246 protein-coding genes, 9 tRNA genes and 1 other RNA gene (2 of these 256 only partly in view) are annotated in these 230,686 nt (G+C 43.5%); 89 read left to right on the top strand and 167 right to left on the bottom strand.

All coding sequences use genetic code 11. The features are described from left to right. The 5 genes from uvrC to RMO68_RS04150 all read left to right on the top strand — a co-directional run. A protein-coding gene (gene uvrC, locus RMO68_RS04170; RefSeq protein WP_310439454.1) for an excinuclease ABC subunit UvrC crosses the window boundary here: on the top strand, positions 1-649 show its 3' portion. It extends 1,160 nt beyond the left edge of the window; 649 of the gene's 1,809 nt are visible here — the last part of the coding sequence; its start codon lies off the left edge, out of view; the stop codon is at positions 647-649. A gap of 68 nt (positions 650-717) precedes the next feature. Next, positions 718-1,158 carry a PAS domain-containing protein gene (locus RMO68_RS04165; RefSeq protein ID WP_310439453.1) on the top strand — a complete coding sequence of 147 codons (441 nt, stop codon included), beginning with the start codon at positions 718-720 and terminating at the stop codon, positions 1,156-1,158. Beyond that, positions 1,145-2,611 carry a hypothetical protein gene (locus RMO68_RS04160; protein WP_310439452.1) on the top strand — a complete coding sequence of 489 codons (1,467 nt, stop codon included), beginning with the start codon at positions 1,145-1,147 and terminating at the stop codon, positions 2,609-2,611. Before RMO68_RS04165 ends, RMO68_RS04160 begins: the two co-directional genes overlap by 14 nt. A gap of 8 nt (positions 2,612-2,619) precedes the next feature. Continuing rightward, complete coding sequence (locus RMO68_RS04155) at positions 2,620-5,745, top strand: ATP-binding protein (RefSeq protein ID WP_310439451.1); 3,126 nt, start codon at positions 2,620-2,622, stop codon at positions 5,743-5,745. Further along, positions 5,738-6,115: a response regulator gene (locus tag RMO68_RS04150; protein WP_310439450.1), complete on the top strand. Its 378-nt coding sequence runs from the start codon at positions 5,738-5,740 to the stop codon at positions 6,113-6,115. Before RMO68_RS04155 ends, RMO68_RS04150 begins: the two co-directional genes overlap by 8 nt. A 14-nt stretch (positions 6,116-6,129) precedes the next feature. Here the strand turns inward: RMO68_RS04150 and RMO68_RS04145 are convergent, their stop codons facing one another. From RMO68_RS04145 to RMO68_RS04130, 4 genes are read right to left on the bottom strand one after another with little or no spacing between them, the layout of a single operon-like run. After that, positions 6,130-6,579: a type II secretion system protein gene (locus RMO68_RS04145; protein ID WP_310439449.1), complete on the bottom strand. Its 450-nt coding sequence runs from the start codon at positions 6,577-6,579 to the stop codon at positions 6,130-6,132. Further along, positions 6,566-7,486 carry a type II secretion system protein gene (locus RMO68_RS04140; protein WP_310439448.1) on the bottom strand — a complete coding sequence of 307 codons (921 nt, stop codon included), beginning with the start codon at positions 7,484-7,486 and terminating at the stop codon, positions 6,566-6,568. Before RMO68_RS04140 ends, RMO68_RS04145 begins: the two co-directional genes overlap by 14 nt. A gap of 8 nt (positions 7,487-7,494) precedes the next feature. After that, complete coding sequence (locus RMO68_RS04135) at positions 7,495-8,148, bottom strand: hypothetical protein (RefSeq protein WP_310439447.1); 654 nt, start codon at positions 8,146-8,148, stop codon at positions 7,495-7,497. A 14-nt stretch (positions 8,149-8,162) separates the two neighbouring features. Next, positions 8,163-12,824 carry an Ig-like domain-containing protein gene (locus RMO68_RS04130; protein WP_310439446.1) on the bottom strand — a complete coding sequence of 1,554 codons (4,662 nt, stop codon included), beginning with the start codon at positions 12,822-12,824 and terminating at the stop codon, positions 8,163-8,165. Positions 12,825-13,109: 285 nt separating this feature from the next. Here RMO68_RS04130 and hpf point away from each other — a divergent pair, with 285 nt between their 5' ends. Then, on the top strand, positions 13,110-13,643 hold the full coding sequence (gene hpf, locus RMO68_RS04125; protein WP_310439445.1) for a ribosome hibernation-promoting factor, HPF/YfiA family: 534 nt from the start codon (positions 13,110-13,112) through the stop codon (positions 13,641-13,643). Here hpf and recG read toward each other — a convergent pair. The 9 genes from recG to RMO68_RS04080 are packed head-to-tail and all read right to left on the bottom strand — an operon-like array spanning position 13,640 to position 22,437. Next, a complete protein-coding gene (recG, locus tag RMO68_RS04120) occupies positions 13,640-15,433 on the bottom strand; it encodes an ATP-dependent DNA helicase RecG (protein WP_310439444.1) in 1,794 nt (597 codons plus the stop codon). The two genes, hpf and recG, sit on opposite strands and share 4 nt — an antisense overlap. Next, positions 15,414-16,655, bottom strand: coding sequence for a pitrilysin family protein (locus RMO68_RS04115; protein ID WP_310439443.1), 1,242 nt, complete (start codon positions 16,653-16,655; stop codon positions 15,414-15,416). Before RMO68_RS04115 ends, recG begins: the two co-directional genes overlap by 20 nt. 41 nt (positions 16,656-16,696) lie before the next feature. Continuing rightward, positions 16,697-17,743, bottom strand: a complete 1,047-nt coding sequence (locus RMO68_RS04110; RefSeq protein WP_310439442.1) for a dehypoxanthine futalosine cyclase — start codon at positions 17,741-17,743, stop codon at positions 16,697-16,699. Between the two features lie 6 nt (positions 17,744-17,749). Then, positions 17,750-18,148, bottom strand: a complete 399-nt coding sequence (gene nusB, locus RMO68_RS04105; RefSeq protein WP_310439441.1) for a transcription antitermination factor NusB — start codon at positions 18,146-18,148, stop codon at positions 17,750-17,752. Continuing rightward, entirely contained in the window at positions 18,148-18,618 is a 471-nt protein-coding gene (gene ribH / locus RMO68_RS04100; RefSeq protein WP_310439440.1) for a 6,7-dimethyl-8-ribityllumazine synthase, read from the bottom strand. Before ribH ends, nusB begins: the two co-directional genes overlap by 1 nt. A 2-nt stretch (positions 18,619-18,620) precedes the next feature. Beyond that, positions 18,621-19,421, bottom strand: a complete 801-nt coding sequence (gene kdsA / locus RMO68_RS04095) for a 3-deoxy-8-phosphooctulonate synthase (protein ID WP_310439439.1) — start codon at positions 19,419-19,421, stop codon at positions 18,621-18,623. A 45-nt stretch (positions 19,422-19,466) separates the two neighbouring features. Continuing rightward, entirely contained in the window at positions 19,467-20,699 is a 1,233-nt protein-coding gene (locus tag RMO68_RS04090) for an NAD(P)/FAD-dependent oxidoreductase (protein WP_310439438.1), read from the bottom strand. Positions 20,700-20,721: 22 nt separating this feature from the next. After that, entirely contained in the window at positions 20,722-21,867 is a 1,146-nt protein-coding gene (locus RMO68_RS04085; RefSeq protein WP_310439437.1) for an aminoacetone oxidase family FAD-binding enzyme, read from the bottom strand. Beyond that, entirely contained in the window at positions 21,868-22,437 is a 570-nt protein-coding gene (locus tag RMO68_RS04080; protein ID WP_310439436.1) for a hypothetical protein, read from the bottom strand. Between the two features lie 63 nt (positions 22,438-22,500). Between RMO68_RS04080 and rimO the strand changes: the two genes are divergently transcribed. Next, complete coding sequence (gene rimO, locus RMO68_RS04075) at positions 22,501-23,817, top strand: 30S ribosomal protein S12 methylthiotransferase RimO (RefSeq protein ID WP_310439435.1); 1,317 nt, start codon at positions 22,501-22,503, stop codon at positions 23,815-23,817. Next, on the top strand, positions 23,810-24,826 hold the full coding sequence (gene tilS / locus RMO68_RS04070) for a tRNA lysidine(34) synthetase TilS (RefSeq protein ID WP_310439434.1): 1,017 nt from the start codon (positions 23,810-23,812) through the stop codon (positions 24,824-24,826). Before rimO ends, tilS begins: the two co-directional genes overlap by 8 nt. Here tilS and lon read toward each other — a convergent pair. Together lon and RMO68_RS04060 are read right to left on the bottom strand one after the other, a co-directional pair. Then, positions 24,780-27,203 carry an endopeptidase La gene (gene lon / locus RMO68_RS04065; RefSeq protein WP_310439433.1) on the bottom strand — a complete coding sequence of 808 codons (2,424 nt, stop codon included), beginning with the start codon at positions 27,201-27,203 and terminating at the stop codon, positions 24,780-24,782. The genes tilS and lon overlap by 47 nt on opposite strands. Before the next feature lie 17 nt (positions 27,204-27,220). Then, complete coding sequence (locus RMO68_RS04060; protein WP_310439432.1) at positions 27,221-27,937, bottom strand: outer membrane protein assembly factor BamD; 717 nt, start codon at positions 27,935-27,937, stop codon at positions 27,221-27,223. 130 nt (positions 27,938-28,067) lie between these two features. Here RMO68_RS04060 and fliW point away from each other — a divergent pair, with 130 nt between their 5' ends. Both fliW and RMO68_RS04050 read left to right on the top strand, forming a co-directional pair. Continuing rightward, positions 28,068-28,457, top strand: coding sequence for a flagellar assembly protein FliW (gene fliW, locus RMO68_RS04055; protein ID WP_310439431.1), 390 nt, complete (start codon positions 28,068-28,070; stop codon positions 28,455-28,457). After that, positions 28,450-29,211 carry a pyrroline-5-carboxylate reductase gene (locus RMO68_RS04050; protein WP_310439430.1) on the top strand — a complete coding sequence of 254 codons (762 nt, stop codon included), beginning with the start codon at positions 28,450-28,452 and terminating at the stop codon, positions 29,209-29,211. The genes fliW and RMO68_RS04050 overlap by 8 nt, the downstream gene beginning before the upstream one ends. Before the next feature lie 3 nt (positions 29,212-29,214). Here RMO68_RS04050 and RMO68_RS04045 read toward each other — a convergent pair whose 3' ends face one another. The 7 genes from RMO68_RS04045 to RMO68_RS04015 are packed head-to-tail and all read right to left on the bottom strand — an operon-like array spanning position 29,215 to position 34,428. Further along, a complete protein-coding gene (locus RMO68_RS04045; RefSeq protein WP_310439429.1) occupies positions 29,215-29,865 on the bottom strand; it encodes a hypothetical protein in 651 nt (216 codons plus the stop codon). Continuing rightward, entirely contained in the window at positions 29,862-30,386 is a 525-nt protein-coding gene (locus RMO68_RS04040) for a hypothetical protein (protein WP_310439428.1), read from the bottom strand. Before RMO68_RS04040 ends, RMO68_RS04045 begins: the two co-directional genes overlap by 4 nt. After that, positions 30,383-31,420, bottom strand: coding sequence for a hypothetical protein (locus RMO68_RS04035; RefSeq protein ID WP_310439427.1), 1,038 nt, complete (start codon positions 31,418-31,420; stop codon positions 30,383-30,385). Before RMO68_RS04035 ends, RMO68_RS04040 begins: the two co-directional genes overlap by 4 nt. After that, the gene (locus RMO68_RS04030; RefSeq protein ID WP_310439426.1) at positions 31,414-32,259 is read right to left on the bottom strand and encodes a tyrosine-type recombinase/integrase; all 846 of its coding nucleotides are present in this window, start codon (positions 32,257-32,259) and stop codon (positions 31,414-31,416) included. The genes RMO68_RS04035 and RMO68_RS04030 overlap by 7 nt, the downstream gene beginning before the upstream one ends. A gap of 12 nt (positions 32,260-32,271) precedes the next feature. Next, positions 32,272-32,895 (bottom strand): lysophospholipid acyltransferase family protein, encoded by a 624-nt coding sequence (locus RMO68_RS04025; protein ID WP_310439425.1) that lies wholly within the window; start codon positions 32,893-32,895, stop codon positions 32,272-32,274. Further along, positions 32,888-34,186, bottom strand: coding sequence for a tRNA (N6-isopentenyl adenosine(37)-C2)-methylthiotransferase MiaB (miaB, locus tag RMO68_RS04020; protein WP_310439424.1), 1,299 nt, complete (start codon positions 34,184-34,186; stop codon positions 32,888-32,890). Before miaB ends, RMO68_RS04025 begins: the two co-directional genes overlap by 8 nt. Continuing rightward, complete coding sequence (locus RMO68_RS04015) at positions 34,186-34,428, bottom strand: HP0268 family nuclease (RefSeq protein ID WP_310439423.1); 243 nt, start codon at positions 34,426-34,428, stop codon at positions 34,186-34,188. The genes miaB and RMO68_RS04015 overlap by 1 nt, the downstream gene beginning before the upstream one ends. A gap of 166 nt (positions 34,429-34,594) precedes the next feature. On the opposite strand from RMO68_RS04015, the gene nusA reads away from it, so the two are divergent. Beyond that, complete coding sequence (nusA, locus tag RMO68_RS04010; RefSeq protein ID WP_310439422.1) at positions 34,595-35,725, top strand: transcription termination factor NusA; 1,131 nt, start codon at positions 34,595-34,597, stop codon at positions 35,723-35,725. A 101-nt stretch (positions 35,726-35,826) separates the two neighbouring features. Here nusA and RMO68_RS04005 read toward each other — a convergent pair whose 3' ends face one another. Beyond that, on the bottom strand, positions 35,827-36,780 hold the full coding sequence (locus RMO68_RS04005) for an ABC transporter permease (protein ID WP_310439421.1): 954 nt from the start codon (positions 36,778-36,780) through the stop codon (positions 35,827-35,829). A gap of 77 nt (positions 36,781-36,857) precedes the next feature. Then, positions 36,858-38,201, bottom strand: a complete 1,344-nt coding sequence (locus tag RMO68_RS04000; RefSeq protein WP_310439420.1) for a porin — start codon at positions 38,199-38,201, stop codon at positions 36,858-36,860. A 251-nt stretch (positions 38,202-38,452) separates the two neighbouring features. Between RMO68_RS04000 and RMO68_RS03995 the strand changes: the two genes are divergently transcribed. Next, entirely contained in the window at positions 38,453-38,875 is a 423-nt protein-coding gene (locus RMO68_RS03995; RefSeq protein ID WP_310439419.1) for a hypothetical protein, read from the top strand. Positions 38,876-38,916: 41 nt separating this feature from the next. Here the strand turns inward: RMO68_RS03995 and fabI are convergent, their stop codons facing one another. The 4 genes from fabI to gap form a co-directional block, all read right to left on the bottom strand. Beyond that, complete coding sequence (gene fabI / locus RMO68_RS03990) at positions 38,917-39,741, bottom strand: enoyl-ACP reductase FabI (RefSeq protein WP_310439418.1); 825 nt, start codon at positions 39,739-39,741, stop codon at positions 38,917-38,919. A gap of 3 nt (positions 39,742-39,744) precedes the next feature. Then, positions 39,745-40,464, bottom strand: a complete 720-nt coding sequence (locus tag RMO68_RS03985; RefSeq protein WP_310439417.1) for a triose-phosphate isomerase — start codon at positions 40,462-40,464, stop codon at positions 39,745-39,747. A 17-nt stretch (positions 40,465-40,481) separates the two neighbouring features. Next, complete coding sequence (locus RMO68_RS03980; RefSeq protein WP_310439416.1) at positions 40,482-41,672, bottom strand: phosphoglycerate kinase; 1,191 nt, start codon at positions 41,670-41,672, stop codon at positions 40,482-40,484. Positions 41,673-41,740: 68 nt separating this feature from the next. Next, the gene (gene gap, locus RMO68_RS03975; protein ID WP_310439415.1) at positions 41,741-42,778 is read right to left on the bottom strand and encodes a type I glyceraldehyde-3-phosphate dehydrogenase; all 1,038 of its coding nucleotides are present in this window, start codon (positions 42,776-42,778) and stop codon (positions 41,741-41,743) included. A gap of 78 nt (positions 42,779-42,856) precedes the next feature. Between gap and nadD the strand changes: the two genes are divergently transcribed. From nadD to elyC, 3 genes are read left to right on the top strand one after another with little or no spacing between them, the layout of a single operon-like run. Then, entirely contained in the window at positions 42,857-43,390 is a 534-nt protein-coding gene (gene nadD / locus RMO68_RS03970; RefSeq protein ID WP_310439414.1) for a nicotinate (nicotinamide) nucleotide adenylyltransferase, read from the top strand. Further along, complete coding sequence (gene rsfS, locus RMO68_RS03965) at positions 43,387-43,719, top strand: ribosome silencing factor (protein WP_310439413.1); 333 nt, start codon at positions 43,387-43,389, stop codon at positions 43,717-43,719. Before nadD ends, rsfS begins: the two co-directional genes overlap by 4 nt. A 24-nt stretch (positions 43,720-43,743) precedes the next feature. Then, the gene (gene elyC, locus RMO68_RS03960; protein ID WP_310439412.1) at positions 43,744-44,490 is read left to right on the top strand and encodes an envelope biogenesis factor ElyC; all 747 of its coding nucleotides are present in this window, start codon (positions 43,744-43,746) and stop codon (positions 44,488-44,490) included. An 11-nt stretch (positions 44,491-44,501) separates the two neighbouring features. Here the strand turns inward: elyC and RMO68_RS03955 are convergent. From RMO68_RS03955 to mqnP, 4 genes are all read right to left on the bottom strand, one after another. Next, positions 44,502-44,578 (bottom strand) — tRNA-Arg (locus tag RMO68_RS03955). Between the two features lie 43 nt (positions 44,579-44,621). Further along, positions 44,622-45,137: a hypothetical protein gene (locus RMO68_RS03950; protein WP_310439411.1), complete on the bottom strand. Its 516-nt coding sequence runs from the start codon at positions 45,135-45,137 to the stop codon at positions 44,622-44,624. After that, positions 45,134-45,649: a hypothetical protein gene (locus tag RMO68_RS03945; protein ID WP_310439410.1), complete on the bottom strand. Its 516-nt coding sequence runs from the start codon at positions 45,647-45,649 to the stop codon at positions 45,134-45,136. The genes RMO68_RS03950 and RMO68_RS03945 overlap by 4 nt, the downstream gene beginning before the upstream one ends. Next, positions 45,646-46,506, bottom strand: coding sequence for a menaquinone biosynthesis prenyltransferase MqnP (gene mqnP, locus RMO68_RS03940; RefSeq protein WP_310439409.1), 861 nt, complete (start codon positions 46,504-46,506; stop codon positions 45,646-45,648). The genes RMO68_RS03945 and mqnP overlap by 4 nt, the downstream gene beginning before the upstream one ends. Before the next feature lie 101 nt (positions 46,507-46,607). Between mqnP and miaA the strand changes: the two genes are divergently transcribed. Further along, positions 46,608-47,501 carry a tRNA (adenosine(37)-N6)-dimethylallyltransferase MiaA gene (gene miaA, locus RMO68_RS03935; RefSeq protein ID WP_310439408.1) on the top strand — a complete coding sequence of 298 codons (894 nt, stop codon included), beginning with the start codon at positions 46,608-46,610 and terminating at the stop codon, positions 47,499-47,501. On the opposite strand, the gene RMO68_RS03930 is transcribed toward miaA, so the two are convergent. The 23 genes from RMO68_RS03930 to RMO68_RS03820 all read right to left on the bottom strand — a co-directional run bounded on the left by RMO68_RS03930 (position 47,493) and on the right by RMO68_RS03820 (position 75,582). Beyond that, positions 47,493-49,850, bottom strand: coding sequence for a hypothetical protein (locus RMO68_RS03930; RefSeq protein WP_310439406.1), 2,358 nt, complete (start codon positions 49,848-49,850; stop codon positions 47,493-47,495). The two genes, miaA and RMO68_RS03930, sit on opposite strands and share 9 nt — an antisense overlap. A gap of 23 nt (positions 49,851-49,873) precedes the next feature. Beyond that, positions 49,874-51,379 (bottom strand): NADH-quinone oxidoreductase subunit NuoN, encoded by a 1,506-nt coding sequence (gene nuoN, locus RMO68_RS03925; protein ID WP_310439405.1) that lies wholly within the window; start codon positions 51,377-51,379, stop codon positions 49,874-49,876. Continuing rightward, complete coding sequence (locus RMO68_RS03920; protein WP_310439404.1) at positions 51,379-52,926, bottom strand: NADH-quinone oxidoreductase subunit M; 1,548 nt, start codon at positions 52,924-52,926, stop codon at positions 51,379-51,381. The genes nuoN and RMO68_RS03920 overlap by 1 nt, the downstream gene beginning before the upstream one ends. Before the next feature lie 9 nt (positions 52,927-52,935). After that, entirely contained in the window at positions 52,936-54,822 is a 1,887-nt protein-coding gene (gene nuoL, locus RMO68_RS03915) for an NADH-quinone oxidoreductase subunit L (protein WP_310439403.1), read from the bottom strand. A 3-nt stretch (positions 54,823-54,825) separates the two neighbouring features. Next, on the bottom strand, positions 54,826-55,131 hold the full coding sequence (nuoK, locus tag RMO68_RS03910) for an NADH-quinone oxidoreductase subunit NuoK (protein ID WP_310439402.1): 306 nt from the start codon (positions 55,129-55,131) through the stop codon (positions 54,826-54,828). Continuing rightward, the gene (locus RMO68_RS03905; protein ID WP_310439401.1) at positions 55,131-55,709 is read right to left on the bottom strand and encodes an NADH-quinone oxidoreductase subunit J; all 579 of its coding nucleotides are present in this window, start codon (positions 55,707-55,709) and stop codon (positions 55,131-55,133) included. Before RMO68_RS03905 ends, nuoK begins: the two co-directional genes overlap by 1 nt. A 9-nt stretch (positions 55,710-55,718) precedes the next feature. Continuing rightward, positions 55,719-56,342: an NADH-quinone oxidoreductase subunit NuoI gene (gene nuoI / locus RMO68_RS03900; protein ID WP_310439400.1), complete on the bottom strand. Its 624-nt coding sequence runs from the start codon at positions 56,340-56,342 to the stop codon at positions 55,719-55,721. 12 nt (positions 56,343-56,354) lie between these two features. Then, positions 56,355-57,344 (bottom strand): NADH-quinone oxidoreductase subunit NuoH, encoded by a 990-nt coding sequence (gene nuoH / locus RMO68_RS03895; protein WP_310439399.1) that lies wholly within the window; start codon positions 57,342-57,344, stop codon positions 56,355-56,357. 3 nt (positions 57,345-57,347) lie between these two features. Further along, a complete protein-coding gene (locus RMO68_RS03890) occupies positions 57,348-59,834 on the bottom strand; it encodes an NADH-quinone oxidoreductase subunit G (protein ID WP_310439398.1) in 2,487 nt (828 codons plus the stop codon). Then, the gene (locus tag RMO68_RS03885; RefSeq protein WP_310439397.1) at positions 59,831-62,083 is read right to left on the bottom strand and encodes a 2Fe-2S iron-sulfur cluster-binding protein; all 2,253 of its coding nucleotides are present in this window, start codon (positions 62,081-62,083) and stop codon (positions 59,831-59,833) included. The genes RMO68_RS03890 and RMO68_RS03885 overlap by 4 nt, the downstream gene beginning before the upstream one ends. Positions 62,084-62,093: 10 nt before the next feature. Beyond that, on the bottom strand, positions 62,094-64,130 hold the full coding sequence (locus RMO68_RS03880; protein ID WP_310439396.1) for an FAD-dependent oxidoreductase: 2,037 nt from the start codon (positions 64,128-64,130) through the stop codon (positions 62,094-62,096). A 9-nt stretch (positions 64,131-64,139) separates the two neighbouring features. Then, positions 64,140-64,364, bottom strand: a complete 225-nt coding sequence (locus tag RMO68_RS03875) for an NADH-ubiquinone oxidoreductase subunit E family protein (RefSeq protein WP_310439395.1) — start codon at positions 64,362-64,364, stop codon at positions 64,140-64,142. A gap of 12 nt (positions 64,365-64,376) precedes the next feature. Next, complete coding sequence (gene nuoD / locus RMO68_RS03870; protein WP_310439394.1) at positions 64,377-65,603, bottom strand: NADH dehydrogenase (quinone) subunit D; 1,227 nt, start codon at positions 65,601-65,603, stop codon at positions 64,377-64,379. An 11-nt stretch (positions 65,604-65,614) separates the two neighbouring features. Further along, positions 65,615-66,421: an NADH-quinone oxidoreductase subunit C gene (locus RMO68_RS03865; protein WP_310439392.1), complete on the bottom strand. Its 807-nt coding sequence runs from the start codon at positions 66,419-66,421 to the stop codon at positions 65,615-65,617. Further along, the gene (locus tag RMO68_RS03860) at positions 66,421-66,930 is read right to left on the bottom strand and encodes a NuoB/complex I 20 kDa subunit family protein (protein ID WP_013459129.1); all 510 of its coding nucleotides are present in this window, start codon (positions 66,928-66,930) and stop codon (positions 66,421-66,423) included. Before RMO68_RS03860 ends, RMO68_RS03865 begins: the two co-directional genes overlap by 1 nt. Further along, positions 66,912-67,301 (bottom strand): NAD(P)H-quinone oxidoreductase subunit 3, encoded by a 390-nt coding sequence (locus RMO68_RS03855; protein WP_015652668.1) that lies wholly within the window; start codon positions 67,299-67,301, stop codon positions 66,912-66,914. Before RMO68_RS03855 ends, RMO68_RS03860 begins: the two co-directional genes overlap by 19 nt. A gap of 329 nt (positions 67,302-67,630) precedes the next feature. Next, complete coding sequence (locus RMO68_RS03850; protein ID WP_310439390.1) at positions 67,631-69,367, bottom strand: ATP-binding protein; 1,737 nt, start codon at positions 69,365-69,367, stop codon at positions 67,631-67,633. After that, the gene (locus tag RMO68_RS03845; RefSeq protein WP_310439666.1) at positions 69,364-70,905 is read right to left on the bottom strand and encodes a long-chain-fatty-acid--CoA ligase; all 1,542 of its coding nucleotides are present in this window, start codon (positions 70,903-70,905) and stop codon (positions 69,364-69,366) included. The genes RMO68_RS03850 and RMO68_RS03845 overlap by 4 nt, the downstream gene beginning before the upstream one ends. Next, complete coding sequence (locus tag RMO68_RS03840) at positions 70,905-72,083, bottom strand: OmpP1/FadL family transporter (protein WP_310439389.1); 1,179 nt, start codon at positions 72,081-72,083, stop codon at positions 70,905-70,907. Before RMO68_RS03840 ends, RMO68_RS03845 begins: the two co-directional genes overlap by 1 nt. Continuing rightward, positions 72,083-72,928: a deoxyribonuclease IV gene (gene nfo, locus RMO68_RS03835; RefSeq protein WP_310439388.1), complete on the bottom strand. Its 846-nt coding sequence runs from the start codon at positions 72,926-72,928 to the stop codon at positions 72,083-72,085. The genes RMO68_RS03840 and nfo overlap by 1 nt, the downstream gene beginning before the upstream one ends. A gap of 30 nt (positions 72,929-72,958) precedes the next feature. Beyond that, the gene (locus tag RMO68_RS03830) at positions 72,959-74,107 is read right to left on the bottom strand and encodes a pyridoxal phosphate-dependent aminotransferase (protein WP_310439387.1); all 1,149 of its coding nucleotides are present in this window, start codon (positions 74,105-74,107) and stop codon (positions 72,959-72,961) included. Then, on the bottom strand, positions 74,094-74,594 hold the full coding sequence (locus tag RMO68_RS03825) for a hypothetical protein (RefSeq protein ID WP_310439386.1): 501 nt from the start codon (positions 74,592-74,594) through the stop codon (positions 74,094-74,096). The genes RMO68_RS03830 and RMO68_RS03825 overlap by 14 nt, the downstream gene beginning before the upstream one ends. After that, complete coding sequence (locus RMO68_RS03820; protein WP_310439385.1) at positions 74,566-75,582, bottom strand: aldo/keto reductase; 1,017 nt, start codon at positions 75,580-75,582, stop codon at positions 74,566-74,568. Before RMO68_RS03820 ends, RMO68_RS03825 begins: the two co-directional genes overlap by 29 nt. Positions 75,583-75,663: 81 nt before the next feature. Here RMO68_RS03820 and RMO68_RS03815 point away from each other — a divergent pair, with 81 nt between their 5' ends. Continuing rightward, complete coding sequence (locus tag RMO68_RS03815) at positions 75,664-76,569, top strand: DUF234 domain-containing protein (RefSeq protein WP_310439384.1); 906 nt, start codon at positions 75,664-75,666, stop codon at positions 76,567-76,569. Here RMO68_RS03815 and RMO68_RS03810 read toward each other — a convergent pair. Further along, on the bottom strand, positions 76,552-77,340 hold the full coding sequence (locus tag RMO68_RS03810; protein WP_310439383.1) for a J domain-containing protein: 789 nt from the start codon (positions 77,338-77,340) through the stop codon (positions 76,552-76,554). The two genes, RMO68_RS03815 and RMO68_RS03810, sit on opposite strands and share 18 nt — an antisense overlap. 122 nt (positions 77,341-77,462) lie before the next feature. On the opposite strand from RMO68_RS03810, the gene ccoG reads away from it, so the two are divergent. Beyond that, positions 77,463-78,734: a cytochrome c oxidase accessory protein CcoG gene (gene ccoG, locus RMO68_RS03805; RefSeq protein WP_310439382.1), complete on the top strand. Its 1,272-nt coding sequence runs from the start codon at positions 77,463-77,465 to the stop codon at positions 78,732-78,734. Here the strand turns inward: ccoG and RMO68_RS03800 are convergent. The 3 genes from RMO68_RS03800 to aguB are packed head-to-tail and all read right to left on the bottom strand — an operon-like array spanning position 78,728 to position 81,570. Beyond that, positions 78,728-80,047: a HAMP domain-containing sensor histidine kinase gene (locus tag RMO68_RS03800; protein ID WP_310439381.1), complete on the bottom strand. Its 1,320-nt coding sequence runs from the start codon at positions 80,045-80,047 to the stop codon at positions 78,728-78,730. The two genes, ccoG and RMO68_RS03800, sit on opposite strands and share 7 nt — an antisense overlap. Then, positions 80,037-80,765: a response regulator transcription factor gene (locus tag RMO68_RS03795; RefSeq protein WP_310439380.1), complete on the bottom strand. Its 729-nt coding sequence runs from the start codon at positions 80,763-80,765 to the stop codon at positions 80,037-80,039. The genes RMO68_RS03800 and RMO68_RS03795 overlap by 11 nt, the downstream gene beginning before the upstream one ends. Next, positions 80,722-81,570: an N-carbamoylputrescine amidase gene (aguB, locus tag RMO68_RS03790; RefSeq protein WP_310439379.1), complete on the bottom strand. Its 849-nt coding sequence runs from the start codon at positions 81,568-81,570 to the stop codon at positions 80,722-80,724. The genes RMO68_RS03795 and aguB overlap by 44 nt, the downstream gene beginning before the upstream one ends. A gap of 141 nt (positions 81,571-81,711) precedes the next feature. On the opposite strand from aguB, the gene RMO68_RS03785 reads away from it, so the two are divergent. After that, positions 81,712-82,458, top strand: a complete 747-nt coding sequence (locus RMO68_RS03785; RefSeq protein ID WP_310439378.1) for a flagellin — start codon at positions 81,712-81,714, stop codon at positions 82,456-82,458. A 35-nt stretch (positions 82,459-82,493) separates the two neighbouring features. Here the strand turns inward: RMO68_RS03785 and argS are convergent, their stop codons facing one another. The 4 genes from argS to RMO68_RS03765 form a co-directional block, all read right to left on the bottom strand. Then, positions 82,494-84,074: an arginine--tRNA ligase gene (argS, locus tag RMO68_RS03780; RefSeq protein WP_310439377.1), complete on the bottom strand. Its 1,581-nt coding sequence runs from the start codon at positions 84,072-84,074 to the stop codon at positions 82,494-82,496. 3 nt (positions 84,075-84,077) lie between these two features. After that, complete coding sequence (locus RMO68_RS03775; protein WP_310439376.1) at positions 84,078-84,317, bottom strand: twin-arginine translocase TatA/TatE family subunit; 240 nt, start codon at positions 84,315-84,317, stop codon at positions 84,078-84,080. A 69-nt stretch (positions 84,318-84,386) separates the two neighbouring features. Then, on the bottom strand, positions 84,387-85,007 hold the full coding sequence (gene gmk / locus RMO68_RS03770; protein WP_310439375.1) for a guanylate kinase: 621 nt from the start codon (positions 85,005-85,007) through the stop codon (positions 84,387-84,389). Then, positions 85,004-86,392, bottom strand: coding sequence for a hypothetical protein (locus RMO68_RS03765; protein WP_310439374.1), 1,389 nt, complete (start codon positions 86,390-86,392; stop codon positions 85,004-85,006). The genes gmk and RMO68_RS03765 overlap by 4 nt, the downstream gene beginning before the upstream one ends. A gap of 78 nt (positions 86,393-86,470) precedes the next feature. On the opposite strand from RMO68_RS03765, the gene RMO68_RS03760 reads away from it, so the two are divergent. Beyond that, positions 86,471-86,947, top strand: a complete 477-nt coding sequence (locus RMO68_RS03760) for a hypothetical protein (protein WP_310439373.1) — start codon at positions 86,471-86,473, stop codon at positions 86,945-86,947. Here the strand turns inward: RMO68_RS03760 and fliR are convergent. The 6 genes from fliR to RMO68_RS03730 all read right to left on the bottom strand — a co-directional run bounded on the left by fliR (position 86,939) and on the right by RMO68_RS03730 (position 92,427). Then, positions 86,939-87,703: a flagellar biosynthetic protein FliR gene (gene fliR, locus RMO68_RS03755; RefSeq protein WP_310439372.1), complete on the bottom strand. Its 765-nt coding sequence runs from the start codon at positions 87,701-87,703 to the stop codon at positions 86,939-86,941. The genes RMO68_RS03760 and fliR overlap by 9 nt on opposite strands. A 3-nt stretch (positions 87,704-87,706) precedes the next feature. Beyond that, positions 87,707-88,348 (bottom strand): ABC transporter ATP-binding protein, encoded by a 642-nt coding sequence (locus RMO68_RS03750; RefSeq protein WP_310439371.1) that lies wholly within the window; start codon positions 88,346-88,348, stop codon positions 87,707-87,709. Between the two features lie 86 nt (positions 88,349-88,434). Further along, complete coding sequence (tsf, locus tag RMO68_RS03745) at positions 88,435-89,502, bottom strand: translation elongation factor Ts (protein WP_310439370.1); 1,068 nt, start codon at positions 89,500-89,502, stop codon at positions 88,435-88,437. Between the two features lie 2 nt (positions 89,503-89,504). Then, positions 89,505-90,284: a 30S ribosomal protein S2 gene (gene rpsB, locus RMO68_RS03740; protein ID WP_310439369.1), complete on the bottom strand. Its 780-nt coding sequence runs from the start codon at positions 90,282-90,284 to the stop codon at positions 89,505-89,507. Positions 90,285-90,530: 246 nt separating this feature from the next. Further along, on the bottom strand, positions 90,531-90,998 hold the full coding sequence (bcp, locus tag RMO68_RS03735) for a thioredoxin-dependent thiol peroxidase (RefSeq protein WP_310439368.1): 468 nt from the start codon (positions 90,996-90,998) through the stop codon (positions 90,531-90,533). A 13-nt stretch (positions 90,999-91,011) separates the two neighbouring features. Then, positions 91,012-92,427 carry an aldehyde dehydrogenase family protein gene (locus RMO68_RS03730; protein WP_310439367.1) on the bottom strand — a complete coding sequence of 472 codons (1,416 nt, stop codon included), beginning with the start codon at positions 92,425-92,427 and terminating at the stop codon, positions 91,012-91,014. Positions 92,428-92,562: 135 nt separating this feature from the next. Between RMO68_RS03730 and RMO68_RS03725 the strand changes: the two genes are divergently transcribed. The 6 genes from RMO68_RS03725 (at position 92,563) to RMO68_RS03700 (ending at position 96,861) form a co-directional block, all read left to right on the top strand. Then, positions 92,563-93,009 (top strand): globin, encoded by a 447-nt coding sequence (locus tag RMO68_RS03725; RefSeq protein WP_310439366.1) that lies wholly within the window; start codon positions 92,563-92,565, stop codon positions 93,007-93,009. A gap of 95 nt (positions 93,010-93,104) precedes the next feature. Then, positions 93,105-94,025, top strand: a complete 921-nt coding sequence (locus tag RMO68_RS03720; protein ID WP_310439365.1) for a branched-chain amino acid transaminase — start codon at positions 93,105-93,107, stop codon at positions 94,023-94,025. 11 nt (positions 94,026-94,036) lie between these two features. Next, positions 94,037-95,074, top strand: a complete 1,038-nt coding sequence (locus tag RMO68_RS03715) for a prohibitin family protein (protein ID WP_310439364.1) — start codon at positions 94,037-94,039, stop codon at positions 95,072-95,074. A gap of 70 nt (positions 95,075-95,144) precedes the next feature. After that, positions 95,145-95,816 (top strand): bifunctional phosphoribosyl-AMP cyclohydrolase/phosphoribosyl-ATP diphosphatase HisIE, encoded by a 672-nt coding sequence (gene hisIE / locus RMO68_RS03710; RefSeq protein WP_310439363.1) that lies wholly within the window; start codon positions 95,145-95,147, stop codon positions 95,814-95,816. Further along, entirely contained in the window at positions 95,816-96,331 is a 516-nt protein-coding gene (locus RMO68_RS03705; RefSeq protein ID WP_310439362.1) for a DUF2393 family protein, read from the top strand. Before hisIE ends, RMO68_RS03705 begins: the two co-directional genes overlap by 1 nt. Then, positions 96,328-96,861, top strand: coding sequence for a DUF2393 family protein (locus tag RMO68_RS03700; protein WP_310439361.1), 534 nt, complete (start codon positions 96,328-96,330; stop codon positions 96,859-96,861). Before RMO68_RS03705 ends, RMO68_RS03700 begins: the two co-directional genes overlap by 4 nt. An 11-nt stretch (positions 96,862-96,872) precedes the next feature. On the opposite strand, the gene RMO68_RS03695 is transcribed toward RMO68_RS03700, so the two are convergent. The 8 genes from RMO68_RS03695 to RMO68_RS03660 form a co-directional block, all read right to left on the bottom strand. After that, positions 96,873-97,835, bottom strand: coding sequence for a TIGR01212 family radical SAM protein (locus RMO68_RS03695; RefSeq protein ID WP_310439360.1), 963 nt, complete (start codon positions 97,833-97,835; stop codon positions 96,873-96,875). Positions 97,836-97,844: 9 nt separating this feature from the next. Beyond that, entirely contained in the window at positions 97,845-99,194 is a 1,350-nt protein-coding gene (gene purF, locus RMO68_RS03690) for an amidophosphoribosyltransferase (RefSeq protein ID WP_310439359.1), read from the bottom strand. A gap of 9 nt (positions 99,195-99,203) precedes the next feature. Beyond that, positions 99,204-99,974: a 4-hydroxy-tetrahydrodipicolinate reductase gene (dapB, locus tag RMO68_RS03685; RefSeq protein WP_310439358.1), complete on the bottom strand. Its 771-nt coding sequence runs from the start codon at positions 99,972-99,974 to the stop codon at positions 99,204-99,206. A gap of 59 nt (positions 99,975-100,033) precedes the next feature. Beyond that, positions 100,034-100,975, bottom strand: coding sequence for an NAD(P)/FAD-dependent oxidoreductase (locus RMO68_RS03680; RefSeq protein ID WP_310439357.1), 942 nt, complete (start codon positions 100,973-100,975; stop codon positions 100,034-100,036). Between the two features lie 209 nt (positions 100,976-101,184). After that, positions 101,185-101,502: a thioredoxin gene (gene trxA, locus RMO68_RS03675; protein WP_310439356.1), complete on the bottom strand. Its 318-nt coding sequence runs from the start codon at positions 101,500-101,502 to the stop codon at positions 101,185-101,187. A gap of 103 nt (positions 101,503-101,605) precedes the next feature. Next, on the bottom strand, positions 101,606-101,941 hold the full coding sequence (locus tag RMO68_RS03670) for a YraN family protein (protein ID WP_310439355.1): 336 nt from the start codon (positions 101,939-101,941) through the stop codon (positions 101,606-101,608). A 5-nt stretch (positions 101,942-101,946) separates the two neighbouring features. Then, a complete protein-coding gene (locus RMO68_RS03665) occupies positions 101,947-104,022 on the bottom strand; it encodes a molybdopterin oxidoreductase family protein (protein ID WP_310439354.1) in 2,076 nt (691 codons plus the stop codon). 24 nt (positions 104,023-104,046) lie between these two features. Continuing rightward, entirely contained in the window at positions 104,047-104,799 is a 753-nt protein-coding gene (locus RMO68_RS03660; protein ID WP_310439353.1) for an SDR family NAD(P)-dependent oxidoreductase, read from the bottom strand. Positions 104,800-104,838: 39 nt separating this feature from the next. Here RMO68_RS03660 and RMO68_RS03655 point away from each other — a divergent pair, with 39 nt between their 5' ends. Genes RMO68_RS03655 through RMO68_RS03645 form a run of 3 tightly spaced genes read left to right on the top strand, consistent with a single transcriptional unit; the run spans position 104,839 to position 106,228 of the window. After that, positions 104,839-105,678, top strand: a complete 840-nt coding sequence (locus tag RMO68_RS03655) for a S1 RNA-binding domain-containing protein (RefSeq protein WP_310439352.1) — start codon at positions 104,839-104,841, stop codon at positions 105,676-105,678. After that, positions 105,668-105,886 (top strand): hypothetical protein, encoded by a 219-nt coding sequence (locus tag RMO68_RS03650; protein WP_310439351.1) that lies wholly within the window; start codon positions 105,668-105,670, stop codon positions 105,884-105,886. The genes RMO68_RS03655 and RMO68_RS03650 overlap by 11 nt, the downstream gene beginning before the upstream one ends. A 27-nt stretch (positions 105,887-105,913) precedes the next feature. Beyond that, positions 105,914-106,228, top strand: a complete 315-nt coding sequence (locus RMO68_RS03645; protein ID WP_310439350.1) for a pyrimidine/purine nucleoside phosphorylase — start codon at positions 105,914-105,916, stop codon at positions 106,226-106,228. Between the two features lie 15 nt (positions 106,229-106,243). Here RMO68_RS03645 and RMO68_RS03640 read toward each other — a convergent pair whose 3' ends face one another. The 24 genes from RMO68_RS03640 to rpsJ are packed head-to-tail and all read right to left on the bottom strand — an operon-like array spanning position 106,244 to position 117,528. Further along, a complete protein-coding gene (locus RMO68_RS03640; RefSeq protein ID WP_310439349.1) occupies positions 106,244-106,867 on the bottom strand; it encodes a tetratricopeptide repeat protein in 624 nt (207 codons plus the stop codon). 56 nt (positions 106,868-106,923) lie between these two features. After that, entirely contained in the window at positions 106,924-107,142 is a 219-nt protein-coding gene (gene infA / locus RMO68_RS03635) for a translation initiation factor IF-1 (protein ID WP_013459075.1), read from the bottom strand. Positions 107,143-107,151: 9 nt separating this feature from the next. Further along, positions 107,152-107,910 (bottom strand): type I methionyl aminopeptidase, encoded by a 759-nt coding sequence (gene map / locus RMO68_RS03630; protein WP_310439347.1) that lies wholly within the window; start codon positions 107,908-107,910, stop codon positions 107,152-107,154. Between the two features lie 2 nt (positions 107,911-107,912). Next, a complete protein-coding gene (secY, locus tag RMO68_RS03625) occupies positions 107,913-109,175 on the bottom strand; it encodes a preprotein translocase subunit SecY (protein WP_310439346.1) in 1,263 nt (420 codons plus the stop codon). After that, entirely contained in the window at positions 109,175-109,573 is a 399-nt protein-coding gene (rplO, locus tag RMO68_RS03620) for a 50S ribosomal protein L15 (RefSeq protein ID WP_310439345.1), read from the bottom strand. The genes secY and rplO overlap by 1 nt, the downstream gene beginning before the upstream one ends. Before the next feature lie 3 nt (positions 109,574-109,576). Next, complete coding sequence (gene rpsE, locus RMO68_RS03615) at positions 109,577-110,020, bottom strand: 30S ribosomal protein S5 (RefSeq protein WP_295051673.1); 444 nt, start codon at positions 110,018-110,020, stop codon at positions 109,577-109,579. A 9-nt stretch (positions 110,021-110,029) separates the two neighbouring features. After that, positions 110,030-110,386 (bottom strand): 50S ribosomal protein L18, encoded by a 357-nt coding sequence (gene rplR, locus RMO68_RS03610; protein ID WP_310439344.1) that lies wholly within the window; start codon positions 110,384-110,386, stop codon positions 110,030-110,032. A gap of 11 nt (positions 110,387-110,397) precedes the next feature. Beyond that, entirely contained in the window at positions 110,398-110,934 is a 537-nt protein-coding gene (gene rplF, locus RMO68_RS03605) for a 50S ribosomal protein L6 (RefSeq protein ID WP_310439343.1), read from the bottom strand. A gap of 9 nt (positions 110,935-110,943) precedes the next feature. Further along, complete coding sequence (gene rpsH / locus RMO68_RS03600; RefSeq protein ID WP_310439342.1) at positions 110,944-111,339, bottom strand: 30S ribosomal protein S8; 396 nt, start codon at positions 111,337-111,339, stop codon at positions 110,944-110,946. A 41-nt stretch (positions 111,340-111,380) separates the two neighbouring features. Then, positions 111,381-111,566, bottom strand: coding sequence for a type Z 30S ribosomal protein S14 (locus RMO68_RS03595; protein ID WP_041666707.1), 186 nt, complete (start codon positions 111,564-111,566; stop codon positions 111,381-111,383). Next, on the bottom strand, positions 111,566-112,111 hold the full coding sequence (rplE, locus tag RMO68_RS03590) for a 50S ribosomal protein L5 (protein ID WP_294897314.1): 546 nt from the start codon (positions 112,109-112,111) through the stop codon (positions 111,566-111,568). Before rplE ends, RMO68_RS03595 begins: the two co-directional genes overlap by 1 nt. Before the next feature lie 2 nt (positions 112,112-112,113). Next, on the bottom strand, positions 112,114-112,344 hold the full coding sequence (rplX, locus tag RMO68_RS03585; RefSeq protein ID WP_294870753.1) for a 50S ribosomal protein L24: 231 nt from the start codon (positions 112,342-112,344) through the stop codon (positions 112,114-112,116). Further along, positions 112,344-112,712, bottom strand: coding sequence for a 50S ribosomal protein L14 (rplN, locus tag RMO68_RS03580; RefSeq protein WP_015652602.1), 369 nt, complete (start codon positions 112,710-112,712; stop codon positions 112,344-112,346). The genes rplX and rplN overlap by 1 nt, the downstream gene beginning before the upstream one ends. Next, positions 112,709-112,960 (bottom strand): 30S ribosomal protein S17, encoded by a 252-nt coding sequence (rpsQ, locus tag RMO68_RS03575; protein WP_310439341.1) that lies wholly within the window; start codon positions 112,958-112,960, stop codon positions 112,709-112,711. Before rpsQ ends, rplN begins: the two co-directional genes overlap by 4 nt. Positions 112,961-112,970: 10 nt before the next feature. Then, positions 112,971-113,156: a 50S ribosomal protein L29 gene (gene rpmC / locus RMO68_RS03570; protein ID WP_015652601.1), complete on the bottom strand. Its 186-nt coding sequence runs from the start codon at positions 113,154-113,156 to the stop codon at positions 112,971-112,973. Continuing rightward, positions 113,143-113,568, bottom strand: coding sequence for a 50S ribosomal protein L16 (gene rplP / locus RMO68_RS03565; protein ID WP_015652600.1), 426 nt, complete (start codon positions 113,566-113,568; stop codon positions 113,143-113,145). Before rplP ends, rpmC begins: the two co-directional genes overlap by 14 nt. 2 nt (positions 113,569-113,570) lie before the next feature. Then, positions 113,571-114,281, bottom strand: a complete 711-nt coding sequence (gene rpsC / locus RMO68_RS03560; RefSeq protein ID WP_295012828.1) for a 30S ribosomal protein S3 — start codon at positions 114,279-114,281, stop codon at positions 113,571-113,573. Between the two features lie 2 nt (positions 114,282-114,283). Next, positions 114,284-114,601: a 50S ribosomal protein L22 gene (gene rplV, locus RMO68_RS03555; protein WP_013459059.1), complete on the bottom strand. Its 318-nt coding sequence runs from the start codon at positions 114,599-114,601 to the stop codon at positions 114,284-114,286. 9 nt (positions 114,602-114,610) lie between these two features. Then, a complete protein-coding gene (gene rpsS, locus RMO68_RS03550) occupies positions 114,611-114,892 on the bottom strand; it encodes a 30S ribosomal protein S19 (protein WP_015652597.1) in 282 nt (93 codons plus the stop codon). 3 nt (positions 114,893-114,895) lie between these two features. Then, positions 114,896-115,735: a 50S ribosomal protein L2 gene (gene rplB, locus RMO68_RS03545; protein ID WP_310439340.1), complete on the bottom strand. Its 840-nt coding sequence runs from the start codon at positions 115,733-115,735 to the stop codon at positions 114,896-114,898. 1 nt (position 115,736) lies between these two features. After that, on the bottom strand, positions 115,737-116,018 hold the full coding sequence (locus RMO68_RS03540) for a 50S ribosomal protein L23 (RefSeq protein ID WP_015652595.1): 282 nt from the start codon (positions 116,016-116,018) through the stop codon (positions 115,737-115,739). Between the two features lies 1 nt (position 116,019). Continuing rightward, a complete protein-coding gene (rplD, locus tag RMO68_RS03535; RefSeq protein WP_310439665.1) occupies positions 116,020-116,634 on the bottom strand; it encodes a 50S ribosomal protein L4 in 615 nt (204 codons plus the stop codon). Then, positions 116,631-117,206 carry a 50S ribosomal protein L3 gene (rplC, locus tag RMO68_RS03530; RefSeq protein ID WP_310439339.1) on the bottom strand — a complete coding sequence of 192 codons (576 nt, stop codon included), beginning with the start codon at positions 117,204-117,206 and terminating at the stop codon, positions 116,631-116,633. The genes rplD and rplC overlap by 4 nt, the downstream gene beginning before the upstream one ends. Positions 117,207-117,216: 10 nt before the next feature. Then, positions 117,217-117,528 carry a 30S ribosomal protein S10 gene (gene rpsJ, locus RMO68_RS03525; RefSeq protein ID WP_013459053.1) on the bottom strand — a complete coding sequence of 104 codons (312 nt, stop codon included), beginning with the start codon at positions 117,526-117,528 and terminating at the stop codon, positions 117,217-117,219. A gap of 173 nt (positions 117,529-117,701) precedes the next feature. Here rpsJ and RMO68_RS03520 point away from each other — a divergent pair, with 173 nt between their 5' ends. Genes RMO68_RS03520 through RMO68_RS03510 form a run of 3 tightly spaced genes read left to right on the top strand, consistent with a single transcriptional unit; the run spans position 117,702 to position 119,592 of the window. Further along, entirely contained in the window at positions 117,702-118,766 is a 1,065-nt protein-coding gene (locus RMO68_RS03520; RefSeq protein WP_310439338.1) for an ATP-binding protein, read from the top strand. 8 nt (positions 118,767-118,774) lie between these two features. After that, the gene (locus tag RMO68_RS03515; RefSeq protein ID WP_310439337.1) at positions 118,775-119,323 is read left to right on the top strand and encodes a ribonuclease HII; all 549 of its coding nucleotides are present in this window, start codon (positions 118,775-118,777) and stop codon (positions 119,321-119,323) included. 35 nt (positions 119,324-119,358) lie between these two features. Then, on the top strand, positions 119,359-119,592 hold the full coding sequence (locus tag RMO68_RS03510) for a hypothetical protein (protein ID WP_310439336.1): 234 nt from the start codon (positions 119,359-119,361) through the stop codon (positions 119,590-119,592). Between the two features lie 9 nt (positions 119,593-119,601). Here RMO68_RS03510 and RMO68_RS03505 read toward each other — a convergent pair whose 3' ends face one another. Together RMO68_RS03505 and RMO68_RS03500 are read right to left on the bottom strand one after the other, a co-directional pair. Next, a complete protein-coding gene (locus RMO68_RS03505) occupies positions 119,602-120,714 on the bottom strand; it encodes an OmpA family protein (protein ID WP_310439335.1) in 1,113 nt (370 codons plus the stop codon). 77 nt (positions 120,715-120,791) lie between these two features. Then, positions 120,792-121,124, bottom strand: coding sequence for a hypothetical protein (locus RMO68_RS03500; RefSeq protein ID WP_310439334.1), 333 nt, complete (start codon positions 121,122-121,124; stop codon positions 120,792-120,794). Between the two features lie 74 nt (positions 121,125-121,198). Between RMO68_RS03500 and RMO68_RS03495 the strand changes: the two genes are divergently transcribed. Next, complete coding sequence (locus RMO68_RS03495) at positions 121,199-122,146, top strand: NAD(P)-binding domain-containing protein (RefSeq protein WP_310439333.1); 948 nt, start codon at positions 121,199-121,201, stop codon at positions 122,144-122,146. 10 nt (positions 122,147-122,156) lie between these two features. Here RMO68_RS03495 and RMO68_RS03490 read toward each other — a convergent pair whose 3' ends face one another. From RMO68_RS03490 to RMO68_RS03470, 5 genes are all read right to left on the bottom strand, one after another. Beyond that, entirely contained in the window at positions 122,157-122,510 is a 354-nt protein-coding gene (locus RMO68_RS03490) for an AMMECR1 domain-containing protein (RefSeq protein ID WP_310439332.1), read from the bottom strand. A gap of 43 nt (positions 122,511-122,553) precedes the next feature. Beyond that, entirely contained in the window at positions 122,554-123,405 is an 852-nt protein-coding gene (locus RMO68_RS03485) for a biotin synthase (protein WP_310439331.1), read from the bottom strand. 1 nt (position 123,406) lies between these two features. After that, positions 123,407-123,922, bottom strand: a complete 516-nt coding sequence (locus RMO68_RS03480) for a metallophosphoesterase family protein (RefSeq protein WP_310439330.1) — start codon at positions 123,920-123,922, stop codon at positions 123,407-123,409. Then, positions 123,919-126,141 (bottom strand): type I DNA topoisomerase, encoded by a 2,223-nt coding sequence (gene topA / locus RMO68_RS03475; protein WP_310439329.1) that lies wholly within the window; start codon positions 126,139-126,141, stop codon positions 123,919-123,921. The genes RMO68_RS03480 and topA overlap by 4 nt, the downstream gene beginning before the upstream one ends. Positions 126,142-126,227: 86 nt before the next feature. Further along, positions 126,228-126,773 carry a YcbK family protein gene (locus tag RMO68_RS03470; RefSeq protein WP_310439328.1) on the bottom strand — a complete coding sequence of 182 codons (546 nt, stop codon included), beginning with the start codon at positions 126,771-126,773 and terminating at the stop codon, positions 126,228-126,230. A 154-nt stretch (positions 126,774-126,927) separates the two neighbouring features. On the opposite strand from RMO68_RS03470, the gene RMO68_RS03465 reads away from it, so the two are divergent. From RMO68_RS03465 to RMO68_RS03400, 14 genes are all read left to right on the top strand, one after another. Next, positions 126,928-127,317, top strand: coding sequence for a hypothetical protein (locus tag RMO68_RS03465; RefSeq protein WP_310439327.1), 390 nt, complete (start codon positions 126,928-126,930; stop codon positions 127,315-127,317). Further along, positions 127,317-128,765 carry a hypothetical protein gene (locus RMO68_RS03460; RefSeq protein ID WP_310439326.1) on the top strand — a complete coding sequence of 483 codons (1,449 nt, stop codon included), beginning with the start codon at positions 127,317-127,319 and terminating at the stop codon, positions 128,763-128,765. The genes RMO68_RS03465 and RMO68_RS03460 overlap by 1 nt, the downstream gene beginning before the upstream one ends. Before the next feature lie 2 nt (positions 128,766-128,767). After that, positions 128,768-129,562, top strand: a complete 795-nt coding sequence (locus RMO68_RS03455) for a hypothetical protein (RefSeq protein WP_310439325.1) — start codon at positions 128,768-128,770, stop codon at positions 129,560-129,562. Continuing rightward, positions 129,549-129,992 (top strand): hypothetical protein, encoded by a 444-nt coding sequence (locus RMO68_RS03450; protein ID WP_310439324.1) that lies wholly within the window; start codon positions 129,549-129,551, stop codon positions 129,990-129,992. Before RMO68_RS03455 ends, RMO68_RS03450 begins: the two co-directional genes overlap by 14 nt. A 51-nt stretch (positions 129,993-130,043) precedes the next feature. Continuing rightward, positions 130,044-130,622 (top strand): prepilin-type N-terminal cleavage/methylation domain-containing protein, encoded by a 579-nt coding sequence (locus RMO68_RS03445; protein WP_310439322.1) that lies wholly within the window; start codon positions 130,044-130,046, stop codon positions 130,620-130,622. A gap of 242 nt (positions 130,623-130,864) precedes the next feature. After that, a complete protein-coding gene (locus RMO68_RS03440; RefSeq protein WP_310439320.1) occupies positions 130,865-131,440 on the top strand; it encodes a prepilin-type N-terminal cleavage/methylation domain-containing protein in 576 nt (191 codons plus the stop codon). A gap of 151 nt (positions 131,441-131,591) precedes the next feature. Next, a complete protein-coding gene (locus tag RMO68_RS03435) occupies positions 131,592-132,179 on the top strand; it encodes a prepilin-type N-terminal cleavage/methylation domain-containing protein (protein WP_310439319.1) in 588 nt (195 codons plus the stop codon). Positions 132,180-132,186: 7 nt separating this feature from the next. Further along, positions 132,187-132,681 carry a hypothetical protein gene (locus tag RMO68_RS03430; protein ID WP_310439317.1) on the top strand — a complete coding sequence of 165 codons (495 nt, stop codon included), beginning with the start codon at positions 132,187-132,189 and terminating at the stop codon, positions 132,679-132,681. 40 nt (positions 132,682-132,721) lie between these two features. Beyond that, positions 132,722-134,284 carry a GspE/PulE family protein gene (locus RMO68_RS03425; RefSeq protein WP_310439315.1) on the top strand — a complete coding sequence of 521 codons (1,563 nt, stop codon included), beginning with the start codon at positions 132,722-132,724 and terminating at the stop codon, positions 134,282-134,284. Then, positions 134,274-135,314 (top strand): type II secretion system F family protein, encoded by a 1,041-nt coding sequence (locus RMO68_RS03420; RefSeq protein WP_310439314.1) that lies wholly within the window; start codon positions 134,274-134,276, stop codon positions 135,312-135,314. Before RMO68_RS03425 ends, RMO68_RS03420 begins: the two co-directional genes overlap by 11 nt. Then, the gene (locus RMO68_RS03415; RefSeq protein ID WP_310439313.1) at positions 135,314-135,970 is read left to right on the top strand and encodes a hypothetical protein; all 657 of its coding nucleotides are present in this window, start codon (positions 135,314-135,316) and stop codon (positions 135,968-135,970) included. The genes RMO68_RS03420 and RMO68_RS03415 overlap by 1 nt, the downstream gene beginning before the upstream one ends. Before the next feature lie 96 nt (positions 135,971-136,066). Beyond that, positions 136,067-138,091: a flagellin gene (locus RMO68_RS03410; protein WP_310439312.1), complete on the top strand. Its 2,025-nt coding sequence runs from the start codon at positions 136,067-136,069 to the stop codon at positions 138,089-138,091. 230 nt (positions 138,092-138,321) lie between these two features. After that, positions 138,322-140,346, top strand: a complete 2,025-nt coding sequence (locus RMO68_RS03405; protein WP_310439310.1) for a flagellin — start codon at positions 138,322-138,324, stop codon at positions 140,344-140,346. A gap of 94 nt (positions 140,347-140,440) precedes the next feature. Further along, complete coding sequence (locus RMO68_RS03400) at positions 140,441-142,357, top strand: motility associated factor glycosyltransferase family protein (protein WP_310439309.1); 1,917 nt, start codon at positions 140,441-140,443, stop codon at positions 142,355-142,357. Here the strand turns inward: RMO68_RS03400 and RMO68_RS03395 are convergent. From RMO68_RS03395 to RMO68_RS03310, 18 genes are all read right to left on the bottom strand, one after another. Continuing rightward, positions 142,354-143,550 (bottom strand): N-acetyl sugar amidotransferase, encoded by a 1,197-nt coding sequence (locus RMO68_RS03395; protein WP_310439308.1) that lies wholly within the window; start codon positions 143,548-143,550, stop codon positions 142,354-142,356. The two genes, RMO68_RS03400 and RMO68_RS03395, sit on opposite strands and share 4 nt — an antisense overlap. Next, entirely contained in the window at positions 143,547-144,422 is an 876-nt protein-coding gene (locus RMO68_RS03390) for an imidazole glycerol phosphate synthase cyclase subunit (protein WP_310439307.1), read from the bottom strand. The genes RMO68_RS03395 and RMO68_RS03390 overlap by 4 nt, the downstream gene beginning before the upstream one ends. Beyond that, a complete protein-coding gene (gene hisH / locus RMO68_RS03385) occupies positions 144,416-145,075 on the bottom strand; it encodes an imidazole glycerol phosphate synthase subunit HisH (protein WP_310439305.1) in 660 nt (219 codons plus the stop codon). Before hisH ends, RMO68_RS03390 begins: the two co-directional genes overlap by 7 nt. Further along, positions 145,045-146,178: an N-acetyl sugar amidotransferase gene (locus RMO68_RS03380; protein WP_310439304.1), complete on the bottom strand. Its 1,134-nt coding sequence runs from the start codon at positions 146,176-146,178 to the stop codon at positions 145,045-145,047. The genes hisH and RMO68_RS03380 overlap by 31 nt, the downstream gene beginning before the upstream one ends. Next, positions 146,175-146,717 (bottom strand): GNAT family protein, encoded by a 543-nt coding sequence (locus tag RMO68_RS03375; RefSeq protein ID WP_310439303.1) that lies wholly within the window; start codon positions 146,715-146,717, stop codon positions 146,175-146,177. Before RMO68_RS03375 ends, RMO68_RS03380 begins: the two co-directional genes overlap by 4 nt. After that, a complete protein-coding gene (locus RMO68_RS03370) occupies positions 146,714-148,012 on the bottom strand; it encodes a DegT/DnrJ/EryC1/StrS family aminotransferase (protein WP_310439302.1) in 1,299 nt (432 codons plus the stop codon). The genes RMO68_RS03375 and RMO68_RS03370 overlap by 4 nt, the downstream gene beginning before the upstream one ends. Further along, on the bottom strand, positions 148,009-148,974 hold the full coding sequence (locus RMO68_RS03365; protein WP_310439301.1) for a Gfo/Idh/MocA family protein: 966 nt from the start codon (positions 148,972-148,974) through the stop codon (positions 148,009-148,011). The genes RMO68_RS03370 and RMO68_RS03365 overlap by 4 nt, the downstream gene beginning before the upstream one ends. Then, positions 148,975-149,970: a hypothetical protein gene (locus RMO68_RS03360; protein WP_310439300.1), complete on the bottom strand. Its 996-nt coding sequence runs from the start codon at positions 149,968-149,970 to the stop codon at positions 148,975-148,977. Then, complete coding sequence (pseI, locus tag RMO68_RS03355) at positions 149,967-151,001, bottom strand: pseudaminic acid synthase (protein WP_310439299.1); 1,035 nt, start codon at positions 150,999-151,001, stop codon at positions 149,967-149,969. Before pseI ends, RMO68_RS03360 begins: the two co-directional genes overlap by 4 nt. Continuing rightward, positions 150,998-151,465, bottom strand: a complete 468-nt coding sequence (pseH, locus tag RMO68_RS03350; RefSeq protein WP_310439298.1) for a UDP-4-amino-4,6-dideoxy-N-acetyl-beta-L-altrosamine N-acetyltransferase — start codon at positions 151,463-151,465, stop codon at positions 150,998-151,000. Before pseH ends, pseI begins: the two co-directional genes overlap by 4 nt. Next, the gene (gene pseG, locus RMO68_RS03345) at positions 151,431-152,240 is read right to left on the bottom strand and encodes a UDP-2,4-diacetamido-2,4,6-trideoxy-beta-L-altropyranose hydrolase (RefSeq protein WP_310439664.1); all 810 of its coding nucleotides are present in this window, start codon (positions 152,238-152,240) and stop codon (positions 151,431-151,433) included. Before pseG ends, pseH begins: the two co-directional genes overlap by 35 nt. A 50-nt stretch (positions 152,241-152,290) precedes the next feature. Beyond that, complete coding sequence (pseF, locus tag RMO68_RS03340) at positions 152,291-152,977, bottom strand: pseudaminic acid cytidylyltransferase (RefSeq protein ID WP_310439297.1); 687 nt, start codon at positions 152,975-152,977, stop codon at positions 152,291-152,293. 10 nt (positions 152,978-152,987) lie between these two features. After that, positions 152,988-154,115 (bottom strand): UDP-4-amino-4,6-dideoxy-N-acetyl-beta-L-altrosamine transaminase, encoded by a 1,128-nt coding sequence (gene pseC, locus RMO68_RS03335; RefSeq protein ID WP_310439296.1) that lies wholly within the window; start codon positions 154,113-154,115, stop codon positions 152,988-152,990. Beyond that, a complete protein-coding gene (pseB, locus tag RMO68_RS03330; protein WP_310439295.1) occupies positions 154,112-155,119 on the bottom strand; it encodes a UDP-N-acetylglucosamine 4,6-dehydratase (inverting) in 1,008 nt (335 codons plus the stop codon). The genes pseC and pseB overlap by 4 nt, the downstream gene beginning before the upstream one ends. Before the next feature lie 71 nt (positions 155,120-155,190). Then, positions 155,191-156,582: a flagellar filament capping protein FliD gene (gene fliD, locus RMO68_RS03325; RefSeq protein WP_310439294.1), complete on the bottom strand. Its 1,392-nt coding sequence runs from the start codon at positions 156,580-156,582 to the stop codon at positions 155,191-155,193. Positions 156,583-156,669: 87 nt separating this feature from the next. Continuing rightward, positions 156,670-157,359 carry an SDR family oxidoreductase gene (locus RMO68_RS03320; RefSeq protein ID WP_310439293.1) on the bottom strand — a complete coding sequence of 230 codons (690 nt, stop codon included), beginning with the start codon at positions 157,357-157,359 and terminating at the stop codon, positions 156,670-156,672. Continuing rightward, entirely contained in the window at positions 157,341-158,360 is a 1,020-nt protein-coding gene (locus RMO68_RS03315; protein ID WP_310439292.1) for a spore photoproduct lyase family protein, read from the bottom strand. The genes RMO68_RS03320 and RMO68_RS03315 overlap by 19 nt, the downstream gene beginning before the upstream one ends. Further along, positions 158,329-159,114, bottom strand: coding sequence for a hypothetical protein (locus RMO68_RS03310; protein WP_310439291.1), 786 nt, complete (start codon positions 159,112-159,114; stop codon positions 158,329-158,331). The genes RMO68_RS03315 and RMO68_RS03310 overlap by 32 nt, the downstream gene beginning before the upstream one ends. 60 nt (positions 159,115-159,174) lie before the next feature. On the opposite strand from RMO68_RS03310, the gene ffs reads away from it, so the two are divergent. Continuing rightward, positions 159,175-159,272, top strand: an RNA gene (gene ffs / locus RMO68_RS03305) — signal recognition particle sRNA small type. Between the two features lie 8 nt (positions 159,273-159,280). On the opposite strand, the gene msrA is transcribed toward ffs, so the two are convergent. After that, positions 159,281-159,808 carry a peptide-methionine (S)-S-oxide reductase MsrA gene (gene msrA / locus RMO68_RS03300; protein ID WP_310439290.1) on the bottom strand — a complete coding sequence of 176 codons (528 nt, stop codon included), beginning with the start codon at positions 159,806-159,808 and terminating at the stop codon, positions 159,281-159,283. A 139-nt stretch (positions 159,809-159,947) separates the two neighbouring features. Between msrA and RMO68_RS03295 the strand changes: the two genes are divergently transcribed. The 4 genes from RMO68_RS03295 (at position 159,948) to RMO68_RS03280 (ending at position 162,475) form a co-directional block, all read left to right on the top strand. Beyond that, positions 159,948-160,112 carry a hypothetical protein gene (locus RMO68_RS03295; protein ID WP_310439289.1) on the top strand — a complete coding sequence of 55 codons (165 nt, stop codon included), beginning with the start codon at positions 159,948-159,950 and terminating at the stop codon, positions 160,110-160,112. 183 nt (positions 160,113-160,295) lie between these two features. Next, positions 160,296-160,538, top strand: coding sequence for a hypothetical protein (locus RMO68_RS03290; protein WP_310439288.1), 243 nt, complete (start codon positions 160,296-160,298; stop codon positions 160,536-160,538). Between the two features lie 11 nt (positions 160,539-160,549). Then, positions 160,550-161,215: a response regulator transcription factor gene (locus RMO68_RS03285; protein ID WP_310439287.1), complete on the top strand. Its 666-nt coding sequence runs from the start codon at positions 160,550-160,552 to the stop codon at positions 161,213-161,215. Positions 161,216-161,218: 3 nt separating this feature from the next. Further along, a complete protein-coding gene (locus RMO68_RS03280) occupies positions 161,219-162,475 on the top strand; it encodes an ArsS family sensor histidine kinase (RefSeq protein ID WP_310439286.1) in 1,257 nt (418 codons plus the stop codon). Here the strand turns inward: RMO68_RS03280 and RMO68_RS03275 are convergent. Then, positions 162,402-164,993 (bottom strand): ABC transporter substrate-binding protein, encoded by a 2,592-nt coding sequence (locus RMO68_RS03275; RefSeq protein ID WP_310439285.1) that lies wholly within the window; start codon positions 164,991-164,993, stop codon positions 162,402-162,404. The genes RMO68_RS03280 and RMO68_RS03275 overlap by 74 nt on opposite strands. 107 nt (positions 164,994-165,100) lie before the next feature. Between RMO68_RS03275 and metH the strand changes: the two genes are divergently transcribed. Beyond that, on the top strand, positions 165,101-168,598 hold the full coding sequence (gene metH / locus RMO68_RS03270) for a methionine synthase (protein ID WP_310439284.1): 3,498 nt from the start codon (positions 165,101-165,103) through the stop codon (positions 168,596-168,598). Positions 168,599-168,722: 124 nt separating this feature from the next. On the opposite strand, the gene RMO68_RS03265 is transcribed toward metH, so the two are convergent. Next, positions 168,723-169,925 (bottom strand): hypothetical protein, encoded by a 1,203-nt coding sequence (locus tag RMO68_RS03265; protein WP_310439283.1) that lies wholly within the window; start codon positions 169,923-169,925, stop codon positions 168,723-168,725. 193 nt (positions 169,926-170,118) lie between these two features. Here RMO68_RS03265 and RMO68_RS03260 point away from each other — a divergent pair, with 193 nt between their 5' ends. Continuing rightward, positions 170,119-171,162, top strand: a complete 1,044-nt coding sequence (locus RMO68_RS03260) for a hypothetical protein (protein ID WP_310439282.1) — start codon at positions 170,119-170,121, stop codon at positions 171,160-171,162. A gap of 5 nt (positions 171,163-171,167) precedes the next feature. Here the strand turns inward: RMO68_RS03260 and RMO68_RS03255 are convergent, their stop codons facing one another. The 4 genes from RMO68_RS03255 to RMO68_RS03240 are packed head-to-tail and all read right to left on the bottom strand — an operon-like array spanning position 171,168 to position 174,650. Further along, the gene (locus tag RMO68_RS03255; RefSeq protein WP_310439281.1) at positions 171,168-172,343 is read right to left on the bottom strand and encodes a replication-associated recombination protein A; all 1,176 of its coding nucleotides are present in this window, start codon (positions 172,341-172,343) and stop codon (positions 171,168-171,170) included. Positions 172,344-172,345: 2 nt separating this feature from the next. Then, positions 172,346-172,744 carry a secondary thiamine-phosphate synthase enzyme YjbQ gene (locus tag RMO68_RS03250; protein WP_310439280.1) on the bottom strand — a complete coding sequence of 133 codons (399 nt, stop codon included), beginning with the start codon at positions 172,742-172,744 and terminating at the stop codon, positions 172,346-172,348. Continuing rightward, complete coding sequence (locus RMO68_RS03245; protein ID WP_310439279.1) at positions 172,741-173,685, bottom strand: pseudouridine synthase; 945 nt, start codon at positions 173,683-173,685, stop codon at positions 172,741-172,743. The genes RMO68_RS03250 and RMO68_RS03245 overlap by 4 nt, the downstream gene beginning before the upstream one ends. Beyond that, the gene (locus RMO68_RS03240; protein WP_310439278.1) at positions 173,682-174,650 is read right to left on the bottom strand and encodes a KpsF/GutQ family sugar-phosphate isomerase; all 969 of its coding nucleotides are present in this window, start codon (positions 174,648-174,650) and stop codon (positions 173,682-173,684) included. Before RMO68_RS03240 ends, RMO68_RS03245 begins: the two co-directional genes overlap by 4 nt. Positions 174,651-174,695: 45 nt before the next feature. On the opposite strand from RMO68_RS03240, the gene RMO68_RS03235 reads away from it, so the two are divergent. Genes RMO68_RS03235 through RMO68_RS03225 form a run of 3 tightly spaced genes read left to right on the top strand, consistent with a single transcriptional unit; the run spans position 174,696 to position 177,427 of the window. Then, a complete protein-coding gene (locus tag RMO68_RS03235; protein WP_310439277.1) occupies positions 174,696-176,087 on the top strand; it encodes an NAD(P)H-hydrate dehydratase in 1,392 nt (463 codons plus the stop codon). Next, complete coding sequence (gene purN, locus RMO68_RS03230) at positions 176,084-176,638, top strand: phosphoribosylglycinamide formyltransferase (protein ID WP_310439276.1); 555 nt, start codon at positions 176,084-176,086, stop codon at positions 176,636-176,638. The genes RMO68_RS03235 and purN overlap by 4 nt, the downstream gene beginning before the upstream one ends. Before the next feature lie 12 nt (positions 176,639-176,650). Beyond that, entirely contained in the window at positions 176,651-177,427 is a 777-nt protein-coding gene (locus RMO68_RS03225; RefSeq protein WP_310439275.1) for a thiazole synthase, read from the top strand. 129 nt (positions 177,428-177,556) lie between these two features. Here the strand turns inward: RMO68_RS03225 and RMO68_RS03220 are convergent, their stop codons facing one another. Continuing rightward, on the bottom strand, positions 177,557-178,780 hold the full coding sequence (locus tag RMO68_RS03220) for an MFS transporter (RefSeq protein ID WP_310439274.1): 1,224 nt from the start codon (positions 178,778-178,780) through the stop codon (positions 177,557-177,559). Further along, on the bottom strand, positions 178,780-180,147 hold the full coding sequence (locus RMO68_RS03215) for an amino acid permease (RefSeq protein ID WP_310439273.1): 1,368 nt from the start codon (positions 180,145-180,147) through the stop codon (positions 178,780-178,782). Before RMO68_RS03215 ends, RMO68_RS03220 begins: the two co-directional genes overlap by 1 nt. A gap of 221 nt (positions 180,148-180,368) precedes the next feature. Between RMO68_RS03215 and RMO68_RS03210 the strand changes: the two genes are divergently transcribed. From RMO68_RS03210 to RMO68_RS03180, 7 genes are all read left to right on the top strand, one after another. Beyond that, a tRNA-Pro gene (locus tag RMO68_RS03210) sits at positions 180,369-180,446 on the top strand. Positions 180,447-180,497: 51 nt separating this feature from the next. Further along, positions 180,498-180,574: transfer RNA gene (locus RMO68_RS03205), tRNA-His, on the top strand. 53 nt (positions 180,575-180,627) lie between these two features. Beyond that, positions 180,628-180,704: transfer RNA gene (locus tag RMO68_RS03200), tRNA-Arg, on the top strand. A gap of 11 nt (positions 180,705-180,715) precedes the next feature. Then, positions 180,716-180,792, top strand: a tRNA-Arg gene (locus RMO68_RS03195). Positions 180,793-180,811: 19 nt separating this feature from the next. Continuing rightward, positions 180,812-180,896 (top strand) — tRNA-Leu (locus RMO68_RS03190). A 160-nt stretch (positions 180,897-181,056) separates the two neighbouring features. Then, entirely contained in the window at positions 181,057-181,902 is an 846-nt protein-coding gene (locus tag RMO68_RS03185; protein WP_310439272.1) for a M23 family metallopeptidase, read from the top strand. After that, a complete protein-coding gene (locus RMO68_RS03180) occupies positions 181,880-182,575 on the top strand; it encodes an outer membrane protein OmpK (RefSeq protein ID WP_310439271.1) in 696 nt (231 codons plus the stop codon). Before RMO68_RS03185 ends, RMO68_RS03180 begins: the two co-directional genes overlap by 23 nt. A gap of 91 nt (positions 182,576-182,666) precedes the next feature. Here the strand turns inward: RMO68_RS03180 and rlmN are convergent, their stop codons facing one another. The 3 genes from rlmN to hisF are packed head-to-tail and all read right to left on the bottom strand — an operon-like array spanning position 182,667 to position 185,030. After that, entirely contained in the window at positions 182,667-183,740 is a 1,074-nt protein-coding gene (rlmN, locus tag RMO68_RS03175) for a 23S rRNA (adenine(2503)-C(2))-methyltransferase RlmN (RefSeq protein ID WP_310439270.1), read from the bottom strand. Continuing rightward, positions 183,733-184,269, bottom strand: a complete 537-nt coding sequence (locus tag RMO68_RS03170; RefSeq protein ID WP_310439269.1) for a purine-nucleoside phosphorylase — start codon at positions 184,267-184,269, stop codon at positions 183,733-183,735. Before RMO68_RS03170 ends, rlmN begins: the two co-directional genes overlap by 8 nt. Then, entirely contained in the window at positions 184,266-185,030 is a 765-nt protein-coding gene (gene hisF / locus RMO68_RS03165) for an imidazole glycerol phosphate synthase subunit HisF (RefSeq protein ID WP_310439268.1), read from the bottom strand. Before hisF ends, RMO68_RS03170 begins: the two co-directional genes overlap by 4 nt. 157 nt (positions 185,031-185,187) lie before the next feature. Between hisF and rsmA the strand changes: the two genes are divergently transcribed. The 4 genes from rsmA (at position 185,188) to RMO68_RS03145 (ending at position 189,113) form a co-directional block, all read left to right on the top strand. Beyond that, on the top strand, positions 185,188-185,967 hold the full coding sequence (gene rsmA / locus RMO68_RS03160) for a 16S rRNA (adenine(1518)-N(6)/adenine(1519)-N(6))-dimethyltransferase RsmA (RefSeq protein WP_310439267.1): 780 nt from the start codon (positions 185,188-185,190) through the stop codon (positions 185,965-185,967). 74 nt (positions 185,968-186,041) lie between these two features. Next, positions 186,042-188,171, top strand: coding sequence for an RNase J family beta-CASP ribonuclease (locus RMO68_RS03155; protein ID WP_310439265.1), 2,130 nt, complete (start codon positions 186,042-186,044; stop codon positions 188,169-188,171). A gap of 76 nt (positions 188,172-188,247) precedes the next feature. Beyond that, positions 188,248-188,874: an FAD-dependent thymidylate synthase gene (gene thyX, locus RMO68_RS03150; protein WP_310439264.1), complete on the top strand. Its 627-nt coding sequence runs from the start codon at positions 188,248-188,250 to the stop codon at positions 188,872-188,874. Further along, positions 188,871-189,113 carry a hypothetical protein gene (locus RMO68_RS03145; protein ID WP_310439263.1) on the top strand — a complete coding sequence of 81 codons (243 nt, stop codon included), beginning with the start codon at positions 188,871-188,873 and terminating at the stop codon, positions 189,111-189,113. The genes thyX and RMO68_RS03145 overlap by 4 nt, the downstream gene beginning before the upstream one ends. A 95-nt stretch (positions 189,114-189,208) precedes the next feature. On the opposite strand, the gene rplT is transcribed toward RMO68_RS03145, so the two are convergent. The 8 genes from rplT to glmM form a co-directional block, all read right to left on the bottom strand. Next, positions 189,209-189,562, bottom strand: a complete 354-nt coding sequence (gene rplT / locus RMO68_RS03140; protein ID WP_310439262.1) for a 50S ribosomal protein L20 — start codon at positions 189,560-189,562, stop codon at positions 189,209-189,211. A gap of 94 nt (positions 189,563-189,656) precedes the next feature. After that, positions 189,657-189,851, bottom strand: coding sequence for a 50S ribosomal protein L35 (gene rpmI / locus RMO68_RS03135; RefSeq protein ID WP_310439261.1), 195 nt, complete (start codon positions 189,849-189,851; stop codon positions 189,657-189,659). 64 nt (positions 189,852-189,915) lie between these two features. Continuing rightward, entirely contained in the window at positions 189,916-190,443 is a 528-nt protein-coding gene (infC, locus tag RMO68_RS03130; RefSeq protein ID WP_310439663.1) for a translation initiation factor IF-3, read from the bottom strand. Further along, the gene (gene thrS, locus RMO68_RS03125) at positions 190,443-192,251 is read right to left on the bottom strand and encodes a threonine--tRNA ligase (protein ID WP_310439260.1); all 1,809 of its coding nucleotides are present in this window, start codon (positions 192,249-192,251) and stop codon (positions 190,443-190,445) included. Before thrS ends, infC begins: the two co-directional genes overlap by 1 nt. A gap of 150 nt (positions 192,252-192,401) precedes the next feature. Then, entirely contained in the window at positions 192,402-193,403 is a 1,002-nt protein-coding gene (locus tag RMO68_RS03120) for a virulence RhuM family protein (RefSeq protein ID WP_310439259.1), read from the bottom strand. 133 nt (positions 193,404-193,536) lie between these two features. Further along, positions 193,537-193,612, bottom strand: a tRNA-Val gene (locus tag RMO68_RS03115). Positions 193,613-193,664: 52 nt separating this feature from the next. Beyond that, complete coding sequence (gene lspA, locus RMO68_RS03110; RefSeq protein ID WP_310439258.1) at positions 193,665-194,108, bottom strand: signal peptidase II; 444 nt, start codon at positions 194,106-194,108, stop codon at positions 193,665-193,667. Beyond that, positions 194,101-195,441: a phosphoglucosamine mutase gene (gene glmM, locus RMO68_RS03105; RefSeq protein WP_310439257.1), complete on the bottom strand. Its 1,341-nt coding sequence runs from the start codon at positions 195,439-195,441 to the stop codon at positions 194,101-194,103. The genes lspA and glmM overlap by 8 nt, the downstream gene beginning before the upstream one ends. Before the next feature lie 126 nt (positions 195,442-195,567). Between glmM and rpsT the strand changes: the two genes are divergently transcribed. Both rpsT and prfA read left to right on the top strand, forming a co-directional pair. Next, a complete protein-coding gene (gene rpsT / locus RMO68_RS03100; RefSeq protein WP_310439256.1) occupies positions 195,568-195,834 on the top strand; it encodes a 30S ribosomal protein S20 in 267 nt (88 codons plus the stop codon). 65 nt (positions 195,835-195,899) lie between these two features. Beyond that, positions 195,900-196,967, top strand: a complete 1,068-nt coding sequence (prfA, locus tag RMO68_RS03095; RefSeq protein ID WP_310439255.1) for a peptide chain release factor 1 — start codon at positions 195,900-195,902, stop codon at positions 196,965-196,967. Here prfA and dapF read toward each other — a convergent pair. The 3 genes from dapF to RMO68_RS03080 are packed head-to-tail and all read right to left on the bottom strand — an operon-like array spanning position 196,962 to position 198,903. Then, a complete protein-coding gene (gene dapF, locus RMO68_RS03090; RefSeq protein ID WP_310439254.1) occupies positions 196,962-197,711 on the bottom strand; it encodes a diaminopimelate epimerase in 750 nt (249 codons plus the stop codon). The genes prfA and dapF overlap by 6 nt on opposite strands. A gap of 32 nt (positions 197,712-197,743) precedes the next feature. Continuing rightward, a complete protein-coding gene (gene coaE, locus RMO68_RS03085; RefSeq protein ID WP_310439253.1) occupies positions 197,744-198,349 on the bottom strand; it encodes a dephospho-CoA kinase in 606 nt (201 codons plus the stop codon). Continuing rightward, positions 198,349-198,903 (bottom strand): spermidine synthase, encoded by a 555-nt coding sequence (locus RMO68_RS03080; RefSeq protein ID WP_310439252.1) that lies wholly within the window; start codon positions 198,901-198,903, stop codon positions 198,349-198,351. Before RMO68_RS03080 ends, coaE begins: the two co-directional genes overlap by 1 nt. A gap of 192 nt (positions 198,904-199,095) precedes the next feature. Between RMO68_RS03080 and RMO68_RS03075 the strand changes: the two genes are divergently transcribed. Both RMO68_RS03075 and purM read left to right on the top strand, forming a co-directional pair. After that, positions 199,096-199,269 (top strand): phosphoribosylaminoimidazole synthetase, encoded by a 174-nt coding sequence (locus RMO68_RS03075; RefSeq protein WP_310439251.1) that lies wholly within the window; start codon positions 199,096-199,098, stop codon positions 199,267-199,269. A 65-nt stretch (positions 199,270-199,334) separates the two neighbouring features. After that, entirely contained in the window at positions 199,335-200,330 is a 996-nt protein-coding gene (purM, locus tag RMO68_RS03070) for a phosphoribosylformylglycinamidine cyclo-ligase (protein ID WP_310439250.1), read from the top strand. Between the two features lie 81 nt (positions 200,331-200,411). On the opposite strand, the gene RMO68_RS03065 is transcribed toward purM, so the two are convergent. Further along, positions 200,412-201,512 carry a deoxyguanosinetriphosphate triphosphohydrolase gene (locus RMO68_RS03065; protein WP_310439249.1) on the bottom strand — a complete coding sequence of 367 codons (1,101 nt, stop codon included), beginning with the start codon at positions 201,510-201,512 and terminating at the stop codon, positions 200,412-200,414. Between the two features lie 256 nt (positions 201,513-201,768). Here RMO68_RS03065 and RMO68_RS03060 point away from each other — a divergent pair. Continuing rightward, positions 201,769-201,856, top strand: a tRNA-Ser gene (locus RMO68_RS03060). Between the two features lie 68 nt (positions 201,857-201,924). On the opposite strand, the gene RMO68_RS03055 is transcribed toward RMO68_RS03060, so the two are convergent. Both RMO68_RS03055 and RMO68_RS03050 read right to left on the bottom strand, forming a co-directional pair. Further along, positions 201,925-202,329: a DUF350 domain-containing protein gene (locus tag RMO68_RS03055; protein WP_310439248.1), complete on the bottom strand. Its 405-nt coding sequence runs from the start codon at positions 202,327-202,329 to the stop codon at positions 201,925-201,927. A gap of 51 nt (positions 202,330-202,380) precedes the next feature. After that, positions 202,381-203,631, bottom strand: coding sequence for an MgtC/SapB family protein (locus RMO68_RS03050; protein WP_310439247.1), 1,251 nt, complete (start codon positions 203,629-203,631; stop codon positions 202,381-202,383). A gap of 190 nt (positions 203,632-203,821) precedes the next feature. Here RMO68_RS03050 and RMO68_RS03045 point away from each other — a divergent pair, with 190 nt between their 5' ends. Continuing rightward, complete coding sequence (locus RMO68_RS03045) at positions 203,822-204,175, top strand: hypothetical protein (RefSeq protein WP_310439246.1); 354 nt, start codon at positions 203,822-203,824, stop codon at positions 204,173-204,175. 2 nt (positions 204,176-204,177) lie between these two features. Here the strand turns inward: RMO68_RS03045 and RMO68_RS03040 are convergent, their stop codons facing one another. From RMO68_RS03040 to RMO68_RS03030, 3 genes are all read right to left on the bottom strand, one after another. After that, complete coding sequence (locus RMO68_RS03040; RefSeq protein WP_310439245.1) at positions 204,178-204,846, bottom strand: TonB family protein; 669 nt, start codon at positions 204,844-204,846, stop codon at positions 204,178-204,180. Between the two features lie 16 nt (positions 204,847-204,862). After that, positions 204,863-205,390, bottom strand: coding sequence for a hypothetical protein (locus RMO68_RS03035; protein ID WP_310439244.1), 528 nt, complete (start codon positions 205,388-205,390; stop codon positions 204,863-204,865). An 81-nt stretch (positions 205,391-205,471) separates the two neighbouring features. Beyond that, positions 205,472-205,547 (bottom strand) — tRNA-Ala (locus tag RMO68_RS03030). Between the two features lie 104 nt (positions 205,548-205,651). Here RMO68_RS03030 and RMO68_RS03025 point away from each other — a divergent pair. After that, positions 205,652-206,281, top strand: a complete 630-nt coding sequence (locus RMO68_RS03025; protein WP_310439243.1) for a hypothetical protein — start codon at positions 205,652-205,654, stop codon at positions 206,279-206,281. A 7-nt stretch (positions 206,282-206,288) separates the two neighbouring features. Here the strand turns inward: RMO68_RS03025 and RMO68_RS03020 are convergent, their stop codons facing one another. After that, entirely contained in the window at positions 206,289-206,711 is a 423-nt protein-coding gene (locus RMO68_RS03020; protein ID WP_310439242.1) for a hypothetical protein, read from the bottom strand. A gap of 149 nt (positions 206,712-206,860) precedes the next feature. Between RMO68_RS03020 and RMO68_RS03015 the strand changes: the two genes are divergently transcribed. Beyond that, positions 206,861-207,640 (top strand): HDOD domain-containing protein, encoded by a 780-nt coding sequence (locus RMO68_RS03015; protein ID WP_310439241.1) that lies wholly within the window; start codon positions 206,861-206,863, stop codon positions 207,638-207,640. Here RMO68_RS03015 and RMO68_RS03010 read toward each other — a convergent pair. Further along, positions 207,629-208,318: a sulfite exporter TauE/SafE family protein gene (locus RMO68_RS03010; protein WP_310439240.1), complete on the bottom strand. Its 690-nt coding sequence runs from the start codon at positions 208,316-208,318 to the stop codon at positions 207,629-207,631. The two genes, RMO68_RS03015 and RMO68_RS03010, sit on opposite strands and share 12 nt — an antisense overlap. Positions 208,319-208,439: 121 nt before the next feature. Here RMO68_RS03010 and RMO68_RS03005 point away from each other — a divergent pair, with 121 nt between their 5' ends. After that, the gene (locus RMO68_RS03005; protein WP_310439239.1) at positions 208,440-208,703 is read left to right on the top strand and encodes a cation transporter; all 264 of its coding nucleotides are present in this window, start codon (positions 208,440-208,442) and stop codon (positions 208,701-208,703) included. 2 nt (positions 208,704-208,705) lie between these two features. Here the strand turns inward: RMO68_RS03005 and RMO68_RS03000 are convergent, their stop codons facing one another. Next, entirely contained in the window at positions 208,706-209,677 is a 972-nt protein-coding gene (locus RMO68_RS03000; protein ID WP_310439238.1) for an argininosuccinate synthase domain-containing protein, read from the bottom strand. A 12-nt stretch (positions 209,678-209,689) separates the two neighbouring features. Next, a complete protein-coding gene (dnaG, locus tag RMO68_RS02995) occupies positions 209,690-211,336 on the bottom strand; it encodes a DNA primase (protein WP_310439237.1) in 1,647 nt (548 codons plus the stop codon). Between the two features lie 79 nt (positions 211,337-211,415). Between dnaG and rpsU the strand changes: the two genes are divergently transcribed. The 3 genes from rpsU to RMO68_RS02980 all read left to right on the top strand — a co-directional run bounded on the left by rpsU (position 211,416) and on the right by RMO68_RS02980 (position 213,835). Next, positions 211,416-211,628, top strand: coding sequence for a 30S ribosomal protein S21 (rpsU, locus tag RMO68_RS02990; protein WP_015652475.1), 213 nt, complete (start codon positions 211,416-211,418; stop codon positions 211,626-211,628). Positions 211,629-211,745: 117 nt separating this feature from the next. Beyond that, positions 211,746-212,909, top strand: coding sequence for a formate-dependent phosphoribosylglycinamide formyltransferase (gene purT / locus RMO68_RS02985; protein ID WP_310439236.1), 1,164 nt, complete (start codon positions 211,746-211,748; stop codon positions 212,907-212,909). Then, entirely contained in the window at positions 212,906-213,835 is a 930-nt protein-coding gene (locus tag RMO68_RS02980; RefSeq protein ID WP_310439235.1) for a D-2-hydroxyacid dehydrogenase, read from the top strand. Before purT ends, RMO68_RS02980 begins: the two co-directional genes overlap by 4 nt. Here the strand turns inward: RMO68_RS02980 and RMO68_RS02975 are convergent. Then, complete coding sequence (locus tag RMO68_RS02975; RefSeq protein WP_310439234.1) at positions 213,813-214,718, bottom strand: AEC family transporter; 906 nt, start codon at positions 214,716-214,718, stop codon at positions 213,813-213,815. The genes RMO68_RS02980 and RMO68_RS02975 overlap by 23 nt on opposite strands. 88 nt (positions 214,719-214,806) lie before the next feature. Between RMO68_RS02975 and RMO68_RS02970 the strand changes: the two genes are divergently transcribed. From RMO68_RS02970 to RMO68_RS02950, 5 genes are all read left to right on the top strand, one after another. Beyond that, positions 214,807-216,408: an FAD-binding protein gene (locus RMO68_RS02970; protein WP_310439233.1), complete on the top strand. Its 1,602-nt coding sequence runs from the start codon at positions 214,807-214,809 to the stop codon at positions 216,406-216,408. Positions 216,409-216,472: 64 nt separating this feature from the next. After that, the gene (locus tag RMO68_RS02965; protein ID WP_310439232.1) at positions 216,473-217,180 is read left to right on the top strand and encodes a succinate dehydrogenase/fumarate reductase iron-sulfur subunit; all 708 of its coding nucleotides are present in this window, start codon (positions 216,473-216,475) and stop codon (positions 217,178-217,180) included. Between the two features lie 71 nt (positions 217,181-217,251). Beyond that, positions 217,252-217,749, top strand: coding sequence for a YajQ family cyclic di-GMP-binding protein (locus tag RMO68_RS02960; RefSeq protein WP_310439231.1), 498 nt, complete (start codon positions 217,252-217,254; stop codon positions 217,747-217,749). A gap of 91 nt (positions 217,750-217,840) precedes the next feature. Beyond that, positions 217,841-218,464 (top strand): DNA-binding protein, encoded by a 624-nt coding sequence (locus tag RMO68_RS02955; protein WP_310439230.1) that lies wholly within the window; start codon positions 217,841-217,843, stop codon positions 218,462-218,464. A 12-nt stretch (positions 218,465-218,476) separates the two neighbouring features. Next, positions 218,477-219,475: an HD domain-containing phosphohydrolase gene (locus tag RMO68_RS02950; protein ID WP_310439229.1), complete on the top strand. Its 999-nt coding sequence runs from the start codon at positions 218,477-218,479 to the stop codon at positions 219,473-219,475. Here RMO68_RS02950 and RMO68_RS02945 read toward each other — a convergent pair. Beyond that, complete coding sequence (locus RMO68_RS02945) at positions 219,461-222,283, bottom strand: helicase-related protein (RefSeq protein WP_310439228.1); 2,823 nt, start codon at positions 222,281-222,283, stop codon at positions 219,461-219,463. The genes RMO68_RS02950 and RMO68_RS02945 overlap by 15 nt on opposite strands. 84 nt (positions 222,284-222,367) lie before the next feature. Here RMO68_RS02945 and RMO68_RS02940 point away from each other — a divergent pair, with 84 nt between their 5' ends. From RMO68_RS02940 to RMO68_RS02925, 4 genes are read left to right on the top strand one after another with little or no spacing between them, the layout of a single operon-like run. Then, on the top strand, positions 222,368-222,676 hold the full coding sequence (locus RMO68_RS02940) for a hypothetical protein (RefSeq protein WP_310439227.1): 309 nt from the start codon (positions 222,368-222,370) through the stop codon (positions 222,674-222,676). Beyond that, entirely contained in the window at positions 222,652-222,993 is a 342-nt protein-coding gene (locus RMO68_RS02935; RefSeq protein WP_310439226.1) for a DUF309 domain-containing protein, read from the top strand. Before RMO68_RS02940 ends, RMO68_RS02935 begins: the two co-directional genes overlap by 25 nt. Then, positions 222,978-223,598 (top strand): NAD(P)H-dependent oxidoreductase, encoded by a 621-nt coding sequence (locus tag RMO68_RS02930; protein ID WP_310439225.1) that lies wholly within the window; start codon positions 222,978-222,980, stop codon positions 223,596-223,598. Before RMO68_RS02935 ends, RMO68_RS02930 begins: the two co-directional genes overlap by 16 nt. A 10-nt stretch (positions 223,599-223,608) precedes the next feature. Continuing rightward, positions 223,609-224,454, top strand: coding sequence for a mechanosensitive ion channel family protein (locus RMO68_RS02925; RefSeq protein ID WP_310439224.1), 846 nt, complete (start codon positions 223,609-223,611; stop codon positions 224,452-224,454). On the opposite strand, the gene RMO68_RS02920 is transcribed toward RMO68_RS02925, so the two are convergent. From RMO68_RS02920 to RMO68_RS02895, 6 genes are all read right to left on the bottom strand, one after another. Continuing rightward, entirely contained in the window at positions 224,451-225,593 is a 1,143-nt protein-coding gene (locus RMO68_RS02920) for an MFS transporter (RefSeq protein ID WP_310439223.1), read from the bottom strand. The two genes, RMO68_RS02925 and RMO68_RS02920, sit on opposite strands and share 4 nt — an antisense overlap. Further along, positions 225,553-226,059 (bottom strand): RDD family protein, encoded by a 507-nt coding sequence (locus RMO68_RS02915; RefSeq protein ID WP_310439222.1) that lies wholly within the window; start codon positions 226,057-226,059, stop codon positions 225,553-225,555. The genes RMO68_RS02920 and RMO68_RS02915 overlap by 41 nt, the downstream gene beginning before the upstream one ends. A 177-nt stretch (positions 226,060-226,236) precedes the next feature. After that, positions 226,237-228,393 carry a flagellar hook protein FlgE gene (flgE, locus tag RMO68_RS02910; RefSeq protein ID WP_310439220.1) on the bottom strand — a complete coding sequence of 719 codons (2,157 nt, stop codon included), beginning with the start codon at positions 228,391-228,393 and terminating at the stop codon, positions 226,237-226,239. Positions 228,394-228,444: 51 nt separating this feature from the next. Further along, entirely contained in the window at positions 228,445-229,782 is a 1,338-nt protein-coding gene (locus tag RMO68_RS02905) for a flagellar hook-basal body complex protein (RefSeq protein WP_310439219.1), read from the bottom strand. Between the two features lie 10 nt (positions 229,783-229,792). After that, positions 229,793-230,470 (bottom strand): flagellar hook capping FlgD N-terminal domain-containing protein, encoded by a 678-nt coding sequence (locus RMO68_RS02900; RefSeq protein WP_310439218.1) that lies wholly within the window; start codon positions 230,468-230,470, stop codon positions 229,793-229,795. Between the two features lie 15 nt (positions 230,471-230,485). Further along, positions 230,486-230,686 carry the 3' portion of a flagellar hook-length control protein FliK gene (locus RMO68_RS02895; RefSeq protein ID WP_310439217.1) on the bottom strand. Its footprint extends 1,197 nt past the window's final position, so only the last 201 of its 1,398 coding nucleotides appear in the window; its start codon lies off the right edge, out of view; it ends in the stop codon at positions 230,486-230,488.

The raw sequence follows: 230,686 nt of genomic DNA, 5'->3' as shown, positions 1-230,686 counted from the left end.
TCGTATCGAAGTATTTGATAACTCCCATCATGGAGGCTCCGCGACGGTAGGGGCGATGATAGCCTATGACAATGGCCGTTTTGATAAAAAAGGGTATCGTACGTACCATCTCCAAAGCCGTGATGAATACGGCCAAATGTCAGAGATGCTACGCCGCCGCATAGAAGGATTTGAATCAAATCCCCCTCCTGATTTATGGGTGCTTGATGGTGGATCAACCCTTCTCTCTTTAGCCGTTGATCTTCTAAATTCGCACGGAATTCATATGGATGTAATTGCCATCAGTAAAGAAAAAATTGATGCCAAAGCTCACCGAGCCAAAGGATCTGCACGCGATATTCTCCACACGATTGAAACGACTTTACGGCTTGAGAGTTCCGATAAACGACTTCAATTTGTCCAAATGCTGCGTGATGAAGCTCATAGAAGTGCTATCACTTTTCATAAAAAAACAAAACTTAAAACGGATCAATCCTCTAAATTACTCGCCATTCACGGCATAAGTTCGGCGAAAATTCATAAGTTGATTGATTATTTCGGAACTTTCGAAGCAATCGCGCAAAGTGACTTTGAAACACTTCGTGATCTCATCGGCCCAAAAGATGCCCAAAGCATCCAAAATTACTACCGCGAACCCTTATCTAAGTAATATTTTATGGAGTTTATGCCATATTCCACAGATTATGTTTTCAACAGTTTTTTTCTCAAAGAGGTTACATGATAGTAAAACCTGCTCCTATTGATGAAGAGTACTTATTTGATGGACGCGCTATCGTTAGTGAAACGGATCTCAAAGGGATTATTACCTTCGCCAACCGAAAATTTTGCGAAATTTCAGGCTATAGCATTGAAGAATTGATCGGTGAACCTCATCATCTTATACGTCATCCCGATATGCCGCGTGCGGCTTTCACTCAAATGTGGCAAACGATTCAAGCAGGAACCCTTTGGCACGGTTTAGTCAAAAATCTTCGTAAAGACGGACGTTACTACTGGGTTGATACCGAAGTAACGCCTACTTATGATGAAAACGGAAACGTTAAGGGATATATGGCCGCTCGGAAACCGGCATCACGGAAAAACATCGAAGAGACATCTGCACAGTATCAAAAAATGCTTGAGCAAGAACAACAAGGAAAACCGAGTGCTATTTTATAACCACCAACAAAAGTTTATCGGTATTGATGAAGAGGGGTTAAAACTCTTAAATTTTGCCACGTTTGAAGAGCTCTTAAGTGTATGCAGTGATGTTGCCGATTTATTTGCAAAAGAACCCGGTTATATCCACAATTTCAAAAGTTTCGGTTGGATCGATTTTTTACTTCATGCCGATTCCGATGCACGCTCAGCGATTGTGCAAGGGAATAATCGGGTTTTTTCATGCACCCTTCAAGTCAAAAACCTCTTTTTAAGTGAGGAGCCTTCCCAAAACGGCTATATCGTCGATATGCTCCACATCCAATCCATCAACGGAGATGAAATTCAACCGCTCCCAATCACCCCAAAAGCTAAACCTGATTCAAAACCTTTCATAGTAGAAACACCGATTTCTTATGAAAATACCTCCGAGACTTTAGCAGACGATTTCCAAACCCTCCCGGAGGTTACCGAATACGATGCTTTGGAGAAAGAAGCATCACCGCTCGAAGAGCCTGATACAAAGTTCACACTACCGCTTAATGACAAAGAGTTACAAGAGGATATTACTCTCGAACCGGAACTCAATGTCGAACTCCCGAGTTTAGAAAATGTTCGCTTCAGCCCTTCCGAAAAAGAGTTTATCAAAAGCCATAAAATCAATGAATCGTACCGATTTGATCCGAGTATAGCAGCCCATGAGCTAGGATTACCCGTTGATCTGATTCAAGAATTTATCGGTGACTTTATCCAACAATCCCATGATTTTAAAGAAGAACTTTTTGAAGCAACCCTCAAAGGAGACATAAATAATCTTAAAATTTTGTCTCATAAACTCAAAGGGGTAGCGGCAAATCTTCGTATCGAAGATGCTTTTGAAACACTCCGTATTATTAATACCTCAAATGATGTCGTCGAAATTGAGGCCAATCTAAAATATTTTTACACCATCATCGCAAAATTAGAGGGAAAAGAGTTTGCAGAAACAACTTTTTTCCAAGAGACTATTCCCCCTTCTGAAGAGATTGCTTCGTTTGCAGATGATGAAATTTACGAATTTTCTTTGAAAGACCATGGAGTATTTCAGACCGAAATAAGAGATGACGAACTACCCCCTGAGATATTTTTTGAAGAGACTGTTGATGAAGAGATTCAGCCAACCGATCCGACCCAACTACTCCATCTTGATAAGGTTATGCTTGCCAAAGAACTTGGAATTGAAGATATTTTCTTAAGTGAATTAATTCACGAGTACAAACAAGATGCTCTTCGTTCCGGAAAAGAGATTGTCGCATCAATCGCAGCGTTTGACACCCATGCCTGGAAAGATACTGCTACAAAACTCAAAGGGATCAGCGACCATCTAAGACTAAATCAGATCTCTGATGAATTAGCTATTTTGTCTCAAACCAATGATGCACAAGAGGCGAACAAAGCTTCCAAACGGCTCAACAGCTTTCTCGAACAATTATAAGGGATCGTATGCAGTTAGGACTTAGAAATCGCCTCCGCCTCATCAGCCTCCTACCGATTCTAATACTTTTCATACTTGCCAGCTACTATGTTTATAATGCCTATATCAGCTATAAAGCGGCAGGACAGCTTCAAGAACGGCTAGAGAGCAATAAACAACTCAATGATTTAATTAATAACCTCTCACGTGAACGTGGAATGACGGTTATGTATATGGGAAATGCTTCGGCAACCACCCTCAAATCACTCCGCGCACAACGCATCATTGTTGACCAAAAAATTGATGCTTGCCAAAAACACCTCCTAAAACTGAAACCTATCAATGCAATCGAAGCCGAAAATGCGGTTATATTATCCAAACGTATCGCTCATATACAAAAGAAAATTATTCAATCTCGACCGCTGGTCGATAACGGTAACGCTCAATTTGATAAAATTTTTACCGAGCTTTACGGCAAAGCTGAAGAGCAATTGATTGACGAACTTACCGGGCTTGCAATGCTCCATTTCGATGAAAAGATCAACACCCTCTCCTCAGCCTATTTATCGTTAGTTCGTGCTAATGAATATAGCAGTATTGAGCGAGACTACATGACCTATATCCTCTCTCGTGCTACCCCGCTTGCTGAGGGAGAACTCAGCCAATGGATCTCTTTAATTGCTAAAGCCGACGCCTTAAATCTTGAAAACATGAACGATAAGCCGATTCAAACCAAGCTTCAATCTTTCCTTCACAACGGAGAAAACACGGAACTTTTTCTCGATATCACAACGGAGAGAACGGCTATTTTACAGGCAAGTACAACCGGAGCTTTTACAACTCAATCGGGTATTTGGTTTGCCATGATCTCAGAGAAAATTGAGGTAATCAACGAAGCGGAAAAAATATTAATTAATGCAATGGACGAACGTGCTTCCGTCATAAAAAATCAAGAGGTTCAAGTTCTTATCATCGCCATAGCCGCATGGGTCATAGGGGTTTTAATAGCCATTTTAGGATACCTCTTCTTTGCTGAAATTACCACCAATATCAAAAATCTGGAATCGGTTCTAAAACGGGTTGCCGAAGATACCCACGACAACGAAGCTGAAATACTCAGCCATACCATTAATCTCAATACGACAGCAGGAACAGCACAAGCCTATGCTTTACTTGAACGGATCATCGAACAAACTCTTAATGATAAACACTACGCAATGGAAGCATCTGAAGCCAAATCAATGTTTCTAGCGAATATGTCCCATGAAATCCGTACTCCGCTTAACGGTATTGTCGGATTTACCGAGTTACTCAAAGATACGGACCTCCATGCTGAACAACGTGAATTTATTGACATCATTGAAAAAAGTTCAGAAAATCTTCTCGAAATTATCAATAATATCCTCGATCTTTCAAAAATTGAAAACAATAAACTCGATATCGAGGAGATCGTTTTTAATCCGATCGATGAATTTGAAAGTGCCGTTGAAGTCTACGGCGTGCGCGCGTCTGAAAAACATATTGACCTCGCATGCTACGTCGATCCGAGTTTGGAACATCCCCTCAAAGGGGACCCGACTAAAATCAAAGAGGTAATCATCAATCTCCTCAGCAATGCCGTTAAATTCACAAATAGCGGCGGGGCCATTAGTGTTGATATCCGCCGAGTAGAGTGTGAAACCCTCAACCGCACCAAAATACGTTTTCAGGTTAAAGACAACGGAATCGGTGTCACCAGTGAACAACGCTCCCGTATTTTTGAAGCATTTTCTCAAGCCGATACGTCGATTACACGTAAATACGGCGGTACCGGCTTAGGCCTAACCATTTCCAGCCGTTTTGTCGAACTGATGGGAAGTAAACTTGATCTTGAAAGCGAACCGGGCACCGGAACCACTTTCTTTTTTACCTTGGAATTTGAAGAACTTGAGACCTTGAATGAACCTGTTAAAGGATCTTTCTCGAACCTCAATGTACTCTTATTAGAAAATCATTCAAAGAAAAAACTCCAAAATACCTATCTCAAAGAGTATCTTGATTATTTCGGAGTTACTTACACTCCGTTCTACGAAGTGAATGAGCTCAATACATTAGAAAACCAATTCCATTACGATTTACTGTTTATTGATAACGACTATTCCAACGATCAAGATACGATCATATATGCTTCATCACAAGAGCAATTGGTTCTTATAACCAAATCGTTTTACATGAAGAAGATCGATTCTATGGGAATTGATATCTTCAAAGTTTTATACGAACCGCTTAACGGTACAAAGATTCGAACTACCCTGGATGCCTATGATACGGAAGTTTTTAGCAATCGAAAAGTCAAAGCATCCCGTCATAAAAAATTTGATGGAAAAAACTCTCGTTTCTCTGCTTCGGCACTCGTGGCTGAAGATAATGTTATCAACCAAAAACTTATTCGACGGACACTTGAAGACCTCGGATTGGAGATCACCCTTGCTTCAAACGGTCTTGAAGCCTTTGAAAAACGTAAAAACGGGAACTTCGACATTATTTTCATGGATATTCAGATGCCGGTACTTGACGGTATCGAAGCAACGCAAGAGATTTTAGATTTTGAAGAAGATTACGGACACCCTCATATTCCGATCATTGCTCTAACCGCGAATGCCCTCAAAGGAGATCGTGAACGTTTTATAGCGGCAGGGATGGATGAATATACAACAAAACCTTTAGTCAGAAACGAAATCATCTCCTTGCTCAACAACTTTTTATCTCATAAAATTATTAAAATCAATCCGATTTCAGAATCTATCGATATCCTCATCGCAAAACAAAATCCCCTTGAATTAAAACTCTTTACACGTATTCTCGATGATCTAGGATATACCTATAAAAGTGTAACAACTTCTGATGAACTTAAAGTAGAACTCCGCGATCACCGCTATAAACTTGCACTCTTTGACAAAACCCTAAGTGCTTTAAGTCTCAAGGATCTGTATGATATAATCCATACCGCTAACAGTGGTACTTCACTGGTCATGATGATCGATCCAAACGCTTCTGAAGAGGCTGAAGATGCGAAATACGTTCATGAAATCATCAAAAATATCATCAACAAAGATTTATTGCGCCTTGTTTTTGAAAAATTTATCTACGTAAATGAGGAAAGTCTAAATGGATGAGAAAAAATTAAAAGTTCTTGCGGTAGATGATGATTTGATCAACCTCAAACTCCTCAAAACCATGTTGATGAAAACCCCCAATGTATCTGCCGTCGTTGAAGCTAAAAACGGTGCGGATGCAATCGGTCTCCTCAAAGCTCAAAACGATATCGACATTATTCTCTTAGATATCATCATGCCGGTCATGGGGGGAATTGAAATGCTCAAAGTTATCCGTGCCGATGAATCACTACGTCAACTTCCGGTTATCGTACTCACAACCGATGAAACAAAAAAAGGGGAAGCATTAGAGTGTGGCGCAAACGGATTTTTGATGAAGCCTGTCCGTGAAAAAGATGTCCTCGCTAAAATTTCCCAACTCGCCCTCTAATCGTTTTAAACCCCTTAAAGCTCTTGCCAAGAACGCTTGTGTATCCGAATCTCTTCTGTGGAGATATTATGATCCGTTACCGTCGCATCAATTAGTACCATAGTGTTTTTCCCGGTATTACTGGCCAACGTTGTACATCCGGCTCCTAGTGGAGAAGTCCCTTCAAACGAGTAGACTAATGAAACATTAATATCAAACATTTGCGTTCCTCCTGCATCGTTTACGGTGATGTTGAGCTGATTGAGACATGTTCCGGCAGATGTATTCACATCTTGTGCACGCATAAGGGCATATTCCGTTGCACTTTGCGCCAGCAACTCCGCTTGGGTTCGTAGATAACTATCAGAGATAGATTTACCCCCTTTAGCGGCATTGGATAAAAGTAACGCACCTCCTGAGGCTACGATAACCACCACAAAAATAGCCATAATCATGGCAAAGCCTTTGCGTTTAATAACGGACATGCACCATCCTTTCACGGCAAATTTGTCGATCACTCGCATTGGTATCACTTAAATCATCCGCCAGCCCCTGCAAACAAATTTTTAGGGTATAAATATTACCGATATTCGAATTCATTATGGTATTGGTATTATCGTACAGTATTGTAAAATGGGTCACTTTATCCGCTAACAAGCGAGCGGTAGCTCCACTATATTGGTCAGAATTCCATGGCTGAAATCCGCTGTAGAGATTAAACTGCCCGTCTCGTGCCCGAAATGCATACGCGGTACGCATCACATAAGCGCGACGTGCCTCTCCACTGATACTGAGGCTACCGCTGAGAGTTAGGTTTGTATCCGAATCAGCCGAAACTATCGTGCGATAGACATCATTCGTATTACCCGTGATAGGATCATTCCAACCAAATCGTCCACACTCATTGCTTCCCTCACCCAATCCGTCACTGCGAAATATGGCCGATCCCGCCAACGGATTTACTAAATTCAACGCGGTAAAATTAGCATCCGCTGAAACAAGGGTATTTCCGATACTGAGCACATCACTCGTCCATCCCGGACGCCATCTTACTCCATCCCAAAAACCTCTCAGCCCCTCATTATCTACACTAACCAGTGCAATCGTATAATCGCTGTCGCTATCGGTATCACTCGGTATACCGACACATTGTGTACCAAAAACCGTGTCATTGGCATCTAGCCGAATGATAGATGCCGATATCCCATTCTCGAAATATTTAGAAATCTGTTCTAATATCCGATCTGCTTGAGCAACCCGTTTAGTATATTCTCCCGTCCGATAAATTCCATCATAATATTGGCGCAGAGCCTCTAATACCACACCGGCGATGATCCCCATTATAACAATGACAAACAGCAGTTCAATCATACTGAAAGCTTTACGATGCATTGGAATCTTCATTCGGAAAACTTCCCGACATTGGATTTAAAAAAGGTTAACGTCATATCTGCATTAAGATTATTGTTCTGGCATCGTGCCACTACCCTTTTGAGGTGAGTTGCGGTTCCGGTAGCATTCGGATTTATATTTGTGGATGAACCGAGTTGCCACGTTGCCGTGGCAGTCCCTCCGTTAATTGCCGAAGTTGTTGCGGTTACATAACTGACATTGTATGTAATCGGGATCGTATAGATAGCTCCGCCCGTGGCATTGATTTCCAAATTATAATTCCGATTGTGCAGCTGCTCAATACCTCGACTAAGATTCAAATCCCCATCCACCGGAGCGGGGAACATTGCAGGGACTGCATTAGAACATACCATGCGTGAGTCAGGATTTCGGCGATACCATTCCCCGCCGTCTATGCGATCACACTCCATATCTCCCGTTATGCGCAAAGGTCTGAACTCAGGGGCTGTAGAGTTCTCATCCCATCTAGCCTGAGAAACTTTGGTGATCTCCCCCATCATCCTCTTTAAAATATCTTCATCGATAATCATCACCTTAGAAACCTGTTCCGCCACACTCATCATTGAGGGGATCGTCAGGATACTGATGGCGATGATAACAATAGCAAAAATAAGTTCAATCATCGCCATTGCTGGACGCACCCGTATCCTTTTCATCAGCGTGTTGACGGTGTATAATCGTATATAACGCCGTTTCCTTTGGAGGTTTCTTTATTTTTTTTATCCCCGCTGAGTGTTGTACCTGTGGCACTTCCCCCTCTTCCCACCGCGGGGGCAACGTTAATGTTAAAACAAGGGTGAGTTAAACAATCAACATTTGCGGCGGCAGGGTCTGCATATTCCAAAGCATTCACCCCATACCATAACCATGGCGCGGTATCAATATGCCCTTTTCGGCTATAAGGGATATTGGCAGTTCCGACACGATTAAAATTATACGTCTCAATCCCCTCTATCACCGCTCCTGCACTATTAATCGCAGTCGAACCGACATTGCTTTGCAATCGGGTCACATTAGCGTCTCCATCATTGAGATCATTATGCAGCCGATTGATAAACCATTGCGGTGTATTCCGACTTGCAGATAACGGGGTTACTCCGATAAGTGGTAGATTAAAGACTTCGTACCAGCCGTTTGTCGTAAAATCGATATCTCCGAATACCCGTACATCGCGTGCAATGAGACGACCGTATCCGTGAGTGACATTGAAATCCATATCTCGATCGCCGAGCGCCTCATGCGTATTACTCAAATCTGCTTGCATCGTACAATCCGCAGTTGTAACACATTGAACATTTAAGGCTGAAAAACTTGCTTCAAAAGGGCTAAGAGGCTGCGAAACATTACGGTCATAATTCAATCGGCTAACCGTCCACAATGATCCGGCGGTATCTTTCGTAAAGTTTCCATCCAATATAAAAGTCAACGGTACCGTCAATGCGGCAGTATTCAAATTCGTAGCGTTACTGTCATAGATCAAACTTCCGGAACTGTTGAAGTCCATAAAACGGAGTTGATACGCTACGCCTTGTACATGCGTCAGATTATTATCACTCACCATAGATAGATTTAAATCGTCCGCATAGCAATCCGTTACAAAATTCGTAGTGACCACATCGTTATATCCCGAAGCACGAATAGCTCCGGTAGCCCTAAGTGACATATTCATCCCATCGTCTCGATTCATATCGGACATATAAATAAAACCGCTCCCTATCGTTGAATTGATCTCCTGAGGAGTGGTTCCGGTACCAAAAATAATCGTACTCATATCGAATTTGTACGGATGAAAGGTGAACTGATAGTCTCTGTATTTCAATCCATTTTCAATATTATCGTGGGTACTACTGATAGTGCACCCAACCAGATTATTGATATTCGCTCCGCTTAGAGCAATAACATCTCCCTGAATCGGTACATCCGAACTATTTTGTACACATTCGACGGCTGAGAGAAAATGGCTTCCGACCTGATGCGTCTGCATAGTAGGATCCCAATCCACTGCCGTCCATGTAGTATCAATAATATTTAAACGGTATTCCCCCACTTGAGAAAGATTCCCTTCTGCTGAAACCGTACCGTTAATCAAATTAAAATTTTGAGGCTTGCTCTCGGTGTCATTGCATCCCGTTTTCGGAATACTCGGTTCCCAAACGAGACTTATATTGTAATCCGATCCCCCCTCCGAGAAATAACGCGTATACCCCTGTGTTGCATTGTTATCGCTATGATTGGTTGCATTAATATCATAACGGTAATCGTATCCGCTTGCGACATTAACACGTCCCGTATTCGGAGTTACTACCCCTGTATATCCGGGTGCAAAAACTTGTGTTTGTGTAGAATTTGTCTGATTTACATCCTTGAGCACAACCGTATAACTCTCAGGTCGAATAGCAAAATTATCTCTGGAACAAAGTACTTGAGTTCGCGCTCCGTACAAACACTCCATGCATATAGCGACATCCTTGTAAGTACTGTTATTTCCGTTATTTGAACATGCTACCGCCGTATCATTGGTCATAGTATCATTACTTGGATTGGTCACAAATTGCCGACAGTGGGGATAAACCTGATGAATATTAGCAAAATTACTGATTCGTATCCCCTGATTTGTGGTTTCAATCTGAATCAAAGAGTCATTTTGATCTGCCAACGTGTTAAACGTTACCCTGAATGCAGCATTCGGTGTAGCGGTTTTGAAAAATTCGCTTGCTGAGGTTATCAGGGCAGGTTCTCCCGTAATAACGTCCGATACCATCCCATTCGTGATCGCATTTTGTATGGTTGACGCATTAAAATTAACCTGCGTAACATTATTCTCAAATCCTATCCACACCCTTGGGGTGACGGCACTTGATGGCTCTCGACAGGCGGCATCCACATCATGAAACGCACTGGCATCAATCATCTCTACCGCGACAATCGTCGTAACCGCTTTAGGGGTATCCAACGATGCAGGTTCAAACGAAGCGACCCGAAAATTTCCGGGTCGGTGAACAACCTGTGTTGTAAGATCATAATAACGATTAGTATTTTCCGAACTGTACAATCCGGCATCCACAACACTAAAAATACCCCATTCTGGGGTATAACTGAAGTTATCCGCGCTGCACATTTGCAGCCTCTCCCCCCCGACGCTTGAGGAATACGGTAAGGTCAACGTCGTACCATCAGGCTGAGGTATCACCAAATCATACGAAAATCTACCGACGATAGGAATACTAATCTCGCCTGTTGAGTGCGGAATGAGGGTGTAATAGGTGTAGACATACTCTTCCCCCTCCATATCCCCAAGCGGAATATTTTTAATAAATGCATCATCGACACTGAGCGGCCAAAGGGTATCTGTTTTAGAAATCGGGGTAAAAGTACCCGGATAGGTAATCGATACGCTATCGCGTTCATAGATTGCTTGAGTTGTATTGATATCGGTAATATTCAACTTCACATTGTTGGCCAGTACATCCGAAGCTTCCTGATTACGAATATACAAACTCACATTGATATTTGATGTATTCGGTAAAGTTCCGGTGATATAGGGCATAGCGGTACCGTTATTCTCTTCCGTAAACGGGAGACCGTTTTGCTCATACCCATAGTCATAGCAAAACCGAGGAACATACAACTCGGTCGAAAAGGCGATCATCGATGGCCAGTATCTGTCCTGCGTCGAAGTAAACGTAAACCTCATTTTTGCTTGTTTCGGGGTGAGATAATCACCGATAGAGAAGGTCTGAATATCAATACCGTTGTTATTTGTAAGAAGCGGTGTTCTACTATCTCCTCCGTTTACGGTCGAATTAAACGTATTATTTGTAACCGCAGCCAGAGTAACGTCTGTACCGGTAGTGTAATTGGTTGTTTTTAACACATCACCGCTGATATGTTTGTCCCCTTCAGCGGCAAAAACGGATATTTTCGCCTCGATATCGGTTTGATCGGGAGTATAAAACCCTGTTACATCGACATCCACATTTGGATTCGTAGAATCAATTACCTTCCAACCGTCAAAAATACTGAAACTTCGAAACTTTTCATTCGGATCATCGGCATTCGTATAGGCGACGACCAACGTCCATGCTCCATACGATCCAAGATCATCAATTTTCCCCTCATAGACCGGGATATTGGCAACCGTATAGTTTCCTTCGTTCCATTTTCCCTCTCCGAAATATTCACTCACGTCGGCGAAAGCCGAGTAGCTTGTATAGCCGGTATGGCCGGCATCTTGGAGATAATCCAGTCGATCCGGTGTAACATCATTATAGATATTCGATCCCGCTTCTTGTCTAATTTTCACCGTCATACTCGTGTTAAAACTACCGTTTGCGACGATTGCCTGCCAATACAATCCTGCCCAAATAACTTTTGCCCCCGTAGGCAAGCTAAGTTCGGAGGTGGTCGAATTACTCAGTCCCGCTGTCGTGGTATCGACATGGTATCCGCACAAATAATAATAGTTGTTGGCACTCGAAGCGTCGACGGTAAAAGGACCGTTAGTGTAGGTACTGCAAATGGTTGCGTTTTGCGTCGTAGGGGGAACCAATACGGAATTTCCGATAGTTTTCATATCCCCTAATGTATAGAGCTGTTTACGAAGAGAAAAATCTCGATAGCCGCTTGTAATAATATCGGTAACGGTGACAGTAACCGTCGCCGTATCTTCATAACCGTTAGAATCTTCAACCGTATAATTAAAAGTATCACTCCCCATATAATTCGCGTTCGGAGTATAAGTAAGCGTACCGTTTGCCGCAACGGTTGCTGTTCCGTGAGAAGGGTTTGTATGCGAAGTGACACTAAGGGTTGGTCCAATATCGTTTGAGAGTACATTTGCGGACAATACGGTATTTTTAACCATTTCAAAAGTGTCACTAATCGCATCTGCCGTTATAAAGGTGATAACAATATTATCAATCCATGCACGTTCACTGTCACTGCTGCTATCCGGATTAAAACTTAAATCCAAAACGCCATCTGCACCTATCACCGTATTCAGAGTATATTGATAGCTTCCATCCGTTTGGTTAAAGACCGTTGTTACTCCGTTTGCTCTCACCTTCAGTGCATCACTCGTTTCCCAACCATCATCAATCACGACATCAAAACTGATGACTACATTTTTAGATGCATATGATCCTACATTAAAGTTATACGATTTGGAAGCCGTAGCATCTCGGGCTATTCGATAACGGTCGTTATCGCGAGTCCCCCCTGTCCAGCTTTCAGTGTTACTGTTAAAATCATCTCTCTCAAGCTCAAGTGCGTTTAATGAAGAGATAATGAATAAAAATACTAAAAATAATCGACGCATCATTATCCTTCTTGAGATTTTAAGGCACGCAAAAAAAGGGCTCGGTAGAATTGATTCATAGACCCGATTCAGCTAAATGCTTACTATCGACCATTGCCTCTTTTTCTAAAATATATTGACTAGAAGCGCTATTTATCGATTGTAATGCTATGTTGATTAAATCAGTATTAAAATGTGTTAATAATTATTTTTTACTTAGGCGATTGTTTTCTTTAAAACACTTGACGTTTGTTTTTTGTGTGTTATAATCGAACTCTTCTCAATATTACTACAAGGTGGATAATTATGAATATCTCTCTCGTCGGACGCCACATCGAGCTCAGCGATGCCATTAAAGATCATCTGATGCACTCTATCGATACACTATCTAAATATCATCTCGACCTCATCAGCGTTAATGCCGTTGCAAGTTCAAACGAGCGAAAAGGGGTTGCAATCGAGTTTACGATCAACGTTGCCGGAAAAAATACTATTGTTATTTCACAACGCAATGATGACCTCTATGCCGCTATTGATATCGCAATCGACCGTGCCCAAAAAGCACTTCGTCGTTTACATGATCGACTTAGTGACCATAAAAACGAAGGGATGAATGAAGCCAAACAAGCTGCCGCTGCAAAAGTCAATTTACATGAAGCGGGTGAAGCGATGGAAGATGAAATTGTTCCGACAGAACTTGTTTTATATAAACCCCAAGAGGTAGCCGAAGTATTGGAAAAACTTAAAGAAAGTACCAAAGTATTTGATGTATTTTACGATAATGATGGAAAAATGCGTGTCCTCTACAAACGCGCTGACGGGCGATTTGGATTATATTAGCCCACTTGGAGGTCAAGATAATGCTTGACCTCCCCCACTATCTCTTCATCTTCTCCTATGTCCGCCCATCTAAACTTTTTACCGCTTTGAATACTCCCCTCTAACAAATCACCGCTTGAGCGAAATTTCAGATCCAATGCCGCTATCTCAAAACCGCTCATGCAGTGGCTAAACGACTCCAACCGCTCATTCTTGCTGCTTTTATTGGTGTAAAGATAACAATACCCCTGCAATCCTGTACGGCTCACCCGTCCCCGCAGTTGGTGAAGTGTAGAAAGTCCCAAACGTTCCGCTCCCACAATAACGACCGTGGAGAGGCGCGGAAGTGATATCCCCACTTCAACGACGGTCGTGGCAAGCAAGATGTTTCCACTCTCTCGAAATGCCATCAAAACCGCCTCTTTTTCTTTGTCTTTACCGTGGGTGACGTAGACACTCTCGAAGTTTTTTTCCCAATACCCCCGCGCTTCTTCGATACTTTGGTAATCGATACTCTCGCTCTGTTCCACCAAAGGATAGACAATCAATACTTGGTGATTTTGTGAAATCTCGATGCGGATACGCTCTAATAATTTTTGGAAATCGCTTTTGCCGATGATACGAGTAGTGATATTTTTCGTAAAAGGAGTTTGCACGATCAAACTCACATCGATATGCGCCGAATCGATCATCGCTTGTGTCCGAGGAATCGGAGTAGCGGAAAACTGCAAATAATGGGGTGACGTATCATTCTCCGTGAGTTTTGTTAAGGAGTGTCGCTGTGCCGTACCGAAACGGTGCTGTTCATCCACCATAACGAGTCCCGCTTCAGGAAGAGGTCTATGGAGGAGTGCGTGAGTACCGATAATAAAATCGTACTCCTCTAATGAGCTTTTTTTTGTTGCATTAGTGACGAGTGCGATTCGTAAATTTGGAAGAAATTTTTGTGCTTCCTCATACAATTGTGCGGCAAGGATCGTCGTGGGTGCCATCAAAACGGAGCGATGCGGTTGCATCAAAACGACCGAAGCTAAAATCACCATCGTCTTCCCTGACCCGACATCCCCTACAATCATCCGCCGCGATCCGTATTCGCCTTTGAGATCTCTTTCAATCTCCCCAATCGCTTTTTTTTGATCCTCGGTGAGTTCAAACGGAAGGGTTTTCATCCACTCATTCACATCCCCCGAAGCACGATAGGAAGTTTTATGATAACGGCGTTTGAGACGGAGACGACGCATATATTCATAGAGTTCGGCAAATTTAAGTGCGTGAACTTGCTGTTCATTTAGAGGCTTCGGAAAATCGGGAAAATGGAGTGCGTAAAGTTCACGCACTATCTTTTCGGGAAGTCCGTCCGCGATAAGATTTTCAACGGTAATGTTTTTTTCGACTAAGCGGCGCATTACATCAGTACGAAGAGGTGTTTTATAAATGGGAACCAGTGAACCGACCGCACTAACTTTCATCGGCTGAATAATCTGCCATTTCCCCATTTCCAGTTGTGCTTTTCCGCTAAAAAAGGCTCTCTCTCCACGGGGGAATTGATGAAGCATATAAGGTTTGGGGTGAAAGATTATCCCCTCAATCACACACTCAAGATTATGGGCAAAAAAAGTAATTTTGAGAGTTTTAGGAGTACGTACGACGTGCTCTACCGTCGCATCGATAACACAGGCAGAGTTATGGAGAAGTTCACGGCTTAGACGGCGGTCTTCAAATGAAGTGGGAGCGATAAGGGAGAGAGCGGTAACACTCGTGATCCCTAAACGATGAAATTTCTCACCGTCCTCACTTGGTAACGATAGCATAACTGAGGTTTGTAATTTCGGCGTGACGTTTGATAAAATCATTCACTTCATCCAACGTCAAGTTACGTATCATCTCCAACTCCTGCACACTTGAGCCAAGCGGTTTGCCACTGTAATATTCGCTAAATGTACGTCCCAATCGTTGGGAGAGGGTTTCGACGCGAAGTGGCTCAGAACCTAGGAGGAATTTACGGGCTTGATCGAGTTCACTCTGCGTCACACCATCACGGACAAAGGTATCAATGACTTCAATTACCGTTTTTTTCGCTTCATCCTGCGATTCAAGCTTTGTCTGGAGATATCCGCTAAAATAGGTCGCCGTTTTAGCGACCGAAAGACGTGAATAAGCAGAGTAGGCAAGGCCTCTTTTAACTCGGATCTCTTCCATCAAACGGCTTCCAAATCCGCTGGAGCCGAGGATAAACATCGCAACACGGGCTTTGTAAAACTCAGGATCTCCTTCAGCCATTGAAAAAGGGGCACCGAAATAAAGATAGGCTTGCTCTGTCTGAGGACGTTTTAGGATCGACTCTTTCGGAGTTTGACGAGGATTATAATGACGCTCTTTCCCCACTTTCCCTGTTTCTAAAATCGATAAAAGCATCTGTGCCTTAGCTTTGGCTTCGATTAATGAGATATCGCCCCCCATAACAATAAGGGCATTCGAAAGAACTAGATGATCGTGTTTGAATTTTTCTATATCGCTGAGTTTAATGGCTTTGATACTTTGTACCGTTCCGATATTGGGAACAGACATCGGTGTCCCCTCAAAGAGTACCGCTTTAAGTTCATCTGAGGCTACCGTATCAAAATCAGCCTCTTTCCGAGCGATTTCACTGAGTGCCATCGTTTTCACTTTTTCGAGTGCTTTGAGGGTAAAATTCGGCTCACGAAGTTGCTCATTTAACAAAGAGAGTCCGGTATCAAACTCCTCCTTTAGACTTCCGAGTTCAATGACGAAAGTCTCATTTCCCGCATGTGCGCTTAACTGTATTGCTCGCGCATCAAGGGCGTCGGCAAATCCGACAGCACCCTTCTTGAGTGAGCCTTCGTTCAACATCTTTGCACTCAAACGTGCCAAACCGAATGTTTTCCCCTCATCAATACTGCCGCTGTGGGTAAAAACAACTTGCATCGAAACAATCGGAAGACGCTTATCCTCTTCAAATATAAAAGGAATTTTTACTCCGTGAACTTCAATAAAATCCAATGTGCTTGCCATAAGTGCTTGCCCTAATAATAAAATCGCTATAAAAAAACGTGTCACTCGAACTTTTCCAGTATCTCATACGCGGTATTGCGTATTGCCGGGGTCTCCCCTATGTCACGAATAAGACGAACCATCTCCTCTTTTGCCATCCGAAACCCTGCACCCGCACTACGGACGACATTCTCTTCCATCATCGTCGAACCCAAATCATTTGCCCCATAAAGCAACGCCATCTGTCCGATGTAGGGTCCTTGGGTTACCCATGAACTTTGAATATTCGGGAAATTATCCAAGAAAAGACGAGATACCGCTAACAGCCGTAAATAACGGTTCGAAGATTGTTTCTCAATCTCAGGATGTTCAATCATTAGTTGCGTATTTTGTCCCTGAAATGACCACATAATAAAGGCTCTAAAACCGCCTGTTTCATCCTGAAGATCACGAATCAGATTCCAGTGTTCAATAATCTCTTCATCGGTCTCTACCGTACCGTACATCATCGTCGCCGTTGATTTAATCCCAAGTTTATGGGCTTGACGGTGAACATCCACCCACTCTAACGAATCCATTTTTTTCGGAGCGATAATATCGCGTACACGGTCACTCAAAATCTCAGCCCCCGCACCCGGAATAGAAGCCAATCCTTTAGCATGAAGCCGTGATAAACACTCTTGTATCGAAATATGGGAAACTTTGGCGATAAAATCGAGTTCTATCGAAGAGAAGCCGTGGATCGTTACCGTAGGGTATTTCGTGTGGATATGCTCTACCAAATCCTCATACCACTCGATTTTGAGTTTCGGGTGGACTCCCCCTTGGAACAAAATCTGCGTTCCGCCGATCTCTAAAAGTTCATCGATTTTTTGGTCGATCTCTTCAAAGGTGAGGACATAGGCATCTTCATCTTTTCCGTGACGATAAAATGCGCAAAACTTGCAATCAACCCAACAGACGTTGGTGTAGTTAATATTACGATCGACGACAAAAGTCGTAATTCCATCCGGATGAAGTTCCTTTTTACGAGCCGTCGCCATTTTCCCCAGTTCTTTGAGGTCAGCATGGCGGATCAGTTCGAGGGCTTGTTCTTTAGTAAGACGCATGATGGATTATTTATCTTTTGAAATTGCGTCGAGAACGCCATTAATAAACTTCGGTGATTGTTCACTCCCGAAAGCTTTCATCACTTCGATTGCTTCGTTAATAATCACCGCAGAATCAAGTTCTCCGTACATAATTTCATAAGCTCCCAGACGTAAGGTAGCCCGTTCAATCGAACCGAGACGATCAAAATCCCAATCTTTGAGATGTCTTTCAATCGCTTCATCGACTTGTGCCAAATGTTCCGTCACCCCCTTGAATAAATCAAGGGCAAAATCACGCTGTTTGTTACGTATTTTTTTCTCTTCGAGAATCTCATCACTGAAATCGGCAATACTTTGATTCCCCAAATCGTATGCGTACAAAAGACTTACTACCGCCATGCGGGCTTGATGACGTGTCGCCATTACGCACCTATCTCAGCATACAAATCAAGCATCTCGATAACAACCGTCATCGCTTCAAACCCTTTGTTCCCTGCTTTGGTTCCGGCACGCTCGATCGCCTGCTCAATAGTGTCCGTGGTCAAAAGTCCGAATGAAACCGGTTTTTTATGTTTCAAACTCACCGTTGCAATCCCTTTAGTCGCTTCGGCAGAGACGTAGTCAAAATGAGGGGTTGAACCGCGAATCACCGCACCCAATGCACATACCGCATCAAATTTCCCGCTTGCTAAAAGCTGCTCGATCACCATCGGAAGTTCGAACGCACCCGGTGCTAAAACGTGAGTCAACTCATCCGCGTTTCCACCATGACGTGCATAGGCATCTTTTGCCCCTTCAACCAGACGATCAACAATAAAATGGTTCCAACGTGTACTGACGATCGCTACTCTTTTATCCGTACGAACACGAAGTTGTCCTTCAATAAGTTTCATTTTCAATTTCCTTTAACTGAGTCAATTTTTAACAGCGTTTCGCTTAACGCTTCTAGTTGTTCTAATTTTAGCATATTCGGTCCGTCGCTCAAAGCGCAGATAGGATCAAAATGGGTTTCGAAGAAAAATCCATCCACTCCGACAGCGGCAGCTGCACGAGCTAGGTGAGGAACCATCGAACTGTCTCCTCCTGTTTTTCCCGTCCCTGTCCCCGGCATCTGTACCGAGTGGGTCGCATCGAAAACGACAGGTGCAAACTCTCGCATAATAACGAGTGAGCGCATATCGACGACCAGATTACCGTATCCAAACGAGGAACCCCGCTCACACAGCAAAACACCGTATTTTCGAGAAGCTTCGTAGCTGACTTCATCGCATCCACGGGTTTTAAGCACTTTAGCCACCGAAAAACGCATATCGGCAGGGGTCATAAACTGCCCTTTTTTGATATTAACGATTTTATCCGTTTTGGCCGCCGCAACGAGCAAATCAGTCTGTCGGCATAAAAAAGCAGGAATTTGGAGCATATCAACCACTTCCGCCGCAAGAGGAACCTGATAGCTCTCATGAACGTCGGTAACGATTTTATAACCGAAATCCTCTTTCACTTTCTGCAAAATACGAAGCCCCTCTTCAATCCCGGGACCTCGATAGCTCTCCAGTGAAGTACGGTTGGCTTTGTCAAAACTCGATTTAAAATAAAAATCAAAGCGCGGGTCATTTTGGTAACGTTCAAGTGACTTAGCGATTTTAAAAATCGATGCTTCACTCTCGATGACGCACGGTCCGGCTAAAAGTATCATAGGATACTCCTCGATGTTAGTTGGTGTAATTGTACTGAGAAAAAATTAAAATCCCGTGTGACATCGGTGTTTAGTTTTAGAGGATTTATCCATCCCTTTAATGCATTGACGATGAAGGAGATATCGGTATCCTCGCATAATCACCCTTTTTACCCAATACCCTAAAAGACCACTGATTCGAATCACTCCAAAGAGAGATATTGCGGCATAGTTCCCTCCCAAAGCGACCATCATCCCCTCTATCCGTATCTTGGCACATCTCATCTCACGATTCTCAATCATTGCGAGAATATTTTGTGCCGCTAAAGTGCCACTTTGCTCGGCACTCTGCGCCGTAGGGGGAAGTAATTCCCCTTCAACCCCTCTAAGTTCGGCAATATCCCCTGCCGCAAAAACCCCGTTATACGTCGGTACACGAAGATATTCATCGACAATAATCTGCGATTTTTTATTTTTTGCGGTCGTCATTGTTGATGTGAGCGTTGAAGCGATAATGCCCCCCGTAAAAATCATGAAATCAAAACAAAGTACGTCATCATTGTCTAAAATTAAAGTATGTTCTTCAACCGAAGTAATACGGGAATGGTTGATAATTTTAACCCCCAACTGTGTCAGCCGTCGGGTCGCTTTTTGGATCAGGTAGCGCTCCATCCCCTCCAAAACATTTTCGTGGGGAATAATCAAAAAGATATGGATATCCTCGCACGTGAGGGTATTATCTTTATGAAACACACGAATATAATAGGCCATCTCCGCCGCTATTTCAACACCGCTCAACCCCCCGCCGCCGATAACGACGTTAAAAGGTTCACCGCACCATCCCCCCTCGCTCTCCATCCGTGCATAGAGGCGTTGTTCAAACTGATGTTTAAACGAAAGGGCGCTGGGAAGGGTTTTGACACCATGGGAATGTTCACGTAGCCCGGCGATGGTGCTGTGAAAAGCCGTGCGACTTCCGGTGCAAAGAAGGAGATAATCATACGGATGGCATGAGTTTTGCCCACTAGCGCATTTATTTTCAAAATCGATCTCTCGCACGGTATCTTTGATAAACGTCACATGTTCACCGTAACTCAGAGATAAAGCAACCAAATCGATCGTGACACGACTCATCGAGCATTCATTGGCAATCAGTTCATACGCTTCGGTCTGGAGATAATGGTAGGGATGCTGATCGATCAAAATGATGTCGCATAGATTTGACGCGGCTAAAGTTTGGAGCGCTTTTACCCCTGCATACCCGCCACCGACAATGACAACACGTTTTCGTTGTTCCATAATACCCTCTTATTTGAAAATATTATAGCGTAATTGATGAAGCACAAACCACGCCAGAGCTAAATGCCCACTGGAAGTTATATCCCCCTAACTCCCCCGTCACGTCCACCGTCTCACCGATAAAATAGAGCCCTTTTATTTTAGTACTTTCCATCGTCTTCGGGTCTAACTCACTACACGCTATCCCGCCACGACACGCTTCGGCTTTACTCAGACCAAACGTCCCTGAGGGTGCCATGGCGTAATGACGAATACTCGAAAGCTTGTCAAATTCCTGAGAGCTCAAGCGATTACACGCCTTATCTTCCAACCCCACCGCCTCTAAAAAAGCTTTCATAAACCGCTTAGGAAGAGGGATTGCCGTAGAGATATTTTTTTTCTCATTTTTAAGCCTACTTAAATCAAAATCGGGAGCGAAATCGATCACGATCTCCCCTTTGAACCAATAAAGCGATGCAGAGAGGACAACGAGACCGCTTATCCCTTTATGGGCAAAGAGCAAATCCTCATCCAATATTTTTCCTGCCACCATAATGCGGGCGGGAAAACTGATCCCGCTAAGTTCTTTCATCCAGAACTCACGCGGTTGCAGTGTGAGTCCTACCAATGCAGGGGAAAACGGCACAGTTTGTATCCCGTAATTTTGAGCGATTTTCAATCCGATATCGCTTGCGCCGAGTTCTTTGTAACTTGCGCCACCTGTTGCGACAATAACCTTATCCGCGCTAAACTTCCCTTTTTCGGTCACAACAACAAATGGTTTTTGCCCCTCTACGGAGAGGACTTTACCTCCCAATAACATATCACACCCGCTTGATTTTCCTACCAAAATCGAAATTACCTCATCGGAACTTTTTGGACAAAAATAGTAGCGCTCTTTTCGAATTACCGGATGCAATCCCCCCTCTTTAAAATAGTCCAAAAGGGCTTTTTGGGAGAAATGGGAAAGTGCATTCGATACTAATGTTTCATCCCCTAAAAAATGAGTCTCATCTACCTCTACGTTGGTGAGGTTGCATTTGCCCCCGCCGGAAGCTTTGAGTTTCAGCGCAGGACGGGTATTTCCCTCGATAATTGCAACAGAGAGGGAGCTGTTTTGGCGTATCTGCGCCGCGCACATCAGCCCACTCGCCCCACCGCCGAGAATAATCACATCGTAGTGTTTCATTTAACGCTTAATCAGTCGAAGCGCCAAGCCCAAACTCAACAACGAAATAGCAATAATATGGTGAGTGTCTAACGTACGGTATCCAAGTAAAAGGTGGATAATAACCAAAACGACACCAATGTAAAGAATCTTGTACCATGCTTTGACGTGCGGAGTGATGGAAAGCACCAGCAACGCCCCAAAACCGACGGTTAAAAACAAATGGGAAATAAAAAGTTTCCCCACAATCGAGAGGGAAAAATCATGCGCTGCTATAAATAATAACAGATGGAGCAACGCATAACCGACCGAAAATCCACCTAAAAGCTTTTTAAATTCCACCAAATCAAAACGGATATAGGTACGCAAAGGTTGAACCCAAAAGGCAAAGATAAGGAGCCATAATGCGCTCCATCCTGCAACACTCGAGAGAAAATAGAGCTTATTTTTCACTACAGGGAGAGAAGATGAAAAAGCATTTTCACCCCATACGACCAATTCATCAAACCACGCTATCCCTGATCCGTAAAGAAAAAATATACCCATAAACATCAACGGGACTAAAGCTAAAAGGACGATTATATATCTCATGTTGAAAGTGTATCAAATTCTCTCTTGGATATAATACGTTACTATTTTTTTCAAAGGGACAGAATGTCTAAAAAGCTTCATATCGTTTCACTCGGTTGTACCAAAAATCTCGTCGATACTGAGGTTATGCTCGGACGGCTCAAAGATTTTGAAATGACCGATGAGAGCACTGAAGCAGACGTTATCATCGTCAATACCTGCGGATTTATCGATGCGGCAAAACAAGAGTCACTCAACACGATTTTCAATCTCGATGCAGGACGCAAACGTGATTCGGTTCTCGTCATGGCAGGATGTCTTTCTGAGCGGTACAAAGAGGAGCTCTCTGCGGAGCTCAAAGAGGTCGATATTTTCACCGGTGTCGGCGATTATGACAAAATCGATGAACTCCTTGCCGCCAAACAAAGCCGATTTACCCCTGAGGTTTATCTGATCGACGGTGCAGAGCGGGTCGTAACAGGATCAACCTACCATGCTTATGTCAAACTCTCCGAGGGGTGCAATCAAGTGTGCAGTTTCTGCGCCATCCCCTCGTTTAAAGGGAAACTCCATTCGCGTGATTTAGAGAGCATTGCCTGCGAGGTCGAAGGACTGGTTAGCAAAGGGTATTATGATTTCAGTTTTGTCTCCCAAGACTCCAGCTCGTATCTGCGGGATCAAAATACGCAAGACGGCCTTATTCACCTCATCAAACGGATCGAATTGATCGACGGAGTAAAAAGTGCTCGGATTTTATATCTCTACCCTTCGACTACAACGTTGAAACTGATCAAAACCATCGGTGATTCGAAAGTGTTCCATAACTATTTCGATATGCCGATACAGCACATCAACGACGATATGCTTCGCATCATGAAGCGTGGATTCGGAAAAGCAAAAACCCTCGAATTGCTCAATGCTATGAAAGCGTTGCCGTCTTCCTTTATCCGCACCAGCTTTATCGTCGGTCATCCGCAAGAGTCTGAAGCTATGTTTGAAGAGATGGCGGAGTTTGCCGCATCGTTCGGGTTTGATCGCCTCAATGTCTTTAGCTACTCCGACGAAGAGGGGACGAGTGCGTATACCATGGAGGAGAAAATCCCTACCAAAACGATCAACGCCCGTGCCAAAAAGCTAGGGCAAATCGCTGTAGAGGTTGAAGTTGCTAGTTTAGAAAAACTCGTTGGACAAGAAATTTCACTCGTTATCGACGGTGAGAGCGAAGAGCATGAATTCCTTCTAAGTGCCCGAGCGCTCAACTGGGCACCCGATGTGGACGGCGAAATCTACGTCAACGACCGTGAAATCGTAGGTGAACTGAGCTTCGGTAAAATCTACCGTGCCCGAATCACTGAGCTTGCCGAAAAACGCCCCTTAGCGACCGTAACGGGAAATGTCTGAGCTCCTCCATCTCGACCTGCTACGTGAGGGGAAAGCCCTCCTTGCATTTTCAGGAGGGGTCGATTCGACTGCCCTCTTTCATCTTCTTCTCGACCACAATATCTCTTTTGATATTGCACATGTAAACTACCACACACGTGATACCAGTGACGCAGAAGAACAAAGTGCAATTGCCCTCGCACAAAAATACAATTTGCAATACTATACCCATTCATGTCGATTAAAAGGGGCTAATTTCGAATACCGCGCACGCGAAGAGCGTTACCGATTCTTTGATTATTTAATGAAAAAACACGGCTATACGTATCTCTTGACGGCACATCAGCTGAATGATCGACTGGAATGGCTCATGATGCAAATATGCCGAGGTTCCGGACTACCTGAAATGTTGGGGATTAAATCAAAAGATTCCCGTGAAGATATTATGATTTTACGTCCGCTGTTGGAATGGGATCGAGATTCTATCGAGACGTATCTTCGTGAGCGTCTTATCCCTCATCATATTGATGAGAGCAATGCAGATGAGCGCTATACCCGAAACTTTTTCCGTCATCGCTACAGTGCGCCGATGATGCGCGACTACCGAGATGCCATTCGTCGCAGTTTTCGCTACCTTGAAGAGGACAATGATTCCCTTATAGATGTGATGGAATTTATAACGGTAGAACAGCTCTCTTATGCCGCCAATCCACCTAATCTCCGCTCGCTTCTCTATGGGATTGATCGCTTTTTTAAAGCACAGGGTTATCTCCTAAGCCAACACGATAAAGAGGCACTGAAAAAAGGGGGAGACCATATCATGGGGCGTCATACTATAGTATCAATTGAACGTGATTATACGTTTATCGCTCCGTATGAACATAATGTCGTCATGGATAAAGGGTTTCGAGAGGAGTGCAGAGCGTTAAAAATAGCTTCAAAACTTCGGGGATATCTCTATGGTTCCCCCGAAGCGATGAGTGTTATGCGTCGATTAAAAGGCGCTCCAACACCTCTTCAATTCGACTGACCCCAACAATCTCGATGGCTGATTTTACTTCATCAGGAATATCACTCAAATCACGATCGTAGTTTTTCTGAGGAATAAGGGCAAGTTTCATCCCCGCTCGGTGTGCCGCAATGAGTTTCTCTTTCAATCCGCCGATCGGAAGCACGTTTCCGGTCAGCGATACCTCACCCGTCATCGCGATATCAGCACGCACTTTTTTGTTTGTGAGGATTGAGGCAATAACCGTGGACATCGCTATCCCCGCACTCGGGCCGTCTTTAGGGGTAGCTCCATCAGGAACATGGATATGCAGATCAAAGCGCTTATAGACTTCACTCGCATCGACAGGCAAGTCGCTTTCACGCTCAGCGGGAGAAAGAGGAATGATAGAGTGATCAACCGTTATTTTCCCCTCGTCAATCAGGGTCTTGACGACCGAGAGGGCGATGCGGGCAGACTCTTTCATCACGTCTCCCAAACTTCCCGTCAGCTGTAACACCCCTTTACCGTTGATCCGAATGGCCTCGATTTTGAGAACATCTCCACCTACTGCGGTCCATGCAAGCCCGTTAACAACACCGATACGATCGATGTGATCGGTACGGTCAATCTCAAAAATTGTTTTTTCCAAGAACTCTTTGAGATTTTTCAAACTCACCGTCACTTTTTGGGTAGTCGGTTCTTCAAGAATCTTTTTCGCCGCTTTACGGACGATATCGGCAACACGTCGTCGAAGGTTACGAACCCCCGCTTCACGAGTATGTTTTTCGATCACTTCGGCCAGTGCCGTTTTAGAAATTGAAAGCTCAGCTGTTTTCAAACCGTGCTTTTTAAGCTCTTGAGGAATCAGATACTGTTTGGCAATCTGAAATTTCTCTTGCGGCGTATAACTGCTGACCGAAATAAATTCCATACGATCACGTAACGGTCCCGGTATCTGCCCTACATCGTTCGCCGTTGCGATAAAAATTGCTTTAGAGAGATCAAGATTAAAATTGAGGTAATAGTCTCTAAAATGGGTATTTTGCTCAGGATCGAGAATCTCCAACAACACCGCCGTCGGATCACCGCGATGCGATTTTGCCACTTTGTCGATCTCATCGAGAACGATAACAGGATTCATCTTTTTCGCTTCGATCACACCCTGCACGATGCGCCCGGGCATTGCACCGATATAGGTACGTCGGTGTCCGCGCAATTCGTTAACATCTTCCAATCCACCCAGTGCAATCCGCACGAGTGGACGTTTTAAGGCGGTGGCAATGGAGTTGGCAAGAGAGGTTTTACCCACACCCGGAGGGCCCGCAAAACAGAGAATCGCCCCTCGTCCCTCTTTGTCGGCTATGCCGCGAAGCTCCAACAACTCTTTAACCGAGAAAAACTCTAAAATACGCTCTTTCGGTTTTTTGAGCGAAAAATGATCTTTATTGAGCTGGTTTTCAACATCATGAATATTGAGTGCTTTTTTGGATTCCTCACCGTAAGGAATTTCAAGCACCCATTCGAGATACGTTTGAATCATCCCCGCATCGGCACTGTCAGGGTGCATTCGTGCAAAACGCTCCAGCTGTTTGTTGATCTCTTTATAGGCGTCAGGATGCATTTTCTCTTTTTTAGCCTCGAGTTTTTTACGAAACTCCTCAATCTCTTCATCCCGATGCGTATCGGTTCCCAGCTCTTTTTGAATCTGCTTGAGCTGCTCTTTCAAAAAATACTCTTTGTTCACTTTCTCAATACGCGAATGCACTTTTGATCGGATCTCTTTTTGGAGTTTATTCGCTTCAGTCTCTTCGATCAACTCATCGATAAGCATCAAAAAGCGCTTTTCAGGGTCACGTTCGATAAAGAGTTTATAGGCGTTCTCTTTTTTAATTTTAATCGAACTGCAGATTAAATCGACGATACGGTTGTACTCATGATTTTCTTCGATAGTACGAAGTAAATCAGGGGGAAAATAATTACTTACTTGCGAAAGGGCACGTACTTTTTCACGAAGCACTTCCAAAATGGCGTCCATTTTGAGTTCATTCACTGTGCGGGATGCTATCAAATCGACGTGGGCACGCAGTGGATTATCATGTACCATTTCCATAATATGTCCGCGTGCCAGCCCTTGAAAAAGAACTTTTATACGTCCATCAGGTAAAACCACTTTACGCATAATAGAGCCGATAACACCGGCATCATAGATCGAATCGCCGTCACGCTCCCCTTCATGTTCAGGTTTTACGGGGCAGACGATAACAAGAGAGTTATTCTCAATCGCTTCCGCTGCCGCAGCAATATTTTTTTCATCATTCAAAAAAAGAGGGGAAATCATAAACGGGTATAAAAAAAGCTCATCCTCCGCTATGACGGGTAGATTAGTCGGAAAAGAGCTGTAATTACTAAGTTGCATTGCAATAAATCCTATTTTTATTTACTTTCGTTATCGTCCATCGATATAACGTTTCGGGTTTGCGGAATGAGAAACTCATACCAGCTGCTACTGCCGTCTCCCTCAAACATCTCTTTATACCATGCAATATCTGCATGCACAACTTCTTTAGAATCAATCCACGTTACCGGAGCCATTGCACGATAGTAACCGGCTCCTTTTGGTTTACCTAAACGCTCATACAATTGTGCGATTTGTTCATTTAAAACCCCGCGTGCCAGTTGCAATTGTGTTTCCATCGAATGAACCAACGGCAAATAGATTGAATAAGGGTAATTTACTTTAAACGTATCAACCCCTTTTAGTGTTTCATCAATCAACCCTTGGTCACGTCCCGGATTAGGAAGTGCTAAAAATTTCGCTTTAATTTTTAAAAACTCTGCATATTCGCGTCCCTCTGGGGTAGCATAGCGGCGAATATATTCATCTAAAAAATGCTCTGCCAATAAATACTCTTCATGTGCCATATGAGCTTGCGCCATAATCATCGTCGCTTCCGATAAAAAAGGTGAACTGATATGTTCGCTTTGGAGTGAACTAAAATAGCTGTCCGCTTTTTCCAAATTTCCGTTAGAAACCGCACTCACCATCTTTTCGTACCAATATTCCGCAGGTTTATTATACTCTTCGAGATCTTTACCGCATCCGCTAAGTAGAATGAGTGCCGTCATTGCGATGAACCATGTTCTAATCATTGATAAACCCTACGCTATTTTGAAATTATGAGCTATTTTACCGTAAAGAGATTAAACACCCCTGCAAAAGGTTGAAACTTTTTACTTTGATGTGTTAAAATCAGACCATCAATGATACAAGAAGGTAGTTATGCAGTTTGATTTAAAACTTCCCCTGCTCGGTTTCGATGCAGTCTCGAAGATGGAGCTCCAAAAAATCGATGAAATTTTTTTACGTTTGGAAAGTATCGGAGAAGGGCCGTCTTTTACCCTCATTAATCCTTTTGCACTGCGCGAATACTCTTTTGATATCCCCTCTTCCCTGCAAGCTTTGATGGGAATTACCCCTCAAAGCAATCTTCTAATCTATAATATTATGATTTTGCAAACACCGATCGAAAAATCAACGGTTAATTTTGTCGCTCCCCTTATTTTCAACACCGATAATCAAACCATGGCACAAATTATTATTGACAACCGTGCCGATTTCGGAATAGCCGAACCGATTAAAAATTATCTTAAGGGTCCAGATGATGTCTAAATCGATCACTTTTATCGGTAACGGCAAGATGGCGCTTGCCCTTGCGAAAGGACTGTGTGAAACCCACACTATAGAGGTGATTGGTCGAAGTATGAGCGCAATAGAGAAATTTGAGCAAGCGCTCAACACCCATGTAAAAAAAGCTCTCTATAGCTCTGCGGATATCACCGATAAAACTATTATATTGTGTGTCAAGCCTGCAAACTTAAAAGAAATCGCTCCGTTATTAAAAGGAAAGGCTGAGGTTCTCTATTCCGTCCTTGCAGGAACGACATTGGAGGCTTTAAAATCGATCGATGCCCGTTATTATTGCCGTACTATGCCGAATCTTGCGGCAGAAGCAGGTGCTTCGATGACCTCTTTGGTCGGCGATCAAGAAATTTCAAACCAAGCAATCGCTCTTTTTGATTCTATTGGTCAAACCCTTTGGCTAGGCAGTGAAAAAGAGCTCGATATCGCTACGGCACTTGCTGGAAGCGGACCCGCTTATTTGGCGCTCATTGCCGAAGCACTGTGTGACGGTGCGGTGCGTGAAGGGCTAAAACGTGATGATGCTATGGTTTTAATGCGAGGTCTTTTCGAAGGATTTGGAAAACTGATTCAAACAACCCATCCCGCCCTTTTAAAAGACAATGTCATGAGTCCGGGGGGAACAACTGCCGCAGGATACGGCGCGATGGAAAAAGGGAAAGTTCGCGAAGGGTGTATGGAAGCAATTCATGCCGCCTACACTCGTGCTAAAGAGATGAAATAATCCCTACTGATGTAACGGAACGCTTTCTGTTTCCTTAGCTTTTTGCGGTTCAAAGGGTGAGATCACTTCTGGTACCTCGGGGACAACCTTTTCACTTTTCTTCTCAGGGACGCTTTTCTCTTTGCCTTTATTCGGCATCTCTTTTTCCGATGGTTTATTATGTACTTTCATCGTAAAACTGGAGCGAATTTTATCACCGTCTCTCACAAAATGGATCGGAAAATTGACACCGATCACCCATTCACTTTGATTAATATTTTCAAGAAAGTTATAAAAACTTTGCGGTGAAGTTATTTTAGAAGTTGCATTAACTTCATACACTTTAAACGTTCCATTACTATCAAACGTTGTCACTTCCGTCAAATAAAGATCCGTAAACTCTTTCTTATAAAGACGCTCGAATCGATCCGGATTAAACATCGTATCAAAAGCGCCTATGACATGACGATTTTGCGCTTTGAGATCTTGAAGACGATTGTAGGTATTGTCATATCGATTTTGGGCAAGTTCTAATTGCTGAAACTCTTTTTTACTGTCCAATCGAAGCGATCGATACTCTTTCCCTTTTGGGATTAAAAACAAAAATGAAAATGCGACTACTCCGATGAGCAAGAGAAGGGAGAGTATTACGACGTAAAGTGTTTGACGGTTCATTGGTCCTCTTCTTTGCTCTCATCGTCTAAATAATTGGTGGAAACGAATTGATACCATCCATTTTCAATCGGATAAAAGCTTGTGTAGGTACGATGAAAAATAGAGCGTAACGGAGCATGCAACATATATTCATAGGTATCTTTATTCGGCGTTGTTCCATAGAGAATGAGTGATTTTGATTCCAACTCGGCGCGAGAAAGGGTAATATCTTCCGGTACAAGATCAAAAAGATTACGGATGCTCTCTTTCATAACCGTATTCTCTGTTGTCACCTGTTCGGCTATTTTTGCTTCTGCTTCAATCGTTTTTATTTGCTCTTCCATCTCTATAATGGAGTCTTGTAACGATTTCTCTTTTTGTGCTACATTCTGACGCTCATGTGCAAAATCATATGTTTTGTATCCTAAAAAAGTATAGGTTCCCACAAGCATCGCAATGGTTACAATAAAAAAGAAAAGGACAAGCCGCAATTCACCGCTGATTAATCTTTTAGGGCGAGGGGTAATAAAACTATGTTTCACATCCCCTCCTCTTCAGCCATTGCAAGTGCAATAACCTCTTCGGTCAAATCAATATGCCGAATCGAAACATTTAAAAAAAGTTCCTCTTCAAGATAACGCTTCAACTCGTCACCGCTGCCGTAAGCATCTGCAATGTAAACCGTTTCAACAAAGCGATTTTGGCACAGCTCTCCTGCATAAAAACGTACTAACGTACGCTGAATTAGTTCAAATCGGTAATAGTCGTTATTAAATTGATCCATCTCATGTTTTATATCACTGCCACGAGGAGAGCTAACCCGCTTTTCTTCATAAGTCGGCTCATCTTCACTGAATTCCGCAATCTCTTCAAGGGTATCCAAATCTTCAATATCGCTCAAATCATCCAGCTCATCAAGAATATCCAAATCATCAAGCGATTCGATATCATCAAGACTTATACCTTTTTCAGCTTCGTCTTCTTCTTTAATCTCAATCGAAAAACCGACACTATTATTGTCCTCTTCAATGGATAACGTATTTTTCTCATTCATTGGGTAATGATGGGCATATTCAAGCTTTCCATACTCAAATATGGCAATACTGAACGAATCTTTTTGTGCCAAAGCATAAAGGGCGAATCCCCCTTTAATCTTATCTGCAAAAAAATGTTCTAGGATGGAAAAAGGGGAGAAAATAAAATCAAGTCCAATTTTCTTATACTCTTTTTCCAAACTGTTAATCCCTCTCATCGAACTGTACAAAAGCCATTTGTCATTACGACAAATCGTTTTTGTACCGCTTAGATCCTCCATCATTTCAGCACCGTGGTGTGAACATCCGGAAAGGGCCCCTTGTTTCGGTTCAGGATTCAAAAGTGCCACGTAATGCAAAGGAGACTCTTCAAAATACTTTCGGAGAAATAAGAAGAGGTCTTCATACGAAGAAGATCCCTCAAAATGTTTGCTCTCTTTATAAAGAACTTTTTTTTGTTTTTTCGCCACAATACGGACATCGTGCGCTTCCCCATCATGGACAATAGCGATAAAGATTTTTCGGTATAACCGCGCTAGCACTTAGAGTCCTCATGAGTTTGGCATAATGGATGTGATTGAAGGTAATGATCCATTTTTAGAGCATTTCCTAATTTCGTATAAATCTGTGTCGTGGCCATACTTGCATGACCTAATAATTCGCTAACATCGGCAATTCTTGCCCCATTGTTTAACAATTCTGTTGCATACGTATGACGCAATTGATGTGGGGTCACTTTGAGTCCAACCTTTGCGAATGCCTTAATAATGGTATATCTTAGACTATTTTCGCTTAATTTTTCACCTTTATCCTCAAATATATATTCTCGTGAGGGATTGCTACGAAGGTAATTTTGTATCATCATACTGATAGACTCTAACATCGGTATATCTCTCTCTTTAGAACCTTTCCCGCGAACACGAGACCATCCGTTATCTATATCACTGATGCGTAAATGAGAAAGTTCAGAGATTCGAAGCCCCATCGTATAGAGAAGTATGATTGCTAATGCCGCTAGAGGTTCAGCATGTTGGAGGGCATGGTTAATCTGCTCATTCGTAATCGGTTTAGGTAGAGTTTTCGGAATTTTAATACTTTCATCACCGGATAAGACAACACCCTTTCCTTCCGTACGGAGATATTTGACAAAACTTCGTATAGCGCTAAGTTTAGCGGCAATCGTTTTGGCTTTTAAATGGGCGATTTTAAGGCGTAACGGCATTAAATTAATACTTAGTTCACCCGACATAGTATCAATTTCTGCCACATGGAGCATTTCATCAATCGCATCATGATAACTTCGTATCGTAAGGGGAGAATAACCGGCAATCGCATCGAGATATTTTAAAAATGCTTCTTTTGCACTGAAAAGTTCATTCATATTAGAAACTCCCTAAAATGCATGCTCCATGAGCTTTGCTTTAATAAGCGCTTTTGCTTCTTCCATTTCCAATCCGTCAAGATCAATCGGTTCCGAAGTATAAAAATCAAGGGTTCCGAACGGTTTGGGTACCGTAAAGCGATCCCAACTCGGAAGTTGCCAATAGTGTGAGGGGACACAACTGTAGACAATGACTTTTGTTTTGCGCTTCTGAGCCATAATTACCACGCCGTCACTCATCTCATGGCGGGGTCCTTTAGGCCCATCGGGAGTAATACCGATATCATACCCTTCTGAAAGTGATTTAAGCCCTTGAATTAATACTTTTGCCCCTCCGCGTGTCGTTGAGCCGTGAATGGTTCCCAGTCTAAAATAACGCATAATTCGGGCAATAATTTGACCGTCAAAATGATCAGAAATCAGAACATTGGCTTTTGGAAATTGACGAAACTGATAATATAAGTAAGGCTGCATCAATAAATCACCGTGCCAAAAAGCAAAAATAACCGGTTCGGTTGGGATAGTTTGAGGAAGATGGAATCGTTTCGTGTTTGTGAAATATATAAGGCGAATCAGAAAAGTTCCGATAGGGGGGATAAACCACAACGCAAGCTTGCGAAGAAGTTCTTTACGCAATGATCTCTCCGTACTGAACGTTACGTGAAACCTCTGTAATTTTTACTTTCGCAATTTTACCCAGCCACTCCTCGCTCCCTTTGACTTTAATCGAAAGGTTGTTATCACTTCGACCTGCAACATACCCGCTCTCACGCAGTTCTTCAAAATAGACCTCAACGACTTTACCTAAATTGACGGACTTCATCGAGTCAAGTATCTCATCATGGCGCGCTTGCAGCCTGTTGAGTCGTTCCGAACCTACTTCTGAATCGACCTCTTCCATTTTTTCTGCCTCGGTCAACGGGCGCGGAGAATATTTAAAACTAAAAAGTTGCTCAAAACGAACCTGATTAAGCACATCCATCGTATCTTCAAAATCCTCGTCACTTTCACCGGGAAATGCCACGATGATGTCGGTACTGATACTGACATCGGGGACCATCTCGCGCAGTTTACGAGCGCGATTTAAAAACCATTCTTTCGTGTATCCACGTTTCATCGCTTTAAGAATTTCACTTGATCCGCTTTGAAGCGGCATATGCATAGATTTGCAGATTTTCGGATTACGGGCAAACTCTTCGATAAATTCATCATCCATATGCAACGGATGAGGAGAGGTGAAACGGATACGCTCTAGCCCTTCCACAGCACTGACACGGCGAAGAAGCTCCGTAAAATTCATTTTTTCATTTTCAGCTGAAAAACGGCGACCGTAATTGTTGACGTTTTGACCGAGTAAAAAAACCTCTTTTGCTCCGTTTTCAACCGCTTTACGTACTTCGGAAACAATCAAATCGGCCGGAATAGAGATCTCGTCTCCACGAGTTTTCGGGACAATACAAAAGGTGCACTGCTTATCACACCCGATTGAAATATTGATATAGGCTTTGTAAGGGCTACTACGGAAATCTTTGAAAGCAAACTGTGATTCATCGTAGTCAATCTCGATCTCAACTGCACGATCGCGGTGCAATACCTCCGCGATTTTAGAAACATTACGGGCACCGAGTACAAAATTAACATACGGAGCACGCTTGATAATCTCTTTTCCCAAATGAGACGCCGTACATCCGCATACACCGATTTTGGCATCCGCTTTTTTGAGTTTGTTAAAAACTCCGAGTTCGGAGAAGAGTTTGTGCACCGGTTTTTCACGAACCGAGCAGGTGTTAATGAGGATTAGGTCGGCAGAACTCGCATCATCGGTCAGTTCATACCCTTCATGCGCATTGAGTTCTGCGATCATGTGCTCGGAATCACGCACGTTCATTGCGCATCCGAGTGTCTCGATAAAGAGTTTTTTAGGCATTAGAGGATATGAACCTCGTACATGTATTCATTTGCGGAAAGTCCATACTTTACTTCACGCATGTAAAAACTTTTTCCTTCCCCTTCGAAATGATCTTGCAATGCTAAAAGATCTTTGTGTGAATTTTCACGATCGAAATAAAGAATTGATGAATTGCTTTTCTCTACCATTTCAGTAATTTTTTTAAGATCGATTTTACGCGGTTTTGAGTCGTGTTCGCTACGTGCGAGTTTGAGTTCCATTGGATTTCCCTTTTTTAGTAGAGTTCTTGATATTAGGGGGATTATAGCGGTGATATGATAAATATCCTATTAAGAGAAATTTATGTATAATACTTATTCCTTCATAAAAAAAGCTTTCCCAACCAACCAATTTTTTATGAGTTACAATCATTAAGAGGATAGTCCTATGGAAAATATTTTAGACATTATTGATTCAATCGCCAATGAAAAAGGGCTTAGCCGTGAAAATGTCCAAGAGGCGATCAAAACCTCTTTTATCCAAACTGCCAAACGAATTATCAATCCGACATTTGCTTTTGAAGCCGATATTGACGATCGTACCAAAAATGTAAAACTACGTCAGATCATTACCGTCGTTGCCGATGATGCACCTGAAATCGAAGGTGAAGAAGCGGGTGCGTATATGGGTATCACAAGTGCTTTAGAGATTGATGAAGAAGCAGAAATCGGCGATCAGCTCCAAATGGAACATGACATTGAAAGTTATGGTCGCAGTGCATTCGCTACCTTGCACCGAGAAATCGAATTTCATATCCAACGCCTTGTGGAAAATGAACTCTACGATAAATACAAAAGTAAAATTAATCAAATCGTCTCCGGTCGCGTTACCCGAGTTGATAACGATCAAAACACCACGATCGAGATAGATGAAATTCGTGCCGTTCTCCCTATGAAAAGCCGTATCAAAGGTGAAAAATTCAAAGTCGGCGATGTCGTCAGTGCAATTGTTCGCCGCGTCCATGTCGATAAAGCCAATGGCATCTCAATGGAGCTCTCCCGCACCGCTCCTAAATTTCTCGAAGAACTTTTGGCGTTAGAGGTTCCTGAGATCAAAGACGGTATCGTCGTCATCGAGAAATGTGCCCGTATCCCCGGTGAACGTGCGAAAATCGCCCTCTACACCAACCGCCCGCAAATTGATCCGATCGGTGCGACTGTCGGAGTACGGGGTGTCCGTATCAATGCGGTGAGCGAAGAGTTATGCGGTGAAAATATTGATTGTGTCGAGTACAGTTCATCTCCGGAACTTTTTATCTCTCGAGCAATGTCTCCGGCAATTATTAGTGCCGTTGTGGTTTCCGAAGAGGGGGATGAGAAAAAAGCGGTTGTTACCTTACCGAGTGATCAAAAATCTAAAGCAATCGGTAAAAGCGGAATCAATATCCGTCTTGCTTCAATGTTGACAGGCTATACCATCGAACTCAACGAAGTAGGTGGAAGTGTTCAAATGGGCGAGAAAACCCAAGAAGAGAAAAAAGAGGGGCTCAGTTCACTCGAGGCTCTTTTCGGTAATTAAATACGCCAAGGGAGCAAAGCCCCCTCGGCTACGCTAACGCTGAGTTCTCTTCGGCAGAGAGCCCACGCGCAGTCAACCGCGCTTATATTACTCACTTACTTTTATCTTTTCACAAACGGGTTAAGCTTCAACAACACCGCATCGGCAATCTGATTGCCGATCAGCGTTAAAAATGCAGACATCATCAAAATCCCCATAATCACAGGATAATCTCGACTCATTGCACTTAAATAAAACAACTGCCCCATCCCTTCAATCCCAAAAATAGATTCAAGAATTACCGAACCTCCTATTAATCCCGGAAGTGAAAGTCCGAGCATTGTCACGATAGGGGGGAGAAGATTAGGGAGAATGTAATGGCGGATTATTTTTCTCTCCTCGATCCCGCGAGCACGCGCAAAATAAATATAATCGCTTTTAAGAATTTCAAGGGTGAGTGAGCGGATATACAGAACCAAGCTCCCAACGCCGACAAATACCATTACCAGGATCGGTAATGTCAAATGCCATCCCATATCGAGATAGTATCCAAATCCCTCAGGGGGTTCTAGCGAATGCATCCCTGCAATCGGAAACCACCCTAGCGTAACGCTAAGAATCATCATCAGCACTAGCGCAAGATAATACGAAGGCATCGCAAAACTTAGCAGTGCAAACTGACTCAAAAAAGTATCCACTTTTTTTCCATGAGAAAGTGCCGCTTTGATCCCCATCCAAAGTGATAATACAAAGGTTAGTACCATTGCAATTATGTTCATCCACAGTGTCACAGGCAAACGATCGGCTACTACTTCAGAAACTTGAATGCCACTCACAAATGATATACCGAAATTAAGGGTAAAAAGATTCCCTACCCAATCAATATATTGAAAGAATAAAGGCTTATCAAGTCCATATATAGCACGTAGCTGCATAATCGCTTCAGGTGTCATGTTGGGGTTGAGTTCACCCCCCATAAAACTGTTCGGCGCCATATGAATCGCTCCAAATGAGAGAACAGAGATCAAAAACAGCATCAACAATGTATAAAGTAATGATTTGAGAAAATATTTCATATAAATGATTATAGCGAAAGAGGAGAAAAGTGTAAAAGTGGAGTTCATCCCCTAAAGGGGACGAGAAGTAAAAACTCTTAGAAATTAAGAGTCAAGTATGCTTGGACAGATTCATAACGTCTACCTGTACCTACACCTGCACCATTTTCTTTATTTTGATCATCCGCATCGGTTGAGATATATGCCAATGTTGTATCCAACGGTCCAAAAGATTTAGAAACTGTCAATGCAACTTCTGTCATATCAGTCCCATCAACTACAGTTACTGATTGTGCTTTTGTATCGTTAACACTTACATCTGTATAATAAGCACCGATTTTTGCAAATCCTGCATTGTACTCAGCTGTTACATTCCAAGATTGTGCATCAGGAGCACTTACGTATCCATAGTTCCACCATGCTTCAGTATAAAGTTTTGATTGTGCACTACTAAGGTTATTAGTCCCAACGTTAGAGATTTTTAAAGTCCCTTCATCATCCACTTTTGAATATGCCGCTGAAACTTTTAAGTTTTCGATTCCTTCATAACCAAGTTTAAATGCATACGCTTCAGAATCTTTAGTTACACCATGTGCTTTTAAAAGACCTTTTGGAGACATATCAGCATATTGTGCACCGATTTTTACACCTTTTACCAATTGGCAATCGATATCTGCTTGCAACCAGTATGCATCTGCAACCGCACCGACGTTATAGTACCACGCTTGCGCAGCAAGTGGTTTGAATGAGTTATTAATAGCAGCAACGGCATAAGCACCCTCTTCAGCAAATGAATAGAATTCTGCACCTGCGCCCATGATACCATCAATTCCAGTATCAGTAGAGTTTTTAATACCGATTGTAGCCGTTGTGTTTTGACCCACGTTATAACCGTTGGTTTTCCCTACCCATGCAGCGATCAATGTAGTATCCGGGATATCTTGATTGATAAGAACGGCACCTTCAAAAGTATTTGCCGCTACTGACCATTTTTCAGAAAAAGCAAACGGAGTATCAAGCTCCATACGACCTACTTTTGCCGTTGTTTTACCGAATGTACCGGCAATCCAAAGTTCACTCACCCATGACGTATCTTTCAAATCTGAAGCATCAACTGTACCGTCTGAAACTCCACCATGCGCACCTGACCATACGTTTCCGACAAGGTTATTTTCCAATCCGAGAGTGCTGATCGCATATCCGGTAACACCGAATGATACACCTTTAAGTAAATCACCCGTCACACCAAGACGGAGTGCAGTATCGGCACTACTACCAGGTTTATCGAATAAACCGCTGTCTGTGACACCACCTGCGGTATAATCTTTAGTATTGGTGTCATAAAAAACTTTTGCATCACCGTTTACTTTTACATTATCGATTGCGAATGCACTTGCTCCAAGCAACACTGCTGCTGCAAGACTCATTTTAACTAACTTCATTGATTCTCCTTAAGTTAAGCTTTACCTTATGTTTTTGTTTCGTCGGGGTTAATTGTAACGCTGCAATTCTTAAACAAAGCTGTGATTTTTAAATTTCATTTACTTACTGTTTACCCAAACAAAGCCCCTATTTTACGGAATACGACATTTTTGTAAGATTTTTAAAATGAATAATCATCATAAATATGAGCCTCTTTTATGGTATAGTATAAGTTAGTATCAAATTATCAAATAAATCAAAGGATTCTACAATGAATGTTTCGCACGTTTTCACCGCAGTTACAGCCTTATTATTAATAAGCGGTTGCGCTAATCGCGAAGGAGTTTCTCCCTCTCAAAATAAATCGCTTCAAATCGTTTCACCGAGTACTACGGCAGTATCGGAAGGTGGAGGAATGCAACGCTCGCTTGATGCATGGTTAAAAGAGGAGTGGACACCGATGACGAAAACTGTCCCCGTCGAAACCAAAACAACTGCACCCGATGGTACAGTAGTTACCACCACGACTATGGTAGAAGTCCCTGAGCCTGAAGATAATGAGCCGTTTACCTTACAAAAATATGCGGATAAATGGAAAGTGTATCATGAGAATAAAGCGAAAATGAATGAGGGGAAACCTAAAGAGCCTTCTCATATTGAAATGATGGGTACTCTTCCGGTTGTAGGGAAGTAACGTTTTGTAACATAGTTATTCCGCAAACGCGGAATAACTATTTATTTTCTCTCATCCCAAACAAAAACACTTTTGCCTTCACTGTTTTTATCAACTGCAGCCATACCCATAATATTATAGCCCGCATCCACATAGTGCACTTCACCGCTTACGCCGCTTGAAAGATCGCTTAAGAGATACATTGCAGAATTTCCAACTTCTTCGATCGTAACATTTTTACGAAGCGGCGCATTGGCTTCGTTCCAATTAAGAATTTGTTTAAAATCACCTATCCCGCTTGCCGCAAGTGTTTTAATCGGCCCTGCACTGATCGCATTAACACGTTGACCTTTAAGTGCGCCGAGTTCGACTGCCATATAACGTACACTTGACTCTAACGCCGCTTTTGCAACCCCCATAACATTATAGTTAGGGATATATTTCGGTCCGCCGAGGTAGCTAAGGGTAATAATCGATGCACCCGGAGCTAAAACACTCTCCAAACGGTTTGTCAAATCGATAAAGGAATAGACCGAAACATCCATTGCGATCTGAAATGCACTTTTAGAGGTTTTCATAAATCCCTCGGTTAATGCTTCTTTCGGAGCAAAGGCTACCGAGTGAACCAAAAAGTCAATCTCTCCAAAATCTGCCGCCACTTTAGCCGCAATAGAGGCCATATCCGCTTCGTCTGAAACATCAAGCTTATATACAGGTGAGTTGTTAAAACTCTCAGCTATCGGCTCTACCCGTTTTTGTAATGCTTCGTTTAGATAGGTAAACGCCATTTGCGCCCCTTGTGCGTGAAGCGCTTGTGCAATTCCGTATGCGATTGATTTATCGTTGGCTAATCCAACAATGAGACCTTTTTTACCTTGCATTAACATCGATTATTCCCCTTTTTCTGTGTTTAATTCTGCTGCTTGCGCAATCATATCGCAAAAATCGTTTGCACTTAACGAAGCTGAACCGACAAGAATGCCGTCCACATTCTCTAATGCCATAATTTCACCTGCGTTTTCTATCTTTACACTTCCCCCGTACAATAAGGGAGCATGGGTTTTAGTACGAAGTACTCCATGCAACTGTTCAATATCACCATTAGAAGGGGTTAATCCCGTGCCGATAGCCCATACCGGCTCATAAGCAAGAATCAGATCCGAATAAGAGAGATCAATCCCCTCAAATTGCTTTTCAATATAAGCCATTAACGACTCGTTCCCCTCTTTACGTATCTCAAGAGGCTCACCCACACAATAGACAATTACAAACCCCTGTTGAGCAAAAAAACGGAACTTTGCCGCAATTTGTTCTTGTGTCTCACCAAGAACATGACGACGTTCAGAATGACCGATTAAAATCGTTTTAACACCAAACTCTTCGAGTTGCTCCAACGCAATCTCTCCCGTAAAAGCACCGTTTTGAACAGGATAACCGTTTTGAACACCGATCAAGACATTACGAGGATCATGATCCAGTGCGGTAAAAGGAGGAAAAACAATAATCGTGTCTGTGATATCGTTTGCACTGACAAATGACTCGACTACCGCCATATAGGCGCGTGTCTCTTGACGCGTTTTGTTCGCTTTAAAGTTGGCACACAAAATCATGACCTATCTCCTTCAGTTTATTTCAATAGAGGTTTCACACCCGGAAGAACCTTGCCCTCAAGCAATTCCAATGATGCACCACCGCCGGTAGAGATAAAACTCATCTCTTCATCCAAACCGATACGTTGTACCAGATCAGCGGTATCACCGCCTCCTACGACTGTCGTCGCATAGGAATCTGCTACGAAATGGGCAATCTTATTCGATCCGCGTGAAAAACGGTCCATTTCATACACGCCCATCGGGCCGTTCCATAGAATCGTTTGAACATCGTTCAATACTTGTCGGTACAATCGTACGGTAGCCGGTCCAATATCCAATCCCATCCATCCTGTCGGAATCTCTTGGACACTGCAAAGACGACTCATCGCATCCGGTGCAAATTTCTCGGCTGCAACCACATCAACCGGAAGATAAAATTTTACACCGAGGCGTTTGGCTTCATTCATGATGTTCATCGCTTCATCCAACAAATCATCTTCAACCAAAGAGTTCCCTACATCATGCCCCAATGCTTTTAGAAAGGTGAATGCCATCCCTCCGCCGATTAATACTTTATCAACTTTTGGTAACAAATTGATCAATGCTTCAAGTTTACCTGAAACTTTAGAACCTCCGACGATCGCGGCAAACGGTCGAACCGGACGATCCAAAAGGGTTCCAAAAAACTGAATCTCTTTTTGAAGTAAGAAACCCGCAGCTTTGTGTGCCGCATCAAAATGCTGTGTAATCCCTTCAACGGAAGCATGAGCACGATGGCTTACACCAAACGCATCATTAATATATACGTCTGCCATACTAGCCAAAATGGAACTAAGCTCCGGATCATTTTTCGTCTCCCCTTTTTCAAAACGGAGGTTTTCTAATAACAATACTTCACCCCCTTGAAGTTTAGAGGAGAGCGTCTTTGCACTTTCTCCCACAACATCTTCAGCCATTTTGACATCAATTTTAAGCAATTGGTTCAATCGTCGAGCAATAGGGGCAAGGGTGTACTGTATATCAGGCTCCCCTTTAGGTCGCCCAAAATGAGATGCTAAAATAATCGCACACCCTTGATCAAGACAATAATTAATCGTTGAGAGTGCCGAACGGATACGTCGATCATCGGTAATATTGCCATAGTCATCCATTGGGACATTAAAATCACATCGGATAAATACTTTTTTACCGTAGATGTCACACTCTTTGATATTTAATAATTCCATTTTTTCCTCTTACTGTAAGATTATCAATCATATATGTATTTGGGCTTCCTGCCGAAGGAAACCCAGTGTTAACGTTGCACGTCGGAGCTTTGCTCCGATGGCGTCCAAGACATAATAAATAACGCCATTTCGATAAGACGATTGGAATAGCCCCATTCATTATCGTACCACGCCATGATTTTTATCATATTCCCATCGATAACCTGTATGAGGTCATCTGCCACTGTGGCACTAAAAGGTGAACCGACAAAATCTTGTGAAACACGATAACGCTCATCAACTTCCAAAATTCCAACCATCTGGTTTTTGGCATACGCTTTAAAAAGAGTGCTAATCTCTTCTTTAGAGGTACGACGCTTAACCACAACATTCAAATCAACCATAGATACATCGGGAGTAGGAACACGAACACTCTGCCCATGTAATTTCCCCTCCAATGAAGGCAATACAATACTGATCGCTTTCGCGGCACCGGTCGTCGTAGGGATCATGTTTAATGCAGCTGCACGAGAACGACGTTTGTCACTGCCATGTGCCGTATCAATAATCGCCTGTCCGTTTGTATAGGCATGTATCGTTGTCATAAGCCCTTTTTCGATCTCAAAAGCTTCGTCAATGATTTTTGCAATCGGCCCTAAACAGTTTGTGGTACACGATGCATTCGAAATAATCGACTCCCCCTGATACAGATGTTCATTTACCCCCAACACGAATGTCGCAATATCACTGTCTTGGGTCGGAGCGGAGAGAATAACCTTTTTCACCCCTTTTTCCAAATGATGACGCGTTGATGCCCCGGTTAAAAATAGACCGCTGCATTCAAATACGACATCTGCTTCAAATAGACCGAAATCAAGATTTTCGGGATTCTTTTCACACATGATTCGAACCTTATTGGTTCCTATTTGGAGATACTCTTTATCCACTATCGCAACATCTACCGCAAATGAACCGTGTACCGAATCATTTTGCAACAGATAAAGGAGCATATCGATTGAAGCCATGTCATTAATCGCGACAAGTTCTACATCATCACGCATAGCAATGAGACGGGTAACGCAGCGGCCGATCCGGCCAAATCCGTTAATTGCAATCTTCAATGCCATTACCTAATCCTCAACACAATATAGAGGGTGATTTTACCAAAAATCGGTTATAATTTCGATTAAAAGAAGTTAAGGTTTATGAAGCTTGCACTCTATGGCGGAAGTTTCGATCCGCCGCATGCCGGACATGTTGCTGTTGTTACCGAAGCTTTGAGAGTTTTACCGATTGACAGGCTCATCATTGTCCCTGCATGGCGCAATCCGTTCAAACCTTCGATAACTGCTAGCGCAGCTGCACGCTACTGCTGGTTAGAAGAAATTTTCAGCCCCTATGAAAAAGTCGATATCAGTGATTTTGAAATTGCACAGGGGCGTAGCGTATATACGATTGAAACGGTCAAACATTACGCTCAGAAAAGTGATAAGCTATACCTCATTATCGGGGCAGACAATCTCGAAAAGTTGCCAAGTTGGCACGCTTTTGACGAGCTAAATACGATGGTGCATTGGGTCGTCGCTACACGTGAAAAGACTCCGATCCCGGACAACATGATTCGGCTCACAACTCGTGTTTCGGTCAGCTCAACCGACTTTCGGTCTTCCTTTATCCCTTTAGGATTAGAACCCGATATCGAAAATAAAATCATTACATACTATAAGGAACATCTGTGAATCCAAGAATTGAAAAAATAAGTGCTATTCTCGATCAAAACAAAGCTGAAGCCATCGAAGTATTCGACCTTCAAGGAGGAGACTACTTCGCCGATTACGTTATCCTCGCATCATCATTAGGAGAGCGTCATACCATTGCGCTCCTTGACCATCTTAAAAAAGGTCTTAAACCGGAAGAGCAGTTTTTATACGTCGATGAAAGCGGTGATTGGGTTGCCATCGATTTGGGGGATATTCTTGTTCATATTCTTACCCCGCAATACCGTGTTAAATACGATTTAGAAAGCTTTTTGGGTGAAATTGCCGCACGCAAAAATAAAGGACAATAGTCTAACACTTCTATAGGATAATAGATGTTCTTAGTTAAAAAAATCATTTCTACTTTTCTTATGCCTTTTCCTATCTTTCTTATCTTATTAGGGATAGGCCTCTATCTCTGGTATCGAGGATATCAGCGGCTAGCCAAAAAAATCTTCGGATTTTCCCTCTTGTGGATCATTCTTTTATCCTATTCTCCATTTTCAGCTCTGTTACTAAAACCTCTGGAAAGTGCTTATCCAAAATTTCACTTAAACGCTGCACACCCAAAGTATATCCATGTTTTGGGGAGCGGTCATACTTCCAATAACCGCCTTCCTCTCTCATCCGAGTTAGGACTTGTATCACTGGTACGGGTAACCGAGGGGATCAGTATCTATAAAAGCTTTCCGAATATGAAATTGATTTTCAGCGGATACGGTGGTAATGATCCGGTAAGTAATGCCCATAAAAATGCTCAATTAGCCATCGTATTAGGCGTCAATCCACAAGATATTATTCTTCTTGAAGAACCTAAAGATACCCAAGAAGAAGCAATAGCCGCTAAAAATATCGTAGGCTCTCAACCGCTTATTTTAGTAACATCCGCTTCACATATGATGCGAGCATCCTCGTATTTTCGGAAAAATGGGATTAAAGTTATTGAAGCTCCGACAGATTTTCAGGTAAAACAGGAGAGTGAATTATGGCAATTTCCATCATCATCGGGATTGGCATTATCTGAAGTCGCGTTTCATGAATATTTAGGTCTTATTTGGGGGAAATTAAAAGGAAGTCTCTAAAAGTAGAAAGATGGTGCGCCCGAAGGAATTCGAATCCCTGACCGCCGGTACCGCAAACCGGTGCTCTATCCAGCTGAGCTACGGACGCATCTTTTTAAAGAGAACGAAATTATAGCCGATAAAGCTTATAACTATCTGAGCTGGTTTATTTTAAGGACGAATTCTACTTCAGCTTTCGACAAACGAAGCTCTTTGGCGATAGCATCAATTTCAGTCCCCTGATTGTATCGGCTAATCACTTTTTCATCATCCAACCCGCTAATAGACGTAGGAAGAGAGAGATTTCGAATACGTTCCTCTAGATAACGAAGCCGATTTTCGGTTTTCTCTTTATACCCGCTAAAACTCTCTTCGATATGAGTCAAAGATTCTAGAATCGGCACTGAGAGTTCATTAACTTCACGTCCCAATTCGTTTTGCAATGCATTTTGTTCACGAGGAACACTTTCTTGAAGCGATGTAATAATCTCAAGTTCTTGCTTTAAACGTTTATCCATTGAAAAAAGTTCACGGTGAAGATCATCAACCGCCTTAGCTATCGAACGGATTTGGGAAGAGACTTCCCCCTCTTTTGTAATAACATAGTAGATTAGACCCACAACCATTATGGCTAATGCAACAAGTGCTATCTCAACGGTATAATTCATTCATATCCCTTTAACTGACGGATAATTGCCCTCTCACGCGCCATCATATACATTCCCCATTCATTTACGTCCTTTTGATGCATTCGAACCATTTTTGCAACAGTAGGAGTTTCCGCTTCAAAATAAAATCCTACTTCCCGCAAAGGATGAATCGGCATTTCAAGCCGTCCGTAATAATATTCTCCGACAGTAAGTTTCGCTTCAAAAAGTTCAAAATGTTCATACCCAATCCGGCCTATCTTTGCATTGCATGATAGCCGTACTCGCTTAGGTGCCGTATTCAAAAGTGCTTGTTCCAAACGATCGATTTTTCGGTACAACTCTACTATAAGTTGAACAACCACCGCATCGCTTTCACCCGAATCCCCTTTTGCATTGCGAAGCCATTGTCCGATTGCGTCATTTTCACCTTCACTCAGTTGAATGTATTCTCGTCCGAATTCAACCGAATTAACACTTTCAAGATCGAACTCAATCTCCAACGGAGCTTCAATTAAACGTACGTCACTCATAGACTCACCTTATCTAAAATAATCAATCCGATAAACACAAAACCCAAATAACCGTTTACGGTAAAAAATGCACGATCAATTTGAGTAAAATCACGACGGACCAAATAATGCTCATACGAGAGCATCAGTGCAGCAAAAATGACCGCAGCAATGGCAAATAGCCCTAACTCCGCCGCAAAAACGAACCCTCCCCAAAAACCTACCGTTAAAACATGAAACAACGCGGAGATTTTGAGAGTGATATTGCTTCCGAATCGTGAGGGGATAGAGTGCAAGCCGTTCGTTTTATCAAACTCCATATCTTGTAACGAGTAAAGAAGATCAAATCCCGCAACCCAAAACACCACACCGATACTGAGCAGTAATGACCATAAAGGGACGTTTCCTAAAACCGCTATTGCACCTGCCATCGGTGCAAGACCCAAAGATATCCCCAAAACAATATGCGCCATCGAACTAAACCGCTTAAAATACGAATAGCTGAGTAATACCATAAGGACAGGGAGACTCAGATAAAACGCCAAATCGTTGATAAAATAGGCAACCGCCATAAAGACTAACGCATTGACAACGGTAAAGATTGCAATAGAACCGCCATCAAGCCGTCCATCAACACTCGGTCGCCCTGCAGTGCGTGGGTTCTCTTTGTCATAGACACGATCGACATAGCGATTAAACCCCATCGCGGCATTACGGGCACTGATCGCGGCTAAAACCCCTAGAATAAGAAGTTTAAATCCAAACCATCCGTTGGAGGCAACAATCATCGCAATAAAGATAAAAGGGAGTGAAAAGACACTGTGCTGAAACATAACCAGCTCATTAAAGTCTTGTAATCTTTTCGCCAATCGCTTCACTATCGTCCCTTTTAAATCATAATCTTTTTATTTTATCGTAAATTCTCTTTGTCATCCCCCCATTCGAGTTTCACATACCCCTTTGGGGTATAATTGCATTTATGAAACAATTAGCCATTATCGGTTCCACTGCGTCTGGAAAAAGTGATTTAGCCTTTGCTCTTGCACAACACTACAATGCCCTTATCTTGTCGATTGATTCACTCAGTATCTACAAAGAGATTGATATTGCATCGGCGAAACCTTCTAGAGAGGAGCGCTCATCGGTCGAACACTTTGGAATTGATCGGCTACGTCCCGATGAAAATGCCAGTGTCATAACCTTTATCGATGAATACTCTCGTATTCACACCAAAGCATTAAACGATAACAAAAATATTATTATTGTTGGGGGAAGTAGCTTTTATCTCAAAAGTATGATTGAGGGGCTATCCAAAATACCTGATTATTCTCAAAATACCCTTCACAATGCAAAACAAATGTTGAACGATCTTACAGAATGCCATCGCCTTTTAAGTGAGATCGATCCGCTCACGATGCAAAAAATTGCCCTGAGTGACCCCTATCGAATTGAAAAAATGCTCTTAATTTATTTGGAAACACAAATGGCCCCCTCTGAATGGTTTCGTGCGCATCCTCCCGTACCTATCTTATCTGACTGCCCCGTATTAAACCTTCAGGTCGAACGTGAACTTTTACGAAAACGAATTGCTCTACGGACACAAAAAATGGCCTCTAATGGTCTGATAGATGAAGTTGCAGCGCTTGAACAGCACTATGGAAGAATCCCTAATAGCATGAAAGCAATCGGCATTATTGAAGTTCTGGAATACTTAGACGCAAAGATCTCTAAAGATGAGATGATCGAACGTATCACTACGCATACCGCACAGCTTGCAAAACGGCAACAGACCTTTAATGCGCATCAATTTAACCTCGTATCAAGCGGTGGAGCTGATACGCTCTATGAGAGCGCTAAATCTATTTTAAAATAGGGCTAGTGCATCGTTTGCCAGTTTACCCCATGCAGAGTTTTTGTCAGCTTTTATACTTGCGTTAAATGCATCGCGCGCTTCACGCTTACGCCCTGCTTTTTGTTCAATTGCACCGATAAGATACTGCTGACGGGCACGTTTCTCATTGGTCATTTTTCGCGTATTCAAGGTTTTTAAAACTTTCAGCGCTTCGGTATCCTTGCCTAGATTTTGATACGATTGCGCCAATGTAAATTCAATGTACGGACTTTGCGTATACGTTTTAGTCCGTACTTGCAATGCCATTACTTTGCGCGAATAGGTTTGTACCATCGCTTCATCTTTGCGTTTAAGCCCTAAGCTTACCATTTGAGTATACCGTTCGATATCTTTAAAATCATTCGGATAGGCATCTTCAATCAATTTGATTTGACGAATCATCCCTTCACTATCACCAATACGCTGAGCTGCATCAAACATGGTACGATAGATATCATTGAGCGGAGGATTTTTTTCAACCTCAAGAAGGGTAATGAGCTCTTCTCCCCCTTTTATAGCCGCCTTGTACTCTCCCAGACCAAATTGTGTTTTCACCATTCGAGAGAGCCAAACTTGCCGTTCCGATAATGATTTGGCTTTTAGATGTTTTTGGGCTATTTTTTTAGCCGTTGCATACTGCGTTGTTTTTAATGCACAATTAAAGAGTGCTTCATCCCATTCGCTCAAAAGTTTGATTTTGTACATCTTTTGCAAACTTAGCGCTTCGGTACATTTTCCCTCTTTTAAAAGCTCTTTTTCAAGTCCGATCGCACTTTTGGCAATCAAAGAATTGGTTTCCGGATATTCCGTAGAGTCAAGTCGATAAAGTTCACTTTCAATATTTAAAATATCTTTGTATTTTTTCTCTTTTAATAAAAGCTGAGCTTTTTTATAAAGCGCTTTTCGTCCGACACTGTCCTCACCGTAACGCTCAATCAAATCATTATATTTCTTAATCTCTTTGGTCGTATTTTTATCCCCGTCTTCAAAAAAGAGACCGTCTTTTGCCCGTCGGATCTCTTCGACGTATTCTCCGAATTGATATGTATCTAGGTACTCGTTAAACCGTTTCAATGCTTCCGTACGTTTTTCCGATTTTGCCAACTGAAGACCGAGATTTCTCAACAACAGCTGATGATTCTCCGATTTTTTCTCCATTTTATTCAATAAAGACTCTGTAATCCGAGCAGCGGTTTTAGGATCTTTTTTCTCTACAAACGCTTCGGCAAGAGCCATTGCATCCTCGTATACTTCAGCAAAATAACTTGGATTGACTCCCGCTATTTTATCAATGTACTCTGCCGCTTTTTTGATGTTTCCACCGACAAGCTCCATCTGTGCCAGTTTAAATGCCGCTTTTGAAGCGATAGCAATATCTGATGTCGACGCAAGTGCTTTTTGATAAAACATCATTGCTTTTTTTAAATCTCCAGATGTTTCCGATTGTTCGGCTTTATAGACCATCCCTAATGCGGCAAATGGGCTATCCATTTGTTCATCGAAAAGTCGATCAAAAAAGTAATCCGCATCCAATATTTGCCCGATCTTGCTGTAAGCATTCGCCGTATAGGTCAAGACTTCCGCAATACTTGGATCGGCAGAGTATTCTCGCAGAAATCGTTTTGATAACGCAAGAAGTTTTTCAAACTCCCCAAGATGATGATAAGAACGAATTTGATAGAGCATAAGCTCATTTTTAAATACCGTATTCGGATACTCTTTTAACGTGTTCTCGGCTCGATCCAATACTTTATTATAATCCTTGGCTGCATACGCTTTTTTCATCTCCATATAGTCGGTAACATCTTGTACCCGCCGTATTTTGATCGGATTCCCTTTAAGATCGAGCCCACCGACAAAGGGAGGGGTATTCTTATTCACTTTTATCGGAAAATTAACCGCCAAAGGGGAGGGCTTAGCAAAATTGACTAAAGGGAGTGTTTGATGATAACCGATGATATTCCAATGCGTCGCTTTTTCCACATTGCTTTGGTAGCTCTGTGACTCTTTTTTAAGATCAAAAACAACCGGCATCAATTTCATTTTTGATTTTGGAAGGATGGTTATGACATAACCTTGTGATGTTTTGGAAGAGGTAATACTTAATAGCCCGTTATCAATAGGAGAAAAGTTTTGTTTTGGAGCAATCGGAAAACGGCAATCGATACGTTTTGTATCCCCGAATTCATTATTTGTAGGCTGGCATGCAAAGGGAGCAGTGTGACGAAGATGAAGAATACTGAACTTTTCGCCCTCTTCTTTACCGCTTTGGATGGATAGCTCCAACCCAAATAAAGGGAGACAAAGGCATAGAGCAATCCAGTATCTCAATCCTTCCCCCTTATTTTTTCCTTTTAATAGCCGCTATTATACACGAATAGCGTAATAACTTCCAACAAAGGGTTGACGGCAAATACGGCAAAAATAGTTCCGACTGCTGCTATACCGATGATCGTTTTGAGTGAAAGAGAGGCATTCATAAAATAGAATTGCTCATACCCTACCATCGGTTCTTTCATAAACATAAAGACAATGAGTTTAAGATAATAATACCCGGCAATGGCTGAGTTTAATGCCATAATCAGTGCCAAAACAGTGTAGCCTGCACTAACGGCTGAGCCGATCATGTACATTTTTCCCCAAAACAGACCAAACGGTGGGATTCCTGCAAGTGAAAGCATGAAGAGCGCCATCATCACCGCAGCCATCGGCATTGTTTTCACCATACCGGAGAATTTCTCATACGGGTGATCCGAACTTTGTCCCGGCAAAAGGTTTTTTTGGCGGTTTACCCACAGCATTGTAAAGGCACCGAGGTTGGTGAAACTAAAAAGTGCCCAATATAAAAATAACCCCGTATTCGCTTGTGTTGTACCGATCAAAATAGCAGCCATTACAAAACCGGCATGGCTGATCGAACTGTACGCCAACATACGCTTAACGTCGCTCTGTACCAATGCCCAAATATTAGATGCCGTCATCGTAACGACTACACCGATATAAAGGATCACTTGGAGCCATACCACACCGCTATGAACCAAAAATTCGAACAAGCGCATCGCAACAACAAATGCTGCGATTTTTGGTACGATAGACATATATCCCGCAAGCGCCGCCGATGAACCCTCATACACGTCCGGTGTCCATGTGTGAAACGGAACCATTGAAAGTTTAAATCCGAATGCCGCGATCATAAACGCCATGGAAACAAGTACATAACCGATATTGCTGTAGTGATCTTCTGCCAAAACGGTAGCAATTTGGTTGATCTCAACCGAACCGCTGATCGCATAGAGGATCATCGATCCAAAAGCATAGAACCCTGCCGCTAAAGCACCCATTGTGAAATACTTCACTGCCGCTTCAAACGATTTAGAGCGGTTATGCAATGCGATAAGAGTATAAAGTGCTAGAGAGGCCGTCTCAAGACCGACAAAGATCAAGATAAGGTTATCCGTTGCCACCATAAACTGGAAACCGGCAATCATAAATAAAAAGAGTGCAAAATACTCTGGATAGTTATATTCATGAAAACGCTTTGACGTCAACGCCAAAGGGATAAACAACATCGAACCGACGACAATGATAATTTGGGACAAAATTGCGATTCCGTCCATCAACATTACATCAAAGAAACCTAAAACGGTTCCATTTTTAAGAAATACACCGGCGAAATCGACCAATGCACCCAAATCGAGCAGTAAAAAAAGAAGACTGATCATAACGTATAACGATTTATGCAGCCCTTCCTTCACCATGTCGATCAATAAAATTGAGAGCGCTCCTACGATTGCAATAAGCATCGGAGCTAACGTCGCTAGATTAAGTGACGCGAGTGAAACATTAATCGGCTCCAACATTAGTGTGCCTCCTGCATGGAAATAATCCCGTTTTTACCCGATAAATCCGGTATACGTGCTTTTGCCTCCGGACTTTGCGCTTTATCGTGCATCAGTTGAATGACCGATTCGACACTGTTGTTAATCGGCTCTAACACAGGTTTCGGATAGATCCCTAACCAAATCGCAACAATCACAAGAGGGATAAGTCCTAAGTATTCAGTTTTATTCAAATCTTTAAGATTTTTATTCGCTTCGTTGGTTACTGTACCGAAGAACATCTTTTTATACGCCGCGAGCATATAAATCGCACCCACGATAATAGCAACTCCCGCGGTAAGCGTTAACATATGGGACTGTTTATAAAAGCCCAAAAGAGACAAAAATTCGCCTACGAAGTTGATCGTAAGCGGCAAGCCCACTGATGCCATCATCATAATCCCGAAAATGGTCGCATAACGAGGCATAACCGTTGCAAGACCTCCGAATTCGCTCATTAATTTTGTATGACGTCGATCATAAATAACACCGACAAGCAAGAACAGCGCCCCTGATACGACACCGTGTGCCAGCATTAGAAATACTGAACCGCTAACACCCTCAACGTTCAAAGCAAACGTTCCGAGGATAATAACCCCCATGTGCGAAACCGAACTGTACGCGACGACTTGCTTAATGTCCTCTTGCGCATACGCTACCATTGCCGTATAGATAATCATGATAATAGCGATAATAGCGATCGGGAACATAAAAAATACCGACGCATCCGGAAACAACGGCAATGAGAAACGGACAAACGCGTAGGTTCCCATTTTCAATAAAATAGCCGCAAGAATTACCGAACCGATAGTCGGAGCCTGTCCATGAGCGTATGGCAACCATGTATGAAACGGAAACATCGGAACTTTGATCGCAAACCCGAGGAAAAAGGCTGCAAACAACCACAGCTGGAAATTCTCCGGTAAAATCAAACGGTACCACTCTAGGATAGAGAAACTCCATTGACCTGTCGCTTGGTAATAAAAGTACGCCATAAAGAGCATACCGACCAACATCACCAATGAACCGGTAAAGGTGTAAAGGAAAAATTTAATCGACGCATAAATACGTAATGGTCCGCCCCAAGCACCGATAATATAGAGCATCGGCACAAGTGAAAGTTCCCAAAAGACGTAAAACACAATAGCATCAAGTGCCGCGAAAACGCCCACCATCGTCATCTCTAGGAACAATAACGTGATAATCAAATCTTTGATACGGCGCGTTTCACTCAAAGATGCAATTCCGATCAACGTAAAAAACGTTGAAAGGATAATAATGAAGAGTGAAATACCATCCACGCCGAGAAGGTAATTAATACCAAATGCGGGAATTAAAGGCATTGATTCCATAAACTGCATACCCGAAACCATCGGATCATAAGCATACCAAAGCCACAAAGAGAGGACAAACTCGATAAAAGCTACGGCAATACCGTACGCTCTCATACTATCTTTCGTGACGACAAATCCAAGCATTGCCGCCAATGCAGGGAAGAAAATTAAAAGTGTTAAAATGTGATCTATCATCATTACTCCTTAAGCGCCAACCGCGTTGTATCCAACACTAAAGGCAACGGCAAGCGTCACTAAAACAACCAAACCGACAACCATCCAACGAAGCATCGTTGAGAGATTTCCGTTTTGAATTTCACGTGTATTCTCACCCGTTTTATAGATTCCGTTTGCAATCGCATCGACTGTTGCATCCACAATTTTGAGATCAATCTGTTTCCATGCGATGCGAGAAAGTTCCAAATACGGTTTTGAAAATACCTCTTCGTAAAACTTCGGAATGTAATACTGATTCCACAATAATTTATAGCCAAAACTATTTTCCAGTTTGGAAGAGCCATCGGGTACACTGCTCCAATTACTGTATTTCTTGTAGGCAAATGCAATAGCCGCCATAACAAATAACTGTGTTCCGATCGTCATAATCCAATAAGTCATTTCACTATGAACATGGTATTGAGTCGATGGAAGCAAACTTGTAACGAGCTGATAATAGGTCATTTTAAATGAACCTGCAATGATCGCCAACAAGAGCAACGGAGACATCGCAACCAACATAAATTTATACGCTTCGTGCGGATGGATACCGAAAAGTTTATACCGCTCTTCTCCGTGGAAGATAAGGGCAACAAGACGGAAGGAATAAAACGCCGTCAAACCGGCAGTCAATAACAAGACGGTATAAATAACATAATGATGCTCAACAAATCCTACTTCCAAAATCAAATCTTTTGAGAAAAATCCGGCGAATGGATAGATACCTGCGAGTGCAACGGAAGCAAGGGTCATCATAATAAATGTCCCTTTCATCACTTTACGCAATCCCCCCATTTTAAATGGATCGAGTTCATCATGCATGGCGTGCATAACGTTACCTGCCCCGAGGAACAGCAACGCTTTGAAAAAGGCGTGTGCCATAAGGTGGAACAATGCTACCCAATATGCTCCCAACCCTGCTGCTACGAACATGTAGCCAAGCTGCGATAGAGTTGAGTAAGCGATGATACGTTTCATATCGCGATTGACGAGTGCCATTGATGCGGCAAAAAGTGCAACAAACGCACCGAGACTCGCGATAAAAATTCCGACATTCGGAATCAAATCGTAAATCGGATTAGCACGAACGACCAAATAAACCCCTGCCGTAACCATCGTCGCAGCATGGATCAATGCGGAAACCGGAGTAGGCCCTTCCATTGCATCGGCAAGCCACGTATGCAACGGAAACTGCGCAGATTTACCCATCGCACCGATAAAGAGGAAAATACCGATCCACGTCGTAACGACCAATGGAAGATTTCCGATTTCAGCAAATACGACGTCGTATTGAAGTGAACCCGTATTCCAATACAACAAGAAAATACCGATCAACATCCCAAGGTCAGCGATACGGTTCATAATGAACGCTTCGTTTGCCGCCCATGTTGCCGATTCTTTGTGGTACCAGAAACCGATTAGTCCCCATGAACAAAGACCGACCCCTTCCCAACCGATAAAGAGACCTGCAAAGTTATCACTCATCACCAAAACCATCATCGAGAAAACGAAGGCCGAAAGCCATGAGAAGAATCGGTTAAACCCTTTGTCATGATCCATATACCCGATGGAGTAAACATGAACGACCGTAGAGACGATGGTAACGACCATCATCATGACGACACTCACTTGATCAACGACAAAGCCGAATGGGATATAAAGATCCCCTGTTGCCATCCATGTCATCATTTCAACATGAACGATGTGCCCGCTCATCACATAACTGAGCAAAATCGCACTGCTTACAAAAGAAGTAAACAATAATCCCGATGCCACAATACCGACATGCTTTGATTTAGGTGATCCACTAAAAAGTGCCGCATAAAGCGACCCTACCAACGGAGCGAAGAGTGCAATATATAAATAGAGTTCCATAGCCTATCCTCGCATTGAATTCATTTGATCTAGGTCGATCTTACCGGTACGTTTGTACCATACGATCAGCAGACCCAACCCGATTGCTACTTCCGAAGCCGCAATCGCGATAATAAAAAATGCAAACATTTGTCCGCTCAAATCCCCGATATAGTGAGAGATTGCCGCAAATGCGATGTTGGTTGCATTAAGTAAAATCTCCGTCGCAAAAAAGAGCATCAAAAGATTTTTACGGCGCATAACCCCGATCAAACCGATCGCAAACAAAATCGTGGATAAAACAAGATAATGGCTCAGTGTAATTTCCATTAGTGTCCCCCTTCTTGCGGTTCAAAACTCTCATCCATTGACCCGATCTCTTCTTCTGCCATCAAGGTCAACGATTTATCCATTTTTTTACCGGCTAAAATAATTCCACCGATCATCGCAACCAGTAACATAACCGCCGCGAGTTCAAAAGGGACAAGGTATTTGGTAAAAAGGACCATACCGACCGCTTGAGAGTTACCAACCCCTTCTTGGATCGGATAAAGGGCTTGAATATTATTGGATACGATTGGTGCAACAAAAATCGCTACCACCATGACTGCCGCTAAAACACCCAAAACAAATACGATTTGAGGATTAACCTTTTTTTCAACTACATTACGGGTTGTATCGAAAAACATCATACCGAATGCATACAATGCCATCACCGCACCGGTATAGACGATAATTTGGATTGCACCTAAAAAATCAGCTCCCAAAATAAAGAAAAATGCCGAGATGAAAATCATCCCCGCCGCCATTGCGGTAATCGCATAGAGCGCTTGAGACGTCATAACCGTGATGGTAAACATCACGATCGTTAATGCCGCAAACAGATAAAAAGCAATTGCTTCAAACATTCCTACTCCTTAATACGCCAACGGGGTCTTTTTGACCGACGCGTCGCTTCCTGGGATGATGGCTCCGAAGCCTGGGTATTCTGCTTGTTCACCCGCTTTTAACAAATCAAGCGGAGTGAGCATGTCGTCTTTAATAACGAAATGGGCACGTTGTTCCGAAGCGTTTTCATACCGTTGTCCGTGAACGATTGCGAGTTCCGGACACACTTCAGCACAATAGCCGCAGAAAATACAACGACCGAGGTTGATACTGTACTCCGTGACTTCTTTACGGCTGTTCTCGTCAATACGAGTGTCCATACGGATACAATCAGAGATACAGATTTTTTCGCACAATCCGCATCCGATACAACGCTCATACCCTGATTCCCACAAACGGAGAAGTTTATGAACCGCACGATAACGCGGTCCGATCGGCAGTTTTTCAAGGGGATATTGAACCGTATGGATGTCAAACTTGATCATCTCACGGAGTACTACCCAAAGACCTACAAAAAGTTCTCCGTTAAAAGTACGTTTTACAACTTGTTTAAACTTGTCCCACCCTGCGGTCGGATAGGTTTCGATATCAACATAATAGTAAGCCGATGACTCGCTCACATTACGATTTGTAAATGGTTCTTCATGATGCATAACCCAACCCCCTTAGAACATCATCACGATACCGGTGACAACAACGTTGATCACCGCGATCGGCATTAATACTTTCCAACATAACCACATCAATTGGTCAGGTCGGACATCCGGCCATGCAGCGCGGGTCCAAAGAAAAAAGAAAAAGAAAAACGCTACTTTCAACAAAAGCTGAATCGCTCCGGCTATCGTACCGTCACCAAAACCGCCCAAAAAGATAATCGCGATTACAAACGAGATAAAAAACATGTTGGCGTATTCACCGATGAAGAAAAGACCCCAACGCATACCCGAATACTCCGTACCGAAACCGTCAATAATCTCATGATCATTTGCAACAAGATGAAATGGAGTACGCCCGGTTTCTGCAAATGCCGCAATCCAGAAAAGGATAAACGCAACCGGCTGAGACCATACGATCCAGTTGCCGATTCCACCGGCTTGGTAGTTATTGATGTCGATTAATGATAATGATCCCACCATCATAAGCGGTGCCAATAAAGAGAGCCCCGTGATAACTTCATACGAAATAAAAATCGCGGCACTACGTGCAGCAGAGATCAATGACCATTTATTCGCCGACGCCATACCCCCCAAAAGCGGTCCGTACAACCCGATAGCCATAACCCCTAGGACATAGAGGATACCGACATTGATATCGGCAACAATCGGATGAACCGTATACCCCATTACGGTAAATTGAGGCCAAAACGGAATCGCAGCTGATGCCATAAACGCCGTTGCCGCGGTAATAACGGGAGCGATTTTAAAGATCGGCTTAACAACGTTTTGAGGGATAATGTCCTCTTTGGTAAAGAGTTTAATCCCATCCGCTGCCACTTGCAATAATCCGAACGGTCCGACGTGCATCGGCCCAAGACGGCGTTGCATGAATGCAAGCACTTTACGCTCAAAATAGGTCCCAAGACCAGCAAGCGCTGAAAAAACTAATAAAATGACGACGATTTTAACAATCGTTTCGATGATAAATGCTACATCCATGCTTTACACCTTTTGAATTGATACACCTGTAAAACGGTAACCGTTAAACAGTGCTTCAGAATTAATAGCGGCATCAAATGTCGGAAGATAAGCGATATCTCCTTCTATTTTACCGTCTGTGATAATGGTAACGTTTAACTCACCGTGTGCCGTTTTAACCTTCACACGATCTCCTTCATTCCAACTGTTGTTTTCCATAAACGTTCTTGATGCATAGAGACCGCCTTTTTCCTCAAGCTGATGAGAAGCCGCACTAAACGGTGAAAATTGAAGTACCGGATTCGCTAAATAAACGACCGCTTCACGAATTGCCGCATCTGCATTAAACGGCACTACGTTTTCATTGCCGCTCACCCCTACATTTTGGATTTCAATGCAGTAACCGCGAACTTCTTCGCCGCTATTGGTATAGTGGTTCGGAAGAGCATCAAATGCCGTTGTTTTAAATCCTCTATTTTCAGGAAGTTGAGCCGTATAATCGATGGTAAGTTTTGCATTCACCCCAAGAGCGTTGGCGAGATCATTCAGAACATATCCACCGTAACTGAGTGCCGCATTAGTCGGATTAACCCGTTTATCAATACCGGTCAATGTCCCCTCTTGCTGATTCAGAGCCGGCATATCCAAATCACCGTTGCCGAGTGCGCTAAGGGTGAAATCACCCGAGGTGTTGTAACCGATGGTATAACTTCCACATGTACTCTCAAGGTCACAAATCATCGCCACACCGAGGGTGTTGGAGAGGTTCGGGATCATCGTGACGCTAAATGATGTATATTTTTCGATCAATGCAACCAGACGCGCACAATTTTCCGCATGCGGATGGGTGTACAAATCAGGCCCCACCATCAATGCGAAAGTCTCTTTTTTCGCCAAATATTTAGTAAGGGTATCGGCGAATCCTTCCGGAGCGTTCAAGAGGGTGAAAAGGGCATTTTCATCCACTTCGACCTCTTTAGAGACTTTTTTCTTAATCGTTTTTATGAGCTCTTCGCTCACTTCTTCTTCAATACCGCTCTCTTCATTCAAAACCATTTTTGTAACGGTTTCGGTCACTTTCTCATCGACCGTCTCTTCGACTGTCACAGTTTTTGTGGAGTGGAATGTTGCAAGGTATTCAACCACGGATGATGGCATCGCGGCTTTATCTCCGAAAAGATCGAGCATCAAATACAAAGCCGCCTCTTCCATCATCGGTGCATGATTGAATTGCGTCACGTTTTTGGACATATCGGCTATAACGGGATCGTTGATCGGGTGGAAATACAATCCCGCCCCTTTATTCATAGAGAGGGCATTGTTCATCGCGAAACGGGCATTCGGGTTATCCGTTTTGAGCGCACTTCCGATAGAGACGACAAAATCAGACTCATGAACTTGCTTCAAATCTCCGCCGTAAAGCGATTTTCCACTGATAGTACTGTAACTGCTCAAAAAGTTTTTGAGTGCCAATGCTTCGTTATTCACCAAACGGTACCCAAATTTTTCTTTGAGACGTTGAAGAATCATTGCTTCTTCATTTGTAATGGTTGAGGTAAATGCGATGGTATCGGCTTTTTTGAATGCTGCAATCGCCGCATCAAAAGCACTCTGATTTTTTACGACATTTCGGTTTTCGAAATCATATCCGTAACGTCCCGCACCGCAGAGGGAAACATAGTTCCACTCATTTTTGACGCGGTAAATTTTAGCCTCTGGATCGGTAATACTGGTATGTTTGATATCGTAACTGAGCTGACATCCTGCCGAACAATGAGCACACGTTGCGGGAATTTGTTTGTGTTCCCATGCATTTGAAGTGTATTGATAATCCGAACTCACCAACGCACCTACCGGACATACGGCGCTGCATTCCCCACAATTCGTACAATCGAGGGTGTCACCGCCATTAGGGGCGATAAGCGATTTGTTGAGTTTATTCCACATCGCGTAGGCATCTTTTGGCATAGACTCTTTGAATTCTGCTTCGATTGGCTCAGATCCACGGGCTACGGTGGAGAGTGCCGCATCCCCGATCATATCTTTACACACGGTAATACAACGCTCACACATAATACACAATGCCGGATCATAGTGGATTAATCCCCAATTTTGTGCCGGTTTGTGAGTATCTTTAATCGAATAGGTTTGTGAATCAACCCCCACTTCAAGTGTATAGTTTTGGAGTTCACATTCGCCCGATTGATCACATACACCGCATTCTAGAGGATGGTTTACGTCATAAACTTCCATGATTGCTCTGCGCTCTGCCAAAATATTCGGCGTCGTGGTTGTAATCTCCATCCCCTCTTTGGCTTTGGCATTACACGCGTACACTTGTTTCCCATCGGCTTCAACCAAACAAATACGACATGCCAATGTCGGTGAGCATCGCGTCAAATAACAAATAGCCGGAATAAAGATCCCATTGGCACGTGCCGCATTAAGGATATATTCACCCTCTTGCGTCTGAACACTGCGGCCGTCTATGGTAATCGTGATTTCATTCATGATTCACTCCCCATCCTCATAATTTTCACCTTTTCAAAACGATATTGTTCATTTAATGTACCGAATGTGCTGTCATACGTAGGAACCAAAGCAATAGTCCCTTTTAGGGCAGAATCAAGTTTGAATATCCGCTCTTGCGTCTCGGTTTTAAATTCAATTCGAATTTTATCACCATCACCGATTTTTGCAGCTGCCGCAAACTGTGCCGAACCGCGTAAAGTTGCCTCTTTTTCAAGCTGTTCACTACGTGCCGTGTAACCGTTGAACTGATTCACCGGATTACAGCGATAAACAACCGTACCGTTAAATTCCGGCAGATCGGCAATCTCTTCGAGTTCACCGTTTGCTTCAACATCACGGTTGTCGAGCATATAACCTCGATTATCTTCACCAAATGCCCCGAAAAAATTCCCAAGCTCATCAAATGCTGTCCCGTTAAACCCTTTCGAAGTAGGAAGTTTAGCGGTATAGTCAATCGTATTTTTTGCAACAATTCCCACAGAAGAGGCAAGATCATTTAATGTGTAGCCCTCAAAACCAACCGCAACATTTGTCGGTAATACGTGATGGTTAAGACTTACGAATGTCCCCTCTTGTTGATTCAAAGACCCCATTTTCAGATTGACATCTCCGATTGAGCCAAGAGTGTAGTCACCTGCCGCGTTGTAGCCGAGTACATTCTCATCAGCCTTGTCCGTATCCAAATCACAAATCAACGATACCCCGATGGTATTAACACTCGAAGCGACAACTATTACCGAAAATTCCGTGTAGATTTCAACCATTGCGCACAAACGTGCTATATTAGATGCACGCTTATGGTGCAATACATCACTTCCAATGATGAGTGTTTTACGTTTAGCTCTTGCGAATGTTTTAGCAATGTGCGCATACTCTTCATCTCCGACATTAGACTCTGCACACAAATAACCCTCATCAAGCTCGTCAAAATATCCTCGCACTTCCTCTGCGATATCGGAATGATTCAGAAGGGTTTTTGCCAACATGGCGATAACCCCTTCTTCCGTTCCTACTTCATACTTTACAAACTGAGTAACGACATTTTGAAGTAAATCGTCTTCAAGCGGATGCATATAAACGATTTTTGCTCCGTTATGGCGCGCCGCTGTGGTAACACTGTAGCGCACTGCAGGATTATCGGTAGTGATGCGCCCGCCGAATACAATAATCCCGTCACTTTGTTTAATGGCATCAAGGCTTCCACCGAAGCCTAATTTACCGCTGATAGAAGCATACGCGCTCATAAAGTTTTGATACGCACGTGCCTCTTCGTTATACAGTTTTACCCCAAGCTTTTCTTTGAGACTTTGAAGAATCATCGCTTCTTCATTCGTAATCAAAGAGCTAAAACGGATCGCTTTAGCATTTTTAAGGGCATTGACCGCCTGAGTAAATTCTGATTCTTCTTTGGTTCCCTCAACCGCAAAATCAAATCCGAATCGTCCCGCACCACACAATGTCGTGTGCTCAAAATCATTGGTAACACGATAAATGCGCTCTTCACCATTCGTTGTCGACGTATGTTTTACTTCATAACTTAATGAACATCCTGCCGAACAGTGGACGCAGGTTGCCGGAATTTGAGAAAGTTCCCACGCATTAGCGCTGTATTGAAAATTTGAGCTTACCAATGCACCGACCGGACATACCGCAATACACTCACCGCAGAAAGTACAGTCCAGCACATCGCTGTTCTTCGGGATAACCGCAGATTTATATCCCCCAAATTGAAGCTCAATCGCATCGTCACCGATAATCTCGTTACAAACATGAACACATTTTTCACACAGGATACACAGTGAGGGATCGTAATTGATCAATCCCCAATGTTCAATTTTACGCGGTTGATCTTTCGCACTGAAGTGCTGTGAAGAGATGCCGAACTCCAATGTTTTATTTTGAAGATCACATGCACCCGATTTGTCACATACACCGCATTCCAAAGGATGATTGACATCGTAAAGACGCATGATGTTGGTGCGCTCTTGCTTCAAACGATCCGAATCGATGGTAACGGAGAGTCCTTCAGTGGGAGGAGTTTGACAGCTGAGAATCAACCCGTCCGTTTTATCGGTTTCCACTACACATAAACGGCATGAAGCACACGGTGTTGTTTTTTCCAAATAACACATGGTCGGGATATAAAATCCCGCTTTACGTGCCGCTTGAAGAATAGTCTCCCCTTTTTGCGCCGTAACGGGTTGATTGTTAATCGTAAAGTTAATCATCCATCCCCCCTTAATGTGCGATCATCGCGATGTAATAACAGCGCATACAGCGCTCCGCTTCGGCTAATGCTTCTTCTTGGGTAAAGCCGTATTTCACTTCACGGTTATTGTCACGCCGCTCATCGACGGTAAGTACTTCACTGTGCGCCCTAGGCAAGCCCGGAAGCCAACCGACAATCTTCTCTTTTTTATTATAGACCTTGAGACGACGAAGGTGATCTTCCATAATCTCATCATTACTCAATGTGATCTCACCGTTTACCACATAACGTGACATTACTGAAGCGGCACGTTTTGCCTGACCGACTGCGTTAACAATCGTCATCGGGCCGTATTCACAATCTCCCGCCGCAAAAATCCCTTTGCGCGAAGTCATATAATCTTTCCCGTTCGTTTTGATCGTCGCCCATGAGGTACGCTCAATCTCCCACTCTTCAGGAATCAGCTTCAAATCGGCACTTTGAGAAACGGCCGGGATCAAATAATCACACTCCATCTCAAAGCTCGCCCCTTCGACTTTTTCCAATGTCGGACGTCCGCCGTTCGGATCGGGAACCAATTCGAAACGATCCACTATTAGGGATTTAAGAACATCGTTCTCATCATTCATCTTCGCTACGGCAGAGTGAAAAATAAACTCAACACCCTCTTCGACCGCTTCATGGTACTCTTCATACGTTGTATTTTTAATAATCGTCGCTTCATCACGACGGTAAAGCATCACCACTTTTTTAGCGTTTGCACGGATCGCACAGCGGACAACGTCCATAGAGGTAAATCCTCCACCCACACAGACCAGTGTTTTTCCCGTAAGATCGACAAAGTTTGTTGGTAGCATATGACGTTTCTGATCGGCTTCCGGAACCATAATGTCGTATTTAACTTGAAGATTGACTTTATCCAAAAAGTCGATGGCACCCCAATATCCTTGGATCTCAGGGCGCTCGTTATCACAATAGACTTTTTTCGAAATACGGGTACCCGTAGCAACGAGTGTAGCATCGTACTCATTCTCGAATTGACGCATCATATCGGCGGTCACTTTTGTATTGGTGATAAAATTGACTCCTAAGTCACGAACTGCCTCGATATCTTGATTGTATTTATCGATCGGCATACGGTATTCCGGTACCCCGACGGCTACTTCACCGCCAAGAACCGGAAGCTCTTCATACACATCCACATCGATACCCTCAAGTGCTAAATAATAGGCTCCCGTAAGTCCCGCAGGACCTGCACCGATAACGGCAACTTTTTTTCCGATGGAAGGTTTTTTCTCACTCGGATGAAAAAATCCAAATCCGTGATCGGTCTCATAATCGGCACCCAAACGTTTGAGCTCCATAATCGAAATCGGCTCATCAAGGTTCGTTCGTCGGCATTCGGTCTCACACGGGTGAGGACAGACACGCCCGCAGGTATGGGCAAGCGGCATCGTCTGACGGGTCGCCATCAGTGAATCATCAAAACGCAAATCACGAACACCCTCGATATAGGCTGGAATATCGACATGCGCCGGACACGCATCCATACACGGTGCGGTGATTTTTGCGATGTAGCTGGTATCTTCCATATGGTAATGCTTGGACGGTTTTTGGTTCTCGATACACGCCATAAACTCTGACTCAAAGTGAGTCATAAGATCAAGCAATGGATTCGGAACGGTTTTACCGATTTCGCACTTAGAGGTCTCTTGCATCGTACGGGAAACCTCTTTAAGGTGTTCCATATCCGACACAGCACCTTCACCGCGCGCGATTTTATCGAGCAAATCGTACAAAATACGTCCACCCCATCGACCCGGCGCACAGCGTCCGCACGCTTCGGAATAAACCTGATACTGCGCTGCATACTCCGTCGCTAAACGAACAACATCCACATCAGGATTAAAAAGCGCCACGCCGTCCCAGCCGATAAACGCTTTGGAATGGGCATGTTCGTTGTATTCCAACGGAAGGTTATAAGCAGAATTTTCCCAAGCATCGTCAGCTTTGCCGATGTTGTTAATTTGCTCACCCCGCCACGTGGAGAAATAGACTTTACTCACACCGTTTCCTTATTTCTTGACCACAATGGTCCAGTCAGCTTCGTTGAATTTCAACGAGTTCATGAGTTCACACCCAAGCTCTTTTACCAAATCAGCCGATTGCTGCACGGGGGTAAAATCACCGATTTCAAACAAGAAAATCAACACTTCACCCTGTGCTGCTTCATTTTTGATAATGTCGGACATGCGGCCTGCAAAGTTCTCTTTTAAATGACGTAAATCGTAACGTTTCACTGCATGCTCCTTTTAGCGGTCAACTTCACCGAAGACGATGTTGGTCGTCCCGATGATAGATACTACGTCCGGAATATAATGACCCGGCAATAAGTCGGTCAAAATCCCGGTGTGCCAGAACGATGGCGCACGGAGTTTTAGACGATACGGATAGGCTCCCCCTTGGGAGTTGATGTAATACCCCAATTCCCCTTTCGGTGATTCGGTCGCAACGTACACTTCACCGACCGGAGGACGCATCCCTTGGGTCACGAGGACAAAGTGCTGCATCAATGAGTAGTTTTGGGTCATGATATCGATTTTCGGTGCAGAGATGTATTGCGGTGCGTGTGCCATCAATTCAGGAGTCGTATCCGCGTACATATCGATCACTTGGTACAAGATTTTTGCGGACTCGCGCATCTCTGCCATGTAGAGTTTATAACGGGCATAGTTGTCCCCTTTATCGGAAACCGGAACACTGAACTCCACTTCGTCGTAAAGCTCATACGGCTCCTCTTTACGGATATCCCATTCAACACCCGAAGCGCGGAGCATTACCCCTGAACATCCCCAGCTAAGCGCCATCTCTTTAGAGATAACCCCGACATTTTCCATACGCATCAACCAGATACGGTTCGTATCGAGTAGGTCTTCGTAGTCTTTGATGTTTTCCGGTAATTTATCGAGGAATTTACGTAAATCCGCAATAAAATTATCAGGGAGATCAAGCGGCACACCACCGATACGAATTGCCGCATGAGTCAGTCGCGCTCCACAATAATCTTCGATCAAATCCATCAAATACTCACGTTCACGGAATGCGAACAAGAATACGGTCATAGCCCCGATATCGAGTGCCGTCGTCGCCAACCAAAAAAGGTGAGACATAAGACGGTTCGTTTCCAAAAGCATCATACGGATTACTTTGGCGCGGCGCGGAACATCCAAACCTATCAATTCTTCGACTGCCAATGCAAATCCGTAGTTGTTTGAGCTGGATGCGATATAGTCCATACGATCCGTCGTCGGCATGAACTCATTGTAGATCATGTTCTCTGCCATTTTCTCCATACCGCGGTGGAGGTATCCGATATCCGGATGGGCTTTGGTGATTTGCTCTTGCTGCAAATGGAGCATCAAACGTAATTGTCCGTGAGCGGAAGGGTGCTGAGGCCCGAAGTTGAGGATCAGTTCATTATCGGCACGGTCAAACGTAATGTTTTCAAAAAAAGGTCGTAATCTGTTCGGTTGTTGCATACTGTAATTCCTTAACGATCGCGATCAGAGATCACGACGCTTTTTTCTGCGTCAAATTTTTGGATGAGGAATACTCCACCCTCTTCTTGGTATACCAGAGGAGTATCCGGTTCACCTTGGCTGATGTCGGCACCGCGCGGTACTTCGTGCCCTAAACGAGCGAAGCGTTCGGTGTCGTAACGATCCACACGTGCCGGATCACGGTTTTCAGGCCCGATAATCTCGCGTGCTTCTTTTCCGAAGATTTTATCCACTTCGTACCATTGAGCAAACTCATCCCCTTGAAGCGGATAGGTTTTGCGAAGCGGGAATCCTTCCCAATCATCCGGCATCAAAATACGTTTCATAAACGGATGGTTATTTACCACCACACCGAACATGTCGTACATCTCACGCTCTGACCAATCGGCTGAGCGGAAAAGGGAAGAGACGCTTTGGAGTGACTCTTTCTCATCGATTTTGCATTTGATGCGGAGGCGTTTACGCTTGGACATACTGAGCATTTGGTAGAAAATCTCAAATTTTCCTTCATCTGCTAACCAATCAATTGCCGACATCTCTGAGAGCTGATTGTATTCAAGCTCATTTTTAAGGAGTTCAATCACACCGAAGTTGTCCGCCGAATTAATCACGACAACCATTTGCTTCACTTGGATATAGGCATCCAAAACCTCAAATTTTGCTTTAATCGCTTCGAGATCAGCGGCAAATACTTCATCTGAAGAGACATCACTTTTCGCAACTTGGGGAGCAACCCAGTAACGGTCGGTGTAATAAGGTTTTTTCTGTACGTCGTCTTTAGGGGTGTAAGCTCTCATTACATCAACCTTTTTGGTTTTTGAGCGCGTGATGCACTCTCACGTCGAATTTTTTGCTGCAATAACAATACGGCATATTGCAACGTCTCAGGGCGCGGTGCACAGCCCGGTAGGTAAAGATCAACGGGGATAACGCGATCAACCCCTTGAACCGTTGCGTAAGTGTTAAACATACCGCCGGTGTTAGCACATGAGCCCATCGAGATGACCCATTTCGGCTCAGTCATTTGATCGTACAAACGGCGGATAAATTCCGCATGTTTTTTGGTCAATGTTCCCGCAACTACCATGAGCTCTGCTTGACGCGGAGAAGCACGGAAAATCGTACCGAAACGGTCGAAGTCATAGCGTGATGCACCCGAAGCCATCATTTCGATACCGCAACAGGCGAGACCGTATGTCAATGCCCAAAGAGAGTTTGATCGACCCCAGTTGACCACTTTGTCAATGGTTGTCAAAGCGACGGGGAGTCCGCCGTCTTTGAGATAATTTACTTGATGTTGTGCCATTCGAGAGCCCCTTTCTTCCACGCGTAAACAAAACCGATAGCCAGCAATAAGATGAACATCATCATCTCAACGAATCCGAACCAGCCCAAGAGTTTGAAGTCAATCGCCCACGGAAACATAAAAACGATCTCCACATCAAACAATAAAAACAACAACGCAAAAAGATAAAATTGCGTCGAGATACGGTTTGGTTGCTTCGTTACTTCCGGTCCGCATTCGTAAACCGAGAGTTTAATCTTTTCAGTATCTTTGGCCGCTAAAGCGCGGCTGGCTAAACGTGCGATGACGGTTGTGGCGTAAAACGCGCCAAACGTTAACACAAACAGTACAAATACCCCAAAATAGGGATTTGCTACGTTGTAATGCTCCATAGTTTCCGACCTTCTTGTGGTTGATCGCATATCCCATGACAAAGCACTTCTCTGTCACGATATACGGTTTTTATAAAAACAGTTATTGCACTATAACAAAAAGAGAATTAAACAAACCCTTATCTATCTGATATTTTCATAGGTCTGTCACTTTAAGAAACACCGTTGTATTGGGTTTTGGAGATAAATGTTATATTTCGTAACACTTTGGGGAAACTGCCGTTATATCGTGTCAAATCGGAACAATATAACGGGGAGAGAGGAGAATTTTAGACTTAGTGAGAGACGTCCATGTGCTACTTATCGAAGCAGAAATGAGCCTTTAAAATTCAATGATTAATAAATCCCATCGATTTTTCCCCTTCAAAACTACCGGAGCGCTCTTTTTTAATCTCACCGATAAAATCTTCGAGTTTAAATATCCCCTCTTTTCGGGCTGCAACATGGTATGCCGTATTTTTGACAATCAGATTAATCTGCCCGCCTGTGAGAGGATAAGAAGCCAATTTTTCAATATCGAATCCACTCTCATAAGGTGCATTCGGCGGGAGCATCATTTTCCACAACGTTATACGCTGTTTTTGATCCGGTTTTTTAAACTCGATCTTGTAGTTAAATCGACGTGAAAAAGCCTGATCAATATTTTCGAGAAGGTTCGTCGTCGCGATCAAAATCCCCTGAAATTTCTCGATCTGTTCCAAAAAGATGTTTTGCATTTGATTGTGCATCTGATCCGCGGAGGAACCGACTCCTGATGAGCGGGAGGAGAGAAACTGATCCGCTTCGTTCAAAAGCAAGATCGGTTCTGTTTTCGTCTGCTTTGTAAGATCTGCATAGGTATCGAAAATTTTACGGACATTTTTTTCCGATTCACCGACGTACATCGAAAGAATTTTGGAACAATCAAAGCTCAAAACTTGCCGTTTAAGTGAGCGTGAAAGGGAGTGGGCGGTGAGAGTTTTCCCCGTCCCAGGAGGGCCGTAGAAAATAATCCGCGCATCGATTCCCGCTTTTTTATCTTTAACTCCCCATTCATGAAGCCGTGCGATTACTTCACGATCCAATTGGCGCATAAGATTTTGAAGGGTTTGTTCAGTAGAAGGGTTCAAAACAACATTTTCCAGCGAGGTTGTCGGTTCGATCAACTCGAAAATTTCCTGCTCTTTGATCAGCATATCGAGTTTTAGTTTGCGTACTTTTTTCTTTTTCTGCGGATGCATAATCGACTGAAGCACCTCATCGACGATGTAGAATGCACGGCTAATTCCGCCGAAGGGATTGAGCATCTCCTCATAATCGATCACTTCCTCGTTGATGAGGCGGGCACCGTCTTCGAGGAGAGCACGATTTTTAATCCGCTCGTAATCATCAAAACTGATTAGATCGATGAGGGTATTCATCTCTCTCAGATTCCCCTCGGTCGCACTGTACTCCTCTTTGAGCAGGGCGAGAAAAATCACCTGCTCTTTAGGTTCCAGTTTCTTTTGTTTAAAAAATCGATCGAGTACCACGTCGAGTGAGGTTTGTGCAATTCGCTCATCGATCCGTTTTTCGAGGAGATCAAGTTTATTTTGGATGCGGTTGATCCCGAGCGAGTGCTCATTACCGTTATGACGGATTATCGACATCTTCTGGTACAGCTCAATACGAAAAAATTGATCTTGAAGATATTCCAAATGATCGGCGTAGGGTTTGATATCGGGGAGCGTCATCTCTAATGAACCCTCTTCGAGAAGTTTCATAAAAACCGACGTCACCGCAACGGGTGTATTATAAAGTTCCAAATGAGACAGCTCACTGATTTTGATCGGAGTAAACGAGTGATGGGTAATCCATCCCAGCTCAAGTAGCGTTTTTACTTCCCCGAAATGGCTGAGATAGGAATAGTCATCGGCTCCGTAAAGTTCTTGAAGGAGTTCAGCCACAATGACATCTTCTTGCGATTGTAAAAACTTTCGGGTGAGAAGCTGCAAAATTTTTGCCTCTTCGACGGTACATTTGAGTTGTGAAAAAATATGGGTTTCTTCGATTGTTTTGTTTTCTAAAAAGTCAATAAGATATTTCAATGGATTCCTTGTTTTAAAACTCGTTTGAGTACTTTACCTGTGGCGGTTTTCGGTAATGATTCTACCACGGTAATTGTTTTAGGGATTTTAAATGATGCCAAATGTTCTTTCAATTCGGATTTAATTTTGGAAGGAGATGTATTTTCATACCCCTCTTCAAGCTCAATAAACGCAATAGGAACTTCGCCGCTGTGTGGATCACTCTGGGCAATTACCGCAGCCAATTTAACCGATGGCAAAAGCATCATCTGCTCTTCGATTTGGCGGGGATAGATGTTAAGCCCTTTCGAGATAATCAAATCTTTGATCCGATCGACGATATACACATACCCCTCATCGTCTACTTTTGCAATATCACCGGTACGCAACCATCCGTTTTGAATTGTCTCTGCCGTAGCTTCAGGGTTGTTAAGGTACCCCTGCATTACACAATCTCCTCGTACGATGAGTTCTCCCGCCTCACCGATAGGAAGCTCTATCATCTCATCATCTACAATTTTCACATCGTATCCATAAAGCGGTAGGCCGACCGAAAGGGGCTTTTGCCTATCAAGTGGATTGATCGCTACCGCCGGAGAACATTCACTTAAACCATACCCTTCCAACATGGTTGCGCGCTTAAAAGTAGCGCGAAAACGGTTCAGGGTATCTTCATTCAATGCCGAACCCCCCGATATAAAACAGCGGATAGAGTTAAACCATAAAAAATACCACGGTAATTTAGCGCGGATAAGGGCATTGTAAATATCAGGGACACCCATAAATACCGTAACCCGTTTGAAAAGTGTTTGTTTAATGATATTGCTAAAGGGCAAAATCGAGGGGATAATGACAAACGATGCACGCATAAAAAACGGCAAGATCACCATAATAGCAAACGTAAAAGAGTGGAACATCGGCAAATAAACAATAAAACGATCCTGCGAACGGAGATCAAATCGCTCTTTCGCCCCTACGAGATTGGAAAAAAGGTTACGGTTACTAATCATCGCCCCCTTAGGGTAGCCCGTGGTACCCGATGTATAAAAAATAACCGCCGTATCGTCCAGCTGTGAGGGGGATGGGCTGTGCATATGTAAGTGATCGCTTAGTATCTCATCCAATACCAAATGTTTGGAATCTTCACTGGGAGCTTTATCGATCCAAATCGTATGGGTGATCGTCTCAACCGAATCAGATAAATTACCTACCTCTTTGGCAAACTTGGATGATGTAATCAATGTCTTCGCACCGCAGTCATCCAAAATATAGCGATACTCCTCATTTTTGAGCATCGTATTAATCGGTACCGTAACCGCACCGAGTTTACTGATTGCAAAAACACTTTGGACAAATTCAATACTGTTGGGGCAGATCAGAGCAACCCGATCTCCCTTCTCGACACCGACTAGTTCAAGAGAGCGGGCAACGCGATCAACGCCCTCTAAAAAGCTTTTGTAACTAAAACTTTTATCGTCGACGAAAATAACCCGTTTAGAAGGGTTTTCTTCTGCCACGGCACGAAGCATTGCATAAAAATTCTCATACGGATAGTAAATCAAAAACGATACTCGATTCCTGCCGTGACCAAATACGCACGTGCATTGCTAAATTCACCGTTAATAGAGGCATTATGTACTTCTCGTGACTCTTTTAAATCGACAAGAGCCGCCAAACCGATATTCCAATGCTCATCAAGCTGATAGCGTCCTCCGAGCGAAACTATCCATGCATCCGAATCGGGTAATTCATATCCGAGTGTCGATTCGGGAACCGGAGTCTCATCGTAGGCTACCCCTGCCATTGCCGTCCACTTTTCATATTTTTGTGTTAATCCAAGTCGATAGCTATCGGTGTTTTTCCAGTTTTTTGCTTTAGGATCATCAAAAGAACTCGTCAACGCACCGATGGAAACCGGATAGTTAAAATCCAATGTTTTATACGCCGACCAAAAGGTACGCTCAAATACTGCTTCTACCGTTGTACCCTCTCCAAAACTATAAGCCGCCGCTAAATTTAGTGCAGCCGGAACCGGCACGCTCACACTAACATCACCGTTATAGGATAATGTTGCACCGGTATAAAGTTTAGCATTTCCCTCAATTGATAAATCAATCTTCGAACGGTATGTTGCCGCTAAAGCCCATGCAGGAGTCGGTTTAACCATAAGGGCAAGATTATAGCCGTAATCAATCCCATCCCCCTCCATATCCCTAGAAACTGCAGCGCTGCTTTTCACAATACCGCTGCTTGAAATAACACGCACTCCTGCACCAAAACTGACGATATCACTAAGCGGTATGGCTAAAGAGGGATTAAGTTCTACCGTCTCTAGCGTAAACTCTTCTGCCGTCGCTTTAGGCGTCGAATGATCCCATCGTTTCGAAAGCCCAGCCGGAACGACAATACTGAATCCCGCTCGAACTCCGCTGTCTCCTAATTTTTTAGAAGCGAAATGGAGAGAGGGAACCAAAAAGTTCTCTTCTTTGGAACTGTAATCACTCGCCCCGTCGAAATCGATCGAACTAAGAGCGATATACGTCGCATCCACTTCAAGTAGATTGGCATCCTCGTTATAGACCATCGCCGCAGGATTATAATAGGCCGCATCGGCTCCGTGAGCATTCGCTATATACGCCGCGCTTAGTGCCGTAGCGTTGAGGGAAACTTCAGGGATTTTATATCCCCCTGCCATTACGCTCGCCGATGCGATAACCGATAGAGCCAAGATTCTCATTATTTCTCCATTCCGTACAGAAGTTTAATCTCTTGCGCCCAAATCGTCTCATCGATTGTCTCTAACACGAGCGGAATATCATCCATTCTCGAATCGTTCATCAAAAATCCGAACGCATCCAACCCTATTTTTCCTTTGCCGAGTGAATCATGCCGATCGACATGACTTCCTAAATCGGGTTTAGAATCGTTGATATGCATCCCTTTGAGATACTTAAATCCTACAATTGTATCAAACTCTTTCCATGTTGTATCATACGCCTCACGGGTGCGAATATCATATCCCGCCGTAAACATATGACACGTATCGATGCAGACACCGACGCGTGATTTATCCTCAATACGCTCTATAATCGCACTCAGATGTTCAAATCTCCATCCCAAATTCGATCCCTGACCCGCCGTATTTTCGATTACCAATGTGACACCGTCGGTAACACTCAGCGCTTCATTCATACTCGAAGCGATACGGTCAATACACTCCTCTTCACTGATTTGTTTGAGATGACTCCCCGGATGAAAATTCAAACGGTCCAATCCCAACTGAGCGCACCGTTGTACTTCATCGATAAATGCTTCGAGCGATTTTTGCCGTTTATCCTCTTCGGGATGACCAAGGTTGATCAGATACGAATCGTGTGGGAGAATATGTTTCGGGAGGATTCCGCTTTTGGCGAGATTGGCTTTAAAAAGAGCTATTGTTTCCTCATCGAGAGGCTTCGCCGCCCACTGTTTTTGGTTTTTCGTAAAAAGGGCGAACGCTTTCGCACCGATCGCCATTGCGTTGAGCGGAGCGTTAAAAACACCGCCCGAAGCGGAGACATGAGCTCCTACAAATTTAGACATCAATATTCCTAATTTTTAGTATTCGGTATTTTAACATAACCCTCGTATCCGCTTTGCCGCCTCTTCAAGTACATCCAGCGGTTTTGAGTAGCAAAAGCGCACCATGTTTTTCCCCGCATCATCGTGGTAAAACGCTCGACCCGGAACGGATGCAACCCCTGTTCTCTCTAAAATCGCCATCGCTTTTTCAAAATCATCATTTCCGATCATATTACTTACATCGGTCATGACGTAATACGCACCCGCAGGGACACTCGGAATCAATCCCGCGTCACGGAGTGCATCACAAAAAAGATCACGCTTGTGCTCATGGATACGGGCTAGCTCGGTGTAATAGCCATCTTCCAGACTTTCAAGTCCGACCGCCGCACCGATCTGCAACGGTGCAGGAGCACAGACGTAGATGAGATCGTTGAGCTGTGCCATCGCTTCGATAACACTTACGGGGGCGATAGCGTATCCTAATCGCCAACCCGTAATGCTAAACACTTTGGAAAATCCGCTCAAAACAACACATCGATCTCTCAAACTCGGAATACTAAGTGCCGTGATATGCACCGCGTCGCCGTATAAAAAGTGCTCGTACATCTCATCGGCAAACACGATTAGATCATGTTCTTCGGCAAATTTCCCTATCGCTTCGAGTTCTTCACGGGTATAGACTTTACCGCTCGGATTTGCGGGATTACAGATCACCATCGCACGGGTTTTAGGGGTAATAACTGCTTCGAGCGCCTCCATATCGAGTTTCCATTGTGGGGCTTCAAAGCGGACAAATGTCGGAACCGCTCCGAGTGAGGTGAGAGTGGAGCGGTGATAACCGTAGTACGGTTCAAACAATATCACCTCATCGAGAGGGTTCAAGAGTGCCATACACGCCGTATAAAATGCCCCCGTCGCTCCATCAGAGACCAATACCTGCTCAGGTGCGATTTCGACCTCATAAAACCGTTTCATTTTAGCGGCTATTGCAGAACGTAATCGAGGCAATCCCTCGGTCGGGGTATAAATATTAACACCAGCATTCATCGCCGCATACGCCCCCTCGATCACCTCGCGGGGAACTTCGAGGTCGCAGACTCCCTGCGCCATATTGATCCCGTTCATCGCGTTGCACGCTCGTGTCATAGAACGGATATGGGATTGCTCCACCTGAGAGCTTCGTTCACTCAGTCGCATTATTCTCCTTTAAATCCTCAATTTTTACAATAAGGCTATTGAGACGGTCTTTAAAATAGATTTCCCCTTTACCTCTGCGATAGATAATATCCATCTCGTCATTTCGAATAAACTGAAATAACCGTCCGTCACACATCTCCTCTTTTCCTCGACCTCCGAAAATATCTTTGCCCAACAAGATACTACGCATCGTATCACGCGGATAATCGCGATTGAGATACTCTTGGACAAACGTCTCTTCACTCATACATCCGCTACTCACACACACCAGTGAATCGATCGAAATTTTCTCTACCGCAACTCCGGCGGTAAAGAGTTCCACCTCTACCGAGGTCTCATCATGACGAATATACCCCGTATCGGCAAATTTGATTTTCGGGGTTTTGAGGGTGATGATTTTAGGCTCGCTTACACTGTAATGCTTGGTGGAACACCCTGTGAAAAAAAAGGCGAGGATACTAACCCATAGGATAAAGAATTTTTGCATGTACCTCATCCAGTTTTTGGAGTATTTCACTATTCAGAGTGACGTTCATTGCCGCCAAACTCGCATCAAGTTGTTCAGGTGTTGTTGCACCGATGATCGTCGAGGCGACAAAATCAAACTGTTTGCTCCATGCGATAGCCATTGTCACAGGGTTCACTCCCGCTTCGGCTGCAATACGGAGATACTCCTGTGTCGAGAGAAGCGTTTTATCGTTCATAAATCGCGCCGCCATCAGACGTTGACGTTTATTGGAAGATTTGACGTAATCGCTGAAGCGCCCATGTGCATTGATATCTTGATTGTATTTTCCGCTCAATACCCCACCCGCCAGAGGTGAATACGGCAAAAGTGAGATTTTCTCTTCGCGGCACAATGCACCGATCTCGGTTAGATCGCGACGGTTCAGAAGTGAAAAGTTATTCTGGATCGACTCGAAACGGGCCAGTTTTTCGTATTTGGAAACCATCAGTGATTTCATCGTCCCTCTCGCGGTGTCGTTGGAGGTTCCAATATAGCGCACCTTGCCACTTTGCACCAATGCATCAAACGCCCGCATCGACTCCTCTATCGGAACCACGGTATCGGGCCAATGCATTTGATAGAGATCGATATAGTCCGTTCCGAGCCGTTTCAGCGATCCCTCAATCGCCCGCTCGATATGAAACCGATCAATCGCCGTGTAGCCGTGACGGATAGGTGGGACAAACCATCCTGAGGCCGCTCCCGCCACTTTCGTCGCTAAAATGATACTTTCACGCGGTTTGGTTTTGAGCCAACGCCCTACCGTCTTTTCCGTCAATCCGACGAGGCTCTCTTCCGGAGGGACGGGATAAAGTTCCGCCGTATCGAAAAAATTTACTCCGGCATCGTACGCTTTATCCATAATCGCAAACGCATTTTTTTCATCGCATTGGCTTCCGAATGTCATCGTACCCATACAAATCGGCGAAACCCGTAAACCGCTTTGCCCGATATAACGATATTGCATTCTCTAGCTCCTGCGATTTTTGTCTAATTGTACCCTATTGTCCATTTTCTCCGAACATAAAATTGCGCTATAATTTATCCAATGAATAGATTTTTAATCCACAATTTTTTTCACCGCAATCTCCCTTCCGACATGGAACAATGCGTCGAGCTGTTCTCTATTTTCGGTGGATACGACGAACCTATCGATACCGACACTCCGATTGAATCCCTCATCACTCACCACATACTCAACCCCTTTGAATCCCATCGGGAACATTTACTCACCCTGCTAAACGATGATCCTCTGTATTTAAATCTTCTTCATGCGATTGCAATCGGAGATCGACGTCAAGGATCAGCCTATCGACGTGCCCGTATCGGCAAAGAGCGGGGAAATGAAGCTTTTGACTTCTTACGCACCAGCGGTTATCTTACGTTAGAGCGTTCACGCGAAATGCCTTTGATACGTTCCCATCCGAAACAACGTTTTAAAAAAGAGATTGAACACCATCGAATTTCTCATAAATTCCGATTTACGACCCCTTTTTTACGCTTTTGGTTTGCCTTTGTTGAACCTTTTTCGAGCTCAATTCGAGAGGAAAATTATCTCCCTTTTTTCAACCATTTTCATACTCATTTCAATGCATTCGTCGGATTTACCTTTGAAGAACTGTGTGATCTTTACATTCGTGAAATACTCACCGTAAAATTTGGAAATGAGTTGCTCGATTCGGGAAGTTATTGGAACCGTGAAGTAGAGATCGATCTTCTCAGCGAAACCATGGAGGGGGAGATATGGGTGGGAGAGTGTAAATGGACAAACCACAAAGTGAATAAAAAAGAGTTTCACAAACTTGAGGAAAAATGTACCAAGCTCTCGATTCTCCCCGATAAAATATTTCTCTTTACCAAACGGGGATTTTCAAACGAACTAAATGAGATGAAAGATAAGCGGCTTTACCGTTTCTGTGCGGAAGATTTAAGCGTTTTAACTGACCGCTTTTAAAGCACCGTACGCTTCTTGGAGAAGCTGAAATCTTTCGGTATATTTATTAATAATTTTAGGATTTTTGCTTTGGACGCGATCAGGGTGATACCGTTTAGCCAAAGTACGGTACCGTTTTTTCAAATCTTCAGGGGATGAACCCATCGGAATTTCAAAAATAGCGTGGTAGCGGATCATCTTGTCGATGGCATCATTACCAAATCCCCATCCTTTGTAGTTTCCGTAAAGCCGACTCATAAACTCATCGTCGTATTGGTAGTTGATCGTAAAATGGAGTACGTCACGACGGTTAAGGGTTTTTTCAAGACGTGACTTCGCCGCAGCCGTACTCACATCGATGAAAATATCCTCTTCGCTGGAGCTGGTTACAAGATTAGAAAGTTGTTGCTTGAGATAACGCATCACCCAACGGTTCGGAGTTAAAAAAGTGAATTGGACACATCCGGAGTTGTAGGCATAAAGTTCGATATCTACTTTTTCACTCTCACGGTATGGAATTTCGATCCGAACGGCTGCCGTTTTACAACGCTTGAGCGAACGGCTATAAAACGTTCCTGTGAGCTCATTCGCTTTCGTATAGCACTCACTCAATGTTTCTAAAAACTCCTCTTTTTGACCCAAAGAATTTTCATTATTGAGCACCAATACTCCGTTGTCCAAAAACAACGTGTTATGGATATGATGATCGAAAAACTCTTCCATCCACGGCTCTTCCAGAGTATTAGAGCTTCCTTGAACAAAGATAGCGTTATTGCGTAAAACAACTCTCACGGCAACCCCCGTTAGTGATTCTTACCCTCACTAAAGCAAAAGGAGTTCCACTATATTTTTGATACCACCAAAAAGACACTTTATTTTTTTACAGTTCTCCATTCTATACTCAAGGAGTCTCTATGTCTTATGCAACCAAACGATATTGGTTTTATGCCTTTGTCACCCTCTTTACTTTTATCGTGCCGTTTATTACAGTCAATGACAACCACCTTTTGCTTCTCTCATTCGAAAAGCTCCAGTTTCATTTTATGGGATTAGCATACGATGTCAATGAGTTTTACATCATGCCGTTTTTGCTGATGTTTTTGTTTATAGGGATTTTTGCTCTTACCTCTATACTGGGGAGAGCTTGGTGTGGATGGGGATGTCCTCAGACGATTTTTCGAACCATTTATCGGGATTTGATTCAAGGAACCCTCCTCGATTTGAGAAACAGTACGAACAAACAAAAACGGATGAATACCTCGCCTCTTGAGAATAAGATCAAAATCGCTGTCGGCTTTTTACTCTGGACACTGATCGCCATCACCGCATCGACCAATTTCATCTGGTACTTCGTCCCTCCCGAAGATTTCTTCACCTACATGCAACATCCCGAAGATCATCTCTTTATCATCATTTTCATCGCTACCACTGCGGCATTTTTGATTTATGATATTGTCTGGATGCAGGAGAGCTTTTGTACCTATCTATGCCCCTATTCACGGATACAAACCGTACTTTATGATGACAATACCAAACACGTCGTGTATAACACCAATCGCGGAGCACAAGAGTGTACCGCCTGCGAAGCGTGTGTCAAAATATGTCCGACCCATATCGATATACGTCAAGGGCTACAATTAGAGTGCATCAACTGCCTCGGATGTGCCGATGCGTGTAATACCGTCATGGGAAAATTAGGGAAAAAATCGCTGATCGAGTGGGGAAGTCAAAAATCAGTTTTACATGAACTAAAAAGCTCTATTTATTCCAAACGCAACATCATGTATTTTGTCGCTATGATAGGATCAATAATCTTTGCAGCGGTATTTGCAGCGGGACAAGAGCCTGTGTTGGTCAATATCAATAAAACCAACGAACAGTATAAGGCACACGATGGCATCGTCAGCAACAACTATATTGTGAACATTCACAACACCCAAAAACAAACCTATACCTACGATGTCAAAGTAGAAGATAAAAACTTCCATATCGATAGCTTTAAAGAACTAAGCCTTAAAGCCGATGGTATGCGCAAGCGAGTTTTAGTGATCTCGACACATCAAAATCTATCGCAGTCGAATCGAAGAGACACCGTGTTGAAACTCAAACTGACTATCTTCGCAAAAGAAAATCCGAAAATCTCCGTCGACAAAGAGATTTCGTTTATCTATCCGCGAGCTCAGTGATAGAGAGCCATCGAGAGGGTAAACACGCTCCCCTCTCGAACCTTACTCTCGACCTCTATTTTTCCTCCGAAGCTTTTTTCGATGATCATTTTGGACAAATAAAGCCCGATTCCGCTCCCTTGTGATTTCGTCGTAAAATAGGGGTCAAAAATCTTTCCGAGCATATCGCTTGAAATCCCGTTCCCGTTATCTTCGAGTCTAATCATTGCTTCACTTCCGTTGCAGTGGCTACGAAGGATAATCTTTGGTTCACTCACCCCGTTCAATGCATCCGACGCATTCGAGATCAACGCCAGTAAAACTTGTGACAGCTCATTCTTTTTTCCAAAAATAGCGATCTCGTCATCACAATCAACAACCTCCAATACGATTCCCTTGCTCTTCAAATCGGGGGCAATGACGGCAACGCTGTTGCGGATCGCTTCGGTGAGGGAAAAAGGCTCTTTCGCTTTGGCAGGGGTATAAAACTCTTTGAAATCATCAATCGTCTTGGATAGAAACTGCAACTGCTCCTGCGCCGAAGCAATTTTCTTATCGAAATATGCATCGTCTATCGTACGATTTTCATACCGACTTTTCAGATTCATCAACAGGTAGGAGAGGTTATTGAGAGGTTGACGAAACTGGTGGGTGATATTGGCGATCATCTCACCGCTTTTTGCCATTTTTGACTGTTGAAACAACATATTTTGATGATCGAGCGCCTGATTTTTGAAAAGATTGTATTTATACGAAATCGAGATCGTAAACAACACCGCTTCCACTGCAAATGCCGCCAGTACAATATCGATATAACCGTGTTCAACGTACACCTGTTTGAGCTGAAACACAAACAGCAAAATACACAGTAACGACCATCCGATGACATACACAATCGTCGGTTTAAACCCTGAGCGGAGATTAAATACGACCGAAAGGAATAAAATCGCATAGACAACGGTATAGGGGAGATATTCAAAAAGGATGTAGTGATAAAAGGCGGTCAAAATGACCACGTTGAGCAAAAGGGTATTGATCACCAACTCTTTAAAATTTGTAATCTTTGGAATCAAATTCCCCTCATGAAACGTTATCGCAAACATAACGGCACTCAGCGTTGCTAACAAAAGAAAAATCTCCTGCATAAAAGGAGCAAGAGCGAAAAGATGACTGTAGGCGCTGATATATCCCAAAGAGAAAACCTGCATGGCGCAATAGCTGATATACATGATCTCTTTGGAGTAGACATAGCGCACCAGCGTATAGACGATACTCATCAGCAAAATGCCGAACGTTGCTCCGTAGGCTAAGTGGGTGAACGCTTCAGCACTCAATTTTGTACCCTGTCCCTGAGAGGTTGGAAATGAGATTCGCAGGGAGTTTCGCTTTGAGATTTTTCATCAGTGTTTTAAGAGCATCGCTGCTCATGGCACTCTCTCGCCAAACATGGTTTTCGATCTCGCTATAGGTGACATAGCGGTTTTTATATTTGAGGAGCAGACTCAGCATCTGAAGCTCTTTTGTCCGTAAAGCAACAACGTCACCATCGCGCACAAGGGTCTGATTGTACGTGTCAAAATAGGTGTTATCCGGAAGATTGATGATATTAGAATCTTTATGGTGGATGCTTTCGATACATTGTTGCAACGCTTCTTTAAAAGCGCTCTCCTGTACCGGTTTTATCAGGTATTTAACTAACTGTAACTCGATTGCTTGAAGAAGGTACGTCGTATCACTGTACGCGCTTATAACAATGATCTGAGTCTCTTTATTCTCTTTACGGATTTGTTTGATAAACTCTAAACCGTTCAGTTTAGGCATCTGAATATCGGTAATGATGATTTCGGGATGAATCTCCCGATAGAGTTTTAATCCGCTAAAAGCATCCGAAGCGGCATAAACATGATCGAAGTAGTTTTCGAGGTACTCGATACCATTTTCACGCGCCACATCATCATCTTCGACATACAAAACGTGAAGATTTTTTGTGGCTAGCTTTTCCATATCGTTATTGCTTAACAATCTCTCCGTAACACTCCGGACGGCGGTCACGAACTAATCCCCAGTAGTGACGGTGTTCGCGAATGGATACGGGGTCAAACTCGCTGTAGAGAATCTCCTCTTTGTCGCGGGATGCTTCGGCAACTTTTTGCCCCGTATAATCGGTGATGAACGAGGAGCCGTAAAAGGTGAGGGTACAGCTCTCGCCGACTTCCTCTCCGATACGGTTGGCGGCAATGACGGGGATGATATTTGCCGCTGAGTGCCCCATCTGTACCCTCTGCCAATGTGACGCCGAGTCCACCCCGATTTCGGGTTCGCTTCCGATCGCAGTCGGATAGAAAATCATATCCGCCCCCATGAGAGTAAGAGAACGGGCGGTTTCTGGGAACCATTGATCCCAACAGATACCGACACCGACATTACCGAATCTCGTTTTCCATACTTTGAACCCTGTGTCCCCCGGCTCAAAATAAAACTTCTCTTCGTAGCCCGGACCATCGGGAATATGGGTTTTACGGTAATTCTCTAGTACAGTACCGTCTGCATCAATCATTACAAGAGAGTTAAAATAACGATCCCCCTCACGCTCAAAATAGCTGATAGGAAGCACAACCCCAAGCTCTTTGGCTAAAGAACTAAACTGAGTAATCAATGGATTATTCTGGAGCGGTTGCGCCCACTCGAAATATTTTTTGTCCATATCTTTACAAAAATAGTACCCTTCAAATAATTCAGGGATTAAAATGATATTGGCTCCGTTACGTGCCGCTTCACGGACCATGGCTTCGGCTTTTGCTCTATTGGAGACTTTATCCTCACTCATTTGCATCTGTATTGCCGCAACTTTGACCATTTTTACTCCTTACGCTTCGCAATAACGGAATTATAGCATTGCTACTCTGTTGTGCCTGCTACTTACTTTTAAAACATTAATCCCATTTTAATCTGTTCGGTGATATTATAATTAAATATGATAATTTTAGAAGGGATCGCCATGAAGTTAGATACCCAATTCAATCCGCTTCCGCAAATTAACAGTGAAACATCCAAAAGGGATAAGACACTAGAAAAAATAGCGGCTGCGACTGAACTAAAAATGGAAGACAGCTCCTCACGTACAATTGCAAATATGATTCAAAGCAGTATTTCCACTGTTTCACAAGGGCTAATGAATGCGAATGAAGGTATCTCTATGATGCAAATCGCCGGAGGAACCCTAAATGCGTTAAGTGAGCAAACCCAAAAACTAAATGACCTCAGTGTTCGCTACAACAATGACGCATTAAACGAATCTCAGAAAGAAGCGTTACAGGGTGAATTTAACCGTACGTTGGAGTCGATGCAGCAAAATATCGAAGGGAGCAGTTTTAACGGAAAATCTCTGTTCGGGAACAATGCTACCTTCTCTTTGGGTGAGGGAAATATTTCAACCTCTATCCCGGCACTCACTACTTCTTCATTATCGATTGAAAGTCTCTATACCATCGAAATGTACCGAGAAGCTTTAACGCAAGCTTCTTCAGATATTGGGGCTACGACCCAAAACCTTATCAGTGCAACCGATACCCTTCTCAACCAAATCACGGAGATGTCCGCAGCCAAAAGTCAGATTTCCGATACCGATATGGAGAATGCAACCAAAGATTTCCAACAAAATAATTTCAAATTAGATGTAACCCAAATTGCAATCGCCCATCAAAACGATGCTCTTCGACAAAATATTACGAGATTATTGGGATAAATAGAGAAGAAACTTTTGCCCTAAGCAGGGCAAATTTACATTCGATCTTTAGCTTGGATTCCGAGTAGTGAAAGCCCTGTTTTAAGTGAGAGGGCAACTACAAGAAGGAGTTTGAGTAGTTTTGCTTCATCTTCGGTACCGATGATTCGGGTATCGTAGTAAAATTTATGTAAACGCCCCGCTAGCACTTTGAGATAATCGGGAAGTTTTTGCGCTTGGCGCGATTCGAACGCGTCCTCAATGATCTCCGGCAACAATAACGCTTCGAACAACAATCCGTCCGCATCCGCACTTAATCCGTACAAATGGGAAGCCATAATCTCATCCATGTTTTTTTCGCTTTTCGCAATCAAGGTTTGGATACGTGCATGGGCGTACTGAATATAGTAAATCGGGTTAGAGCTGTCTTGGCGTTTAAGCTCTTCGATATCAAATTCGAGCGCCGTATCGCACTTTTTAGAGGCGAACATAAAGCGCAACGCTTCTGCACCGATCTCTTCGACCACGTCACTCATGAGGATAACCGTTCCCGCACGTTTGGACATTTTAAACGGTTCACCGTCTTTGAGCAAACTCACCATTTGAGAGAGGAGCACTTCAAGTTTGGACGAATCGTATCCCAAAAAGGTGATCGCCGCTTTCACACGGGCGATATAGCCGTGGTGATCCGCTCCCCAAATATTGATGTAATCCTCATATCCACGCTCAAACTTTTGGTTATGATAGATAATATCTCCCGCGAGGTAGGTCGGACGTCCGTCTTCACGTACTACGACACGGTCATGGTCATCGCCGAGATCGGAGGATCGGATAAAGGTTTTACCTTCGCTTAGGTAAACGCCCTCACCCATTTTTGCCATAACGCGATCCCATTCACTGTAGAGGGAGGCTTCACCGACAAAAGTATCGAAATGGACATTGATCGCTTTAAGGTCATCGACTATGAGCGCTAGAATTTTATCTTTTGCCCACAAAGCAAGCTCTTTTTGACGGCTCTCATCCCGAAGTGCATCTTCACCGAAAAGTTCTACTACCTCACGGGCTAAGTCACTGAGGTATTCTCCGCGATAGTATTTCTCCGGCCATTCGACACTCTCACCCAGTAAAGAGCTGCGTCCCTCTAGCTGTAAAGAGACCCCCAGCAAATCGATCTGATTTCCCGCATCGTTGACATAATACTCTGCCGTAATATCGTACCCGAGATGACGTCCGAGACGAAGTATCGTATCCCCGTAAACAGCGCCGCGTGCATGTCCGATATGAAGCGGTCCGGTCGGGTTGGCACTAACGAATTCAAGGAGAATAGAACCTTTTTTATCGCTGCTTCCGAACTCATTGCCATGCTGTAATGCCCATGAAGCATATTCATCTAAAAACTGTTCTGAGAGGCGAAAATTGATATACCCTTTGACCGATTCAACCGCACCGAACATTTCACTCTCATTAAACGAAGTAGCGATCTCTTCGGCAATAGCCATAGGAGATTTTCGGAGTTCTTTGGCGAGGGAAAAAGCAATAGGGGTAGCGAAGTGACCGAAAGAACGGTCTTTCGGCTTTTCAAGGATTACATCACAATTAAACGTATCGCGCAACAGCGCACTGACTCGCTGCTTCAAGGCTTACGCTTGTGTAGTAGTTTTAGGAGCTTCTACCGTTGTTGATGCAGTAGCATCCACTTGCTTTGGAGCTTCAGGAGTTGCGGATGCAGTTGGAGCAGCATCTTCCTCTTTCATCTCTTTTTTGAAATTACGGATACCTTGACCGATACCTTTGGCAAGATCAGGAATTTTTTTCGCACCGAATAATAAAATAACTATTCCGAAAATTAATAATAATTCAGTTCCGCTTGGCATACTCATGGTGAGTTCCTTATGTAAAATTAAGTGGGGAAGTATAACGTATTTCGATTAATTCAGCAACGCGTTTTACTACGAGGCTTCCCATGTTTGGACAAATTCATTGATTTGCAACGTCGGTATTTTCATCCGTGCCGCTTTAGCAATCGAAATCAAAATTTCAGCAGCTTCTTCGAGCGTGTCATTGACTATTAAAAAATCATACTCACTAATCCGTTGAACTTCCCGTTTTGCCATCTCAATTCGACGTTCAATAACCTCTTCACTATCGGTTGAACGGTTATGCAAACGTCGTTTTAACTCTTCAAGTGAAGGGGTGGTGATAAAAACGGAGGTAGTGATGTCACTGAGTCTGTTTTGAACGGCATCATGTCCTTGTACATCAATATCAAAAATAACGAGTTTTCCCTCTTTGAGAGCCTTCTTGACCGGCCCTAAAGAGGTACCGTAATAATTGCCGTGAACTACCGCGTACTCTAAAAACATCTCTTGTTCAATATCACTTTTAAACTCATCTACATCAACAAAATAATAGTGAACACCCTCCTCTTCCCCCTCACGTTTTCCCCTTGTGGTCGTTGAAATGGAAAAATGGGTAGGGCCGATATGATCTTTTATTTTGTTAATTAACGAACTTTTTCCCGCACCGCTAGGCCCGGAGAGAACAAGTATCGCTCCACTGTGACGATTCATTCATTATTCCCGAAATTGATGTTAATACTAATATTCATCCCTTTGAGAGATTTTGCTACATCTTCATTGGAGAGTGCTTTAAGAAGTGCTTGAAGTGCTTCAACCCCCTCCGCATGAGAAGAAGCTTCAACTGCACGCACCTCATCATCCACTTCATCAAATAAGGCCGATTCACTCAAGACCTCATCCAATATCTCTGCACTTAATGAAGTATCCCCCTCAGCTGCATGAATAAGAGGTTCATCTTCTTCTATCTCTTCACCGACGGCACGTTTGAGCTCACGCTCATCAAGCATATCTAGCTCATCAAGATCTCCGCTACCCGCTATCTCTTCATCCGTCATTTCTTCTTGGTTCAATGTTAATTCTTCCAATAGGTTATCGTCCAATTCAAGTCCTAAATCATCACTTTCTAATTCTCTTTCCAACTCTTCACTCTCTAATCCGCTCACGGCATCCTCAATTTTAGATTCCAAATTACCCAACTCTTCATCATCCATAAGAAAAGAGGTATCCATCTCGCCAAACTCTTCCTCATCCTCCAAAGCACTCTCTTCCAAACCGATTTCTTCGAAAAGAGATAATAACTCCTCCTCAGCATCTACATCCTCTTGTAAAGAGGCCGGAAGTTCAAAATCAACCTCGTCTAATAACTCTTTATGGATTAATTCATCTTCGTGACCCAAGCGGTCATTTTCTAACATCGTATCAAAATTCAAGATTTCGTCTTCTATTTCATCCACTGCCGGCTCATCATCCAATGACAAATCATCTATCACATCACTTGGAAGTGCGATCTCCTCTTCCGGTATATTAAATTCATCGATCTCTAAATTTTCTTCTTCCGTGTCTTCCAAAAGCCCCTGAACTTCCTGCACCTCTTCTTTATCCAAGATAGCGGTTTCCGGAAGTTTTTCATCAAAATCTTCTAAATCACCAAAATCAAAATCATCTTCCGCCGTATCTAATTCTGCCATATCAGGAAGTGCTTCTTCCAAATTGATATCATAGGCGGGTGAAGTGAAATTTTCTTCGAAAGAGTTACTGCTTTTATCGGACTCAGAAATAATTTTCTTTTCTATTTTGACAAATATGTCTACTAAATCGGTAGGTAAGAACGGCTTATTGATAACGTTGTCAAATCCTGCGGGAATAGCTTCACCCCGTGTTGCCATAAGCAGTTTACTTTTAACGTGTATTCTCTCGGTAAGAGATTCAAACATCTCATCATTGTAAAGTGCATCATCAATAATGAGCAAATCATATTCACTCTCTTCGATCTCATCAGCAGACCAAACTACACTCAAATCGTCTTTTGTTTTTTGCGCGCTGAGAGCTACCAGTTTTCGAACTACCGGATTATCGTTAAAAAGCAAAATTTTCATGATCTTTGCTACCCCTCTGTAATATGTTCTTGTTCTATTAAAAGCTAAATGGTATCATTGTAACTAAAAAAAAATTAAATGATAAAACTTATTCTATTTCTTTTCTCTTTTGCGACTCTTTATGCTCAAGAAACTCTTTTTATTTTACCCGATCACCATAGCCGTTTAATCCACCATCTCAATCACTCTTTTAAAAATAGCTCCGACATTCTTATCCTTACCTCTGCCTATCACCACTCTAAACTTACAAAGAGCATTCACTCCGGTATCAAACGCGGAAGCCGTGTCACATTATTCGTGCACAAACTCCACGGCGATTCTTATTCGCTGGTTCAGTACAAAGGCTTTACCCTTTATACCTCCTCCATCCCTTTAAACGAAAGTGTCATTCTCTTTGATCAAAGAGAGGTATGCACTACGAATAAGGCGATAGAGGAGGAGACGTTCAGCTCAAATCATTTCACATTTCAATGCAGTGATAATCCTAAAAAAATTAAAGCTATTCAAAATGCACTCAATCCTATCCTCAAAAATAGCCGCAGTTATTTAGAATAATTTTTCGAGGTAATTATAGGCACCTTGAGTTTGTGAGGTGACAATTAACAACGTTGCCCCGAGTGTTACCATGAGTACCACAAAGGATATGGCAATTTTAATCGGCATACCGATAACGAGAAGGTTAAACTGCGGCATAGTCTTCATCAACATCCCGAAGATAAGATCCGCCAACATCGAAAGTGCGGTAATCGGAAACGCAATCATAAATCCCACCACAAACATATTGGTCATAGCATGCATGATATATTGAAACAAAGAAGGTGTCATCATAAATCCCCCTAAAGGAACCGCGGCAATCGAAGCAGAGGCATATAAAAGGATCCAATGATGTAAATCAAACACAAGCAAAACCATAAGTGCCAATAACGCCAAAAACTGACTTATAATCGGCATCGATACACCCGATTGCGGATCAATCGCCGAAGCGAGAGAAAAACCCATCATAAACGATATTTGCCCCCCCGCAAAGGTAATAACGTGATAGGCGAGTTGCAATACAATTCCCACTGCAAGACCAAAAAGCATTTCACCTAAAATCGCTACGGTCAGACTAAGAGCATCCGTCGGTATATTGAGTGGCGGAACCGCACCGAAAAAAAAGACGGTAAAGAAAAAAGCCATGGCCGCTTTGACCGACATCGGAATATTCATATGGGAAAATATAGGCACCGCCATAAATAATGCCGTAAAACGGGTAAAGAGCAAAAAGAAAGCAACGGTTCGACCTTCGCTAAAGATTTCTGCCCATTCCATCCTCTATCCCTGCTGTAAACTACCGTTTTGCATACGGTAAATATGATTGCACCGTGCGGCTAACGACTCATCATGAGTAACCAGCACCATCCCGGCACCATTTTGAGACAAATAATCTTCAAAAATATCCATTACTTCCAATGCCGTCGTATGATCGAGATTTCCGGTAGGTTCATCCGCAAAAATCAGACGCGGCTTTTTAGAAAGGACACGGGCAATCGATACCCTCTGCTGTTGCCCACCTGAAAGTTCCGTCACTTTTTGCCGAATAACGCTGTCAATCCCGAGACGCTGCAATAAATGCTCATCAATACTTTGGCGTGCCAAAATGGCAGCAACTTCCAAATTTTCATATGCGCTAAACCCTTTAAAAAGATAATGGCTTTGATAAATCAATCCTAAATCATCTCGGCGCAGTTGCACTAAAGCCGAATCATTCAGCGTATAAATATCATTTCCAAATAGCTCAACTTTACCAAAATTAGGACGAAGCAAGGAGGAGAGAATGTGGAGCAAAGTCGATTTTCCACTACCGCTCACACCGACAATCGCAATGGACTCTCCCGCTTTTAGGGTGAGTGAAATATCCTCGAAAAGGGGATATTCATAAGCATGAGATAAAGAAGTGGCGTTTAATAATGTCATAAAGAGATTATAGGGAAAAAATGTTTAAGGGGAGTAAAAATCTGAAGATTTCCCCATATGGGGAAATAAAGTGAAAGCGGTTTGGCTTACGCCATTTGAGCAGCGACTTCTTCTGCGAAGTTGTCAACTTTTTTCTCTAAACCTTCTCCGACTTCGTATTTAACGAACTCGACGATTTCAGCAGTACCGCCATGTTTAGCAGCCTCTTTGGTAATCGCTTCGGCAACCGTCATAGAATCATCCATAACGTAGTTTTGATCCAAAAGTGCAAGCTCTTTATCCAAAGTCGTGTTGTCCGCTACGAAGCGAGCCAATTGACCAGGGATGATATTTGCCCAGATTTTTTCCGGTTTACCGTCTGCGAGCAATTTAGCTTTGATCGCTTCTTCAGCGGCAGCCATGACTTCAGGAGTCAATTGTGATGCTGAGATGTACTGAGGAACGTTTTTAAGTGGTTTTTTCAAACGCGCTAACTCTTCGTTCTCAGTTTTGATCGCTTCGATACGACCGATAGTTTCCGCTTCTACGAATGCAGGATCGAAATCTTTAGAGGTCAATGTCGTCGGTTTCATTGCTGCAGCATGCATTGCAACGTTTTTAAGCATCGGAGCAAGCGCTTCGGCTACTTTTGCATCCGAACAAGTTGCTGCAACAAGAACACCAACACGTCCGTTTGAGTGAACGTAACCGTTAACGCATCCGTTTGCACCTGCATTGAGGGTTGCAAAACGACGTACAACGATTTTTTCACCGATACGCGCTACTTGAGCCGTAAAATACTCAGAGAAAGTAGCCGTTTCGTATGATGTTTCGTTCAACTCTTCAACACTGCTAACACCTGTCGTAAATACATGTGCCGCCGTGTTTCCGACGAGGTTGATGAAACCGTCGTTTTTCGCAACGAAATCGGTTTCAGAGTTAACTTCTACGAGAGAAGCGGATGCGAATGTATCGGAAACTTTAATTCCCAAAAGACCCTCAGCCGCTACGCGATCCGCTTTTTTAGCGGTTTGCGCCATACCACGGTCACGCAAAAACTCTTTTGCTTTTTCCATGTCGCCATCACATTCAGTGAGGGCTTTTTTACAATCCATCATCGGCGCATCAGTCGCCGTGCGGAGGTCTTTGACCATCGCTGCTGTAATTTCTGCCATGATTACGCTTCCTCTGCTACAACTTCTTCTGAAGCCGCTTCTACAGCAACTTCTGCTACTGCCGGTACTTCTTCTTCCGCTACCGCTTCGTCGTTTCCACCGTTACGAAGGGCTTTACCTTCATTAATCGCTTCTGCCATTTCTTTACAAAAGAGTTGGATAGAACGGATCGCATCGTCATTTCCAGGGATTGGAATATCGATAACGTCAGGGTCGCAGTTAGTATCAAGAGGAGCAACAACTTGGATTCCAAGGTTACGTGCTTCTTGAACCGCGATGTGTTCTTTTACCGCATCGATAACGAACATCAAATCAGGCAATGTTTTCATATGACGAATACCGCCGAGGTATGCAATCAATTTTTCTTTTTGACGATTCATCATCAACGCTTCTTTTTTGGTCAAAAGGTTGATTTGTCCGTTTGCTTGCATCTCTTCGATGATATCAAGTTTGCGGATTGATTTTTGGATAGTCGGGAAGTTTGTCAACATTCCACCCAACCAACGGTTGTCAACGTATGGCATACCGCATTTTTCAGCCGCATCACGGATTGCAACGCGCGCTTGTTTTTTAGTTCCTACGAAAAGAACTGTTTTACCTTCAGCTGCGGCATCAACAACTTGTTGATACGCATTGCGGAAATAACGCAATGTTTTTTGAAGATCGATGATGTAAATGTTTTTACGAACACCGAAAATGTATTTTTTCATTTTCGGATTCCAACGACGTGTTTGGTGACCAAAGTGTACACCGCATTCCAAAAGGTCTTTCATAGTTACCATAAGTGGCTCCTGTGTTTAAAATATTTTTGTGTTCATTCGTTTACTTGGGCGAGCGCAAACAGAGCCGATGAGACATCGGATGCACGAGAACAGCACGATTCGCTTGCGATTTTTTTCTTACGTCATAATTAATGAGGAGAGAAAATCGGGCGAATTATACTGAAAGGGCACTTAATTTTAGCTGTGCTTAATACTCTCTTGGTTCTTCCCTAATTCAAACTGGATTTTGTTATTGATGATTAGTATTTACCCTTGTAACTTCGCCAACTCTTCTTTAACTTTTACTACATGATCTTTCACTTTCACATTCGTCCATGCCGCTTTGATGATCCCTTTTGGATCGATAATATACGTTGATCGAACAATCCCCATATACTCTTTACCGTAATTCTTTTTCATCGCCCATACGCCGTAATCCTGCATCATCTGAGTGGTTGGATCACTGAGCAATGTAATCCCGAGTGATTTTTTCTCGATAAAGTTACGATGGGATTTGGTACTGTCGGCACTCACGCCCAAAATGATCGCTCCCATATCATCGTACTCATCCATCGCAGCGGTAAATTCACACGCTTCCGTCGTACATCCGGGAGTGGAATCTTTCGGATAAAAATAGAGTACGATCCATTTACCGCGCAAATCGCGAGAACAAAGTTCTACGTCGTCTTGGTTACTCAAACAAAAATCGGGAGCCGTGGTTCCTACTTCTAACATTTTTAATACCTTTTTATAAAATTACTATGGACTTTATCTCTGTCATTTCTTCAATGGCAAAGCGAGGCCCTTCGCGCCCGACACCGCTCAGTTTAACACCGCCGTAGGGCTGAATATCAAAACGTAACGTCGGCATGTCGTTGATCACGACACCGCCCGCATCGAGCTCATCAATCGCTTTCGTCGCATGAGAGAGATTGTTCGTAAAAACCGAAAACTGTAATCCGTACGGTGAATTGTTCATTCTCTGGATTGCATCATCGATTCCATTCACCCGCACCAAACTCACTATCGGAGCAAAAACTTCCTCACACACTATTTTCATCGACTCGGTCACATCCGCCATGACGCACGGATAAAAAATTCGCCCTTCACGGTGCGGCGGTGTCAAGGGACGTGCCCCCTCTAGAATCGCATTTTCAACCCAATTCATCGCCCGCTCGGCTGCTTCGTCATTAATCAGCGGTCCCAAAAATGTATCCTCATTATACGGTGAACCTATCACAAGTTTCGTCGTTGCCTCTGCCATTTTGAGAGCAAACGCATCGTATATAGAAGCATCAACATATATACGCTGTAAGGAAATACAAACTTGCCCCGAATTCACAAATGCCCCTATTGCACATCGTGAGGCGGCGTATTCGAGATCGGCACTCGTATCGATATACGTTGCCGCATTTCCTCCGAGTTCTAAAGAGACTTTTTTGATCCCCGCAGTTTTCGTAATGATATTCCCAACACTGACCGATCCTGTAAAACTGATGACACGGGGGATGTCACTGCCCACTAACGTACTTCCCACCTCCGCATCACCGTAGACGACACTCAGCGCATCGGGGGTGGCAAAAGGGCTTTCGATAAAAAGCTGTGCCAGTTTGTAAGCACAAAGCGGTGCTTCGGGGGTCGGTTTGAGGACGACCGCATTCCCCGCCACCAATGCGGGGGCGAGTTTATGGGCGACAAGATTGAGAGGAAAATTAAACGGAGTAATCGCTACCACAACGCCTACCGGTTCTCTACGCCAATACGCATGTGAAGCTCTCCCGCTAGGCATTGCATCGGTATTGATCGTTTCGCCGTGCATAGTACGCATCGTCTCGGCGGAGAGGGTAATCGTCTCAATACACCGATCCACTTCAATACGCGCGTAGGTGATCGGTTTACCCACCTCATCGCATAATACACGTGCAAATGCTTCGCGCTGTTCACGCAGTTTGGAAGCAACATCCTGCATCCATGCGCATCGTTGATGAAGCGGGATTTTACGCCCTTTTTTTGCCGCATTTTGAGCCATTAAAAGAGCTTGTCGTGCATCCTCTCCACTGCACTCTGCAGCACGCGACACGACACGTCCGTCATACGGACTGAGACGTTCAGTATAGTTTTTGGCAACCATCCGTTGTGATCCCATCCAAACGTGTGCTTCCATACCATCTCCTCCGCCATGAAATTATGTTTCGATTATACAAACCGTCACCTAAAAAGTGGCGGAAGAGGATGTTTTAAGCTGTTTCTTTTCATCTTCTCTTTAGAATGTGTCTCAAAAATACGCAGAGGATACACGATGAATTTAACGATCACTGACGGTGTTTTAGGGGTACGCCCTCCCGTTACCAAACCCCACCCGGGATTCTTTTTCCAAGTCGGCGAAGAGCGTTTTCGTAAATTAGTAGATGATCATTACGAGATGATCCGCAACAGTGATATCTCCTTTTTATTCCCGGTCAACGATGAAGAAGATTTTGCCGCGGCCAAAAAACATGCCGCTGATTTTTTCATTCAAATTTGCGGCGGGCCTGATTATTTTGCCCAAACTCGTGGAGAACCACGCATGGTAGGACGTCACGCACCGTTTCGTATCGACGAGGGGGCACGCCGTCGATGGCTCGAATTTTACGCCGTCTTACTCCCTAAACTCGAAGATGAGGGGATTAATCCCGAATATATTCAATCGTTTTGGGAGTATATTGATATCTTCTCAATTTGGATGATTAACACCCCTTCACATTAATTTTTCCCGCTGTTGCGGGAATTGTTATAAACTTAATAAACATCAAACCCCTTTCACGCTAAAATCTCCCAATTTTTCTTTTGGAGAACTTCCCTATGAATGAAGCCAAATACATTTGGATGAACGGCAAACTACTCCCGTGGAGTGAAGCAAAAATTCACGTCCTTTCCCACACACTGCACTACGGTAACGGTGCTATCGAAGGGACTAAAGCGTACAAAACCCCTAAAGGGTATGCAATTTTCCGCCTAAATGACCATACAAAACGTTTGATCGAATCGGCAAAAATGACTCTTATTAAAGTTCCCTATACCGTAGAAGAACTCAATGCGGCACAAATCGAGCTCTTACGTGCTAACGAATTTACCGGAGAGAACGTCTATCTCCGTCCTATCGTTTACCTCGGTTACGGAGTAATGGGTGTGTATCACAAAGAAGCTCCGGTCGAAGTATCGGTTGCGGCATGGGAATGGGGCGCATACCTCGGTGAAGAGGGAATGAAGCGTGGAATCCGTTTGAAAATCTCATCATTCAGCCGTCCGAACAACAAATCGAATATGGGTAAAGCCAAAGCGGTCGGAAACTACCTCAACAGCCAAATGGCAAAATTTGAAGCGGTTGAAGCGGGATACGATGAGGCATTGCTCCTTGATGATGAAGGGTACGTTGCCGAAGCGAGCGGTGCATCGTTTTTCCTCATCAAAGACGGTGAGCTTATTACCCCTCCAAATGACAATTCACTGGTTTCTATAACCCAAAGAACCGTTATCGAGATGGCGGAAAATATGGGTATTAAAGTAACGCGCAGAAAAATTACTCGCGAAGAGATTTATGTTGCGGATGAAGCATTTCTTACAGGAACGGCCGCAGAGATTACTCCGATTCGCGAAGTAGACGCACGTGTACTCGGTGCAGGTGGACGCGGACCGTTAACGGAGAAAATCCAAGCGGCTTATTTTGACATCGTATGCGGACGTAATCCGGATTACGATCACTATCTAACGTACATCAACTAAGGAAACTTTACATGGCAAGTGATATGAACGACTATTTCAATAAGAAAAAGAATGAAGCCAATAAAGGGGGTGGATTTAATGCCCCTAAACCGCCAAAAATGGACTTTAATATGAGCGGCCAAAAAGCAGGAATGTTATGGATCATCGGCGGAATTATTTTGCTTCTCATTTTAGCCAAACCGTTCATTATTATCACCGAAGGGGAACGCGGTATCCTCTCAACCAATGGTAAATATGAGGAACGTGCATTAATGCCGGGTCTCCACTTTCTGGTTCCGTTTATCCAAAAAGTATACATCGTCGATACCAAAGTACGTATCATCAACTATGCCGATAAAATTGACCGTGCATCAACTGCAGGTGATGGAATCGTCCTGAAGCCGGCAATTGCCGTTTTGGATAAACGGGGACTTCCTGTTTCGATCGATATTACGGTCCAGTACCGACTCAATGCACAATTAGCGGCGCAAACGATCTCTAACTGGGGTTTTAGCTGGGAAGATAAAATCATCGACCCTGTTGCACGTGATGTTGTTCGAAATGTAATCGGTCAGTATGAAGCCGAAAACCTCCCGATCATGCGTAATGCCATCGCGACTCAAATCGAAGCAGGAATTCGCAAAAATGTTGAAGGTCAAAAGAATGCTCCGGCACAACTTGAATCGATTCAACTCCGTGAAATCGGTCTTCCACAAAAAGTAAAAGACCAAATCGAGCGAGTTCAGGTTGCCAAACAAGAGGTAGAACGTGCGCAACAAGATGTTGAACGTGCAAAACAAGAGGCTTTTAAAAAAGAGACTGAAGCACAAGGTACCGCTAACGCTATTACCATTCAAGCTCAAGCCCAAGCCAAAGCCAATCATCTTATCGGTGCCTCTCTTACTCCGGGATTGTTGAAATTGGAACAAATCCAAGTTCAAGGTAAATTCAACGAAGCACTTAGAGAAAATAAAGATGCCAAAATCTTCCTCACTCCCGGAGGTTCTACTCCGAATATTTGGCTCGATACCAAAACAGGTGACACTCAAAAAGTCTCCTCTACCCATTAAAACTCTCCCTTCGGAGAGTTTCTTTCGTCTTCATTCGTGAGCACAAAAGAAACCCTTAAAAGGTATACCTATGAATCTCGATCTTATTGATTGGCAAAAATCTGAACTCCTCCCCGTTATTGTTCAAGAATCAGGGACAATGGAAGTTCTTATGATGGCATATATGAACCGTGAAGCTTTGGAGCTTTCACTCTCTACCCGTATTGCACACTACTATTCGCGCTCTAAAAAACGTCTTTGGAAAAAAGGGGAAAGCAGCGGTCATCTGCAACATATCGAACAGTTTTTACTCGACTGCGATAACGACACGCTCCTACTGATCGTACAACAAGAAGGGGTTGCTTGCCATACGGGGCGCAAGTCTTGTTTCTTTACCGATATCGAGTCTGGTCAGAGCATTAGTGAGCCTACCATCGATACAACTGCCGCGTACGGAATCATTGATGAACTCTATCATACGATCCTTAGCCGAAAGAATAGTGATCCGGAAACTTCATGGACCGCTAAACTTTTGAGTAAAGGGGATAATACTATCCTCAAAAAAGTGGTTGAAGAGGCGGGGGAATTCAGTTTTGCTATCAAAGACGGCAATGAAGATGAAATTATTTACGAATGTGCCGATTTAGTCTATCATGTTCTGGTTGCACTGGGACACAAAAATATTTCTCCCGATCGCGTTAAACAAGAGCTTGCCCGTAGATTTGGGATGAGCGGGATTGCGGAGAAAAACTCGCGGGAATAATGAAAGCAAAAATTATCGATTTTATCAACCATTTAATAGTATACGATTACCTCCTGTTCGGGGGGATTTTTATCCTCTTTCTTCTACTGCTCATCTTGGCGATTGCACTAAAAAACAAAATGATCTTAGCTATTTTTTTAGTCCTCTTAGCCTTTGGTGTTTTAACGGCAGGCTCAGTGGGCGGATACATTTTCCTGCACCACTACCTTTTCAAAAACAAAGTTACCCTTTATGAGCTAAAAGCACTCGAATTTACCGAAGCACTCCTTTTAAAAGGGGAGATTAAAAATACCTCAAAGCGTTCTTTTAAAGAGTGCACACTCTACGCCGGAGTCCATAAAGTCACTCATAATCGCTATTTGGATCGAATTTATCCCTCTTTTCCTTTTAAAAAGAGTTCTTTGAGACTCAGGGAAAATATCGCTCCGGGGGAATCTGTACCCTTTAAACTTTTCGTTGAGCCGTTCCGATATACTAAAGACTACAATATCACTATAAAGGGGGAATGTCGATGAGCCCATTAACACCCTGGCACTATCTTTTATTAATCGTTTTAGGACTTTTGTTTGTTATCGGAATACTTGTATCGATGCGCACGAATTCAAAATCTTCTGTTTTTATCACTATCTCGCTTGTTCTTCTCTTGATCGGCACATTTATGTGGAAACTCATCAATGAAAGTGTTTATCTCGTAGAGGTCACTAATTTGGAACAAGAGCGTTTTTACCAATCGGAACAAGTGATGATCAAAGGGATAGTTCGTAATGTCGGAAAATTTCCGGTTGCCAATGTTGTAGCCGTTATTCAATTGAGTAATTCGCAAGGAGGGGGAGGCGACAAGGCATCATTATTCTCTCAACCGAGTGTATTTGCAGAGTTATACAAAGGGGATAACCCCGATTTTAAGCAGCAAAATATTGTCGAAGAACATACTATCGCTGAATCTTTAAGTCCCGGGAAATCTAAAACGTTTCGAATCATGATGGATTATCCGCCTCACTTTAAACGGATGTCTTTTGATGTTAGCGCAAAAGCAAGCTACTAAAGAAAAATGCGTTAATACTTTAATCCGACTGATTTCAATATTTTATTAATCGAACGAAGCTGTCCGTTTTTATCTTTGCACCACAAGGGGGCAATCAGGCTTTCATCATCAGTCCCTGCACTAATGCGCTGAACACTTACGTGAGACGGCTTCAGTCGGATGGCTTCCATCAAGACTTCCAAATACAGTGCTTCACTGATCGGTTCAAACTCACCGCGAGCGAATTCATTTGCCAATGCGGTCCGTTTCACTACGTAAAGAGGATGGTATTTAACCGAATCGATCCCTAATGCATAGGCCTCTTTCGCCGTCTCAAGCATCATCTCTTTTGTCTCTCCCGGAAGACCGAAGATAAGATGTCCGCATACATTTAACCCATACGATTTAGCTTTTAAAATAGTCTCTTTGACATTGGCACTGTCATGCCCGCGATTAATACGCACTAAAGTTTCATCATAAATCGATTGAATCCCGAATTCAACCCAAATTTCTGTTTTTTGTGCAAGTTCCGCGAGGTATTTAAATGTCTCCTCACTGATACTGTCGGAACGAGTACCGATACTGAGACCAATAACATTCTCAAAGGATAAAGCTTTCTCATATAAAGCTTTCAGTGTTTCAAACGGGGCATAGGTATTGGTAAAGCTTTGAAAATAGACCATGAACTTCTCAGCACCGTTCTCTTCCTGTAAACGTTTGGAGAGGGGATCAAACTGCCATTGCAGTTGCTGTAGCTGTTGCTCTAAATGGGGATTGTCGGTTGAATCAAGATTGAGGTAAAATCCTTTGAGCGCACGGGCACGATCAAGGCTGGGGCTAAAGGAGTCATTTTCACAAAAAGTACATCCACCTTTCGCCACCGTGCCGTCAATATTGGGACACGTAAATCCGGAGATAGAGACCGGTACTTTGGAGACTTTAACCCCGAATTTGCGATGCAGATATTGCCCAAACGTAAAAATCTGCTCTCGCATTAGAGTCTCTTAAATAATGTATTTGCCGGTAAAACAGGCAGTACAGTAATTCTCTTCTTTACCGTTCACACTGCTTAGCAGTGCTTCGTTACTCAAATATCCTAATGAATCGGCTTCGATAAAAGCACAAATTTCTGCATTGGTCATATTCGCGGCAATCAGTTTTTCTTTATCAGGGGTATCGACGCCATAATAACACGGATCGGTCGTCGGAGGACTTGATATTCGCATATGTACCTCTGCAGCACCTGCAGCTTTAAGCATACGGACGATTTGACGGCTTGTAGTTCCGCGAACAATCGAGTCATCGATAACAATGAGACGTTTACCTCGAATAAGATCATTGATCGGAGAGAGTTTCATTTTAACTTTTAAATCCCGCATCTCTTGTGTCGGCTCAATAAAAGTACGACCGATATAATGGTTACGCATAATCGCCATTTCAAAAGGGATACCGCTCTCTTGTGAAAAACCGATAGCGGCAGGAACACCGCCATCAGGAACCGGAACAACCATATCCGCTTCAATCGGCTGCTCTTTCGCCAGTGCTTTTCCCATCGCTTTACGCATCTCATAGACGTTTTGATTATAAACATTTGAATCGGGACGGGCGAAATAAACATATTCAAAAATACAGTGTTTCGGTGTCGGTTCATATACTTTAATCGACTTCGGTGCTTTCCCTTTTTCAAAAATAAGGAGTTCGCCCGGTTCAACGTCCCGAATATACTCTGCACCGATCAGATCAAACGCACAGGTTTCAGATGCCACAACATACCCATCTCCTACCCGTCCGAGGCTTAGAGGACGGAATCCGTGCGGATCACGCATTGCAAACATTTTGGTACGGCTAAGGAAAACAAGCGAGTAAGCCCCCTCGATCTTCTTAACGGCATCAATAATACGATCGGTCAAATGGTGCTGATCACTTTTCGCAATCAAATGGATTAAATTTTCGGTATCCATATAAGTTTGAAAAATCGCCCCTTTTTTAATTAGAGCATCACGTACCTCTTTAGCATTCGTAAGATTACCGTTGTGGACGATCGACATCTCACCCAAATCATAACGGGCAAATACCGGCTGTGCATCGAGAATGGAATCATCACCTGCTGTTGAATAGCGGGTATGCCCAATTGCCATGTGCCCTTTAAGGGTAGTGAGCTTTTGAGTATCAAAAACTTGCGTTACAAGTCCGCGATCTTTAATCGTGTAAAGTTTTTCACCATCACCGGTACTGATTCCCGCTGCTTCTTGACCCCGATGTTGAAGCGCATGAAGAGAAAAGTAGGCTAGTTTTGATGCCTCAGGATGATCAAAAATACCGACTACTGCACATTTTTCATTTAAACTACGCACTCTTTTTCCTTATACTAATTCTAAACAGTCTTGAATACTGTAGAGACCGTTTGGTTTTCCGGCCAGCCATTTTGCGGCACGGATTGCACCTTTTGAGAACGTATTGCGACTGGTTGCGGTATGATGAAGTTCAATGAACTCACCCTCATTGTAAAATCCGACGGTATGACGTCCGACAATATCTCCGCCGCGCAATGCCATCACGGCAATCTCATCTTTGGTTCGTTCTCCGATATTACCGTTCCTACCACTAACACGGACTGCATCCAGATCAAGGTTTCGTCCTGCCGCCGCAGAATGCGCCAGTGTCAAAGCCGTACCGCTCGGAGCATCTTTTTTGTGACGATGATGTTGTTCAACAATCTCAATATCAAATCCATCAAGTGTTTTAGACGCCATATGAACCAACTGAGTAAGCAGCGCTACACCCAGTGACATATTGGTCGCATACAATATCGGCATCGATTCACTTGCCGTTTTTAGCAGATTCATCTGGTGGGTATCCAGCCCTGTCGTACCTATTACCAAAGGTTTCGGATGCTCAATCGCTCTCTCTAATAAAAGCTGTGTTGCGTCCGGCAATGAAAAATCGATAATAACATCCGAGCCTTTAAGCAACGTCGCCATGTCATTCGTGACCAATACCGAAGGATCAATCGAAAAATTGAGTTCATTACGGACGTAGACCGCACCTAAAGAGATCTCACTCTCATGGTGCAAATCCTCGATCAACAGCTTACCGACACGTCCGCCAGCGCCAAATACACCTGCTCTAATCATCTGTAGTATCCCTGTTTAAACATTATGTAAAGGTATTTTAGCGTCAAAGTGTTTAAAAGCTATTGATGTCCATCCACATACGCTATCGCTTGAAGTGCTGCTACGGCACCGTCACCTGCTGCACAAACAACTTGTTTCGGAGCAGATTCACGCATATCTCCGGCCGCATATAGCCCCGCTACGGAAGTTTTCATACTCAAATCTACTTTTACTTCACCCCATGGAGTCATTTCGCATAAAAATGTCCCGTCTTCTTGAATTAAAACTTGATTGTTTACATTATTACCGACAAATACGAATACTCCCGGAACATCGATTTGACGCAGTGAGCCGTCTTCGAGTTTTACACGAAGTCCATCAACTCCCATTGCACCCCCAAATACCTCTTCGGGGATAGCGTTTAAAACTAGTTCGATATTTGCCGTATTTTTGACTCTCGCAATTGTATTGGGAGCTGAACGAAAACTATCACGTCGATGGATAAGATAGACACGAGAACAAATCTTTGCCAAATAAAGGGCCTCTTCGAGTGCCGTATCACCGCCACCGATAACGGCGACTTCTTTCCCTTTATAAAAAAATCCGTCACACGTTGCACATGTACTTACACCGCGACCGAAAAACGTATCTTCACCGATAAATCCGGCACGTTTCGGAGCCGAACCGGTACAGACAATCACACTTTTGGCTTCATTACTCGTTCCGTCCGATTTTTGGATTAGAAAAATACCGTCTTCACGGCGTTCAACTCGGGTTACTTCGGACATTTCATGCTTAAGTCCGAAACGTTGACATTGTTCCTGCCATGGAGACATAAAATCCATTCCGCTTAAATTATGCGCGGTTGCCCCCGGATAATTTTCAATCTCTGAGCTCATTGTTATCTGGCCGCCGGGAAGCCCTTTTTCAAACATTGTGACATTGTCCAACCCACCTCGCGTGGTATATAGCCCTGCGGTAAGTCCCGCAGGCCCTCCTCCGATAATTGCACAATCCAACATCCTAAAGCCTCCGCTTTTTTATTTTGTATATCATACACTCTTGTAGTTAAACCATACCAAAAGGGAGTTCGGAAGAAAATCGTTTTAGAAAAAATTTAGAGAAGGGATAAAAAAAGAAAAAAAGTGCGGTTTACTGCACGTGAGCTTCCCACCGAGGAAAATGCAGAGTTATCGTAGCCAAAGGAATACATCCCTTTGGCGTTAATAATTTATAGTAATGCGTTAATTTTATCAGCAAACGCTTGTTTAGAAGCCGCACCTACCATTTGTTCTACCACTTCACCGTTTTTAAAGAAAAGGATAGTAGGAATAGAACGGATACCGTATTTTACTGCAATATCTTGCTCTTCATCGGTATTTACTTTACAGATATTTGCTTTCCCTTCATACTCTGCCGCCAACTCTTCGATAACCGGAGCGATCATACGGCAAGGTCCACACCAAGGAGCCCAAAAATCGACTAAAGAGACACCCTCTTTAGTTACTTCATCAAAATTTGATACTGTCAATTCAACGTATTTACCCATTGTACTTCCTTGATTGCGAATGTTTGTTATGAGTCATTATAACGCTACAATCTTTAAAATGACTTATTACATTATTCTCACAATATTTCTCAGGAGAGGGCTCTTACAATGTAATATTTTCTATCCATTCTACACCCTCATCGGTTACTATGAGAGCATCAATACAGTAGTCACCATTAAGCCGTTTTTGCTGAAGATACGTTTGGATAGTACGCCCCAGTTTTTGAAGTTTTGCACGAGTGATATTATTGACGGCTTGCTCATAACTGAGCGCACTTTTTACTTCGACAAAATGGAGAACATTATCGGGAGTTAACGCAATAATATCGATCTCTCCGAAACGGTTATACACGTTTCGATCAATTATCCGAAAACCTTTGGATCGCAGATACTCACACCCCCGCTCTTCAGCAATATTGCCTTTGGCACGAGTGTGCATGAATGTTAATCCAGATAGTCGGGTTTAATCACCTCGACTTTGATCGATTTAAAGCGGGCTGTTTTGATCAGCTCGTCCGCCTCATCCCCGAAAAGAAAGTTAATATTGCTCTTGGCGTGATGGAAAGTCGTAAAGAGAGTCCCTTTTTTTACGGTTGAACTCACTTTCACCCTCAGCGGTGCACTTTGACCGTACTCACTTTTGAGAACAACAAAATCTTTGTACTCAAAAAACTCTTCATCTTCAACACTGACAAGCAATGTATCTTCGCTATGTGAGCGACTGAGTTTATCACATGCATTCGTTTGTGCACTATTGTTGTAATGGACTAAAACACGTCCGGTCGTGAGGTAATACCCCTCATGACTTTGAGTATTTAAGAGTTCCTCAACCTGACCGCGAGGAATATACTGATGATAATGAAATGACCCAAATCCATCTTTGGTTCGGAATTTGTCGATATGCAGAACCGGTAGATCTTCTTCTTGTACCGGCCACTGTAATCCGCGTAAACGATTGGATTCGAGTTTTTCATAACTCGCCCCCCCAAAACGGATCGGAGCATCTACACGTACTCTTTCCCACACATCACGGGAGTTTTTAAATCCGAAATCGGTACCGTAACGTTTGGAAATTTCAGCGATTACTTCCCAATCATCCGGCATCATAACGTTAATAAGAGGTTGAGAAAGGTGGAGTCGGCGTTCCGCGTTGACATAAACACCCGTCTTCTCATAAGCACTTTTTACCCCGAAGATAATGTCGGCAAATTTGGTAATCTCATTATCGAAGAGTTCATTCACAACTAAAAGATCGAGGTTCCCCAAAGCGGCGTGAATTTTGTTTTGGTTTGGATGGATATGGGCGATATCTTCACTAATGTTATAGAGGGCTTTGATCTTCCCATCCACCATCGCATTGATCAAATCGGGAGTCATCATCCCTACCTCTTTAGGCGGTTGATAATCGGGAGCGTAATAGGGCAACATTCCGACATCACAGGTTCCCTGAACATTATTCTGCCCCCGAAGCGGCATCAACCCAGCCCCCCGTTTACCGATATTTCCCGTGAGCATTGCAAGGTGGGTAATCGCCATAACCGCGTACGATCCGTCCAAATGTTCCGTAATTCCTAATCCCCAGAAAAAAAGGCTTTTACGTGTCGCATATTTGCGAGCAACCGTTCGAATTTCTTCTGCCAATGATTCATACCCCGGAATTTTGAGTAGATATTCAGGGTTGGCATACGGATCGTTCAACAGAGCGTTTTTGTACTCTTCGTACCCTTTGGTACGGCTGTTCACAAACTCTTTATTCACCAAATCTTCCGAGAGGATGACATACGCCATCATATTGAGAATCATCAGATTTGCTTCGTAGGGAATACTTAAATGATTGGTCGCCGATTTGGAAAGCTGTATGCGGCGAACGTCCAATACGGCAAGTTCGATATCTTTTTGCTTAATCACATCAAGCATACGGTTGGCAACGATAGGATGACCTTCTGTAGTATTACTTCCCATAACAACCATGTATTCGGTCTCATAAATGTCATCGAACGGATTGGTCATAGCCCCCTCACCGATCGTCGTACGCATTCCCTTTAGAGAGGGGGAATGGCAAACACGGGCACAGTTATCAACATGGGGAGACCCTACGACGTGACGGGTAAAATGTTGAAAAAGGTACGACCCCTCACAACTGGTACGTGCTCCGCCGATCGCGGCAAAACTATGTGCACCGTGTTCATCCGTAATTGATTTGAGTTTACGGGCAACAAGCTCATAAGCACTCTCATAACTGATCTCATAGAAATCGTGATCAACCGGTTCGAGATAATCCATATCCAAATCGGCAAAAAGTGCAGCGTTTTTGGCTAAAAAGGATTTACGAACACGGGCATTACGGAGACGTTTAGGATGGGTTACAAAATCCCATCCTTGTTTTCCTTTAATACACAAACGCCCTTGAGAGACGACACCCTCTTCTTTCGCAAAGATTTTTTGGATTTTATTATCCTCAACCTCAGCGGAAATATCACATCCTACGCCGCAATAGGTACAAACGCTGTCGATCACCATCGGATATTTCCTTGATAGTACGGGTTATGCACCCTTTTTAAAATTAGTGAAGTGTACAATTTTGTCTCTTAAGGACTGCGGAAATAACAAGACAATTCGAATCATTAAGTAAAATCTAAAAGGGAACGGATAACGAATTTTTTTTCGTTCAATCGCCTGTGTGATCCGTTTAATCCCCTCTTCGGTAGACATAAAAAAAGGCATTTTAAAGTGGTTTTTCTGCGTCATCTCCGATTCGATAAATCCCGGTAGTATCGTCATAACGGTAATGCCATGCGGTTTTAACTGATAGTGTAACCCTTCCGCATACGCGTTAAGCGCCCGTTTAGAACTGCTGTAGGCAATGGAGGTCGGCATGGTAAACAACGAGGCAAGTGAGGAGATAAAAATGATCTCACCCGATTTTTGTTCCATCAATTTTGGAATAATCGGCTCCAATAAAGCATGAACACTCAGAAAATTGGTTTTAAAGAGTCTCTCAAAATCTTCAAACGGTGTCACTCCCCCGCCGTGGCCGACCGATACTCCGGCATTAAGAATGATACGGTCAATCGGTTTGTCCGTTAGAATTTTTCCAATCTCTCCCGTTCGCTCAAAATCATTCACATCGGCAATGATCGTTTCAACCTCAGCACCCTTGTTTCGACATCGAGATGCTACGTCATTCAAACGATCTTCTCTACGGGCGATTAATACAAGCTGATGCTCACGCATTGCATAATGAAGTGCTAAGGCTTCCCCTAAACCGCTGCTTGCACCAGTAATTACAATTCTCATCTTTTCTCCCGCAAGCAAATAGTCGATATAATTATACCCATGAATGAAACACTAAAAATCGGGGAAATAAATATCCTCACAATTGATCGCGATACTGTTCCGGGGTTATTCCTCCGTGCACTGGATGAGAGCGATATATTACTGCCGAATCAATATGTTACTGACAAAATGCACATCGGCGATACCATCGATGTATTTGTCTACACCGACAGTGAAGATCGCCCTGTAGCGACGACCGTAACACCTAAAGCAATGCTAAATGAAATTGCCTTTGTCGAGGTAGTCGATACCAGCAGTATCGGTGCGTTTGTCAACTGGGGCTTGCCGAAAGATCTGTTTGTCCCTAGAGCGCTTCAAAAACGTCCGTTTGCCGTTGGAGAAAAGCGGCTTGTTCGGGTCATCCTCGATGAGCAAACCAATCGACTTGTGGGAACCGAAAAGATCAGTGGAGCGTTAGAGATGCCTCCAAAAAAATTTTATCCCAATACCCCTGTAAGTTTTATGATCATCGCCAAAACCCCTATGGGGTACAAAGTGATCGTGGATCATAAATACGAGGGGATGATCTATGCGAATGAGATTTTTGAAGATGTCCGTGTCGGACAGATCAAAAAGGGATTCGTAAAAGTTCTACGCCCTGATGGTAAGCTCGACCTCTCTTTGCAAATGGTCGGAAAAGCAAAAGCATCCGGTGCCGCCGATAAAATCCTCTCCATGATTAAAGCCAACGGCGGGATGTTGCCCTACAACTACAAAAGTGACCCCGATTTGATTCAAAAAACCTTCGCTCTTAGTAAAAAGAATTACAAAGCGGCATTGACACAACTCGTCGAGAGTAAAAAAATAACAGTTCAGGAGAACGGAATTTATGGGATATAGACCACTCAAAAACAATGCCATCATTCAACTTCGTCCGCGTAAAATTTCATACACTGAGGGGGATCGGACCATCACCCTAATTTCGATGAAACGTGAATCTATGGATCTAGAAGTAGAGATCAAAGAGGGAGACGAGATCAAAATTGTCTCCGATTTCCCCTTTGCCCATCTCCCAAAAAAGATCAAGAAAGAGATCAACCCGCTATAATTGCACCATTATTTTTAGGAGAAATCTATGTCACAATTTACCAACGTTACCGCTGATAAAAAAGCAAATATCTATTTTGAGGGTAAAGTTACCAGCCGAACACTCCGTTTCGAAGACGGAAGTATCAAAACCCTCGGGATTATGTTGCCGGGTGAATACACGTTTAATACGGGTGATAAAGAGATCATGGAGATCATGAGCGGTGAGATGGAGGTTCAGCTTCCGGGTTCAGAAGCGTGGATTTCTATTACAGGACCGCAAAGTTTTGATGTCCCTGCCAACAGTGCATTTCATTTAAAAGTTAAAACGATCAGTGATTACTGCTGTAGCTTTGTAAAATAATTTACCGTACAGAGATCAATCTCTCTGTACATCCTCCTCACTAATCCATCCCTCGCCGATATACGGTTCCCATCCATTTTTCCCACCAGTACCGCTTACTTTATAATACTTACCGCTTTTAGCTCTGGAAGTTACCGTGGTATACGCTTTGATCATATTACAGCTTCCGCTTTGGTCGCATATCTTTGTATCTTTATTGGTTTTCAACCGAATGCCCGCTATCGGGATAACCTCGCCGATTTTTATTTTTTCAGATTCCGACGATTTGAGTGTTTTGTCATACTTACCGTCAATCACATCCAAAAGGAGCTTACGAGACTCATTGTCCCCTTGCTTGGCTGCCGAGGCTAACCACATCATCCCCTGCGTAACATTGTGTTCCATCCCTCGACCGCGTACAAACATAATCGCAACATTAAACTGAGCATCAATGTACCCCTGTTGTGCCGATTTTAAATACCACTCTGCCGCCTGCGTTTGATTGGCCTCCACTCCGATGCCCCGTTCGTATATTACGCCCGTTTGAAACTGCGCTACTTTATCACCGCGTAAAGCCGCCGTATACGTTTCCCAAAATGATTGTTGTATTTCTGATGCAAAAAGAGAGGAGAAAAGAAGGGTGTATAAATATTTTTTCATAATGAGAAAATCCTTATCAAAAAATAGCTATCACCTACCCCTAGAGGGGAAGTAACTTATTTATAGCGATAGGTGATTCGCCCTTTATCCAAACTATAAGGAGTCAGTTCGATTTTTACCGTATCACCCGGTAGAATTTTAATGTAGTGCATACGCATTTTACCTGCGATATGACACAAAATCACATGACCATTCGGCAACTCAACACGAAACGTTGCATTCGGTAGTGCCTCAATAATCTTTCCGTCTACTTCAATGACATCATCTTTTGCCATATTATTCCTTTACGCGATTGATAATATTTCAGCTCTACCGTTGATAATTGCAACCGTATGCTCGTAATGAGAGCCTCTCAGCCCATCCGTGCTCACCACATCCCAACCGTTGGCTAGGATTTTGGAAGTCCCCTCTTTGTGACAAATCATCGGCTCTAAACAAAAAACCATTCCGTTTTTGATCTTTGGGCCTGCTTTCGCATTCTGACCGTCCAAATAATTGGGAATTTCAGGCTCTTCATGCGGCTTTTTGCCGATTCCGTGTCCACAAAATCCACGTAAAGGGACAAATCCCCTTGAGGTGATAAACGTTTCAAGCTCATAAGAGAGTTCTTTAAATCGCATCCCCTCACGAATAGTCTCAATTGCAAAATAGAGGGCATCTTTCGCACATGCGATCAATGCTTCATCTTCTGCAGAGATTTTACCTACACCAACCGATATTGCCGCATCCCCAAAATACCCATTTTTCTGAGTACCGACATCAAATCCGACAATATCACCCTCGCATAATGCGTAGTCCGTTGGGATACCGTGAATAATCACGTCATTGACGGAAGTACATACCGCACTGGGGAAACCGTAGAGCCCTTTAAAAGAAGGGAGGGCACCTTGACTTCGGATATATTCCTCACCCAATGCATCCAACTCTTTTAATGTAACTCCCGGCTTAGTATAAGCAGCTAAAAGCTCCAACGTCGCACCTACGATTTTATTCGCTTCACGAAGTTTGGCTATCTCATCATTTTTGCGTAGCGCAATCGCCATTGTTACAGGCCAACCGCGCTAAGGGTTTGATATTTGGACATATAAACCTGTGCTTCAATACGACGCATTGTGTCCAGTGCAACCTGAACCACGATAAGAACGGCTGTCCCTCCGAAGAAGAACGGTACTCCCATCGCTTTAACAATCACCCATGGCAATGTCGCCACAAGACCGAGATAAATAGCACCGGTAATGGTCAAACGCCCTGCCGTATCATTCAAAAACTCTTTCGTTGATTCACCCGGACGAACACCCGGAATAAAACCACCCTGACGTTTGAGGTTATCGGAAATGTCTTTTGCATTAAATACGATAGACGCATAAAAGAATGCAAAAAAGACAACAAATACAAATGTCAAAAAGTTAAAGAAATAGTGATTCGGGTTTAAAACATCCGCTACAGATTGGACGTAAGGATTTGTACTCGAAGACATCACTGTCATCGGGAACATCAAAATTGCCGAAGCAAAAATGACCGGAATAACCCCTGAAAGATTCACTTTAACCGGAATGTAGTTCATAACCCGCTTATTTTGATTTTGCATCATTGTTTTTTTAGCATAGGTAACCGGAATACGGCGTTCACCTAATTCAACATAGATAATGACTAAAATAGTCGCAATAATCAAAGCAATAATGGCAAGAAGCGATAAGAAACTCATAGCACCCGTATTTACCATCGTAACTGATTGAGAAATAGCACTCGGAATAGCTGAAACAATCCCTGCGAAGATGATTAGTGAAACACCGTTACCGATCCCGCTTTGAGTAATCTGTTCACCGATCCACATCAACAACATCGTACCGGCCAGCATCGAAACAACGGCCAATAACATGAAAGTACTGTGATCAACCAAAATAGCACTGCTTCCGTCTTTTCCGGTCATACTTTGCAATCCTACACTGACACCTATTGCTTGTACTATCGTAATAGCAATTGTCGCATAACGAATGATTTGCATGTATTTGACCATACCGTCACGCTCTTTTTTCATTTGCGCTAAGTTAGGAAAAGTGGCTGCTAAAAGTTCCATAATAATTGAGGCGGTGATGTAGGGCATAATGCCAAGAGAGATAATAGATAAACGTTCTACGGCATTTCCGCTGAACATGTTGAATAGACCTAACGCATCTGCCGCGTGATCATCAAAAAACGAAGCGATGACAGCTGTGTCAACACCCGGTACCGGCACGTATGCCAGTAGTCGGAAGATAAAGAGAAAACCGATCGTAATTAAGATCTTGTTTACAAGTTGTTGGTTCATTATTTACCAGTTGTTGTAACGTTTTCGTCTTTGATTTTAGATGCTAAATCTTTAGCGCTAGCGCCGACAAGTTTAACACTTGTAACCGATTTAGCTAAGCGATGTACACCACGGATACTCTCCATTGTAATTTCAGCAAGATTCGCGATCTCTTTTACTTTTTCAACATTGATTGTGGTTGGTTTCACAACACGTGATGTAAAACCGATTTTTGGCAAACGGCGAGCAAGTGGTTGTTGTCCACCCTCAAAGTTACGTTTTTCATTGTAACCTTTACGCGCTTTTTGACCTTTATGACCTTTACCGGCTGTTTTTCCTTGGCCACTTCCTTGGCCGCGGCCAAGACGTTTTGTGCTGTGGGTTGAACCCTCAGCAGGAGTAAGGTTTTCTAATGCCATAACTTATCCTTTGATACGTGATAGTGCATCGATTGTTGCACGTACCACGGTGTTTGGATTGTTAGAACCCAAAGACTTCGTCAAGATGTCTTGGATTCCCGCAAGCTCAAGTACCGGACGAGTAGCGCCACCGGCGATAACCCCTGTACCTTCAGATGCAGGTTTTAGCAAGATACGACTTGCGTTGTATTTAACTTCGATATCGTGAGCAATGGTAGTACCTTTGATCTTCACTTCTGTCAAGTTTTTAAACGCTTCGTCTACCGCTTTACGGATAGCATCGGGAACCTCTTTGGCTTTACCGACTCCGTAACCTACGGTTCCTTTTTTATTTCCTACAACTACGAGAGCAGTAAAACGAAAACGTCTACCACCCTTTACAACTTTTGTTACACGACCGATGTTTACAATCGCTTCTGAAAATTCTTCTCTGTTAATTGGATTCATCATCGTGCCTTAAAACTTGATTTCATTTGCACGAAGTGCTTCGGCAAACGCTTTTACGACACCGTGATACAAAAATCCGTTACGATCAAACGTAACTTCATTAATACCGGCATCTTTTAGGTTTTTAGCAAATACTGCCGCCGCTTTTTCAGCGTCCGCTTTATTTGCTTTAAGACCCAAAGTTTTTGAGTGTACTGCTGCCAATGTTACTGCTGCTTCATCATTAATCGCTTGTGCACTGATATAGCGGTTTGAGCGAAAAATTGATACACGTGGCAATGACGCACATCCTGAAATTTTAGAGCGAATACGGCGTTTACGCTGAAGGCGTTTTGCCGATTTATTTTTAAGTGTTTTACCTGTCATATCATCGCTCCTTATTTCTTAGATGTCTTACCGGCTTTACGCAGGATAGTCTCATCAGAATATTTAACACCTTTGCCTTTATACGGCTCAGGTGGACGGAATGAACGGATTACAGCTGCAATTTGTCCAATTTGTTGTTTGTCTGCACCTTTGATGCTGATAACGTTTTTCTCAACTGAAATATCAACACCGGCAGGGATGTCAAAGTTGATATCATGGCTAAATCCGAGTTGAAGATTCAATACTTTTCCATTTACAGCTGCACGATAACCAACCCCGTTGATCTCTAGTTTTTTCTCAAAACCGGTAGTCAAACCTGTAATGATGTTTGCAGCTAGTGCACGGTAAGTACCCCAGAATGCGCGATCAGTACGTTGATCAGAGTTTGTGCTAAACGTTAACGTATTACCTTCAAGAACAACACCACAGTTTCCAAGAGTATCCAAGATTTGTGTTGTTGCACCTTTGCTGAACGTCAATACCGTTCCATCAAGTGTCGCTTTTACATCAGCTGGGATAGAAATAGGAAGTTTTCCAATACGTGACATCTTATCTCCTTACCAAATTGTACAAAGGACTTCTCCGCCTACGCCAAGCTCGAATGCTTTATCGTTAGGAAGAACCCCTTTTGAACTGCTGACAATGATGGTACCGTAACCGTTTTTGAAACGTTTTAGTTCATCTTTACCTTTGTAAACACGACGTCCCGGTTTAGAGACACGTTTTACTTCATTGATAACCGTACGACCTTTTTCGTCGTATTTCAACACTACGTTGATTGTTTTTTTAACGCCGTCTTCAACAACATTAAAACTCTCGATGTAGCCTTTGTCTGCCAAAATGGCAACCACTGCTTCTACAACTTTTGAGTGCATCAATGTTGTAGAATCCAAACGACGCATAGCCGCATTACGGATACGAGTCAACGAATCCGCGATCAAATCATTAATCATTTATATTTCCTTATCTAATCATTAGGAGTATCAATCTGGAATTACCAGCTTGACTTTCTAACGCCTGGGATTAACCCTTCGTTTGCCATTTTACGGAAGCAAACGCGACAAATTCCAAAATCACTGATGACAGAGTGTGGACGACCACAAATCTGACAACGAGTATACGCGCGAACCGCAAACTTAGGTGTACGCGCCGCTTTAGCGATCATTGACTTCTTAGCCATTATTCTCTCCCTTTAGCAAACGGCATACCGATCATTTCAAGAAGCTTGAACGCATCTTTATCAGCTGTAGCGCTTGTTACCACCGTGATGTTCATCCCGTGGATTTGCATAATTGAATCGTAATCAACTTCAGGGAAAATCAACTGCTCGGTCAAACCGAAGTTGTAGTTTCCGCGACCGTCAAAACCGTTACGTGGAATACCACGAAAGTCTTTAACACGTGGAAGTGATACAGAGATCAATTTATCCATGAAATCATACATTTGAGCACCGCGCAGTGTAACTTTTACACCGACCGGCATCCCTTCACGTACTTTAAAACCTGCAACCGATTTACGAGCAACAACGACTGAAGCACGTTGACCAGCGATGTTGCTGATTGTATCTTGGATACTTTGGATCAATTTGTTGTCTTTCATGGCAAAACCACAACCAACAGAGATGATCACTTTTTCTAGAGCTGGAACTTGCATTACATTTGCAATTCCAAGAGCGGTTTGGAGCTCAGGTTTGAGCGCCAAGTATTTATCTTTTAGTCGTGCCATGATTACGCCTCAACTTTACGGACATTTGATGCATCAACAGGCATCTCTTTGTTCAAGAATCCGCCTTGTGGATTTTGCTCGCTAGGTTTGATCGCTTTTTTTGCAACGCGAACACCCTTAACGATTACTTTGTTTTTCTTAGGCATAACTTGAAGCAATTCTGCTTTAGTACCTTTATCGTCACCGGCGATCACTTCAACGATGTCGCCTTTTTTGAAATTAAATTTTGCCATCATACAACCTCTGGAGCAAGTGATACGATTTTCATGAAACCTGCGTAACGAACTTCACGGCTTACAGGTCCGAAAATACGTGTACCGATCGGCTCACGTTTTTTATCAAGGATAACGGCTGCATTTTCGTCAAAACGAATAAGTGAACCGTTTTCACGGTGAACTTCTTTTTTTGTACGAACAACAACGGCTGTTACTACTTGACCTTTTTTTACTTTACCGGTTGGAGCCGCTTTTTTAACAGAAGCGATGATAACATCACCTACTGTCGCATAACGACGTTTTGAACCGCCAAGAACTTTAATACACATGATCTCTTTAGCCCCTGTGTTATCGGCTACTGCTAGACGAGTAAAACTTTGAATCATGCGTTCGCTCCTTTAACAAGAGTTTTAAGACGGAACGATTTGCTTTTTGAAAGTGGACGACACTCGATCGCGATCACTTCATCACCAATGTTGAGTTGGTTGTTCTCATCATGAATCATGTATTTTTTGAAACGTTTTACCGTTTTGTGGTAACGTGGGTGCATAACACGGCGCTCAACAACGATTGTTGCTGTTTTTTCGCCGGCTTTTGTAACTACGATACCTTGAATTTCACGTTTGTGTGTCATAGCTTAGCCCTTACTTCACTGCGTTCATAGCAGTGTTAATGCGTGCAATGTCTTTTTTCGCCGTGCGAAGTTCGCTCGTGTTAGTCAATTGCATCATTTTTTGCTTAATTTTCAAAGTGAAAAGCTCAATTTTTTTCTCTTTGAGCATCCCTTGAAGTTCAGCAGCTGTTTTGTCGTTCAAATCAGTATATTTCATTGCTCATCTCCGCAGTTACAATTTTAGTTTTGAACGGAAGTTTTTGCATCGCAAGCGCTAATGCTTCACGTGCAAGAGTCTCTTCAACACCACCCATTTCAAAAATGATACGGCCTGGTTTGATGTTCATTACCCATTGGTCAACAGAACCTTTACCTTTACCCATACGCACTTCAAGTGGTTTGGCAGTCAATGGTTTAGCCGGGAACACGCGGATCCAGATTTTACCTTGACGTTTGATATGACGGTTTGCTGCAATACGAGCCGCTTCGATTTGGCGAGAGTTAATACGTCCCGCTTCCGTTGCTTTGAATCCGATAGAACCGAAATCCAATTTGTTAGCATTTGTAGCGTAACCGCGGTTACGCCCTTTCATCATTTTACGATATTTCGTACGTTTAGGCATCAACATGATTAGTTAGCCTTTCGTCGTGGACGACGTTGTTGATCGTCACCACGCTCTTCTTTAGATTCTTTTGCTTCTGGTTGGATGCCTTTAGTGAGAACCTCACCTTTGAAAATCCAAACTTTGATACCGATTACACCGTAAGTGGTGTGCGCTTCAGCAAAACCGTAATCAATTTTTGCACGAAGCGTATGCAACGGTACGCGACCTTCAAGGTACCACTCAGTACGAGCGATCTCAGCACCGCCAAGACGACCTGCAACTGAAACTTTAATACCTTTAGCCCCTGCACGTTGTGCATTTTGCATAACTTTTTTCATCGCACGGCGGAAAGCAACACGTTTTTCAAGTTGAGTCGCAACGTTTTCTGCAACGAGTTGTGCAGACGCTTGTGCTTTTTTCTCTTCTTTGATGTTAACGGCTACCGGCTTACCGATAAGGTTTTGAAGAGATTCTTTGATTTTTTCAATGTCAGAACCTTTCTTACCGATGATAATACCAGGACGAGCCGCGATGATCGTAACGCGAAGACGTTTCGCAGTACGCTCGATCACGATGTTGCTCACACCTGCGTAGTAGAGTTCTTTTTTCAAATAGGTACGGATTTTATGGTCTTCGCCCAATGAAACCGCAGCTGTTTTAAAGTTAGGGAACCAACGAGATTCCCAGTTGCGGTTAATACCGAGACGAAGTCCGATAGGATTAACTTTATGACCCATAATTATTTACCCTCTACTTCTACCAAAATGTGTGCTGTCGGCTTACGGATTCCAGAAGCGGTACCACGTGCACGTTGAGTGAAACGTTTAAGTACCGGACCGTTATCAACGCGGCATGATTTAATAACACAATCTTGCGCATCGATACCGCTGTTAGCTACGGCTGACGCAACCACTTTAGCGATGATTTTTGCCGCTTTGTTTGGAGTAAACTCCAATGCAGCCATTGCTTGCTCTGCATTCATTCCTTGAACTTCGCGAGCGATCAAACGAGATTTAGTCGGAGATACGCGAACGAATTTTAATAGTGCTCTTGCCATATCTCTTCCTTATTTCCCGATTTTCTTTTGTACAGAACCTTTATGGCCCTTAAACGTACGTGTTGGTGAAAATTCACCAAGTTTGTAACCAACGTGGTTTTCCGTTACGAAAACCGGTACAAACTGACGGCCATTGTGGACGGTAAACGTTAAACCGATCATATCTGGCAAGATCACACTACGGCGTGACCAAGTTTTGATAGGCTTGTTGCTTTTCGTCTCTTTGGCAGCAATCACTTTTTTCATTAGGTGTCCGTCAACAAACGGTCCTTTTTTTACTGATCTAGCCATTATCTACCTCTTCGGATTTGATTTACGGCGAGTAATAATAAGTCTATCACTTGCTTTCTTCTTACGTGTTTTAGCACCTTTAGTCGGTTTACCCCATGGAGTAACCGGGTGACGTCCTGAGTTTGTTTTACCTTCACCACCACCATGCGGGTGATCGATAGGATTCATAGCAGAACCACGTGTTTGAGGACGGATACCCATATGACGAGTACGACCTGCTTTACCAAGAACGATGTTAATGTACTCTTCGTTACCGACAGTACCGACAGTCGCCATACATTCACCCAACACATAACGCATTTCACTTGATGGAAGACGAAGAGAAACATATTTCCCCTCACGACCCATGATTTGCGCAGATGTTCCGGCTGAACGGACGATTTGTCCACCTTTACCCGGTTTAAGTTCGATGTTGTGAACCGTTGTCCCTACAGGGATGTTCATCAATTTCATCGCGTTACCCGCTTTAATATCCAAACCGCTCTCAGCAGCAGCGATAACATCACCGACTACCAAACCTTTAGGTTGGAGGACGTAACGTTTGTCACCGTCTGCATAGTTAACAAGAGCGATACGACAGTTACGGTATGGATCGTATTCGATTGCGGCAACAGTACCCGGAACACCGAACTTGTTACGTTTGAAATCGATAATACGGTAAAGCTTTTTAGCTCCCGCTTCTTTATGACGTGATGTGATACGACCGTTGTTGTTACGACCCGCAGCTGCCGGAAGTTTGATCAACAACGAGCGAACAGACGCTTTTGCCGTGATGTCCGAGTTATCAACGTTAGTATAGAAACGTCGGCTCGGGGTTGTTGGTTTATACGTTTTAATCGCCATATTACACCGCCAAACTATCGATTTGTGCGCCTTCTGGCAATTTCACATAAAACTTTTTAAAGTCATTTTGTTTGCCAGCAAGACCACGGAAACGTTTAACTTTTCCGCTTTGGTTTAGTGAGTTTACGCGAGCCGGAACGATTCCGAAATACTCTCTAAACACCTCTTTAAGAGCGTTCTTTGTCATACGTGGAGACGTTTGAACAACGATTACACCCTCTTCTTGAAGACCAAGGGTCTTCTCTGTATACAGGATTGATTTGATATCAGTAATATCTGCCATCTTAGCTCTCTTTAGTCAGATTTTCCCATACCGCTTTTTCGATAACCACCGAACGGTATGTCGCAGCCAAAAAGGCGTTGAGTTCATTCTCTTCTACAACGTATGTAGAAGCAATGTTACGGAATGCAAGATAGGTATTCTCATCGAGAATCTTTTTCACCAACAACGCATCACGAACATTCAATGCATTGAACAACGCCAATGCGTCTTTTGTTTTACCAGTCGGAACTTCAATCGAATCAACGATGAACAATTTCCCGGCTGTTGCCAAAGCATCCAACGCACATTTAAGCGCTAGTTTCTTTTGCTTTTTATTGATCTTTTGATCGTAGTTACGACCCGTGTTTGGTCCATGTGCAATCGCACCGCCAACAAAGATCGGTGAACGACGTGAACCGGCACGTGCGCCACCTTTACCTTTTTGAGCCCATGGTTTTTTACCACCACCGCTAATAGTTGAACGACTTTTTACAGACGCCGTATTAGAACGGATACTTGCTTGATACGATTTAACGTACAAGTAGAGGTTGTGGGTATTGATACCGCTAAAGCTCTCAGGCAATGCCAATTCAGAGGCTTTTTCGAATTTTTCGTTCAGTACAATCGCGCTCATTATTTCACTACCTTTACTCGACCTAGTGCACCGTTAGCGCCTGGGATTGAACCCACAACTACCAACACACCGTTTTCTGCGTCGTATGACATTACTTCATTTTTAACAGTAACTTGCTCGTTACCGTATTGACCTGACATTTTACGCCCTTTTTGGACTTTACCAGGCCATTCGCGGTTACCGATAGATCCACCAGTACGGTGAAAACGGTGTCCGTGTGCGCCAGGTCCGCCGGCAAAGTTCCAACGTTTCATAACGCCGGTAAAACCGCGACCTTTTGTATTGAAAGACGATTTAACCGTTTTTGCATCCGCTAAAGGAGCCATATCCAAATCACCGGCTTCGGTGTTTGCAACTTCTAATGTAGCGAATTTGTTGAATTCAGCAGAAAGATTATATTTCTTTTGTTGACCTTCAACCGGTTTATTTGTCGATTTGCCTTGGCTATACGCTACAAGCGCAGTGCCATCGTTCACTTCACAAACTTTGATCTCTTTTACTTTTAAAAGAGTTACCACTTTGCTCGGAACGCTGATCGTTCGGCTCATGCCGATTTTTTCTACAATGTATTCCACACCCTACTCCTTACTTGTCCATAGAGCGAACTTCTACGTCCACTTCCGGAGCCAAGTCAAGCTTCATCAAAGAATCAACTGTATCTGGCGTAGCCGACACGATGTCGATCAAACGTGCGTGCATACGAATCTCAAATTGCTCACGGGAGTCTTTATTGACGTGCGGAGATTTAAGAACCGTATATTTACGAATCTTGGTTGGCAAAGGGATTGGGCCGCGAATTTCCGCACCCGTTCGCTTTACAGCTTCAACAATAGAGGCAACAGAACGATCAAGTACACGATGATCGTACGCTCTAAGTTTTAAACGAATTTTTTCCATAATGTTTTCCTTAGATAAAAGAACTCGTCAGTCAATGCTGACTATATAAGGCGGTGAAATTATATCGACATACCTGCTCAGGGTCAAGCATTTTAGGGGTAAAAAATGTAAGTTTTAGTAATTTTACTTCCTTTTAATAAGGATGGTGTATTTTTTAAGGTATGATTTTAAGTATGAATACTTTATTAGATGAGTACTATCGCTACGATTTACATAATGCAGGTTTTATAGAACGCAAGTATTCAATCGGTGAAAAAAACACCTTGATTCACGGAATAACTCAATCAGGAAAAACCTCTCTAATCAAACATTACCTGTTGGGGCATAAAAAATCGACCTATCTTTATCTTGACTGTCGTGATCTTCGTCTGAATATAGATGAGCTAAACACTGTGTTAAGCCCATTTTGCCGTGATAATAAGATTTCTATTCTCGTATTAGACAACTACATAGACACCATTCATCTTATTGAGATCGATCAGATTATCCTCTCAACTGAGCTTGATCTAGATCTACCTTATGACAAAATTCACCTTGAACTACTTGATTACGAAGAGTTCTTAGCCTTTGAAAGCAAATTTGATAATACCGCCCTAAACCATTTTTTTCAGCTCGGTGGATTTCCAGCGATGCACCGTATTAGCAGCGAAGATCGTGCTCTCTATCTCCAAAGCTCACTAAGCCGTGCATTGGAACCGATAGAATTTGCAATCCTCTCTCAGGCGTCTAAAATGGTAACCCAAAAAGTTTCCGCATTTAATCTGTATGAGCGACTCAAGGGGGAGAGAAAAATATCCAAAGATAAACTCTACCTCCATCTGCAATCACTCTTTGAACGCGGCTATCTTAAAAGTCTGAGTAAATTCAATCACCCCAGTGCCGTAAAGAAACTCTATTTATGCGATATTGCTATCAAGCAAGCCCTTGTTCTCCAAAAACACTTTGGACGACTATTTGAAAATCTCGTATTTTCGGAACTGGACAAACACCATATTGAGTGCTATTATGATGAGGGGATTGATTTTTATCTCCCTGAACGCGGGCAAATCATTATTGCCTCTGCATTTGCGAATGAACATGCTCTTTTTAAAAAAGTAGAAAGTCTAGAGAGTTTTATCGTATCTAATCGCGTGCGCGAAGTCGTAGCCGTAACCATGAATCTGGAGAGTACCCTCTCTCATCCGGTCTCACGTATTGAAATGATCCCGTTTGAGCGATGGGCGTTATCAGATGAATAGGAGTGTACATGAAACTGTGTGGAATTGATGAAGCGGGACGAGGACCCTTGGCCGGACCGCTCACTATTGCTGGGGTAATTTTACATACGCCGATTGACGGATTAAATGATTCTAAAAAGCTCACCGAAAAAAAGCGCGAAGAACTCTTTAAACTCATTCGTGAAAATTCCACGTATCATATCGCGCGATTTAGTGCCGCACAAATCGATGAACTAGGGCTATCGGCATGTTTGGCGGCGGGGTTGCGTGAAATCATGGCTGCCATAGGGGAAGCCGATTATCTGTATGATGGTAATTCAGCATTCGGGGTGCGCGGTCTGCGAACCATGGTAAAAGCCGATGCGACGATCCCAGAGGTGAGTGCCGCCTCGATTTTAGCAAAGGTGACACGGGATCGTGAGATGGTAGAACTCGCCTCTCTCTATCCTCAGTACGGCTTTGAGGGGCATAAGGGATATGGAAGTGCAACTCATATCGAAGCAATCCGTCAATATGGGCATTGCGAAATACATCGTAAAAGTTTTAAATTAAAATCGCTTCAGCCGTCATTATTTTAGAACCTCATCGCTATAATGACCCAAAAAGAGAATCTATGATTTCACTAACCCATATTGAAGCGGCCCTAGCTGCCGTCGATGCTGAAGTTAAAGCATTGTTGTATAACCAATCCCTCTCACTCAGTGAAAAAGACGAGAAGATGTTACCGTTATTGAGAGAAAGTAAAGTTTTGAAACAAGCGCATGAAGATTTATGTTATTTGAGAGACAATCCGCCCAGCAGCCCAAGCGGCTGCAAAGCGGGAAGTTATAGAAAAGAAGACGAATAGAGCCTCTCCTTAGTGGGTAAGCTCAACTTCGATACGACGGTTTTCAGCACGTCCTGATTTTGTTTTATTCGAGGCAACCGGCTGTGATTCACCTTTACCTGAAGCACTTAAACGATAGGCATCAATACCGTTTTCCACAAGCATTGATTTTACTTTTTCCGCACGTTTCTCTGAGAGTTTTTGATTGTATGTGTCTGAAGCCGTACTATCCGTATGACCGATAATGTTTGCATTGTATGCCGGACTCGCTTTCAAAAAATCGGCAAATGCAGCTACTTTTGCAGAACCTTGCGCATCTACCTTGTTGGAATCTGTTCCAAAATTCAAATGCAACGTCGCTCTAAGCGGGCATCCATCAGCATCGACTTTGAATCCTGCGGGAGTGCCGGGACATTTATCTTGATCATCCATTACACCGTCTTTATCACTGTCGATTGGAGCGGTAGCTTTTACGGGCTGGGCTACAGGTGCAGGAACTACAACCGGTTTTGGTTCAGGCTTAGGTGTCACAACTGCAGGAGCGACCGGAGCAGCAGCTGCAGCAACAACCGGAGCCGCTTTTTCATCAAAGCTAAAAGTCACCCCGGCAAGTGCGGCAACATTATGAACTTCGCCGTTGCTTCCGTCAACTCCGTTGTTGTTCATTTTATACATATAAAGACCCTCAAGTTTGAGTGCAATATATTTCGTTAAATCCGCTTTTAAACCGAATCCTGCATCCGCAACCAATCCATCATAATCCGTTGGATGAGTATTGGTATACCATTCATATCCTAGCCCTGCTTTTGCAAATGGAGTAACTGCCGTTCCCGTTTCTATTTCATAAACACCGTTCAGCATCGTCGTTAGCACACCTGTTTTGCCGTTTTCACCCTCAACTCGGTCGCGCCCGTAGAGAATGGAAAGTTCAGGTTTAATAACATCACAAACATTATTCATTTGCATCTCTACACCGTAAAGTGCATGGTTATTGACACCCCCCATTGCACCGCCGTTATTGAGATTGGTTTCATCGGAAGTACTGTTCCATAGATAACCGACAACCGGAGTAATTTCATAATTAAAATCACTTGCACCAAGTAGTGTTGCGGCAAGTATTGCCGAAAATGCTAATTTTTTCATTGTATACGTCTCCTTCAGACATCTAGAATAAAGAGATTGTAACATATGAAAATATTACAAATGTAAATCAAACGTATTTAATTGTTTTTTTTAATGGTTTCAAATTCAGATTGCATCGTATTGAGCAATGCAAAAATTTCTTGATTGAGTTGTGCTTCAGCAGCATCGATTCGCTCAAGATGAGAGCGCTTTAGAAGTTCGAGTTTCTTGAGAGTTATTTGGAAAAGTTGTTCATCATCCGTCAGTAATACGATCTCCTCTTTTGGAGCCCATTTACGTTTAACACTGTCATTATGGCGAAATTCAAAAATAATATTCTGAGAGTTTTCAGAACTAATATATCTCGGTACCGTATACGCGAGATAATGTTTCTTTGGATCGCCATGATGTCGTTGAATTACATAGTACATGTTAAAGATTATAACATAAATTGAATTTTATCGCTCTTTGTGATAAAGTATTGGAAGATTACAAGGGAGCATATATGGAACATCTATACGAATTAGCAATCATCGGAGCAGGCCCGGCAGGAATAGCGACAGCTATTGAGAGTTATGCCGTGGGGATGAGAGATATTATTTTACTTGAAAAAGATGAAAACCATAACGCGACTATTCGAAAATTTTACAAAGACAACAAGCGGGTTGATAAAGACTGGAAGGGGCAAAAAGTCGAACTTGACGGTAGTATCTATTTTGTAGACGGTACCAAAGAGAGCACCCTTGATTTTTTCGATCAGCTACTCGATCATGAGTCATTAGAACTTCGAACCCATACAGAGGTTCAAAAAATCGTTAAAACCGAAGAAGGATTCGAAGTCTTTATCGCAGGTGGATCTATCCACGCCAAATACGTTGTGGTCACTATCGGACGGATGGGTAAACCCAATAAGCCGGACTATAAAATCCCCCCGTCCATTAAAAATCAAGTTCATTTTACATTAGATGCATGCAGTAAAGAAGAAAAAATTATGGTTATCGGCGGCGGTGATTCAGCGATCGAATATGCGGTGGAGTTGTGTGAGCGTAATGAAGTAAGTATCTGCTATCGTCGCGGAACCTTTCGCCGAGCCAATCCAACCAATCAAGCGGATATAGATAAAGCAGTTTCAAACGGATGCGTAAGAGCCATGTTAAATACTGAGATCACTGAGCTGAAGAGTGAAAGTGGAAAAGTAAAAGTATTTTTTAGTGACGGTTCCTCTGAACTCTTTGATCGCCTCATTTATGCCATCGGAGGGACGACTCCCAGTGGCTTTTTGCAAAGCAGCGGTATTCGAGAAGAAGATGGAAAACCGGTACATGATGAAAATTATCAAACCAATGTCCCCGGACTTTTTGTAGCCGGTGATATTACACAAGAATCCGGCGGTTCAATCGCATTAGGACTTAATCATGGATACGCGATTGCCCACTATATAAAATCTTTATAGAATCGACACGTCAATCTGTTAAAAGAGGTCCACTCTGGTGACTTAACTCTCCCTCAGGGCTAAATACCTTTAATTCGATAAGGGTATGAAGATACTCTGAAGTAACAATAGGATCAAAATTTTTGTCTTGAAATGCCGCGCTTTTAGCATTATAAATAATATCTTCAAGCAATGAACGCTCGGCTCTCTCTGTTTTAGCATTCCCTCGAATTTTATTACCCAAATAGAGGGTAATCTGTGTTGCCATCGGCTCGGATAGAATCGGATATTGTTCAAGAAGTTCTGAGCGGTTGATAGTTGTTTGGGCTTGCAGTACCTCTTCAATTGAAGCTCGTGCAATGGTTAATAATACGGATTGTGACATATCAATTAACCCCTTTTAACGATCTTGATGGTGTTATTATAGCTTACTTATCCTCAGGTGTTATAGCAATTTCAAATCCCAACTCTTTCAACATCATCAAATCTCTATCCGCTTCCCGCCCTGCAGTTGTTAGATAATTTCCAATAACGATACTATTGGCACCTGCTTTAAAAATCTCATCTTGGCGTTCTTTAAAAGTAATTTCACGTCCACCTGCTATCATGATGCGATCCGCTTTATCTAAAATACGACGTGCAAGAGTAATCAATTCCAACGACTCATCCACATTAAGAGGATTTGGGTTTAGCGGTAATGCCGGATTGTGATGGTAGAAATTGAGTGGAACAGAGATAGGATTTAACTCTTTTAGAGAATGAAGCATACTGAGACGATCATCCTGCGTCTCTCCCATACCGAAAATTCCTCCGCTAATGAGTTTGAGCCCTGAACTGTTGACATTTTCACACGTCTCATACCGCTCCTCCCACGGGTGCGTCGTACACACTTGGCTGTAAAACTCACGACTGGTTTCGAGGTTATGGTTATAAGCACTTACACCGGAGCGTTTAAGTTCATTCAGTTGATCCAACGTAGCCGTACCGTTACACGCGATCAAGCGAAGGCGCGGCACTTCACGCTTGAGGGTAGAGGCAACGCTACAAACAAAATCGAGGGTTCTGTCATCCAACCCCTTTTGCGCCGTGACGAGGCAAAATCCGAGTGCACCGAGTGATTCAAGGCGGCGAGCTTCCTCTAAAATTTGATCCATTGGTTTTTGTTTATAGCGCTCTATATCGGCTTTATATTTGACACTTTGGGAGCAAAATTTACAATCTTCGTTACACGTTCCGCTGTTGATGTTACAAATCGAGCAAAGAAATATTTTTTTGGACATCTTAGGATCTTTCAAAAGTGTAGTGACGTTCATCGAAGCTGTCGCTTCCTACGGCACGAGAAAAATGGGTAACGATCAAAGAAGTATCGGTAATCTCCAACATCGCGCAGGATGAAAATGGCTTATCCCTCGCACACGCCTCCCCCGGATTGAGAAAAAGGGTGCGGTTTTTAAAATCACACTCAAATACATGGGTATGTCCGAAAATAACCACTTCAGTATCCCCATTCATATAAAAGGGAAGGTGCATCAGTTTAAAATTGACACCGCCGAGTTTAAAATAGTGAGGTTCTTGGACGAGATTATACTGAGTGTGATATTGAACCAGTGCCGCGTCATTGTTTCCATAAACAGCCACATAACGCAGAGCGCTGTTTTTTAGCTGTTCGAGGATCTCTGCTTTAACGATGTCTCCGGCATGAATTAAAAATTCTACCCCTTGCGCTTTGAGGTGGTCAATTACACGTTGTGATCGACCTTTTTTAGAATGGGTATCGGAAAATAACCCGATTTTCATTCACCGGTTTCCTCTCGCGGTGTGCGGTCTTTACATTTTACACATTCATAGACTTCTTTATTACGGTAGGTTCGTGGAGCCAATGCACCGCCGCACCCTTCAACTTCACATTTTTTGTCACTTGGTTCAAATTTGGAGATAAACTTACATTTCGGATAGTGTTCACATCCCCAAAAAGCTCCTCTGCGTGATTGACGCCATAGCAGTTTTCCACCGCATTCAGGACACGGAACTTCAGAAAACTTGGTCTCTTGGTTAAGCGTTTTAGTGTTTTTACATTTCGGATAGCCGCTGCACGCCAAAAATTTCCCGTTACGACCGTTTTTGACCACCATCGCACTGCCACATTTGTCACAGACCTCTTCACTCACTTCATCCGGAGTGGTCGGGTTCTCTTTTTGGTTCTCTTCAGTCTGTTCGGTGTATTTACATTTCGGAAAACCGCTACAGGCGATAAACTCACCAAAACGTCCGGAACGAAGCAACAGCTCACTTCCACATTGCGGACAGTTACGTCCAAGCGGTTTCGCCATTTTGAGGCTGACAATGTTGGTTTTTCCGGCATCAACTTTCTCGATAAAAGGGTAGTAAAAATCAAGTAAAATTTTGTGCCACGATTTTCCGCTCTCGCTGATTTCATCGAGAGTCTCTTCCATCGTAGCGGTAAAGCTGGCATCGACAATCTCGTTAAAATGGGTCTCTAGCATCTCCGTTACGGTAAATGCGATCTCGGTCGGCTGGATAGAGCGTTTTTCGATCTCGATGTAATTGCGCGCTTGCAAGGTACTGATTGTCGGTGCATAGGTTGATGGACGACCGATCCCTTCGGATTCGAGTTTTTTGATTAGGCTCGCTTCGGAGTAGCGAGACGGTGGTTCAGTAAAGTGTTGCTCAGGAGTAATGCTCTGTAGATCGATTGCATCACCCGTTGTGAGCGAGGGGAGGAGTTTGTCTTTGTCATCGCTCCCTACTACACGGTAAAATCCATCAAACAAGAGTTTGCGTCCCGTGGCTCTGAATTCTGCTTTGGCCGAAGCAAAAGTGATACTTTGTTGCTCAAATCGTGCATCGTTCATTTGACAGGCGATAAAGCGATTATAGATAAGACGGTAGAGTTTAATCTCATCGGGTTTGAGATAAGTTGCCGCTACCTCAGGGGTAAAGGCGAGCATCGTCGGGCGGATCGCTTCATGCGCCTCTTGTGCCCCTTTGGATTTTTTCGTATAGACTTTTACCTCTTTAGGAAGATACTCTTTGCCGTAACGTTCTAAGATCAATTCACGTGCCGCTTCAACCGCTTCCATTGCGAGATTGAGGGAATCGGTACGCATATAGGTGATAACACCGCTCGTCCCCTCAGGAGTTTTCACCCCTTCATAGAGTGCTTGAGCTACCATCATCGTCTTTTTCGGAGAGAATCCGAGCTGAGAGGAGGCAGTTTGTTGAAGCGTCGACGTCATAAACGGCGGAGGAGTAGAGCTCTTGCGCTCTTTTGTCTCAATCTCACCAACTTTGAAATTTTCACTTTTGAGTGCCGTTACAATCCGTGTTGCTTCATCACCCGTTTTAATCGTGAGTTTCTCGATTTTTTCGTTTTCAAAACTGACCAAAGTTGCTTCAATGTCTTTTTTGAAAAGAGTATCGATTGTCCAATACTCTTCAGGGATAAAGGCGCGAATTTCACGTTCACGATCAATGACAATTTTGAGGGTTGAAGACTGAACACGCCCTGCGGATAGCCCTTTTTGGATTTTGCTAGCCAGTAGCGGAGAGAGTTTATACCCTACGATACGATCCAGCAATCGACGTGCCTGCTGCGCGTTTACCCGATCCATATCGATGGTACGAGGCGTCTCTAGCGCATGGATAATCGCGTTTTTCGTAATCTCATGGAACACGATACGCGGCAGTGATTCAGGATCTTTATCAATCGCATGGGCGATATGCCAACCGATTGCTTCCCCCTCGCGGTCTTCGTCGGTCGCGATAAAGATTTCATCGCTTTTCTTTGCTAACTCTTGGATCTGCTTCACCGTAGCGGTGCTGTCTTCACTGATACGATATTCAGCAATGATCTTCTCATTATCGATTTTAATACCGAAACGGTTTTTAGGAAGATCCCGAATGTGCCCTTTAGAGGCGATGACTTCGTAATCTTTGGAGAGGAAGTTTTTAATGGTCTTGGCTTTGGCCGGAGACTCGACAATGATGAGTTTCAAAAGAATGAATCCTATATATTATGGATGAATTTTGAAAGTGTAACAAAAAAAGGTCAAAATAGCGTTATATTTTTAAAGTAAACAGGTTAACCTCTCCACGCACGTTCTTTCCACGTATCTACATGAACGAAACTTGAATATATTCCGATTCCGGCTCCGCCGCACAAGCGAAGTAATCTGGCTAAATAATCAGCGGGAATACCTTCCATTCTTATGTCAGCAGCTTTACCGTATAAATGCATAGAATTAAAGGCAGCCCCTTCAATCGCCGCATTGGTATGTTCTGTGCGATATCCTGATGTCAAAATAATAGGCCGATTAATTTGATTATCGGATAGCCATTTCTGCGCTTTAGATAAAACCAAAAAGAGATCAGGATCCATCTGTACCGCTACTCCTGCACGTATATCGGCAAAAATACGGCATAAATCATTATAACCGTCTTCCTCTATCTTACCGTTACGCATGAAAGGAATTTTATAAGCTGTACCGTTTCGGATAACATTAAGTATCTCATTTTCTGATTTTTGTCCACCATACACCGATACGGATGCCGTTAAAGCAATTGCACTTTTTATAAATGTTCTTCGCGCAGGATTAAAATGGGAAGATTCTATCAAACTACTTTGCATTTTCATCTTTTTTAAAAAGCTCTTTTTTGATTGTATTTATACATGAATACTAAAGATAAGCAATTTACAGTCCATTTATCTATGTTATCCATTTTTTAAAATTGGTACACTTCTTGCTTTTTATCCTCAAATAATCCTAAACGAAAGTGGCGACATGAACTATATTTGGTCATTTCTTTTCCTTGCACTCTCGCTAAATGCGGCTTACAACCCGTTTTTTCGTGAACCTGCAAAAGTGAAGAAAGTTCCGGTAGCAACATCAGATGTCCGTCCAATGCCCCTTCCACCACTCTTAAATACCCCTTTACCCGCTGTAAAGGCGACATTTGATCTTTCTCAGTTAGTCTATAACTGTTTTTTAGAAACGGACAAAGGGAAGTTTATTCTCCTTAGAATAGGTAGCAACACAGTGGTATTAAAAGAAGGTGACCCTTTTTACGCTAATAACGCAAAGTATTTTGTCCGAAATATCACCAGTAATTACATTACGGTTGATGACGCCGGACGAACTCAAACTATCTATTTCACGACAGGAGGTCAATAATGCGTTCGATTATACTCGCTGTCGTTCTTTTGGGGCTTAGCGGATGCAGTGTCGCCAGTAAAAAAGAGACGCTTACTCCGGAAATGCATCTCAATGAATTGGACAATAATCTTACGCAAATTCAACGAAGCGAACCGGCCATGCAAGTGGTTGAGGTCAATGCTGATAATTTTCATATTGAACCGCAAATCATTCCCGATAAAGAGATTATTAAGCGGGCTAAAATCATGGGTGCAGATCTCAGTGATGTTATTGCACTGCTAACCGAAGCAACCAATGAAAATGTTGTATTTCAACTACAAGCGGAATCGGTCAATTCAAATAAATACAATACATCATCAACCGTCAATGGAACCAATAATAATAATACTTATGCAGGTAAGAATGATTATTTGCTTTACGAAACTAATATCAATCTTTCAGCAACAAATATCCCTTTTGGTAAAATGCTTCAAAAAACCGTCGGAGATAAGCTCAGTATTCTTTATGATGACGATACTTTTTATTTAGGGAATATGCGAACCGTTACCCTTAAAATTCCTTCAATTAGCGGTTTACCTGAAATATTAAAAAATAGTATTGTTTCAATGGGTGCAAGCAATGTCACTACGGATGCTATTACGTCTTCAGTCAGCTTCTCGGCACGTGAAAAAGAGTACGGCGATATTATGAAATATCTCGAAATCCTCCGTAATAATCTCTATGTCATTGAATATGAAATATCGATTTACGATGTCGAGCTAAAAGACAACTATGCCCTCGGAATCGACTGGAGCCTTGTACCGACTCTTGCAAAAGACGGTTTAAGTTTTATTGCCTCCGCTGGAGCAGGTCTTGGCTCTGCCGGCACATCGGCCGTTCCCCTTACTTTCGGAATGATTATGAAAAATGACACCTATAATGGAAAAGCTTTGGTCAGTGCACTAGAGAATTTTGGAAAAGTGGAAAGCATTCAAAAACCGAAACTTTTGGGACTTGCGGGAACCAATGTCAAACTCACCGACGGAATCGAAGCACCCTACATTAGTGGAATACAAAATACCTCTGTAGGAAATGGAACTGCTCAAGTCTCCACTACGAGTGCAACCGCACTTAGCGGTTTAGAGATCAACCTTAAATCGAATATGCTTGACGGTACCGTTATCACGGATATCGGTCTTAGAATTAACGATATCGTCGGTTATACCTCATTTGAAGTGAATGGAAATAAGTTTTCTCAGCCTCAAACCGTTACCAAAGCGATCAACAACACCATGAGGGTCCAACCGGGAGTTCCTATTGTCATCTCCGGTCTTTTTCGCAATAAAACCGACAAAGGGTGGAGCGGACTTCCTGGTTTGGGTGACAGTGCCGCGGGTGTTGTAGGTGGAGCTCGTCATGCTTCTAACACTAAAAGCGAAATGGTAATCATTGTTACCCCTCGCGTAATCAAGTATGTGATGAGATAACCATGGCAATTTTTACAGCTGGCTCTCTTGATTTTACAAACGATATTGACAATATCCGCACGCAGGTCTACCGTAATGCACGGAGCGATCTTGACTCTACAGCAGTTAAAGTCTCTTTACGAAAGCATGCTGAGGGGATCAACTACATTGCATTTCTTCCGAAAGAGAAACTTGAGTATGAAAACATTCTCTCTCTGGCTTCGAAAAATCAAGGGAGAAGCGTCATTATTTTTGAACTTGATTATAGAAATGTCGGTGTGGTACTTGAGGAACAAAAAATCATCGATTACATTCTTGATCGACCTGAAGAGTTTGCAAAAGAGCGTGGCTATGAGACTCTCTATGCTGATAATAGCAAAGGGGACAAACTTGTTTCACTTAATCTTGATAAGGAGCGTAAAGATACATGGGTTGGAAGTTTCTTGCTAGCATGTACCGTCGTTGTAACTTCGGGAATTTTGTATGCGGGATATAGCTATCTCAATGCTACTGAAATTAGTATGAGTAACCGAGATGTGTTGGTCAAAGAGTATAAGCAATTGGTGAGTGAAAACTGTCAGACATCGTTTGCGATGACTAAAAAAGTAGACATTGTCCATGAACTTGAAAAAATAGAGGAGATGACCAAATCTACGGAGTCCACCCTTCAGCAGATAAGCTATCGTGATGATAGCTTATGTGCTGAGGTGGTGACACCAAACCTCAACGCTTTTGTCAGGTTGTTACCACCAGAAGCAGAAATTATAAAGGAAGACGTTGCTCAGGGCATCGTTCAATATTGCAATGAAAAAATATAGTCTTGTTGGTCTCTTTGTTGTTATTTTGTTAACAATCTTAGTCGCAACATACTTTTATTTTCTTGATATTGTGTACGAAAATAAAACGGTAGCCGAAGAGGTTAAAACCTTCAGTGCTTTAAAAACTGCCGTTGAGCAACCAGTTGCTGTGTACGCGGAAGATGATGTTCTGCGTACTAAAAATGATCAATACAAAGCTATGCTCCAAGAGTTGGGGATGGAAGCCGAAGTAACGATCGACCAAAAAAAATTAATTATCCAAGGAGGCATTCATGACACCTATTCATATTTACTATTGAAACGGCTCTTGGATGTTGTCAAAAATGATGACGTTGAATTAGTCAGCAGCTGCATCGGACAAGGATGCACGGGGGATGAATTTGGATTTTCAATCACTCTTCATCCGTATGTATTAAAGATTCCACAATAAAAAACCGATCTAGCGGAAAGAAAGCTGCGTGGTCACAAAAAAGGATGTAAAATGACACAGAAGTACACAGGAATGAGAAAAGGTATCTCTCTCGTAGAGATGGTAATTGCAATTGTTTTGTTTGCAGCATTAGCTGCTATTGGACTTAAATATGCTAAAAGCTATTTAAACACTGACCTACAAGCTAAAAAAGCACGTGTTGCCGCACTTACAGACCAAGCTAACCAATTGGTCCAAGCGTATACAATTTATAAAACTGAAACAGGTTTAGAGCCTGCTACAATGGGCGATTTGAATGGTACATCAGGTATTTTGACTGCCATTCCTACTCGTATTACTGAAATGTCGACTACTGGTTGGGAGCTTAACACATCTACTGGAGCTGCAGGAACAGGTGTTGCATTCCAAATGAAAATTGATTTAAATGGTACTGTTGCCGGTACAAAATCTGATGAAGAATACTGCGCTGTATTTAACCGTGAGTTTAATACAAGTAGAGAGTTAAATACTACTGATGGTCAATTGTACGGTTCACAAACAGATATCAATGCTACTGTAACTGAGTTCGGTAACTTCTTTTGCTACTCAAGTGCTGCAAATGAAAACTGGATTATGGTTATCGTACCGTAACTAAACTCTTTAGTTCAGCCTCTACTTTCGAATTCATGAATCCTTTCTCGCCCCTCTTGGGGAGCGGGAGGTTCAATCTCTTTTCAATTCTTTATACCTCTTGTAACTTCAATTTATACTCGATAATAAAAATGGACTGCTATTTGCTTAAGTTATATGCACTAACTTATGTATTAAAGATTCCACAATAAAAAACCGATCTAGCGGAAAGAAAGCTGCGTGGTCACAAAAAAGGATGTAAAATGACACAGAAGTACACAGGAATGAGAAAAGGTATCTCTCTCGTAGAGATGGTAATTGCAATTGTTTTGTTTGCAGCATTAGCTGCTATTGGACTTAAATATGCTAAAAGCTATTTAAACACTGACCTACAAGCTAAAAAAGCACGTGTTGCCGCACTTACAGACCAAGCTAACCAATTGGTCCAAGCGTATACAATTTATAGAAATGAAACGGGCTTAGACCCTAGTTCAATTACTGAACTCAACGGCACATCAGGTATTCTAAATGCTATTCCTACTGTAATTACCGAAATATCTACTACCGGTTGGGAACTCAATACCTCTACCGGTATGGAAGGAACGGGAGTAGCTTTTCAAGTTCGAATCGATCTTAACGGAACTACAACACCAACTAATTCAGATGAGCAATATTGTGCTGTTTTCAATCGTGAGTTTAACACCAGTACTGAACTAAACGTAACCGATCAGCAAACATTCGGTGGTGCAGATATCAATGCAACACGTGCTATGTATGGTAATTTCTTTTGTTATTCCCGCTCAACAGGTGATAATTGGATTATGATTGTAGTACCATAATTTCATTTACTTTAATATCCCAAAGAATAACTTCTTTCTCACTTCCACATTCTTCATGGAAAGTGAGAAATTTAATTCTTTTCTTCTTGAATTAAAGTTTTTTTATCAATTGTCGATTTTGTATGATACCGTGTTATAAAAGGAGTTTGACATGTCGTATCAGTATAGTGGAAAGAGAAAAGGTATCTCCTTAGTGGAGATGACGATTGCTGTTATCTTATTCGGCGTTTTATCGACGATTGCAATGTTATATTATAAAAGTCTATTTAATATAGATTTAACCGCTAAAAAAGCACGAGTTGCCGCTTTAATGGATCAAGCCTATCAGCTCTCCGGTGCTTATGATGTATTTGTAGCTCAACAAGGAATTTCACCGAGTGTTGCTGATTTGAGCGAATTTAATGCTACAAATATTTTAATTCTCCGTAGCCTCCCAAGGGATATTCGAGAAATGACCACAACAGGATGGGAACTAAATATTTCTGCAGTGAATGGACGCCCTGCATTTCAATTTCCTATTGACTTGAACGGCACAGGCGGGTGGGATCTTCTACCTGATGATGAGCTTTATTGTGCTATTTTCAATCATGAAATGAATAGTAGCATCGAGCTTAATGTTACTAACAATTTGAATTTTGGTGATTTTACAACCAATTACAACTTGTATGGGGACTCTTTTTGTTACTCTGAAGACACCGGTGGTGGTATTTATAAACATTGGGTTTTGATTGTTAAATAGGAAAAACGTGCAACGAAAAGCATTTACATTCGTCGAAATTGCCCTTACCATTTTTTTGGCAGGGGTGATTGGAACACTCACATATTATTATATTAATCTTTCAACAATGCACAGGATACAGTATAAAAGTGCACTTCAATCTCAGTTCAATCTAGTTGAATCGATGGTTTTTCAGTGTAAACACCTCTCTGAACAATTTCCAAAAGAACTAAATGCTTCTACTGATGCTTCCAATACACTTTTAAGTGAATTAGAATGTAATGCATCTACTCCCTATTCTTTTGATGGTGGGAAAAATGGTTTTGTTCCTATTCCTCCAGGAGAATTTAGTCAATATACCGCTACAGAATCGGGAAGTGTTTTTTTCATCTCTACGTCAGCAGATAATAACTCGACGGAAGATGAAGCCCTTCAAAAGCTTATCCTCAATTACACCCCGCAACAAGCGAGTTTGGAGCATAATGCCACCTCGGCAACTTTCAAATTTTACCTATCACGCTGATAATTGACTTTTTGTGTTATAATTAAACCAAAAAGTGCCCATGAATATTAAGAAGATATTAACGCCGAAGCAGCTTGAAGTATGCCAAAAAGAGCAATATTACTATCAACAAATCGGTATTAAAAAACATCTTCTTGATATTGCTCTTTCCCATCATTTCATCCAAAAAAAAGAGACCTCTAAAACCTATAATCTCGAACTCATGAAAGAGTATGAGATGGTCATCGTCGAAGAGCGTGATGATCTCCTCAAAATCGTACGTAAAGAGCTTTTGGGAGAAAAGCGTCTTGCTGAACTTAGTCAAAAAGTTCATAAAAAGGTTGAACAAAAAAACATTCCTGTACGTGAATTTCAACAAAAGTACACAGCCCTTCTTCGCGTTGACCCTGAAACAATTGAGCGAAAAATCAAGCAATTCAATGCAATGGATTATGAAGAAGATGAAGTCATTGATATCTTTGAAATGCTCCTCGAATATGGGATTCAGCGATCTGCAAGTGATATACATATTAATGCCTACGAATCATTTTATTGGCTTCGCTACCGAATAGACGGAAAAATTTTCGCCCGCTATCTATTAAACCATGAACTTGCTCAGCGTTTTGCCTTAATCATCAAAGAGCGTTGTAATATTGATATGATCAATATCTATGCGCCTCAGGGGGGTAGTTTTACCCGTGAATTTGAAAATCGCGCCATTGATTTTCGTATCGAAATCGCCCCCTCTCAATATGGAGAAAACATCGTTCTACGTATTTTGGATAAAGTCAGTAATATTAAATCTCTCAATACCTTATTTCCAAAAAGCCATCCGATGTCGGAGCATGTTCACCATTTCGTCAATCAATCAAGCGGTTTTTTTCTTGTAGTAGGACCGACGGGAAGCGGGAAAACAACAACCTTAAATGCCATCTTAAACCAACGTGACAGATTACATGAAATCATCTATACGATTGAAGATCCAATCGAGTATAAAATTGACTTTGTTACTCAATATCAGATTAATGAAGCCAGTGGATTTACCTTTGCCGAGGGGATGAAATCGATCATGCGTCAAGACCCTGACGTTATCGTTATCGGGGAGATGCGTGATCGTGAATCAATCCTTACGGGACTTAAAGCTGCACACAGTGGACACATGGTTTTCTCTACCCTCCATACACCAAACAGTTTTATGGCGATGGAACGTATTCGTGATGAGGGGGGGGATCTCTTCATTCTTGCCTACTCACTTAGCGGTGTTGTAGCTCAACGCCTTGTCCCTAAGCTCTGTAGCTGCAAAAACAAAGCCTCTTCTGAAGATGGAAAAGATTTTTTTGCTTCTTCTGACATTGGATATGAAAAGAATGGTTGCATAAAATGTAATTTTACGGGATATCATGGGCGTGCATTGCTCATGGATATGGTTTTTATCCCCGGAGACATGAAAGTTCGTTATCAATTTTACCTTGCACTCAAAAACAGTACGGTATTCAAAGCATGGGAACATTTTATAACCTTTAGCTATTTTCAATCTGCCGCTTATTTGTTTGAAATGGGAATATGTGACTATGAGACTCTCTCAAGTGAGTTGTTGTCATTAGGATACGTCCATGAAACCTGATCTACTAACTCTATTAAAAACCCTTCAGCTATCATTGGAAAACGGTAAAAGTCTTACCAACGCACTCGCTTTATTACAAAATACCACTAAAAATAAAAACGAACGTGCAGCCTATGCCAATATTACACGTTCTATTCAAGAAGGTGCCTCTTTTTCAAAGGCCGTTGAAAAATATGTTTCTCCATCTCCTGATATTATCCAATTTGTATCGATGGCTGAAAAAGGGGGTTCTTTTGTAAAAACCCTTAAATCGGTTGTCAATTACCTTGAAATTAAAAATAAATTTCATCAAGAATCAAACGATAAAATTGCTCTACCGTTGATCTATTTTTCCTTAACGACGATTATTGTTATTTTTGTCCGTTTTTTTGCTGTCCCTTTTCATTTAGAAGAGGCCAAAACTTATGATCCTAAAATCTATGCCATCATTGCAGATCACTTAGATCTAGCTCTTATTTTGAGTAATCTCTTATTTGGTGGACTCCTTGTATTTTCAGCCTATTTTTTTATTGTTATGATTGCCCTTTTCAATTATACAGGGATGCTGCAAGGGCTTGCTAAACGGTATGCTTCGCTTCTTCCTATGTCTTCCAAAATTATTGAATACTTTGAAAAATTTATCTTATTAAGCCTGTTAAGTGCTATGCTAAAAAATGGGGTTTCACTCAAAATAGCTCTTAAAACAGCTGCATCGAGTACGCTTGTACCACGTATTGCAAAACAATTTAACGGTATTCTTGCCCAAGTCAGTCGAGGTGAGAAAAATTTTTGGCTCATCCCTTTTTTCGAGGAAATTGAACAACATCTTCTTACAGGAGCAGGAACGGTTACTCAACTAGGAGATATGTTAGAACAATTTGCTGATCGTGCAAGACTAAATGCCCTTACTACAGCAACCAAATTTTTCCGTATCATTACCATCGTGGCTATTTTACTCTTGGCCTGTGCTGTTTTCGTCGAATTTTTTACCATCGTCTTGACACAAGTACTGATCCAACAAGAGATCATTAACCAAGCAGGTCGTGCATAATGAAAAAAGGTTTTATGCTTGTTGAAGTAATGGTTGCCATCATCATGGCCGGCATTCTTGCCGCTGTTTTAGCTACTATGGGATATTACACTCTTATTCAGGGGAATACTCTCAAGCAGCAAAACAGCAAAACGATGCTTGAAGTCATTCGTAGTCGTTTGTTAGAATTAGCGGCAGATCCTGATAGTGACTCCTATTTTGAACTGCTTAAAGAAGATACCAACTCTACCGTTCCTGTTGTCGTAGGTTTAGGGAAAGATGCCTGGGGTCGTAATCTTTTTTATGCAACCTATGATTTCGGTGATGCCAACGGAAATGCGACCTATGCCCAAAACACAACCTCTATTTCACCCAATAACAATATTTTAGGACGATTGGTGAGTTTGGGAGAAGACGGTGTTTTACAAACGGATGCAACCCATACTATTGCGCAAGGCGATGATATTATGCTCGAAATAGGGGTTGGTGAAACAAACCATTTAAAACTCTATAACGGCTCCGAAGTCACAACTCAGACTCGCGGATACAACAGTGCTATTGTATCAGCAACAGAACCGGCATCACCGATTCATGGAACACTCTGGTACAGTGAGAGTAATTCTACTTTATATATGTATAACACCACCGATGGCAACTGGACTCAAATTACCCCCTAATCGTTAAACCTTTTTTTTACCCTGCCGATATAGTCTGTAACAGCAAGGATGCTGAACTAACTTAAGAGCAAAGCTCTTGCGATAAAAGGATTTATCATGGGTTTCAGAATTAACACCAACATTGCGGCAATGAACGCACATACAAATTCAACGGTTAATAATCGTAGTTTGGATGACTCTCTCTCTAAATTGAGTTCAGGTCTTCGTATTAATAAAGCGGCGGATGATGCCTCAGGAATGGTTATTGCCGACTCTTTACGAGCTCAAGCAAACTCATTAGGTCAAGCAATCTCTAATGCCAATGACGGGATCGGTATTATCCAAGTTGCCGATAAAGCGATGGATGAGCAATTAAAAATTCTCGATACCATTAAAACCAAAGCGATCCAAGCAGGATCAGATTCACAAAGTGCTTCTTCACGTACTGCGATTCAAAAAGACGTTAATCGTCTCTTGGAACAATTGGACAATATCGCAAAAACAACGGCGTTTAACGGAACACAGCTCTTATCCGGAAACTTCTCGAATAAAGAGTTCCAAGTTGGTGCTTACAGTAACCAAACCATTAAAGCTTCTATTTCGAATACCCAAAGTTTGGCAATCGGAAATACCTCTACAAAAGTAGATCAAGTTCAAGTAGGAAATTTTGCAACCAGCACATTGACTCATGCTCTTGATAAAAATGCAACCGTATTAACATTCACTGCCGGTGATGGAGCTGCAGTACAAGGTTTGGCGGCAGGGGATACGATTCGTATCGACGGTGTCGGCGATTTTACAATCCAACACATCAGCGGAACAATGACGAGTGGTGGAATCATGTCAGGAATCGCGATCACACTCGATCGTGCACTCGGTAAAACGTTGAGCGTCGGTTCTTCTTTCGGTGTCTCATTGGTAAAAACGACGGCTGAGAACCTCAGTTCACTCTCAGGTACGGCAGTTACCGGCGGTGTTGCTATGACTACTAATAGCAGTAACGTCAACGGTTTTGCTATCGGCGATAAAATGAATGTTACTATCAGTGACGGTTCATCAATCGTTTATAATCTTGTTAGTATTCAAGGGTTGGCATCAGCCGGTACAACCTCAGGTGTTCTTATCTGGTCAACCGCAGTCGCAGGAACTGCTGGTACAATCTCTAATGCAACTCTTTCTATGAATGATCGTGCTAGCATGGGTACCGATTTTACATCAGCCGATTACGCTCAATATACGGTAGAAGGTGTTAAACTTGACGGGGTACAAATGACCGATTCAAGCGGTAACGGGGTAGCGCAAACCGGTCTTGGCCGTATTGCCGATCTTATCAATGCGGCTTCCGGTCAAACCGGTGTTAAAGCGGTTGCGAATACTGAAATCAATAGTAATATCGCCGTACAAGGTGGAACATTACTCTCAAATATCACCATCAACGGAACAACCATCCTCAGTGCCGGTGCGTCAATCCTTAGCAGTGATACGGATAATACTTTAGTTACCGCTATCAATGATAAAACTTCATTGACCGGTGTTACCGCTAGTTTGGAAAGTGACGGGACATTAACTCTTTCTTCTGATGGACGTGCGGTTAACTTGAGCGGTATGAGTGCTGCAGCAGGACTTAATGACGGAGTCTATGCCGGACGACTGGAACTGATCAAACAAGGCGGTGGTGATATCACCGTTAGTTCAGCCCACTACAGCAATGCAGGGTTGACTTCTTCACTTACAACTGCGAAAGCTTTAACAGATGTAACAAGTTCAAGTGTACTCAGCGATTTGATCTACGGTCAAGTTGATGATAACAATGACGGATTAGTCAACAGCAGTGATAAAGTCGGTCTTTTGTTAACTCGTGAGGGTGCCACAAAAGCGATGGATATCACTGAATCGGCAATCGCCCGTTTAGATGCTATCCGTGCAGACCTCGGGTCGGTTCAAAACCAACTCGTTGTTACGGTCAATAATATCTCTGTAACACAAGTTAACGTTAGAGCAGCAGAATCACAAATCCGTGATGTCGACTTCGCAGCTGAAAGTGCTAACTTCTCTAAATACAACATCCTTGCGCAATCTGGCTCATACGCTATGAGTCAAGCAAATGCTGTTCAACAAAACGTCCTAAGACTACTTCAATAGTCTGAGTAAGCTATCGTAAGATAGCAAGGACATTTCTAATGACTGCAGTCTTTTGACTGCGTCATCTCTCTCATCCAATCCCTTCTTAACCTAAGAAATTCTTTTCTCTTACTCTATTCTTCTTTTCTCTATTTTTTATTTATTATCGTTATTTCAAAATATTGGAACTCTTTTTGCTTTAATTCTGACTAGATAAGCGCATGGACGCAAAACCACATCAAGGATTTATCATGGGTTTCAGAATTAACACAAACATTGCGGCAATGAACGCACACACCAATGCCACTGTGAATAATCGTAGTTTAGATGACTCTCTTACTAAACTCAGTTCGGGTCTTCGTATTAATAAAGCGGCAGATGATGCATCTGGGATGTCTATTGCCGATTCCTTGCGTATGCAATCAAACTCATTAGGACAAGCGATTGCCAATGCCAACGATGCGGTCGGGATTATCCAAGTTGCCGATAAAGCGATGGATGAGCAATTAAAAATTCTCGATACCATTAAAACCAAAGCGATCCAAGCAGGATCAGATTCACAAAGTGCTTCTTCACGTACTGCGATTCAAAAAGACGTTAATCGTCTCTTGGAACAATTGGACAATATCGCAAAAACAACGGCGTTTAACGGAACACAGCTCTTGAGTGGAAACTTCTCGAATAGAGAATTCCAAGTCGGTGCGTACAGCAACCAAACCATTAAAACCTCTATATCCAATACTCAAAGTTTGGCGATAGGAAATACGACCAGTAAAGTAGAGCAGGTTCAAGTAGGAAACTTTGCGACCAGTACATTGGCTCATGCTCTTGATAAAAATGCGACCGTATTAACATTTAGTATTGGTGCGGAGGGTATCAATGCACAAGGTTTGGCGGCAGGGGATACGATTCGTATCGACGGTGTCGGCGATTTTACGATCCAACACATCAGCGGAACCATGACAGCTGCGGGAACGATGTCTGGGGTTGCGATCACACTCGATCGTGCACTCGGTAAAACGTTGAGCGTCGGTTCTTCTTTCGGTGTCTCATTAGTAAAAACCACGTCTGAAAATTTGAGCTCTTTCTCAGCAACAGCGGTTACCGGCGGTGTTGTTATGACACTTAATACTACCAATACAACCGGTTTTGCTATCGGGGATAAAATGAGCGTTACCATCAGTGACGGCTCATCTATGACCTATACGCTTTACAGTATTGCCGGAGCATCAACTGGGACAACCTCAGGTGTTCTTATCTGGTCAGCCGCCGCTGCAGGTACAGCCGGTGTTATTTCAAACGCAACCGTATCAATGAATACCCGTGCCAGTATGGGAACGACCTTCGCATCATCGGATTACGCTCAATACACGGTAGAAGGTGTTAAACTTGACGGGGTACAAATGACCGATTCAAGCGGTAACGGGGTAGCGCAAACCGGTATTGGCCGTGTTGCCGATCTTATCAATGCGGCTTCCGGCCAAACCGGCGTTAAAGCGGTTGCAAATACCGACATTAACAGCACTATCGCCGTGCAAGGGGGAACATTACTCTCAAATATCACCATCAACGGAACAACCATCCTCAGTGCCGGAGCATCGATTGAGAGTGGAGACACCAATAACATTCTGGTTGGAGCCATTAATGCCCAAACTTCTCTTACAGGGGTAAAAGCGAATTTGGAGAATGACGGTACAATAACCATTTCTTCTGATGGACGTGCTATTAATGTAAGCGGTATGAGTGCTGCGGCAGGGATCAATGACGGAGTCTATGCCGGACGTTTGGAACTGATCAAACAAGGTGGCGGTGATATCACCGTTAGTTCAGCCCACTACAGCAATGCAGGGTTGACAACCGCCATTACTACAGCCAAAACGATGGGAGAGGTCGGAAGTACCCGCGTTCTCAGCGATCTGATTTACGGCCAAGTTGATGATAATAATGACGGATTGATAAACAGTACAGACAAAGTAGGTCTTTTGTTGACTCGTCAAGGAGCGGCAAAAGCAATGGACATCACGGAAGCCGCAATCGCCCGTTTGGATGCTATCCGTGCGGACCTCGGGTCGGTTCAAAACCAACTCGTTGTTACAGTTAATAATATCTCTGTAACACAAGTTAACGTTAGAGCAGCAGAATCACAAATCCGTGATGTCGACTTCGCAGCTGAAAGTGCTAACTTCTCTAAATACAACATCCTTGCGCAATCTGGCTCATACGCTATGAGTCAAGCAAACGCTGTTCAACAAAACGTCCTCAAACTTCTCCAATAATAGCTTTGCTGCCTTTTCCTTTTGGCAGCATAATATATCTCATCTACTACTCACTGCCATAGCTGTTTACTAAGTCACTTAATACGGGGAAATCATGGAAAATCAATATCATAAAAATCTCGCTATCTTACAAGAGATCGACTCTCCTCTCTGTCCTCGATTAGAAAAGATCGATGAAAACAAACGTTATCGTCTCGATCAAATGGAGGATGGAAAATACAAAATATTCGATACCCAATCGACTGTTTATCTATATGGTCATGATGAGAAAGGTGCGATCCTCGAACATTTTAAACAATACCGTGAATATTTATACCTCTATTTATTCGGTATCGCCGATGGAGAACTCATTTCCCGACTGCTTGAAAACACAAAACATCAGCAAATCATTGTCATTGAGCCTGAAATAGAACTCATCTTTATTGTTTTGCATCTCATCGATATTAGCGACGTCATGAAAAGTAAACGGCTCGTTATTTTGCAGCCTGAAGATTTAACTTTTCAAAGAGGCATAGAAATCGTCATTAATGAGAACGTCCGCTTTTATGCCAAAGTATTTTATCTCCACAGTGCTGCTGAATATTATCTCGAGCATTATCTCGAATCTTATCGTGGAGCGTTGGAGATTTATCTAAAATCTTTTGAACATGTTATTACCGCTTTTGGTAACAACATACAAGATGCGATGCTCGGTCTTCGTCATCACGTAAAAAATTTGTACCGAATGGTTGAACATCCGAGATACCGTGATTTTATCAAACACCAAAACAGTAAGCTTGCCGTAATCGTCTCCACAGGTCCGAGTCTTGCTAAACAACTCCCGCTATTAAAAGAGGCGGCACCGTATATCACGATTATCAGTGTTGATGCTTCATTTCCGATTCTCGTTCGTTATGGGATTAAGCCGGATATCGTTGTCTCCATGGAAAGAGATGAGCCTACCGCTAAATTCTTCCAAGAGACCTCCCAAGAGGAACAAGAGGGGATCATTTTTATATGTGCTTCATTACAGCATCAAGCAGTTTTTGATGCCATTAAGGGGGGAACCACTTTACTGGCAATGCGACCGCTTGGGGTAAGTCTTTATTTTGAATTACAAGATTACGGATATGTCGGCGGTGGGATGAGTGCCGCAAATATGGCTCATGAAGTTGCCTTTCATATGGGATATGAGAAATGTGCTTTTATCGGACAAGACTTGGCGTATGGAAAAGACGGAACAAGTCACAGCAAAGGGCATGTTTACGGGGAAGATCAAATTAAAGACGGTATAGACACCGCTGATAATAATGCCCGTTATGAAACGATTCTCATCCCGGCATACGGTGGAGACGGTATGGTAGAGAGTATGATCTTCTGGGAAGTGTTTTTACGGTTTATCGAACAAACGATAGAACAATCTTGCACCGTTATGGAAACCATTAACGCGACGGAGGGCGGTGCTAGAATTCACGGTTCAACCGAAATGCCGTTTAGTGACGTATTAAAATTATACGCTTTAGAAGCACCGAAAAAAGAGATTCATGTTGATAAGATATCCGCAAAAGAACACAAAAAAAATCTCAAAAAGATCAAAGAGAAGCTCACGATTTTAATGACTGAAGGGGTAGAACTTCAAAATAAAATTGACAAAAGTTTTCTTCTGATAACCGAAGCGTGTAAAGTCTTTGAAAATATCGGTATGGATGAAGCGATTGAAGCGATGGATACCGATACGACAATCCAAATGTTGGATGAAATCTCTTCTATTCGTGAAACGATCATGACAAGTAGAGTGTACCGCGATTTCTTTGCCAGCCTTGCACAATCAATGCTCTATCAGCAAGAACTCGATTTAGCTGAAATCAAAGTGCGTTATGTCGATAATCCTCGTGATAATCAAATCAAAGCGATCCAATGGATTTTAGCGCATCGCTATTGGTTATTTACCCTCAGCGGTATTATTCACAATTCATTGGAGATTGTTGAAATCGAAGCCCCTAAAGAGATCATGGGAAAAGAAAAACACTAGTGAGCTTCAATATACCCTTTTTCTAAAAGGGTATATCCCTCCTCTTTCACACTCGGTACTTTTGAAGAGGTTAAGATAAATCGGCATCCCTTCGGCGGTTCTGCCGAATACTGCGTCAACGGTAACTTCGGTACTGCTTTTTGAAACCGTGCTAATAGACTAAATAACTCCCCTTCACTTATCTCCAACCACTCAAGCAGATAGCGGGTATCCGAGGGGACAATCCCTTCATACGCAGAGACAAGTTTAAGGGCTTCATCACGACTCAAACGTCCCCATCGTATTTCACGGCACGCATGGTCGGTTGCTTTTGCATATCCGAATTTTAGATATTTAATATAGTCGTGTAATCCTGAGTAATGGACGCAATCGACATCATTGTAACTGTCAAAAGTACGTTGCTGCTGCAATGTTTCATACCCGTACTTTTCGATCATCTCCTCATGCTGTTTTTTCGTATCCCAAGGGATATAATTGCCCAAATAGATACCGCGAACCCCTACTTTTTCAATCTCTTTATCGTGCGGATATACGTATTGAATCAGATCATTTTGGGTGAGATCAGAATCAAGTACAAGTAAATCCTCTGCCTCGTATCCCATCAAATCATGCTCTTTGCGATAACGTCGTGTCATTTCGACTTCGTCGGTATGCGAATACATACCCACTTGATCAACGCCCTGATGCACACCCCAGATAATCAGAGGTATTTTAAAACGAACCGCACACTGAACCGGAAATACACTCTGCCCCGCAAGAACATGCCAGTAGATACTTCCTAAGTGTTTGATCGTCGCTTTGGTAATCTTTTTAACTTTTTGAGGTTGAACGACCATTTGTAAGGTATCACAATCAAAAATTGTCTTGAGATACTGAAAATTTCGGATTCCTACATGGGTGTTATAGTGTTTGTTGTAACTTACGAGCAACGGATTCATACCGTAAATATTTTTGAGTACATGGACAATATAGTATGAATCTCGCCCACCGCTAATGGGAACAATGCAATCGTAACTCATTCCATCCGTATTACGATAACTCTCTAACAGAATACGAAGTTTTTGTTCTCTCTCACCCCAATCGAGGGTAAATTTTTCTTCATGTACTCGGCACCCGCTGCAAATACCTTCGTCATCAAACGTGATATGGAGCGGATGATTTTCCGTGTATAAACACCGTTTGCATTGCTTCATATCACTTCCTTCGGATGAAATTCAAATAACATATCCCGCAAGGATTTATCCTCTTTTTTTACGATTCGACCCATTTCATCAAAAGAAAAATCACGATAATCGCTATAACTATCAAGACGAATCTGTTCCGGAAAATAACGTGAAAGATAGGCTTTTGCTATCGTCGCACTGTGTTCGACAAAATGAAAATAATTGCCTGCAGCGATTGCCGATACGTCACAGCTTTCCAATAAAGCTTTCATAGAAAGGGGATCTTTTGCCCCCCCAAGAGCGATAAGAGGAAGGTTGGTAGCACCCAAGAGGCTACGAATCAAATCGATATCGTATCCGTTTTTATATCCGTCACGATCAATCGAGTTGATCAGGATTTCTCCCGCACCGCACGCTTGAGCTTGTTGTGCAAGCGCTGCAGGTGACAAAGCTGTGTCCGTTTTCCCGCCGTGCGTATACGCTCTGTAATTACCATCCGCACTGCGTTTGGCATCAATGGAGACCACCATACACTGACTCCCGAAAAAACGTGCCCCCTCTTCTATCAAAGAGGGATTAACGACCGCTTGCGTATTGAGTGAAATTTTATCTGCCCCTGAATGGATTAGAGTATGAATCTGATCCACGCTCGTGATTCCTCCCCCGACACTCAAAGGGACGAAACATCGTTTCGCGACCCTTTTGACCAACTCGGGAGCAATACATCGACCCTCACGCGCCGCATCAATATCCACCATAATGATCTCATCAATTCCCCATTGATTCAAATAATCAACCGTGATTTCAGGTTTTCCTATCGGGAGGTACCGTTCAAATCCGATACTTTGAACAACAATTCCGTTTTTAATCACCAATGAAGCAATCAGCCGTTTTTTCAGCATGGATACTCCTCGACAAAATTGAGAAAGTTGCGGAGAAGTTTAAGACCTTTGGTTTGACTTTTTTCAGGATGAAACTGTGTAGCAAACACGTTTTTATACTGCAATGCGGCAGTCAGCTCATAAGAGCCATAGTGACATTTTGCACTGATATAACGCTCTTCACACACAACATGATACGAATGGTCAAAATAAAAATGGGCGTCTTGATCAACCCCTGCAAAAAGGGAAGCACCCTCTTTGGCTACAATATTGTTCCACCCCACATGAGGAACTCGTAAAGTGCTATCAGGCGTCATGGCGATCACTTTTCCCTCGATCCAGCCAAGCCCCTCATGCAACCCCATCTCTTCGGAGCTTTGCAAAAACAGCTGCATTCCCAAACAGATACCCAAAATCGGTTTGCCTGATTCGATCACCTGCGTATGTAACAAAGGGATCAAATGACGTGCGCGAAGATTGTTCATCGCTTCGGCAAATGCACCGACACCGGGGAGAATATACGCATCAGCCGCTTTGAGGAGATCATGATCATCCGTAATCGTGGCGGTATATCCCAAAAATTCGAGCGCATTGGCAACGCTTTGGACATTTCCCATCCCATAATCGATAATGGCGATTTTTTTCATCGGTAAAGCTCTTCTTTCAAATGCCATACTCCCGCATCATCGCGATCAAAAAACTCTACGCCGCGATAGTGCTCGGCAACTTCCCAAAACTCATCTTCACTTATTTCAAGATAATCGGTGAGTGCTTTAATATATTTAGGATGACATTTTCCATCATAACGGCGTATGAGTTCAAGCCCTTCTTCTCGGCTCATCAGGTGATTTCGAACAGCAACACCCACTTCCTGAGTACATTTTCCGAATCCGAATTTCATGAATTTAAGCATCTGATTAACGATTACGAAATCATCATCCAGCGCTACTTCCGTCGCCAATCCCCCGATATTTTCGGGTTTAGCATCTTCGCCGGTGCGAACTTGCAGTCCATGCTCAATCGCGATACGGGCATTTGTATGATCGTTAAAATCACTCATGAAATAACCCAGATAGACGATCCGAAGATCGGCTCTCTCCATCGCATCATCACTCGGATAGCGGTACCAGTAGAGTTGATTATCTGCCATATCATCCGTAGCAAAACGCCTCGGATCACCACCTTGAAGAGTGTTCATGTTTTTCATTTTATTACCGTTGTAATCACGGCTTCCGACATCCGTTCCAAACGAGAGTCCCGGATTTTCTCCGAGCAAAATAAGAGGGATGTTATACGCAATCGCCGTAATCGGCAAGGAGGCATATAGGGCAAGTTCCGATGCGTTAAAAAGGTTCCCCAAGGTTTTAAAACAGTTCCGCATCAGTTTTTTAGAGATCTGCGGAGCCGGTGCAACGACAATCGTATCAAAGCCAAGTTCAATGAGATTGGCTAGATTGGCCGCTCCCCGCTTTGTTTGCTGTTCAGGGGGATAGACGCACGAAACGAGCAAAGGGTTCAAACCTATTTCACGTGCAAAAAGGGCTTGACGCGTACTGTCTTTTCCTCCGCTAACACCGATAATGCAATCGTATCCTGAGGGACCGCTGTGTGCTTTCCCCCATACAACGATCTCTTTCAAGATCGCATTACGTTCCTCCCAATCGATCGCTTCGACACTGGTAAGCGAAACAGAACGGCAAGGGAGACACACGCCATGCTCATCAAAATCCGTTGTAGGACGGGTATCGGTTTCGACACACGTTTTGCACCGTCTCATCTTAATCCCTCTGTATATTCATCCGCTAAAATTCCATATTCCACTATATCGGCAAAATGACCGTTTTTAAAAAAGGCATCACGTCTATGCCCCTCTTCGCTCATACCCAGTTTGAGGGCTAATTTCTGCATTGCAACATTGTCCGTGTGAGTGCCGCAATAAAGACGGTGCAACTTTAAGACATTAAAAGCATACCCCAGTAGTAGCGTTCCCGCTTCATATCCGATCCCTTTTCCATACACTAAAGGGTCTCCGATCAAAATTGCAAACTCGGCACTGCTGTTTTTAGCTGAAATCTGTTGGAGAGAGATATTGCCGACATGACGGTCATCCTCTCGCAAACAAATCGCAAAAACGGTGCAAGAGGGGTTATTGACTACATTTTCAATATACGTCTGAGCCATTTCCCGCGTATACAAAATCTCGCCGTGTGAGTTATAGCGACACACTTCGGGATCATTAAGCCATAAAGGGTACCCTCCGTCTGCATCACGTAGCTCAAGCGGACGTAAATAAACTTGTTCTCCCTCTAATCTCATAAAAGCTCCGAGCGGTTTCCCCACACTTTCTGAAATGCATTCACCACATCATCCATATCACTTTTCATCATTCCCGGACGCATAAATTCATGGGTGACAAGGCGGGTAAAATGCATCTCTTCGGTTATCGGACAAAGTCCTTTCGGATACGTAACCTCGCTGAGGGTAAACGGATATCCGTCTCGTCCGAATGCAATCCTCTCTTGATAGAGAGGCTGAAGATAGAGCGGTTTAACGTACCCGTAACTGAGCAGTACCACCGACTCTTCGCGTAACAGCGTCGGAGGGAGTTCCGCTTTTACCGCATCGATAAAACGGTTTCGGTGCATTTGTGCGACCTCGGCATCAAACTGCAACGGATGGACGTAAAAAGCGTGCTTAGCCCCCTCACGAATTTTGGTCGGTTTTATGCAGGGGATTTGTCCTAACTGCTCATTGAGGTACTCAGTGTTTTCGAGCCTTTGTGCGAGTAATGAGGGGAGTTTTTTGAGCTGACATCGGGCAATAGAGGCTTCGATCTCGGTCATTCGGTAGTTATAACCGACCATATTAATCAACTCTGCTCTATCTTTGATCCCCCGTGCGGAGAGAACCGCTTCGGCATGGTTGCGGATCAGGCGGATTTTATCGGCTAGCACATCGTCATCGGTCACGATAATTCCCCCCTCTCCACTGTGAATATGTTTGTGGTAATTGAGTGAGTAAACCCCGATGTCGCCAAGTGTTCCCGCATATTTTTCATGCAACATCGCTCCGGGGGCTTGTGCTGTATCTTCGATCACAAAGAGATTATACTTTTTTGCCAGAGCATTGATCGCTTCCGCATCATAAGGCTGACCGAAAATATCAACAACAATGATCGCTTTGGTTTTCGCGGTAATTTTGGCTTCGATGCTTTTGACATCCAAACAATAAAAATCCTCTTCGATGTCGGCAAAGATGGGGATAGCGCCGTACACAAGGGCGGCGGTCGCCGATGCACTCATCGTGTAAGCGCTGACGATCACCTCATCACCCGGAGTGATTCCGCACGCTCCGACTGCGGCATAAAGCCCCGATGTAGCGGAGTTGACACTAATCGCGTGTTTAACTCCGAAATATTCAGCCCATTCAGACTCCAAAGCGCGGACTTCAGGCCCTCCGTAAAAATCATCATGCCATGTCCCTAAAAAAGTAGAGAGTTTTCCGCTGCGCAATACCCGCAATACGGCATCTTCTTCTTCGATTCCGATCGTGTTATAGGGGGGAAATGGAGCCGTACGAAGTTTCTCTCCTCCCTGAATTGCGAGCTTCATGACGGATATACTTTTATGAACGCTTGAAAAATAAGTTCATGAATGTGAAGATGTTCTTTAAAAATTTCACTGCACGTTTGATCGCTCTCACGAATCAAAAATTCTACCGAGTCAAGGGCATAACGAGAAAGGTTAGTCGTAATGCTCTCATGCAATGCAAGGGTAAAATATCCCTCATAAGTGCTGGAAGGGATACGTGAATAAATCTCGATTTTATCGCCCCCCTCAAGCACTTTTATCACTCCCTTTTCAAACCAAATCGTAAGTTCAAACAGCGAATAATCAGGAGATTTTAGAACCGATATGTTTCCGTCTCCATTTTTTAGTGAGATTCCGAATTCACCGCATACATCATCGTTACAATACGAGGCTCTAAACGGTTTAATTGCACTCAAATATCCCAAAAAGTGACTCAAAACACCCAATAAATGTGAGCCGTTATGAAGCAACCCTTTTGCACACACCCCTTGAAAACCCAAAGCTTTTCCAAATTCATCATTTTTTATTCGTGCGGAGAGAGCGATAAAAGCTTTATTGTATCGACGCATCAAATGAATCAGAATCTTTTTATCGCTATTTTGGAGTGCACTGATGAGAGAATGAAACTCTTCTTTGGAAGCAACCACCGGCTTTTCACACAATATCATTGAACAATCTGTCCGTTTTAGCAACGTTGTGAGATCCCTAAAATGAGAGGCGGTTGATGAAGAAATAGAAACGATATCGTAGTGTTCGTCTGCACTGACATCATCGATCGAAAAATAGCGTTGAACCTCGCCCCATCGCTCCATAAATGCAAAAACATTAAGTTCTGAGGGTTCGCATATAGCGCCCAATTGCGTTGAGGGACAAAGTTCATAAGCATGAGCATGGCTGGCAATAGCATCCGATGCCGGAGAGTCGATAAGGCCGCCGATACTTCCGGCTCCGATTATAAGTGCATTAAGTTGGGTCTTGCCCATTCAATCAACCTTTTTAACAGTATTTATAAATGTAGCAAAATCCATACCGAATTTATCCATGTGTAAAGAATACCCAAGTAAAAGTTCATTAGAAAGGTTGCTCAAATGATTTAACTGACGATTTTTTGGCAAAGGGAGAAGAAACTCTCGCGCTTTGGTAGGAAGATACGAAATAACCGATTTACCTAAAAGTGCTGCAATATAAAGAGCCATCGTGTCAAATCCGATAATCACTTTGGCATACAAAAGTTCATCAATCAAATCTACAGAATGGATGTCATGAATTTGTACCAATATATTTGAGTAACGCTCCAGTATTGCATCATAGTTTGAAGACTTTTCACTCGGATGGAGACGAATAATTAAATCTTCACATTGAAAATCTTCAAAATGTTCTAATATATCTTCCAATGCCGTATATTGGGTAAATCCCCAGTAAAGGGGGTCACCGTACGTTTTCTGAGCAACACTGTCGGTCGGTTCGCTTAAAAACAACAGCGTCTTACCTACCTCAACTTTCCGCTGTACCGCTTCCTCAATAAGACGTATGAGATAATGGTTAGGGAGTTTTAACGGATTTGGTAAATCCATCGAGAGGGCAAGCGAATACCCCCTCTCATCATGTACCGCCGTAAAATCTCCCAGATTCTCTTCCCACCCCTCATCGGGAAATCCGAACCGCTCACGATAATTGCTCCAATGATCCAAAAAAGCGACCGTCGCTATGGCGTGTTCTTTGCAAAAACGGACAAAGGGGCGCTCAATCTTCTCCTGCCATCCCGTTCCGAACAGCAACAGATCGGGCTGAATGTCACGAAGCTGTTGCTCGGGATCACCGATTGGGGTGAAGGGGAGATTATACCGCTCACACGCTCGCCCCATAGGACTTTGCGGCAGTGCAAAAATATGCCACGAACAAAGATCGAAATACTCGCGAATCAATGCGCACAGTATCTCAGAGCTTCCCGCATCATGGGATACGACGACGATTTTCATAAGATGTGATCCCAAGAGAGCGGTGTTCCTTTGCCAATATCCTCTTTGAATTTTTTTCCTATTATCTCTTTGAGATATTTGGGCGGCAACCCGAATCCCGGACGGACGGATCGAACGTTTGAGACACTGATGGTTTCGCCCGCTTTAACATCTTCAGAAATAAACAGACTGCGCGAAAACTCCCGTGATTTCAAACTCTTCGGACTTAATTCATACGTCACTTTCCCCAAAAGTTTTTCGGTGTCGCGCACCGCATCCACCATCGCTTTAAACTCATGGGGTTCCAAACTAAATGCACTATCAGCTCCCCCCATACCTCGATTGAGAATAAAATGCTTCTCGATCACCCGTGCTCCCAAAGCAACGGCGGCAACAGGGGCGGCGAGACTCATCGTATGATCGGAGAGCCCTACATTCACCCCAAATCGGGTTTTCATATCGCTAATCGTGAGGAGATTCATCTCCTCCAATGCGGCAGGATAAGCGGAGGTGCATTTGAGTAAGGTAATCTGATCATTCCCCACGCGCCGACACGCATTCAAAGCCTCTTCGATGTCACTTAGCGTCGCGATACCGGTAGAGATGATGATCGGCTTACCTTGTGCTGCAGTGTACTCGATGAGAGGGATATCAGTGATCTCGAAACTGGCGATTTTATAGGCCGGAACGTCCAACTGGGATAAAAAATCGACGGCACTGTTATCAAACGGAGAGGAAAAGGCCTCCATCCCAAGACTTTTGGCATGATCGAAGAGGATGCTATGCCACTCCCACGGCGTCATTGCCTCTGCATAGAGATCATGAAATTTCCGTTTGTCCCAGAGCGTCCCCTGTGAAATCGTAAACATCTCACTGTCGCAATCGAGGGTAATCGTGTCGGGGGTATAGGTTTGGAGCTTGATCGCGTCGGCACCCGAAGTCTTCATCGCATCAATCGTTTTGAGTGCCGTATCGAGGGAACCGTTATGGTTGGCAGAGAGCTCAGCGATAATAAATACTTTCTCATCCATATTATGGTGTCCGATGTTCATTGATACAGCTCCATTCTAATCATTTCTCTTTTTTCATACGCGGTTCGGTTTGTCTCTGTAAAATCGAATTTTTCGTACAAATGTTTAGCCCGCTCGTTGTCGGCAAAAACACTCGCGATCAACATTGTCACCCCAAGCGTTGAAAAGCCATACTCGAGCAGAGCGTTCATCAATGCTTCGCCCACTCCGCGCATCTGTGGGTTGGCATAAATCCCGATTTCGGCAGAGTTTTGGGTAATATCGGTAAAGTCGATCACACCGATCGCTTCACCCTCTCGCTGAACCAAAAAATAGCGTTTATCCGCTCTGTTTTTTAGAGATTCAACAAACTGCAGATGATTTTCCAGCGAAATCTCATCATCGCTCAGCATCCAACGCCGAATATCGCTATGGTTACGCCATGCTAACACCGTTGTTAGTAGCTGTGTATCAAGTGTTGTAAAATCGAGCAATCGCACTTGCATCCCACTCCTTTAGCACGGTATACCCCTCTTTTTCTAAATAGACAAACATATCCTCTTGATTAGCCACCGTTTGTACGGCGATAAAAGGGATCTCCATAAACAACACCTCATGCACCATGACGCTCGGGGTGATGATCGCCAAGCAACTTTGATGGAGGAGTTGTGCGATCCGCGCAGAATCGACCTCTAACGTCATATTTTTTTTCGTTTGGACAAAGGTTTTGAGTTCACTCACATGTGAGTTCCCCGATGTCGTTACGACACAGACTCTCAAATCATCGCTTAGGGTTGAGAGTATCTTCATCGTAGCATTGCTCGGGTCAGTCCCCCCCATCGCAATAAAAATATCGTAGAGTTTTTTTCTATGGATCTCTTTTTCGGTTTTAAACTCATCGCGTATCAGCGTGTACTCCGCACCGCAGTGAAGTTCACAATGTTCAGGAACCAATCCACGGTATCGAGTCGGATCCGCCGAGATATTGTGGTTGAGGAGGATGTCGCAATAATGAGCCTCATAGGTATCATCAAACGAGAGGATCGTAACTCCGCAAGCATCTTTGATTTTTTTCTCGAAAACGGCATCGATACCGTAGTGATCGAACACCACCCTATCGATATTTTGCTCTCGTATTAGCGCTATCAGCTCATCGGGATCATTTGATGTTAGAAGATCGACGGGATAGGGAATCTGATCGATGATATTGCCGCTCAAATTTTGGCAAGCAAACCGTACCCTCTCCTGCGGATGTTGAGCGGCGAACACCACATCGCGCATAATGTGCCCCAACCCGATAGTACTCGAAGAGTCGGCACGGATAAGGAGGTTCATAGCGCTTGGAGCACTTTGTGCATCAACTCGGCGCGCGTCCAGTCCTCCAACGTATCGATGTCCTGCACCAGATGACGCGGCAAAACAATCGTTGTCGCCGCATCGGAGAAGATTGCTCTCCCCTCCAGCCATGCGTCCCGCGTCCCCCAGTAAAATTGTCCCACATCGTGATACGCCTCTTCGAGATCTTGTGAGCGCGTTGCGAAATGTTCCGGATAAAACATTTCGATATTTCCCCTCTCGTCACGCTTCACGCCGCGCTGAATCGGAAACGGGAACGTCGTAACAGCAAATGCGTACTGTTTGTTATGGGTGATAAGGGCGTTATAGGTATTTTGAATATCTTCTGCTCGGATAAACGGGGCTGTCGCATAGATACAGCAGGCATACTCGATAACCGAATCGTTTTGAAGTGTTTGGATGGCGTGAGCGATAACGGGAATAGTCGCAGTGTGATCGTCACTCAGCTCTTTGGGCCGCATAAAAGGGATCTCGGCACCGTAACTGCGTGCCACGTCGGCGATCTCTTCATCATCGGTCGTGACAACGATACGATCAAACAGTCCCGACTCCTGCGCCGCTTTGATACTGTGGGCGATGATAGGGAGTCCGGCAAAAGGTTTTATATTTTTACGGGGTATCCGTTTGCTTCCGCCACGGGCGGGGATAATGGCGACACGCATTAATGCTCCTTTAAAAACTGCATCCTCGGTGAGAATGGGCTTCCATCACGTCAAGAACCGTATCGGCGACCATGACGGCATCTTCTAACGTCATCTTTTGATGACACGGAATGGAGAGTTCACTTTTATAAAAAAGTTCTGTGGTTGTAAGCCGTTGTTCTCCAAAACGCTCTTTGTAAAAACTGTTTTGATAGATCGGTTTGTAGTGAACCTGAACCCCTAATCCACGTGTTTGCAACTCGGTGAAAATATCCTCTTTCACGCAATGCAATGCAGGAGATAGAAGCAACGGATAAAGGTGACGCGCACTTTGCTCATTCGGGTCAATAGTAATCGTTGCAAAGAGTTTATGACCTGCAAAACGCTCATCGTAATATCGGGCGATTTCATTGCGCGTTTGGAGAAATCGATCCAGTTTATGCAACTGAGAGTACCCCAATGCGGCGGCAAATTCGCTAAGGCGGAAATTATGCCCTAAACTCACCATATCGGAGTTCCAAAGCTGTTTTTTGATGATGCCGTGCGAGCGGAAGAGTTTTAACTTCTTGGCGAATGCTTCGTCGTTCGTCACCACCGCACCCCCCTCTCCCGTCGTGATCGGTTTGATCGCATGGAAACTAAAGATACTCATGTCGGCAAAGGAACCGATTTTTTGGTTGCCGATACCGCTTCCCAAAGCGTGGGAAGAATCTTCGATGACGAGGAGATTGTGTTTCTTGGCTATTTCTTTGATTGCCTCAATCGCAACCGGTTTACCGGCAAAATCGACGGGTACGAGTGCGCGGGTTTGGGGAGTGATGAGCGATTCGATCAACGATTCGTCGATATTTCCATCCATTTTAATATCACAAAAAATCGGTTTTGCCCCGAGTGCAATCGCCATATTCGACGTTGCGACAAAACTGATGGGGGTGGTAATGATCTCATCGTTTCCCGAGATTTCCGCAACGGCATACGCACCTAACAACGCTGACGTCGCGGAGTTAAATGTGACACAATAGCGCGCACCCACATACTGGGCAATCGCGTCTTCAAACGCCTCGACCTTTGCACCCTGTGTTAGATGGGAGCTTTTTAAGACATCCACAACGGCGGCAATATCATCCTCTTCGATAAATTGAGTCGAATACGGAATCATTTCTCTTCACTTTGGGTGAGAGCGATTTTCTCTAACAGTGCTTCGCTAGTGAGCCACTCCGTGTTGCTTTCAGAGCTGTATTTAAATCCGTATTCGACCGGTGTTCCGATCTCGCCACAATTATTTTTTGAAAAATCGGCAGTTTCAGTAAATTGGATCGTCGGTTTAATCACATAATGGTCATGAAATTCTAACGTCAGATGGGAATCATCCCGTGGGCACATTACTTCGTGCATTTTTTCACCCGGGCGGATACCAACATTTTTATGAGGAAGATTCGGGGCGATAGTGCGGGCGACGTCTACCACTTTCATCGACGGAATTTTCGGGATAAAGGTCTCTCCCCCATGCATACGTTGAAAGTTTTTCAACACAAAATCGACCCCCTCTTGGAGAGTGATCCAAAAACGTGTCATCCGCTCATCGGTGATAGGGAGTTCGCTCGCCCCCTGCTCAATCAGCTTTTGGAAAAACGGGACGACCGAACCGCGGGAACCTAAAACATTCCCATAACGGACAACGGCGAATCGAATATCTTTTCCCCCTCGGATATTGTTCGCCGCGACAAAGAGCTTATCGCTTGCGAGCTTGGTGGCGCCGTAGAGGTTGATAGGGCTTGCGGCTTTATCGGTGGATAGGGCAATAACACGGCTAACACCGCAATGCAATGCGGCATCGATCACATTTTGTGCGCCGTTGATATTGGTTTTGATACACTCCATCGGATTGTATTCGGCTATAGGGACATGTTTAAGCGCTGCCGCGTGTACAACATAGTCGACACCGTTCATGGCATTTTCCAAGCGTGTCAAATCTCGAACATCACCGATAAAATAACGCATACACGGGTCGTTAAACCGCTGTGCCATTTCGTATTGTTTAAGTTCATCACGTGAATAAATAATGATTTTATTAGGTTTGTAGTGCTTTAGAATTGTTTTTACAAACTGCTTTCCAAAACTCCCGGTTCCACCGGTTATGAGAATATTTTTTCCGTTGAGCATGACATTAACCCCTCTAAACAGTTATTACTGTAAAGCAATTTTAATGCCAAAAAAATAATGAATAATTACCCTTAGCTGCTACTGTTCGCCATTGCATCAATTTGCATTTGTAAAGAAGAAAACTGACTATTGAGTTTACTGATTATCGCATCATACATCGCAAAACGTGCCGTCATCGTATCATAGCGTGCCGTTAAAAGATCAGCAGCCCGTGTTCTCTCTTCTTTTAATGCTTTTGTCTCAGTATCTGACCCGTTCAGAAGATTACTCATCAAACCGCTTGAGCTTGTATAAGAATCAAGAAGCTCATCAAGATATCCGAAAATTCCCTCAGTATATTCTCCCGACTCACTGGTTGATCCGCTGAAAAAAGCTTCTAGTCCGGTGGCATCACTGCTCATTTTGGTATCGAATTCACTTTTCGTAAACGTCATCGTACCGTCTTCACCCAATCCAATACCGTACTGAGCAAGTGAGTTTCCATCTGAATTCATCGAAGTTAACATTTTCGTTATTTCGCGTTTAATGGATTTAATCGTATTATCACCGTTAAAAATCCCTACTTTACCATTGTCAAGATCCGCTAGCGTCATCTCATCAAGTTGTTTAGTAAGGGTGTTATAACTCGTCGCTAAATTGCTCATCTCATCGCTGATAGCCGTAGTATTCTGGGATATTCCGATATTGGTACTTCCACCATCTTGGAGTAAATTGATCGTTACACCTATAATCAAATCACTAACACTGTTTGACGCTCTCGTAATGCTGATTCCATTGTATTTGAATGAGGCATCACTGGCTGTTTGAATGCTTTGAACCCCTGTCGGATTAGTCGCAACATCATATGTTTTCAACTCGTTTTTCAAGGTTCCGCCCGCCGAGTCCGAAAGAGAAATAGTTTGATCTGCTCCCGTCTCTTTGGAAGTCAAAACGAGATGGTACTCATTCGCCCCCGTTTGTAAAATCGATGCCGTCACTTTTGCTCCGGCTTTTGTGTTGATTGATTCTTTGAGATCGGTCAAAGTGGTACTGCTTGTGTAATCCATATTAAAAGTTTCACCGTCAATCGCGAGTGACATTGTCCCGGATCCGCTTGATACCGTAGCTGTCGTCGATGAAAAAGACCCTGATTCGAGAATACTTTTTTTAGCCATCACCGTATCGCTGATCGAAAAAGACTGAATAGCGCTTCCGGATAAAGCGCTTACGCTCACCGCATCCGAATTTCCCGAAACCGTTCTTTTTTGATAAAGAGTATCATCGGATAAGCTACTGACGCTAGATTTAAAAGAGCCCAAAAGGCTGTTTAACAGATCTAATGCGCTATCTTTTTGTGCTTGAAGTGTAATTTTATTATCAATCGGAGTAACGATATTAGCGGTATCTGCAGCTTTTAGTTTATCAATAACGTCCGCCGTCAAAACACTTGAACCGATACCGAGAGAGCTAACAGTCCCTGCCATCACAAATCCTTTTGTATGTAGTGTAATCTATATCGACCATAACGGTTAAATATTTAGTCAACTACACCCAAGCAAAAAAAGTTCCGCTTACTGTTTTTTGGTTATCCCGAACCTTTGAGAGCGAATTGTCATTTCACTTACACAAATCCCCTCACGCGTATCCAAAAGGTATTGGACAGCTTGGACAATATCGGAAGTCAGCAGTTTCATATCCTCCTCTTTTCCGACTCCAAAACGAAACCCGTCAAAAAACGGCGTTTCCGTCATATCGGGGTTGATTGTGACCACTTTGACCCCGCTGTTACGGGTTTCCTCAAAAAGGGTCAACCCAAATGCTCGCAGTCCCGCTTTGGTAGCACTGTAAAGGGCGGAAAACTTGGAGTGGCGGGTCGCCTCGATACTGGTGATATTGAGGATCATCCCTTTGGACTTTTTCAAAGGACGCATCAATGCATTAGAAAGTAAAATCGGAGTGGTGAGATTCAAGGCGATCATATCGGTGATCGTTTTGGAACTGAGCTCTTCATGAGGCTCAAACCGCCCGAATCCGGCGGCGTTGACCAAAATTTCCAAATCCTCAACCTCGGAAAGTTTTTTCTGAAGGATATCAACCACTACCAAATCGCTCAAATCACACGGCAAATGCTCAAATAGAGGGTGATGGATATCCCCTCTGCGGCGGCTGAGTCCAATAACGGTGTATCCATTTTTGAGTAATACTTGCGCTATCGCTTCACCGATTCCGCTACTAGTTCCACTTACGATTGCCGTTGCCATGTTCGGATCCTCTCTTTGGGTAGATACTGCGTTGCTTTTACCATCAGTGTTTCTAAAATATACGTTTCGATCCCTTCCGGATAGGTCGCCATCTCATCACGTACAACGTAGGGGTAAAAAGCGACATCGCTACGACGAAGTTTTTTCAGGGAACGAAGATGGCTTTGAGACATACGAAAACTCCCCAATGTCAGGTGTTCGATTGCTTCGGGATCGATGGTTCTAAATATCTGTTCTATCAGTTCAGTATAAAGTATAGCAAACTTCTCTGTATAGATAACAGGGTCGATACAAAGCCGTACGTTCCATCCTAACGTGATCGCTTCTTGAGCCGCACTGAGCCGTTTTTCGAGACTTGGGGTAGCGTGTTCGTAAGCGTTGATGATCTCTTGCGGAGAGAGGGTCCATGCCAGTGTTACCCTCGGATTTGGGGTGATCGACTTAAGCGACTTGATATTAGCACTTTTAGTACGGATTTCAAGATAAAGATTCTCATACTGATCTGCAAAATCTAACCACATCGAAGTTTGGTGTGTTAGCGATTCTATGGCAAGGGTATCGGTATCATACGACGTCGCAACGAGGGTATCTTTCCCTAAATAGGGTCGTAGCTGTTCAAACGCATCTTCAAGATTAACGAATAACACCGTGTTAGCCGATGGGTAAAGCCCCTGTAAATAACAGTAATCACAGTCATACAAACACCCCATCACGCTGGAAGCGTAAAAGAACTGTTCATGACCAAAACCGTCGCTGTATTGGCTCCCCTCATGCAAAAATTTCCCCTCTTTTCGGGCAAGAATTAGTTTTTTAGAGTGGCTTTGCGCCGCGAAACTTTGTGCGGGTCGGTTAAACACCTCTTTATAATGATCGATTAGTATGACCTGCGAGTCGGCAAATTTTGTCCGAATCCTTTGGGTCTGCGGGTGATCCAGCACACCCCGCTCGATATAGAGATGGGAAAAGAGCTTAGGCTGTGAGGGTTGCGATAAGTTCTTCAAGCAGTTGGCTCCTTTCACGTTTGGAGTTCGGGATCAGAGGATTCAAGCACGGGAATTCCCCTTTATCTCTGAGTCGAAAATAAGTGAGTGCATCTTCGAGAGAATCCCCTTGGCTTTTCGTGAAATGGGCTTTAAGACTCTCGATTGTGTTCCGTTCATCTGCGGAAAACAACGACGGTTCTTTCTGTATAGTGCACAACCTTGAGATAAGACTATCCAAGGTATTCACGTGAGAACGGAAAAGTTCCATAACCCCCTCTTTCGTCACGAGTTCGGGAGTACAGTGATCGGAGACGATTTTAAGAAATGCCATTTGATGGAGTTTGAAAAAGCGGGATGCGGCTTGAAAAATAGCACCGCTCTCCATATCAACCGGATAGTCACTAAGCACTGATTGGGGGGTATCAACACACCTCATTGACGTTTCACGGAGACAATGGGTATAGAGAATGTCAGGATAATAGCGGCGATCTCCATCCAAAATTTGATGAATCAGCAACGGTTCACCGATTCTATAATCTGAGGGTGCTCCGCAAATTCCGATATTGATCAAAACATCCTTCTCTTCAGGGATCCGCCATCCCAGCAACGCACTCACCGCCATTAACGCATTCGTTCGCCCCATTCCGCTCACCGCTAACACTATCTCCTCATTTTTATAGAGGGTGTAGGGGAGCGACGTATCGCGTTTAAGATGATAATATTCACATAAAGGTCTGGCTTCGGCATCGAGTGCGGTAATGAGATAAATCATAGTTTTATTATAGCAGTATGTCTTGCATTTATAGGTTTAAACGGCTATAATTCGCCAACTCTTCTAGACCTGTGCAAGGGGATGGACGGACATCGTGTCAGGGTAGGAATACAGCAGCACACCCGTTCATCTTTTGTGCCGCAGGTATCTGGGAGAGCCACTTTCTTTAACCTCTTTTTACTTTATCCCCAAAAATTTTCATAAACTTTTCAATCTTCGGTGCAATCACGATATGACAATACCCCTGCGTCGGATGTTCACTGTAATAATTTTGATGGTACTCTTCAGCGGCATAAAATTCAGGTGCAGGTGATAGCTCAGTCACGATAGGAGCACTAAGCGATTTTTGCGCCTTTGCCATAGATTCTTCTGCTTTAGCTTTTTGAACCTCATCGTAGTAATAGATGACGGAACGGTACTGCGTCCCCCGATCTGAGCCTTGGGCATTAAGGGTAGTCGGATCGTGAATTTCCCAAAAAATATCTAAAATTGCTTTATACGAAATAATCTCAGGTTCATATGTAACCTCAACTACTTCCGCATGTCCCGTTGCTCCACTGCACACTTGCTCATAACTAGGGTTCTTACGCGCACCTCCGGCATATCCACTGAGTGCACTCTGAACCCCGCTCACACGATTATAGACCGCTTCGATACACCAAAAACATCCGCCACCTAAAAGTGCTTTTTCCATTGATTCATCCTTTTATTATTAACACGATTATCGGCTGTTAGTACTGTATAGGGCTTGAAAAATATCCATTGATTCTACTTCTTAAGTTGATTATTTTTTAATCAACTATTTGAATAATTTATATTTTTATAGGTTTATAATGTCAATGTTTCGTCAAAACACGTTATCGTACGGTAATCTTTTACCGATACGATGTCGTTTATATTTGATAAGGAGAAACCCAATGGAAAAAATGTCACCGTTAGAAAAAATGTTGCTTAAAAAACTACGTCGATCCAAACGTGCCAGCTGGATGGTCAACTAACTACGTTTTTGCTCTTAAGAGCAATACAGATGCTTATACTCTCATTCCTCTTCACTTCAAAGTAACGTTATAATTCTTTTTACATTCGTTTATCATTCTTTTGCCCTTCGTTAACATCGCTACGTCATACTGTCAAATGTCCAACCTCATTATGAGGTCATATTTGTACCCAAGGAGTATCTTATGATTCGTCCCCTCATTTTCATTGTTTTGAGTTACGCTTGCATATGGGCATCTACCCAGACCCCTATTGCCATGGCATCTGATTTGAATCTCACCACGAATCAAATCAAACAGCTTCAACGGATCGATGCAACAGTAGAACAGGTGAAACGTCATTCGAACGCAAAGCGGATCGAAGTACTGACACCTCAACAACGAAAACTTTTTTGTACTCGACAAAAAAATTTATGTAATCTAAATTAAGAAAGGGACTTATGCTCCAAGCTTTGATGGTCGAAGACGACCCGGATATTACAACGTTATTAGTCAACTATCTCAAAAACTACGGGATAGCGCTTAATGCCGTTTCCACCCCTTCCGCCGGCTTGAACCTATTAGATAATGATCATTTTGATCTCATCATTTTGGATTTAACCTTGCCGCAAATGGATGGGCTCGAACTGTGCAAAATGATCCGTCAAAAAACCGATATCCCTATCGTCATTTCCAGTGCGCGAAGCGATATTAATGATAAAGTGATCGGTTTAGAATACGGAGCGGACGATTACCTCCCAAAACCCTATGAGCCGCGTGAACTGATTGCCCGAATCAAAAGTGTTCTACGCCGTTATCGCCCAACACTTGAGAAAAAAAATAAATTATTTACCCTCAATGAAAATGAGCAGACCATTATCTATAACGATGCATCTCTTTCTCTTACACGTGCTGAATATGAATTGCTCGCACTCTTTATCCTTCATCCCAATCAAACCCTTAGCCGCGACTTTCTCTCCAATAATTCTGAAGCGATCTCTTGGGAAAGTTCGGCGCGAACCATCGATGTTATTATCAGCCGTTTGCGACAAAAAATTGAAAAAGATCCCAAAAATCCACGCTTTATTCACTCAATTCGGGGAAGCGGCTACCGGTTTTCAGGATAATTAATGATGCAAAGTATTTTTCTCCGTATTACTCTATTTTTTATTATCACCTTTATCGCGATGGGGTTAGGTTTTTTTGCGTTACAACAAAAACTTGCCCAAGAGTATACCCATAGGATAGAGAGTGAAGCGGGCAATATGCTTTTGGTTTTACGTAAAAGTGTCCCGCTTGCTCCGCCTATGCGCAGATCTTATTTGCAAGAACACGGTTACAGTGTTGCCGAACCTCACCCTGATTTAATCAAAACACTCAAAAATGCCCTTACCGTTATCCCTAAAAATTATCCTGAAGAGATTAAATCCTCCATCAATGAAGGACGGATACAAATATTAAAAGATGAAAATCATCTCTACATTTACTTAACAAAAGCCGTACCGCCTCTGTTAGTCATCAAAACCGATGCGGCAAAACAACCTCTTTGGAGTGAAGCCCTTTTAATCTCTTTAATGCTCGTTTTATTTGTGTTATATTGGTTCATCATCAAAACACTCTTTCCTCTCAAAACATTGAAATATTCCATCACACAGTATGGTTTGGAGGGGACATATATTCCCCTAAATCGTTATCAAAAAGATGAGATTTCTCTGGTTGCCACCGCATTGGATAATGCCATGCAAAAGAACCAAGCCCTCCTTGAAGCACGGCGACTTTTTTTGAGAAATATTATGCATGAGCTCAAAACCCCTATCACGGTGGGAAAACTCTCTTTACCTTTTCTAAAAAATAGTGAAGAAAAATCGATTTTGGAACGGGCTTTTTTTCGAATGGAACATTTAATTGCCGAGCTGGTTCGTCTCGAACAAATAACCTCAGGGGCATTGGCACCCCACATTCAGACGTGTGACCCAAAACAACTGATCGATAAGGCAAAAGGGCTACTTTTTTTAGGTGATAATGTAGTTGAAACAATAGTTGACGGATCCCCCATTTCTGCCGATAGCGATGTATTGGTTACCGTTTTTAAAAATCTCATCGACAATGCTATCAAATACAGCTCCGATGGTAAAGTAACCGTTATACAAGTAGGGGAGAGGATTCTCTTTTATAATTTAGGGGAACCGTGGCCGAAGGGGTGTACTCTGGACTCTTTATGCGAACCGTTTCTTCATCAACATGAGAATCCGCACAGTTTTGGGTTAGGACTTTATATCATTAAATCAATTCTCAACGCTCATAATTTTACCTTTAACTATCGGTATGAGGAGGGGAATCATTGTTTTGAGGTAGTGTGTCGAAATCCCCTTTTATCTCTCGATTAAGTCGGATCTCGAAACATGCCCCTTTACCCGTATTATAAACACTCAGTTTGCCTAAAAAGTGTTTTTCGATAATGGTTTTGGCCATATACAAACCGATCCCCGTCCCTTGAGACTCAAATTTAGTCGTAAAATAGGGATCAAAAATTTTATCGATAATAGATGAGGGTATCCCTCCTCCCGTATCTTCAATAGCAATCGTACAATAACGTTTATCGGTAATACAGCGAATACGGATAAATCGCTCACTGCTTCGATGCTGTTCGATCGACTCTCTGGCATTATTGATCAAGTTAATCATCACCTGTTTAAGTTCATTAGGATAGACTAAAACTTCTATCTCAGGATCAATTTCCCGCTCAACTTTAATTTTCTTACGTAAAAGTAAAGGGCCGAGCAACGCTTCGACATCATTAACCATGCTGTTTATATTAACCGGAATTTGACTGCGATCTTGCTTGAAAAAATTACGGAAATCATCGATGGTTTGTGACATATACTCAATTTGCGCTTCCGCAATTTCAATAACCTTTGCCGACTCTCCGTTCCCCTCTAGAGCGCAACTAAGATTCAATCGCGTCATGGAGAGCCCCAAGATATTCAAGGGCTGACGCCACTGATGGGCGATCGATTCAAGCATAGATCCGATCTCGGCCATTTTAGCTTGTTGCATCAGCAGTTTTTCCTGCTTTCGATTCTTTTCAACCGCTTTCTCAATCTCTTCTTGAAGCCGTTGATTAAAAATTTCGAGTTCACCGGTTCGTTGGCGGACTAAAACATCTAAACGATGGTTCTTATAGGTGACTAAAATAAACAAAACCACCATAAACCCTATAATTCCCCATACAATTCGATAATTAATCGGTTCACCCTCTTCGCTCACCAACCAACGACCGTGGATCTCCTCGTATTCAGTGGGGGTCATAGAAGCTAAAACTTTATCGGATATCGAAGCCAGCATCCCCCAGTCGTTCCGAAAAGCAAACGCAAGTTCATAACGAAACGGTGTCTCTCCGGCAACCTTGATATTTTTTAGCTTATGTCGCTCTATCAAATAACTTACGACACTTAATCCCTCAACACACGCATACACGTCGCCTGAAGCAACGCTCTGGAGAGCCTCTAGCGACGTATCCGCTAACACTGGAATGATTTTCGGATAATGGGAGCGTAGAAATTCTTCACTTGCATAAGAGCGGACAACCGCCACTTTTTTCCCGTTGAGATCGTTTAGATCATTTACATATCCGACCCCTGAATCGGTCACTATGACCATTGATTGTTTTAAATACGGGTGGCTAAATAAAAGATTATCTCGCCGTTTATCGGTAATCGCAGCACCTGAGAGCATATCAAGCTCTTTATTTTTGACTGCACGAATCGAATCACTCCAGTGTTGACGGCTATAATCGACTTCGAAACGGACACCGAGCCGTTTCTCGAGAAGATTCAAGTACGAAGCACTAATACCCGTATGCCTCCCTTTCTCATCCAATGATTCGATCGGAGGCCAATTATGATCTATTCCGACGCGGATGACCGGATGCGCTTTAAGCCACTCTTTTTCTTCAACACTTAAATGTAAAGTATGGTTTTTATACAGCAACGGCTCAAACGAAGGGATAGATCTAACTACGCCCATAAGTCGATATCCCTGTGCAATCATCTCTAAACGCATCGGATTAATCGAGCCGAATGCGGTATTGGGACGAAATGCCAGTTCTTTTAGGACTTTCCCCTCATAAATAAGCGCTTCCAGTGATTTATGCTGTGGGTTATAGTTATGATAAATAAGCTCCGCCGTCTCTTCGATATGATCAAACGCCCAAATCCACCCCCGCATTGACGCATCATAAAATGCTTCTACCCTTTTTGGATTTTTTAACGTTTCATTTTTTGTAGTAAATAAAATATCGCTGTAATAATCAAACCCGTACTCTTTCGGATTAATCGAATGGGTTTCTACCCCCATTTTATTTAAAATAAACGGTTCATTGGAAACATACGCCAGCATTGCGTCAGTTTCCCCCCGTGCCAAAGACAACGGATTAAATGAATGAGATTGAAGTTTCAAATCATCACTACTGAGACCGACACTTCTAAGCATTGCCTGCATTTCAGCCCATTGCACCATATCGTCTGTCAACATCACCCGTTTGTTTATAAGATCTTTAGCACTTAGGATATGCGCATCTTTACGTGTTAGTAACACGATCGGGGAAGATTGGTAGATTGCTGCCATTAAAACAAGCGGAGCACCGTTAATATAATTTACGATTAAGGATGAATGCCCGACACCGTACTGCGCTTTTCCGTCCATAACGTTCTTGAGTGCCGTCTCTTTTTTATCCGCATCGAGGATCGTTACCTCTAGTCCCGCATCTGCGTAATACCCTTTTTGCTTAGCAATGTAATATCCGGCAAATTGAAACTGATGTAGCCACGGCAATTGTAGTGTTACGGACTCTTTCGACCATAAAAAGGTAGTAAAAAGAAGGACTAAAAAAAGCAATTTTTTCATAGCTAAGAGTGTATCGAAAGAATTATATTTTCATACTTAGAACCCTTTAGGCTACACTTCGATAAAATCCCGTCCATTATACTTTTATCTCTAACAAGGTTTTTACTATGTCGGTTAAAAATACGCTTCTTGAAACGATTCAACTTCGCCCCCTTATTATCGACGGTGCGATGGGAACACAGCTTCAAGAACGTGCCGATAAAATTCCTGAGAGTGCATGGGAAGGGCTTGAGGGGTGTAACGAGCTCCTCAACGTCACCGCTCCTGAGGTAATGAGCGATATTTTTCACGCCTATCTCACCGCCGGAGCGGATCTCATCACCACCAATACTTTCGGCTCCTTTAGCTGGGTACTCGATGAATACGGGATCGGTCATCGCGCGTATGAGCTCTCACGTGCAGGGGCAGAAGTATGCAAGGCGGAGTGTGAGAAGTTTTCCACACCTGAACATCCCCGATTTGTCCTCGGTTCGATCGGACCGGGAACGAAACTTCCCTCACTCGGACACATCCACTACGATGAAATGTTCACAGGCTATTTGGAATGCGCTCTAGGATTGATCGATGGCGGATGCGATATTTTCCTCTTAGAAACCTGCCAAGATCCGTTACAGATAAAAGCGGCACTCCACGCCTGCGAAGCGGCGAATAAAGAGCGAGGAGCGACTCTGCCGATTATGGTCTCCGTAACCATCGAGTTGGCGGGAAGTATGCTCATCGGAACCGATGCACAAACCATCGCTACGATCCTAGAGCCGTTCGATATCCTCAGTCTCGGATTCAACTGCGGTACGGGGCCTGAACAATACGGTAAACACGTTCGTACCCTCTCTGAGGTATGGGCTAAACCTATCTCCGTCCACGCCAATGCCGGATTACCACAAAATCGCGGCGGATATTCGTACTATCCGATGGGACCCGATGAGTTCGCCCAGTTGCAATGCGATTTTTTAAATTTTGATGGAGTGAGTTTTCTCGGCGGTTGCTGCGGAACTACCCCTCAGCATATCCGCGCTCTCGTGAATAAAGTCTCGACTATCGCCCCGAAAAAGCCCAGCGGAGCAATGAAACCCTCTATCGCATCGCTCTTCAATACGGTGGAACTGATCCAAGAACCCTCACCGCTCCTCATCGGAGAACGCTCCAACTCGACGGGATCGAAAGCATTTCGCGAGCTCATCATCGCCAGCGATTACGAAGGGACTCTCAGCGTTGGACAAGCCCAAGTGCGCGACGGAGCCCATTGTCTCGATGTCAACGTCGAGTTTGCAGGGCGTGACGGTGCAGTCGATATGGCGCACGTAATGAGACTCTACAACCAAAAAATTCCTCTCCCTCTCATGCCTGACGCGACGCGGGTCAATACGATGGAAGAGGCGCTCAAATGTATCGGCGGAAAACCGATCATCAACTCGGTCAACCTCGAAGACGGGGAAGAGCGTTTAGACGCCATTTGTTCTCTCGCCAAAAAATTCGGAACGGCACTGGTGTGTCTCGTGATCGACGAAAAAGGGATGGCGAAAACAACGGCGGATAAAATACGGATTGCGACCCGCATCTACGATTTGTGTGTCAACCGTCACGGGATTGATCCTAGAAACTTGATGTTCGACATGCTCACCTTTACCGTGGGAAGCGGCGATTTGGAGTACCGCGATGCGGCGATCCAAACACTCGAAGCGATACGTCAGCTCCACGCCAAGTATCCGAACGTCGGCTCGACACTGGGACTCTCAAACATCTCGTTCGGTCTGAGCATGAATGCCCGTGTCTATCTCAACAGCGTCTTTTTACACCACTGTCTCGAAGCGGGAATGACCAGCGTCATTATCAACGTCAAACACATCGTACCCCTTGCCAAAATGTCAGAGGAAGATCGCTCTATCTGTGAAGAACTACTGTTCCATCCCGATGATCAGTCGCTCTTTAAATTTATCGGCCATTTCAGTGATAAAACTATTGATAACGGTAAAAACGACGAAGCCTATGAGGCGATGAGCGATGAGGAAAAAATTGCCCAACTCCTCCTTGATGGGGATAAAGAGCGGATGGTTCCTTTGGTCGAAAAAGCACGCCACACGATCAACCCCGACCGCATCGTTAATGAGATCCTTATCGATGCGATGAAAATCGTCGGTGAGCTTTTCGGATCGGGGAAAATGCAGTTACCGTTTGTTCTGCAAAGTGCCGAGACAATGAAAACGACCGTCGATTATCTCAACCCCTACCTCTCCAAACAGGAAAAAGATACCGATACCACCCTCGTGATCGGCACCGTCAAAGGGGATGTCCACGACGTAGGGAAAAACCTCGTCGATATTATCCTCTCCAACAACGGGTTCAAGGTGATCAATATCGGGATCAAAACCGAACTCGAAGAGTATCTCGATGTTATGAAAGAGAACGATATTCACGCTATCGGGATGTCAGGACTCCTCGTTAAATCGACCCAAGTGATGAAAGACAATCTTGAAATCATGGCGAGCATGGGGATTACGACACCTGTACTTCTCGGCGGTGCGGCACTCACCCGCAGTTTTGTTGATGATTTCTGCCGACCGATTTATCAAGGGGCAATATTCTACTGCCGTGATGCGTTTGACGGCGTTATCGCGATGAGCCGCATCGAGAAATACAATGCCGATCCGAGTGTCGGGCTCGATACCCGCCTCGGCGGTGATATGATTGAAAAACCGCTCAAAGAGGTGATCGACATTGTGATCCCTCCGTATCATGAGCTAAAGATGCCGAGCGAAGTGAAAATCCCCACCCCTCCGTTTTGGGGACGGCGAGTATTACGTAAAGAGCAGCTCGATTTTGATATGGTGTGCGGCTGGATCAATAAACGAAGCCTCTTTAAAATGCACTGGGGATACAAACGTGCCGGTATGCCGGTAGAAGAGTACAAAAAACTCTTAGAGACCAAAGTCTACCCCGCCTATGAGCGTATTAAATCAGAGATTATCAAGCGGGGGTTGTTTGATCCTACCGTGATCTACGGATACTATCCCGTCCGAAGCAGTGACCAAGAAATCCTCATTTTCGATGAGAGCTGCGGATGGAATATCGATGCAAACGCTAACCGACAACCGCTAGAAGAAGTGATTGGAAACGCTAAATACGTCTTTGAGTTTCCACGCCAGCGAAAAGCACCGCACCGTGCATTGAGTGACTTCTTCACCCATAAGCGCGATGATGTATTACCGCTAACGTGTGTTAGCGTCGGGGACAAATTTAGTGAGTATGAAAAAGAGCTATACGCTAATAATGAATACTTGGAATACAATCTGGTTCACGGGTTTGGTGTGGAACTTGCCGAAGCGTTAGCCGAAGTAGCACACAAACAGATCCGCCTCGATCTTAATATCGCGAGTGATGATGAGGGGTTCAGTTTGCGCGATGTCCGCCTCAATCGCTATGCGGGGGCACGTTACAGTTTCGGCTATCCTGCATGTCCTGATTTGGAACCGAGTCGGATTATTTTTGATTTGCTCAAACCCGAAGAGTTTGGTATTACCCTCTCTGAGACGTTCCAAATCCATCCAGAACAAAGTACGACAGCATTGGTTGTGCATCATAAAGAAGCATCGTATTACAGCGTTTAACGCCGTTTGCGCCACACCTTTGTCATTCCGCGTGACCGAAGGAAATCCTTTAGGACTCCGACACGGAATCTAAAAACCTAAAGGCGTGGATCCCATATCAAGTACGGGATGACGAAAGAACTGCTTACCCTTTTACATCTATAGAGTCATAAATCTTATAGTTTTTGAAAATATCGAGTGCCTTTTGTACTTCAGGTAAGTATTGATCATTAATCCATTCTTTATAATGACTTGCTTGTGCAAGGTTTTGATCTGATGGGTCAAGCTTACTATTGGCTTGTTGTATAAGATTTTCGTTATTTAACATAAAATTGAATTGATTTACCTTTTTCTCAAGCTCTGAAATCATCGCTTTATCATTGTTATAAATATTGTTTTTTGTCCAGTCACCCTCTATACCATATTGTCTTAGATCCCATGTAGTGTTGATTGGAGAATTGAAGTCTGGTTTAAATCTATCAGGGTCCATTTGTTTGGCGATTGGATCTATTCGTCCTGCTTTTATCAATTTTTCCACAAATGTATCCGACATACCGCTCAAATCCATATACGAATCTCTAATGGAACCCACATATTTTTTAGCTTCTTCAACAGTTTTACCACTTTCCAATCCTTCATAAACAGCCGCATTTTGAAAGCGTGCTAGCTCTTTTGCATTTGACACACCTTCTTTTGCCCAATCATTTATTGGATACTGAATTTGAATCGCTTGCGCCCCTGCTATCATTTTGTTTAAAGCTTCTTCCCCGCCAAACATTGCGTTAACTTTATCCCAAGCTTGTTTTTGTTTATCTGTCTGGTCTTGTGTAATAGCTTGTCCTAACCTAATAGGCTCACCACCTAATTCTTCGGTATATATTTTATTAACTAATTCAAATAATTCTGGACCAGATATATAATTCGGATATGCCTCTTTAACTTTAGCAATTTGAAGGTCTTCATCCGCTTTTGAATAAGTCTCAGGGATAGGAGTATAAACATCTTTATACTTCTCTTGCATCTCAGCCATTTTTCCCGTTGCTTGCGACTCTTTAGAACTCTCTTGTATAGCCGTAGCAAGCGGACTCTCTTCTGTCTCACTCATAGTCTGCGTTACTTGTTGCTTTATTTCTATCTCTTGCTGTGCCGTTATTATGGGTTCTTGAGTTTCACTTTGAACCTCTGTTGTTGCTTTTGTAGGTTCTTCTTTCTTTTGTATTTCAGCTTTTTGATCGGTTTGCTGTGTAGTTGTAGGTGTAACACTCTCATACGCTGAAGAGGTATTAATCGCCGTTGTTTTGTTTGTCGCTGGTATGTACCCAGGTTGAGTGGCTGATGCTACAATCATATAATACTCCTATGTGTTGTATAAGTATAAGCAATTATAATGCCAAAAAAAATAAATTCCATACCTCTTTTTATTTTAGATTTTTCCCCATTATCCGATATATCATCAAAATAAATGTAAAGAGTAGACTATGGGAATTTCCATTTCTTCATCCGCATTTCATAACATACCTTACCAAACGCATACTCCTAAAGTGCATACATTTGAGGAGTTACAGCAGCTTAAAAAAGAGCCGACGAAAGTAACGGTTGAGGGAGATGTCTACCGCTCATCGGCTACTGGTTTTGAAAAACTCGCTCTCAATGAACTCCAGAGCGAAAAATTGTCCGTCGATACCTCTATACACACATACATCACCCACTCCGACGGTTCCATGGATGATATGACACAACTCGTCGCTATTCGCGATCCGATGGGGAGCGGTGAAATCCTCATCTTCGACCTCTCCAAAAAGACCATCGACAATCTCAAAGAAAAATTCGGCGATAGCAACAACTTTTTTGAGCGGAATGACGGAGTGCTGCGACTAAACGGCAAGGTGGAAAATTTTGTCGCTGGCTGGATGCAAAATATCCGTGAAGATCGCAGCTACGAAAAAGCGGATGCCGATAGAAATGGGAGAATCGAGGAGAACGAAGCGCAAGCCCTTACCATCGCTTTCGAACGTCAAAGAGACTATGATTATATTGGGGAAAAACTGGTTCAGGTCAATGCGGGGATGGGGGGAGATAACTATCAGAGTCTAGGGCGTTCCGGCGATGCTCACCACCTGTTTGAGACAGACAAAGAGAAAGCGGAAAACAAAGCACAAGGCTACACCTATAAACGCGATATCTCTTCATCACAATACACCAGATTTGAAAATACCGTCGAAAAAGAACTCGACCACACCCTCCAAATGGATGCAAACCTCGATGGTACCGTTACGTTAGCTGAGGGGTTGCAGGATGAATTCGGTACAAATTTCCGCCAACAAATTATCGATGATACTCAAGAATTTCACGAAGACCTACTGGAGGATCATCCCGAGTTAAACGACGGTACTCGCCTCCAGAACTATAACATCGGCTTAAGCAGCATCCTCTCCGAAGCCGAAGAGAAACAAATGGAAGAGACTTTCCAAAAAGAGGCACTTCATACACAAGAACAGATATCTCAAAATCCTTACTTTTTAAGTGGCACTGGTACGCTCGATATGTTGGATGCGAATTATCCAAAAATTGATATTTACGGCTAATTCTATCAATCTTTATTTCCCCACACCTTCTCTATCCACTCCCCCATCTTCGCTTCATAACCGCTGTTTTTAAACTCGACAAATTTGAGGGGTTTGGAGAGGTACTTTTGTTCTACCCAACCGCCGAAGTCATGCGGATATAAATACCCTTTATGCTGTTGACGCAAATGCTCTGGAATATCGATGATCACTCCGTTTTTAACGGCACTTTGCGCCGTATTGATCGCGTTATACGCCGTGTTCGATTTCGGGGATGCGCAGAGATAGATCACCGCTTGAGCTAGGATTATACGCGCTTCGGGATAGCCGATTTGCTTCACACTCATCATCGCCGAGGTGGTCAAAGTCAACGCCTGAGGATTTGCATTCCCCACATCTTCAGAGGAGAGGATCACGAGACGGCGTGCGATAAATTCAGGTGGTTCTCCCCCCTCGATAAGACGGGCGAGGTAATAGATCGCCGCATCGGGATCGGAACCTCGGATGCTTTTGATAAGGGCGGAAGCGAGGTCATAATGGACCCCTGCTTCGGAACTTCCCAAACTTTGTGCCGCAGGGCGGAGTGATTTTAGGAGCGCAAGAGTAATCGATTTGTTCAATGCAGAAGCAACTTCGAGCAGTTTAAGCATCGCCCTAGCATCGCCACCTGAGCTGGCAATCAAATATTCACGTGCTTCCTCATCCATTTCAACGGAAGTACGAACTAACAAATCTTCTAACGCTTCATGCTCTATTGAATGGAGTTCAAACAGCAATGAGCGTGAACGCATCGCTGCAGTAAGGCTAAAATAGGGATTTTCCGTCGATGCCCCGATCACTAACACACTGTTTTTTTCCATAACGGGGAGTAACACCTCTTGCTGGTTTTTTGCCAGACGGTGCACCTCATCGATAAAGATCAAAGGCTTAGTAAGCGAGCCTTCATATTGATCGAAAATCTTTCGTAGATTTTCGATTTTTAAAGAGGTTGCGTTAAATTCATAAAAGGGGAGCCCCATTACCTCCGCGATTATCCGGGCTAGTGTCGTCTTACCGCATCCGGGAGGACCGTAAAAAAAAGAGTGGGTAAGATTACCCCCCTCGCAAAGGGATCGCAGAGGTGCACCAGGGGAGCAAAGGTGATTTTGACCTACCACATCGTCAAATTTTTTTGGACGAAGCAGATAGGTATAATCAGCCATTATTAGCCTGCAATAACTTTAATGATCACTTCACGCTCTTGACGCGGACCGTCAAATTCACCGAAGAAAACACCCTGCCATTTTCCGAACATCGGGCGGCCGTCATGAACGGGAATAGAGACCGAGGCACCCATACGGGATGATTTAAGATGTGCCGCCGCATTACTCCCGACATGAGCATAAGTAGCATCACTCGGGATCACTTTTGAAAGTGCGGAGAGTAAATCACGGCGGAGGTTTTGATCGGCATTTTCAAACAAAAAAACGCTACCTGTCGTATGCGGTGTGAAAACAACACAAATCCCCTCTTTAATCCCCGAGGTAATAACGGCTTCTTTTACTTCCGCACTAATATCCATTAGTTGTGTTTTATGACTGGTTGGGAATTTGAGTGTTTTCATTTTTTACCACCTTTTGAAAATTTAGATTCAGGCTTATATTTGTTGGTACTAAAAGGCTCATTACTAGGCTTCGCTTTGGCTTTCGCCTTATCCTTGGTGAATGTTTTTGTCGATTTATGTTCCGGTTTCCCCTCAGCTCTTGGGGCTTTTTTCTCGTTTTTTTGTTTCTGTTTTTCTGCTTTTTCAACTGCGTCTAAAAATTCCCGCAATGAGCTATACTCATTTCGCTCTAAGAAACGCACTTTTCCGGTCGGGAGATTATTGAGCTCAATCCCGCCGAAACTGAGCCGTTTTAAATCCACCACTTCGGCACCGAAATGGGCAAAAAAACGGCGGAGTTCACGGTTCTGTCCCTCTCCGATAGCTACTTTGAGCACCGAATAATCCCCCTGGTCTTTTTGTACCTGATAGGCATAAAACGGAGCAAAACTCATCGGCCCCTCAGGAGCTTGATCATGGGCTCCGGCACTTGCGTCTTCGAGTTCAAGCCCTTCCCCCATAGCGACTTTCATCCCCTCGGTAACAGGCCCCTTGATCTTAATCTTGTAAACTCGTTCCATCTTAGAGGTCATCAGTGCCGTTGCAACGCGTGAAGCATCGGTAAGAAGCAATAACCCCTCAGAAGCGAAGTCGAGCCGTCCGACCGGGATATAATGGCGATACTGTTTTGCAAGAGAATCGTAGATCGTTTTACGTCCTTGAGGATCTTTTTTCGTCACAAGCTCACCCCGTGGTTTGTTATAAACAATAACGGTAAATTGATCGGTGGGGATGATTTTGTTTCCGCTAATCATGACGTTAGCATGACGCTCATCGACTTGTGTCGCGGGATTGGTTTCAATCTCACCGTCAATACGAACGTATCCGTCTAAAATTGCCTGATCGGCTTCACGACGTGAATAGGTCGAATAGTGGGCGATAAATTTGTTTAGTCGCATCATGAGATACCTGCTTCCACAAGAGTATGAAGGTGCAATGCACCTTGAATCGTACCGTTTTTATCGGTGACAACTAATAATTGAATTTTTTTCTCTTCGATCAATACCAGCGCATCAGAAGCGAGCATCGTTGCATCATCGATCACACGAGGATTTTTTGTTGCGAATGCTTGGGCGGGAGCTTCGAGTGAAAACTCTTCGCTCATTAATGCGCGGCGGATATCACCGTCGCTCAAAAGTCCGGAGAGTTTTCCTTCCCTGTCGGTCAGCATAACGGTACCTAAACGCCCTTCACTGAGGGTGAGTATCGCCTCTTTAAGCGGGGTATTTTCATTCACGATCGGTAAGTTTTCCGTTCGCATCAAATCGCTCACTTTGACAAATAACCGTTTACCCAAAGCACCGCCGGGATGGAATGAGGCAAAATCCTCTTTTTGAAAGTTTCGCGCCTTCATCAGGCACACTGCAAGAGCATCCCCCATCGCCAAGGTGAGAGTCGTTGAAGAAGTCGGAGCAATATCGAGAGGACACGCTTCGGCGGAGACATTAATATTAATCACCTCATCACTGTAACGTCCGAGAGTAGAATCGCTGTTTCGGGTCATCCCGATGAGAGGGATATCAAAACGTTTGATGTGAGGGAGGATGGAGCTGAGTTCCGGACTCTCTCCGCTGTAGCTAATCGCTAACACCGCGTCGTCACGACCGATCATCCCCAAATCACCGTGCAACGCTTCGGTAGGGTGGAGAAAAAAACTCGGCGTCCCCGTCGAGGCAAATGTTGCGGCGATTTTAGCCCCGATAAGCCCCGATTTCCCAACACCTGTAATAACTAATTTACCTTTGCACGCAAGAATAATTTCTACGGCACGAATGATCTCGTCTCCAAGACGTTCCGACCCTTCACGAAGAGCTTGCGCTTCAATTTCAAGTGTGTTTTTGGCTATTGCGATATAATCGTTGTTCATAAAAGTTATTATAGCTCAATAACCCTTTAAAGCTGGTGTTTGTTTATGCAAAATCTTTACCTTGACGTATCCTCTCTCGATCAACGTAGCGTCACCAAATTCGCCCTTAGCGAAGAGGTGATGATGGAACATGCTGCACTCGCAATGGCACACGTCATTCGTGCACGCTTTTCTTCCGACTCATCTATCCTTATTGTATGCGGAAGCGGTAATAACGGGGCGGATGGGTTAGCCCTTGCACGCCTACTGGAAGGAGATTATCTTGTCTCTCTTCATATTCCCTTCGGCGCAAGCTCACCCCTTGCCCATTTACAGCGAAATCGTACAGAGGCATTAGGGCTCAAACATGCCCCGCTCGAAGGGGAATATGATGTTGTTGTTGATGCACTTTTCGGCTCGGGACTAAATCGGACCCTTGGGCCGACCGCTATCGAAGCCTTGGTCTTTATGAATCAGACGAATGGGTATAAAATCGCATGCGATCTCCCCAGCGGTCTTCATGCCGACGGTACTCTGGACAAACATATTTTTCATGCCGATATCACCGTTACGATGGGTTCACTCAAACGAGGACTGTTCAGCGATGCGGCCAAAGAGGTGGTCGGAGAGATCATTGTTACCGATTTGGGGATACACCGCCGTTACTACGAAACCCCCTCTTTATGGAAAATCCTAGAGGAAAATGATTTATCACTTCCCCACCGAATCCATACCTCCACCAACAAGGGCAACTATGGGCACTTAGCCATTGTATGCGGTGAAAAAGTCGGGGCATCCGTCATCGCCGGTTCTGCCGCACTTCGTTTCGGAATAGGGTTGGTAAGCCTCATCAGTAATGAAAACGTCACCGTTCCGTATGAGCTGATGCAAAGCCATTCGCTCCCCTCCTCTGCTACCGCTATCGCGTTGGGAATGGGTCTTGGTAGAGAGTTTTGCGATGATGAACTGAGTGTTTTGCTTGACAACACTCTTCCTCTTGTTTTGGATGCCGATATCTTTTACCATCCGATGTTTACTAAATTACTAAAACGAGAATCGATCATCCTCACTCCCCACCCCAAAGAGTTCACTCAAATTCTACGGGTCACGGGACTTGCCGATATCGATGTAGCAACGCTGCAAAATAACCGCTTTACCTATGTCGAGCAATTTTGCGCCGCCTATCCTAATGCGGTTTTAGTGCTTAAAGGTTCCAATGTCATCATCGGAACAGGTGAACGATTTTTTATCAATCCGCTAGGTACGGTTACGCTGGCAAAAGGGGGAAGCGGTGATGTCCTTAGTGGGCTTATCGGTGCACTATTAGCCCAAAAATATACTCCGCTCGATGCGGCACTCCAAGGCTCACTTGCCCATACTATTGCGGCGCGCCGATTCGATAAAAATAACTATGCCCTCACCCCATTTGACCTTATAGAAAGAATCTCCTCTTTATGAAAAAAATTGTTGCATTATTTAGCGGCGAGGGGACAAACCTCGCAAACCTCATTGAAAAAATTCATCTCAAACACGCCATCATCACCTGCGCCATCACCAATAATCCCGATGCCGGAGGAATTTCTAAAGCTCGTGCCGCCGGAATTCCGGTCGAAGTATGCGATCACACCGAGTACCAGAATCGTGAAGAGTATGACGCCGCACTGGTCGAAATGATTCACGATTATGCCCCTGATCTTGTCGTACTCTGCGGATTTATGCGAATACTCACACCCGTATTTACCAAACAAATTCACTCCATCAACCTTCACCCTTCGCTTCTACCCGCATTCAAAGGTGCTCGGGCAATCGAACGAAGTTATGAAAGCGATGAAAAAATCTGCGGGGTCAGCGTTCATTGGGTTACCGATGAACTCGACGGCGGTGAAATAATCTTGCAAAAAAGTTTTACTAAAAATCCTAATGATAATTTAGAAGAATTTTCGGCTAAAATTCGCGAAATTGAGCATGATATTCTCCCGCTCAGCGTTATTAAGATTCTCAACGATTAATAAAGGATACCTATGCACACATTACAAATCGGAAAATATACTCTCGGCAGCCGTCTTATCGTCGGAAGCGGAAAATACGACTCGTTTGAAACGACCAAAGCGGCAACCCTTGCATCAGGATCAGAGCTTATCACCGTCGCCGTGCGCCGTCTCAATATCACCAATCCGAACGAACCGAATCTTCGTGATACCTTTGCGGGAACCAATGTAAAATTCCTCCCAAACTCCGCAGGATGCACCACCGCCGAAGAGGCAATCACCTTGTTCCGTCTCACTCGCGAAGCAACGGGGATCGATCTGATCAAACTCGAAGTGATCGGCGATACTCAAAAAACTCTCTATCCCGATGTTTTGGAAACGATCAAAGCGTGTGAAGTTCTTGCCAAAGATGGATTTACTATTATGGCCTACACCTCGGATGATCCAATCATGGCACGCCGTCTCGAAGATGCGGGTGCTCACGCAATCATGCCTCTTGCCGCCCCGATCGGTTCAGGTTTGGGTGTTCAAAACAAATATAACATCGTGTTTGTACGTGAAGCGGTCAAAGTGCCTATTATCGTCGATGCGGGGATCGGATGCGCCAGTGATGCGGCGTTAGCGATGGAGCTAGGTGCGGATGGAGTTCTTACTAACACAGCGATTGCGCAAGCCCAAAATCCGATGCTGATGGCAGAAGCTATGAAGAATGCGGTAATCGCAGGAAGACTCAGTTATTTAGCAGGACGGATTCCGAAACGTCCCTATGCTACGGCAAGTTCACCGATAGATGGAATGATCCAATTTTAAAATAATTATGCCCTCACATCACACCAAGAGCAAGGTCGCTTGCCGAAGGGCAAAAGCGTACCGCCAGCGTTCTGGTGTGAGGGCGCTTTTCTTTTGCGTACTTTTCTTTTCTAAAAAGAAAAGTATCTATCAAGCTTCGATATAGTCCAAATCCTCATGAAACGTCTCACGGGTAAAATAAAGTGCCACCAAAGCAATCGTAAACACAACCGACCCCACTACTGCAGCGGAGCCCAAAACCCCCATACTCTCTTTTAAAAGCATAAAGCTCGACGTAATCGGAACGACCGAACCGCGTACAAAATTAGGAACCGTCGTTGCAACAGTCGCACGGATGTTGGTTCCGAACTGCTCGGCCGCCATCGTGATAAAGAGCGCCCAGTAACCGCAGAACACACCCAGTAAAAAGACCGCCACATAAAATGATTGTGCCGTTGCGCCCGATAGAGTGAAATAGTATAGGACACTCACAACCGAGAGAACCATAAATATCGTATACGCCCCTTTACGGCTTTGCATCTGTTGTGACAAATATCCGCTCGCCAAATCACCGACCGATAACCCGATATAGGTGTACATCAGTGCCTGACCCGCCGTTACTTCCCCTATGATATCGAGGGCTTTGGCAAACTCAGGGGAGAACATCACCAAAACGCCGACAACATACCACAGCGGCATCCCGATCACGATCGCTTTAATGTATTTACTGAAAAGCTTCTTGTGGGTAAAAAGGGCAAAGAAATGTCCCCTCTTAATATCATCACTCACATGGTGCTGAAACATTTCCGATTCTCTAACCCGAAATCTCAAAATTAAGAGCAAAAATCCGAGGACCCCTCCGATGATATACGCGTTTCGCCATGCAAAATTTTCAGCCACAATGTTCGCGGCAACAACTCCGAGAACACCGAACGCCGCAATACTCATTACCCCATAGCCCCGTAGCTCTTTAGGGAGGATTTCGGCAACCAGCGTCACCCCAGCCCCCAGTTCACCCGCCAAACCGATACCGGCGATAAACCGCAGGAGTGCGTACTGCTCGACATTAGTGACAAACGCATTTAGCAAATTCGCCACCGAATAGAGGATAATCGAGGCAAACAACACCGAAAGCCGCCCTTTTTTATCTCCGAGGACACCCCAAAGAATCCCGCCGATCAGCATCCCTCCCATTTGGGCGTTCAGGATAATCGATCCCCACAAGGTAACACCATCTTTATCCAGTCCCAGTTCAGTCAAACTCTCGACCCGTACTACGCCGAATAAAATAAGATCGTAAATATCAACAAAATACCCCATCGCAATAACGATGACAGGGAGAGTTAAAACTTGACGCCATACCGACACTGCCATCACTCAGCCTTTGATCGTTTAGCACCGTAAAAGGCGTAAATCAACATTCCGATAATAGACCAACCGATAAATCGTAACCACGTATCAAACGGTAATCCTGCCATCATGAAAATAATCAAGATAAAATTAAGCGGCATAAGGATCTTAAACGCAGGGACTTTAAATACCGGCTGAATAATATTTTGTCGTCGCAAGACGATAATCGCTACCGCTACCATCAAATAGGCGAATAATGTTCCGATGTTAACCAATTCCGCTAACGTTTTGAGAGGAATCAATCCCGCCATAATACTCAAAATAGCACCGCCGATAAGGGTTGCTTTATAAGGTGTATTGTACTTTGGATGAATTTCACTCAATGTTTTAGGGAGAAGCCCATCACGTGCAAGGGCAAAGAAGATACGGGTAAATCCAAGCCCCATGACAATCATAACGGTTGTAATCGTAATAACAGCCCCTAATGCAATAACATTCGCGGCGAAAGGTTCATTCACTCTATAAAGGGCAAATGCAAGAGCATCAGGTACATTAAGCTCCTGATAGGGGACGATTGCGGTAAGGGTAAAACTCACAAGAATAAAAAAGACGACAGAAAGTGCCAACGAAAGAAGTAAACCCAATGGGATATTCCGTTCAGGATTTTTCGTCTCTTCCGCCACCGTACTGATTGCATCAAACCCAAGATAAGCAAAAATAATCAATGCGGCCCCATGCCAAACCCCTTCCCATCCAAACGGTAAAAAGTTTGAAAGGTTATTAAAATCAACATGTGGTAATCCAACAACAACAAAAACAATTAAAACTGCCAGCTTAATAAATACAATGGCCGTATTGACTTTTGCACTTTCTTTAATCCCAATCGCGAGAAGGACAAAGATCGCTAAAATAATTCCAAATGCACTGATATCGATATAGGTTCCCGCACTCGGATTATACGCACCGCTCAGGGCTAATGGAATTTCTACCCCCATACTGTTTTCTAAAAAACGGCGTAAATACCCTGACCATCCTGTTGCAACAGCAGCAGTTGCTACACCATATTCAAGCAGTAAATTCCATCCGACAAACCATGCAAAAACTTCACCAAGCGAAGCAAATGTAAAGCTATAGGCACTCCCCGCTACTGGATAGGCAGAGCTAAGTTCCGCATAGATCAGTGCTGTAATACCGATCATAACGGCACCGAGTAAAAATGATAGTACAATCGCAGGTCCTGCCATCGTTGCCGCTGCCTGACCCGTAATAACAAATATCCCCGCTCCTATAACGGCACCGACACCAATAAACGTCACATCCATTAGTCCCAATTTGCGCTGAAATTCTCCACTCACGCCGGACATATCTTTTTTACGAAAAATACCTTTCATTTCCCCTCCTAACCTAACAACTCCAAGCACATTACACATTCCATCTAATAAGTCTCTATTATACATTAATTTTTCACTCTCATTGTAGTTTTTAGTCTCATCACAGACAAAAGATACCCCCATCGTTTAACATTGTTACGCTTTGTCTTGACAATATTCATATTTTCGACTATAATTTCGCCTCACTAATTAGCTCACTCGAGTTTAAGTTAGATGAAGGTCGGGGCGTAGCTCAGTCTGGTTAGAGTACTTGGTTTGGGACCAAGGGGCCGGAGGTTCGAGTCCTCTCGCCCCGACCATGTTTTTTTTCTTTTTTTGTATTTTTTCAAACAGATTCTTTATTACAGATGGTGGGTGTAGCTCAGTCGGTTAGAGCATCAGGTTGTGGTTCTGAGGGTCGTGGGTTCGATCCCCATCACCCACCCCATTTGTTTCTGGTTTGAAACACCTTTGATACACGATGTTTTAGAAGGCGATTGTGCGTTCGTAGCTCAACTGGATAGAGTAACGGACTTCGGATCCGTAGGTTATAGGTTCGAACCCTATCGGGCGCACCATATATACTCATGCGTCCTTAGCTCAGCTGGATAGAGCAATGCCCTTCTAAGGCATCGGTCAGAGGTTCGAATCCTCTAGGGCGTACCACCTTAGACTTTTTATATGTGCGGATGTGGTGAAATTGGTAGACACGCCAGACTTAGGATCTGGTGCCGCAAGGTGTGAAGGTTCAAGTCCTTTCATCCGCACCATCAATCGATAAACCCCTATTTATATGGGCATCGGTAGACTTCTTCAAAAAATAAATCTCCCTTTTCAAATACTATTTCTCTGACAACTTATTTCTAATAATCCGATTTCAAAGCCCTTAATGTTAAAATCATAACTATCTTTAGAAAAAGAGAGAATTTTATGCGTCTATTATTCGCTTTATGGATTGGTTTTTTATCCCTGTGGGGAGGGGAGGGATACAATGGCAAAAGTCTGATCCTAACACTCCCCTCTCCCTCCGGAACAATCGTGACCCAAGATCGCAACATTAGCGTTCTCTCTCATCCCTCAATTCCTCAACAAGGGATCGTTATCTTTCCTATCGACTATTACTCCCCCTTAGGTGATATGAATCTTACATGGAACGCACCCGGTAAAATACTCTCAATACCGATTACGATTCAAAACGCTACTTATCCCACCGAAACCCTTAGCGTCGACCCCTCGAAAGTAACCCCTCCCCCCGAAGCACTGGAGAGAATAGAACGTGAAAGCGCGCAGGCAAAAGAGATATATACACATTTCACCCCCGTCCGTTATTGGAATAAACCTTTCATTCAACCGCTTGATTCCTATATTACGAGTGAATACGGTTCTGCCCGCACCTATAACGGGACACTTAAAAGCTACCATGGAGGAGTCGATTTCAGAGCCCGTACACCCATCCCTGTCATTGCGACCAATAACGGTATTGTCGTACTAGCCGAAGATCGCTATTATGCGGGAGGAACCATTATTATCGATCACGGCGAAGGAATTTACAGTTGTTATTTTCATCTCAGCCGATACGACGTTCAAGTGGGTGATTATGTTATGCAAGGACAAAATATTGCCCTCAGTGGTGCGACAGGGCGCATTACCGGCCCCCATTTACATTTTGGAATGATGGTACATGGAACACAGAGTGATCCGCTTGATCTGATTTCAAAACTCAATGCTTTATTTGAAATTCCAAAGGAAAATCATGCCTCGATTAGTGTTCATTAGTCTTCTTTTAGCCACGAGTTTAAATGCTTTTTCAACTACCAATATTCAATATCTCTACGGAGATTTTGAGGGGCAAACGTTTCTTGACACACAAAATGGTGCCAAACATACCATAACTGCGGAACATTATCGTACCTTTGCCTATGGTGATGTGTTTATGTTTGTCGACTATGCTTACACCCATGAGGGGTTCCGGTTTACCGATAAAAAAAATGACCTCTACGGAGAGTTTTCTCCTCGTCTGAGCTTGGATAAAATAAGCGGTTTTTCTACTTCAAATGGAATTATTCGTGAAACCTATGCCGCGTTTCAGTACAACCGATCCGATACGTATCATGCTTGGCTCTACGGTGCAGGAGTTGATTTAAATATTCCGGGATTCACTGTTTTTGGAGTTAATCTCTACCGTAAGCATCAAAACCTCGGCGATCATACCTATCAACTCTCATTGAACTATTATGTACCTATAGGAAATCAATGGCATTTTGAAGGGTTCACCGACTGGACTGGAAGAGATTTTTTGAGTCAAAATCAATTGCTTTTTGACCTCACACAAATGATAGGAATTAAAGAGGGGAAACTCGAAGCGGGAACCGAATGGCACTATTACCATGAAAACAGCTACCACAGCGATAACGATGTTTTTCAGGCAATGCTAAAATATACGTTCTAATCTTTTTTCAGAGCGGCCCAAATAAAGCCGCCGAGGCCGACACCGACTACGATCACTAAAAACCCGACTTGAAACCAATCCATCCCCGACATTACACAACCTCGCTTAATTCTTTTTCTTTTAACTGACCGCACGCCGCACTGATATCCAGCCCTTTAGAATCACGAATCGTACACAATACTCCGTGTTTGATCAGATACTCCTGAAACGCCACCATATCGGCACGCGTCGGACGCTGATAATCAGACCCCTCATACGGGTTAAAAAAGATCAAATTAACTTTAGATTTAATTCCGTGCAACAGTTTGACCAGTTTTTTAGCCGAAACCAAATCATCGTTTTTCCCTTTAATCACGAGGTACTCAAACATCACCCGCTTACGAGTATCGATAGGGAACCGCTTCACCGCCTCGATGATCGAAGCGATATTATACGCCTTATTCATCGGTATCAATTCGCTACGGAGTTCATCATCTACGGCATGAAGTGAAATAGCGATATGAACGCCTAAATCCATCTGCCCCAGTTTATCAATTTTAGTACTTAGCCCACTTGTTGAAACCGTTTGTCGTTTCCCCGAAATACTTAACCCCTCTTCGTCTTTAAGGATCGTGATCGCTTTCGCTAAATTCTCCAGATTATCAAGCGGCTCCCCCATCCCCATGTAGACGATATTAAGACGGCGATGCGCAGCGAGATTATTATCCATCTTCACCGCCAACACCTGTGCGACGATCTCTCCCGCACTTAAATCACGGGTAAATCCCCCCTTAGCGGTAAGACAAAACGAACACCCCACCTTACATCCCACCTGCGTCGAAACACAGACGGTAAAACGGGCTTCGTGCTCGATATTTCCTTCATCATCGATCGACTCGTCTTTCATCTTGAGCCACACCGTCTCAACGGTTTTCCCGTCGCTCAGTTCGAATAAATATTTGATCGTCCCATCAGTTGAACACTCTTTTCGCACAATCTTAAGAGGCATAATCTCATACTCAGATGCTAACTCTTCACGCATCGCCTTAGGAATATTCGCCATCGCCTCAAAACTCGTCGCGTACTGGTGATAAATCCATCCCCAAATCTGTTTGGCACGAAAGGAAGGTTTCACCAAATTAGCGAGTTCCGTCTTGGTGTAGTCGAGGATGCATTTCTTAGCCACGAATCAACCCTTTTTCTTTGAGATGTTCACGGAGCAATACTTTAGCAAATCCGTGATTGGCGATAAAGTCGCGGTGAGCATTGGCATCGCAATAGTTGGTGATACAAAATACTCCTCCGGCAGGGATACCGAAAATTTGCGCCACCCGCATAACGGTGAAAAACTCCATATTTTCAATCCCCATCCCCAGTGCTCTCATCTGTTCCATTGCACGCGCACTCGTCGTGATGTAGTTTGAGGAGTTAACGATAACATCTTTGATCTCTTCCGTTTGTGCGGAGATGACGTTATCTATCGGTGTATAGGCACTTTTATCCAAAAACCCTAACTCGATGTTAGCCGCCGTTTTAGACTCGATGATGTCATTGATTTGATGCTCCCCGTAACTCCCCGCACTCCCGACAAAAAGGAGGAATTCGGGTTTGTGAACCAAACAATGGCGGGTGAGATTGATAGCACTGTCGATCAGCCCCACCCCTATCGGTGTCGCAAAATCAAACGTTTCGTTATTGCCGGCGCATAAAATCATAGCCGTACCGGAATCCCGTTAGTCGATAGATAACGTTTCAGATCCATAATATCGATCTCTTTGTAGTGGAAAATACTCGCCGCCAGTGCCGCATCGGCACCGTGTTCAAATGCTTCGCGAATATGTTCCATCGTCCCCGCACCCCCACTGGCAATAACAGGGACATTAACGGCTCGACTAATCTGTTCGGTGATCGAGAGATCAAATCCCGCTTTGGTGCCGTCGGCGTCCATAGAGGTGAGGAGAATCTCTCCCGCTCCGCGATCCACGACCTCTTTTGCCCACTCTAATGCATTAATCCCCGTATCGACGCGACCGCCGTTAAGATAAACGTTATACTGATCACCCGTACGTTTCACATCAATGGCAACCACAATGCACTGAGAACCGAACCGTTTAGCCCCTTCATTAATAAACTCAGGACGTTTAATCGCCGCAGAGTTGACACTCACTTTGTCACACCCGACGGCAAGAAGTTTGTAAATATCATCGAGAACTCGTATCCCGCCGCCAACCGTAAGAGGGATAAAAACCTCACGGGCTACTTGCTCGACGATATGAACGATCGTATCGCGTTCTTCGTGGGAAGCGGTAATATCGAGAAAGGTTATCTCATCTGCCCCCTCTTCGTTGTAGCGTTTTGCAACTTCGACAGGATCACCGGCATCTTTTAGCCCCACAAAATTGACCCCTTTAACGACACGCCCGTCTTTAACATCGAGGCAGGGGATAATCCGCTTGGCAAAATAGTTATTCTTCATGTGGCACCTTGCATACAATACATTGCGGAAGTATATATCTCATTACCAAAAGTAACGATAAAGTAACCAAATTGATAAACTTCATTCAAACCGTTCCAAAACAGAGTTTTTTGTGATTTAATAGGGGATTAACACTTTATCAGGTATAATCAAGGCAATGCAAAAAGACCGTGCCGCAATTGCCAAAAAAAAATTTGGTCAAAACTTTTTAAAAGATGAGGCTGTTTTAGCTCAAATCATCCAATCGATGCCCGATACGCCTTACCGTATCGCAGAAATCGGGCCTGGATTAGGTGATTTAACTAAGTATTTAGTTGATGTCAAAAGTGTTACCGCTTTTGAGGTCGATACCGACTTGTGCAAGCATTTGAAGCACCAATTTGCCGATGCTATCAGTACCAATACTCTGGAGCTCCGTTGTGGAGATGTGCTAGAGCATTGGAAGAGTGAGCTTTTGGATGAACCGTACGATTTAGTGGCAAATTTGCCCTATTATATCGCTACCAATATCATCCTAAAAGCCCTCGCCGATCCGGCGTGCCGAAACTTGCTTGTCATGATACAGCGTGAAGTGGCGGAGAAATTCTCTGCCGCACCCGGAGAGAGAGCTTTTGGAGCGCTCAGCGTAATTACGCAAAGTGTGGCTGAGGCGGAGATCGTAATACACGTTCCCCCTACCGCATTTGAGCCTGCTCCCAAAGTCGATTCGTGCGTACTGCTCATTTCTAAACGCACGAACCGTAATGATGAAGGGTTTGAAGACTTTTTACGAACGGCCTTTACACAGCCTCGTAAAACTCTCCACAAAAATCTCTCCTCACGCTATGATGGAACTTCTCTGATTGAAGCGTTTGAAATGCTGAAATTGGAACGCTCCATCCGACCTCATCAGCTTGACACCTCTGACTTTCACCGGCTCTACACCCTTATAAAATAACCTTTTCAGGGTATTTAGAGCATCCAAAATATACCAAATATATTACGCTTATACAGCGTCCAGAAGGAAAATTTATGTCTGATGAACACACTGAACCGCAAACACAGCCCCAAGGTGAAAACCGACCGCCGCGTCGAAATAATCGAAGACCGTTTCGAAGCCGAAATCCTCGTCCGGAAGGTGCTGAAAGCACTGTAACGGAACGTCCAAGCACAGAAGGTCGTGAAGACAGTCGCCCACCGCGTCAAGACAACCGTCCTCCACGTACCGACAATCGCCCACCACGCCAAGACAACCGTCCTCCGCGTACCGACAATCGCCCACCACGCCAAGACAACCGTCCTCCGCGTACCGATCGTCCGGAAGGTGCTGAAAACAACACCGCAACCGATGCTGAACCAACTCGCAGCGGAAGAGACCGCGGACGCGGCGGTCGCCGTGGAAGCCCAAGCACCCCTATCGATAACAATCTACGTGATTTTGTTCTTCAAAACCAAGAGGCGCATAAAAATCGTCTTAACCCTCACTACAAACTTAATCTTGAAAACAATGAAAAAGTTCGCATTACCCCGCTCGGAGGTCTTGGCGAAATCGGCGGAAACATCACCGTTATTGAGACAGAACATGAAGCAATCATTATCGATATCGGGATGAGTTTTCCGGATGAAGAGATGCACGGTGTTGATATCCTCGTACCTGATTTCACTTATTTACGAGAAATCCGCAAAAAAATCGTAGCAGTTATCATTACTCATGCCCATGAAGACCACATCGGCGGCGTACCGTACCTTTTCAAAGAGATGCAATTTCCAATTTATGGAACACCGTTGCCGCTTGCCATGATCGGTAACAAATTCGACGAGCACCATATGCGTGATTTCCGCCGCTATTTTAATCCGATTGTTAAACGTCAAGTCTATCGTATCGGAAATGATTTCGATATCGAATGGATGCATATGACCCACTCAATCATCGATTCATCATCATTGGCGATCACCACCAAAGCGGGAACCGTTATCCATACGGGTGATTTTAAAATCGACCATACACCGGTTGACGGTTATACCGCCGACTTGCACCGACTTGCTTATTACGGTGAAAAAGGGGTTTTATGTCTCCTCTCAGACTCCACTAACTCTTATAACAAAGAGTGGACGCCGAGTGAGTTAACCGTTGCCCCTGGATTTGATCGTATCTTCTCTAAAGCGGAAGGACGTGTCATCATGTCCACCTTCAGTTCCAATATCCACCGTGTCTATCAAGCGATTTTGACAGGGATGAAATACAACCGCAAAGTGTGCGTAATCGGGCGTTCGATGGAACGTAACCTCGAAGTATGTATGCAATACGATTACATTAAACTTCCGAAAAACATCTTTATCGATGCCGAAGAGGCAAACCGTATGAGTGACAAAGATGTCCTGATCGTCACCACCGGAAGTCAAGGGGAACCGAGTTCAGCCCTTTTCCGTATGGCAATCGGCGAGCATCGCCATATCAAAATCAAACCGACCGATTTGATCGTCCTCTCTGCCCGTGCGATTCCGGGAAATGAAGGATCTATTTCAGGGATGCTCAACTATCTCCAACGTGCCGGCGCTCGTGTTGCGAATGACCGTGATATTCATGTATCCGGACATGCAAGCATGGAAGAGCAAAAATTGATGCTTCGCCTCACTAACCCTAAATTCTTTCTCCCAGTTCATGGTGAGTATAACCATATCATGAAACACAAAGAGACGGCGATAACCTGCGGCGTTCCTGAGCGTAATATCCTCCTGATGAGTGATGGGGACAGCATCGAAGTCAATACCAAAATGATGCGTAAAGCAAAAACCGTCAAGACCGGAAAAACCTATATCGATAACCAAAACAACCACCAAATTGAAGATGATATCGTTATTGATCGTCAAAAAATGGCATCAGAGGGGATGGTTATGCTTGTCGCTCAGGTCAGTGCCGCCGAATCACGGCTCCTCTCCAAACCTCTCGTAACAAGCTTCGGTATCGTAGCCGACCGCCACGATAAAGCATTTGCCCAAGAGATGGAAGATGTGTTAGAACACTTCCTTATTAACCTTAAACCGGGGCTTATCGAGAATCCGAAAGCGCTGGAAAATGATTTACGTCAAGTCGTCCGTAAACATATCTACCGCAAAATGAAAAAATATCCGCTTATCGTTCCTCACGTATTTGTTATGTAAGGTGTGCTTCTGCACCCCTTACCCTTTTTAAACTCTTCTTCGCTATACTCTCTCAAACTCTAATAAAGACTTACACATGAAAGTAACACTTCACCATTTTACCCCTCTTGTAATCTGTTCTGATGCTATCCGAACGTGTTGGCAAAGTTTTGATAAAAGCGACAATGGCGGCGAAGTAGACCGCGCACTCATTGATCGTGTCGGAAATAAATTCAAACACGCCTCTACACTGGAGCATATCGTCTATAACTTCTATGTAGAGGGGATCAGTCGTGCATTGCTTCAAGAGCTTGCCCGTCATCGAATGGCCTCTTTAAGTGTCAAAAGCACCCGCTATACCCTCAAAGAACTCAAAGACGAAGCACCCTTTAGCATTGATCATCATGAGCGTGCAGAAAAATATCTCGTTATGAGCGGCGTAGAGATGGTAGATGAAATGAGTATCAGAGCCCTTGAAAACCTCCGCAGTGTATTAGTTGCAGGGATCAGTAACGACCGTGCAAAATACTGCCTTCCTGAGAGTTATAAGACGGAACTTACCTGGTCGATTAATGCGCGAAGTTTGCAAAACTTTATTTCTCTTCGTAGTGATAAAGCAGCGCTGTGGGAAATTCGTGATTTAGCTAAAATGGTATATGAATCACTTCCGCAAGATCACCGTTACCTATTCGAAAATTCACTCAAAGAGGATCACCAATCATGAAAAAAATTCTATTTCTTACCCTTACGGCGCTAACACTCCTAACCAGCGGATGCGCTGAAAAACAAATGTCATTCAATGGAATGATTTGCCCTGCAGGTAAAACAGAAGATCTCATCAAAGCCGATTTTCAAGAGTGCCGCTATTATGATCTAAAAGCCGCAACGGAAGCCTCAAAAGCACCGATTAGTGTCGAATGTCAAAAATGCCTAGAAAGCAAAGGGTATAAAATCGAGCAATAAATCGTTCTTTGAACGGTTTGTCGTTTTGAACTAAATTGAGATTTACGAAAGAATAGAAGAAGTCTTCGAGGAGAAACTCCCCGAAGTGTTTAGAATTACAGCGCTGATTTCGCTTGAGCGGTGAGGGCAGTAAATGCCGCTGCGTCGTTCATAGCCAAGTCAGCAAGGATTTTGCGATCAAGTTCGATGTTGGCACGTTTAAGGCCGTTCATGAATACTGAATAGCTCATTCCGTTTAAGCGACATGCCGCATTGATACGGATAATCCACAATTTACGGAATTCACGTTTTTTCTGTTTACGGTCACGAAACGCGTATACGAGTGAGCGCTCGAGTTGCTCTTTCGCTTTACGGAAATGTTTGTGGCGTGCACTGTAGAAACCACGTGCGAGTTTCAATACTTTTTTATGACGTCTGCGTCTTACGACACCAGTTTTTACTCTTGGCATTTTTTTCCTTTCTTGACCCGGTTCACTTCAAATATAAATGACGGGGTGCCGCTATGCGGACTTGCCCAGCGTTATGCTGGAGGGTTAATAGGTTTTAGCCTACGATCATCTTTTTGATGTTTTTAACATCGACAGCAGCAACCACTTTAGGGCTGTTTTGTTTGCGTCGAGTCCCAGCATCTTGTTTAGTCAAAATATGGCTGCGGAATGCGCTACCACGTTTTAGAGTGCCGTTTTTCTTTACTTTGAAGCGTTTAACCGCCCCTTTAACCGATTTCATTTTTGGCATCGACTTGATCCTTTCGCAAAAATTCTCTAAACGAGGCGCGAATTATACCATAAAAATGGCTTTTTTACTTTTTATCGTCTTTTTTAGGATGGACCATCATGTTACAATAGCGCCCTTCCATAGCAGGTGCTTTGTACATACTGCCGATATCTTCGACCATTGGCCAGACACGCTGCAAAACTGCTACTGCCGATTCAGGGTGTGCCATCTCACGTCCGCGCAAGAATACGCGGAAATGAACATGTTTCCCCTCTTCGAGAAATTCACGTGCATGTTTTACTTTATAGCTTACATCATTGTCGGCAATTTTAACCGAAAGCTTAATCTCTTTGACTTCAACTTTGGTTTGCTTTTTACGCGCCTCTTTTTTCTTTTTCTCTTCTTGATAATGAAACTTACCGTAGTCCATGATCTTAGCAACCGGAGGTTTCGCATCCGGAGAGATCAATACGAGGTCAAGCCCCAGTTCGTTGGCTTTAGCCATAGCCTCTTGAATCGTAATGATCCCTAATGCTTCACCACCATCTACTACACAACGTACCTCAGGAACGCGGATATCCTCGTTCATTTGGACTCGGTCTTGTTTCTTAATCAAAAATGTACCTCATTAATTTTTTGTTTTACCATTGCAAGGAAATCCTCTTCGCTCAGGTTGTATTGCTCGCGTGATCGGCGATCACGTACGGCAATGCTTTTGTTGTTTACCTCTTCATCACCTAAAACGATGATCATCGGTACACGTCCTTTTTCCGCTGTACGAATACGCTTATTAAGACTTTCATTTTTATCGAAAATCTCAAAATCGGCACCCATATCGATCAATTTATCTGCCAATTCACGTGCGTACGCTTCGTGCGCAGGGGCAATCGGAACGATAGCCACCTGTGTCGGAGCGATAAACATCGGAAACTCCCCAGCGTAATGCTCCGTCAATATACCAACAAATCGCTCAAACGAACCTAAAATGGCGCGATGAATCATAACCGGCTGGATTTTAGCGTTCTCTTCGCCGTTGTATTCGAGTTCAAAACGTGCCGGAAGATTGAAATCGAGCTGGATCGTTCCGCACTGCCATTCACGTCCGATAGCATCGGTAATTTTAATATCGATTTTAGGGCCATAGAATGCTCCACCCCCCTCATCAATCTCGTAGGCAAGATTATTTTTATCCATTGCCGCTTTAAGAGCATTGGTCGAAATTTCCCATACCGCGTCATCTCCAACCGCTTTTTCAGGTTTAGTCGAAATCATCATTTTGTAGTTAAACTCAAATGTTTTCATGATTTTGTCTACAAAATCAACGACTTCGATGATTTGTTGCTCAATCTGATCGGTTGTACAAAAGATATGGGCATCGTCTTGGGTAAATTCACGTACACGGAATAATCCGTGAAGTGCACCCGTCATCTCATGGCGATGGACAATCCCGTATTCGAAATATTTAAGGGGAAGGTCACGATACGAATGCAAATCGTGTTCGTACACTTTAATATGACCGACACAGTTCATCGGTTTAACACCGAATTCGAGTTCATCAATGTTAGTGAAATACATGTTTTCACCGTAATTTTGGTAATGCCCCGATACTTTCCACAAATCACTTCGTAGCATCTCAGGACCGCGTACCGGCTCATAGCCGCGCTTTCGGTGTGCTTTAAAAAGAAGTTGCTCTAAACGTGAACGCATACGCGCACCCGCTGGGAGCCAGATCGGGAATCCCGCTCCGACCTCTTCACGAAATGTGAAAAGTTTCATCTCGGCACCGATTTTGCGGTGGTCACGTTTTTCAGCTTCCGCCATTTGATCAAGATAGGCTTTGAGAGATTCTTTATCGGCAAATGCAATACCGTAAATACGGGTCAACATTTCATTTTTGCTATCACCGCCGAGATAGGCTCCCGAAATTTTGGTCAATTTAAAATAGCGGATGAGCCCTACACTCGGTAAATGGGGTCCACGACATAGATCTTCAAATTCGCCTTGTTTGTAAATCGTCACCGTCTCACTCGGAATACGATCCATAACCGCTTGTTTCAAATGGTCGTTTGCAAATTTAGTGCGCGCTTCGGCTTTGGTGATCTCGTAACGTTCAATCTTCTCTTTGCCTTTGGCAATATCGAGCATTTTTTTCTCGATTGTTTTCAGATCTTCTTCATTTAGTGTTTCATTTACTTTAAAATCGTAATAAAAACCCTCTTTTACCGTCGGTCCGACGAAAAATTTAGCGTCCGTATAAAGTGCTTTGATCGCCTCAGCCATCAAATGAGCACAGGAATGTCGAAGTACTTCGAGAGACTCGGGAGAGTTGTCATAAACAATCTCTTCGCCCGTAATTCCAAGTGCCCCAGCGGTTTGTAAATCGATAATCTGATCATCATGCTTGATTGCAATAATATCCATAAGGGTGTCCCTCGTTGAGAAAATATCGCGAATTATACGGTAATGTTGATTGGTTTGAGATAAAGTATGAGATTACGATTTATTGTTAAAAAATTGCTTCGTTACATAAAATGGTATATCAGCTCCATTCTCAACCAAAAAAAGTTATCCTTATTTTCTTGATTTTACTTTTTCTTCAAGCTGTTGCAACTCTTTAAGGTCTTCTATATCCGCTTCGAGTGCATCAAAGGTTTTGCGCTTTGCATCAAATGTTTCATAAACGGCTTCAACCATTTTTTCCATCTGTTTGTGACTTATGCTTCCATATCCTTTGAGCACTTCTTTATCATTGAACTCGATAATACGGTCGATATTTTCTCTCCAAAATTCCATCGTTACGTCTTGACGATTTTTGGCTCGGAGTTCTGCTGTTTCCAAGAATACAACGACAAAACGGTTCAAGCTGTCAAGTTCATCCTCGGTAAGATAATTTTTAGCGGTATAAATATCTTGCTTTCTGACAACCGAACCCTTGAAACTTGTAATTGCCATATTCGGCAAAGCGGCATCGGCACGGTTTACAATGATTTCAGCGGCTGTATTTCCTGTGATAGCGAACAGTAGTTTGTTTTGGGCTTCTGCATAAAATAGCTGTGTAGCTTTATCGGTAGAATCATAGTCACTGCTGAGGGAAAAAAGGTCTTTTACTTTTTGATAGAATCGTTTTTCAGAGGCTCTGATGTCTCTGATTCGAGCAAGAAGTTCATCGAAATAGTCAGGCTTACCGTCAGGATTTTTGAGTCGTTCGTCATCCATAACGAAACCTTTGACCATATACTCGCTCAGGTTTTTATTTGCCCATTGCCGAAATTGTGTTCCACGTTTACTTCGAACCCTAAATCCGATAGCAAGAATCATCTCCAAAGCATAAAAAGAGACGGAGTAGTTTTTGCCATCTGTAGCAGTTGTTAAGTAATCCTTAACAACTGAATCTTTCTCAAGCTCACCCTCTTCAAATATATTTGATATGTGCATACTGATATTTGGTATAGAGGTGGCAAAAAGTTCTGCTAACTGGTTTTGATTCATCCATGCCGTGCCGTCTTTGGTCAAAATAGATACGGATGCTTTTCCGTCGGTAGTATTGTAAATAATAACATTATTTTCTTCCATGGATTTCCTCTTACACAAGCATAATGTACGTGTATTATAGCTATGTTTATTAGGGATCAAATTATATTAGTCATTAATGGTTTGTATGCAGGGAGTTAATTTTGTAAAAGTTCTAAAATACGGAGTTTTTGGATGGTGGTCCCAACAGGACTCGAACCTGTGACCACTACCTTGTCGAGGTAGTGCTCTACCAACTGAGCTATAAGACCATCATAAATAATGCGAGAGCGAAATTATAGCCGCGTAGAAGTTAAATGTCACTTAACTCTTACACGACTGTGGTCGGAAATTTAAAATTAAAAGCCACACTACCGCTAGATCAATCATAACATCGGCAAAATTAAAGACTGCAAAGTTAAAACCGCAATGCCAATACACATAATCGACCACCCCGCCGTGGATAAAGCGATCATACACATTAGAAAAGCCTGCACCCACCATGATCCCGATAGGGAGAATATAACACCTTTTTTTCAACCAGAGTGTATACCCCACAACTCCCGAAAGTAGTATTAGTTGAATCCATTTTAATCCCTCTTCTAAAAAAGCAAACATGGAAAAGGCGACGCCGCGGTTATAAACTAAGATAAGATCGATGCACTCGGTGTAATACCGAAATCCTTCGACAAAAAGCCATTTAATATTTTGATCGACAATAAAAATTCCCAGTGCCGCTAAAACAAGAATAGAGAGTGATTTAAGCATTGAGCGCTTTCTCGAAAAAAGCAACAAGTGTATCCATTGTCTTTTCCATTACTTTTGCATCTTTTCCCTCAAGTAAAATACGAAGCTTATTTTCAGTACCTGAATAGCGAATCAGATGACGCATATGTTGCGCTTCTACCACTTCGAGTTCAGTTGAGAGCCCCGCTATCTGATCGAGCGGTTTTTTGACTTTAACTTTAATATTGACCAACTTTTGAGGATAGAGCTTAAACGGTCTGAGTACTTTACTTGTTTTTTTCCCTGAAGTGAGAAGTAACGCCAAAATTTGGAGTGCACTGACCAGTCCATCCCCTGTTTTGGCGTAATCGTGCATGATGATATGGCCGCTTTGCTCTCCCCCGAAGTTAATACCGTTTTCACGCATCACTTCCAATACGTATTTATCACCGACGTTTGAACGGAAAAGTTTTAATCCGTTTTCATTCATCGTATCCTCTAGTGCTTGATTGCTCATAACGGTAGCAACGATTCCGCCCCCTTTGAGCTGTCCGCTTTGGTGTAAAAAGAGTCCTAATGCCCCCAAAATCTGATCGCCGTCAACCTCTTCGCCATTTTCATCGACGACGATAAGGCGGTCGGCATCTCCATCAAGGGCAAGCCCTATATCGGCGCGATATTGTTTTACCGCTTCGCGCAAATCTTTAGTATGAAGCGCTCCGCACCCCTCGTTAATGTTAAATCCGTTCGGTTTGTCGTGCAGTACGATCACTTCGGCACCGAGTTCTTCGAGAACGGTCGGCCCTACTTTATACCCCGCACCGTTGGCGGTATCTAAAACGATACGCAATCCTTGCAGCGTTAAATCACGCGAAAAAGAATTTTTGAGCTGAACGATATAACGACCGATCACGTCGTCGATCCGTTTGGCCGAACCGATCTTTTTCCCCGTCACCTGCCCCTCTTCCAGACGGGATTTATTATGAGCTATCGCTTCAATCTGCGCTTCAACATCTTCTGATAGTTTATTGCCGTGAGCATCAAAAAATTTTATTCCGTTGTCTTCATAAGGGTTATGACTCGCCGAAATCATAATCCCGGCATCACATCGCATATTCTCCGTTAAAAAAGCGATGGCAGGGGTAGGCATCGGACCGATTTGTACTACATCGTATCCCACTGCGGTGAGTCCGGTAACAATCGCATTTTCGATCATATAGCCGCTGCGTCGCGTATCTTTACCCACTAAAATCTTTTTCGTTCGGGAATGGGCACTAAAATAGATACCTGCCGCCATCGCTACCCGCATCGCCAATTCTGCCGTCAAAAATGAGCCCGCTTCTCCGCGTACTCCATCCGTTCCAAAAAGTTTCATAAAATTTTCTTCCTTTTAAAAATTAGTTTTTCTTTTTTATTTCTATTTCTATAAATTTTAACTTAAATTTAATTTTCTTTAAGGTAATATTTCACCCTAAATTAAACCTCGACAAGGATAAATGCCATGGCAAACCATAAGTCAGCATTGAAACGTATCCGTCAAACGGAAAAACGTACTGAACGTAACAGATTTTACCGTACACGTATTAAAAACATTGTTAAAGCAGTTCGCACTGCCGTTGAAGCCGGAGACAAAGATGCTGCACGTGCCGCTCTTGTGATCGCTAATGCTAATCTTCACAAATATGTTAGCAAAGGTGTCTTGAAAAAAGAGACTGCTGCTCGTAAAGTAAGTCGTCTTCACCTCGCTGTTAACAAAATCGCAGCATAAGTTTTGCCCTCAGGGCAAACTTCACCTTCTCTAATTTTTCACAACGCCTCTTTTAGGACACACTCATGTTATCCGACAAACTTACCCCTTTTATCAACCGTTACAACGAATTGACCGAACTGCTCAGTTCTCCCGATATCGGCAATGATATCAAACGGATGACCGATCTCTCGAAAGAACAATCGGCAATCCAAGCGATTGTCACCAAAGCAACCGAATACAAAAAACTTCTTGATGATATCGAAGAGAATAAATCGCTCGCGTTTGATGCGGAACTCGGCGAACTGGCTAAAGAGGAGTTACGCACGTTAGAGCCGATGGTTTCACCTCTCGAAGATGAGATTAAAAAGCTTCTCATACCTGCCGATCCTAACGATAAACGGAACATCTATATCGAGCTACGTGCCGGTACGGGGGGAGATGAAGCGGCTATTTTTGTCGGCGATTTGTTTAATGCCTATGTCCGCTACGCCGATCTGAAAGGGTGGAAAATCGAGCTCATGAGCACCAGCCCCTCCGATGCGGGAGGGTTTAAAGAGATTATCGCCCTTATCAAAGGGGAGCAGGTCTATTCACGCCTTAAATACGAAGCGGGAACCCACCGCGTTCAACGTGTCCCTGCAACAGAATCCCAAGGACGGGTTCACACTTCCGCCATTACCGTCGCCGTGATGCCCGAAGTGGATGACGTCGAGATCAATATCAATGAAAGCGATCTAAAAATCGACGTAATGCGCTCAAGCGGATGCGGCGGACAAAGTGTCAATACGACCGACTCCGCCGTACGGATTACCCATATCCCAAGCGGTATCGTCGTCAACAACCAAGATGAAAAATCGCAGCATAAAAATAAAGACAAAGCGATGAAGATCCTAAAAGCCCGTTTGTATGAGATGCAGATGCAAGAGGCAAAAGAAAAAGAGATGAACGAGCGTAAAGAGCAAGTGGGAACGGGGGATCGTTCAGGGCGTATCCGAACGTACAACTACCCTCAAAACCGTATCTCCGATCACCGCATCACCCTCACCCTCTATCGACTTGAGGAGATTATGCAGGGGGGATTGATGGATGATATTATCGATCCCCTTATCGCGGATGCTCAAGCACAGATTATGGAGAGAGCGGGATTATAATCGCCAAAGGGTCTCAAATGTCCCTTTGACTTCCCCTTTGAACGTAATCGTCCCCTCATCAAGTCCTAGATAGAGAGTCTCTCCGCTTTTCGGATAGACACGAGCATTATCCGCGACCAATCCTTCAATCGATGCACGATAAAAACATGCCGCCATCCCTGTTCCGCACGCTAACGTCTCATCTTCAACACCGCGTTCATAAGTTCGTACCCGCATACTTCCATCTGCATTCACCGTTGCAATGTTTACATTGGCATTGTATTTGTGACGAAGCTCGCGCGCCATTGCAATATCAAAATGTTCCATACCGGCATCAAAAGTTACCAAATGGGGAACCCCCGTATCAATCAGCCACCATCGCATCTCATGCTCTAAAATGGCATCATTAATAACAAGCGGAGGGGTCAAGTCACTTTGAACCATATCTCCCTCGATGGAAGCTTTTATCAGCCCCGCACCCGTTAAGAACTCCATTTTCTCCTCTGCTAATCCAAATCGATACGCATAATGGGCGCACGCACGGCTTCCGTTTCCGCACATCGATGCGGTGGAGCCGTCGGCGTTGTAAAATTCCCACTCGAAATCGTAGCTCTCATGAGGGATCAGAACAATCAAACCATCGGCTCCGATACCGTTTTGACGATCGCAAAGAGTTCGGGCAAGGCCTGAACGATCCGCTCCATGGAAAGTATGAAAGATGACAAAATCGTTACCGCTGGCGCAGTATTTAGCGATTTGAAGCATGGGGTAATCCTTTGGATTAATAATAACGGTAATTATACCTTAGGAGCGGGATAGAGCAATTTAATAGTATCCACAAACTGTTCACACTCACGTTGGAGATGTTTGAGGTTTGAGGAGTTGTCAATCACCCACGTCGCTCGCGCTTTTTTCTCATCGATATCCATCTGACTCTCGATACGGCGCAAGGATTCTTCTTCGGAAAAACCGTTGCGCTTCATAAACCGCTCCAACTGTAATGCTTTGGGGGTATAGACGACCACCGAGTTTTTGATCGGGTACGACGACGTCTCAAAAAAGAGGGGGATATCGATCAGATAGGGATATTTGAGACGGTCTTGTTTTTCACTTTGCTCTTCGATGGCGGCGCGGATTTTCGGATGGAGAAAACTTTCCAACTCTTTTTTCGCTTCCGGATCGGCAAAAATTATTTTTCCCAATGCACTTCGATCCACTTTTCCATTTTTAACAAACGCATCACCGAATCGCTCAACAACCCAAGCGCTGTGCTCATCCAAAATACGGTGGGCTATCGTATCGGCATCGATGATGCGCAGACCGTTAAGACCTAATAAGGATGCAACCGTACTTTTCCCTGTCGCAATCCCGCCTGTGAGTGCAATGGCATACTCAAACGCCATTAGTTGCGGATAATGCCCAAATAATTTTTACGAACATACTGAGGCATGGCAAATGCAGCGATATGAATGTCGCAGTTGTAATAGTGATGCCCTTCCAATAGATCACTCCGCTGCAAAATCAAATCAGCAGTCGGATGGTACTCTTTGGAACAAAGCAATAACGTTGAGCCGTCTTCGAGGTGATAGGGCATAATGATTTTAAAATAGTTCCCCAAAATCTGCATGAGTTTCGTATTTTCTGCCACATCATCCAAATGCGGATGTTTGCAAACGATTAGAGCATCCTCTTTTAGGATGCGGTTTACATGAGCATATACCGCACTATCCTCACTTGACGTATCCAAAAGTAACACATCAATACTTTTATCCGTACTGTTTCGTAAAGTACCGAGAAGATCCTTCGCATCTGCAAAACTCGCCTCTATATCACGATAACGAGCCAATTCACCTTTTAACAGATCACTTTGATCGCTTACGACCATTATTTTATGGGGATTTTTATGGGTACACATCGCAACGTGTACCATCATTTCAGGGGTGATAAATGTTTTCATTAAGTGCTTCTCTTCTCATTTGTATAGGGAATTTTTCAGCGATTGTAACACGCAGAGATTAAAACGCATTGAATATTCCATTTCGTATACAAAGATTAAAGAAAAGGAGAAAAACATTCGTTATAATTTAGTCAAATTTATATCACAAACTGGAGTAATCAAATGTGTGCTGAAAAGATTCAACGTTTTTTAATGGCAATAGTACTTACCGCCGCAATGTTTTTATTTGCCGATGGGCAAATGCTCTACGCTATGATCCTGCAAACCCTGGTTATCGTGATGGTTATCGTATGGGCTTTATTCGATTTTTGCCCGTCACTGTGGATTTTCAAAAAAGTTTTTGGAAAATGTCCCCAAAAAGATTGATCCCCTAAATTTCCCCTAACAACTCATCTGATATAATTCCATTATTACAACAGATGAGGGACTTCATGAGTCAAATCAGCTATAAAGATGCCGGTGTCGATATCGACGCGGGTAACAGTTTTGTCGAAAATATCAAACCACTCGTTAAATCGACGGCAATCCCCGGTGTACTCGGCGGAATCGGTTCATTCGCAGGGGCATTTGAGCTTCCGAGCGGATACCGCGAGCCGGTCATGCTCGCCGCAACGGATGGGGTCGGTACAAAACTCAAACTTGCTATCGATTCAGGTATTCATAATACGGTCGGGATCGATTTGGTCGCGATGTGCGTAAATGATCTCATTTGTAACTTCGGAACCCCATCGTTTTTTCTCGACTATTACGCCACCGGCAAGCTCGATGTCACTGCTGCAACCGCCGTCGTGAGCGGTATCGCGGAAGGTTGCCGTCAGGCAGAGTGTGCCCTAATCGGCGGTGAAACCGCAGAAATGCCGGGGATGTACCATAGCGATGATTACGATTTGGCAGGATTTGCCGTCGGTATCGGCGAAAAAAGCGAACTTGACCGCTCGAACAAAGTAAAAACAGGGGATATCCTCATCGCATTGCCGAGTTCAGGATTACACTCCAACGGATTCTCATTAGCACGTAAAGTGTTGTTTGAAAAAATGGGGATGAAGTTCGAAGACGAATTCGAAGGAAAACCTCTTATTGAGACCCTTTTGACTCCGACACGCATCTACGTCAAGACATTCAAAGCACTCAAAGATAAGATCCAAGCCCTCGCCCATATCACGGGTGGCGGAATCGTCGAAAACTTCCCACGCGTTCTCCCTGAGGGGTTACGTGCCGTTATCACCGAATCGTCTATCCGTGTCTTGCCGATTTTTGAATTGATCGGTCAACACGTTGAGCGTCACGAGATGTTCCGTGCCTTTAACATGGGGGTCGGAATGATCCTCGTCGTCAAAGAAGCGGACGTTGCCGAAGTATTAGCGTCGACGGACGGATACGTTATCGGTCATCTCGAAGCGGGCAAACGCGAAGCGGTACTCGTTTAATCTAATGTTACACACTAAAACGGATACATCCGTTTTAGTGGCAGGGACAAATGTCCCTACAACCCCCTAAAGTTTATTTTTCTAGCCCTCTCTCCCGTATAACTCATTATATAACTCCATCGCATACCGATCCGACATACTTGCGATATAGTCGCTAATAACACGGTGAGTATTGCGTCGTTCACACTGTTCCAAATAATAACGCGGTAACATCTTCGGCTCTTCCATCAAAGCGTTAAACAATCCGATAATTGCTTGTTTCCCCGCAAACATTTTACGCATAATGTGTTTGTGCTGATAGAGTTCTTGAAACAAAAGTTTTTTGAGTTTTTTGATCTGCGTCTCTAATGCAGGTTCAAATCCGATAACTATCGGTTCCGATGCCGGTATAACTGAAGCTAACACACGGGTATTATCAATTTTATCGCGAGAGTATTCGAGAAGAGAATAGACCAAATGATTAATTAGATGAGAACTAAAACGGTAGCGAAACATCTCATCTTCATCTTCATGAATTCCCTCATCATAGACCTTTTGTAAAATGGTCTGAATTAATTCGCTGGATTTAAGCGTTTCAAACGTGATAAGCCCTGAGGCAACCCCATCGTCAATATCATGACTGATATAGGCGATTTCATCGGCACGATCAACGATCATCGCTTCGATGCTCGGATGGGTATCCAGAGCAAAAGATTCTTTTATCTCTTCAGGTAAAAATGATTTGTTATAAGGGTAGGAGTGCTTTAATATCCCTTCCAATGTCGCATAGGTGAGATTAAGTCCCAAAAATGCTTTGTACCGCTGTTCCAGTTTGGTTACGACCCGAAAGCTTTGAAAATTATGCTCAAATCCGCTTACGAAGCCCCGTTCTTTTAAACAAACATCAAGAGTATCTCCGCCGATGTGTCCAAAAGGGGTATGACCCAAATCATGCGAAAGGGCAATACTTTCGGCTAACGACTCTTCAAGCCCCAGATGTGACGCGAGGGAACGGGCGATTTGACTTACTTCGATGCTGTGGGTGAGACGCGTACGAAAGAAATCCCCTTGAGAATTTAAAAAAACCTGTGTTTTATACTCCAGTCGTCTAAAACTTCCTGAATGGATAATACGATCCCGATCTCGCGCATAAGGGGATCTAAAGTCGTCACTAATAGAATGAAAACGTTGATTTGGGAGCACGAAAACCCTTTTAAATAGTATGGCACCATTATATCAAGGGAATATACATTCAAAAATAATATTTTTTTACACTAAATTAACACTTCTCTTTTACAATGGTGTTTCGATTCTCCTTCGATAGTTTGACCGAAACGCTCCTCCTTCGTGTTTCGGTTTTCTATAATTCCATCCTTTGAATAATCACTCTGATTTATTCTCTTACCTAACGATACTCATACTTAAGCTATCTTTGGTACAATTTCACTCTCTCAAAAATGGACAGCTGGCCGAGTGGTCGATGGCGCACGCCTGGAACGCGTGTGTAGGGCAACCTACCTAGAGTTCGAATCTCTAGCTGTCCGCCATACAAATCCCTTCTTTACCGTACTTTAAAAACCTAAACCTCAAATTGAAGCTTATGCTTTTAAAATTTTCAATAACTCATCGATCCTGCATTAATTAATCCGATGGAGATAGAGAGAAATGCCATTAAAACACCTACGGAAACATCTCCGGCATTGATATGGTTTTTAACCGAGAACTTGCCGCCTAAACGGGTAAGGATAAAAGCGAAAATAAGCTGAATAGCCATAGCCACAACTGCCCACATCGCAAAATCATCATACGAAACCGAGTGAACCAGCGCGCTGTAAAGAGGGATAGACAATCCTAAAACCGCTCCGCCGAGTCCAAGTGCCGAGGCAGTGTTATTCTCCTCGAAAATCATTTTATAGTCATCATAAGGGGTGACTTTCGCGTAAAGAAAAAGAAAAATTCCAAAAACGGCCATTGCCGTGACAAAATAGAGGCCGAACGAGAGAAAATAGTCTAAAAACATTACTGTTCCTTACTGATTTGATATGACATCGTATCTAAAAAAAATTAATCCTTACAGCATCAGCAGTGCCGTTGCCGTAAACACCCCAACCGAAATCAAGTAATAGATCAATACCAATCGAAAGAGGACAACGTTTCCAAAGAAGAGCACCAATACGGCTTTTGCAAAAGAGTTACTGATAATGGCAATAAGTATAGCGTACTGTGCCGTGGTCGCATTAAGACCGTTCTTGGCTAAAGAGGAGAGAGAAAGAATAATCGCATCGACATCGGCAATCCCTGAAACGATAGCGACTGCGTACACCCCCATATCACCTACATACCGGTTAGAAAGAGTTATTAGAGCGAGAGTAGCCCCGAATACCAATCCCATAATCAGAGCTTCTTTAATACTAAAAGGATTTTTAAACTCAATATTCTGAGGTATCTCTTCGGGTTTAGAGGAAAAATAGAGCATACCGATATACCCATATCCCGCAAGTGAGCCTATCACTATAGGGAGGATAAACTCTTTTGTGAGGACGGGATTAATCACCCACATCTCTATTCCCGCACGAATAAGCATCATGGAAGATGCCAAAATAATTCCCAGTGTGAGATTTTTTACTAAAAATCCGTTTTCGTGAACCCGCCTCGCCATACTCATTGCGACGGCGGTTGAAGAGACTAACCCGCCAAAGATACCGGCAACCACAATACCGTGAGTGGCGCCTAAAATACGAATGGCTATATAGCCGAAAAAAGAGATCCCTGCAACCAAAACAACCATAATCCAAATACGGTACAAATTGATAAGACCCATCGGATCAATAGGATGATCGGGGAGAATTGGGAGGATCACAAATGTCATAATCATGAACAAGATAGCGGCAGCAAGATCTTTTTTTGTAATCGTCTGCTCATACTCTTTTACGGTATCTTTGATATTCAGCACAAACAAAACAATAATCGTAATAAATACCGAAAAGATAGGGAGCGAAAAATTGAGCATTCCTCCGATCACAAAAGTCACAAGGGCGGCAAACTCTGTCGTCGCCCCTTTCTCAGGAATGGAGATACTGTTAACGATGTATGCGGCAATAAGTAAAAGTCCCATCATAACGGATGCAATCAGAAAAAAATAGGGAGAGAAAGCGCTAAACCATGCCGATAAATACCCAAAAAGAGCAATCATGGAAAAAGTCCGTGCCCCTCCAAAATCTTGTACTTTATGGGAATAAATAGTATGCATTTCGCGCTGCAATCCGATCAAAAAGCCTAAGACAAGAGAGAGGATACTGTTTTGGATAAATAACGGTTCCATTGCACTACCCTCCCCACCTAGTTTGGTTCTATTATAGCGCCTATTGAAGTAAACAATTCTTTTTTAGACTTATATCCTTTTCAAAAAGAGATCATTTTAATAAAAAATTTAGCTACAATACTTCTCATATCAATCTAAGAGAACCCCTATTATGATCCCTGTAAATTTAATACTCACTATTGTAGGATTATTGTTTATTCTAATCTTACTCGTCGCACTTTATGTCTGGAGCAGCAAGAGTAAACCGATCTCTGATGATCCGAAACACATCGAAACGTTTGAGTCTTTAAGCGAGATTATTAAAAATAGATCTTCAAGCAGCAAAGAACTTCATCATGCTGTTGACGTAATTCTAAATCGCTTTGGAACAATGACTTCACATACGATAGGCAAATACAAAACTTTGCTTGAAACACTCTGCGTGCATCCCCACACCAATTCTCAGCTCATACTCCGTTTTGAGAAAACACTTCGGGCAAACAATCCAAATTATTCACACGATATTGAACAATCTCTTGCTCGAGGACTTGCGGCTAGAGGATAGTCTTACCGCAGACGGTAGGCAATCGGTACGCTTATCCGTACCGATTTTTTCGGCTTCGGGAACTCCGTCGCAGAACTTTCAATCAGATCTTTTGCCGCATCGTCCAAAAGCTCAAACCCGGAACTTTGAGAGATTGTGATTTGACTTACTTCGCGATTGCTCCCAAGGGTAAATGTGACGGTCGTCTCTCCCTGCTGTTTTAAGCGTAAAGCATTTTTAGGATATTTGAGCCGTTCAGCTAAAATCGTGCGAATACGCCCCAAATTCTCTTCTTCGTAATTTTCTTCTACTTTTGGAGGAGGCGCTTTAGGGATAACAACCGTCGCCGCTTCCGGTATTTTAGAAACCACAGGAGCGGGTATCTCCACTTTCGAGACTATGGACGGTGCAGGAATATTCGGTTTAATTTCCGTAGGGACACGAGGCTTCAACGTCTCAACTTTTCGTGTTTGTTCAACCAACGGTTTTTTCGGTTCGATCGGTTCAACTTTGGGCTGTTGCACCCTAGGTATACTAACCGATGATTCAGAAGGTTGTAACAAAATTTTTAAGATTGTTTTTTCGGGTACAGCCGGAATAATTTTCTGCACCGCACTAAGGGCTCCGATCAACAGAGCAGCCAAAGCAAGATGAATCCCTACCGAAAGGATAAAAGGGTTAGCCGTACGCACGTTTTCCAAGAGATTATCAGAGCTTGATTTCTACTTTGGCTGCGGAGCGAAGGGAATCGGTTGTTTTATCCATATGCGCTTTAAATTTTTCAAGTTTCAAAAACTGTGTGATTTCAGCTTTAGCTTTATCATAAGGGATCACTTTTTCCCCTTGTTTCATTTTGTCTTTATTGGCATCGTAAAACGTTTTCGCTTCTTTATCACTGACAGAAATTTTCTTCATTTGTTGTTTCATCCACATATCGACCGCCAAATCATTTTTAATAGCAGCATACTGTGCTTTAAACTGCGCCGTATTTTGAATGCCGCTTTTGAGGACTTGATCTTTAATAAGTGTCTGATTAACTAGCTGATCGACAACCTGACGTTTCATTTTTGGATCGAGTTTTTCATAACTCATCCCCGGTGCAGCTTTGGCTAAAAAAGTGTTTGCATCTCCTGATGTAATCGCTTTACCGTTCACGGTAGCGAGTGTTGCGGGAGCAGCCAAGGCGAACGACGAGGTTATAACAAGGGATGCGATTGCTAAAGAAAGTTTCATCATAAGGTTCCTTTTGGAAAAGTATTAGAGCTATTATAGTGAGGTTAGATTACGTAAATGTTAATAATGAGGACAAAATGAAGATGGTGGACCCTAGCGGGATCGAACCGCTGACCTCTTCGCTGCCAGCGAAGCGCTCTCCCAGCTGAGCTAAGGGCCCAAAGATATTGGAGCGCCATTATACGATTAGGGCTCTTAAAAGTCAATGTGAATAAAAAAGATCCCTCTATAAAGTTTTATTCTTCTTCTGTCGATATAGATAACATGAAAAAGTTAGCCCTAATTATGATGTTCAGTATGACAAATGTAGTGTTGAGTGCGGAGGAATATACGATTCAAACGATCAGTGCCCAAAAAGAGGCTTCGATCACTCCCGCTTTTGAAAAAAAGGTGCAAAAAAGCGCCCTCCGTTCCGAAAAGAAAAAAGAGGGGGCGTGCAATGTGGTGACGGTGGGAAAATATACTTCCGCAAAAGCAGCACACCATGATCTTAAAAAAGCAAAAGCAATCAGTAAAGATGCCTTTGTCCGTCCAATCAATCGAACAACACCGAAAGTATGTGAATCCAAAACATCTACGCCAAAGGCTACGGTAGAGGCAAAAGCTTCTACCTCTCCTTCTGTTGTGAAAAAAGAAGAAGCCGTTGCGGCGGTGCATGAAGCGACTAAGCCGGTCTCGGTAGTGAGCACTACTCCGGTTACAAACAGTGCTGTTAGCGCCGTAGCTCAAGAATTAAAAAGTGAACCTTGTAAAATTCAACCGTGTGAAAACGTTTCAAGCTCAGTCTATGTGTATGATCGTAATCTTGCCCGAAAAAGCGATATTCACGAAGCAATAGAGTACTATAAAAAGTCCCCGTATCATACCTTTAAGCCTGTCTTATCTCAACGCTAACCTTCTTTTACGGCTCCCGATTTGCGGCGCTGTAGAGACAATCAAGATCAATCCCCGTCACTTTTTTCGCTTCAGCATGAAGCGACTCAAATAGTTCAGACGGGTTTTCTCCGTTTGAGGGGTAGCAAACCGCTGCCGAGGAGATAGGTTTTGCAAAAAGCTCTTCCATCATTTTCTCAACCATTCCACATCCGTATTTATCCGTATACGGCATCACAAAAAAGTAATAATGTTCATAATGGACGATAGAATCAGAAGTACGAAGCAATGTTTTTAGATTGGCTTCAACCAGCGATTGTGAGATACCTGAAAAATCGCAAAACATAATGGAAAAACTCTCTGAACGATTTTCATCAAGCCGATCCGATATTCCGATATTGAGATCGATCAACGATGCAAAATTGTAAAACGAAAACATTACTCCGGACATAGTGACTCCTCAAAAAATGTTGGATTAGTATAGCGTTAATTTACCCAAACTAATAATAGTTTAAATGGAGTACGAGTACACTCACGTTAATAGACACTTATCAGAAGAGTATATTTTTGATAAATTAACTTGCGAGGAATTAAATACATATGCTTGAAGAGATTAAAAGTCTTCCTCCTCTGCCGATTTCAGTAGTACGTATTCAAGAATTGTGCATGAGCAATGACACCAATATAGATGAACTTTCTCGTGTCATAGAAAATGACCCGATGCTCAGTGCCAATATCTTGAAATCGGTCAATTCTCCTCTCTATGGCATGAGTAAAGAGATATCTTCTATTCCCCAAGCAATCATGTTGTTCGGAATTTCAATGATCCGAGGTTTTGCCGCGGCAAGTGCCATTAAAAAAGTGGTAGTCATTGATTTAACCCCGTACGGGGTAACGATTGATGAGTTGACAAAAGTATCTTCATTACAAATGGCTCTAGCAAGAGAGTGGTATCGGAACGTAGATAAGTCTATGTTGCCGTTATTACAAAGCAGTGCTTTTTTAATGGAACTTGGAAAGCTTGTCGGTTCGTTAAAAATTATCGCATCCGGTAATTTAGAGGCTTTTTTAGAAGAAATTTCACAAGGGAAACCTCTTGAAGAAGTTGAACGAAATTATCTCGGAATATGCAGCTATGAAATTGCGGCAACGATGTTTGAACATTGGAATTTTGATGAAGCTCTCATTAATGCTTTACGAGAAATATCAAACCAAGAGACTCAGAATCCTTACGCTCAAGTGCTAAGAGTTGTTACGAAAACACTCAATCTGCAAAATACTTTTAGCGAAGAGGGGATATCCTCGGCATTAGAGCTCATACAAAAGTTCGGACTGAATCGAACGGCTTTCGAAGAAGCGATCGTATCCTTACAACGGTAAATCGAAAAAATAGGCCAATCCGTAATAAATACTGTAAAGACCGTAAATAAGAATAGCCAAAGCGGCAATACGGTTCATCGTTTGACGGAATGCAATCTCTTTGAAAAAGCTAACCGATTGCCCAAGGGCAAGAAGAGTCGGAACCGTCGCTAACCCAAATGCCGCCATAATAAGCCCTCCGTCAATAATCGAAGCAGACGCTGCCGCTTTTGCCGCAAAGAAAAAGACAAATCCGCAAGGGAAAAATCCGTTCATAACTCCCAATGCAAAAAAACTTCCGATACTCTTACTTTTAATAAGACGGGAAAAAAGGGTTTTAAATAATGCATTACTCGAAAACCCACGCTCCAGTGCATGAATAAGAGATGATACGCCAAACATCCCCAACGCGGTGATAATCATAATAATTCCCGCGAAGATAAAGAGCGCACCGTGCATCTCCATTGAAAGTGCGAATAAAGCGCCGATAGCGCCGAATATCATCCCCAAAATGATATAAGAGCTAACCCGTCCGATATTATAGGCACCGTGTCGAATAAACTGCGCACTACGACTCATAGAATCATCAATTTTAGTAGAGCTGTACGCGACGATAAAGCCTCCGCACATTCCGATGCAGTGACCGAAACTTCCTGCGAATGCAATCGAAATTATGAGCCACCATTCGATACCGTGCATAATCAAACCTTTTAGTGAATATCAATAGTTTAAATAATTTTTGTTACAACAGTGTTAAGACTTAACACAAATTTAACAGTTCTATGAAACAATAGCATGAAATTATTTAAAGGATTCGCGAATGAAAAAAGTTCTCCTCTCTTTGGTAGCATTGGTTGCGGTTTCGAGTGCCGATCAGCTTGTAAAACTCAATGTGAGCGGTATGACCTGCCCTGCATGTGTGAAAAACGTAAAAGGAACTTTGAATGAAGTAAATGGGGTCAAAGAATCGACAGTTTACCTCAAAGAGGGCAAAGCGGAAGTCAAAACTGCCGATGGCACAAAACCTGAGGCAATGTGTGATGCCGTTAAAAAAGCAGGTTACGGCTGTTCAGTCGCAAAATAATATCAAATAAAATACTTCTGAGCATCGTTACGACTTAAATCGCTAACGGTGGTTAGCGGTGTCCCTCCGAAATCAAGGGTTTGTTCCCCTTCAAATCCCGGTTTACAATAAGCTAACACCAGTTTAGCCGCCAATACTTTATCATTATTACTCGCGGCAGAAGAGATCAACGAATGCGGTCCAAAAAGCTCCGTATGGATATGAATGTATTTAGAGTTTTCAATCCCTTCGAGCATAGCATTATCTTCGGCATTGCGTCCGATGATAAATTTTGCCCCCTCAGGAAGACGAAGCTGGCGTCCGTATTTCAATGTCGGAATATCCGCTACTTCCAGTGTGTCATGGGCAATAAAATCACGAATTTTATTGGAGAATTTCTCATCAGTGAGCAAACACCCCCCTCCCGGAGCCTCATAATCTTTAAGTCCGAATGCCTCTGCAAGTTCTATTTGACGTTCACGATTGCGTCCGACAATATTTTCAAGTTTTTCACGATCAACCCACCCGTTAATTTCAGGAATCGTCGGTTCCAACGATTTGGCACTCATCGGACGCAAGAGTAATCCGTCACAGTTACTAAGATTGAGTACTTTATCAAGTGATTCACGATTTTGGCTCATCGGACGCTGACCCAAGACTTCTCCGCTGATCAAAAAACTCGCCCCCCACTCTTCCATAAGACGTTTGGCCACTTCAAACATTTTAGCATGACAATCAATACAGGGATTGAAGTTTTTACCGTAGCCGTATTTTGGGGTAAAAAGGACTTCGCGGATATATTCATCACGGATATCAACACTCTTAAATTCTGCACCGACTTGTTCACACATGTTTTTCATATGATTAAGTCGGTCTTTGGTGGAGCCGAATCCTGTATTTATGTTACATGCAATGACTTCGATTCCTTGATCGAGGATGAGTTTCATGGCAAGAGTCGAATCAAGTCCGCCGCTAAAGAGTGCTATTGCTTTCATGGAGTTCCTTGTTTATGTGAGCGGCACTAATTCGCCCCGTTTAAGGCGTTCGATTTTCTCACGAAATTGACGTATTAAGTACGATTTTTGATCGAATGATACCGTATTTTGGGTGGTGAGTTTTTTCAATTCACGATTATAATGAGAACTCAAGAAGGTAATAAGTTCTGCTTTGAGCCCGTCATCACCCTCCATAACTAAAATTTCTTTATCCATAATGATCTCATTTAAGCGCGGGTGATTCATCTCCCCATTGATCGCGGCATTAAACTCTACCGTATGATATTGGAGCATAGAGGAATCGATAAAATCAAGAAGAGAATTTGTTATCTGCGGTCGTTCTATAATTGTTTTAATCAGACTTAATTCCCAGATATCCTGTCCTGATAAAGTTTTTAAAATTGAATGGGCTTTGTGTGAAGTTCCAAGCGAAACTAGTTTAGAACTTACTCCACTTATTTTTGAACCGAGATATCGGCTATACTCTTCTTGCATGAGAGGAGACAGCGTTTTTAGAAAACCGGTTGCTTCGTGTAAAGCGGTCTCTTTATCTTTAAAATTTTGCAAATCATATTGCGCAATCATTTCATTTAGCGCAAATTCGATGAAAGGGATAGGACGATGAAGGAGCGCATTAAGTTGTTCGATTTGTCCGCTTTTGATCATATCGGCGGGATCAAGCCCCCCCTCAAACAATATCACTCCTCCGTCAAACCCTGACATACTGAGAAGTTTTGATGCTTTGAAAGCGGCGGCACGTCCTGCTTTATCACCGTCATACGCGACGAAAACTTTTGGTTCCCCCTTGCGTAATAACGGAAGATGTTCAGAAGTAAGTGCCGTTCCGAGTGTCGCAACGGCATGGGTAAATCCCGCTTGATGGAGCATCACGACATCGAGATATCCCTCGGTTACAATGATCTCTCGGCGACGATAAATCGCTTCACGGGCGAGGTGATAGGCATAGAGGAGGCGTGATTTATTAAAAATGGCGCTTTGGGAAGAGTTAACGTATTTGGCTTGATGCCCCGTGATGGTACGCCCGCCAAAGCCGACGATGGCACCGCTGGTGGAGTGGATCGGAAAGGTGATCCGTTCAATAAAACGGGCGAAGAGACGACCATCATCCCCCCGTCCGATAGCCCCTTGCTCGACCGCTTCGGCGGAAGAGAGCTTGCGCTGCTCTAAAAACCGAAGTGTTTCAGGAGAGGTCGGAGCGTATCCGATCCCGAATCGCTCGATGCTGGAAGCGTAAATTCCCCGCTCATGAAGATAATCCGTTGCCGTTTTATTTTGCTCTAAAAGCTTTTGGTACCAATCGTTAAGTATTTCGAGTAGGTTAGAGCGTTTTTTTTGTTTTGTATCGTCGGTGTAATGAAGGGTAAAATTACTCGAAGCAGCCAGTTTCTCAATCGCTTCAGGATAGTTAAGCTTCTCATATTCCATAACAAATTTGATGCTGTCGCCGTGTGCTCCGCATCCGAAGCAGTGGTAGCTTTGGCGTGAGGGATTGACCACGAAGCTTGGGGACTTCTCATCATGAAACGGGCAGGGTGCTTTGAAGCTGCTTCCCGCACGTTTGAGCTCGATGTAAGAGCCGACGATATCGACAATATCAAGTCGGGCTTTTAAAGCCTCAATGGAGTCTTGGGTAATCATAAAGTTATTTTAACCCAATACGCCTAAAGTTATGGTACAATTCGCACTCAAAATTTTAAATAGAAAGTAGGTGATGTGAATGCCTGGTATCGTTCTTAGACAAGATGATAACTTTGATGCTGCTTACCGCCGTTTCAAGAAACAAACAGATCGTAATCTGATTGTTACTGAAGCCCGTGCTCGCCGTAACCATGTTACAGAGACTGAAAAGCGTAAACAATTCAAAATCAGCGCTCGCAAAAAGATGTTAAAACGTCTCTATATGATGCGACGTTACGAATCTCGCCTGTAATTCCTTGCGCTTCGGCGCTTGGGTTACACCTCTTCCCCTCAATTTTCCCTTCTGTAACAAAACCTTTACTAACCCTGTGATAAACTTCGTGTAACAATTTCTGCACAAGGCTACATTATGCTCTTTAGCGCACCTCTTAAAAATAATTCTAAAAAAATCATGCTCTTAGGCTCCGGCGAACTCGGCAAAGAAGTGGCCATCGAGGCACAGCGTTTAGGGATCGAAGTAATCGCGGTAGATCGTTATAAACATGCTCCGGCACACCTCGTTGCAAACCGATCCCATGTGATCAATATGCAAGATCAAGAGGCGGTGCTTAAAATCATCCGTAAAGAGAAACCCGATTTCATCCTCCCTGAGATCGAAGCAATCAGCATCGATGCACTGTTCGCGGCAGAAGCGGAAGGTTTTTGTGTTATCCCGAACGCCGAAGCGGTCAACAAAACAATGAACCGTAAAAACATCCGCCGTTTTGCGGCAGAGGAGTTAGGGCTTAAAACCAGTCGTTATCATTTTGTGAGCACCTATGAAGATATGTGTGCTGCGGCTGAGGATGTCGGATTTCCGTGTGTGATTAAACCGGTAATGAGTAGCTCAGGTCACGGGCAAAGTATCGCGCACAGTCCGTTTGATCTGGAAAGCTCATGGGAAATTGCCAAAGAAGCACGCGGCGATGCGAGTGAGCTGATCGTCGAGGAGTTTATCCGTTTTGATTATGAAATTACCTTGCTAACGGCACGTAATGGGGTAGAGACCGTGTTTTGTGCGCCGATCGGACATATTCAAAAAGACGGCGATTACATCTACAGCTGGCAACCGATGGAAATGTCCAAAAAAGCGCTCAAGCGTTCTCAAAAGATCGCCAAAGCGATAACTGATGGTTTGGGCGGCAAAGGGCTCTTCGGTGTTGAGCTATTTGTAAGCGGCGATGAAGTCTATTTCAGCGAAGTGAGTCCGCGTCCGCACGATACGGGGATGGTAACACTCATTACCCAAAGCCAAAGTGAGTTCGCTCTGCATGTAAGAGCGGTGCTTGGACTCCCTCTCGGATTTACCTTCTACGGTGACGGTGCAAGTGCGGCGTTTAAATCGACTGTTGAATCGCATGAACCTGTGATCGACGTTGCCGATGAGCTGTTCGATGATAATAGCTTCGTTCGTGTGTTCGGTAAACCTGAAGCGCACGTCGGACGACGTATGGCGGTTGTTCTCGTATTTGATAAAGTGAATAAAGCCCTTAAAAAAGCGAAAAAATTGATCAAAAAGATACAAGACGCATGAAAATAGTCATACTCGATGCGCTAACGTATGGGGATACTTCGTTAGCGGGATTTGAATCCCTCGGTGATGTCACTATTCATCAAACGACATCTGCCGATGAGACGGCTCAGCGTGTACGAGAGGCGGAAGTGATCGTTACCAACAAAGTGGTGATTAGCGATGCCGTGATGGAAGCGTCACCGAAGCTCAAACTCATCTGTGTTGCCGCAACGGGAACCAATAACATCGACCACGATGCCGCCGCTCGTCGGGGCATAAGCGTCAAAAATGTCGCGGGGTATTCGACCGATGCGGTGGTTCAGCATACCTTCTCAATGCTCTTTTATCTAATGGGATACAGTCGCTATTACGATGAGTATGTCAAAAGCGGAGCATGGCAGAAGGAAGCGGTATTCGCCCATATCGGCCCTTCGTTCAGCGAATTACGCGGAAAAACATGGGGGATTATCGGTCTCGGTGAGATTGGACGAAATGTGGCAAACATTGCCCGCGCATTCGGTGCTAACGTTTGTTATTACTCAACCTCAGGAAAAAATGAGAACAGCGAGTATGAAAAAACGACCCTCAGCCGTTTGATCGAAGAGAGCGATATTATTTCGATCCACGCACCGCTGAATCCATCGACCGAAAATCTGATCTCCCACTCTGAACTGTTGCAGATGAAAGACGGTGCGGTACTGCTCAATCTAGGTCGCGGCGGGATTGTGGATGAAGATGCTCTTTCAGTCATCATAGATGTTAAGCCGATTTTTGTCGGACTCGATGTGTTAACACGTGAGCCGATGAAAACTCCGCATCCTCTTTTGTCCGTAAAACATCCCCAACGCCTCTATATTACTCCCCATATCGCATGGACATCCCGTGAAGCACGGGAGCGTTTGATAACCGCTACGATAGAGAATATCAAAACATTTTTAACAGCGTAGGGAGTATCAGCGCTATCCCCAAAAATAATACCGACGTTACAAATACTTGTACCGTAACGGTGCGAGGGGCGCAATGATAGAGTGAGGCGAGATTAACATTCGCTACCGCTAAGGGGACTAACAGCTCCAAAAACAAAATTCCCTTCACGGTACTTTCCATCTCCACCATCCCCAATACAAAAAATGCGATCACGGGTATCAAAATAAATTTTGTTCCGTTGACCCATGCGCTAAGTCGTAGATTGATTTCGCCGAGTTTAATGCCGTAGAGATAAATCCCAAACAACACTAACTGCATGGTCATAGACGCATACGCCCCCATCATCAGCGTTTTATCGACGGCGGGGCTAGGCACATAGCCGATGAGATTGAGTGCAATCGCTACCAGTGCAACCCAAAGAACGGGGAGTTTCACGATATTCATGAGCGAACCGCGCACGCTGAATTCTCCGCGTGAATAGTAAAACACTCCGATGGTATAGACAACGAAAACGTTGACAAGATTGATGAGGGTAAGATAGGGGACGCTCATCTCTCCAAACAGTGCAATTCCCAACGGAATACCGAGATTACCCGTATTGCCGATCAGTGCCGCAACGGTGGCGATGGAACGCTCTTTAGAATCATTAAAAAGGAGACGTGCCAGCGGAATCATAAGGAGCAAAGATACCAATGTAATCCCAAGATAAAGAGCAGGTGCAACGAGAAGTTCCGTATCGATCGGACGTTTGAGAAGTCCCCAAAAGGTGAGAAAGATTTGTAAAAAATAGACACTGAGCAGAGTAATCGTACGCTCATCGATTTTCTCTTTAAATACCCATTTGGCACCGAAACCGACCGCGATAAAGAGGTAAATACCCATAATAGAGAATAAAGTTTGCATAGTTTATTTTATCCTAAAAATTAGTCAATCTTTTTGAGTGTGCGCTAACAATCTATGGGATACAATCGCGACAACAAGGAGTCATTGCATGGCAAAAGTATTGATTATCGGCAGCGGCGGAGCCGGATTGGTGAGCGCACTCTCGGCACATGAGTCGGGTGCGGAAGTGATTATAGCTTCTAAAACACTACCGACACGCTCCCAAACCTCAATGGCACAAGGGGGAATGAACGCTGTTTTAGGCTCTGATGACTCCATCCAAAATCATATTGATGACACCTTTCGTTCATCTGCGGGATTGGGAGATGAAGCACGAATAACTTTTATGTGTGAAAAAGCCCCTGAAGCCATTCGTTGGTGCAATGCTATCGGACTACCGTTTAGCCGTAATGCATCAGGAGAGATTGCAAGACGCCGATTAGGGGGAGCAAGTGCACCCCGAGCTTGTTATGCACAAGACTACACCGGGCTAAAACTTCTGCATACCCTTTACGATCAATGCCTTAAAGCAGGAATTACCTTTAAAAATGAGCGCTTTTTGCTGAATCTGATTGTTGATGAAGAGACAAACCGTGTCTTGGGGGCAACCTTTTTGAATATTGAGAGCGGTGACGTTGAAGAGATCCGAGCCGATGCGGTTATCCTCTCTACCGGCGGGTACGGCGGATTGTACGGCAAACATTCCACCAACTCGGTTCAGGCTACGGGAGACGGTTTAGCGGCGGCAGTACGTGCCGGTGCAAAGCTTGCCGATATGGAGTTTATTCAGTTCCATCCGACCGCATTGAAAAACTCTTCGATATTAATTTCTGAGAGTGCACGTGGAGCAGGTGGTTATTTGCTTAATGGAAATAAAGAGCGTTTTACCGACGAGCTCGCCCCCCGTGATATAGTTGCCCGTGCAATCCATGAGGAAATAGCAACCAGCGGTGCCGTTTATCTGGATATTCGTCACTTGGGAGAAGAGTTCATCAATCATGAACTTCCTCAAGAGCGTAAATTAGCACAAATTTACGAGGGAATCGATCCCGTACATGAACTGATCCCGATCAAACCCTCTGCCCATTACAGTATGGGGGGAATTGAAGTCGATGCACACTGTATGAGCAGTATATCAGGGTTATTTGCCGTCGGTGAATGCGCTAACCATAAAACACACGGCGCTAACCGTTTGGGGGGAAATTCGTTATTAGAACTGATAGTATTCGGTCTTCATTGCGGGGCAAATGCTTCTGAATATGGGGCAAAACATCCCTCTCCTGTTCTCGATAACCATCAGTTAGCCAAAGATACGAATTTCGTCCGCGGAGTCATGTATTTTACCAATCAGATTGACTTCTATCAAAAACAAGAGATGTTAGCCAATATCTTCTATAACAATGTTGGACTCGTTCGGGACGATATGGGTCTTAAAGCGGTATTGGGGGCGATTCGACAAATGCAAAAAGAGTTGCCGTTTATGGGACCGCGTGATAAGTCCAAAATATGCAATACCAATCTGGTCGAATTTATCGAATTCGGAAACAAAATAGAGCTATCAGAAATTATCGTCGTCAGTGCGATCAGTCGAGTTGAGAGCAGAGGGGCACACTACCGAATCGACGCCCCTAAACGAAACGATCAAATGTTCGGAGCCCACACAATCACATGGAAAGAGGATGGAGTGCTATGCGCGGATTTTATACAATGAATGAAGATATAGATGATGATTTTGACGACGATGAAGAAGAGAATGAAAGAGAATGGTGCGACTGATGGAGATCAATGTAGTGCGCAGTGCTGATTCTACAGCACAATGTTATAACGTCGAGTTAGAGAACGTTACCCTGCTTACGGTTTTAAATCATATAAAAACTAAAATCGATCCCTCACTAACCTATTCCCACGGATGCCGCAGCGGAGTTTGCGGAAGCTGTGCAGTACGGGTTAATGGACGAGAAGTATTGATGTGTGAATATAAACCCGTAAACGGCGATACGGTAGAACCGATCCGAAATAGCCGCGTTATTCGAGATTTAGTCGTTGATTCTTCAGCAATCGAACGTTTTAATGCTACCGCTAAAGCGTGGAGTGAAGATTCGCTAGAGGGTAATATTTCTGATGAGGAGGCACACCGTATCGAGACACAAAGCGATTGTATTTTATGCGCTTCATGTTACAGCGCTTGTCCCGTATATGCTGTGAATCCGGATTTTATCGGCCCTTTTGCGCTCACTCGCGTTTGGCGTTACGTCAATGATCTGCGCGAAACAAGCAGTGCTATAAAAATAGCGGCAATACAAACCAACGGTATATGGGATTGTACCCTTTGCGGTGAATGTGTTCCCGTCTGTCCTCAAAACATTGCACCCAAACAAGATATTACGATGCTACGGATGAAATCCTCCATGCTGGGATATCAAGACCCTAATGCAGGGATGGCATTTGGAGGAGGTTTTGATTTCGGTAGCCCAATGTTTTAATCCGTTTTCAAATTATAGTTTGGGTGTGTTATACTAACTGTTATAAATAAACGTTTGTATAGGACAGTAGTATGGCATCTGAACACTCTCTCGACATCTCCGCAAAAATTGATCTTCAAGCCTTTAAAGATGCGATTGCCCAATCTGAAAAAGAGGTAATCGGCCGTTATGATTTCAAAGGGGTCACCTATGAGATTAATTACCGTGAAAAAGAGAAACAGCTCATTCTTCTCGCATCCAGTGATAGTAAACTTGACGCGCTAAAAGATATTGTTATCGGAAAACTGATCAAAAGAGGTCTTTCTTCCAAAGCTCTCAATGAACTCAAAACCGAAGACGCAAGCGGAGGAAGCCGTAAAGCAACCTATAAAATCGTTGATACCATCGACGCCAAAGAGGCTAAAAAGATTCAAGCTGAAATCAAAAATCTAAAAACAAAAGCTTCCGTCGCAATCGAGGGTGAACATATCCGTATTAAATCCAAACAGATTGATGAACTCCAAAAAATCATGGCGCACATTAAAGCGATGGAGTGGGAAGCTCCTCTCGTTTTTGATAATTTCCGATAAGAACGATATCCGCAGATTTTGCACAATGCTGCAGAGCAAGTGAAATGATGCTAAAATAAATCCAACGAGGCTTGAGAACTTGGGAGTTTAGATGAAAAAAATGACGATTGCCGATGCTGCAGAGTATTTTAATGTTTCCAAAGAAGCGATTCACAACCGGATACGACGCGGCAGTTTGGACTGTATCGTTGATAACGGGGTAAAGTACGTTGCGGTTGAGTCTGCTAGAAACAATACGGCTACTAACGCGGTTAATGACACCCGTTATACCCTCTATATCGAACAAGAGAATGATCGTCTCCGTGAAAAAGTGGATGTTCTCGAAAAAGAGACCTCTCGCCTGCGTGATCAGCGAGAACAGATGCTCATCGACGAACGGATCAAAGTAGAGCAGATTTACAAAGAACGTGACGCGCAATTGCGCAATGTTTTACATGTTGTTGCCACAAAATTTCTCTCTCACGTTAATACCGATACGGTAATGCAAGAAGCAGAAACACCCGATGCCATCAATGCAGATGTTGTTGATAGCGAAATTGATGAATGGATATCCCTCAAATCCTTTTTAAAACTCAAACGTTACAAAGAGAAAGAAAATAAAAAAATAAAAAAACGTTTCGAAGCTTTAGGTGAAACCGATATACGCCTCAGTGTTCGGGAGGGGAAAATCTTTTTAAATCCTTCGGAATATGACTACTCGGATCTGTTGCGCTAAGCGGCTACGGATGTGAAACAGGTACGCATTTCCCGACGTTACGATGAAACTCCCCATGAAGTCTATGTCGAAATTGAAAAATGGCTTTTGGACGTTGGAGATATTCTCCCGTTTGATCTCTTCTCAACTGACGACAAGTTCTCTGATAAATCCTTTTTTTTAGCTCAGAATACCCCTATCAGCTCAAATGACAAAACAAAGATCGAACGGATCCGATCCCTTTACATACGGCAAAGTGATCTCCCCTCTTACAACCGCTTTGTAGATAAACTGGTGCAAGCCGTTGCTCGTAATGAACAAATACCGATTACAAAAAAAGCTGCCGTCATCTATCGACAGGCTTCGGTTATCCTTGATGAAATGTTTGAAAATCCCGAAGAGCTTGAAAATGTTCCGAAGTCAAAAAAAGTGGTCAACACTTTTGTCAATACAATTTTCAGTGACACCCATGCGATAGAATCTATGATCAAAATTACAGCCTACGATTACTACACCCATACCCATTCGATTAATGTCTGTATCTATTCTCTGAGTTTAGGATCGTATCTAAAGCTGGAACCTGTTACCCTCGAAGAGTTAGGAATGTCGGCATTACTGCATGATTTAGGCAAAAGCAGAGTCAACCCGAACATAACCAATAAAAAAGGGAGACTAACCGACAGCGAGTTTGAAGAGATGAAACACCATCCCCTTTATGGATATACGATTGCGTTAAAAATAGGTATTCGTGATCGCAGTATTCTCGATGGAATACGCCATCATCATGAAAAACTTGACGGAAGCGGCTATCCCGATGGGCTTATGGGAAAAAGCATCACTCTCTTTGCTCGAATTATCGGCGTATGCGACGTCTTTGACGCCCTTTCCACGCAGCGTTCCTATAAAGACAAAATGAGCTCATACGAGACCTTACGCCTTATGAAAATATCGATGCAGCACCATCTTGATATGGAGTTGGTCGATGCGTTTATCCGGATGCAACAACACGATGCTATTTTAACGTCGCTTTGATGTATACCGTTTCTCCGCTCCTGCAGGACGCGTTTGCTGAGCTTTAGCTCGATTAAGATTATTAAAACAGCTTTGGCAAATTGCAAATTCAGCATTCGGTGCCAACGGTTTACCGCATGTTTTGCATCGCGGAACAAAATGGCTTTGTTGGAGAGAATTTTCGATAAAACGGTTCAGCTCCCCCCTAAACATCCGTGCTTTCTCAGCATCAACGAAATATTCTCCCATCCGATACGATAACCACAGATAGAGGCTAATCTCTTTAATCCGGTCTTCCGCTTCCTGAAGCTCTTCCATTGACAACGCATAATTCCCTAACGCTCTCGGCGGAATATACGCAATCGGTTTTTTCTGTTCCAATGCACGAACATAACGCTCGAATGCCGCCATCACCAACGGTGAAGAAGTTGATAACGGTGCCGTAGCTAGAGTATATTTGGTCCGCATATCCAGATCGTAGCGATCAACAATAGCGGAAGCTTCCTGCATCGATTCGAGGTTGGCGGCACGAAACGGCCCTTCAAACTTCATATTTTGAACAAAGAAATCAACGATAGCCGAGAGGGATCTCTCCTCCAAAATATTCGAGACGAGCATAATGTGATCAAAGTTCGCCATGACATTAAACGGCAAGGTAATCGGCTCTATCTCTTTTGTAAAGAGAGAAGAAATGGTTTTGAGAACATCTGCGGTAAGTGCCCCGACGTACCCTTTTTCACTCAACCCATACCGCCCGGCCCGTCCTGAAATCTGTCGTACTTCGGTTGCAGTGAGATTGCGCTGGTTTTGACCGTCGAATTTATCCGCTTTGGAAAAGAGAAGCGTTTTGATCGGGAGGTTCAGCCCCATACTGATAGCGTCGGTAGCGACGAGAATATCGGTCTCACCCTCGCGAAAACGGCGTGCCTCTTCTCGGCGAACTTCAGGGCTTAGATTGCCGTAGATAACACTGGTACGATAGGTTTTAGAGAGCTGCTGTTTGAGTCGTAGGGCGTTGGAGCGGGTAAAGGCGATCACGGCAGTTTTAGGCTCTATAGCGGTGATCGGAGTGGCGGAGTTGAGAAGTTCAAGGGGATTTTTACGCTCAAACTCGATAATCTCTAACGGCTCACCTAAATATTCGGCGAGGGCTATAACCGCTTCGCGGGCATTGGGTGATCCCGTCATAATGACCGTTTTTGCAGGAGCACCGATGATAGCATTCGCCCACGCCCATCCCCGATCTCTATCATCGATCATTTGTACCTCATCGATAACACAGCAATCAACCTCTGTTTCGAAACTGAGCATCTCGATAGTGGAGCTGATATGGGTCGCATCCTCATCGAGAAGCTGCTCTTCCCCCGTGATGAGCGATGCACTGACCCCATCATCACGAAGGCTCTCATACCCCTCTAACGCTAACAAACGTAACGGCGCGAGATAGTATCCCGTTCCCGCCTTTTTAAGCTGTTGAAATGCCGTATAGGTTTTACCGCTGTTAGTAGGCCCCGTATGGAAAATAAGACGGCGGCGGAGGGATCGAGCTAAAGGAAAAAGGTTTTTAAAATCACGTACCGTTCGCGCAAGGAGTGCTTGACGCTGCCGCTTTAGAAGCTCATTCGCATTGCGTTGATCAAAGGCAAACAAAACCTTACGCGTTGTTTTAGAACTGATATGCGGAGTCAGGGTGAGATACGGTAACAGTAACTCATAGACGATAGCATAAAGGGACTCTTCATCCATTTCCAAAAGTTTTGAACGTTCGCGGCACTCGTTCACCAAATGCTCCAGCTCACTTAAAAATCCCCGTTCAACGTGTAAACTTTGCTCCTCTATCATCGCACTAACACTAAGTTCCTCTTCATTCCATATCTGGCGGCTTAGCTCTGCGGCATCCAGATGAAGAGATAGAGAGTATTCAAACGGTTCATGACGGTGGGGAAGATTCAGCTCCTTATCAATCTCGATAATCAAATCATCATTGGTACTGGAAGCGAGTTCGGTATGAAAATGGCGGGACAATACATCCCGTAAAATATCACCGTTTAACATCCCGTAGGTTTGCACGGAGGGAGGGGCACTTTTGAGTGCGGTAATAATCTGCTCTTGGGTGAGATATCGATGCGATCGAAAGTTGAGTGAAGACAAAAAGAGATTGATTTGCTCTTGTTTTTGGCGTGTTAGTTCAGATTTAAGTTCTGTTATTTCAGGAACCAAAACTTCTAACGTCTCTTCATGGAGCCGCTTTTCATTAAGCGGAGGCGTTTTCAGGACATGAATTTTACTAAAACTCTCACCCTCGACATGATACGTTATAGGAGCGTAATACTCTAACGTATCATCAAAATTGAATTTTCCCTCTAATGCTTTTTCAAGCGCCTCACGTTTGTGAGTATAACGGATATGTTCTAACTTCCCTGCTATTTTCTCAGCAGTAATTTTACGGGTACGTATGTCGATAAATGCGGCGTGCAATGCGCGGCGTTCATCCGGTGTAATTTCAAAAGCTTCCAAAAGCTCATCGATTTTTTCTTCCCGTTCATGCGGCTTCTCTTTGGGCTTTGGATTGGGATAAATTTTCCCTTCATTCTTGAAAAAGGCGACTATCATTTCTCGATTATCGGTCTCCCCTTCCGACCAAATTCTCCGAAAAGTTTTAATCAGGGTTGCTTTATCCGTCGTACCGTTAAATATCCCCAGTGTATGGGCAAGGGCGATGAGGACTTCACTTGGTAAGCGCTCAATCCCCTCATCGAATCCTTCATCGCCGAAAAAATGGCGAATGGATTGGTTGAGTTTTATCATTTTTTTCTTTTTCTTTGCCATAGCGTAAGTGTAGCCTAAAATCCTAAGGCTAAAGCCTTTATTGATTTGATAAACTTTCGCAAAACGATAAACAAAGGGGCTGAAATGATCGATCTGGGCGTCGATGAATGGACGCAAGAAGAGTATCTTAAAAACAAACAAACCTTAGAATCTAACGGGGTTAAAGTCTTGTTGATCGATACAATATTAAACCCTATCGACGGAGCTGAAACCGTTCTTTACGCTCCACCGCTTTTACGCAATGAGCCCGAAGGTAGCGTCTTTGTATTCTACTGTGACAGCGGAAAGTCATCTAAAGAGCGATTACGGGAGTTTCGGAGTAAATTTCCAAATCACGTGTGCATCAGTTTACGAGGAGGACGCGGGTATTGGCGCAAGAATCTACGAGTATAACGGCATCGTGTGAGGCGTTTGTCCAATCTCTCGAAGAGGGGCGTTATTATGACGCGCATGAAGATCTGGAACCGTTATGGTATCCTCACCGATTTGAAGATAACGATGAAGTAAGGCTCTGGAAAGGGTTTATCAATGCGGCGGTTTGTTTTGAACTCATCAAGCGGGGGCGACCAAAGCCATCAGAGACAGCATGGCAAACGTATCTCAAATATTCTCCCCTATTGGAGCATCTTGTTACTCCTCATAAACAACTCTACGTTAAAATAGTACAAATCATAGAACGACAAAGGGGTAAACTATGTCCGAGTTCTTAAAAGCGATGACATTTCGTCATGCGTGCAAAGCGTTCGATACCGAAAAACAGATTCCAAGTGAGCAGTTTGATTCGATACTGGAGGTATTGCGAACCTCTCCTTCATCCTTTGGTATGGAGCCATGGAGAGTGATCGTGGTTCGCAACCCGAATTTGCGCAAAGCGCTCAAAAGTGCGTGTTGGAATCAAAACCAGATCACCGAATGTTCCGAACTGGTGATTTTTACCACCGATAACGATACCGTGCGCAGCGATACACCGTACGTGCGTAAAATGTTCGAGCGTCGTGGACTCCCAGCGGAGGCAGTCGATACCTATATGGGTGTCTACAAGAACTATTTGGAACCTATCGAAGCCGATGAGATGCTGTTGGAAAACTGGACGGCGAAACAGTGTTATATCGCTCTGGCGAACATGATGACCTACGCCGCGACATTGGAGATCGACAGTTGTCCGATAGAGGGATTTGACAAAGAGGAGGTCGAAGCAATCCTAGACCTCGAATACGGCCATAGTGTCGCCGTTATCTGTGCGTTCGGGTATCGCGTAAAGGCTCAAAGCGAACAAAAACGGCTTGAGCTCAAACAGATCGTCGAGTATCGCTAAAGGGGGAAGTATGTTACAAAAAATCGAACATTATGAAGACAAAATGACCTACTACACTGATTTGGCAATGGGGTATGCGACCGAATACGGACTCAAAATTCTTGGGGCGCTCCTCATTTTCTTTATCGGCAAATGGATAGCGCGTAAAATAGTAGCCCTTATGCGTAAAGGGATGGAGAGAACCCGTGTCGATCCGACGCTAATCTCTTTTGCGAGCAATGCCCTTTACGTTGCATTAATTATTATCATTATCGTAACCGCTATCAGTAATATAGGGGTTGAGACCACCTCCTTTGTTGCCGTATTCGGAGCAGCGGGACTCGCTATCGGGCTGGCACTCAAAGACACCCTTGCTAACGTCGGCGCTGCCGTTTTAATTATCTTCTTCCGACCTTTTAAAGTGGGTGATTTTATTGAAGCCTCAGGGGTTATGGGAAATGTTAAATCCATTAACCTATTTTCAACAACCCTTACGACAACCGATAATCGCTCTATTATTATCCCCAATGGTGCACTGATAGCCGGAAATATCATTAATTACACCGGAAATCTTACGCGTCGTATCGATATGACATTTCAAATTGATTATAAAGATGATTTGAAGATAGCAAAAGAGGTGGTGATGAAGGTTCTTCAATCGCATGAAAAGGTGCTTAAAGAGCCTGAAGCAGTCGTTGCCGTAGGTGCGTTAGAACGTGATGGCGTACAACTTATCGTTCGTCCCTGGGTTGCGGTAGATGATTATTGGGACGTGATGTTCGAAATCACCGAATCGATCAAATTAGAGTTTGATAAACATAAAATCACCGTCCCTTTCCCGCAGATGGACTTACATCTTAAAAAAGAAGATCTCTAACTTCGACTATTTTTTTTAAACGCAACTGCAGCACCCAATGCTGCAAATGCACCTCCGATAAATAAAAACTCCGGTGTATATTGATAAAGGACTCCGGCTCCTATAGCTCCGACAAATCCTCCCAAACCGTATGAAATACCGAAGAAGAACTGCTGAGAAAGACGACGTGCGCTGTAGAGTTCAAAAAGCGTTGCAATCGCGGCGGTATGAAACAGGGCGAAACTGAACGCATGAATACTTTGTGAGGCGAATAAAAGTAGCGTAGAGTCCGGAAACAAAGCGACGATTAGCCAACGAAAGGCAGTGATATATGCTGTAAATTGAAGAAGACGCGACAAATTTCCCCGCAATAACGGCCCTTGAAAATAGAACATCAAAATCTCAGCAATAACCCCGAAACTCCACAGCCATACCGTCGTATCCAAAGAGATCCCGTGATCGGTCGTATAAATCGTAAAAAAATTATAAAAAGGGCCGAAACTCACTTGCATAAGAAAAAAGCCGATCCACAAAGGGACATGATCTTGTATTGAAAAAAAACAAAGTTTCTCATCCTCTCCGCATTCACCGGAAGAAGCTTTGTTATGCTTCACACCGATCAATACCCCAAAGATAAGAGTTAGCAGAGCCATGGCAATCAAAAATCCGATTCCGATATACGGGGATGTAAGATACCGAACCAATAGCAGTGAAACCGCGATAAAACCGAGTGAACCGAAAAGACGAATTCGCCCGTATTTCTCCCGTCCAATCTGTTCAAGGGAAATCACTTCAATATAGGGGAGGATTAGGGCGATACCGATACCGAAAAAAATATTGACCATAAGCAGCGGCCAAAAGAATTCCAACGCAAGATAAAATCCGCATGCACTCGCCCCCATCAGGGCTAATGAAGTAAAAAATGTTTTTTGGCTTAGTTGAAATCCCTTTAGGAATAAAAACGGTACAGCAAACCGAACAAGGGGGGCGGAGGCAAAAATAATTCCGATTTGAATCGGATCATACCCTATCTCAGAGAGAATTTTCGGGATAAAAATAATGTGTACCCCGATAAGGGCAAAATAGAAAAAATAAAAAAAGGCGATTAAAGCAGCCACGTTAGGCTTCGCGAATAACGGCAGTACCGCTGATAAGATCATGCAAGGAACGGTTATCTTTACGAAATAATCCGATAAAAAACCCTATTACACTGATAAAAGAGAGAAAATAACCGATAAAACGAAGTGTTAGTTTCCCATACGAAGCCGGCTTCATCGTTACGGCATCGACAACACGAATACGGGTGAGCTTTTTCCCCGGAGTCTGTCCGTTACGGTGCCATAACCACACATACGTGAAGAAAAACAATCCGATTTGAATGATTGAAGCAATAGGGTTGGGAGGATTGGTTTGCGCTTTGGGATCATGAGCTAACACATCCAAACCGCTTGCGCTATTCATTTGATCATAACCGAAAATCAAGAGTGTTAGTAGAGATATCGGCAATCCGATCATAAAAATATCGGTGACGAACCCCGCTGCACGAGGCCAAAAAGGGGCATACACTCTTTTGAGCGTATGGGAAGGTTGTTTTTTAGGTGTTTTTTTTACGGTGCGCCATCTCATAAGTGAAAGTATAACGTTATTACTGTTCGTTTACTAATTTGATTCATAATTCTTTTATCCCAAACGACAGCAGCAAGTCGTGGGTAACGTTTTCTCATTCATCACTCACTCCTTAAGTTTCAAAGTTCCGGCGTTCATCCTTCTCGCCGGAGTTCTCCTTTAAAAATTTTGCCTAAATTAACGTTTCAATCCGATAAGAGTTTCCAACAACGTATCCGAAGTGGTAATCGTTTTACCGTTCGCTTGATATCCCCGTTGAATAATAATAAGCTGCGTCAGGGATTTTGACAAGTCGACATTTGATGCTTCAAGTGCCGAGGATTGCATGAATCCGCGTCCTGCCGTTGCTGCCGTACCGATGATCGGATCACCCGAGTTGGCAGATTGTAGATAAACGTTTCCGCCATCGCTCACTAACCCCTCATTATTCGAGAATTTTGCCATCCCGATTTGAGCAAGTCCGAATGAACGTCCATTGGAAAAAGAACCTACTAACGTACCGCTTTGGTCAATTCGGATACCGACGAGATCCCCTCCAGGGAAACCGTCTTGGCTGATTCCGCTGGTTCCTGATGGATTATCAAAACTTGTCATCCCGTCAAATGAGTTAATCGTACCAAAGTTCAAATCAATGGTTTGGTTAGGTGCCGAACCATTATTCGCCGTATAAGTAAGACTTGGAATCGTCGCAAGGGCAAGTGCCCCTGTGTTTGTAAAACTAATACGTCCGGCATCTAAATTGGTAAGCTCATTTTTATTGATCGTTCCGCCGATGTCTCCGGGTGAGGGGACGCTGATTTCATAAATCCACTCGGTACCTCCACTGGAGTTGAGTGCCGTTTTACGGAAATCGAGTCGAAGGGTGTGTTTGGTACCCAGAGAGTCAAAGACATCGATACTTGCCGAGTGAGTAGCGGCATTAAATGATTGACTTAATCGTGAGATACTTGAACCGGTAGTCAAAGTTCCTGATAAGGTTTGAAAGTTTTGGGTAAATCGGGTGTTTTCAGTGACCCCAGCGGAGGTTAATCCGGTAACGGCGAGACGTAGATCGTATTCATCCACTCCGGCACTTCCCGGATTTTTGATCTCAAATTGCCCTTTATCATTGATTTCGACAGTAATAGCACATTCTGTTAAGACGTTATCATTATCTCCGTGATCATCTCCGATAAGACGGGCATCATGCTGCATTTGAGCCCGTAAATCTTCCGTTGTTGTGAATTGACGTATAGCGCCGGTTGCAGTGGTTTCCGCTATAGGGGTGGCTCCTGCACTAACAAAGGTGTATTGAAATGCGGTGATATCGCTTCCACTAGCAAGTCCGGCATTTGCAGTAGTTACAACCAAGTTAATATTTTTACTGGCAGCGGTTGTCCCCCGCGTATTATCATTGGTCAAAATTAAAATTGCCGGATTTGAGGGATCTGGAGCGGCACTAACTCCCGTTGTAGCCGTATTAGCATTGATCTTAGCGGCAATCATGCTGGTTGCTTGAGCTGCCGTTTCTGTCCCGGCAAATACCAGTGACATGGAAACGCCGTTCACGTCGAATGCTAAAGCACCGGCAGCAGGTGCGACGATCGTATCGCTGAAGGTTGCGGGCTGATAGCTCGTCCACATCCCCTGACCCGCTTGGAGATTCAACGCATTTCCACTAGCATCAAATAAGACATTAAAAAACTCAGGACGATCATCATCCGAGGTGTTGGCTATACCATCGACACCGGTTGTATTAAGACTATTAGTATCAAGGTTATAAATCGGTTTAAACTGCTCGACACTATCCCCTGAACTGAGGTTTGCTTTAACCACCACTTCAGAAGTCGCTTGCGCAGGAGTGGTCAATCCCGGTGGGATTTGGATGTTGGCTATCGGTGCGGTAGCATCAACCAGCCCCGTTGTTTCATCGCGTACCCATCCTTGTACGATAAATCCGTTGTTATCGACAAAGTTTCCGGCAGCATCAAATTTAAAGTCTCCCGAACGGCTATACTTATAGGTATTACCCCCATCGGAACTGACGATAAAGAAACCGTCACCTTGGATAGCGACGTCGGTATTTTTATCGGTATTTTGGATAGAGCCTTGAGAGTGGATACGGGTAACCGAGCTGACGGTTGTCCCCAATCCGATCTGTACGGCATTTTTCCCCCCGATTTGTCCCTGTGGAGCAGTCGCTATTTGATTGGTTTGGGCTAACAAGTCAGAAAAGTTTGCACGCGAATACTTATACCCGATCGTATTTACGTTAGCAATATTGTTGGATTCAACGTCCATTGCAACCTGATGCGATTGCAAACCGGTAACACCTGCGAAGAGTGATCGTAACATAATATGTCCTTTTTATGACAAAGTAAAATTTAAAAGCAAAAATTATTCCAATTAGCGATGCATTTGCAACGCTTTTTGGATTAACTCATCTCCGGTAGTGATACTCTTCGCGCTGGCCTGATACGCACGCTGCATGATTATCATATCGGTAAGTCCTACGTCCAATCGCACATTGGAATTTTCGAGTTTTCCGCTGTACACTAACGCCCCTGCAACCGCTTCACCGTTTTCATCCGTCCAAAAAATCGGATTTCCGCTATCGGTACTTTCCTGAAAAAGAGTATCTCCCGCACGGTTTAACCCTTGATCATTTTGAAAATGGTATACCGCTACGCGACCGATAGCGCTTTGTCGACCGTTCGAGAAATCGGCGACAATAATACCGTTGGAGTTGATCCCATATTTGGTTAACGTCCCGCCTGAAACACCGTTCGATCGTGATGTTCCCGTGATCGCAGCACCGTCGATAGAGATAACCCCGTCAAAGCCGCTACCCAAATCAATCTCAACCGCAGTACCGTCGTTATCCATCGAAGCAATATCAAAACTGCTCAACCCCCCACTTCCATCAAATATAGCTTGGCCGCTTTTTGTGTCGTAAACAACACTTCCATCGTTAGAAGTGACGGTGGCAACCACATCCCATGCGACACTTCCGCTGGGTTGGACGGCACTTAGGGTAAAAGAGAGGCTTAAGCGATTTCGCTCATTATTGGCACTGACGACGTCGGCACTGATGGTACGCTTTTCATTATCTGTGCCGAGATTACCGAAAAACTGCGCCTTGGTTGTCGGCTCAACGGGATAGGCGATACGGGTAGGAAACTCTAAAATTCCCTGCGAACCGACGGTTCCCATAGCCACCTCATCGGTCGGATCGCTGACCACATAAGCACCCGTAACGCCGTTTAAATCAAAATCACCGTAATCAAACGATCCGTTATAAGCAAAATTGCTTAGCATTGTCCCCGTAACGTATTTACCATCAGCCGTCGTAAGCCGTGCAACCGAAGAGTTTGCATCCCCTGCTACTTTTTGGTACTCATCAAATACAAAATTTCCGGCTCGGGTATAATAAGTGTCATTGCCCGATACTACACCAAACCAGCCGTTTCCGCCGATTGCAAGATCATTAAAACGATCACTCGCGAGAAGTGTTCCGTTTTGCATTTGAGTTGTCGTAGACTGCAAACGTGAGCCCATACCGATATCGTTCGTGGTCGGGGTAGATCCCGCACTTACTAAAAGGTTTGTAAAAAGATCGGTGAACTCAGCCGTTGAGCCTTTGAACCCTACGGTATTTACATTGGCAATATTATCGGAGACAACGTCTAATCCGTACTGATGGGTCATAACACCCGATATTCCAGAATAATAGGCTTGATTCACAATACTTTCCTTAGTTGTTGGTCACTTCGGAGATGGTACTAAAGTCAACATAATTGGAGCCGAGTTTGGCGTAGGTTATCCCGCTGTCAAACTTAATCGCTTCGATCGGATAGACTCCGACACGTGAAGTAGCCTTTGTCCCATCCGTTTTAGTGTAAGATGCTTCAACATAATAAACTCCGGCATCCAATTCAACACCGTTATTATTAGTCCCATCCCAGTTATACGCTGCGATTCCCGCATCGGTAGCACCGATCGCCATACTGCGGAGAATATTCCCGCTACTATCGAGAATATTAACGTTTCCACTGGCAACAGCATCCGGAAAATAGAGCTCGAAATCAACATCTTCACCCTCTTCCCTGACGATAGCATTACTTCCGGTATCCGCTAATTTACCGATGGCGGAAATTCCGGTGTATTGCAAAGATGCATTAAGCGATGTTGCCAATGTTTCAAGTGCTTTATTGGTATTTTCAGAGGCTTCTAATGTCGCTAACTGTGAAGTTTGAGACAAAATCTTCTCACTGTCCATAGGAGCAGTCGGATCTTGATATTTAAGTTCCAAAAGTAAGAGCTTTAGAAAATCATCTTTTCCTAAGCTGCTCTTGTCTTCCGTAGTTGTTGTGGTCGTTCCTCCGCTGTAAGCGGCATCTGTGGTGTAAGCACCGTAAGCATTAATAGCCATAATATCCTCCTTGGATTACGCGTAATTCGGGATTACGATTTCAAGAGCTGAAATCTGCTCTTCATTTAGTTCGAGTTCTTCAAACGACTCATAGGAGCGAAAACGGTTTTGTTGTTGCTCTTGTTGATGTTGCTGTTGTGCTTGTTGTCCATTTTCACCTCCGGACATAAAATTCATCGTAGCGTTGGTAATCCCCTGATGGGCTAACTGTGCTTT

The sequence above is a fragment of the Sulfuricurvum sp. genome (genome assembly GCF_031427015.1).
Taxonomy (GTDB): domain Bacteria; phylum Campylobacterota; class Campylobacteria; order Campylobacterales; family Sulfurimonadaceae; genus Sulfuricurvum.
The sequence above is the reverse complement of the archived record's forward strand: the minus strand, read 5'-3'. Positions and strand labels throughout refer to the sequence as shown.

Coding starts and splice junctions, on each gene's coding strand:
- RMO68_RS03815 (WP_310439384.1), top strand. CDS start 75,664: ATGAATAGATTTTTAATCCACAATTTTTTTCACCGCAATCTCCCTTCC.
- RMO68_RS03785 (WP_310439378.1), top strand. CDS start 81,712: ATGAAGTTAGATACCCAATTCAATCCGCTTCCGCAAATTAACAGTGAA.
- msrA (WP_310439290.1), bottom strand. CDS start 159,808: ATGGAAAAAGCACTTTTAGGTGGCGGATGTTTTTGGTGTATCGAAGCG.
- RMO68_RS03420 (WP_310439314.1), top strand. CDS start 134,274: ATGAAACCTGATCTACTAACTCTATTAAAAACCCTTCAGCTATCATTG.
- secY (WP_310439346.1), bottom strand. CDS start 109,175: ATGAACCAACAACTTGTAAACAAGATCTTAATTACGATCGGTTTTCTC.
- nadD (WP_310439414.1), top strand. CDS start 42,857: ATGAAGCTTGCACTCTATGGCGGAAGTTTCGATCCGCCGCATGCCGGA.
- RMO68_RS03285 (WP_310439287.1), top strand. CDS start 160,550: ATGCTCCAAGCTTTGATGGTCGAAGACGACCCGGATATTACAACGTTA.
- RMO68_RS03000 (WP_310439238.1), bottom strand. CDS start 209,677: ATGAAAGCAATAGCACTCTTTAGCGGCGGACTTGATTCGACTCTTGCC.
- RMO68_RS03375 (WP_310439303.1), bottom strand. CDS start 146,717: ATGAGATTAGAGGGAGAACAAGTTTATTTACGTCCGCTTGAGCTACGT.
- RMO68_RS02955 (WP_310439230.1), top strand. CDS start 217,841: ATGAAAAAAATGACGATTGCCGATGCTGCAGAGTATTTTAATGTTTCC.
- RMO68_RS04145 (WP_310439449.1), bottom strand. CDS start 6,579: ATGTCCGTTATTAAACGCAAAGGCTTTGCCATGATTATGGCTATTTTT.
- RMO68_RS03010 (WP_310439240.1), bottom strand. CDS start 208,318: ATGCACGGTATCGAATGGTGGCTCATAATTTCGATTGCATTCGCAGGA.
- RMO68_RS03415 (WP_310439313.1), top strand. CDS start 135,314: ATGAAAAAAGGTTTTATGCTTGTTGAAGTAATGGTTGCCATCATCATG.
- ribH (WP_310439440.1), bottom strand. CDS start 18,618: ATGAAACTTATTGAAGGACAACTTCGTGTTCGTACGGATAAAAGAGTA.
- RMO68_RS03700 (WP_310439361.1), top strand. CDS start 96,328: ATGAGCCCATTAACACCCTGGCACTATCTTTTATTAATCGTTTTAGGA.
- rplF (WP_310439343.1), bottom strand. CDS start 110,934: ATGTCACGTATTGGAAAACTTCCTATTTCTATCCCAGCTGATGTAAAA.
- RMO68_RS03820 (WP_310439385.1), bottom strand. CDS start 75,582: ATGCAATATCGTTATATCGGGCAAAGCGGTTTACGGGTTTCGCCGATT.
- nusA (WP_310439422.1), top strand. CDS start 34,595: ATGGAAAATATTTTAGACATTATTGATTCAATCGCCAATGAAAAAGGG.
- fliW (WP_310439431.1), top strand. CDS start 28,068: ATGCAGTTTGATTTAAAACTTCCCCTGCTCGGTTTCGATGCAGTCTCG.
- RMO68_RS03450 (WP_310439324.1), top strand. CDS start 129,549: ATGAAAAAATATAGTCTTGTTGGTCTCTTTGTTGTTATTTTGTTAACA.
- ccoG (WP_310439382.1), top strand. CDS start 77,463: ATGTCTTATGCAACCAAACGATATTGGTTTTATGCCTTTGTCACCCTC.
- RMO68_RS04140 (WP_310439448.1), bottom strand. CDS start 7,486: ATGCATCGTAAAGCTTTCAGTATGATTGAACTGCTGTTTGTCATTGTT.
- gap (WP_310439415.1), bottom strand. CDS start 42,778: ATGGCATTGAAGATTGCAATTAACGGATTTGGCCGGATCGGCCGCTGC.
- RMO68_RS03410 (WP_310439312.1), top strand. CDS start 136,067: ATGGGTTTCAGAATTAACACCAACATTGCGGCAATGAACGCACATACA.
- rplO (WP_310439345.1), bottom strand. CDS start 109,573: ATGGCATTAGAAAACCTTACTCCTGCTGAGGGTTCAACCCACAGCACA.
- lon (WP_310439433.1), bottom strand. CDS start 27,203: ATGCAACTTAGTAATTACAGCTCTTTTCCGACTAATCTACCCGTCATA.
- RMO68_RS04155 (WP_310439451.1), top strand. CDS start 2,620: ATGCAGTTAGGACTTAGAAATCGCCTCCGCCTCATCAGCCTCCTACCG.
- thrS (WP_310439260.1), bottom strand. CDS start 192,251: ATGGATATTATTGCAATCAAGCATGATGATCAGATTATCGATTTACAA.
- RMO68_RS03865 (WP_310439392.1), bottom strand. CDS start 66,421: ATGAGAGCTTACACCCCTAAAGACGACGTACAGAAAAAACCTTATTAC.
- nuoN (WP_310439405.1), bottom strand. CDS start 51,379: ATGTTGGAGCCGATTAATGTTTCACTCGCGTCACTTAATCTAGCGACG.
- dapB (WP_310439358.1), bottom strand. CDS start 99,974: ATGATTAGAGCAGGTGTATTTGGCGCTGGCGGACGTGTCGGTAAGCTG.
- lspA (WP_310439258.1), bottom strand. CDS start 194,108: ATGCTTAAATCACTCTCTATTCTTGTTTTAGCGGCACTGGGAATTTTT.
- RMO68_RS04060 (WP_310439432.1), bottom strand. CDS start 27,937: ATGATTAGAACATGGTTCATCGCAATGACGGCACTCATTCTACTTAGC.
- recG (WP_310439444.1), bottom strand. CDS start 15,433: ATGCTATCGTTACCAAGTGAGGACGGTGAGAAATTTCATCGTTTAGGG.
- RMO68_RS03215 (WP_310439273.1), bottom strand. CDS start 180,147: ATGAAAGGTATTTTTCGTAAAAAAGATATGTCCGGCGTGAGTGGAGAA.
- purN (WP_310439276.1), top strand. CDS start 176,084: ATGAAAAAAATTGTTGCATTATTTAGCGGCGAGGGGACAAACCTCGCA.
- nuoH (WP_310439399.1), bottom strand. CDS start 57,344: ATGGATGTAGCATTTATCATCGAAACGATTGTTAAAATCGTCGTCATT.
- RMO68_RS03890 (WP_310439398.1), bottom strand. CDS start 59,834: ATGAATGAAATCACGATTACCATAGACGGCCGCAGTGTTCAGACGCAA.
- RMO68_RS04000 (WP_310439420.1), bottom strand. CDS start 38,201: ATGAAGTTAGTTAAAATGAGTCTTGCAGCAGCAGTGTTGCTTGGAGCA.
- RMO68_RS02970 (WP_310439233.1), top strand. CDS start 214,807: ATGGCAAAAGTATTGATTATCGGCAGCGGCGGAGCCGGATTGGTGAGC.
- RMO68_RS04115 (WP_310439443.1), bottom strand. CDS start 16,655: ATGGCAAGCACATTGGATTTTATTGAAGTTCACGGAGTAAAAATTCCT.
- RMO68_RS03500 (WP_310439334.1), bottom strand. CDS start 121,124: ATGTACTATGTAATTCAACGACATCATGGCGATCCAAAGAAACATTAT.
- pseI (WP_310439299.1), bottom strand. CDS start 151,001: ATGAACATCGGACACCATAATATGGATGAGAAAGTATTTATTATCGCT.
- RMO68_RS03235 (WP_310439277.1), top strand. CDS start 174,696: ATGCAAAATCTTTACCTTGACGTATCCTCTCTCGATCAACGTAGCGTC.
- dapF (WP_310439254.1), bottom strand. CDS start 197,711: ATGCTTCAAATCGCTAAATACTGCGCCAGCGGTAACGATTTTGTCATC.
- purT (WP_310439236.1), top strand. CDS start 211,746: ATGCTCTTTAGCGCACCTCTTAAAAATAATTCTAAAAAAATCATGCTC.
- RMO68_RS03645 (WP_310439350.1), top strand. CDS start 105,914: ATGTCACAATTTACCAACGTTACCGCTGATAAAAAAGCAAATATCTAT.
- hisIE (WP_310439363.1), top strand. CDS start 95,145: ATGAATCTCGATCTTATTGATTGGCAAAAATCTGAACTCCTCCCCGTT.
- RMO68_RS03365 (WP_310439301.1), bottom strand. CDS start 148,974: ATGGGCAAGACCCAACTTAATGCACTTATAATCGGAGCCGGAAGTATC.
- RMO68_RS03395 (WP_310439308.1), bottom strand. CDS start 143,550: ATGAAGCAATGCAAACGGTGTTTATACACGGAAAATCATCCGCTCCAT.
- RMO68_RS03495 (WP_310439333.1), top strand. CDS start 121,199: ATGGAACATCTATACGAATTAGCAATCATCGGAGCAGGCCCGGCAGGA.
- kdsA (WP_310439439.1), bottom strand. CDS start 19,421: ATGATACTTTTAGCCGGACCGTGCGTCATCGAGAGTGAAGCATCGATT.
- glmM (WP_310439257.1), bottom strand. CDS start 195,441: ATGAAACTTTTTGGAACGGATGGAGTACGCGGAGAAGCGGGCTCATTT.
- pseF (WP_310439297.1), bottom strand. CDS start 152,977: ATGCGTGTCGCCATTATCCCCGCCCGTGGCGGAAGCAAACGGATACCC.
- RMO68_RS03945 (WP_310439410.1), bottom strand. CDS start 45,649: ATGAGTGACGTACGTTTAATTGAAGCTCCGTTGGAGATTGAGTTCGAT.
- hpf (WP_310439445.1), top strand. CDS start 13,110: ATGAATATCTCTCTCGTCGGACGCCACATCGAGCTCAGCGATGCCATT.
- hisH (WP_310439305.1), bottom strand. CDS start 145,075: ATGGCATTTGAAAGAAGAGCTTTACCGATGAAAAAAATCGCCATTATC.
- rplX (WP_294870753.1), bottom strand. CDS start 112,344: ATGGCAAAATTTAATTTCAAAAAAGGCGACATCGTTGAAGTGATCGCC.
- RMO68_RS03120 (WP_310439259.1), bottom strand. CDS start 193,403: ATGGAAGAAAATAATGTTATTATTTACAATACTACCGACGGAAAAGCA.
- elyC (WP_310439412.1), top strand. CDS start 43,744: ATGTTCTTAGTTAAAAAAATCATTTCTACTTTTCTTATGCCTTTTCCT.
- rpmC (WP_015652601.1), bottom strand. CDS start 113,156: ATGAAATATACTGATTTGAACGACAAAACAGCTGCTGAACTTCAAGGG.
- RMO68_RS02940 (WP_310439227.1), top strand. CDS start 222,368: ATGATCGATCTGGGCGTCGATGAATGGACGCAAGAAGAGTATCTTAAA.
- RMO68_RS02925 (WP_310439224.1), top strand. CDS start 223,609: ATGTTACAAAAAATCGAACATTATGAAGACAAAATGACCTACTACACT.
- dnaG (WP_310439237.1), bottom strand. CDS start 211,336: ATGATTACCCAAGACTCCATTGAGGCTTTAAAAGCCCGACTTGATATT.
- hisF (WP_310439268.1), bottom strand. CDS start 185,030: ATGAAGAATAACTATTTTGCCAAGCGGATTATCCCCTGCCTCGATGTT.
- fliR (WP_310439372.1), bottom strand. CDS start 87,703: ATGGAATGGGCAGAAATCTTTAGCGAAGGTCGAACCGTTGCTTTCTTT.
- thyX (WP_310439264.1), top strand. CDS start 188,248: ATGAAAGTAACACTTCACCATTTTACCCCTCTTGTAATCTGTTCTGAT.
- infA (WP_013459075.1), bottom strand. CDS start 107,142: ATGGCAAAAGATGATGTCATTGAAGTAGACGGAAAGATTATTGAGGCA.
- bcp (WP_310439368.1), bottom strand. CDS start 90,998: ATGTTAGAAGTAGGAACCACGGCTCCCGATTTTTGTTTGAGTAACCAA.
- RMO68_RS03390 (WP_310439307.1), bottom strand. CDS start 144,422: ATGCTGAAAAAACGGCTGATTGCTTCATTGGTGATTAAAAACGGAATT.
- RMO68_RS03020 (WP_310439242.1), bottom strand. CDS start 206,711: ATGTCCGGAGTAATGTTTTCGTTTTACAATTTTGCATCGTTGATCGAT.
- RMO68_RS02980 (WP_310439235.1), top strand. CDS start 212,906: ATGAAAATAGTCATACTCGATGCGCTAACGTATGGGGATACTTCGTTA.
- pseB (WP_310439295.1), bottom strand. CDS start 155,119: ATGCTCAACGGAAAAAATATTCTCATAACCGGTGGAACCGGGAGTTTT.
- rplV (WP_013459059.1), bottom strand. CDS start 114,601: ATGGCAAGAGCACTATTAAAATTCGTTCGCGTATCTCCGACTAAATCT.
- nfo (WP_310439388.1), bottom strand. CDS start 72,928: ATGTCTAAATTTGTAGGAGCTCATGTCTCCGCTTCGGGCGGTGTTTTT.
- RMO68_RS03025 (WP_310439243.1), top strand. CDS start 205,652: ATGAAAAAGTTAGCCCTAATTATGATGTTCAGTATGACAAATGTAGTG.
- RMO68_RS02945 (WP_310439228.1), bottom strand. CDS start 222,283: ATGGCAAAGAAAAAGAAAAAAATGATAAAACTCAACCAATCCATTCGC.
- RMO68_RS04165 (WP_310439453.1), top strand. CDS start 718: ATGATAGTAAAACCTGCTCCTATTGATGAAGAGTACTTATTTGATGGA.
- RMO68_RS03720 (WP_310439365.1), top strand. CDS start 93,105: ATGAATGAAGCCAAATACATTTGGATGAACGGCAAACTACTCCCGTGG.
- RMO68_RS03425 (WP_310439315.1), top strand. CDS start 132,722: ATGAATATTAAGAAGATATTAACGCCGAAGCAGCTTGAAGTATGCCAA.
- RMO68_RS03670 (WP_310439355.1), bottom strand. CDS start 101,941: ATGCACACTCGTGCCAAAGGCAATATTGCTGAAGAGCGGGGGTGTGAG.
- RMO68_RS02930 (WP_310439225.1), top strand. CDS start 222,978: ATGTCCGAGTTCTTAAAAGCGATGACATTTCGTCATGCGTGCAAAGCG.
- RMO68_RS04005 (WP_310439421.1), bottom strand. CDS start 36,780: ATGAAATATTTTCTCAAATCATTACTTTATACATTGTTGATGCTGTTT.
- RMO68_RS03440 (WP_310439320.1), top strand. CDS start 130,865: ATGACACAGAAGTACACAGGAATGAGAAAAGGTATCTCTCTCGTAGAG.
- RMO68_RS03280 (WP_310439286.1), top strand. CDS start 161,219: ATGATGCAAAGTATTTTTCTCCGTATTACTCTATTTTTTATTATCACC.
- RMO68_RS03170 (WP_310439269.1), bottom strand. CDS start 184,269: ATGATTTTATGCGCCGGCAATAACGAAACGTTTGATTTTGCGACACCG.
- RMO68_RS03855 (WP_015652668.1), bottom strand. CDS start 67,301: ATGGAGCATTACAACGTAGCAAATCCCTATTTTGGGGTATTTGTACTG.
- rpsJ (WP_013459053.1), bottom strand. CDS start 117,528: ATGGAAAAAATTCGTTTAAAACTTAGAGCGTACGATCATCGTGTACTT.
- RMO68_RS03320 (WP_310439293.1), bottom strand. CDS start 157,359: ATGGCAACGGCAATCGTAAGTGGAACTAGTAGCGGAATCGGTGAAGCG.
- RMO68_RS03380 (WP_310439304.1), bottom strand. CDS start 146,178: ATGAGACGGTGCAAAACGTGTGTCGAAACCGATACCCGTCCTACAACG.
- rpsB (WP_310439369.1), bottom strand. CDS start 90,284: ATGGTAACTATGAAAGACCTTTTGGAATGCGGTGTACACTTTGGTCAC.
- RMO68_RS03295 (WP_310439289.1), top strand. CDS start 159,948: ATGTCAATGTTTCGTCAAAACACGTTATCGTACGGTAATCTTTTACCG.
- RMO68_RS02975 (WP_310439234.1), bottom strand. CDS start 214,718: ATGCAAACTTTATTCTCTATTATGGGTATTTACCTCTTTATCGCGGTC.
- RMO68_RS03650 (WP_310439351.1), top strand. CDS start 105,668: ATGGGATATAGACCACTCAAAAACAATGCCATCATTCAACTTCGTCCG.
- rpsC (WP_295012828.1), bottom strand. CDS start 114,281: ATGGGTCATAAAGTTAATCCTATCGGACTTCGTCTCGGTATTAACCGC.
- RMO68_RS03435 (WP_310439319.1), top strand. CDS start 131,592: ATGTCGTATCAGTATAGTGGAAAGAGAAAAGGTATCTCCTTAGTGGAG.
- rplE (WP_294897314.1), bottom strand. CDS start 112,111: ATGGCACGACTAAAAGATAAATACTTGGCGCTCAAACCTGAGCTCCAA.
- RMO68_RS03985 (WP_310439417.1), bottom strand. CDS start 40,464: ATGATTTTGTGTGCCAACTTTAAAGCGAACAAAACGCGTCAAGAGACA.
- nuoD (WP_310439394.1), bottom strand. CDS start 65,603: ATGCAACAACCGAACAGATTACGACCTTTTTTTGAAAACATTACGTTT.
- map (WP_310439347.1), bottom strand. CDS start 107,910: ATGGCGATTGCGCTACGCAAAAATGATGAGATAGCCAAACTTCGTGAA.
- RMO68_RS03520 (WP_310439338.1), top strand. CDS start 117,702: ATGAATACTTTATTAGATGAGTACTATCGCTACGATTTACATAATGCA.
- RMO68_RS04080 (WP_310439436.1), bottom strand. CDS start 22,437: ATGAGATATATAATCGTCCTTTTAGCTTTAGTCCCGTTGATGTTTATG.
- RMO68_RS03840 (WP_310439389.1), bottom strand. CDS start 72,083: ATGAGAATCTTGGCTCTATCGGTTATCGCATCGGCGAGCGTAATGGCA.
- RMO68_RS03035 (WP_310439244.1), bottom strand. CDS start 205,390: ATGATGAAACTTTCTTTAGCAATCGCATCCCTTGTTATAACCTCGTCG.
- purM (WP_310439250.1), top strand. CDS start 199,335: ATGAGTCAAATCAGCTATAAAGATGCCGGTGTCGATATCGACGCGGGT.
- RMO68_RS03730 (WP_310439367.1), bottom strand. CDS start 92,427: ATGGAAGCACACGTTTGGATGGGATCACAACGGATGGTTGCCAAAAAC.
- nuoL (WP_310439403.1), bottom strand. CDS start 54,822: ATGGAACTCTATTTATATATTGCACTCTTCGCTCCGTTGGTAGGGTCG.
- nusB (WP_310439441.1), bottom strand. CDS start 18,148: ATGGCGACACGTCATCAAGCCCGCATGGCGGTAGTAAGTCTTTTGTAC.
- pseH (WP_310439298.1), bottom strand. CDS start 151,465: ATGCAAGTGCGATTGCTCGATTTTACAACACTTGATACACAGCTACTA.
- RMO68_RS03255 (WP_310439281.1), bottom strand. CDS start 172,343: ATGGCTGATTATACCTATCTGCTTCGTCCAAAAAAATTTGACGATGTG.
- rpsU (WP_015652475.1), top strand. CDS start 211,416: ATGCCTGGTATCGTTCTTAGACAAGATGATAACTTTGATGCTGCTTAC.
- RMO68_RS03480 (WP_310439330.1), bottom strand. CDS start 123,922: ATGAAAATCGGGTTATTTTCCGATACCCATTCTAAAAAAGGTCGATCA.
- aguB (WP_310439379.1), bottom strand. CDS start 81,570: ATGGTCAAAGTTGCGGCAATACAGATGCAAATGAGTGAGGATAAAGTC.
- RMO68_RS03265 (WP_310439283.1), bottom strand. CDS start 169,925: ATGATTGTAGCATCAGCCACTCAACCTGGGTACATACCAGCGACAAAC.
- RMO68_RS02960 (WP_310439231.1), top strand. CDS start 217,252: ATGGCATCTGAACACTCTCTCGACATCTCCGCAAAAATTGATCTTCAA.
- RMO68_RS03595 (WP_041666707.1), bottom strand. CDS start 111,566: ATGGCTAAGAAGTCAATGATCGCTAAAGCGGCGCGTACACCTAAGTTT.
- RMO68_RS03470 (WP_310439328.1), bottom strand. CDS start 126,773: ATGCAAAGTAGTTTGATAGAATCTTCCCATTTTAATCCTGCGCGAAGA.
- RMO68_RS03360 (WP_310439300.1), bottom strand. CDS start 149,970: ATGAAAATCGTCGTCGTATCCCATGATGCGGGAAGCTCTGAGATACTG.
- rpsT (WP_310439256.1), top strand. CDS start 195,568: ATGGCAAACCATAAGTCAGCATTGAAACGTATCCGTCAAACGGAAAAA.
- RMO68_RS03185 (WP_310439272.1), top strand. CDS start 181,057: ATGCGTCTATTATTCGCTTTATGGATTGGTTTTTTATCCCTGTGGGGA.
- RMO68_RS03490 (WP_310439332.1), bottom strand. CDS start 122,510: ATGTCACAATCCGTATTATTAACCATTGCACGAGCTTCAATTGAAGAG.
- RMO68_RS04045 (WP_310439429.1), bottom strand. CDS start 29,865: ATGAACCGTCAAACACTTTACGTCGTAATACTCTCCCTTCTCTTGCTC.
- RMO68_RS04090 (WP_310439438.1), bottom strand. CDS start 20,699: ATGGAACAACGAAAACGTGTTGTCATTGTCGGTGGCGGGTATGCAGGG.
- RMO68_RS03455 (WP_310439325.1), top strand. CDS start 128,768: ATGGCAATTTTTACAGCTGGCTCTCTTGATTTTACAAACGATATTGAC.
- rplB (WP_310439340.1), bottom strand. CDS start 115,735: ATGGCGATTAAAACGTATAAACCAACAACCCCGAGCCGACGTTTCTAT.
- RMO68_RS03705 (WP_310439362.1), top strand. CDS start 95,816: ATGAAAGCAAAAATTATCGATTTTATCAACCATTTAATAGTATACGAT.
- RMO68_RS04050 (WP_310439430.1), top strand. CDS start 28,450: ATGTCTAAATCGATCACTTTTATCGGTAACGGCAAGATGGCGCTTGCC.
- flgE (WP_310439220.1), bottom strand. CDS start 228,393: ATGTTACGATCACTCTTCGCAGGTGTTACCGGTTTGCAATCGCATCAG.
- RMO68_RS03005 (WP_310439239.1), top strand. CDS start 208,440: ATGAAAAAAGTTCTCCTCTCTTTGGTAGCATTGGTTGCGGTTTCGAGT.
- trxA (WP_310439356.1), bottom strand. CDS start 101,502: ATGGGTAAATACGTTGAATTGACAGTATCAAATTTTGATGAAGTAACT.
- RMO68_RS04030 (WP_310439426.1), bottom strand. CDS start 32,259: ATGAATGAACTTTTCAGTGCAAAAGAAGCATTTTTAAAATATCTCGAT.
- miaB (WP_310439424.1), bottom strand. CDS start 34,186: ATGCCTAAAAAACTCTTTATCGAGACACTCGGATGCGCAATGAACGTG.
- RMO68_RS03885 (WP_310439397.1), bottom strand. CDS start 62,083: ATGATTAACTTTACGATTAACAATCAACCCGTTACGGCGCAAAAAGGG.
- RMO68_RS03015 (WP_310439241.1), top strand. CDS start 206,861: ATGCTTGAAGAGATTAAAAGTCTTCCTCCTCTGCCGATTTCAGTAGTA.
- RMO68_RS03310 (WP_310439291.1), bottom strand. CDS start 159,114: ATGATTTATCTCATTACCGCACTCGATGCCGAAGCCAGACCTTTATGT.
- RMO68_RS03640 (WP_310439349.1), bottom strand. CDS start 106,867: ATGAAAAAATATTTATACACCCTTCTTTTCTCCTCTCTTTTTGCATCA.
- RMO68_RS03245 (WP_310439279.1), bottom strand. CDS start 173,685: ATGATGCGACTAAACAAATTTATCGCCCACTATTCGACCTATTCACGT.
- RMO68_RS03540 (WP_015652595.1), bottom strand. CDS start 116,018: ATGGCAGATATTACTGATATCAAATCAATCCTGTATACAGAGAAGACC.
- RMO68_RS03725 (WP_310439366.1), top strand. CDS start 92,563: ATGAATTTAACGATCACTGACGGTGTTTTAGGGGTACGCCCTCCCGTT.
- RMO68_RS02965 (WP_310439232.1), top strand. CDS start 216,473: ATGGAGATCAATGTAGTGCGCAGTGCTGATTCTACAGCACAATGTTAT.
- RMO68_RS03290 (WP_310439288.1), top strand. CDS start 160,296: ATGATTCGTCCCCTCATTTTCATTGTTTTGAGTTACGCTTGCATATGG.
- RMO68_RS03080 (WP_310439252.1), bottom strand. CDS start 198,903: ATGAAAACATTTATCACCCCTGAAATGATGGTACACGTTGCGATGTGT.
- RMO68_RS02920 (WP_310439223.1), bottom strand. CDS start 225,593: ATGATCTTATCAGCGGTACTGCCGTTATTCGCGAAGCCTAACGTGGCT.
- RMO68_RS02915 (WP_310439222.1), bottom strand. CDS start 226,059: ATGAGATGGCGCACCGTAAAAAAAACACCTAAAAAACAACCTTCCCAT.
- RMO68_RS03860 (WP_013459129.1), bottom strand. CDS start 66,930: ATGGCACAACATCAAGTAAATTATCTCAAAGACGGCGGACTCCCCGTC.
- RMO68_RS04150 (WP_310439450.1), top strand. CDS start 5,738: ATGGATGAGAAAAAATTAAAAGTTCTTGCGGTAGATGATGATTTGATC.
- RMO68_RS03830 (WP_310439387.1), bottom strand. CDS start 74,107: ATGCGACTGAGTGAACGAAGCTCTCAGGTGGAGCAATCCCATATCCGT.
- RMO68_RS03460 (WP_310439326.1), top strand. CDS start 127,317: ATGCGTTCGATTATACTCGCTGTCGTTCTTTTGGGGCTTAGCGGATGC.
- rplP (WP_015652600.1), bottom strand. CDS start 113,568: ATGTTGATGCCTAAACGTACGAAATATCGTAAAATGATGAAAGGGCGT.
- rimO (WP_310439435.1), top strand. CDS start 22,501: ATGTCTAAAAAGCTTCATATCGTTTCACTCGGTTGTACCAAAAATCTC.
- RMO68_RS03240 (WP_310439278.1), bottom strand. CDS start 174,650: ATGAACAACGATTATATCGCAATAGCCAAAAACACACTTGAAATTGAA.
- RMO68_RS03510 (WP_310439336.1), top strand. CDS start 119,359: ATGATTTCACTAACCCATATTGAAGCGGCCCTAGCTGCCGTCGATGCT.
- RMO68_RS03515 (WP_310439337.1), top strand. CDS start 118,775: ATGAAACTGTGTGGAATTGATGAAGCGGGACGAGGACCCTTGGCCGGA.
- RMO68_RS03445 (WP_310439322.1), top strand. CDS start 130,044: ATGACACAGAAGTACACAGGAATGAGAAAAGGTATCTCTCTCGTAGAG.
- RMO68_RS03225 (WP_310439275.1), top strand. CDS start 176,651: ATGCACACATTACAAATCGGAAAATATACTCTCGGCAGCCGTCTTATC.
- RMO68_RS03715 (WP_310439364.1), top strand. CDS start 94,037: ATGGCAAGTGATATGAACGACTATTTCAATAAGAAAAAGAATGAAGCC.
- RMO68_RS03660 (WP_310439353.1), bottom strand. CDS start 104,799: ATGAGAATTGTAATTACTGGTGCAAGCAGCGGTTTAGGGGAAGCCTTA.
- RMO68_RS04130 (WP_310439446.1), bottom strand. CDS start 12,824: ATGCGTCGATTATTTTTAGTATTTTTATTCATTATCTCTTCATTAAAC.
- rsmA (WP_310439267.1), top strand. CDS start 185,188: ATGCAAAAAGACCGTGCCGCAATTGCCAAAAAAAAATTTGGTCAAAAC.
- RMO68_RS03760 (WP_310439373.1), top strand. CDS start 86,471: ATGATAAAACTTATTCTATTTCTTTTCTCTTTTGCGACTCTTTATGCT.
- pseG (WP_310439664.1), bottom strand. CDS start 152,240: ATGCGCGATGTGGTGTTCGCCGCTCAACATCCGCAGGAGAGGGTACGG.
- RMO68_RS03750 (WP_310439371.1), bottom strand. CDS start 88,348: ATGACATTATTAAACGCCACTTCTTTATCTCATGCTTATGAATATCCC.
- RMO68_RS03180 (WP_310439271.1), top strand. CDS start 181,880: ATGCCTCGATTAGTGTTCATTAGTCTTCTTTTAGCCACGAGTTTAAAT.
- RMO68_RS03145 (WP_310439263.1), top strand. CDS start 188,871: ATGAAAAAAATTCTATTTCTTACCCTTACGGCGCTAACACTCCTAACC.
- RMO68_RS03920 (WP_310439404.1), bottom strand. CDS start 52,926: ATGATAGATCACATTTTAACACTTTTAATTTTCTTCCCTGCATTGGCG.
- gmk (WP_310439375.1), bottom strand. CDS start 85,007: ATGAATCGTCACAGTGGAGCGATACTTGTTCTCTCCGGGCCTAGCGGT.
- coaE (WP_310439253.1), bottom strand. CDS start 198,349: ATGGCGTTTGAGTATGCCATTGCACTCACAGGCGGGATTGCGACAGGG.
- RMO68_RS03250 (WP_310439280.1), bottom strand. CDS start 172,744: ATGAAAACACTCAAATTCCCAACCAGTCATAAAACACAACTAATGGAT.
- tsf (WP_310439370.1), bottom strand. CDS start 89,502: ATGGCAGAAATTACAGCAGCGATGGTCAAAGACCTCCGCACGGCGACT.
- rplT (WP_310439262.1), bottom strand. CDS start 189,562: ATGCCAAGAGTAAAAACTGGTGTCGTAAGACGCAGACGTCATAAAAAA.
- RMO68_RS03825 (WP_310439386.1), bottom strand. CDS start 74,594: ATGCAAAAATTCTTTATCCTATGGGTTAGTATCCTCGCCTTTTTTTTC.
- RMO68_RS03905 (WP_310439401.1), bottom strand. CDS start 55,709: ATGTTTGAAGCAATTGCTTTTTATCTGTTTGCGGCATTAACGATCGTG.
- pseC (WP_310439296.1), bottom strand. CDS start 154,115: ATGATTCCGTATTCGACTCAATTTATCGAAGAGGATGATATTGCCGCC.
- RMO68_RS03275 (WP_310439285.1), bottom strand. CDS start 164,993: ATGAAAAAATTGCTTTTTTTAGTCCTTCTTTTTACTACCTTTTTATGG.
- miaA (WP_310439408.1), top strand. CDS start 46,608: ATGAAACAATTAGCCATTATCGGTTCCACTGCGTCTGGAAAAAGTGAT.
- rpmI (WP_310439261.1), bottom strand. CDS start 189,851: ATGCCAAAAATGAAATCGGTTAAAGGGGCGGTTAAACGCTTCAAAGTA.
- RMO68_RS03220 (WP_310439274.1), bottom strand. CDS start 178,780: ATGGCAGTGTCGGTATGGCGTCAAGTTTTAACTCTCCCTGTCATCGTT.
- metH (WP_310439284.1), top strand. CDS start 165,101: ATGTCGGTTAAAAATACGCTTCTTGAAACGATTCAACTTCGCCCCCTT.
- RMO68_RS03050 (WP_310439247.1), bottom strand. CDS start 203,631: ATGGAACCGTTATTTATCCAAAACAGTATCCTCTCTCTTGTCTTAGGC.
- RMO68_RS03400 (WP_310439309.1), top strand. CDS start 140,441: ATGGAAAATCAATATCATAAAAATCTCGCTATCTTACAAGAGATCGAC.
- nuoI (WP_310439400.1), bottom strand. CDS start 56,342: ATGCATCATGAAGAACCATTTACAAATCGTAATGTGAGCGAGTCATCG.
- RMO68_RS03075 (WP_310439251.1), top strand. CDS start 199,096: ATGGCAATAGTACTTACCGCCGCAATGTTTTTATTTGCCGATGGGCAA.
- tilS (WP_310439434.1), top strand. CDS start 23,810: ATGTCTGAGCTCCTCCATCTCGACCTGCTACGTGAGGGGAAAGCCCTC.
- RMO68_RS04085 (WP_310439437.1), bottom strand. CDS start 21,867: ATGAAACACTACGATGTGATTATTCTCGGCGGTGGGGCGAGTGGGCTG.
- RMO68_RS03155 (WP_310439265.1), top strand. CDS start 186,042: ATGTCTGATGAACACACTGAACCGCAAACACAGCCCCAAGGTGAAAAC.
- rpsQ (WP_310439341.1), bottom strand. CDS start 112,960: ATGACACACAAACGTGAAATTCAAGGTATCGTAGTTACAAAAGCCGGC.
- RMO68_RS04015 (WP_310439423.1), bottom strand. CDS start 34,428: ATGGAACTCAAACTCGCACGTAGCGAACACGACTCAAAACCGCGTAAA.
- rpsE (WP_295051673.1), bottom strand. CDS start 110,020: ATGAATCCAATTAACAGAGAAGAATTTTCAGAAGCGATTGTAAACATC.
- RMO68_RS03485 (WP_310439331.1), bottom strand. CDS start 123,405: ATGTCCAAAAAAATATTTCTTTGCTCGATTTGTAACATCAACAGCGGA.
- rpsH (WP_310439342.1), bottom strand. CDS start 111,339: ATGATTAATGATTTGATCGCGGATTCGTTGACTCGTATCCGTAATGCG.
- rplR (WP_310439344.1), bottom strand. CDS start 110,386: ATGACAGGTAAAACACTTAAAAATAAATCGGCAAAACGCCTTCAGCGT.
- RMO68_RS03055 (WP_310439248.1), bottom strand. CDS start 202,329: ATGTTTTTAGACTATTTTCTCTCGTTCGGCCTCTATTTTGTCACGGCA.
- rpsS (WP_015652597.1), bottom strand. CDS start 114,892: ATGGCTAGATCAGTAAAAAAAGGACCGTTTGTTGACGGACACCTAATG.
- RMO68_RS03680 (WP_310439357.1), bottom strand. CDS start 100,975: ATGTTGGATTGTGCAATTATCGGAGGAGGGCCTGCGGGACTTACCGCA.
- RMO68_RS03405 (WP_310439310.1), top strand. CDS start 138,322: ATGGGTTTCAGAATTAACACAAACATTGCGGCAATGAACGCACACACC.
- RMO68_RS04110 (WP_310439442.1), bottom strand. CDS start 17,743: ATGCGTCTTACTAAAGAACAAGCCCTCGAACTGATCCGCCATGCTGAC.
- RMO68_RS02900 (WP_310439218.1), bottom strand. CDS start 230,470: ATGGCTATTAATGCTTACGGTGCTTACACCACAGATGCCGCTTACAGC.
- RMO68_RS03505 (WP_310439335.1), bottom strand. CDS start 120,714: ATGAAAAAATTAGCATTTTCGGCAATACTTGCCGCAACACTACTTGGT.
- RMO68_RS03980 (WP_310439416.1), bottom strand. CDS start 41,672: ATGGAATTATTAAATATCAAAGAGTGTGACATCTACGGTAAAAAAGTA.
- RMO68_RS03465 (WP_310439327.1), top strand. CDS start 126,928: ATGAACTATATTTGGTCATTTCTTTTCCTTGCACTCTCGCTAAATGCG.
- RMO68_RS03775 (WP_310439376.1), bottom strand. CDS start 84,317: ATGAGTATGCCAAGCGGAACTGAATTATTATTAATTTTCGGAATAGTT.
- RMO68_RS03995 (WP_310439419.1), top strand. CDS start 38,453: ATGAATGTTTCGCACGTTTTCACCGCAGTTACAGCCTTATTATTAATA.
- nuoK (WP_310439402.1), bottom strand. CDS start 55,131: ATGGAAATTACACTGAGCCATTATCTTGTTTTATCCACGATTTTGTTT.
- RMO68_RS03695 (WP_310439360.1), bottom strand. CDS start 97,835: ATGCGAGAGCAGATTTTTACGTTTGGGCAATATCTGCATCGCAAATTC.
- rplN (WP_015652602.1), bottom strand. CDS start 112,712: ATGATTCAAAGTTTTACTCGTCTAGCAGTAGCCGATAACACAGGGGCT.
- prfA (WP_310439255.1), top strand. CDS start 195,900: ATGTTATCCGACAAACTTACCCCTTTTATCAACCGTTACAACGAATTG.
- fabI (WP_310439418.1), bottom strand. CDS start 39,741: ATGTTAATGCAAGGTAAAAAAGGTCTCATTGTTGGATTAGCCAACGAT.
- fliD (WP_310439294.1), bottom strand. CDS start 156,582: ATGGCAGGGACTGTTAGCTCTCTCGGTATCGGTTCAAGTGTTTTGACG.
- RMO68_RS03665 (WP_310439354.1), bottom strand. CDS start 104,022: ATGGTGATCGACAGCGTTTGTACCTATTGCGGCGTAGGATGTGATATT.
- RMO68_RS03370 (WP_310439302.1), bottom strand. CDS start 148,012: ATGAAGCTCGCAATTCAGGGAGGAGAGAAACTTCGTACGGCTCCATTT.
- RMO68_RS03950 (WP_310439411.1), bottom strand. CDS start 45,137: ATGAATTATACCGTTGAGATAGCACTTGTTGCATTAGCCATAATGGTT.
- RMO68_RS03655 (WP_310439352.1), top strand. CDS start 104,839: ATGAATGAAACACTAAAAATCGGGGAAATAAATATCCTCACAATTGAT.
- RMO68_RS03765 (WP_310439374.1), bottom strand. CDS start 86,392: ATGAAAATTTTGCTTTTTAACGATAATCCGGTAGTTCGAAAACTGGTA.